Genomic DNA, 230,686 nt, shown 5'->3' on the forward strand with positions numbered 1-230,686 from the left:
GAGACTCTCCTATGTCGGATGTTGCCGAAACCACCGAGGCCGAAGCGCCTGCCGAACCCGCTGCACCCGTCGTTGCGGCCAAGCCCGATGGGCCGATGGACCCGGAGCTGCGTTTGCATTATTTCGACACGCTCCGCAATGAGATCCTGCAGGTCAAGAGTCGACTGACGCGTCTGATCGTCGTCGGGCTCGTGGGGGTGCCGATCCTGACGTACTTCGCGTTGACCGATGAGTCGACGATCCCTCTGACGCTGTTTGTTTCGCCGTTGGTGTTGCTGTTGCTGGTCGTTCTGTACTTTTCCGAGCAGGCTTCGATGATGCGTGCGGGCACGTACATCTATGACCGCATCGAGACCACCGGCGAAGGCTGGGAGCACTGGGTTGATGAGCTGCGGGGCAAGAACACCGAGCCGGGCATGTTCGGGCTGATCGTGGTGCTCAGCGTGGCGTACAGCTTGGTGATGGGCAGCATCGCGCTCGAACGGCTGTGGTCGGTCAACCCCGATGAGTTGACGTACTTCACCTATTTCCTGCTGATGTACGCGATCCCCGGGATCTACGCGCTGACGTTTGTGTGGATGTTTGCGACGCTGTTCGCGTGCTGGCGCCGGGCGTTCCGTACGCACGGTTGAGCGGCGATATTCAGCTATTCCACTCCCCAAAGCCCGGCCTTGTGCCGGGTTTTTTCTATGGGGCCGACACGTTGGGGTAGGCGGGCGGCTGGCGTCGTTTGGCGGCACGCGTGAGGTACCGCGCGGGGTGTACCGCCAGGGCGGCGGGCGATGAGCAGGGCATCGGGGTGCCGTCGAGGGTGTCGGCGATGATCGAGGCGGCAAGGGCCGAGGAGATCACGCCGTGCGAACCCAACGCGGTGACGGCGTAGAGCCCGGGCAGCGTCGGCCAGTCCGCATTCGCCGGTGCGGTGTGGGCGGGCAATGATGCGGCGTACTCCCGGCAACGCAACAGGTGGGGCACGGGGCCGATCATCGGCAGGTAGTCGGGCGTGTTGCAACGCAAACCGACGCGTGCAGTGGGCTTGTCCCAATCCATGGCGTTGGCCCAGTCGGGGTCGGTGAGGAGTGCGCGTCGGCGGTTGTCGTTGTGGTCATCTGGGCGGACAGAAAGATCGGTGTCGCCCGGATCGAACGTGGCTCCGACGCTGTGTATGCCGTTAAGCGCGGGGCAGAGGTACGCCTCGCCCACGTCGGCGTGCTCCCGGGCGGAGCTTTCGGGCGTGGCGGTGACCTCGCTGGCCTGGCCGCGGATGACTTGCAGCGGCCAGTTAGCGGTGGGCGCGAACCGACGGGTCGCTGCCGCGCAAGCGAGGACCACCGCGTCGGCTTGGATCGTTTCGTCGGCCGTGGATCGCAAACACCAACCATCCCCGGCACGGCTGAGCTCTTCGACAACAAACGGCCAACGACACGCGCTCTCGGGAAGATCGGCCAGTACCAGTTCGGCAAAATCCCAGAACGTTGCAACGCCCGCTTGCGGCATCCAGAGGCCCGGCTCGGGGCTGTCTTGCCAAGCGAATCGGCCGTCGAGGTCGCCGAAGACTTCCGCGGCTTGCTGCAGAGCCGCGGCGTCTTTCTGCGTGTCGGGTTTGCGCAGCACGCCACATCGGCTGGATTGGCGCGAGGCGAGGACGAAGGCGGAGCGATAGTAGTCCTGCCGTGCCGAAGGCGCGGCGTCGAGCACGGGGGCACAGATCGCCTGTTGATTGCCCGAAGCGCCCGCCCCCGGACGGCTGGCATCGAGAAGCACGACCTCGTGCCCGCGGCGATGCAGCTCCTGCGCTACGCTTAACCCCGCCCAGCCCGCACCCACCACCGCGATGCGACGGGAAGGCTTGGCGCCTTCGTGTTGCGTGTCGTCTGTCACGGGTTTTTGTGCCGCGAGGATGTGGCGTTTGAACGGGTCGCCGGGGAGGCGCTCGACCTCGAAGCCCGCGTCGGCCAGCGCGCGTCGCACGTGGCCGGCTGCGGTGAAACTTCCCACCGTGCCGCCGGGCTGGGTGCGGGTGATGAGTTGCTGGGCGACCTGCGTGGACCACATCGCGGGGTTCTTCTCGGGCGCAAAGCCGTCGAGAAACCACGCGTCCGCCCGGGCCTCCACTCCGGGCAGCATCGCTTCGATGTCACCCAGGTGCAGCGTCAGGTCGCAGCGGTCGAGGCGGAGTCGGTGAACACCCGCCACTCGCCCCGGCCACTCTTCGAGAAGCTGCCGCACCTCTTGCGACCATTCGACAAAACGCGACAGGGCTTGCTCAAGCTGCTCGTGGCTGGGCGGCGCTACGTCGAGCCCGACGTAATGCAGTCGACTGCCCGCCGGGGCGAGCTGTTTGAATTTGGCCCACGTACCCAGAAAGTTCAGCCCCAGCCCGAACCCCAACTCGCCTACGACGAGCGCTGCCCCCGGATCGAGTTGGCTCAGTTTTTCATCGAAGCGTGTCGCACGGTGAAACAGGTGATTGGTCTTGCCCGCAGCGTTGTTGGGGTTGAAGTAGATATCGTCGAACGCCTCGCTGTAGGCGTTGCCTTGATCATCGAACTTGATTTGGGCGGGTTGGATGGGCAACGGTAATCGGGTGGAGGGGTTTGAAGCTTGGCGTATTCACGCATCACCTTGATGCAAGGCGATGCGTTCTTTCAATCGCTGGGCACAGTTCGCGGCGTACTCGGCGCTGGCCAGTTCGGGGTGCTCTGCGATTGCGGTGTAGACGCGGACGGCTTCTTCCCATCTTTTTTGCTGTTCCAACGCATACGCGGCTCTAATCAAAGTGCGGTTGTCCTCGGCACTTGCATCGCCCAGGTCCATCCGGCGGAATACGAGTTCACGGAGAATGGGCCAGTCGCTCGTGGCAAAGTAAATGAGCCAGATCAGGTTGACCACGGGCACAAACATGAGCGCACCCCACCAAGGGGAGTAGCCCGCTTTGCGGAAAATCGTTGCGAAAACAAGGCCGATGACCGCAGCAAGCAATGCAAGCAGGAAGAATTCAACCATGGCGTTCATGATATCAGTTGCGATTTGTTCTTAGCACGCTTCGCATCGCTGCGGTGCGGAACTTCTTCATCGAGTTCTGGTAGTACACGCCCAGCAGCGATCCGCCGCCGGTGTCGCGGACGTCGGCGCGGGTCAGGGTCTGCCAGTCGTCGGCCGAATTGAACCCGCAGTAGCTCTCGCCCAGCCAGTGGAAATAGGCGTTGCGGTTGCGCGGCTTGTTCCAGAACCCGTTGGGCACGCGGACGAAGTGCCACTCGTGCCAGTCGTACTCGGGGAAGGTTTCGCGTATGAGTTCGATGGGGGACCAACCCGCCTGGAGCAACGCGCTGCCGTGGTGTTGCTGGAAGTCCCGCCGGGTGATGTCGCACCAGTCCTCGGGCGTCCGGTACTTGAGTTGTTTGCCCAGCCAATGCATGTAGCGCTGGCGGTTTTCGGGGTCATGCCAGAAGCGCTGCGGCGCCTCGGCGAAGCGCCACTCCTGCCAGTTCACGCTGGGCTTGAATTCGCGCAGGGCGTGGATGGGTGAGTTGCGGTAGTAGTTGGCCAGAAGGCCCTCGCCGCCGAAGCGATTGAAATCGCTTTTGGACAGGCGGTACCAATCGGTGTTCTTCTTGAACTTCAGCTGCTTGCCCAGCCAGGTCATGTACGCCCGGCGGTTTTTTGGGTTCTTCCAATAGCCCTGGGGCACCTTGTTCATGAGCCAGGGCAGCCAGGTGGAATTGGGCGCGTAGTCGCGTAGGGCTTCGTAGGGCGAGTGGTGGTAGATGGTGGCGAGGAGGCCGCCGCCGTAGTGGTCGAGGAAGTGCTGGCGGTTGAGGCGGTACCAATCGGTGCGCTTGTTGAAGCGCAGCTTTCGGCGGAGCCACACCATGTAGTTCATGCGGTTGGCGCGTTTGTTCCAGTAGCCGTTCGGAACACGGCCGCGGACCCAGATAGGTGATTGCATTGCGGAAACCCTAGGCGGAATCACCACGCCCCGGGGCGTGGTCGTATGAGACAGATCGAGACTATAGCGAATTCTCCGGAGGGTGCGGGCTTATGCGGGATTGTCCGGATTCTCTCAAAACACGCGAGTGGCGGTAAGTCAGGCATGCCTGCCTGACGAATGGATTGTGGGACGTTGCGTCAGGCAAGCATGCCTGACCTACGCGGGGCTGTGTAAGTCAGCGTAAGGGGTTGGTCAGGCCAAGCGACGGCAGATCAGGCAGGCGAGCTTCTGGTCGAAGCGCAGGACAAATAGGGTGTAAGGCGTGGAGCCCGTGCCGCGCAGGGCGCGTTGCAGCGGGTCGGGGTCGACGGCCTTGCCGCGGGTCTTGATCTCGACGAGGCCCGCGTCGTGATCGTCCAGCCAGGCCTTGATCTTCTTGGGGTTCTTGGCGGAGTAGGGGAGCTCGGCCAGCAGCTCGAAGCCCGTCAGCCAGGGGCTGTCCACGGGGTGGTCGGCGGTCAGCAGGCCCAGACGCGGGTGGATCGCGGGCAGGCCCAGAAGGTGCATCAGCCCGGCACGTTCAACCGCGGAATCGACGGTGAACAGGTAACGCTGTGCGAAGCCGAACGCGGGTTCGTCGGGTTCGCCGGTGAGCGTGTGGGTTTGGTCGGAGGTGAGCAGAGTCGCGGTGCGGCTGGTGTCGTGGGCCAGACGCCCAGTCCAGAGCACGGCTTGGACGAGGCGGCCGACCTCGCTGATGAATTCGATCTCGCCCGAGGGCGCGGCGTCGGGCAGGTGCTCGTCCAGTTCCGCCGGGTTCACGGCGGGGCTGAGCTTTACCGCCGCGTCGGGGTACCGGCCCAGCAGCGCGGCGATGGTGGCGGGGTCGGGTTGATAGTCGGCGAAGCGGAACACCCGGCCCGCACCGGTGCGACGTGCGGGGTCGAGGTGCAACGCGGTGTCGGCGAGAACTTCCGAATCCAGCAGCGACTCGGCATCGATTACCCGTGAACCACCACCCGCGTTTTCCTGGGCCATCCACGCGCGGACCGGGTCGCGGTCGATCGCGGTGACGCCGAGGCCCTCGGCGGTAAAGCCCATCGCATCCCCACCGATGCCGCAACACAGATCGATGACGTGCGAGACGCCTGCACCAGCGATGCGTTGGGCTTTATGTCTGGCTGAATGCAGCGAGCTGGCCTGCTCGATCCCCGAGACGTCCGCCAGCAGTTGGTCGGCGTGGTCGGGGAACTTGGCGGCGGCTTTCTTGCGGGCCTGAACGAGTTCGAGCGCGATGCCGACTTCGTGGGCTGAGTAGTGCTTGCGTAGACGGCTGACCGAAGCGACATCGACGGGATCGGTTTCCGCAGCGCGTTGCAACAGCTCGTCCTGATCGGCCACGGCCTGCCAGGTTGCGAGAGGGTATTCGGTCACGTGAAGGGTGTGATGGTGAACACGGGGGTCGGATCAGATCCGGCTGTAGCGCGAGAGCAGGTCGACGATGCGCGGCTGGTCGGGGTAGAGCTGCACGCTGCGACGCCAGCACTCTTTCGCACGCTCGGACTGGAAGCGGTTTTCACGCTCGCCTTCGATGTACAGCGTCATGTAACACGCGCCCGCGCCGTTGAGCGCGGCGATGTCTTCGGTGTCGAACTGCAACGCGTTCTCGTACTGGTCGAGCGCGTCCTCGAAACGACGCATCTTGAACAGGGCGTAGCCCAAGCGTTCGTGCGCGGTGGACGACGGGCTGGAGAGGATCAGCGAGTTGAGCGTGTTGATCGCGCGGGGGTAGTTGCCCAGTCGGATGTGGGCGTCGGCCAGGCCCAGCAGCACGGGGTCGGCGAGTTCGCCGAGCTCGTTGGCGGTGCGGTAGGCGTCGATGGCTTTTTCGTACTCGCCCATCAGCGAGTAGGTCGCGGCGAGGTTGGACCAGGCGGGCTGCGACTCGGGGTTGACCTTGGTGGCGAGGCGGGCGTAAGGCAGGGCCTTCTGCGGTTCGCCGAGCTGGAGGTAGGCCGAGGCGATGTCGCGGTTGGCCAGGAAGTCCTGCGGGGAGATGGCCAGGGCCTTGAGGTAGGTCTGGACGGCCTGCTCGGCGTCGCCGGTGAGCTGGTTGGTCAGGCCCAGGTAGTAGTGGGCCTTGAAGTTGTTGGGCTCGATGGCGACGGCGGCCTCGTAGCTGTCCAGGGCCAGGTTGTAGTCGCCGCGTTCACGGAAGATCTCACCCATACCCATATGGGCCTCGGTCAGCTTGGGGTTGACTTCGAGGGCGAGGGACAGGGCGGCGAGCGAGGAGTCGTCCAGGCCCTGCTCGCGGAACTCGCGGGCGTCGGCGAGGTGTTTGTCGACCTGCTTCTGTTTGGGGGTAGGGCCGAAGGTGCCGCAGCCGGTGACGAGCAGCGTAAGCGCGAGGAGCAAGGTTGGCCGAAGGCTGGGTGTCATTCCGGGTTCCATCGTATCTGAGTTTCAGGCCCTGTTCTGGCGACACGGTAGGCGACGCCGTGGGTTGGGTCAACGGACAGGTCCGGGTTTGTGCCGCCCGGAGCTTACCCCTTATTCTCGGCCTGCCGGGAAGGGGGACGTGACTTACAATCGGTGACTTATGAAGATCGCTCTAGCACAAATCAATCCGACGGTAGGAGATATCGCCGGTAACGCTCTACTCATCACCCGCGATATCCGTGCGGCACGCGAAAAAGGCGCCGAACTGGTGGTTTTCCCGGAGCTTGCGATTATCGGGTATCCCCCCAAGGACCTGCTGCTCAAGCCGGCGGTGATCGAGCAGTGCGTGGAGGCGATCGAAGCGTTATCGGCCGAGTGTGTCGGGATCACCGCGGTGGTCGGCTACCCCTGCCCGTCGGATTCGGCCGAGCAGGGGCGGGCTCTGTACAACGCTGCGGCGGTGTGTGCGGACGGGAAGATCGTGCATCGCCACATCAAGAGTCTGCTGCCGACTTACGACGTGTTTGATGAGCACCGCTACTTCGAGCCGGGGCCGGAGGTCGACCTCACGGAGATCGACGGGGTGAAGCTCGGCATCAGCGTGTGCGAAGACCTGTGGAACGAGCGCGACATGTTCAGCCGTCGGCTGTACCACGACAACCCGATCGACGAGTTGGCGGCCTTGGGGGCGCAGCTGTTTGTGAACTGCTCGGCCTCGCCGTTCGTGGTGCGCAAGCACGCGTTCCGCAAGAAGCTCATGTCGCACGTCGCCAAGAAGCACGGCCTGCCGCTGGTGTACTGCAACCAGGTCGGTGGTAACGACGAGTTGGTCTTCGACGGCCGGTCGTGTGTGTTCGACGGCCAAGGGAACCTGATCGCGCACGGCAAGGCCTTTGAGGAAGACCTGGTGGTGGTGGACTTGGAGTCGGCGGCTCCCATCGAGCGTCCGCCGCTTCCGGTCTTGGCCGAGGCCTACGAAGCGCTCGTCCTCGGGCTGCGGGACTACTGCCGCAAGTGCGGATTCAAGCGGATCGTGCTCGGCTTGTCCGGCGGGATCGACTCGGCGGTGACCGCGGCGGTTGCGGTCGCGGCGCTGGGCAGCGAGAACGTGCGCGGCGTGGGCATGCCCAGCCGGTACTCGTCGGGCGGCTCGGTGGACGATGCGCGGAAGCTCGCAGAAAACCTGGGGATCCAGTTCGACGTGATCCCAATCGAGTCGGCCCACACCGCGGTGGAGAGCATGCTCGCCGACGTGTTCGCGGGGCGCGAGCCGGACGTGACCGAAGAGAACATCCAGGCGCGTCTGCGTGGCGTCGTGCTCATGGCGATGAGCAACAAGTTCGCCAGTTTGCTTCTGACCACCGGCAACAAGAGCGAGGTCGCGGTGGGCTACTGTACGCTCTACGGCGACATGAACGGCGGGTTCAGCGTGCTCAGCGACGTGCCCAAGACGATGGTCTTCGAGCTCGCCGAGTGGATGAACACCGACGCTTGCCCTCTACAACGTGAACTCAATGGCGAGGTCATCCCCGTCAACACGATCACCAAGCCGCCGTCCGCGGAGCTGCGGCCGGATCAGAAGGACTCGGACTCGCTGCCGCCGTACGACGTGCTGGACAACATCATCGAGCGATACGTCGAACGCGAGCACTCAGCCAAGCGGATCATCGAAGACACGGGGTACGACACCGAGCTGGTCCTGCGGATCGTGCGATTGATCGACCTGAACGAGTACAAACGCAAGCAAGCGGCCCCGGGCCTGAAGATCACCAGCCGGGCGTTTGGCTTCGGTCGCCGGATGCCGATCGCCCAGCGGTACGACAACCGCAATGGTGTGCTTTAATATTTAAATCATGTAAAATGTCGATGCGTTTCATGTTTCATGAGCCTCTCCTGAAAGGCGGCTTTCGTGCGTCGTGTATTTGATTCGATGGCGTTGTGTGCTTTGTTTTGCGCGGTGTTTTTGGGTTCGGGCGCGGTGGCCGACCCGGTGAAGCGCCCCAACATCCTCTTCGCGATCGCCGACGACATGTCGCACGCCAGTGCGTACGGCTACGAGTTTGTTTCGACACCCCACTTCGACGCGATCGCGGCAGAAGGCTTGCTGTTTGAACGCATGTACACCCCCAGCAGCAAGTGTGCCCCGTCGCGGGCGGTGTTGCTGACCGGGCGTAACCCCTGGCAGCTCGAGGGCGCGGGTAACCACAAGCCCGTCTGGCCGTTGAAGTTCAAGAGCGTGGTTGAGGCGCTCGAAGACCACGGCTACTTCGCGGGGTTCACCGGCAAGGGCTGGAACCCGGGCATCCATCCCAAGGGCCGACAACTCACCGGCAAGGCGTATAACAGCCTCGAAGTCGAATCCAAGCTGACCAAGGCCATCGCGGCGTTTGATTACTCGGCCAACTTCAAGCAGTTCATGGCCGACAAGCCCGAGGGGCAGCCGTTTTTCTTCTGGTACGGCGCGAAGGAGCCCCACCGCGGGTACGAATTCAAGTCTGGCCAGCGGCTGGGTAAGACGTTTGGTGATCTGGACTTCATCCCGCCGTTCTGGCCGGAAGAGGACGCGGTCAAACACGACATCCTCGATTACGCGATCGAGGTGGAGTATTTCGATCGCCACCTGGGAGAGATCCTCGCGCACCTCGAAGAACTCGGCGAACTCGAGAACACACTGATCATCGCCACATCGGACAACGGCATGCCGTTCCCCCGCTACAAGGGCCACCCGCACGAGTTCGCGACACGCATTCCGTTTGTGGTGAAGTGGTCGGGCAGGATCGAATCTCCTGGGCGACGCTGTGTTGAATTTGCGAGCTTTACAGACTTGGCGCCGACGTTCCTCGAAGCGGCGGGGGTGGCTGAGGATGAAGCGGCGATGCAACCCATCGAAGGTCGGAGCTTGTCGGACTTCTTCGCCAATGAAGTGGATGGCCGTGAGCACGTCCTCACCGGCCGTGAACGCAACGACATGTGCCGGCCCCACGGCTGGGGCTACCCGGTCCGGAGCCTCCACCACGGCGACCTGGTGTACATGCACAACTTCGAGCCCGATCGTTGGCCCAGCGGCACACCCGAATCGCTCTACCGCGATACGGACTGGAGCCCGACCAAGATGAACATTCTTGAGCAACACCACGACACGGCGTTCTACCGATTCAGCTTCGGAAAGCGCCCGCAGGAAGAGTTGTACGACATCACGGTCGACCCGTTCTGTTTGCACAATCTCGCCAGCGACCCGGCCTATTCGGCGAAGCGTGAGGAGATGAAGCAGGCGCTGTTTGCCGAGCTGAAAACGCAGGGCGACCCGCGTCTCAACGGTGATCCGGACTTCTTTGATCGCTCCCGGCCCGAACGCATCCCCGATTACGATGAGCTGGTGGAGAAATACAAACACATCACCAGTGAACTGCCGTGAGCTGATGTCACTGACAGCGAGTTAGGCTTTGGACGACGGCAACGCCGCGCGGACGCCGTCCCATTCGCGCCAGAGGTCGGTCATCGCCTCGGTGTTGTTGGTTTTCACGTCTTTGTGTTGGGCGCGGAAGATGGCGGCGTAGCGGATGTCGGGGCTGTAGTTGGGGGCGGCGCCGTGCCAGAGGTTGTGGTGGGTGATGCAGACGTCTCCCGCCTTGCCGGTGATCTGGATCGGGGGTTGGGGCAGGTCGTATTCGAGACGCCCGGCCTTGATCGCCTCGGCGCGGTCGGCGGAGCTGAAGTAGTCCGCACACGCCTGGTGCGAGCCGGGCCAGACGGTGAAGTTGCCGCGGAAGGGCTCGGGCAGGTCGTTGAGCAGCACGACGGCGAGGGCGGTGAAGTTTCGGAGGTAGGTGCCCTTGGGCACGCCGTTGGTGTCGGAGCCGACGCCGTCGAGGTGGCCGCGGAACTCGCGGGGTTGGTCCTCGGCGATGCGCGGGTAACGCAGAGCGATCTGGACAATCTTGGCGGGCAGGACGTTGCCCGCTCCCATCAACGATTCGCACGCCTCGAACACCGGCGACTCATTGAACAGGTCGGTGAGGACGGGCTGCTCTCGCAGGGTGGGGCAGGAGCTGGTCGCGGCGAATTTCCGGAGTTCGTCGGGGTGTAGGCCGTTGGTGCCGATGTCGTGGTTGATCGCGGCGCGGGCGCGTTCGATCATCGTCGGGGCGATCGCGCCGGGGAGGACGAGGTAGCCGTCGCGGTGGAAGTCTTGTTTCTGTTGAAGCGTCAGGGGCATGGGCTGCTCGCGGAAGGGAGAAGACGCGAGCAGTGTAGGCGAAGCGATTCAGTCGGTGGGCGTTTCCTGGGCCGAGGGGCCGACCAGGTCGCGGAGGGTCTGGTCGCGGGTCGCCTGTTGCTGGGCGTCCTGCAGCTTGGCGACCAGCTCCTTGAACCGTGAGTTGTTGCTGCGGGTGGCGGTGTCGCGGGCGATGCCGAGCAATTCTGCGACGGGGATCATCTCGGCGGGGCGGGCGAGGATGTACTCGCCGGGGTTTTCGTCGTCGGCTTCGAGCAGGTGCAGGTGCCCGGAGTGGTGGAGAGACCGGACCATGGCGGAGACCGCGCGGGCGGGGAGGCCGGTGGTGGTGGTGAGCTGGGTGAGGCCGAGGGTTTGGCCCCGGTCGAAGGCTTTGGCGAAAGCGGTGGCGACCGCGAGGATGGCCGAGCTGTCGACGATGGCGTCGGACTGGTCGTCGCTGGGGCGTTGGCGGATGAACCGGCTGCCCTTGACGGTCTGGACGATGTAGCTGATCTCCAGGCCGAAGAGGATGACGATCCAGGTGACGTAGAGCCAGAGCAGGAATAACGGCACGAGGCCGAGCGAGCCGTAGAGCCTCGAATAACCCACCGCGCGCTGCACGTAGAAGCGGAACCCCAGCTTGCTGAGCTCCCACATGATCGCGGCGACCAGCGCGCCGATGAGCGCCGCGCGGAGCTGGACCTTGGCGGCGGGCAGGAGTTTGTAGATCAGGATGAGCAGCAACCAGGTGGCGGCGAGCGAGAAAGACGGGGTGAGCAGCTTGAGGAGCCAAGCGCCGCCGGTGACCGTCTGAGCGGTGGCGATCAGTTGGTTGGTGACGTAGAAGCTCAGGGCCAAGAGGACCGGGCCGAGCGTGATGACGGCCCAGTAGATCGTGACCCGCAGGTGCCAGGGCCGGCCCTGCGGGGCGTGGTACACCCGGTTGAAGCAGTTTTCGAGCGAGACCACCAGGCTGATCGCGGCCCAGATCAGCAGGGCCAGGCCGACGAGGCCGATGCTGGTGAAGTCGACCGACGCGACCTGGTTCTGCAGGTTGGTCAGCAGCTGGTCGACGCGGGCCTGGGTTTCCTCGGCGGTGGGCGCGGCGTTGGTGGTCTGGGCGTTGGCGGGCGTGTCGGCCCCATCGGTGCTTGGGTCGTAAGGCGAAGGGAGGGTGTCGCCCTCGGGGGTCACGACCGGCGGGCCGGGGGCGATGTCCATGTCCTCGGCGGTGTCGTCGATCTCTTCGATCTGGATGTCAGACAGCCCGAGGTAGTCGTAGATGGTGTCGCGGAGGTTGCCGCCGACCGACTCGAACCCGCCGAAGGCGTTGAAGACCAACAGCGACAACACGAACACGGGGATGAGGCTGAAGATCGTGCGGTAGGTCAGGGCGGCGGCCATTTGCGAGGCGCGGTCTTCGCGGAGCTCGTGGGCGCCGTAGCGGGCGATGCCCACGGCGTAGCGCACCGTGAGCTGCCAGCGGTTGAGTTCGCTCAAGGGCTGGGTGAACAGGCGGCGGATCGAGCCGACGAGTTGTTGCACCAGTTCTTTCATGGTCGCGGGGCCGAGTGTACCCCCATGGGTGTCAATCCGGCCCCTGAGTGTCATCGGCGTTTCGCAGACGCTTCTCCCACGTGCGGTGGGCCGCGGCCACGCCCGAGAATAACTGGCGCTGGTAGTCCTCCAGCGACATCAGTTCGTGGGGCCGGACGACGACGACCAGGTCGTAGCCGCACGCGGGCTGCTCAGGATCGGCTCCGGCACGCTTCGGCCACGTGTTCTGGGTCAGGCGGAAGGCCTCGCGCAGCATCCGCTTGTGTCGGGAGCGGGTCACGGCGTTGCCCACGCGTCGGCTGACGCTCAGCCCGAGTCGCCAGTGCGGCAGGTCGTTGGGCATGGTGAACAGCAAGAGCGGTCCCGCGTTCTTGCGGACCTTGGCGTCGAACACCGCGGAGAACGCGCGTCGGCCGTGGAGGCGGTGCGCGTGGGTGAAGCGATTTCGGATTTCGGATTTCGGATTTCGGATACGGAAACCTCGCGGTGTTTAGCAGAGCCCGCTACCGGGCGATTCCGAAATCATAAATCCGAAATCCGAAATCGTCTCATCCTCGCTCGCTCAGCGTCGACTGATACTGCCGCATCAGGCGCGACCGGGTGATGACGCCTTTGATGACGTCGCTGCCGTCGACCACCGCGAGGCTGGCGACGTCGTGCTTGGCGAACTGCTCGAGGATGACGTCCAGCGTCTGGTGTGGAGCCACCGTCGGCAGGTTGGTCCGCATGAGTTCGGAGACGATCATCAGCGGGATCGCGTCGCGCTGGACGAGCGTCGCCCGCACGTCCTGCCCGACGACCATGCCCAGGTAGCGGTCCGCCTCGTCGGTGACCACGTAGTCCACGACCGCGTAGTCCTCGGCCAGCTCGATCAGCCGGGCGGCGGGGTCATCCGGCTGCACCATCACGGCCGGGGTCAGCGGCACATCATGACACGTCATGCGACGCAAGAGCGTCAGGTCGGAGTAGGTGCCCATCTTGATCCCGCGGTCGCGGAGCCAGAGGGCGTAGATCGAGTCGCGGAAGATGAGCTGGGCGACGGTCGTTGCGAGGATCGCCACGAGCATGACCGGCAGGATGACCTGGTAGTCGGCCGTGATCTCAAAGACCAAAAGAAACGCGGTCAGCGGGCAGTGGGCCACCGCGGCGATGACGCCCGCCATGCCGGCGAGGGCGAACGTGGCGGGCGTGCCGCCTTCGGGGAGGATGCCCAGGTGCTGGCAGATCATGGCGAAGCCGCCGCCCAAGGTCGCGCCCATGAGCAGGCTTGGCGCGATGACGCCGCCCGAGCCGCCGGACCCGATGGTCAGGCAGGTGCCCACCAGCTTGAACGCGAGGGTGAGCGCGAGCAGGGCGAGCGTAGCGTTGCGGATCACGCCGGGCTCGTCGGGGTGGTCGGGGAGGTAGGACTCGGGGTTGAGCAGGGCGGTGATGACGGGGTAGCCGTTGCTGAAGAAGGTGGGGGGGCTGTGGTTCACGACCGGCTCGTTGCCGTAGCCCATCAGGTAGAAGCCCACGCCCAGTAGCCCGAGCAGCGCCCCGCCCAGCGCGGGCTTGATCCAGAACGGCAGCTTGATCGCGTTCCAGCACTTCTCGCTGAGGCGCAGCGAGCGGATAAACAGGGCGCCAAGAAGTCCGCACAGCACGCCGAGCACGATGTAGTGCCCGACCTCCCACACCGCGAAGCCGTAGCCGCCGGTGACGACCTCGGGGACGTAGAACACAGCCTGGTTTTCGCCGAGGACCGCGTGGGCGACGGCCGTGCCGAACACGCTGGCGACGACGATCGGGATGAAGGTCCGCAGCGAGAAGTCCCGGAGGATGATCTCCAGGACGAAGATGACCCCGGCGATGGGGGCGTTGAAGATCGCGGCCGTCGCCGCGGCGGCCCCGCAGCCGACCATGGTCTGCATGTGCTCCCGGCCGATGTGTAGCAGGCGTGCGATGGTCGAGCCCATGGACGAGCCGATGGTGATGATCGGCCCCTCGACCCCCGCCGAGCCGCCCGAGCCGATGGTGATGGAGGAAGTGACCATTTTCAGCCCGCCGCTGCGTGCGGGGATCTCGCCGTGCCGACGGGCCAGGGACTCGACGACGTCGGGGATGCCCGGCTCGCTCTTGTTCTTGCCCGCGTATCGGATGATCAGGCCCACCAACAGCCCGCCCAGGGCTGGGAGGATGACCAAGAGCGCCAGCCGTGAGCCGGGGAAGCGTTGTTGGCCCAGCACGCCGAAGAAGAAGTGGCCCGAGGACTCGACCAGCAGGTCGAAGCCGGTGGCGAGCAGCCCGGTGAGCGCACCGATGACCGCGGCCAGGGGGATGAGGTACCAGTCCTTGGAGAAGCCGCTCTCGATCAGGCGGCGGTTCAGTCGGTCGGTGAGCTTGAGGCCTTTGGCCATCTGAGCAGTGTAAAGATCAGGGTCACGATCCGCATCTTTGGCCCTTGGACAACTCGCTGTCGGTAGGTCAGGTCTTCGACCTGACACCAAGTGTTTTCAGTCTCGTGTCAGGTCGAAGACCTGACCTACGAAACACGGCTGATTTCCAATACCCCCGCCTATACTGGCCGCATGGACGAATCACGCCCCAAACTCAACGCCAAGCAGAAGCAATTCATCGCCGAGCAGAAGATGTTCTTCGTCGCCACCGCGCCGCTCGCGGACGACGGCCTGATCAACCTATCGCCCAAAGGCCTCGACGGCACGTTCGTGGTGCTGGACGACCAGACCGTGGCGTACCTCGACCTCACCGGGTCGGGCGTGGAGACTATCGCCCACCTCAACGAGAACAGCCGGATCTGCCTGATGTTCTGCGCCTTCGAGGGCCGACCCAACATCTTCCGCATCCAGGGGCGGGGCGAGGTGGTGCTGCCCGAGCACGAAGCGTTCGAGTCGCTTTTGGCCCACTTCCCCGAGCAGGGCGACGGGCCGGGCGTGCGTTCGGTCATCCGCATCCACGCCGACCGCATCGCCGACTCCTGCGGATACGGCGTGCCGCTGATGGAGTACAAGGAGCAGCGCACCGAGCTGACCGATTGGGCCGAGAAGCAGGGGACTGAGGGCGTTGAGCGGTACCAACGCAACAAAAACCGCACGAGCCTCGACGGCCTGCCCGGGTTGCCGGTGTGAGAATTGTCTTTGTGGATCGGTTTGGCTCCCTCTCCCGGGGTAGAGGGGACCAAGACAAATAACTTCCGGTGTGTGTGCTTTGCCGTGGTTTATCCCTCGGCGAGCTTGGCTTTCTCGACGAGTTGGCCGATGCCGATGCCGATGGTGCAGCCCAGCACGCCCGCGGTGAGGTAGTGCAGCGGCAGTCCCATCGCGAGGCCGGGCAATTCGTTGCCGTACAACGCGCCGAGCAGTGCATCGTTTTCCGCGGTGCCGCGGAGGCTTTGCCAGGCCCAGGCGTACCCCACGATGCCCACCACGGCCGGGGCGATGAGTGACGCAAACGGGCGATGGTTGGGCGACACCGCGTGGCCGATGAGCGCCGCCAGGCTAAACGCCAACACCAGCCCACCCGCGACTTGTTGTGGGTCTTCGTTGCGGAGCAGCCCCGCGCTGAGCACCGCACCGATCGCGGCGGTGACCAGGCCCGCGGTGAGGGACTTCTGGTCGAGTTTCAAGAGGTCGAGCTGTTCGCCGAGGTGCCGGCTGCGCAACCGGAGGGGGACCCGTTGCACCCACAGCCGCCGCGCCGCCTGCAGGCCCAGCAGCAGCAACGCGAGCAGGGCGATACCCAGGATCAACTCAACCGCGAGCTGCGGGAAGAGCGCCGACTGTCCGCCGGAGTCGGCTGCGCGTCGGGCCACGCCCGCGAAGCCGTTGCCGTGGTGGGCGATGGTGCCCGCCAGGGCGACGCAGAAGACCCCCGAGATGGGGTTGCCGGAGACGGCCACGAAGCTGGCGGCGAGCAACGCGGGCAGGGCGGTCAGCAGCAGGAGTCCGACGGCGGGGGCCTTACCGGTGCTGGCGTCAAAGAGTGACCAGCCGTGCAGCCCATCGCTGGGCGGCAGGAACCCACCAAGCCACCACCACGCGACGGTGCCGATGATCACGGCAAAGAGCATCAGGACGCGTTGGGTCTGACTTGGCAGCATGTCCAGAAAGCTCCGGGCGGGGTAAAAAAAGGCGAATCGGGTCCGAAAAAATAGTTTAGTTGAAAAAAAATCGTGCGGACTGACGTAGCTCAAATCGCGAAAAAAGTTGGTTTGACGCCCATTGAGGGGGATTTCGAGCCATCCATGTCCAGATCCGCTGAATGTAGGCGATGACGCGATTCTTCGTGTGTATCAGAATCCTTGACACGGGGTGTTAAGCTCGGTTATCGTTGATAAACTCGCTATAGGAAGCCCCTGGCGCGAGTGTTAACTGAGGGTGTAATCAGGGATTCACTGATAACGCTCTCGTGCGGCAGGGGTTAAAATACACCTGCTGTGAAAGCGGATTTTCGTTCTTTCGCTGAAGTTCTTTTTTAGTGGTTCACACAAACTCAATCGACGGAATCCTTATCTCCGCCTTCGATTTTATGGACTGAATTTGCCTGTTTGTTCTGGAGCCTGCGTAACGGCTCCACGTGAGCTGAATGTGGCGTGTACGTTCACCCACCAGCTCCGCGAAAATGACCCCCCGAGTCGCTCCTGCCAGTTTCCCCCCAATACCGGCCGCTGGATGGCCAGACCGGTGCCTGAGTACCCGAAAGCCCGCTTCCCGTAAACGCCATTTTCCATCTTGTTGTCTGTCTTCGGCAGGTTGCGATTGCTCCCGCCGATCGGCTCAGCGGATTTAACGGCTTTCATCCCGCGACTCGCGGTAACCATTTTCGCCCCTCATCGTGGTTTGTTTTTTTCATCTAGGAGTTTTCATGCAACGTCAAAAAGGTTTTACCCTCATCGAACTGCTGGTCGTGATCTCGATCATCGCCCTGCTCATCGGCATCCTTCTGCCGGCCCTCGGTGCGGCTCGTCGTACCGCCCGTCAGATGGCTAACAACACGCAGCTGCGTGGTATCCACCAAGGTTTCGTCACCTTCGCCCAATCCAACAAGAAGGGTGGTAACGATGGTTACTTCCCCGTCCTGGACGGCTCGGGCGACCTGGTTGACTTCGACGTCGCCAACAACACCACCCCCAACTCGGACGGTTACGGCGGCCAAGCCATCGGCAGCCAACGTGACGTCGTCGCGAAGATGCTCAACGGCAACTTCTTCACCCCCGACTACGTGCTCAACCCCGCCGACTCGGGCGCGACCGAAGTGGCTGTGGACGACCCCGTGGCCCGCACCAACTACTCGTACGCCATGCTCGACCTGGGCGACAACTCGGGCCTGAACGTTGGTGATGCTCCCGCTGTGACCACCGCCGGTGGTACCCGTGCGATCGAGTGGAAGGAAACCCTCAACACCGCCGCCATCATCATCGCCGACCTCAACACCGGCAACGACGCGACCGCCGGTACCGACATCAGCTCGGTCTGGACCGAACTGGACTCCGGCGACTGGCGTGGTGGTGTGACCCGCAACGACAACTCGACCTCGTTCGAAACCACCGCTGAGTTTGAGCAAACCAAGTACGGCAACGCTCAAGCGGTTGACAACGACAACATCTTCTCCAACGCTGGTGGTACCGACAACGAAGACTACACCAACGGTGGTGCGGCCAACTCGAACGCCGCTCTGAAGCTCGAGCAAGAAGATGGCGACTACTACAACATGCGTGGCTAATCTCCACTGCATTTGAGTTGTCTGAATTGCATCTCGCAATTTGAAACACGAGCCGGCCCCGAAAGGGGTCGGCTTGTTTTTTTGAGGGCCCTTCACCCCGAACCGGCATTCGGTCGTCCTCACCATTTTCCCATGTTGACGCTACTCCCGTTACTCGGGATACTAAGACATGGAACCCAAGATCCTCTCCGACGGAATCACTTTCGACGACGTGCTCCTGCTGCCCGCCCGCAGCGACGTCGTCCCCAACCAGACCGATACTTCCACCCGGCTGACCCGGAATATCCGGCTCAATATCCCCGTGCTGTCCTCGCCCATGGACACCGTGACCGAGTCGGCCCTGGCCATCGCCCTCGCCCAGCAGGGCGGCCTCGGCGTGATCCACAAGAACCTGTCCATCGAGGACCAGGTCCGCGAGGTCACCAAGGTCAAACGCTCGGCCAACGGCGTCATCACCGACCCAGTCACCCTGCCCCCCGAGGCCCCCGCCTCCGAGGTCCGGCGGCTGATGAACGAGCAGAAGATCTCCGGCGTGCCCGTCACCCTCGACGGCACCTCCCGCGGCAAGGTCGTGGGCATCGTCACCCGTCGGGACATGATGTTCCTCACCGACGACGCCACGCCGTTGCACGAGGTCATGACCAAGGACCGCCTGGTCACCGCGTCGCCGGAGACCACGCTCGAAAAGGCCGAGACCATCCTCAACACCAACAAGGTCGAGAAGCTCCTGCTGATCGACAACGACGGCCGCCTCACCGGACTGATCACCATGGGCGACATCGCCAAGCAGGACGCGTTCCCCCTGGCGTGCCGCGACGACCGCGGCCGGCTGCGGGTCGGGGCCGCCGTGGGTGTGCACCAGATGGATCGGGTCGATGCCCTGATCGGGGCCGAGGTGGATGTCATCATCGTCGACTCGGCCCACGGCCACAGCGGCAACGTCATGGACACCGTCAGGGCGATCAAGGCCCGCTACACCATCGACGTGATTGCCGGCAACATCGCGACCGAGCAGGGGGCCCGCGACCTCATCGAGGCCGGGGCCGATGCGGTCAAGGTCGGCATCGGCCCGGGGTCGATCTGCACCACCCGCATCGTCTCGGGCGTCGGCGTCCCGCAGGTCACCGCGATCTTCAACGCGTGTCGTGCCGCCAGCGAGGCCGACATCCCCGTCATCGCCGACGGTGGCATCCGCCACTCCGGCGACATCACCAAAGCCATCGCCGCCGGTGCTTCACTGGTCATGCTCGGCAGCCTCTTCGCCGGTCTGGATGAATCGCCCGGCGACCTGGTGATCCACCACGGCCGACGCTACAAGACCTACCGCGGCATGGGCAGCCAAGGCGCGATGCTCGCGGGCTCGGCCGACCGCTACTCGCAGAAGGGCGTCACCAAGAAGGACAAGCTCGTCCCCGAGGGCGTCGAGGGCCGCGTGCCCTACCGCGGCCCGCTCAGCGATTTCGTCTACCAGATGGTCGGCGGCCTCAAGGCGGGCATGGGCTACTGCGGCACGCAGACGATCGACGACCTGCGTGAGCACGGCCAGTTCGTCCGGGTCAGCGGCGCCACCCTCGCCGAGAACCACCCCCACGACATCAGCATCACCCGCGAAAGCCCCAACTACACGGTCGAGGTCCGAGATTCGCCGTAACTTCTGCCCGTCGTCCGCTGGGGATTCGGTCGGCGATCGCCCGGTGATTCCGGCGGAAACGAGTGCCGGATCGAGCAACGTTGGGCCGTGTTGGCATTCCGGAAAAATTTTGTCATAATGCCGGGCCGCCCGCGGCGTCGCCCGGTCGGACAGCCGCCATGCTTCTGGCGTGGATCGGGCTCGTAGCTCAGCTGGTTAGAGCGCACCCCTGATAAGGGTGAGGTCGTAGGTTCGAATCCTACCGGGCCCATTGCAGGCACAGCACCGCCTGCACCCAGAATTTACCGATCGTGGGTTCCTTCAATTCGGGGCCACGGGTCGAGGCAAGGCGAGCTTCAACAGCTCGCTGTTTTTGTATCTGCATCAAGAGCTAGGGGGTCGGTAAGCCCAGCGCATCGAGATCGAGGACGCGCACCTCGACATTGCCCCGTGTGGTGCTCAGCCACAGTTCGGACTCGTGGGCGAGCAGTTGCCGGACGCGGGCATAGCCCGAAAACGGCAGCGGGAGGTATCCCACCCATTGCTCGGTTTGTTTGTCGAAGACGAACAGGTAATGGCCGATGTTCGAGCCGCCCAGGCCGCGTCGGCTCTGGTGGCTGTCGGTGGCGACCACGAGGTGTCGGCCGTCGGGCAGGGCTTCGATCGCCGAGATGACGCCGAAGAGGCGGACGGGCGGCTCGCCGTCGCTCGGCGGGTCGTCGGGGTGGGCCGGCGGGCGGGCGAACCACGTGTCCATGGTGTCCTCGGCGGGGCGGTAGCGGGTGAGGCCGAAGGGGCTCCCGAGCCAGAGGGTTTTGCCGTCCGGGTCGCGGTACAGGACGTCGGGATTAAGCCGATCGGTGCGGGGCTGCGGCCGGAGCTCCTGGGTGTCCTCGGCCTGACGCACGTGGTCCAGCCATTGCGATCGCATCGGCGTCCACGCTCCGGAAGCCAGGTCGAAGCGGAGGAGGATCGGCGAGCTGCCCCAGTGCGTGCCGGCAACCAGCACGGTTTCGTCGGTGGCCGTGAGACGCTCGATCAGGGCGCCGTCATACAGATCGGTGGGCACCGCGAACGCTACCCAGTCTTCGCTTGCGGGGAGGTACATGTTGAGCTGCCCGTGCTCGCCGCGTTCGCCGCCGCCGAAGATCAGGCGGTCGCGTGTGGTGACGGCGTCGCGGAACCGGGTCGAGGTCAGGCCGACCAGCGGGCCGTAGACCTTCGACTCACCGGTGGTGGCGTCGAGCCGGCCGACGCTGTGGCCCTCGGTCGCCAGCCACACGCTGTCGGGATCAAACGCGGGGGACGGCAGGGCTTTGGTGACGCGTCGGTTGGTGCGTATCCACCCGGTTGTGCCGTGCCATTTCTCGTCGGCGGGAGTGTATCGCCAGATGTTGAGTTCGCTGGTGCGTCGCCGGTGGCTCTCGAGTAAGACGTTGATCCACAGCGATTCGCCGTGCCGCCACATCTGGGGGAATTCGTAATAAGAGAATCCCGGCAGCTTGAACGGGCGGACCTCGGCCTCGAGCAAGGGCGGCCAGCCGTCGGTCGGGGCGGTCAGCTGGGTGAGCCGCGGCAGGAAATCCATGTTGTCGCTGAACGGCCCGGTGTCGGACGGCAGGGTGTCGGGGTCACGCCGCGCTCGGCGAGGCGGGTCAACGATTTCCAGTTGGTCGATGTAGGCCTGCGCTTCCGTTTCGCGTCCCGCCGCGCCCAGCGTTTTGCGGATGAGTTGGGCTTGCCACTTGTGCTGGTTGCGTTGGACCTGGAGATCGAGCTTGGGCCAAAAGTGTTCGAGCAGATCTGCCTTGGTCTTGGCGCCGTCGGCAAGCTCTAAACCCAGGGCTGCTTTCAACGTGTCGAGGTCGGGGTGGGCTTCGAGCGCGGCGTGGGCCCGGCGGATCGCGAGCTTTTGGTAGCGCTCGATCTCTTGCTTGCGTATGTCTCTCGGCGTTTCGCGCAGGCCCGTGCCGCCTCGCAGCGGCCGGTTCAGGCTATGCAACGCCGCGACACTCATCTTTCCCCCGTGGGGGAACCGGTTGTCGGTCAGGGATCCGCCGCTGGGGGTGCGGAACGAGGTCGGCCAGGTGACGTCGAAACCGAAGCGGTCGACGTGGTGTTGGATCTCGGCGTCCAGCGCCGACCGCCGCCACGGCTCGCCGTAGAGCACCCGATTGAGGTACGACAGGTCGTCGCGGTAGCGCTCGGCGAGCAGTTCGCGGTGGAGGTCGGCGTTTTCGGCGTCGAAGAAGTAGGCGATTTCCAACAAACGAACCGTGCGTCGCCACCGGTGACGGAAGCCGTTGGTGACATCCCACTCGTTGCCCCGGTTGATGGCCTGCAAGCGGGTGGCTCGTGCCTGCAGGGTTTGGGAAATCTGCCGGGCGATCTCGGTGTTGTGCGCGGCGGTGTTGTCGGCGGTTTGTTGGCCGGCCCATTCCAGGATCGTCTCGATCACGTCTTTCAGCAGCGCAGGTTGTTCCCCGGCCAGGCCGTGGAAGACGCGTTCGATCGGCGGGCCGTTGCCGTCCCAGAGATGGAGCGTGAACTCGACCTTCACTTTGCGGAACGGCACGCCCTGCCAATCCACCTCGCGGTACTGGCCCCACACGTACGCATCCGCGATCCGTCGTGGAGCGCCGTCCCGGTCGGCCGCCAAGCCGCTGAGGACCAGTTCGTGTTCGGCGGTGGCCTGGGGAGCGCCGGGGAAACGCAAGAGCCTGAGCCGGGCGTCTTGCTTGAAAGCCTCGGGCAGGACGCGCTCCAGTTTGTATTCCAGGTGGTCCAGCCGCCGACCGACATCCGTGGTGTTTTCGAACTGCAGTACGGCGACCGCCACCTGTGTTCGCGACGCGTCGTAAATCGCTTTCGCTTCCCCGACCGCTTGTTGTGCCGCACTCAGCCAGGCCGCGATGTCCAGGCCGGCCAAGTCCAACGGCTTTTTGTCTTCGCCGGGGATTTTCGTTTCCCAGGAGACCAGCACGTCGGCGCGTTCTACGTCGATGACCTGGCCGGTGAGGGTCCAGCCGTCGCTTTTGGATTCCGCCCGGCCGGTGACGATCAGGTCGGCCTGGACCCAGAGCCCGACACGCAGCCAGGTCGCGGGGTCGGCGATCCCGCCGGCCGCGGCGAGCGAGAGCTCTTCACGGGTCGCCTCCAGGGTGGCGCGGTCCACCCACCGGTACTGCTCATCCGCGGACAGCTCGGCCTCCAGCCAGTCGGTGAGTTGCGCGGCTTCGCGGTGGGAAACGTAGTGGTCGTCGTCCACGCTCCACCCCAGGATCGCGGCGGTGAGCGGCTCGGCGGATGCGGCGACACTCATGCACGCCGCAACGAAACACGCCGCGATATACAGACTGCGGTTTCGATAGGTCATCGAAAAGACTGACGATTTCGTTGCGGTGTTTTTTACCCCGTGCATAGCGATAGCGTATTCGATTTGTAGGCAGCAAGGCGAAGGGGTTCGGGCACGGCACACGCGGGGCGATGAGCGACCGCTCAAAAAAGACCTTGCATGGATCATGCAAGGTCAAGAGGGAGTGGCTGTGGTTATCTGCGGTCGGGGAGCGGTAGCGATCTGCGATCGCTCACTCAGCGGATGGTCTTACCAACCGACCGAGGACTTGTCGCCCTGCTTGGTGATCTGCTTCTCGTCTTCCCACACGGCGAGGCCGTTGCGGACATCGACCAGCGACATCTGGAAGGTGAACGTGGTCTGGCGGATCTTGCCGGCCCGGGCCTTGTTTTCCAGGATTTTGTAGGTCAGGGCGTAGTCGGGCACGAGTGGGTCGGGGGTGACGGCGCTGCCTTCGTTGTCGATGTTTTCCTTGGCGAACTTCGAGGCGATGTTGCTTTCGCCGCCGGTCTCGCCTCGGGAGTCGATGGTGGTCAGGGTTTGGGCGACGCCGGCTTTGTTGAGGGTGACGCGGATCTTCTTAATGACCTCGTCGCGGTCGATCTGCTGGGTGGTGTTGTTGATGTAGCGGTCGATGGCGATGATCGACGGCTCGCCGTCCTTGCCGAGTCGGCCCGAGGCGAGCAGCGATTCGGAGAGCTCGGCGGCCGCGTCGGTGGCGTCCTGGATGTCGAGCTGGTCGTAGGTCGTGATCGTTTCGGTGCCCTGCGGGTCGATCCGGCGGGCGGGGTTGTTGGTGCAGGCGCCGACGAAGCACGCGGCGGCGACGGCCAGGGCGGTGGTGGACAGGAGCTTGGTCATGGTTCTTCCTTGCGTGGAGTTTCGGGTCGGGGTTTTATTTTTCGGGTTCGATGAGCTTCAGACGGAAATCGGTCGCGGTCTTGGTCGGGGACACCGCGGTGATGAACTGCGATTCTTTGCCTGCCAGCGAGATGGCTTTCCAGTTCGACAGCGAGGTCTTGATCAGCATGCCGTCGGCGTCGAACCACTCGAAGCGGTAGTGGGCACGCTTGCGTTCACGGGTGTCGTTGTAGACCTCGGCCTGTACTTTGAGGAAGCCGCTGTCGAGCGTGGTCTCGTTCAGGCGGACCAGGCCGGCGGCTTTCTTGAGGGAGTTGTCGGTGGTGACGCGGGCGTCTTCGATGTAGACCCGTTCGTAGTCGGGGTCGGCGCGTTCGGTGGTGTTCACGGTCTGACAGGCCGGGAGAACCAGGAGCGAGGCAACCAGGAGCAGGGTCGGAGCTATTGAGCGGAGGGTTCGATCCATCGCGGGGCATCCTTTCCAAGAGAAAACTGAGAGACACGGAAGGGGGAGTAGGTGTTGATTGAACGGACGACGACGACGTTAAACTCCCCGGGGAGCAGTTCGACGGTGATCGGCGTCGCGGCGCGGGCGACGGCGCCGCCGGGCGCAGACGCCGAGTAGCCGCCTGCCGATATCGTGATTTTACCCGAGTCGGGCGTGGGCAAGCGGGCGATCTGGTATTGCTTGGGCAGCGACCCCCAGGTCCGCAGGTCGGCCTGGTTCGCGGCGTATTGGTACACCGTGGTGGCGATGCGCACGAGCGAGGTCAGGCTGTCGCTGCTGTTGCTGTCTTCGAGGCTCTTGCGGATGAGGTACGCGGTGGTGGCCTTGGTGCCCGCAGCGATCAATGTCTTGGTGATGATGACCGGGAGGTCGTTCTTGAATTCCTCGCCCACGATCGAGTCCATGTCGGCGAGCAGCTGGGTCTGGACCGCGGCGCTGCTCTGCTCGCCCTCGGGCTGAACGGAGAGCGTCGAGAGGTAGTTGGAGTTTTCGACGAGCATGGGGAAGTTGGCCCCGACGTAGTCGACGCTGCCGTCGAAGATGAACAGGGGGATGTCGATGCGGATCGGGGCGCGGAGCGGGGCGGTGCCGGTGGCGAAGACGACCCAGGTGGTGCGGGGCGTGGGGCCGCCGCCGGCGATGCTCTCGGCCATGCGGCGGTCGGCATCGAGGAAGGTGTTGCCCGGGACCATGCCGGCGGTGCGCGAGAGCGACATGCGGCCGCGTTCGACGTCCGAGCCGTCGGCCGCGTCGCCCAAGTAGTAGATGCCTTGCAGCCACTCGGCGAACGGGTTGGCGTAGTCGCCGTAGCCGCGGTACTGGTTCAGCCCGGCGTAAGACTCGTTGAGGCCCGCCTGGAAATTCGGGTCGCTCTGGGCACGCTCGGCGTCGTATCCGTTGTTGCCGGCCGACTCGGCCTTGGCGGCTTCGCGGGCTTCTTCGAGTTTCTTGGCGTTGAGCGCGATCGCGTCCCGCTGGCGTTCGTAGGCCCGGCGGAGCTCGACGCGGGCGCGTTCGGAGTCGCCCAGCTCGAGGTAGTTCATCGCCCGCAGGGTGTAGAGCATGATGCGGTCGGCGTACGTCCCGCGGTAGGGCAGGGCGTTGAGATTGGAAAACGCCGCCAACGTCTCACGCGACAAACTCACGTCCGGCGCTAGGTCGATCTCGTTGATCGCGGCGTCGGCGATGTCGAAGGCGGCGAGGCTCCCTTGCAGGTCGCCCTGGTCCCTGCGGATGTTGCCTTGCTCGAGGTAAGCGATAACCCGGTTGACGCCCTTGCCCTGGTTCTTGACGTACTGGTCGATCCACTTCTCGGCGCCCGGCAGGTTGCCGTTGCGGTAGGCGTTCTGGGCGCTCGATAGATCGGCCTGAGCGCAGCCGATCGAGGCGAGCAACACGCCGCAAGCCAGCCCCGTCATCACGAAGCGAATGAATCGAAATGCCGGTCGGAAGCGCGGCGTCATGACAGGTTTATCCTAGCACGACACCACCTGCGCATGGCCCGCCGGTCGCGAATCCGGGACACGAAAACCAACGCTCGGTTTAGACCCACACGTTCATGAAGATCGCGTCTTCACTGATCTTCCCGACGAGTTTGCCGACGCTGGTGGTGACGAACTTGACCTCGTACTCGGGGTGGTTGTCCAGCCAGTTGTTGACCTGTTCGTCGAGGTTGTCGATGGCGTCGAGGCGGAGCTTGGCGACGAAGGTTTTGACGTGAATCGCGCCGCTGCCGGTGGCGTTGGGCGTGCGGTTCCAGTGGTCGGCGTGGGCCTTGCGGGTGTTCTCGCCGAACACCTGGATCATCGACTTCTGGTTCGGGTCGTCGGTGAGTCCGCCTTCGTCGAGGTCGATGGGCGTGAGGTCGGCGTCGTCGCTTCGTTCGATGCCGTCGTCGGGGGCTTTGAGTTTCGCGTGTTCTTCTTCCTCCTCGCCGGAGAGATCGATGGGGATGGCGTTGGCGAGCAGGTCTTCGTCACTGAATTTGTCGGACATCGGGGCACTCCAGAACGGAACGAAAAAAGAAAAGAATCAAAACGTCGCGGGAGAAAGCGACTCGGATCGGACATGCATTATGACGGTTCGGGGCGGTGTCGGCGAGAGAAAAATCAGCGCACTGGGGAATTCACCACGCCACGCCAGCCCGCCGCGAGGGGGGTCAGACTCAGCGCAATCGGTTCTTCGGTGGCGTGGTTGGCGGCGTGGGGGTGCAGCGTCAGTTCGATCCTTGCCGGGGTCCACAGGTGGGCGACGACGTGCCCCCGCCCGGCGATGTGGACGTGGCCGCGGTTGCCGGTAAGTTGGCCTTCCCAGTGCAGGTAGCGTCGCCGGTGTCGGGGCAGGGGGGTGAGGTCGAGGCGTTGGAGTTTGGGCCAGTCGCGCCAGTGGGCGGGGGTCCGCATGGTCCAGAGCCCCAGGTCCGGGTTTCGGTGGGCCTGCGGATCGAGGATGAGCCAGTCGTAGTGCGGCTGGACCCCGGAGTTCATCGCGGCGGGGGTGTCGTGGCGCAGCAGGGTGGTGGGCCATTGCATCTGGGCCACAGCCTAACACCAGTCGGCTCGGGGATCGCGTGGTAACGGGTGATAATGTCGGACGGGGGCGTCATGGCTTGCTGGGGCGTGGCGGTGGGTCTATTCTTTTGGCTTGGTGAAGTCGGCCCTACGCCCCAAGTTGGCGTGTGACACGGCTGCCCGGATGTTTACCGCTCCCGTGGTTCCCCGAAGGACTCGATGATGATGAAACTCAAAACCGCTGTGTTGACCTTGGGGCTCGTGGGCGTGGTCGCTCTGACCGGCTGCAAGAACAACGTCGTGTACCGCGAACTGGGATACGACAGCTACCGCGAGCGGGACTACATCACCGCCGCCGAGCACTTCCAGGCCGCGGTCGACAAAAAGCCCAGCGACTACCGCTCGCAGTACTACCTCGGCGTGACGATGCTCCAGCTGGATAAGCCCATCCCCGCCCAGACCCCGCTGGAGCAGGCCCTGGCGCTGCGACCCGACGACCCGGAGTGGACCCCCCGGATCGCCGACTCGCTGGCCGAGGCGTACTTCCAGCAAGAGCGGTACGAAACGCTGTACGGCTTCCTGGACAACATGATCCAGAACTACAACCAGTCGTCCGTGGACTTCCTGCGTAAGGCCAAGTACATGGGCTTGCTCGGCGACGCCGACGGCCAGAAGACGGCACTGCAAAAGGCTGCCTACTTCGCGCCCGAGGGCGACACCACACCGTACCTGGCGATCGCGGATTTCTACATCTCGGTCAACGACACGCCCAACGCGATCCAGGCGCTGCGCTACGGCTACTACGTCGATTCCACGAGCGACGAAGTCAAGGACCGGTTGCGTGGTTTGGGCATCGTGCCGGGCCCCACGATCGCCGACGCCCCGCCCAAGCCCGAATTGATCGACTGATCTGAACGGTTTTCACAGCCTGCTGCCCAACGTTTGCGTTTCGGTCCACATAAGCGATTGCTGCGTTTGAGATGGACTTGCCGTAAAATGGTGTGGGGATTTCAAGGTTCCTGGAACCGTCGACTATGAACATTGTCATCTGCGGGGCCGGCGAGGTCGGCCGCCACTCGGCCGAGGTGCTCTCGCCCGCCGGGCACAACATCACGCTGATCGATCAGGACCCCAAGCGACTCGCCGAGATCGACGAAGCGATGGATATCCGTTCGCTGGTGGGCAACGGCACCCAGGCGGACGTGCTGCTCGAAGCCGGCACGAGCAAGGCCGACCTATTCATCGGTGCGACCAACATCGACGAGATCAACCTGCTGGCGGCCTCGATCGCCACGGCGGTGGGCTGCGAACGCTCGATCGCCCGGGTGCACCACTCGGCGTATTACGAAGCAAAGGGCCTCAACTACGCCGACCACCTGGGCATCGACCACCTGGTCTGCCCCGAGTTCACCACGGCCCAGGCCATCGCCGCGACGCTCCGCTCGCCCGGCTCCCACGCGGTCGAGAACTTCGCCAAGGGCGCGATCGAGATGCAGAGCATCACCGTTTCGGAGAACGCCAAGGCGGCGGGCGTGGCGCTCAAGGACCTGAAGCTGCCCGCCTCGACGCTGGTCGCCGCGGTGGAGCGCAGCGACGACGCCTTCCTCCCCGTGGCCGACACCAAGGTCATGGCCGGCGACATCGTGACGCTCATCGGCGAATCCAAGACGTTCGAGAAAACCATCAAGCTCTTCAAGCCCGAGGCGGGCGGCCGGCTGAAGGTCATGGTCATGGGCGGCTCGACCCAGGGCGTCTGGCTCTGCCGGGAGCTGCGCAACCGCAACTTCGCGGTCCGGCTGTTTGTGCAGCGGGTGCACCGCGCTCAGGAACTCGCCGAGAAGCTGCCGTGGGTCACGCTGATCAACGGCGACGTGATCAACTCCGACATCCTGCTCGACGAGCGCGTCGACCAGGTCGATGCCTTCGTGGCGTGCACTGACGATGAAGAAACCAACATCCTCGCCGCCGCCCGCGCCAAGAGCATGGGCGCCAAGAGCGCGATCGCGGTGCTGCAGCGCCCGACCTACCTGCACCTGATCGGCCACATCGGGCTGGACCACGCGTTCAGCCCGCGCTCCACCGCGGTGAACGAGATTGAGCGCCTGCTCAGCGGCGAGAGCGTCCGCCAGCTCGCCCCCTTGGCCGAGGGCATCGCCGATGTGTACGAGATCCGCGTGCCCAGCCTCGCCAAGAAGGTGATCGGCATCCCGCTGAAAGACGTCGAGTTCCCCGCCCGGACGATCATCGCTGCCATCAGCCGTGGCGAAACGGTCTTCGTCCCCGGAGCGGACGACACCATCAAGCCCGGCGACATGGTCGTCGTCATCGCCCCGTCGGAATGCGGTCGAGAGCTGAAAAAAATCTTCGGCGGTTGAGCGGCAGCAACACGTGTCCAGGCACGCATGCCTTCCCCACTGCCTACTCCCCGCCGCCTACTGCCTAGCCCATGAACTACCGCAACGTCTTCCGCCAACTCGGACTGCTCATGCTCGTGCTCAGCGCGGGCATGTGTGTCATCGTGGCGATCGAGTGGTTCCTCTGGTCGCGGCGCGGCATGGGGGAGCTGTTGGGCGTGCAGGCGATGGGCGTTTCGGCGCTGCTCGGGGCCGTGGTCGGCGGGGGCATCTGGATGACCGGGCGGGGCGTCAAGGCCGAGCTGATGAACCGGCGGGAGGCGTTGCTGCTGGTCGCCACGAGCTGGTTCATCGGGGCGATGGTCGCGGCGCTTCCGTTCTGGGTCTGGGCGACGATCCGCAGCAACGACAACGCGGCGGACGCCCACGTCTTCGAATCGTTCGTGGCCTGCTACTTCGAGGCGATGAGCGGGCTGACCACCACCGGGGCGACGGTGGTGTCCGACATCCCGGGGCTGCCCAAGAGCCTACTGCTATGGCGATCGATGACGCACTGGCTCGGCGGGCTGGGCATCGTCGTGTTGTTCGTCGCGGTGCTGCCGATGATCGGCGTGGGGGGCAAGCGGCTGTTCAACGTCGAGGCCCCGGGCCCGCAGCAGCAGGGCGTCCGCCCCCGCATCAAAGAAACCGCCCGCATCCTCTGGCTGATCTACATGGCCATTACCGCCGCCGCGGTGGCGTCGTACAAGCTCGCCGGGCTGTCGTGGTTCGAGAGCGTCTGCCACAGCTTCTCGGTCGTGTCGACGGGCGGGCTGTCGACGCGTGACGCGAGCATGGGGGCATACAACTCGGTGGCCTGCGACATCATCTCGATGGTGTTCATGCTGCTGGCGGGGGTGAACTTCGGGTTGATGTTCCTCCTGGTGCGCGGCCGATGGAAAGCGGTCTACAAGGACGAAGAGCTGCGGGTGTACCTGACGTTGAAGATGCTCGTGATCGTGCTGGTGGCGGCCAACATCATGGGCACCGACATCATCACCACCGCCGGGGAGACCGTGCACGCCTCGGCCATGCAGGCCCTGCGTTTCGCGGGGTTCCAGACGATCGCCCTGCACACCGGCACCGGCTTCACCACGGCCGACTACGACCTCTGGCCGTTCCTCAGCCGATCGCTCTTGATCGGGTTGATGTTCATCGGCGGCTGCGCGGGCTCCACCGCCGGGGGCATCAAGGTCATCCGCTTCTGGATCGCGATCAAGGTGATCCTGGCCTCGCTGGAGCGGGCCTTTCGGCCGCAGGTCGTACGGCCCCTGCGGGTCAGCGGCGGCATCGTGGACGACGAGATGAAACTCGGGGCCCTGACCTACTGCCTGCTCATCCTCCTGCTGGTGTCGGTGGGGGCGCTGCTCATCGGCATCTTCGAGACCCACACCGGCGGCTTCGAGATCGACTTCCTCACCGCCGCCACCGCCAGCCTCTCGACCTTGGGCAACATCGGCCCCGGGTTCAACGGCATCGGTGCCACCCAGAACTACGGCTGGTTCTCCACCCCCTCGCTCGCCCTGATGAGCCTGCTCATGATGCTCGGCCGACTCGAGGTCTACGCCGTCGCCGTCCTGCTGCTGCCGCGCTTCTGGCGGGGCAACTGATCGGCTCGGGCGAACCTGCATCTTTACAAAATCTTCGCGGTGATTTTCTCGGCTGTGCTACACAAAGCCGTTATGCTGGTCCGGTCCAGGGTGGTCTCAGATATGCGCTCTGGTTGGTTCGACGGACTCCTTCGCCTTTCAGAGAGTAAACATGATAGTTGTGAATACCGAAACGATTCCGGGATACGAGATCGAGCAGACGCTCGGCATCGTGCAGGGCAACACGATCCGGGCCAAGAACGTTGGGCGAGATATCGCCGCGAGTTTCAAGAACTTGGTCGGGGGTGAACTCAAGGGTTACACCGAACTGCTCACCGAGGCCCGCCGCGAAGCGATCGAACGCATGCTGGCCCAGGCCCAGCAACTCGGCGCTGATGCGGTCGTTAACGTGCGCTTTACCACCAGCGCCGTCGCTTCCGGGGCCGCCGAACTCTACGCCTACGGCACGGCGGTCCGGCTGTCCGCCAGCCCATCGTCGGCCGCCGCTCCCGGGGAGGGTTACTGAGCGTGGACGCGATCATCCAATTTGTTTGGCAGATCATCATGCTGCCCGTGGGGCTGATCTTCGGAGGCATGGCCGAACGGCGACACTTCCGTGCTCTGGAGCAGCGTGAAGCCGAGTGCCCGGTGCCGCTGGACAACCGTAAGCTCATCACCAAGCCGGACAACGTGGTCCACAGCCACATGGTCAGCGGCCAGGTCGTGATCGCCACCGACTACTGGAAATCCTTCCTGATGAAACTGCGCAACCTGGTTGGCGGTGAGGTGAAATCTGCCGACCGCTTGATGCAGCGTGGCCGACGCGAGGCGTTGATGCGGTTGCGTGAGGCGGCTCAGCAGATCGGGGCGCACGAGGTCTGGAATGTCCGCCTGGAGTTCTCCAACATCTCCATGATGAAGGGGCGGCAAGGCGGCAACATGCAGGTCGAGGTGTTTGCCTACGGCACGGCCGTGAAACGCCGAGGCGAAGCCGCCGCGATCAACGGATAGAAAACTTTGCCCAAGCCCAAGCACCAGCCCGGGATCGAAAACGAACCGCACCTCAGCGGTCAGCCGTTTACGCCCGATCCCGCTGAGGCCCGCGCGGTTCAGAAGCTGTCTCGTCAGGGGCCCGACGCCGCGGGGGTGCAAGCCCATCACGATGTGTTCGATGAACCGGTGATGCGGGTGCGTCCCGGCGAGCTGATCACACGTGACTGGTCTTGCGACCAGTGCGGCTACAACCTGCGGGGCACCAAGGTGGGCGAGCCTTGCCCGGAGTGTGGGCACAAGCTGCTGCTCGCCCCGACCACAGACACCCAGGGGACCGGTTACAGCGCGTGGCTGGTCGATCGGATGGCCCTGACCTCGGCGGCCAAGTCTTGGGGAGTCGTGCTGGGGATTATGGCCCTGGGCGGGCCTTGGGCGGTGCTCGGCGCTTTCATCGCCACGTTCGGCGGGGTGTTGGCGATCGTGGTGGTCGGGCCGGCGGTCGAGGAAGTGATGAAGATCGGCCTGATCGCCTTGATCATCGAGGTCCGTCCGTACCTGTTTCGGAGCCGTGGGCAGATCTACGCCGCCGCGGTGGGGAGCGGCTTGATGTTCGCGGTGATTGAAAACCTTATCTACCTCAACATCTACTTCCCCAACCCGGGGGCCGACCTCATCGCTTGGCGATGGGTGGTGTGCACGGCCCTACACGTGGGGTGCAGCGCGGTGGCCGCGATCGGGGCGGTGGCGGTGTGGCAAACGGTGGTGGGGGAGCGCCGCCGCCCCCGACGGGGTCCGGTGGAGCTGCGGTGGCTCGTGCTGGCGATCCTGATCCACGGGGCATACAACGCGGCCGTGACCGTGGCCGAGGTCGGCGGGTATATTTTTTAATCTTGGGTGTGGGCCCCGGCAGACCTCGGGGACGAATCTATAATGGTGATATGCCCGTCACCGACGCCGACACGATCAACGTTGACCTCCCGCCGCTGAGCGCGGCCGAGTCGTTCTACCTGCCCGAGGTCTTCAAGGGCCTCGGCACCACGATGCGTCACATGCTCGGGTCCATCCGCGGCCCGGGCAAGGGCACCAACAAGGTCCTGGAGTACCCCGAAGACCGCCGGGAAGACCACCCCGTCGAGCAGGGCGGGATGCACATCGACAACTTCCGCGGCGTCCACCGCCTCAACCGCGACGAGGACGGCCGGGTCCGCTGCGTCGCCTGCTTCATGTGCGCTACCGCCTGCCCGGCCAACTGCATCCACATCGAAGGCAAAGAGTCCCCCTGGGACGACCGCGAGAAGTACCCCATCAAGTTCGACCTGGATGAGCTCCGCTGCATCTTCTGCGGCATGTGTGAAGAGGCTTGCCCGGTCGACGCGATCGAGCTGACCTACACCTACGACGTCGTGGGCATGTCCCGCAACGAGATGATCTTCGACAAAGAAAAACTGCTGGCGGTATACGACGCGACGGTCGAGACCAAGCCGATGTGATTTAGCCTAATCAGAAGGGGGTTGTGTAAATGAGAAGCAGTGTGCTTGCTGTAACGTCAGTGCTGTTCGTTGGGTTGTTGATTTCATGCCATTCCGAACCGGACTTTGAAACGTCGTATGCCTTTCCTGACATTCAAGCTGCCCCGAAATTCGCCAGCGAATTGCCGGGAGATTTTGTAGCGTCATCGGATGAAGTTTTAGGAAAGTGGCATTCACGTCATCGTGGTGTAATTGGTTGGAAACAGTATGAGCTGACGTTTTTAGATAAAGAGAACGTCGAATTGTTAAGTTCTGGCCGTCATCTCGAGAAAGCCAACTACGAATTCACCGCTTTGGGTTGTTTGGTACTCACGGCCGACAATCAAGTGTTAAGGCAAGTCGTTTTGAAGCGGCATGATGATGTGTTGTTTGTGTATCACTTAGCTAATGACCGTAAGGCGGAAGAACTTTACATTTTTACTCGTGAAGAATCTGGGAAAACTGATCCGAATATCGTCGAATCTAGGCATCAAAGGATTCATGCCGAACGCCTTGAGTTTGCCGATTCTGTGCTTTCTGCAACTCGAGATTTTTTAGTTGAGCACCCCAACTCCCTTCCTTCATCTGTAGGTTGGTTGATCTCCGAGGGTACTATCGCGTTTCCTGATTCTGCGGATAGCCCGAGCTTTTACCGACCAAGATCTTTGAACGAGTACGAAGAACTCAGGCTGAGTCCTGAAGTGAAAGGTAGCTCATATGCGGTGGGTATTCGGGACCAAGCCGATTTTTCGGCCGCAGTGGCTGCGGGCCAAGAAAATCCAATGATCATTTGGTCGGCGATACACAACCCAGATGGTAGAAACCAAGAAATACTTGTCGGGCGAGTGACCGGTGATTGGGAAGTGATGCGCCGTGAAGAATGGCAGGCAGAATTAGCTTTGACCAGGGTTCCGGAGCCAACTCCGAGTTATTAACGCAGCAACCGCAGCGTCGCTTCGATCTCGGCGGCTTGCTCGGCGTGTTCGAGGCTGGAGAGGGTTTGGCCGAGGGTGGGGCCGGAGGCGAGGAGGCCCAGGCCCTGGATGGCGACCAGGGGGTGTTTGGTGATCGCGGTGCGGAGGGCGGTGGCGTCGTCGGGCCAGAGCACGGGGATCGGGGGGTGGGCGTGGATGCGCAGCGACGTGGTGCCGGGCTCGAGGGCCAGGAGGGCGGTGAGTTTGGGCGGGGTGCCGAGCACGGTGGCCTTGACCTCGCGGTTGGTGCCCTTGGCGACGTCCTCGGGCAGGGCGTTCATAGTGTGCTGGAAGACCACGCGGTGCGGCGCCCACTCTTCGGAGGTGAGCTTGGCGTCGCGCTGGAGGTCTTCGCCTTCCATGTCCACGCAGATCAGGTCTTCGGGGTGCAGGTTGATCCGGCGTCGGCCCGGCGGGGTGACGATGTAGCGGCGGCGGTGGAGCTCGAGCGCGACCAGGCCGTCGGCCCCGGCGATCAGGCCACGCATCCAGAGCTGGTGCGCGGCGTGGCAGACTTTTTGACGCAGCTCGGCTTCATCCATGGCGGGTACGGTCCAGGCGAGGCGTGATCCGGAGTCAGGTCGGCGGGGCGGAGACGGGCGAGCCTTCGACGAAGGTCTGACCATTCTGCCATATTTCGCGTTTCCAGATCGGCAGCTCGGCCTTGAGCCGATCGATCGCCTCCCGGCACGCGGCGAAGGCCTCGGCCCGGTGGCCGGTGAGGGTCTGGATGACCACGCTCGCCTCGCCGATGGCGACGGGGCCGGTGGCGTGGACGATGCGGACGGCGTGGCAGCCGTGCGACTCGGCAATGCCCCGGGCGAGCTGGTCGAGGAGTTTTTCGACCATGGGGGCGTAGGCTTCGTAGTCGAGGCGGAGAAGTTCGCCGTGGTCGGGGTGGGTTTCGCCGCGGGTTCGGCCGAGGAAGACGCACTCGCCCCCGCACGCCGCGTCGGTGGGCAGGTCGATGGCCGCGACGGGATCAGTTTCGAGGCCGGTGAGGATGAGGGGGGTGGTCTTGTTCACGAGGAGGGCGCTGATGCGTAGGTCAGGTCTTCGACCTGACACGGGCGGTGACAAACTCTGCGTCAGGTCGAAGACCTGACCTACGGGGAATCGTTCTTGGCTTGGTCGTGCATCTCACGAAGCAGGTCAAACGCCTGCATCGGCGACAACTGGTTGAGGTCGAGCTTTCGTAGTTCGTCGACAACCGGGTGCTCGGGGGCTTGGGCGAAGAGCGGCATGTCCACGACGGGCGAGGGCTTCGCTTTCGGCTTCGACGGCGACGGGGCGGCTTTCGGGGCCATGCCTTCGTGGTTCACCGCCAACTCACCTAGCAGTTGGTGCGCGCGGTCGACCACGCCGTCGGGCAGGCCCGCGATCTTGGCGACGTGGATGCCGTAGCTGCGGTCGGTCGCCCCGGCGACGATCCGGTGCAGGAACACGATCTCGTCGTTCCACTCGCGGACGCTGACGTTGAGGTTGGCGATCCGCGCCGCCCGCTCGCCGCCCACGGCCGGGTCGGCCAGCGTGGTCAGCTCGTGGTAGTGCGTCGCAAACAAACACCGGCAACCTACGTCCGCGAGGTGTTCGGCGATCGCCCAGGCGAGGCTCAGCCCGTCGAGCGTCGAGGTGCCCCGGCCGATCTCGTCGAGGATCACGAGGCTGCGGTCCGTGGCGTGGTGGCAGATGTTGGCAGTCTCGGTCATCTCGACCATAAAGGTCGACCGCCCGGCGTGCAGCTCGTCGTGGGCCCCAACCCGCGTGAAGATCCGATCGCACAGCCCCACGGTCGCCGACTTAGCGGGCACGAAGCTTCCTGTGTGGGCCAAGAGTGCGATGAGTGCCGTCATGCGGATGTAGGTCGACTTGCCCGCCATGTTCGGCCCGGTGATCAGGGCCAGGGACGGGCCGCTTTGCGGCAGTGATGAGTGACGAGTGACGAGTGACGAGTCTTTGGATTCCTCACTCATCACTGTTAACTCGTCACTCATCACTCCCAACGACACGTCGTTGGGCACATACCGATCGCCCAGCAGTTCGTCGAGTACGGGGTGGCGTCCGCCGACGACGTTCAGGCCGGGCTCGTCGGTGAGCGTGGGCTTCACGTAGCGGTGACGGGCGGCGCGTCGGCCGAAGCAAAGCAGCACGTCCAGGTCGGCGGCGGTGTCGGCGAAGGCGTGCAGCGTGTCGATCTGCTTCTCACACACGCCGCACAGCTCGGCAAACAGGTGCTGCTCCCGCGCAATCGCCCGGCCCTCGGCACTCAGCACCTTGCCCTCGAACTCCTTGAGCTGCGGGGTGATGAATCGCTCGGCGTTCTTGAGCGTCTGTTTGCGGGTCCATAGGGCGAAACGCTGGTCGTCGTCTTTTATCTTCTGGCTGTTGATGGCCGAAAGCTCGATGTAGTAGCCAAAGACTTTGTTGTATCCGACCTTGAGCGAGGAGACGCCGGTCTCTTCGATGAGGTCTTTCTGGTAGTTGGCCAGCCAGACGTTGGAGTCGCGTTGGAGGGTGCGGTACTCGTCGAGTTGTTTGTCGTGGCCGTCGCGGAAGAGGCCGCCGTCGCGGAGGTGGGCGGGGATGCCTTCATCTTTGCAGGCCGATTGGATGCGGTCGGCCAGGTCCACCAGCACGCTCAGTAGCTCAGCCAACCGCTGGTGATACGGCGCAACGGACGGCCGCTCGGCCAACACGTTCTCCAACGCCTCGGCTTGCCCGGCACTCTTACCCAGCGCCACCAGGTCCCGCGGCAACGCACGCCCCACCGCGAGCCGGGCGATGATGCGTGGCACGTCGTGGACGCCGTCGAGCGCCCCGGCCAGCTCATCCGCAAAACGCGAGTCATCGACCAACGCCTGCACCACGCGCTGCCGGTCTTCGATCGCGGCCCGGTCGGCCAGGGGGTAGCAAAGCCAATCGCGCAGCCGACGCTTGCCCATCGCGGTGACGCAGCCGCCCGAGCTCCCGCCGCGCCGCAGCACGGCCAGCAGCGAGCCGTCGGTGTCGGTCGCCCGCAGGGTCTGCTCGACCTCGAGGCTGGCGAGTGAGGCCTGGTCGACGATGAGGTGTTGGGTGCGGGCGAAGGTTTTGGGCGGGCGCAGGTGGGCCAGGACGCCGTCGTCGTTGCGCTGGGTTTCGAGGAGGTAGGCGAGCAGCCCGCCCGCGGCGGCGAGGGCGGGGTCGTCGTCCTGAAGACCGAAGCCGCCGAGCGTGGCGACACGGTACTGCTTACGCAGCGCGTCCACGGCCTCGCCCATACGGAACTGCCAGCCTGGGCGGCCGGTGCGGGGGCAGTCCAGCGGCAGCTCGGCGATGCGCGGTGGGGCGGCGCCATCGGCCGTCTCGCAGTACAGGAGTTCGCTGGGGTTGATGCGTGCCAGCTCGTCGCCGACCTCGGCCGCAGCGACGGTGACGAGCTGGAACGCCCCGGTGCTCAGCTCAGCCCAGGCGATCGACGCGGTGTCGTCTCCATGAAACACCACCGAGGCGCAGGGGTTGACCTGCTCGTCGTTCAGCAGCGATTCGTCGGTCAGCGTCCCGGGGGTGACGACGCGGGTGACGTCGCGCTTCACCACGCCCTTGGCCTGCGAGGCCTCTTCGACCTGATCGCAGATCGCCACGCGGTAGCCCGCCTGGACCATCCTTCGGAGGTAGCCCTCGACGCTGTGGTACGGCACGCCCGCCATGGGCACGCCCGCGGTCCGTTGGGTCAGCGTGACGCCGAGCACGCGGTGGGCCAGCTCCGCGTCGTCGAAGAACATCTCGTAGAAGTCGCCCATCCGGAAAAACAGCACGCAGCCGGGGTGCTGCTCTTTGAACTGCTTGAACTGCCGCATGGCCGGGGTGTCGGTCGGGTCGGACTTCTTGGCCATCGGCTTGTTCGGCTTGGGTGGATTCTGCGGTTTGGAGTCGGTCGAGGCGGGCATGAAGCCACCACTTTAGCGGGTCCGCCGGGGGTTATCGATTGCCGAGGGCTTGCCCGGGCCCGGGATGAATTGAATGGTCTGAACAAGGTCAGGAATTCAACCATTGTCTGTATCAGGGGACAGCCATGCTTAAACGTTATGAATTGGACGCTATCGCCACCGAACCCGAAGAAGGAATCCAGTGGGAGGCCACAGATTCGTCTCGCCGCGGGGTCGGCCTGAAGGGGCACCTGCTGAGCGGCACGATCGCCGCGGCCATCGTGATGGTGGTCGCCAGCTGGGTGGGGGGCGAATTCTCCCAGGCCGAGGCCGCGGGAGCGACTCAGATCCGCATCGCCGAGGCTCAGGCGGACGAGCAGACCCAAAACCGAAGCCGCGCCTGGGGTGTCGAGGGTTCGGCCAATCAAGACCACGCCTGGGTCTTTCAGGATTAACCAGGCCCTGTTGCCTTAGGAGAGCCCGGCATGACCGATCAACGAAACGAAACCGAGGCGGTATCGCCGTGGGCCGGCGCATTGGGGATCGCTCTGGTGTTGGGCTTGGGGTTGACCGCGCTGCTGGGCACCGCCTCGACGCCGCCCCCGGCCGAGGCGCAGACGCCCACGCTTCAAGCCGCCGAGCCGGCGGACCCGCCGGTGGTGTCGCTGTATGCGGAATCCGGATCGCACACGCCGTCGGACACGCCCGCCCCGCGGCCCGCTGAGCCGCTTACGAGCCTGTTCGACTCCGACTAAGCGCCACCGCTTCACCCCCTCGGCCTCTTCGCCAAGGTCCGTTACACTCCCGGGGTGTCGCCCCGCCCATCCGAGAACAAGCTGTTCAACGACGATCCGTCCGGCGCTCCGCCGTCCGAGGCGGTGGGTTATGCGTTGGTGTCGCTCGAACGCAGCATCGACAGCGCTGACGGCGGGTTTACCTATGCCGTGCCGCCGGAGTTGGCGGACTTGGCGGTGGGCGATCGGGTGACGGTGCCGCTGGGCCGGGGCAACAAGCCGACCGGCGGGATCGTCGTAGGCCTGGTCGAGACGCCCGACACCAAGATCAAACGCATCAAGCCGATCCAAAGCCGGGAGCGGTCCGCCGCGTCCCTGCCGCCGGACCTGGTGGCCTTGGCCAAGTGGATCGCCGGGTACTACTGCTGCCCCCTGGGCATGACGTTCGCCAGCCTCCTCCCCGCCGCCGTCAAACGCGGCACGGGCGCCCAACAACGCACCCAAGTCCGTGCTCTCACCCCCAAATCCAAGCCGAGGGCTGAGCCAAGCGAAGGCCCGGATCCCGCTCCCCCCAAACTCACCATACTCCAACGTGCCGTCCTCGACGCCGCCCTAACCCATCAAGCAAGCGAAGGCTGGATCGACCCCAAGGACCTGGCCGACCTCGCCGGGGCCAAGTCGACCTCGCCCATCAAGCAGCTCCTGGACAAGGGCCTGCTCGAAACGCGTCAGCACGAACGCATCGTCTCGGACCTCGACCTGCGTGCCCAGCGAGCCGCTCCCAAAGCCGACCAGTCGCCGCCGCAGCTCACCCCCGCCCAGGCCACCGCCGTCGACCGCCTCGGGGCCGCGCTCCCCAGCGGCTTCAGCGTCCACGTCCTGCACGGCATCACCGGCTCGGGCAAGACCGAGGTTTACCTAAGGGCCATCGCGGCGTTGTTGACTTCGGACTTCGGATTTCGGAATTCGGAAGAAGACCCGGCTTCGGACCAAGCCAACGTAACGCCGTCGCCTGCGTCCCCTCCGAAATCCGAAATCCAAAATCCGAAATCCCCTCCCCCTGGCGTCATCGTCCTGGTGCCCGAGATCGCGCTGACCCCGCAAACGGTGGGCCGCTTCCTCGCCCGTTTCCCCGATGGCGAAGTGGCCGTGCTCCACTCGGGCCTCACCGCCGCGCAGCGCCACGCCCAGTGGCAACGCATCCGCGACGGCAAAGCCCGCGTCGTCGTCGGCGCACGCTCGGCCATCTTCGCCCCGCTCCCCCGCGTCGGCCTGATCATCGTCGACGAAGAGCACGAGTCGTCCTACAAGCAGGACCAGCTCCCCCGGTACCACGCCCGGGACGTAGCGATCAAGCGGGCCCAGCTCTCGGGATGTCCGGTGGTGCTGGGCAGCGCGACGCCGTCGTTGGAGAGTGCGTATAACGCGGGGATTGGGGGCTTGGAGGTTAGGGGCTTAGGAAAAGAAAAAACGGCGGGTGCGGAGACCAAGCCCCCAACATCCAAGCCCCCAACACCCAAATTCCACCTCATCGAACTCCCCGACCGCGTCCCGGGAGCCGTGCTGCCTAAGGTCGAGATCGTCGACCTCGCTCAGGAACGGCAGCAGCGTAAGGGCATCCACCTCTTGTCGCACCGCCTGGAGAACGCGCTGCGCAACAACCTCGACGCCGGGGGCCAGGCGATCCTGCTGCTCAACCGCCGGGGCTACGCCAACTACATCGCCTGCCCCGACCACCGCTGCGGCTGGATGATGCGCTGCAACCACTGCGACGTCACGATGGTCTACCACCGCAACGCCGCGCTGCCCACCGGCGGCGTGGTGCGCTGCCACCACTGCGGGGCCGAGCAGCTCCTGCCGCAGATCTGCCCCGAGTCCGGGCACAAGCTCACCGTGTTCGGCCTGGGCACGCAGCGTGTCGAAGAAGAACTCGTCCGCAAGTTCCCCGAGGCCCGCCTCGCCCGCATGGACGCCGACGCCATGCGCACCGCCAAGGACTACCAGACCACGCTCGACGCCTTCGCCCGTGGCGACACCGACATCCTGCTCGGCACCCAGATGATCGCCAAGGGCCTGGACGTCGCCAACGTCCGCCTCGTCGGCGTCGTCTCGGCCGACACCTCGCTGAACTTCCCCGACTTCCGCGCCAGCGAGCGCACCTTCCAACTCATCGCCCAGGTCGCCGGGCGTGCGGGCCGGGGCGAGCACCGCGGCAGCGTGATCGTCCAGTCCTTCAACCCCGACGACCCCGCCATCCAGCTCGCCGCCCAGCACGACTACGTCACCTTCGCCACGCAGGAACTCAAGACCCGGACCGAGACCGGCCTGCCCCCCGTCGGCCGCATGGCCCGCATCGTCCTCCGCGACACCGCCGACCTGGCCAACAAAAAACGCGCCCACCAACTCGCCCAGGTCCTGCACCAAGCCAACGATCAGCTTAACCTCGGCGTCCGCCTCCGCGGCCCCAGCGTCTGCCCCATCGCCCGCCTCGCCGACCACCACCGCCAACACATCGAACTGATTGCTTCGCCCCCCCAAGGCGCGACGTCGATCCAAAAGCTCCTCACCGCACTACGCAATGCCGGCCAACTCATCAGCGACACCCACACCGCGATCGATGTTGATCCGGTAGCGCTTCTGTAACAACAATGAAGCTTGATAGAGCGTTTGTCTTCAATATTTGATTTGGTATATTCTGCGTATTGCGTACTAGTGTTACTTAATCCAGGGGCTTAATAATGAGTGTTTTCCGGAGGATCGATGTGGGTGCATACATGTGGTGTGCGGTGTGTGGTGCCATCTTGATTGCAGCGGCCGGATGCTCGACCTCCACTCAGGAGGCGAATCCGCAGACTGTCTTTAATGATTTTTGCAATATTCTGTTGGCTGGCGATGGTCGGGCCTTGTCTCCGATCGATATCAACCCTCCGGTGCCGGTCGTCCCGTTAGAGTCCGATGATGTCGAGGGGGATTCAACAGCAAAAGGCGAGACGCTGAGTCCGACCGATGGCATGGAAGATGCCGAGCAGGTATTACTGTCAGCCGCGCTGGTAGAGGGCGTGATGCCTGTGGCAGGGAAGGGCCGGCTGACTGCCATCGATGAATCGGAGGGTGTTTTTTTTATCGAGTGTTCGGAATTTAGTGCAGATGATGCCTTGTTCCAAGTGAGATTTGATTTGTGTTGGATCTCAACCGTGCGGATGTTGGAAAGCTACGAAGATGGCGAAACGCGTGACGTCGAAACAATTCTCTCGGAAGTTCGTGGGGAAGACGCAATTGATTTTGAGCAGGGGCAGAACAACGGCAATGTGTATGAGATTGTCCGTGCGCTTAACCCTAAGCTTCAAGGTTACGACCGAGAGATTGCTTACTTAACGGTGAACTCTCTGAACCTGAAGGGTGCGCAGAGCGAAGAACTTTGGGGGTATGGGCTTCTTCAGGCCCAGCGATATCTTGATCATTTTATGGGGGCGGAGGCCATTCTCTCGTCTCTGGCAGCGGGTGAGCCGGTGATTGTGGGGATGATGCGCCCGAAACCCGAGGGGCATGGTGGTGGAATATTTGGCCATGCGATGCTGGTCTATGCGGCGGAGTTTGTCGCTATCCCGTCATCCGAATCGACCGAGATTCAGCTATACCGAATCGAAAACCTGATTGACTCCATCGTCATTGGACGCCAGCTGTGGGAGAACAACGGGGAGTTGGATGCAAACCCCGATACCTTGGATCAGGTCAAGGGGGTGGGGAAGAAGGTGTGGGGGGGAACTAAAAAGGCATGGCGATCCATCACTTCGGGTGACAAAGAAGTAGATCGACCGTTCCGCCTGGCTTTGCACAAAGTCTACCTCGTCGATCCACTCGGGCGGCACCCGGATTTCAGTTTCGATGAAAAGGTTGAGATCGATGGCCCCGAGTTTAGAGACCAGTTGATCTACGCCTTGAATCGGGACATGGCTCGGAAGATCGTTCCAATTGTCGATGAAGCGGAGCTTGATGTGATCGTTGGGGGTGTTGATTGATGCTCGATCAGCCGGTGCTTGTCAAATTGGTGGAAGAAGGAGGGGCAAGTGTTCCGGTGGGGGTGTCGCCATGGGATTTGGTTGGTGTGGCTGGTGTTGTTTTGATCGGGTTGTTGGTTCCGTATTACGCTTACTCGCGGTTACGGCCTGAAAAAGCAAGGCTGTTTTCATCATTAACGGTGCTTGTGATTCTCTTAGGCATCCTCTTGTACACGATTGCACGAGGATATCTACAGAGAGTTCTGAATATGCCCATTGATTCGAATTTTCTGTTGTCCCCCGAAGTGATGGCGGCTTTGGTTGGATCGTTTTTCACGGTCGTTCTAGGTGCTTTTGTCGTCAATCACTTAATGGAATCTGCCGAGGAGCGATCCGCTGTACGTTCTGCGGTGCAAGCGCACTATGGTGAAAAAGTCAAGCTGCTCGAAGATTTTTCGAACGTTGGACAGAAGATATTGTTTTACGCCTTGGCTTACCGGCAGGCCGAAGAGTGGCTGATTCGTCACGGATCGGAGGAACCCTCGGAATACGCGGAATCGAAAAGTGCGCGGTCGGCGCGTTTTGGTATAGGCAATTATGATGGGCCCAAGACCCACGAATACTACTTGCAGATGCAGCGTCATTTTGTTGACGCCGGTTCGATGCATGGGATGGCTAGAGCGGTGGAGTCCACGTTCTTCAATTCATATGATCTCAGTGCCGCTTTGGTGCGGCAGTCGCCGATTCAGGCCGGTGCTTTGCCAAATGATGGTGAGAACCATTTGATTGTTACGCGTCAGCTCATCGAGCGATTCGATGAGTTCTTAAATACCCGGAACTACCGGGAATGGCAGGATTACAAATCTGCCTCGGCGCGACTTCGTGAAGACTTTCGTGTATTGAATGATGCTTACTCGAATTTGATTGAGTCGATGTATCTGACTCTGTCCGTTGACCGCCAGGATCTGGTTCGTCCCGGTAGCGCTGTTGCAATCAAATTTGATTCCGCGCAAATAAAGGAGGCTGCTTTATGAAATCGCTGTGTGGTATATGTTTTGTATTGTTTGTGATGCTTGGTTTGTCGTTCCTGCCCGGTTGCACCGGGAACGATGTGGGCGGGTTTGTTCCCGACCCGAATCCAGAAGTGTCTGAGGGCGATAGAGCTTCAGACACGACGGCTCCTGCGAATTGATCACGCGGGCTCGATACGTTTATTTAATGATGAGTAGTGGTAACTGCTGGGCAAATTACTCAATGTGGCGGCGTGGACTAGCTTGGTGGGTTTGATTCGGAAGTTCAACCTGCTATAACCCGCCGCGATGTCTCGTTTGTTTCCCTCTCCTCCGCCGCGGGCCCTGGGCTCGCAGAAGGTCAACCGCAAGATCCTGGTGATCGCATGGCCGGTGATGCTGTCGGCGTTGTCGCAGACGCTGCTGACCAACATCGACTTCATCATGGTCGGCCAGGTCTCGACCGATGCGTTGGCTGCCGTCGGTGTGGCCAGCACGTTTATGACGCTGTTTTACATCATCGGCGGGTCGCTCTCGTTCGGGCTGAGCACCTGCGTTTCAATCCGGCTGGGTGAACAGGACCGCGTGTTGGCGGGGCGGGTGTCGGTGCACGGGCTGATCTTCGGGGTGCTGCTGGGGGCGTTGTTGTTTGTGGTGAGCCGATCCTTGCTGAGCCCGGTGTTCGGGAGCATGGAGCTGGAGGCCGCGGTCCACCGGATCGCCTTAGAGTACTCCGAGCTGTTCGTTTGGGGGCTTTGGCTGGCCCCGCTGGGGGCGATGGCGGCGGCGGTCTTCGGGGCGTACACGCGGACCCGCCAGGTGCTGGTGTCGTCGCTGATCATGGTCGTGGTCAATCTCGTGGGCGACTACATGCTGATCTTCGGCAAGTTCGGAGCCCCCGCCATGGGCGCACGCGGGGCGGCCTTGGCCAGCGTGTTGGCGGTGGCGACTTCGACGGTGTACCTCGCGGCAGCGATGTGGTGGTTGCGCCGGCCGCTGGGCCTGAGCCTGCCGCGTAGCCCGAAGCTGTTTGCACAGACCGTCGCGACGATCCTCCGGCTGGGCATCTCGACGACGGTCGAGTGGCTGCTGTGGTTTGTGGGGATCTTCATCATCACCATCTGGCTCGCCCCGTTCGGCGCGGTGCACCTGGCGTTGTTCCACGTCTCGATGAAGCTGCAGGGCCTGCTGATGCTGGCGGTGCGGGGCTTCACGGTGGCCAACAACGCGATGATCGGCCGGGCCCACGGTGGGCAGCAGCCCCGCCGGATCTCGATGTGGCACTACCACAACCTGCGGCTGTGCCTGATGAGCCTGATCCCCGGCGTTTTGCTGCTGATGGTGTGGCCGAGCTGGGTGTTCGGCTGGTTTATCGAGATCGACGAGGTTCGGCAGATCGGCTCACCGTTCTGGATCGGCACCGCGGTCGTGGGCGTGGTGGCCGCCCGCATGATCAACACGGTGACCGGATCGAGCCTGCGCAGCGTCGGCGTCCTGCTGTTTTTCATCTACCTGCTACTGATCTCCCAGGCGATCACGCTGGGCTTCGGCTATACCGTGCTGAGGGTGATGCAGTGGGGGTTCTGGGGCGCCCTGGCCGCCGCGGCGCTGGACGAGGTGTTCCGCGGCGTGGTGAGCACGGTGAAGCTGCGGCGGTTGATGCAGCCTGATGCCCGTTGAATCGTTTTTGGGTAGATGAAGTTGCGATCAGTCGCAGAGGTTGTGGCAGACCTGATGGCTAACCACCCCAATCACGGTATTAGTCGATTTAGAACGACCTACAGCCAGAAGTAATACGTACTCACTGAACATAAACTCGTCGTGCGGCTTCGGTGCCATGTGAAGAAGTATGTACCAGAGATGTTGCTCTCTGACGTACATTTTCAAAGACTCATGTGCACGTGTGGTTTCGTCGGGTTCATCACCGTGGGTAAACAGGTTTTGCTCCGAAGGGTCAGAGTGGATTTCGTCGTTGTTCGTATCGGGGTGGTAGCCCGGAAAAGGGATGTGCGTTTGGTCTAAAGACTTGATGTGGTCGCTTTTGAAGTCTTTTGCTCTTATCGCCTCAAGATAATTTCTAGCAGTGCGAAGCTCAGTCCGTGGCGAGCAGACAAATGGATAAACCTTGCAGGCCGCTGTACCGTAGGCACATTCAGTTAAGCCCAGGCCTTTGAGGAAAGCAATATCGTGAGATAAGGACTCAGGACATCCGTCGGAAAAATCGGACTCGAAGCACGCGACCCCTTGCCTCAGCCCCAAAGGTTCGAGAAGGGGTAAGTCCTCCGACGCGGAATCGAACAGGAGTCGTTCAAACGGCGCAGAGAAGTCCATGACTTAGCCTTTGCGATGATGATTACCGCGCGTTGACCCGCCGATCGGGGATCGGGCAGGACTTGGAGTTGTTGGTGAGCTCGTGCATCAGCTCGTCCATCTTCACGGTGGCGAAGGTGGTCGCGCTGTCGCTCATGGCGTAGGGGATCACGAGGTGACCGGCGTGGGCCAGGGCGCCGCAGGTGTAGACGACGTTGGGCACGTAGCCGTCGCGCTCGTCCTGGTTGGGGATGATGAGCGGCTGGTCGAGGTGGCCGATGACCTTGGACGGGTCGTCGAGGTCGAGGAGGCACGCCCCGATGCAGTACTGCCGGACCGGGCCGACGCCGTGGGTCAGCAGCAGCCAGCCGTGCTCGGTTTCGATCGGCGGGCCGCAGTTGCCGATCTGCACGAACTCCCAGGGGTACAGCGGGGCGGCGAGCTTCTGGCACTCGTTCCAGAAGTGCACGTTGTCGGACTGCATGATGAACATGTTCTCGCCGTCGAGGCGGGAGATCATGTGGTAGAAGCCGTTGATCTTGCGGGGGAACAAGGCCATGCCCTTGTTCTGGACGTACCGGCCGTTGAGCGTGTGGATCTCGATGTTGTGGAAGTCGGCGGTCTCGAACAGCTGGGGCAGGATGCGGAAGCCGTTGTAGGCGGTGTAGGTGCCGAAGTAGGTGACGGTGCCGTCTTCGTCGGTAAAGTGGGTGAGGCGGACGTCTTCGATGCCGCGCGACTCGTTTTCGGAGGTCGGGAAGATCACGATCTCCGAGGGGTCTGCTTCGTCGGGGACCTTCAGGCGGTAGTTGGACCGCGCCAGCCAGAGCATGTTCTCGGCGGTCTCGTTGAACGGCCGGGGGTGCTCGGGGCGGGCCTTGATCTCGGCGATCTTGTGGTCGAGCTCCTGGTAGGTGAACCAGTCGGGCATCTCGTCGAGCACCGCGCGGGCGGCGTCGGTGTACGCAGCCATCTCGATGAGCTTGAGGAAGAAGAGTTTCTTCTCGTACTGCCGGTCCTGGTTGACGCGCATCTTGGCGGCGTACTTGGACATCGGGGCGAAGGTGATCTCGCCGTTGCCGTCGACCACGCCGGTGCGGAACACGATGGACGAGACGTGGCCTTCGCCCGTGGCACGCAGCGACATGATGAACCGCAGCTCGCCGGGCTTCAGGTCGGACTGGTCGGGGTGTGGGACGATCGACGGGTTGAACAGCGCCGCCGACTCGATGGCGTACTCCATGGTGAAGTACGACCCGATGAGCAGCTTGCGTTCGAGTGAGAGGGCATCCGGATCGTCGACGTAGTGTTTGATGTAGCCGAAGTGACGGTCGAAGGTGTTCTCGATCTTGCGGTGGCGGGGCCCGAAGTCGCCGATGACCTGGTCGAGCAGCTCGTGGACCTCGGCGTCGCTGAGGCCGGCCACGCGGTTGAGAACGTTCTTTGCACGCTGCTCCCCGCCGACCTGGAAATAGCGGGCGATGACGCGTTTGTCGTCGGCGCTGAACTTCTGGTCTTTGCGGGTGACGTGGATCGGGCTGCCGTTGGGCATGGCGGGGCTTCCGAGAGTGGCGATCGATAGCAGGCTCGGGAATCCACAAAGGATTCTACCGTCTGGGTTTTATCGTATAGCGGTGAGCGTGGTCTTCAGATCAAGCGCTTTTCTGCGACATGATCGGACGTTGTCGGCCGACGAAGCGTGGATCGGTCACGCCGCGAGGGTGAGCCCCTCGTCATCGTCGCCGGACTTGCGTTTGATGAGGGTGACCTGGTTCCCCTGGTCGTTGTAGATCACCTCGTCCATAAACGCCTGCATGAGCATCAGGCCCCGGCCGGACACGGCCTCGAGGTCGTCGGGGTCGGGCTCGGCGTTGACCTTGGACGTGTCGAAGCCCGGGCCCTCGTCACGGATGATGAACGTGGCCGACTCGTGGGTCAGGGTCTCGGTGACGTGGATCCGCCGTTCGCGGTAGGGCGATTGCTCGCGTCGGTCGGCGGCGGTGTCGTAGTACCGGTCCAGGCTTTCCTTACGCAGCTCCGAGGAGACTTCGAGGTTGCCGTGGTACAGGGCGTTGGACAGCGCTTCTTCGAGCGCCATGCCGATCCGGGTGCGGTCGGCCTCGTCGCAGATGCCGAACATCGCCACGCTGGCCTGGAAACGCACCAGCAGGGCGGGCAGCAGGCAGGGATCGTTTTCCAGCTCAAACGTGCTGGTGCTGGCGGTCATGCATTTGAGCAGGCGGGCCTGGGTTTTGTTGCGGCTGGCCGCGTTGAGGACCCGGGTGATGTGGTCGACCAGTTCGTTTTCCAGCCGGTTGCTGTGGATGAACCCCGCGGCCCCGGCCTGAAGACCCGCCACGACCTGATCGACCCGGCCGTCGTCGCCGGTCAGCAACACCGGGCGATACGCGTCGCCGGACATCAACGCCGCTAGGTTGGCCGCCTGGTCTTCAGCGACAAGCTTCAGGTTGGCGATCACCATCTCGAACGTGCCCGACGCCAAAAGGTCCAGGCCCTGGGCGATCGAACTGCACAACTCGGTTTTCCACTCGTCGTGCCCGGACAACAGATCGTGTAGCTGTTGGCGCTTCGGTGTGTCGGGACTGATGACCAGGATGCTGGACATGTTTGAATCTCACACCAACGAACAGGAGGAGCAGAACAGGAGACTTATTGTGCTTTATCGGCTGCTGGGCGTCCACAGATTTGCCGAGTTGGGTGTTGCGGGTGTTGTTGTGGATAAAAAATGCGGGGCTTAACCCGCCTTGAATGCCCTGTTTATCGGCCGGGGCAAGAAAAAGCACGATCGGGGATGGAATGTTCTTGGAACCGGTCTGTGCGAATCGCATAATGGAATGTGCCCTGCTACACCCTCCTTTTCCCTTTCTCTCCAGGAGTAGCGTATGAAAATCCATGTCCGCGCGGTTAACTTTCAGATGAGCGAAAGCGTCGATCAGCACGCCCGTGATCGACTCCACGCCTCGCTCGACCGCTTCGAGTCCCGCATCGCATCGCTGATGCTCAGGCTCACCGACGACCACGGCCCGAAGCACGGGACCACCATCCACTGTGCGATCGAAGCCATCCTCAAGAACGGCGACAGCGTCATGGTCGAGCAGGACTCACCGGATTACTTCGAGGCCATCGACAAGGCCGCTGGACGCATGAAACGCACGGTCCGCCGATGCATCAACCGCAAACGCGACGTCCAGATGCGAACCCGGACCAGCATGGCCTGATCCGGTTCCGACCCATTTTGCTTTCTCCCTCCTGCCCCGGGCGTGCCCCGGGGCTATTTTTTGGCTCCGGGCCCCGCCGGGGTGCAAATTCTCCGCCAGTTGCCTAAACTTTCCCCCCACACCCTGTGCACTGTGGCGCACACGGCTGTGACGTCCCCTTACCCCAAGACCGAGACCCCGCCTGATGAAAGCCGCTCTGCTCTACGGAACCTGTACCGGAAAGACCGAAGCCGCCGCCGAGTTGATCCGCGACGAGTTTGGTGATGACTTCTTCGAAACCTACGACGACATCGCTCAGGTCGGTGCCGAGGGCCTGTCGGGCTACGACTTCATCATCTGCGGCATCCCCACCTGGGACGTCGGCGAGATCCAGTACGACTGGCAGGACGTCTACGACGAGCTCGACGACGTGGACCTGGCTGGCACCAAGATCGCCATGTTCGGCATGGGCGACCAGGGCGGCTACCCCGACACCTACCAAGACGCCATCGGCATGGTCTACACCAAGATGCTCGAACGCGGCGCAGAGGGCAAAATCGGCTTCACCTCGACCGAAACCCACGACTTCGAAGAGTCCAAGGGCGTCATCGATGGCCAGTTCTGCGGCCTGGCGCTCGACGACGACTGCCAGCCCGAGCTGACCGAGCAACGCGTGAAGGACTGGGCTGAGCAGCTCAAGAGCGAACTGGGCGTGTAACCCCAAGCGCTTCGCATTCCACCGATCTGCCGAGCGTTTAGCTGTCGATCAAAGGCCGACGCTCAACACAAAACACCACGTCACCCACAGCCGACTCTCGCAGTCGGCTGTTTTTTATAGATATCCGGGTGCTCTTTTCCGATAACTTTGTATCTCGAACGGTTTTTATCCGTCGGCCTGCACATCCATCTGATAGGGGAAACAACCTGGAGCGACTATGAGCAGCACGGAAGCGGCTTGTGTGAAGAAGTGTTTGAATGCGTTGGAACGTATCGAGCGTTACGTCGTGCTGATGTTTTTCGCCGACGAACTGACCCCCGCCGAGATCGGGGTGGTGCTGGATGTTTCGTTACGCCGAGTCACCGACATCCTCGATCGCTTCCGCGAAGCGGTCGCCCATGTCCTGACCCGTAACGACCAGCAACGCGACGCCCAGGCCTACGTCGCCAACTGGCTCCTCTCGCCGCATTCTGCGGTGGTTTGAACGGCACTCGGGTTTCATGAGTCGAAGCCCGTCCCGTAGCGCATCATCTCGCGACTCAGGATGGCATCATCCCCGAAGATCAACCTGGACTTGCTCCAGCAACGCCGCATTCGCCGGCGGAAACGGGTACTCGTCTAACTCCTTCACCTCTACCCACGCCCAGTCGTCGACTTCGATGGCGGTGGGTTCCCCGGAGATCAATTCACAGTAGAACGGATGAAGCGTCACATGAGCGTGTTCGTACTGATGCGCGATGGGTGATAACGGCGTGGTGGGCTTCACTTCAATGCCGAGTTCTTCACGCAATTCACGGACGGCGCACTGTTGTGCCGACTCACCGGCCTCCAGTTTTCCCCCGGGGAACTCCCACAACCCGCCAAGCACGCCGTTCTTTGCGCGGCGGGAAATCAGCACTTGGTAAGCGCGTGTTTCGGGGTGGCGTCGACAAGTAATACCGATGGCAACATCAACGGAAAGGGGGGTGGATTTCTGGTTCATCATACGGGTCGAATCACATGAACTGGGTGTTTGGGTTGACGATGGATCAGACTATGTCTGCGGAAGAGAGCGATTCACCGAGACCGGCTCGCTTTTGGGGTGGCGACGCCTCAGGAGTTCGTGATCTTCTCGGTAATCTCATGTTTGTAAATGTTTTATATTAATATTGAAATCGCTGCCACCAACCGTTGACAGGTCGGGAACCGGGTCGATAGGATAGGGTTTCGGCTGAAGGAATACCCCCTTTGAAATGCCGTGGCGCGCCTCTGCTCACAGGTTCGGAGCCCTGTGGCGGAGGTTTTTTTTTGCCTGTTTCCAAGGCGATTTGCGATCTTCTCGCTGATTTTGAAAACGAATGGACAGGGCGAACCCGTGTTGGGCGCCAGGCAGCGCGGTCGAACGCTCGCTCTGTCTGCGACATTTAATCCACTAGTTTTGCACGAGTTATTAACCTTGGTGATTCGCCATTGGGTCTACAACTCCAAGTGGCGTCGGCCGATGTCTTGATTGAGCCAGAGCGATCGATTGGGCGGTCAAAATTATCCGAACAAAATCAGATCAAATCGCTTGACTTAGGTTTCTGTTCGGATACTCTAATATACGAACAAGACCCTTATTTGGAGTTCGCCATGCTTAGTGTCAGCCTGATTGAACGCACCCTGGAAACACGCGATTACGACCGAATCCTGCGGGATTTGGCGGACAACGGCATGGAAATCCCGCTGTCGCTCCGGCTCCGCTTGGGCCAAAGCCCCGTCGCCCCCATGGCGCTGGCCCTGCGGCGGCTGGTCGAACTGACTTACGGCCCAACCCAGCTCTCACGACAGCTCGTAGATCGCCTACTGGTCAGCCAGGGCCCCGAAGGCGGCTTTGCCGCCGACAGCGAGCACGACCGTGATCCGTTGGTGACCGCGGCGGTGTTGGCGGGGCTGGAGCGGGTTGCGGCAGACCACCCGGCCACGGCGGACGATGAGCTCTTAGCGGCTCTGGACCGGGGGTACGCCGCGTTGGCGGAGCTGCAGGACTGTGACGGCCTTTTTTCCTCGCCGTCGGATCGTAGCCTCGCGGATCGAGCGATGACCAGCGCCTTCATTCTGAGCCTGCTCGGGTCTGAAGCCCGCTTCCGGGGTGCGGTTCGGATGAGCGAGCTGTTTCGCTGGTTTGATATCCATGAGGGCCGGCTCGACCGCCATACCCAGCACCTCTGGGATCTGGCCAGCATTACCAGCTCCCACACCGAGGTAGAACCGCTCGTCTTCGCGGCATGATGGTGTGGGATCGTGCTGAAGGGGGGGATTGACGAACGGCTGGGCGGATGTGGGCGGCGGCACCGGGGTTGACGGCGGAGTGTGGAGTTTGCAGTTGTTTGGCTGGGGCCTGATAGTGCGTATCCGTGAATTTCCTGGCCCACCTGTATCTGGCCGACGACAGCCCCGCATCGATGATCGGGAACCTGTTGCCCGATCTGTACCGGGGTCGGCTGCCTGATGACCTTGACCCGGTCGTTTTGCGGGGGGTGAAGCGTCACCGCCAGGTGGATGTCTTGACCGACTCGCATCCCCTGTTCGAGCGGTCGCGGGCCCGGCTGCGGTCGAAGCACGGCCGATACTCCGGGATTCTGGTTGATGTGTTCTACGATCACGTGCTGTCCGTGCGGTGGGCGGAGTATCACTCTGAGCCGCTGCCGGACTTTATTGCCAGGGCGTACGAGCAGATTTTGTCCGAAGCGCATTTGATGCCGCCCGAGATGCGGGCGATCATGACCATGATGGCTCACGAGGACTGGCTGAGTAATTACGCAACCGTGGACGGCATCGCGCATACGCTGCGTCGCATGTCGGCGCGGTTGCGCGAGCGGTTCAACCGTGAGGTGGACCTGGCGTCGGCCGCCGTGGATCTGCGGGAGCAATACGACGGATTTGCCCAGGACTTCACGGGTTTCTTCCCGGAGTTGATGGCTGGCGTGGGCGTTGAGCCAAGGGGCCGCCGCGGGGGCCAGGCATGATGGATCGTGATTTGGATCGATTCGGGGGCCCACGCCAAGCGGGTTTCCTTGCGGCTGGACTCGCTTGCATCGCCATGGCCGGGGCGGCGCTCGGCCAAGGTGATCAACCTCAGCCCGAAGAGCCGATCGGTGTCGATGTCGTTCAAGCGGAAGAATCCGTCCTTGAGGACAGCTCGCCCGCCCAGCCGGCGTCGCTGAGCCTGTTCTTCGAGAACGACGGCACCTTTACCCGCCCCAATCACAACTCCGACCGCCACTACACCTCCGGCCAAGGCTTTGCCATCGCCCGTCACCAGAACGGTGGGGACGGGATCGCCGATGCATTGAGCCTGGACGCCGACGGCACCGCGTTCGGCCTCACCTTGGTGCAGCAGATCTACACCCCCGACAACATCAGCGTCTCCGTTCCCGACCCCGACGACCGTCCGTACGTCGGCTATCTCTACCTCGGGACCTATTGGCAGCGTCAACACGAGAACGTGTTCGATCATGTCGAACTCGACCTGGGCGTGGTCGGTCCCTCATCTCTGGCGGAGCAGACCCAGGAATGGATCCACGATCTGTTCGCGGAGGTCGATCCGAACTGGAATACCCAGCTGGGCGATGAGTTTGCGTACAACCTCACGCTCCGGCGAAAGTGGCGGTTCATGCTTTGGGAGGAAGGCGAAGCATCGCCGGGTGGTGGATACCAGCCCGAAGTCTGGGGGCTACAGCTCATCCCCGAGGTCGGCCTGGATGTGGGTAACGTCCACCGACGGATCAACGCGGGCGGCACCTTGCGTTTCGGCTTCAACCTTCCGGACGACTTCGGCCCGGCCCGTCTGATCGACCCCGGCAGCGCGACCGGTCAATCCGTGCAGGGGTTGAGCACGTACGCATTCGTCAGGGGTATCGGCCGCTACGTGGAGTGGAACACCTTCATCGAGGGCAGCAACGAGCGCAACCCCAGCCGTTCGGTGTCGCTGGAGCCCTGGGTCGGCGAGATCGGCGGCGGCTTCGCGGTCGATTGGCGGCACGGCAACTGGACCTTCGGCGCCGCCTACCAGCAGACCTATTTTTCCAGAGAATTTGAAGAACAGGTCACCGACGACGGCCTAGGCTCAATCGCGCTACGAGTGTTGTACGAGTTTTGACCCACCTCACAGCTTTTAACTTTTCCCAAGACGCCTCGGTCAGAACAGCGACCCCTGAGAGCTATCCGTAAGCTCTAGCGGGGGAGGGGCGGGCAGATCGAGCAGCGACATCAGGCGTCGGCAGCTCGCCGGGGCGTGGCCCGCGTAGTTGTTGCCGAAGTATCCGTAGATATTACGCACCGGGCTTTCGTCGCGCAGGAACGGCCGGAGCTGCCGCATCCACCAATCCAGTCTCGGGGTGGGATCTACGACCTCAGCGTTGTCGGTCGGGATCTGGTCGTGATGCCCCACCCATCGGATGAACAGGAAATCGCTGGTCACGATCAGCGGGCGCGGGGCGCGTTTGTCGCCTTGGTACGCCGCGTCATCCGGCGATACCCCCGAGACCGCCACGGTGGGCTGATCGACGGCCGCCCAAGCGATATTGCGTTCCCGGAAGAGCCGTACCGTGTCGTCTGACCACCACGAGTCGTGACGCAGCTCAATCGCAAAACGGATCCCTTGCCCCGCCTGGTCGAGCACATCCAGGAGTTTGATCAGGTCTTGACGCCGCACCGACACAAAGCTGGGCGGGAACTGCAGCAGCACGATGCCGAGCTTGTCGCCCAACTCACGCATCGTGTCGAGAAACTCACACATCAGGCTGAGCGTCAAGTCGGCCCCGACCAGCCCTTCGTGGGTGATGTTGCGCGGGGTCTTCACGCTGAACGTGAACCCGTCCGGCGTGACCTGGGCCCAACGCTCCACGCGGTCGCGGGGCGGCATCGCATGGAAGGTGGTGTCGATTTCGATCGTGTTGAACTGGCGGGCGTATCGCGCTAACCGATCCTCGGGCTTGGTCCCCGGCGGGTAGAAGCTTCCGGTCCAACCCGGGTAGGCGAAGCCGATGGTGCCGAGGTGGATCATGGCCGAATGATAGATCGCGGCTCGGACGGTGTCGCCCGGGGTGGGGTTATACTTGACCCGCTGTATCGGTTTGAGCGAACAACAACCGTTCGGAGCGTTGGCTTCGAGCCGTGATTGAGGGTGTGTGATTTGAATAATGATCCGGTTAGTCTGCGCGGACACCTGTTTCGGACCCGAGTGATCGCGTGGGTTGTGATCGTGGCGTTGGGGGTGTTGATCTACCTGTTGATCGATGGCGACGGGGCGTTGCCGGGCGCCAAGCCGATCAGCCAGGGCGAGCCCTGGGTGCCCGTGCAGGGGTACGAGCTCCGTTCTTTGGTGCTTGCGGACTACGACCGCGCGATGGCGTCCAACGATTTGATCCGCGTGGCCGAGATCAATGGGCAGTTGGCTCAGGAAGCGACCCTCCGCAGCAAAGCCGTGCTCGACGCCTGGATGACCTGGCGGCACCCCGAGACCGGGCTCTTCCCGCAGTCCGAAGACAAGCCGGAGTGGAACTACCGAAACACCGCCGCCGACTGCTTCGGCTTCCTCATCCACGCCGCGATGCACACCAGCGACGACGCTGCGCTGGCGCTGCTCAGTGAAACCATCCGCAAGGAAACGGCCCTCGCGGAAAAAGGTGCGCTCTGCCAACCCGCGAAGTACGACACCGCCAAGCCAATCTCCGAAGACCACGACGAGTTGCTCTTCGCCTCCAGCGAGTACGTCAAAGACGGCTTGATCAGTGTCTACGAACGTACCGGCGACGAGCAGGTCTACGACCGCATGACCGAGGTGCTCGACAACATCCTTGCCAACATGAAGCACGAGTCGGACTTCGGCCTGCTGCCGTCCACCCGCTCTGAACCCAACGGCAACATGCTGCAGATGTGTTCACGGCTGGCGTACCGGGAAGGCGGCGAGAAGTATGCCGACCTCGCGGGACGCTTGGCCGACGCGGTGGTCGCTCAGATGCTACCCGCCAACCACGGCCTGCCCGCGCACTACTTCGATTTCACCAGCAACAAGGTCATCGAGAGCAAAGCCATGCTCCGCGACCACGGCAACGAGTTGCCCGTCGGGCTGGCCGAGGCGTTTGCTTTGGCGGTGAGTCGGCTGGATGAACCGGAGTGGAAGGAACGCGCCGACCGCTGGGCCGAGCCGATGATGAACATGTTCGAGTTGATCTTCGCCCACGGCATCAACGAAGACGGGCTGATCGGTAACACCATCGACCCCGCGACCATGACGCTCAGCGACACGCGGCCCAGCGACAACTGGGGCTACATCTTCTGCGGCGTGTTGCTTTTTGCCGAGTCGGCCCGGACACACGGCGAACTAGGAACCGATCGGATCGATGCGCTTCTGGCAAAGCTTGATGGTGTGGTCGAAGCGGTGAGTCAAACCAACGGCCTGCCTTGGCAGGGCGGTAATTTCGACGGCTACGCCGACAGCCTGGAGAGCGCGTTGTACATGGCGGCGTACCGTCCGAGCACTGCGGCGATGATGTTGCCATGGGTCGATCGGCAGATCGACATGATGTACCAGGTGCAGGCGGCGGACGGTTTTGTGGGGCGGACGTATCTCGATGGCAACTTCATCCGTACGTCATTGATGTACGCCGACCAGAAGCAGGGCGGTTGGCGGTTAGAGCCGTGGAATCCCGGCACGCGTGTCGGGTATGCGAAGGATGAATCGACCGGCAAGGCAGTGTTGGTTGTGGCGACTGCGGATGGATACGAAGGCTCGCTGGTGCCGGACACCTCGCGTCATGCGGAGTTGCTTGGGCTTTCGTGGAATTGGCCGCGGCTGAATAGTTGGCCGGAGTGGAGTGATCGGAGCCGTACAACCCAGTCACGTTTTATTGAAGGCGGGGTTGTTCGCGATAGTTCAGAGTTGCCGCTAACGGGATATCGCTTGGATTTGAAGGCGGGGGAATCGTTGGTCGTTGAATTCACGCTCAAGCCAGAAGAAAACGCCGCAGGCGAGTGACCTGCGGCGTTTCGTAGATATTTGGTTGTCGAGCGTCGATCAGAGATCGACGGCTAAACGTCGAGCGTTTAGCGGACGATGCGGGCGCTGCCGCCGTCGGCGGTGCGGTTCAGCTCGGTGCGGTTGAGCTGGCTGGTGTCGCCGCGGGTGGACATGATGAGCGCGCCGTGGGCGACGCCGAGGTCGACGCAGCGTTGGGGCTCTTCGCCGGTGAGGAAGCCGAAGGTGAAGCCCGACGCGAAGCCGTCGCCGCCGCCGACGCGGTCTTCGATCTCGAGGCGGGGCATGTCCAGGCCCTGGTAGAACGTGCCGTCGTTCCACATGATGGCCGACCAGTCGTTGATCAGGGCGGTCTTCACGCTGCGGAGCGTGGTGCCGACGACCTTGATGTTGGGGAAGTCTTTGACGACCTGGTTGACCATGTTCTTGAACGCGCCGGTGTCGAGGTCGTCGGTCGATTCGATGTCAACGCCTTCGACGTGGTAGCCCAGGACTTTTTCGAAGTCTTCTTCGTTGCCGATGAGGCAGTCGATGTAGGGCACGAGGGGCTTGGTGGTGGCGATGGCTTCTTCGGAGGTCCACAGACGGCCGCGGAAGTTCAGGTCATACGACACGATGGTGCCGGCTTCGTGGGCGGCTTTCACCGCCTCGGCGACGACCTGGCGGGTGTTTTCCGAGAGGGCGGTGAAGATGCCGCCGGTGTGCAGCCAGCGGACGCCGCGGGTTTCGAAGAGGTGTTTCCAGTCGACTTCGCCGGGCTTGATGCCCGCGGTGGCGGAGTGGGCCCGGTCGTAGAGGGTGGCCGAGCCACGCTTCGATACGCCGACTTCGGTGAAGTTCAGGCCGACGCGGTCGGTGGTGCCGAAGCCGTCGTATTCGCGTTCAACAACGTTGGAAACATCAACGCCAGCCGAGCGGGCGTGGTTGCGGATGATGGCGCCCATGGGCGAGCTGTTGAGTCCACCGACCCAGCCGGTGCGGAGGCCGAGGCGGGTCAGGGCGTAGGCGACGTTGTACTCGCCGCCGCCGACGGAGACTTCGAGTTCCTTGGCGAACTCGATACGGCCGTGGCCGGGCGGCGAGAGGCGGATCATGCACTCGCCCAGGGAGACGAGGTCGAGTTCACACGAGTCGGCGGGTTTGACGTTGAGGCTCATAGCGATGGGGTCCTGAAAACGGGATGAAGAGGTCGGAGGTGTTGCCGGTAGTCCGAGCCGTTCACGTTCTATAGAAGAACGGGGCTGACGGACGCGGGGTTGGGGGGTGGAGCGTCACCGTCAGGAAGGTCGGGTTGGCAGCACGTCGGCCGATCACGTGATCGACCTGATCCTGCCGCACGTCCCTCCTGACACCACCACCGTGCCCGGGTCGTTTCCCAGGCGGTGAAACTTGCCTGGGGCGATCCGGGGTGGGGCCGACGACCTCCGTGCGGAGTCGAGTGCAGTAGTTTGCCACAGGAAAGCGGGGCGTCAAGGCCCGAAGCGCTAACCGGTCCTCAATGGTTGTGGCCGCTGTGATCGCCGTGGCCGTGGTGATCGTGGCCGTGGTGGTCATGGGGCTTGGCCAGCGGGGTGAAATCGAGCTCAGCGTCTTCGGGCAGGGGGCTGAGCTGGGTGGCGGTCCAGCCCTGGTCTTCGCCGCCCCAGGTGACCACAAACGTCACTTCGACCTTGTCGTCCACGGAAAATGAGCTCAGGTCCAGGTCATCCGCGACGGGGAACGGCATGGTCATGGTGTCCATCCCCACGGTTTTCCCCTGAGCATCCACAAAATCGGGGATGGCTTCGTGCTTCACGTTGAGGCTGGAAGCGGGGTTATCGGGGTACGGCAGGGTGGAGATGACCCCCCGAACCACGTAGGTCGTGGAGGTCGGCTCGGCCGAATCGACGGCTTCCGGGCCCGATTGGGGGCCACTGTCGGAGCATCCTGTGGAAAAAACCAGGCCGAGGCTGAGGGCGGGAAACGCGAGAAAACAAGCGGTTTTGCGGGGAATAAGCGGCATCGTGGGGCTCCGGGGGGAACGGTTTGGGGTGATGGTTCAGTGTAGTCCGATCCTTGAGTTGACGCGGCGAGTTAGATTTGCTTTAATACGCGTCGCTGGCAAGATTCTGCCGGGCGAAAGCCCTGGCCCAATGGTCTGCCCGGCCGGTAAAACATTCTTTAAAAAAGAGTTCAGAACTGGCCTTGACAGATCGAATCGCAACCGTATGATGCCTCGCCCATCACCGCACGGTGAACGGGAGTGGTACCTGCCCTCGGCAGAATGCCGAGCGGGTGATACGCCCGCCAAAGCCGATCTTTGACAAGTGAACAGTTGGGAAATCGCCGCGAGGATGTGCCCGCCTTCTCTCACCGCCACAGGTGTTGAAGGTGGGATAAATCTCCAATCAGCCGTGACACTTCACACGTCACGGTGGGGACACATTCTTGTGGATCGCCAAGGCACGACTTCACAGAGTGCCTTGGTTAAAGAAAGTGAGTAACCCCTAAAACCTCGGGCTCTTAGCCGACCCGAGGTCAACCCGAGCGAACCCTTGTGGATGGTTCGGGTTGTAGACCACTTCGATGACTGATCTTTTGATCGGGAAATCGAGGGACAGGTCAACCTTCATTGAAGACAACCGCCGACACTTTGAGGTCGGCTCGTCAACAAAACACAATCGAAGAGTTTGATCCTGGCTCAGATCGAACGCTGGCGGCATGGCTAAAACATGCAAGTCGAACGCGAAAGTACCTTCGGGTGCGAGTAGAGTGGCGAAAGGGCGAGTAACGCGTTTCTAACGTACCTCCAAGCCAGGGATAGCATCGAGAAATCGGTGGTAATACCTGATGACCCCGTAGTGTCGTATGGCACAGCGGGCAAAGGCTTGCTACTTGGAGATCGGGAAACGTCCTATCAGCTTGTTGGTGAGGTAATGGCTCACCAAGGCGAAGACGGGTAGCGGGTGTGAGAGCACGACCCGCCGCATCGGGACTGAGACACTGCCCGGACTCCTACGGGAGGCTGCAGTAACGAATATTCCGCAATGCGCGAAAGCGTGACGGAGCAATGCCGCGTGCAGGATGAAGCCCCTCGGGGTGTAAACTGCTGTCAGGGATTAGGAACACAATGACCAACCCCAAAGGAAGGACCGGCTAACTCTGTGCCAGCAGCCGCGGTAATACAGAGGGTCCAAGCGTTGATCGGAATCACTGGGCTTAAAGGGTTCGTAGGCGGATCTGTAAGTATGTTGTGAAATCCCACAGCTCAACTGTGGAATTGCTTCGTAGACTGCAGATCTTGAGCACGACAGGGGCCATCAGAACGATAGGTGGAGCGGTGAAATGCGTAGATATCTATCGGAATGCCAAAGGTGAAGACAGATGGCTGGGTCGTCGCTGACGCTCAGGAACGAAAGCATGGGTAGCGAACGGGATTAGATACCCCGGTAGTCCATGCCCTAAACGATGTGTACTAGTTCGAGGAGGTTTTGACGCCATCTCGGACGAAGCTAAAGTATTAAGTACACCGCCTGGGGAGTACGGTCGCAAGGCTAAAACTCAAAGGAATTGACGGGGACTCACACAAGCGGTGGAGCATGTGGCTTAATTCGAAGCAACGCGAAGAACCTTATCCTGGGTTTGACATGGACGGATTAGCTTTCCGAAAAGAAAGTAACACTCTTTGAGTGGAACGTTCACAGGTGCTGCATGGCTGTCGTCAGCTCGTGCTGTGAAGTGTCGGGTTAAGTCCCTTAACGAGCGAAACCCCTGTCGTTAGTTGCTACCAGGTAATGCTGAGGACTCTAACGAGACTGCCGGTGTCAAACCGGAGGAAGGTGGGGATGACGTCAAGTCCTCATGGCCTTTATGCCCAGGGCTGCACACGTGCTACAATGCGTTGGACAGAGCGAAGCGATACGGCAACGTGGAGCAAATCGCAGAAACCAACGCTCAGTTCGGATTGTGGTCTGCAACTCGACCACATGAAGTTGGAATCGCTAGTAATCGCGTATCATCAATGACGCGGTGAATAAGTTCCTGAGTCTTGTACACACCGCCCGTCACGTCATGGGAGCTGGTAGTGCCCGAAGTCGCATCAATTCAGGTGTGCCTACGGCAAGATCGGTGACTGGGACGAAGTCGTAACAAGGTAGCCGTAGGGGAACCTGCGGCTGGATCACCTCCTTTCTAAGGGATTTCCTTAGACGTGGAACGCAGAGACACGTCGTCACCAATTCCGGTGACGCATCAACCCTGTAGCGGAGCGATCCGCACCACGACTGTCAACACATCCTAGCCCAGCCTCGGCTGGATAGCGTCATGGCAACATGTCGCGAAGGCAATTTTCCCCAACTGTTCACTTGTCAGCGATCCGCTGAACAATGCAAAGCCAATCACAACCCCCCACCTTGTATGGGGTTGTTTTTTGTCACGATGCTTTCAATCAGCGGGATAGCGATGCGTACCGCCCGGCGGTATGCTCATTTCGTCTTTCGTTTCTATTTTCGGGAGCATATTCATGCATCGGCGTTTGGCATTTTCTTTTATCGCGGTCTTTGTTCCCGTTGCGTTCGCCCAGCCACCTACTCCTGGGCCAGATACGACCTTCTACGAAGCGCCTTTGGACGAGGAAGGTTACGTCGATTACGTCGCGGCGCTGAACGCCGAGTTCAACGACCCGCCGGTAAAGCCCGAAACCAACGCCTTTCTGGGTATTCTCAATCAGGTCGATACGACGGACTGGCCTGAGGGACATATCCCCGCGCTTTACTCGGCGCTCGGTGTCGAGCAGCCCAACGACGATCGACAGCTGTTCATCACCTTTATGGAGTACGCCGACGTTCGCGGCTTACCCCAAGCCCCACCATTCGATTGGGAGAACGCCGCGCCCGATGAGGAGCCCCCGCCGCCTCCGGCAGGTACCGCTGATGCGATGGAAGAGCGAGCTTACAGCAAACCCTGGACTGCAGAGGAACTGCCCGAGGTCGCGCGTTGGTTGGATTCGATAGAGGTTCCCCTCGACGCCATCGTCGAAGCAACCAAGCTCCCAACTTACTACGCCCCGCTTGTTCGGCCACATGAATACGCCACCATGATTGAAATCCTTCTGCCGCATCTGGGCACCCACCGCGCGATCGGAAGGTCTCTCAGTATGCGTGCCCGGATGAATCTAGCCGTGGGGAATCTCGACGCTGCCATCGACGACTGGGCCGCAATCAAGCGGCTAGGCCGTCTTCAAAAACAAGAACCATTTCTAATCTGCAATCTTGTGGGGATATCATTGCAGCCTCTCTCGCATGACCTGCTCGCTTTGATCCTGTCGCAGCCGGGAATCGAGGCGCAACACATCCAAGAAATGCGAGACATCATGAATCGCCTCCCTACCGGTGAGTCGATGGCTCGGGTGATTCAGAGATGCGAGCGTGTGATGCCACTCGACCTTCTAACTCGAGCGTCACGCGGACAGGTCGATGCGCTCGAGATGATCCAAGTCATGCAATCTTTAGTGTTGCGTAATGAGCCGGTTACCTATGCGGTCCGCGTTCCGGAGCCAGATCCACTCACAGGGTTAATCTCTGATCCGAAATTTGATTTAGACCGTGCTCTTAGACGGGGCAATGCCGCTTGGGTGGGGTGGTTTGGGGATGTGCCGGATGACTACCAAGCGTTTGCGGCTTCGGTGCAGCATATTGAAGCCGATATCCATCAACGTTCTGCCGCAGCCATGCAGCAAGCGCAAAGGCTGCTACAGATCGGAAAAACCGGGATACCGGAATCCGCTGATATTGGCTTAATCGTAGATCAAACTGCTGATCTGATACTCGCAATATGCACGCCTGGCTTTAGCGCCGCGATCCGTACTGAACGGCAATCCGATGCTCAGGCTTCGCTGGAACCTACCGCCTTGGCGTTAGAGAGATATCGACTCGACCGTGGTCAATACCCCCCGTTACTCCAGTCGCTGGTTCCCGATTACATCGAAGCCTTGCCCCCCGACATGTTCAGTAATAAATCGTTGCGTTACCGTCGCGATGGGGCGGGCTATATGCTTTATAGCGTGGGGACAAACTTAGTTGACGACGGTGGCATCCATGATTTTTCCGACGGGGACATTGTTTTACGTGTTCCGTGGTCACTAGAAAATTAAACGTATTTCAGGGTGCGTGGACCAGTCAGCTGACCTTGCCTAAGACCAGGTCTATCTCAGTTGTCTCGCTTACCTTGACGGTCGGGTTGGCTGGTAGATCACTAGGCAACTGATCGATTGCCTTCACGGACTAGCCGTAGCCATAAGCTGGGCGGAACTTAAAGCAAGGCCCCAACGAATACGCCATGGGGCCCCCTGTTTCGGGAAGCAAGCCCATGGCGTCACGTTGGGGATGGTTTAGTTAGGACCGTTGCGTTGGACCGTACCGAGTTTAATTAGCCTTCTTGCGGACCTTGGGCAGAGTAACTTCGGCCGGTGATACGGGGCGTTCTTCCAGGTGACGCACCCAGATGCTGCGGTACTGGACGGGGTCGCTGTGGTCCTGGATGCCGATGCTTACCTTTTCGGGGTGCGATTCGTAGTAGGGGCGGACCATCCACTTCGTGGTGCCCTCGAGTGTCCAGTTGTCCTGAACCAGGACGCCATTGAAAAACACGGTCATCGTTCCCGCCCGCGTCAGTTCGCCGTTCTCGTCGAAACGTGGGGCGCGAAAAACAATATCAAAGGTCTGCCACGCGTCGGTACCGCGGCTGGGGTCCACCAGCGGCGGGTTCTGGCCGTAGATCGCGCCGGCATCGCCGTCAGCGTAGACCTCGCCTTCAAAGACCTGGACCTCGTACCGCTCCATGATCTTGATGCCCGAGTTGCTTTTGATCTTCCCCTTGCGTTCGGGGACGCGCCACTCGACGTGCAATTGAATATCGCCAAATTTTTCTTTGGTGCGCAGCCACTTGCCACCCTTCGGCACCGAGAAATACCCGTCCGTGATCGGCCAGGGAACGCCCAAGCTTTCGAAGGCGGACAGGTCGGCGTTCGGATCGGTGCCGTCAAACAAGACGATGGCGTCCGAGGGGATCGGCGCGGGGGCTTGGAGCTCGGGGCCGGGATCGACGACCTTGGGGGCGGGGCGGTTGGGGTCGTGGACCGCCCAGGGGTGGGTTTCGTCAGGCGGAGCAGGCGTTGGTTTCTTTTTCGTTTCCGCTACAACAACACTGGCCAGGAGCAGGGACGTGGTCAAAGAGGCGGTAATGAATAGTGCTTTGGTTTTCATAGGTGAGACTCCAAAATGATCTAGCCGAAAGTTGTGTGCCCCGGCGTAGCCACGCCAGGGTTCCCGAACTCCATCCGCCATGCATTGTCACATGGTGGTTAAGCGTTCTCGGGAAATTAGAAGCTGTTGCCCATCGCGGCGTTGGTCTTGACTGTCTCGTTTTTCTTGAAGGTCGAGTTGGCCTGCAGCTCGCTGAGCAACTGGTCGAACGCCTCGCGGTCGGTCGGGAGGTTGACGGATTGGTTCTTGAGGCCGGCCATGAGCATGGCGTTGCCCAGCTCCAGGCCGTGGATCATCTCGGTGCCCGGGGCGATCAGGCCGTCTTGCCCGCTGCCGTCGAGGATCGTCTCGATAAAGTTGCGGGTGATGGATTCGTGTTGGCCATAGGGCGCCTTGGCCGGGACGATCGTGACCTCGGAGCACGGCACATCACCAAAACGCTCTTTCGAGGTCTGGGTGAAATCCGAGACCGGCTGGTCGGCCCGCAGAAAAACAACCTTTCCGCCCTCGCGTTCGTCTGCGACGATCGTGCCGTTGTCCCCGACGATCTCCAGGCGGTTGATGCCCGGCGACTGGCCGGTCGAGGTGATAAACGTGCCCGTCGCGCCGTTGGGGAACTCGAGCAGGGCGGTGACATCGTCCTCGACCTCGATATGGTGGTATTTGCCGAGGCTGACGTTGGCGCTGACCTTGGCGGGCATGCCGACAAACCATTGGAGCAGGTCCAGGTTGTGCGGGCACTGGTTGATCAGCACGCCGCCGCCTTCGCCCGCCCAGGTGGCACGCCACCCGCCCGAGTCGTAGTAGGCCTGGGTGCGGAACCAGGAGGTGATGGTCCACGAGACGCGGACGAGTTCGCCCAGCGAGCCGTCGCTGCACAGGCGTTTGATTTCTTTCCACGCGGGGCTGGTGCGCTGGTTGAACATGCCCGCGAAGATCAGGCCCGGGTGCTTGGCTTGGGCCTTCTCGTAAGCTTCGATGACCTCCTGTGCTTCCTTCGCGGTAACCGCGATCGGCTTCTCGCACAGCACGTGCACGCCCGCGTCGAACGCCTCCATCGCGTACCGCGGGTGGGCGAAGTGCGGGCAGGCGATCAGCACCGCGTCGATCAACCCCGAGCGGATCATCTCCGAGGCGTCGGCGAAGCCTTGCACGCCGTGCTTCTCCACGATCTCGTTGCGCTTCTCTTCGCTCAACTCCGAGGCCGCGGTGTAGTCCAGGCCATCGATGCCCTTGAAATAATCCTGGTGGGCCCCGGCCATCCCGCCGCCGGCACCGATCACACCTAGTCGTACTTTTTCCATGCTCTCAACCTTTGCTTGATTTGACAGAATCGCTCAACACCATACCAGCGTCGTGTTCTCCCGACAAACCCCACGCCGAATTCTATTCGTGGGTTTGGTCCCTGTTTTTTGCCGGGCCGCGCGACCGCTGATACGCTGTTGGGTTACGCCTGAGTTCGCTCTGCGGCTCACCGCACCCGTTTTGCCGCCCCCGGAATCGACCCGGCCCACCCCGGACCCCACCCGCCATGTTCAACGCCGTCCAGCCCGCTCCCCCCGACCCGATCCTCGGGCTCACCGAAGCCTTCCGCGCCGACCCCAACCCCGCCAAGATCAACCTGGCGGTGGGGGTGTTCAAGGACGCTGAAGGCAACACGCCGGTGCTCGCGTCGGTCAAGGCCGCCGAGCAGCGTCTGGTCGACGATGAAACCACCAAGAGCTACATGCCCATCGACGGCTCGCCCGCCTACGGCAAGCTCGTGCAAACCATGCTCTTCGGGGCCGATCACGACATTCTCGCCAACGCCCGTGCCCGCACCGCCAACACCCCCGGCGGAACCGGCGCCCTGCGTGTCGCCGCCGACTACCTCAGCCAGAACCACGCCGGGGCCACCCTCTGGCTGAGCAACCCGACCTGGGCGAACCACCACGGCATCTTCAACGCCGCGGGCGTCGAGACCCAGACCTACGCCTACCTCGACCCCAACACCAACGCCCTGGACTTCGACGGCGTGCTCGCTGCGATCCAGGACATCCCCGCAGGCGACGTCGTGCTCTTGCACGGCTGCTGCCACAACCCCACCGGCGTCGACCCCAGCCTGGAGCAATGGAAAGCGATCGCCTCGGCGGTCGCCGAACGCGGCATCCTGCCGATTGTCGATTTCGCCTATCAAGGCTTCGGCCAAGGGCTGGAAGAAGACGCCGCGGGACTCCGTGCCGTGGCCGCGGCGTGCGGCGAGTTTCTCGTGTGTTCGAGCTTCTCGAAGAACTTCGGCCTGTACCGCGAACGCGTCGGTGCTCTGACCCTCGTTGCCCAAGACAGCGACACCGCCGACACCGTGATCAGCCAGGTCAAGGCCGTGATCCGCCGCAACTACTCCAACCCGCCCGCTCACGGCGCTTCGGTGGTGACCACCATCATGTCCGACGACGCCCCTGGCGGACTCCGCAGCCAATGGGAAGCCGAGCTTGCCGCGATGCGCGACCGCATCAACGAGATGCGATCCGCCTTCAAGGCCGGCCTCGACGAACGCGGCGTCAACCTCACTCCCGAAGGCAACGACTTCGTCACCCAGCAGAACGGCATGTTCACCATGTCCGGCCTGAGCAAGGACCACGTTGCCGCCCTCCGCGAAAATCACGCGATCTACATCGTCGGCTCGGGCCGGATCAACGTCGCGGGCATGACGCCGACGAACCTGCCCGTGCTGTGCGACGCCATCGCCGACGTCATGCAGCCCGGCTGACCGCGAAGACACGAAGGGCGCGAAGCACAGCCGCCAAGGCCGTAGTTTGCGCCGTTGTGTTGATGTCCACCGTGTTTCACCGGACAATCCTTCTTCGTTTTTCCTTCGTGATCTTCGCGCCTTCGCGGTAAACCCCATGCACGACAACATCCCCGGCATCCTCGACGACTACCTCACCCGCATCAACCAGATGAAGGATTCGATGCGCGTCGATGAAAAAGCAGAAAAGCTCAAAGAGCTCGAAGGCAAGATGAACGCGCCGGACTTCTGGGACAACCAGGACACCGCCAACGCCGTCATCGACGAGCTCAAAACCATCAAGGCCCAGATCGAGCCGCTGCAGGAAGCCGCCGAGACGATCGAAGAAGCCCAGCTGCTTTGGGACATGGCAACCGAAGCCGACGACGAAGACAGCAAGAAGGAAGTCGACGAACAACTCGACGGCATCGGCGAAACGCTCGACCGCCTCGAAACCGCCGCGCTACTTTCGGGCAAATATGATCCCCGCAACTGCTACCTGACGATTCAGTCGGGTGCGGGCGGCACCGAGGCCGACGACTGGGCCGAGATGCTCATGCGGATGTATCTGTATCACTGCGAGAAGATGGACTGGGACGTCAGCGAGGTCTCCAAGACCCACGGCACCGAGGCTGGCATCAAGGAAGTCACGTTGTTTATCAAGGGCCCGATGGCTTACGGCTACCTCTCCGCCGAGGCCGGCACCCACCGCCTGGCTCGCGTCAGCCCGTTCAACGCCGAGGGCAAACGCCAGACCTCGTTCTCCGCGATCGAGGTCGTCCCCGAGTTCCCCGACACCGGCAAGGTCGAGCTCGACGACGCCAAACTCGAAACCACCCAGTTCGCCCGCTCCTCCGGCCCCGGCGGACAAAACGTCAACAAGGTCGCCTCCGCCATCCGCCTCGTCTACCACTACGACGCCCAAAACACCCTCACTGTGGTGTGTTCGGTGGAACGTAAAGCTGAGCAGAACAAGAAGCAGGCGATGTCGATTCTGAAGGGCAAAATCGAGTTGCTCGAAGAGCAGAAACGCCAGGCCGAGATGGACGCCGCGACCGGCGGCGGCGTCGACCGCGGCTGGGGCAGCCAGATCCGCAGCTACGTCTTCTACGACAACCGCGTCAAAGACCACCGCACCAACTTCGAAGTCGGCAACCCGCAATCTGTCCTTGATGGCAACTTGCAAGGTTTTATTGATGCCGAGTTGAAGCGTCGGGCCAAAGCGCAACAAGCGGCAAGTTGATTCTTTACCATCAATAGAGATGACGGGGAGATCGCATCGATTGAGTCGAGCCGGGATTTCGTGTGGCGGTACCCGATGACTAAATCAAATCTGCAGCCTGGATTATCCTCTCAATTATCAGCTGCTGAAGGCTGAAGCTCGCCACGATAAACCCATCCGGTGTCGTTGACGCGGAGGTCTAAGCCCCACGGGGCAAAGCCGCTGGCGTAGATGACGCGTTCCGTATCCCCGGGAAACGGAGAGGTCTGCACCGAACGGACGCGGGCCAACCACTCGGGCTGTGGCTGGTGTGTGGGGTCATGTATCTCGCGGATGGTGTACGAGGGGGTGCCATCTACGGCCTGTCGTCGTTCAAGGTAAAAGCCCTGTTTCGCCCAATGGACTTTTTTGTCGGCATGGCGATCCAATACGTGGCTCGTAGGGACTTCGGGGTGGGCAGCGATGTAATCGTCCTCAAACATCACTTCCAAGCCGATGATCGCCATCTGATCTTGATCCGCCAAAACGACCGGTTGGTAGTGTTGGGCCTGCGCATAGTGGATGTCCATCCCTAGCTGGTCTTTGAACAGTTTCTTGATATTGATCTCGGGTTCGATCACGTCACTCTTGGGGTTCAGACGAAATATCCGGTTCAGCGAGCCGAACAAGAGGAATTCGCCAGATCCCTCTTTATATTCTGAGGCTCCCAAGGCACGGAAGTGATCATACTTGACCCACCCTGGATGTAGGTCATCTCGGTAGTTCTGCACAAATTCGCTTGAAGCACGTTTCTCTAAGACGGTCTCCCATCGCGGCTCGGGGCCATCGGTGTGGCGTCGATACAGGATGCGTTGCGTGGCGGCGTAGAGCACGTCGTCGCAGACCGTGAACCCTATGACCCGTTGCTGGGCGGCGGGCTTGAATTCGGGTTCGCGGCTCCATCGAATCGATCCGCCATCGCGGGCGTCCCAGGTGCCGGAGTACACACCCGCCCCCGGGCCGATGCCGAGAAAGACCTTGTCGGCCCCCGTGACTTTGTCGCGGTGAAAGCCCATGCTGCGCACGCCCACCGCCCATTTCTCGGTATCCGATAAGCCGATGGTGTGCTCCACCCAAGCGTCGGTTTGATCGTCCTTCACGAACACGACCGCGGGGGTCTTGGCTCCGCGGACCCGTTGGCGGTTCACGCCCAGAAGGAGTACGGAGCGGGGCTCGATCGCGTCCCCGTTGCCATCGGTCCGGAAGGTGAAGGTTTGCAGGTAGGTCGTTCGCGTGTAGACCTCCGGTAGTTCGAAGTCGAGTTGCCATGATTGATCGAGGCCCTTCAAGGTGAAGACTTGGGTCGGCCGGTGATCGTTCTTCGCGTTCCATTGGCTGTTGCCCGCATAGAGTGCCCCCCGAAAAGCCGCCAACTCCATGACTTCGGTTCCGGTTAATCGGTGGCCCCCGTCATCGATCAGCGGCAGTTGGAGTGACCGTGTCCAGCGGAGCGCGGGGTCAACGGCCTTTCCCACGGGCCCGTCCGTCGTGTCGGGTTGCGGTTCATCGGTGATCGCTTCCCAGGCCAGGCTGCGGAAGCGATTGAAGGTGGGGGCGCGGTAGCGCTGGGTCTGCACCATAAAGATGCCGATCATGTTGTTTGGCCGATCGATCCAGAACTGGGTGCCGTTGGCGCCGCCCCAGGCGTAGCCGCCATCGCCATCCACAGACCCGCCCAAGCCATAACGCTCGCCGATGTCTGCCAATTGGTTGGTGAAGATATCGTCAACGGTTTTCTCCGACAGCACACGGACGCCGTTGAGTGTGCCGCCGTTCAAGAGCATTAGGCAGAATTTCTCGTAGTCCTCTGCGGTGCTGCACAGCCCCTGACCGCCCAAAAACAGCGTGGGCTTGCGGGTGAGTCGCGACGCTTCGCGTCCCCGCTTGAGTTCGCCCGGGGACGATTGCGTGTAGACCTGAGCAATCCGATCTGCCTTGTCTTCGGGAACCCAGAAATCGGTTTCGTCCATATGCAAAGGCGCGAGGACTCGCTCCCTAAACACTTCATCTAGCGGCTTACCCGCCACGACTTCGCAGTATCGCCCCAACACATCAATGCTGGTCCCGTAGCTGTACCCCGCGCCGGGGTGAAATTTCAGAGGGAAGGTGGCTAGAAGTTTGGAGTTGGCCTCGAGATCCGTTGGCCGGGAGCGGGGCTTGGGGTAGCCCGGGAGCGTTCCGTAGTACAGGCCGCTGCTGTGGCTCATCAGCATGCGTGGGGTGATCGCAGTGTGGGCAGGAACCAGTTCACCTTCGACCAGCACCTTCGGCTCCGCCCATTCCGGCAGGTGTTTGGCGATCGGCTCGTCCAGATCAAACTCGCCCGCTTCGTGCAGTACCAAGGCCGCGACGGTCACCACCGGCTTGCTCATGCTCTGCAGCCGGAAGATCGCGTCTCGCGGCATCTCCCGTTCTCCTTCGAGGTCCTGCCAGCCAAACGCTTCGAAGTAGCCTCGCGTTCCTCCCCGGTGCAGCAATCCCACGACTCCAGCTACCTCGCGATCTTCGACGGCGGCCCCCATCGCCGCATCCAACTCAGCAAGCACGTCCCGGGCCAGCCCCGCCGGGCTCTTCCCCAGCTCCGGCTGATCGCCGCCACCTTCAGTCGATTCGGGGGTGGTGCCATCCCCGTCGTCTCCCCGATCTTCGTTCCTTGCTCTGAGTTGTTGTGATTCCTCTCGGGAGATGAGGTTATTGCCGTCCCGGTCTAGCCGGCCGAACAAATTGGGGTAGGGCAGCTCCTCCCGGGTTAGCACCCCGTCATGATTCTGATCAAACCGATCAAATCTCGAATCCGCTCCCTGACCGAGAGCAGGTGTTAGGCAAGCAGCCAAGAAAGGTAGAGCAAAGCAGAGGGTTTTTCTGGTCATGGCACCCGCATAACGATGTTGCTGCGGATGTATTGCCGCCGGCTCCGGATAGGCCTTCTACGACAATCGCACGAAAAACCAGCTGGCCATATGGGGGCCTGCACCCCAAAAAGAGACATAACTAAGGGCGATTGGTACGGGTGTGCCTAGTGTCGAATACCAGCCGCCACCACGCCGCTACCCTCCTTGATCGTGACCACGCCGGTCTCTTTGTCGAGCTGGAACGGGCAGGTGTTGCACTGGATGCGCTTGTCGGTGGCGGGGGTGTCTTTGAGGCGGGGGTCTTCTTCGCCGCTGGCGAGGGTGGGTTGGTCGTCCGCGTCGAGGCGCTTTTTGAGCAGGTCGAGGATGAGGGTGTCGATGCCCAGGGGTTCGGCGACCTGGTAGGTCGTGCCGGGGAACTCGGCGGCGGCCTGGCTGGTGAGGCTGGGGATGTCACGGGTCCAGTGCTTGCCGCGGGCCAGGAAGAAGGGCAGGATCACGATGTGGTTGGCGCCGCGCTCGACACAGCTGCCGTAGGCCGCGGCGATGTCGGGCATGGCCAATTCCATGTGGGCGGGCTCGACGATGTCGCAGTCGTCGGCGAAACGCTCGGCGAAGAGCTTGGCGACTTCCTTGAGGCTGTCGTTGGAGGCTTGGCGGCGGCTGCCGTGGTCGCAGATGATGACGCCGGTGGTGCGGGGGGTGGTTTCGGGGGTGTTCATAGGCGTAGTTTAGCTCGGGGGTTGGCGGCGGGCAGGCAACTTGAAGAGCGGGCTGAACAGTGGTCGCTCGTTGCGGGGTGGGACGGCGGCTGAACGCGGTTAATCTCAATGTTTCCGGGGCCTTGGGCCGATAAATCTAAGACCAAGCGTGCGCCCACGTTGCGCGATCATTACCTATGCCCGATCTCACTCCCCCAGCTTCGACCAAGACGACCTCCTGGACCGCGGTCTGGCAGTTGCCGGTGCTGCTGGTCGGGATGGTGCTGCTGGGCGTGGGGCTGTATCTGGCCAAGCCGCGTTACACCCCGCCGGACTTCCACGGCATGCTGGACACGGTCGACCAGTACCTCGAGGCGGACAACCCTGAAGAAGCCCGGATCCGGATGGACACGCTGGTCGAAGAGGGGATCGAAACCCAAAACGATCTGACGCGCGGCCGGTACTACCAGTACCTGGGTGACCACGACTGGCTGGTGTACAGCGACCTGTATCCCGTGCCCGTCGACACGCCCGAGTCGGCGGTGCAGCTGCGGAAGGTGGTCGAGGCGTACGAGACCGCGGAAGGCTTCGGCCGAACGCTGGACGGCCTGTCGATGCAGCGCTGGGCCGAGACGCTGGTGCTGCGTGGACAGGAAGACGACGCCCTGGCGATCGTCGACCGCATGGAAGCCAAAGACGCGGCGATGCGATACAGCCTGATCCGTCGGCTGATCGAGAAGCACCGCTCGGACGGCGACCCCGAAGCCTTCGCCCGCATGCTCGACCGCTTCGAGCGCACCCTCCGCGACGAAAGCGACAAGAAAGAACAACTCAAGCAGCGGCAGTGGGTCGCCCAGCTCCGTGCCCGGCACTACCTGGATGTCGAAGACCCGCAGCGGGCGATCGACTACATCAACCGCGAGATGCAGCGGCTGCGGGCCGCGGGTGCGGACGATGCGCCGGATCTGCTGGTGCTGCTGGGGCAGGCGTATCAGAAGATCGCGGACTTCGACAACGCCCGCCGCCTGTACGCGGTGTCGCAGCAGATGATCCAAGATGGCAACCCGCTGAACGGCCGGATCCTGGTCGGCTTGGCGCAGATCGAGCTGGCGGTGGGGGGCGAAGGGTTTGAAGACCGCGCCCACACGCTGTTCGGCCGTGCGGCGAAAGAGCATCCGATGGGCGAGGCGTACATCGATGCGTTGATCGGCCGGGCTCACGTCGAGGCGATGATGGGCCGGGTCACCGATTCGGTGGACCACTTCCGTTTGGCGATCGCTCAGATGCTTGATGTGACGCCTGCCTGGGACCCGCGTCGCAAAGAGGTGACCGAAAAGATTGCGTCGCACGTGGATCGCTCGATCGATCTGGAGCAGTACGACGACGCATTGGACTACATCTCCCTGCTGCTGCCGATGTACGACGGTGGCAAGGCGTTGCCCGCGGAGTCGTTGTTCCAGTTTGCGGAGATCCACGAGAAGATCGGCGAGGCGCGGATGACGCGGGCCGAGTCGATGGACCCGCTGACCTGGGCCGGGCCGGGCGATCCCCCAATCAAGGCACGCCGGAACGCCTATCAGGAAGCGGCCCACCATTACGGCCAGTCGGCGGAGTACTTCAAGCGTCATGCCGACACCGTGACCGTGATTGACGACGAGGCCCACGGCGAATCGCTGTGGTCAGCCGGGCAGAACTACGACCTGGCTCAGCGCTGGCCGGACGCGATCGACATCTACGCCGAGTACGTGACCACCCGCCCCGGCGACGGCGAGCAGCTCAAGGCCCGCCACCACCTCGCCAAGGCGTACATGGCCGATCGCCAGTACGAATCGGCGGTGGGCATCTTCAAAGACCTCATCGACGAAAACCCGCAGAGCAACTGGGCGTATTCCTCGCTGGTGCCCATGGCCCGCTGCTACACCGCGATGGGGCAATCCGATGCGGCGGTGCGGGTGTTGCTTTCCATCGTGGACGGCCACCCGGGCATCCGCCCCGAGTCCGACACCTACCGCGAAGCGCTGGTCGATCTGGCCCGGACCTACTACCTCCAAGGCCAGGACGACCCGGTGTACTTCGTGAGCGCCATCGAACGCCTCGACACCGCGGTCGAACGCTACGGCAACACGCACGACGGCCCAGTCCTCCGCTACATGCTCGGCGACAGTCTGCGTCGCTCGTCGCGTGACCTGGCGGAGCAGGCGCAGAACGCACGCAGCGAACGCCAAAGGCTCGCGTTCCAGGCCGAGCGCAACGAACGCTTGCGGAATGCGGAGATGTACTACGACCAGGTCATCACCGAGCTCGAGGCCCGGTTCGCGGCGGCCCGGTCCGACCTCGAGAACCTCTATCTGCGTAACGCCTACTTCTACAAGGCGGATTGCTCGTACGATCGCCAGGACTACACCGTGGCGATCGACCGCTACCGCGAAGCGGCCCAGCGCTGGAGCGATCACCCGTCTTCGCTGGTCGCCCAGGTGCAGATGGTCAACGCGTATTGCGAGCTCCAGGAATTCCAGCAGGCCTATGTCGCCAACCAGAACGCGCTGTGGCAGCTCAGCCAGATGGAAGACGAGGTCTTCGATAGCCCGGACATGCCGATGACCAGGCAGCACTGGGAAGATTGGCTGCGGTGGTCGAGTGAGCTGAAGCTGCTCGACAAGCAGAGCGCCTCGGCCCAGTGACGTTGCGGCCTTGGGCCGTTACGCTATGGGCTAGATGTAATTCCTTCCGTGGAGGTTTGAGATGATTGGATTCCGGCGTTTTCGTGTGCTTTTGTGTGGGCTGGTCGCGGTGTTTGCGTTGACCTTGTCTGCGGATGGGGCGGGGCAGAGCTTCAATTTGGACATCGGGGCGGCATTTCTGGGTGAAGCGCCCGATCCGACTTACGCCGGTGGCGGGGCGGCGGGCTATTGGAATCTGATTGATCTGGGAGCCCAGGGGGACGCGCAGGAAGTCGAGTTGCGTGATTTGTCGGGCAACGAGACCTTTGTCACGGCGATTCCTGAGGGCAACCCTGGTGATTTGCGTGGGGAACTCGGGCGATCCTTGTCGGGGCGTGTGGATAGCGAGGCGCGTTTGATGGGGGACTACTTTTTCGGAGTTCGTGAGTTGCAGTTGGTGGGGCTGCAATCGGGAATCTATGAAGTCACGGTGTTCTCGGCCGGCACCGGGGGCGAGCCGTATCCGGGGGTGATCGAGGTGGCGGGTGCGACGTCTGCTCTGATTCAATTGGGGGGTATATATCGAACCTCGCTCGTCCTGGGCCAGACCCACGGCTCGGCGTTGGTTGAAGTGGGCGATACCCAAACCCTGAGCATATTCCCGGATTCAGCCACCGATTGATCGATTCACGGGGCGCAGGTGAATCTTGTTCCGGAGCCTGGGGTTGGGGGATTGCTCTGTCTGGGGCTGGTTGGCTTGTCTCGGCGGGGGCGTCGGGTTCGGGTCTGAGGTGTGATTGCGGGCGGGCACAAGATATTGGGGTTCCCGGGGTGGACCGCGCAAGTTTCGCCTAGTGCAGGTGTTGGCCGCGCAAAAACTAACGTCCGGCAGACCCTTAGTCCGATACCCCCGATAACCACACGTGGGGCAGGATGCCCTGTGTTTAAGAAAGAAGGTCAGGATGACCCCACCTCCCGCGAGTCTTTCGGATGCCGTTCAATCGGACGGGCAGGCCGACCAACTCATCGAGATGCTGACGCAGCAGCGCGACTTGTATAAGTCGCTCGAAGCGCTCAGTGGCAAGCAGCAGGAAATCATCGCTCAGGGGCAGGCCGAGCAGTTGCTTGGTGTGTTGTCTGAGCGGCAAGTGATTGTCGATCGGTTGACGCAGATCAATCAAGACCTGTCGCCGTTGCGGGGGCGGATGTCGGAGATCGCCGAGGCGTCGACCGAGGCGAAGCGTCAGCTGCTGCGTTCGCTGGTGGACGAGGTGCAGGCGATGCTCGAGTCGATCATCCAGCGGGACGAACAGGACCGCCAATCCCTAGAGGCGTCCAAGGCGCAGGTCGGGCAGGAGCTGGCCAAGGTCAAGACGGCCCCGGCGGCGATCAACGCGTACAAGGCCAACGCCTATGGCGGCGGGGCGGCGGGTGCGTCGCCCACGGCTCGGTTCACGGACTCTAGCGGTTGAGGCTGAGGTGCTGATGGCGTCTGTCGCTGAACATGCTGATGGTGCCGGGGCGGGTCAGGCAGAGGCCGGGGTGCTGGCGCCCGAGGACCTGGCGGAAGTGATCCAGGCGTACTCCGCGGTGGCGGAGCGGCTGCAGGCTTCGCACGAGGCGTTGTCCGGCGAGGTATCTCGTCTGCAGAAAGAACTGGCAGCGAAGAACGAACAGCTCGAACGCAGCAAGCGGCTCTCGGCGCTCGGCGAGATGGCGGCGGGCATCGCTCACGAAATCCGTAATCCCCTGGCGGCGATCCAGCTCTACGCGGAGATGGTGGCCGATGACCTGGAGCCCACGCAGGTCAGCGAACGCAGCCTGTGTTTCGCCGCGGACAATACGCAGAAAATCGCGGACGCGGTCCGCGGGTTGTCGGCCATCGTGAATGACGTGTTGAGCTTTGCTCGACAGATCGAGCCGAAGGTGCGTCGACTGGACGCTGCGGAGGTGTTTCAGCGGGTCGTCGATGCGCATCGCCCGGCAATTGAAGCCCAGGGCGTCGCGGTCGCGGTGGAAGTTGTGGATGGCGTGATTGAAGCGGACCCCGATCTTCTGCATCAGGCGTTGTTGAACCTGGTGCGGAACGCGGTGGACGCGATGGCGGGCCGGGGCGGCGGTCGGCTGACGCTTTCGGCGGGAGCGGGGCGGGTGGTCTTGACCGATACCGGCCCGGGCCTGCCGCAGGAGGTGGTGGATCGCATTTTCAATCCGTTCTTCACGACGCGCAGCACCGGCACCGGGCTGGGGCTGGCGATCGTGCACCGCATCGTTGATGCCCACGGCGGCGCGATCGCGGTACACAACCACGAGCGCCACGGCGGGGCGGTGTTCACGCTCGACCTGCCCCGATCCGAGACGTCCTCGGCCGGGGGTGTCGGGGGTATGGCTTCTGAATCCGAAGTGTTGGAGTCCGCGGTATGAGTACGAAGGTTCTGGTCGTCGATGACAAGCAGATGATGCGCGACTCCGTCGGTGCGACGTTGCAGCGTGCGGGTTACACCGTCGTGGCGGCGTCCAACGGTGAGGTGGCACTTCGCATGGTGGCCAAGCATCGGCCGGCCGCGGTGGTGACCGACCTCAAGATGCCTGAGATGGATGGGCTGGAGTTGCTGCAGCGTCTGGCGCAGTCGGACAGCCAGCTCCCGGTTGTGTTGATGACGGCCTACGGCAACATCAACGACGCGGTCTCGGCGATGAAGGCCGGGGCGTTCGACTTTGTGCAGAAACCCTTTGAAGGCGATCAGCTCAAGATGGTGGTCCGCCGTGCGGTGGAGCACCGCCGGCTTGTCATGGAGAACGCGAACCGTGAAGCGGAGAAGCGGCACGGCAGCGGTCCCGAGTCGCCGCACCTGGTCGGCAAGTCGCCGGCGATGAAGGGCGTCGCTCAGCAGATCCACCAGATCGCGAATTCGGTCGGCACGGTCTTGATTCAAGGGGAATCGGGCACGGGTAAAGAAGTGGTCGCCCGCACGATCCACGCCCACTCGCCCCGGCACGACCGCATCATGCTCTGCCTCAACTGTGCGGCGCTGTCGAGCAGCCTGCTGGAGAGCGAGTTGTTCGGCCACGAGAAGGGCGCGTTCACCGGTGCGGATCAGCTCCGCAAGGGCCGGTTCGAGCTCGCCGACGGCGGCACGCTGCTGCTGGATGAAATCAGTGAGATCAGCCCGACTCTTCAGGCCAAGTTGCTGCGGGTGCTGCAGGAAGGCCAGTTCGAACGCGTCGGCTCTTCGATCACGATGCAGGTCGATGTGCGGGTGATCGCGACGACCAACCGCGATCTGGCGCAGTCGGTGGCGGACGGCACGTTCCGCCAGGACCTGTACTACCGTCTGAATGTCTTGCCGATCGCGTTGCCGCCGCTGAGTCAGCGGGGCGGCGATATCACGCTACTCGCCCAGCACTTCCTGCAGCAGGTGGCGCTGCGTGAAGGCAAGGAAGCCAAGCGATTCGATGAAGAAGCGCAGGCTTTGTTGTCGGCCTATCACTGGCCGGGCAACGTGCGGGAGCTGCAGAACATCTGCGAGCGGGCAAGCGTGTTGTCCAAGGGGCAGGTGATCTCGGGCGGATTGATCCAGCCCTGGCTGTTGACCCTGCCTTCGAGTGCATCGGGTTTCACGCCGTCGCCGCAATCGCTGACCCCTCCTTCGCCGGCTGCGAATGCCGCGGTGATGGGCAGCCCGCCGCTACAGGTAGCTTCGATGGCCGGGGCGAGTGCTCCGGTGTCGGTTGCCGCCGCGATCGGGCAGGAGGTGCGCCCTCTCGAAGAAGTCGAGCGCGACCGCATCGTCCACGCACTGGGGCAGTTCAACGGCAACCGCACGAAGACGGCCGAGGCGCTGGGGATCGGCGTTCGCACGCTGGGCCTGAAACTCAAGAAATGGAAGGAGCAGAACCTCGTTGCGCAGACGATCTGAGGTCAGCTGTGGTGGTTTTTTGCTCGGTTTGGGGCGCAGCTCCAGCGCCTGTGGTGCGCAGGTATTGCGCGGTGGTTTTGCCCGTTTTGCGGTTCCTGGCGGCGGGCGGGGTCGGCACGCGGATTGCGGTAAATCCGGGATGCGTGAGGTGTGCCCATGATTGATGGAATGTTCAACAGCGGTTCCCTGCCGGTGCTCGAGCGGGTGGTTCAATTCACCGGCCAGCGCCACCAGGTCATCGCGAACAACATCGCCAACCTCTCGACGCCGTACTTCCAGCCGAAGGACTTGAGCGTTGAGAAGTTCCAGAAGCAGCTCCGCAAGGCGGTTCACGACCGCCGGGCCACCGAGACGCCCCGCCAGGGCGACCTCCGGTTCCAAGACACACGTGAGTTCCGCTTCCATGCCCACGGCCTCGAAGCCCGCCCGCAGGAGCTCGACGAAAACATCCTGTTCCACGACCGTAACAACCGCGACCTCGAACGCATCATGCAAGATCTCGCCGAAAACACGCTCGCCCACAACGCGGGCCTGGAGATGCTCAAGAGCGAGTTCAACCTGCTGCGGATGGCCATCCGGGGCACGCTCTCCTGACGCGGCGTGAGTGAGAAAGAAGTTCGATCCGAGATTCACTGAGTAAACCAAACATACGAAAGCCAATGCCATGTTCGGCGCCCTAGACACCTCAACCTCCGCCCTCGTCGCCAACCGCATCCGGATGGAAACGGTCGCGGCCAACGTGGCGAACGCCAACAGCATCGAAGATGCCAACGGCGAGAACGTGCCTTTCCGCCGTCGGATCGCCATCCTCAGCGAAGGCGACGCCGCCACGGGGAAGGCTGAGGGAGTGCACGTGCGTCAGATCATGCACGACCCCGCGCCCTTCATGAAAAAGCATCTGCCGAAACACCCGCTGGCGGATAAGGACGGCTACGTCAAATTCCCCAACATCAACACGATCAACGAACAAGTGAACGCCCTTGAGATCGCCCGGGCCTACGAGGCCAACATCCAGGCCGCCGAGGCCACCAAGGCCATGATGCAGTCGGCCCTCCGCCTGCTGGCCTGAGCGATCGTCGTCATCTAACGCAATAACCCCGCACCGCCATTTAGCCCGAGTCCAACATGCCCGATCCACTGGGTCTCATCAATCCGAATCAAGGCGTCAGCCCGCTCCAGCCCGGCAAGCCTCTGGCCGCCCCCAAGGTCGAGGGCCCGGGGTTTAAAGACGTGCTGATGAAAAACATCGAACAGGTCAGCAAGCTCCAGAAGGACGCGGAGGTGGCCTACGAAGACTTTGCCACCGGCGACCGCAACGACATCGATGGCGTCATGATGGCCAAACAGAAAGCAGATATCGCGTTCCAGATGCTGATGCAGGTGCGCAACAAGATGATGGACGCCTACGAAGAGGTGAAACAGATCCGAGTCTAAGGCGACAAGGCATAGTGATGAGTAAACAGTGAACAGTGATGAGTAAAGACAAGAGCATCGGGTAGCAGAGTCGGCGGAGCCACTCAACACTCGTCACTGTTCACTCATCACTGAAGTAAGGCAGGAGGCCGACCCAAGATGGATTTTGCTAGGAAATATTGGACGACGATCCGGGCGCAGATGGAAGGTCTGCCCGCTTCGACCAAGCTGCTGATCGGCTCGCTGGTGGTGATCATGCTGCTGGTCGGGTTTATCGCGTTGCTCTACGCGGGCAAGCCCCAGACGGTGCCGATCAGTCGTTTCGCCGACGGCCGCAGCGAAGAAGTCGTTGCCCGCCTCGACGCCTCGGGCATCTCCGCCGAGATCAAGAACGGCCAGGTCTACGTGCCCGCCACCAAGCGTATCGATGCGATCGCCCTGCTGGCCCGCGAAGACATGCTCTCGGAAAACGCCTCGACCGCGTTCGCCGACATCACCGGCAACCCCTGGGAAACCGACGCCCAGGGCGACCGCAAATACTTGCTCGCCATGCAGAATTACCTCAGTGTGGTGGCCCGGAAGATCGACGGGATCCGTTCCGCCGACGTGGTTATCTCGCTGCCCGAGCGTGTCGGCTTCGGGCGAACCGGGGTCCGGCCCTCGGCGTCGGTCACCGTCACGATGAACGGCAGCCAGGCCGTGGGCAAGCACCGCGTCGAGTCGCTGGCCAGCCTGGTGAGCGGGGCGGTGGCCGAGCTGCGTCCGCAGGACGTGATGGTGATCGACGCGAACAACGGCCGGCAGCACACCGTCGCGGATGAGGACGATGTCGTTCCGACCGAAGTCATCGAACTCGTCCGCCACCAGGAAGAGTACCACCGCAAGAAGATCGAAGACACGCTCCGCACCATCCCCGGCGTCATCGTCGCGGTCCGCGTCAGTACCAACCCGATCCGCCGTGAGGTGCGTGAGGAACGCAAGTTCTCCGATACCGAGCCGCTTAAAGTCGAGGAAACCAACGAGCTGATCAGCAAGAGCTTTGACCGCGGTGGCGAAGCGGGCGCCCGCCCTAACACCACGCTCACCATCGACCCCGGCGACAACCTCACCCAGGAAACCACCGAGACGATGACCCGCAGCGAGTTCGGCGAGAAGCAGCTCGTCAGCACCTCGCAGATCGAGTTGGCCGGCCACCAGATCGAACAGATCAACGTGACGATCAACGTGCCACGGAGCTACTTCGTCACCATCTACAAGGCGATGAACCCCGAGACGGAAGACGCGCCCGACGCCGCGACGCTCGAGCCGATCCAGGCCGCCGAGATCGAAAAGATCAAGGCGCAGGTCGCGCCGCTGGTCGCGGTCAGCGAAGACGCCCCGGGCATCATCGAGGCCAACATGGTCTACGACATGGCCTTTCTCCAGCCCGAGTTCGCCGGCCCCGGCAGCTCCGGTGGTGGCGGCGTGATGGGCGTGGTGACCGACTCGAACATGGTCGCCATGGCTTCGGCGGGGGGGCTGGCGGTGATCTCGCTGGCGCTCGCGCTGATGATGGTGAAGAAGGCCACCAAGCCCGAGGCGTTGCCCACGGTTGAAGAGTTGGCGGGTGTTCCCCCGGCCCTGCCTACCGATGAGGAATTGATCGGTGAGGCCGACGAGGTCGAGGCCTCGATGGCCGGCCTGGAGGTCAACGAAGAAGAACTACGTACCCGCAACCTCGCCGACCAGATCAACGAGATGATCAAGTCGTCGCCGAACGACGCGGGCAGCTTGCTGGGCAAATGGGTCCAGGCCGAGGACTGAGTGCAGTCGCCGGGATGGCCCGGCGGATGAGGTTAAACGATGTTTAAATCCATCAAACCCACCGATACGATCGACGACCTGAGCGGCGTGCGCAAGGCGGCGGTGCTGCTGCTGGCCCTCGATGGCGAGGCGTCCGGCATGGTGCTCAAGACCATGCCCACACAGGCGGTCGAAGAGGTGACGCGCGAGCTGGCGAGCATCGGCAGCGTGCCGCCGCGGCTGCGTGACGAGGTGGTGACCGAGTTCTACAACCTCGCGGTTTCGCAGAGCTGGGCGGTGGAAGGCGGGCTCGAAAACGCCCGGATGCTGCTGGCCAACAGCCTGTCCAAGGAAGACGCCGACGCGATCATGCAGCGGATCAGCCACCAGGTCCGCAAGACGCCGTTCGCGTTCCTGCAGAAGGCCGAGAGCTCGAACCTGCTGACGTTTATCCAGGACGAGCACCCGCAGACCATCGCCTTGATCGTCAGCCACCTGCAATACGCCAAGGCCTCGGAAATCCTGGGCGGCCTGCCCACGGCCAAGCAGATCGAGGTCGTGAAGCGCGTCGCCAACATGGAGCAGACCAACCCCGAGGTCATCAGCGAAGTCGAGAAGGGCCTCGAAGCCCGCTTGGCGAATATGCTCAACCAGTCGTTCGAAAAGCTCGGCGGCATCAACAGCGTGGCGGAGATGCTCAACCTCACCGACCGCACCACCGAGAAGTCGATCATGGAAGGCCTTGAGGCCGACGACCCCGACCTGGTCGAAGAGATCCGCCGGCTGATGTTTGTCTTCGAAGACATCAACCTCGTCGACGACAAGGGCATCCAGGCGGTGCTCAAGGAAGTCGAGAACGACGAGTTGTCGCTGGCCCTCAAGACCGCCAGCCAGGACCTGCAGGACAAGATTTTCCGCAACATGTCCGAGCGTGCCGCCACGCTTATCGCCGAGGACATGGAATTCATGGGCCCGGTCCGCGTCAGCGACGTGGAAGCGGCCCAGCAACGCATCGTCGACATCGTCCGCCGTCTCGAAGACGCCGGCGAGATCATCATCAGCGGCCGCGGCGGTGACAAGGATTTGGTGGTGTAGGGGTTGGGGGCTTGGGTGTTAGGGGCTTAGGAACAGAGTCCCAGCCCGCTGCTTCTGCCCAAACTCCACCGATATTCGAAAACTCAAGCCCGCTCGCTAAATCACAAGTCCCAAATCCAAGCCCCTAAGCCCCCAACACCCAAGCCCCCCAATGCCCATCCTCAAGCAACAAGCCAGTCAGCCCCTCATCCGCGACGCGGTGGTGTTGGACTTGGGTGACTTGGGCAAGCAGGCGGCGAAGCTGAAGGCCGCGGCTCAGGCCCGAGCCGAGCAGATTCTGCAGGACGCCCGGGACGAAGCGCAGCGCATCATCGCCGCCGCCGAGCAGACGGGGTTTGATGCGGGGCACGCCAAGGGCTTGGCTCAAGGCATGGAGGAAGGCAAGGCCCAGGGGCACGCCGAGGCGTTGGCCGCGGGCAACGAGCGGGTGCAGCACGTCACCGCGCAGTTCGATGCCGTGGCCAAGGACTGGGACGCCTATCGCACGGAGATGGACCGCGAGGCCCGGTCCGCGGTGCTGCGTTTCGCATTGAAGTTCGCTCAGCAGGTCACACACCGCGTCATCGAGGTAGACCCGGGGGTGATCGCCGATCAGGTCGCCACGGCGTTGTCGCATGTGCTCGAACCCACCGACGTCGCGATCCGCGTGCACCCGGAAGATCAAGCCGCGCTGCGAGAAGTCCTGCCCGACTTGCTCGCTGGGCTTTCGCATCTGCAGCACGTGGACCTGATCGAAGACGAATCGGTGGGGCGGGGCGGCTGCAAGCTCGGTCTGAACGGGGGCGAGGTCGATGCCTCGATCCCGACCCAGATCCGCCGGCTGACCGAAGTCATTCTCCCGGGTGCATCGGCTGAAGATTCGGCACCTTCCGAGGCGGACTCGACCCCATCGCCGACCGAAACCACCGACACGCCGCCGACCGATCCCGAGCTGTAATTCTCACTGTGTTTGCCGACCGGCATCCTGTTCGCTGGAAGTTCATGTAATGCCCGTTCTCGATGCCCAGATCGACCTGCTCGACCGTTGCACCGCGCCGGAATTGCGCGGCACGGTGAAAGAAGTGCGCGGTCTTGCGCTGCGGGTGGCGACGTTGCCCGCGCCGATCGGGGCCATGGTCGAAATTTTCTCGCACGCCGGGAACCGCGCTCAGTCCCCGCCGATCCCCGGCGAAGTCGTCGGGTTCGATGGCCGCGACACCGTGGTCATGCCGCTGGGCTCAGCGTCGGGCGTGAGCCGGGGCGATCACGTCGTCGCGCTGCACAACACCCAGCAGGTCCGCGTCGGGCCCACGCTGCTCGGCCGGGTGCTCAACGGCATGGGCGAACCGATCGACGGCCAGGGCCCGCTGCGTGACACCGTCCCCCAACCGCTGCACCCCGAGCCCGTCGACCCATTGGATCGGCCGCTGATCGATCAACCCCTGGCCACCGGCATGCGGGTGATCGACGCGATGACGCCGCTCGGCATGGGCCAGCGCATGGGCGTGTTTGCGTCGCCGGGCGTGGGCAAGTCCACGCTGCTGGCGAGCTGCGCGAAACACACCGCGGCGGACGTCTCGGTGATCGCGCTCATCGGCGAGCGTGGACGGGAGGTCAAAGACTTCATCGAAAAAGCACTCGGTGCCGACGGCATGGCCCGCAGCGTGGTGGTCTGTGCGACCAGCGACGAGTCCGCATTGATGCGGCTGCGTGCGGCGTGGGTCGGCACGAGCATCGCCGAGTATTTCCGCGACCAGGGGCTGAACGTCATGCTGGTCATGGACTCGGTGACCCGGTTCTGCCAGGCCCAGCGGCAGGTCGGTCTCGCCGCGGGTGAGCCGCCCGCCACCAAGGGCTATCCGCCCAGCGTGTTCGCGACGTTGCCCAAGCTGCTCGAACGCTCGGGCCGCACCAGCCAGGGCTCGATCACCGGGCTGTACTCGGTGCTGGTCGAGGGCGGCGACATGGACGAGCCTATCGCCGACGCCTGCCGGGGCATCCTGGACGGCCACCTGCTGCTCGATCGCAAGCTCGCCGAGCAGGGGCACTACCCCGCGATCGACGTGCCCGGCTCGATCAGCCGTGTCGCCGACGACGTCACCGATGCGAACCACCAGCAGTGGCGCCGCCAGGTCCTGAAGCTGATCGCCGCCCACCGGCAGGTCGAGGACCTGGTGAACATCGGCGCTTATGCCGCGGGTTCCAACCCCGATTTCGACCTGGCCATCACCTGCAAGCCCGCGATCGATCGCCTGCTGCAGCAGGGACGGGGCGAGGTGCAGGGCCAGGCCGACTTCCTGCAAACGACGGCTCAACTCCAGGCCCTCGCACAGCTCCTGGATCAAACCAAACAACAACTCCAAGCACAGACCCGGGCGAATATTCGCCGTAGCTAGTTCCGCTTATGCCCAAGTTCATTTTCCGCTACGAAAGTTTGTTGCAGCACCGCCGCAACCTCGAAGACCAGGCCCAACGCAAGATGGCCGAGCGTGTGCGTACGCAGATGATCCTGACCGATCAGCTCCGCGGGATGCAGCAGCAGATCTCCGACTCCAAGCGCGACCTCGGCGGAGCCCTGGTCGGCAAGGTGGACCTGTCGCAGGTCGGCGAGTTCACGCGGTTCAACGCCGACTCGACCGTGCGCGGCCGGCAACTCGTGCAACGCCTGGCCGAACTCAAAGTGCAGGTCGAAGCCGCCCGGCAACAACTGGTCAACGCGATGCAGCAACGCAAAGCCCTCGACCTGCTGCGTGAGCGTGACCTCAAGAAATGGAAGACCGAGCAGGACCGCAAGGAAACGGCCGAGCTCGACGACCTCGCGTCGCAGGCCTACACCCGCAAGCTCTTTGAAGCTCAGCGTGTGGTGGATGACTCCTCCGACACCCTGAATCAGGAGCGTGTGGCATGAAATCGCTGTTGGCTGCGTTCATCATCTTGATCTTGATCCACCTGATCCTGGCGGTGGGCTTTGTGGGTTGGCTCAAGGCCAGCAACCGGCTCGACGGCGAGCGGGTGCAGGCGGTGGTGGAGATGTTCAAGCCCACGATCGCTGAGGTCGATCAGCTCAAAGCCGAAGCCGAAGCCGCCGAGGCCGAGGCCGCCGCCGCCCGCGATCAACTGATGCGTCTGGAGAGTGTCGCCAAGGGGCCGCAGACCCTGGAAGACCGTCTGGCGCAAAACTTCGAAGCAGATGAATTCGACCTCCACCGTCTCGAACGGCTGAACGCCGAGACCGAAGCGATCCGTCGCCGGCTCGATCAGGACAAAGCCCTGATCGCGCAGGAGTGGGCCGCGCTCCAGGAACAGCAGGCCATCTTCGAGGAGATGGTCAAGGTCCGGACCGCGAGCATGCGGGACGAGGACTTCGATCGCGCGGTCAAAACGCTGGAGCAGCTTCCGCCCAAGCAGGCCAAGGGCGTGGTCCAGCAGTACATCGCCGACGGGCAGATGGAAGAGGTGGTGGACTACCTCGCCGCGATGCAGCTGCGTAAATCCGCCGGCATCCTCAAGGCGTTCAAGAGCGAAGAAGACATCCCGCAAGCCGCCGAGATCCTCGAGCAGCTACGCACCCGCGGCAAAGACCCGTTTGGCCAAGCCACCGCCGGGGGCACATCGGAGCAACCCCAGTCATGAGTGCCCTGGACCTGTTGTCATTGAATCCCGTCGCGGAGCCGAAGTCCCCCGTGCCGTTCCCGGCCGAGACATCGGAAGCGAACGACACGTCGCGCTCGTTTCGCGATGAACTTTCGGAGGCCGAGCCGCGTCCTTCGTCCGAACTTGAGTCTCGCCGCGACGTGACCCGTGAACGGGACGCTCAAGCGGCCGAGGCCCCGGTGTCGGAGCCAACCGAAGAAGCCGCGGCAGCAGATCGGTCGTCCGATGTTGCCACGGATGAAACCGCAGAAGCGCAGGCGGAATCCGCCGAGTCTGAGGTGGCAGCTGAGGGTGAAGTATCAGATGCGTCGGCCGCCACCGAAGGCGAGTCGGATCAGACCGAGTCTCCCGTGGGCGAGTTGGTCTCGGAGTTGATCGCGGCCTTTGAAAACGTGCTGGAAAACAACCCGCTGGCCCAAGCGGTGGAAGGCGCCGCCAACGGCGAGACACCTTCGCCGTTCCCCGGCCTCACCGCGTTGTTCGAGGCGCTCAGCGCCGTGTCCGCGATCACCGGAGCGAATGCCGGGCAGGGCGTGGCCGCCGCGACGACTACGGTGACCCCGCAAACCACCGCACCGGTGCTTCCCGCCACGGGCGCCGCCAACGCAACGGCCTCGGTGACGACCATCGCCCCCGAAAACGCCTCGGCCCAAACTCAGACCGGCCAGCAGTTTTCCGAGGGGCAAAGCCAATCCGGGTTCACCCAAGGTCAGGCCGACCCCGGCGTGACCGAGGCGAAGCCGGGCTCGTCCAACGTGTTGCCCGCCACGGCGCTGCCCGGAAGCGAAACCGCCGCGAGCCGAACCGCCGCGCAGCCGGTGTCGCCCCTGGTGAACAGCGCCACGCAGGCGGGGACCGACGTCTCGGCCCGCCTCGCCCCGACCGGGCAGCCCAACCAGAACACCACCGACGCGCTCAACGCCGCACGCCTGTCGCGTGGCCTGAGCAACGCCGTCAACCAGCAGGGCGGGGCGGTCACGCTTCGATTGACCCCGCCGGAGATGGGCACGGTGCGTATCCAATTGAACCTGCAGGGCTCGAACGTCTCGGCCCAGTTCCACGCCGAGACCGATTCGGCTCAGCGTTTGCTGACCCAGCAACTCGGCCAACTCCGCAGCTCGCTCGAATCCCAGGGCCTGAACGTCGAGAAGCTCGGCGTGCAATCGATGAGTTCGTCATCGAACTCGTCCAGCCTGCAGCAGCAGGCCAACAGCGACAGCCAGCAATCCCAAACCAACGCGGACGGCCGAAGCCGTGGGCAGTTCAACCAGTCTTCGCAGCAAGACGGCCAGGGTGACGGGGCAGCCGACGACAGCCCGGCACCCGCCGACTTCACCCAGATATTCAATGCAGACCTGAGCAACACCGAAACAGAAACCGCTCCCGCCAACCCGGCGCTGGGAGCCGCGTAACCCGTTCAACGCTGAACGTCTTGGAGACATCCGATGTCCGCCATCTCATCGACGACCAACAACCCGCTGATCTCCTTCACTTCCGATGCCCAGGCCGTCGCGCAGACGCCGCGGGTCGAGGCCGGCGCGTCGAACCCCTTCGCCGAGGTCTCCAGTGAGGAGTGGCTGAACATCATCCTCGAAGAGCTGTCCAACCAGGACCCCTTCGAGCCCAACGACACCTCCGCGACGCTCGAACAGCTCAACAGCCTCCGCAGCATTGAGAGCGATCTGTCGCTGCAGGATCAGCTCCAAGCATTGGTGTTGCAGAACTCCATCGGCCAGGCGGGCTCGCTCATCGGCCGCGAGGTCGAGGGCCTGAGTAACAGCGGACTCAACGTCACCGGCATTGTTTCCTCGGTCCGCGTGGTCGACGACAAGTCGCAGCTCCAGCTCGAGAGCGGGTCGACCATCGAGTTCAGCAACGTGACCAGCGTGTCGAGCGTGGCCCCGTCCGCCGCAACGCCGCAGACCACCGCGACCGACGACGCGAATGTCCAGGCGATCAATGATGCGCTCGCGGGCCTGCTTAACGGAAATAACACCGATTCGAACACCCCGGACGAGGAGGCCGAGTCGACGCTGTGACCAAGGGCACGGACCTACTGCGACTGCTCGAGCCGACGGTGCGACCCGTGTCGCCGGTGAAGCCGACCGGCGGTGTGGCCGGGGTGAAGACCGGCGAGCTGCCGTTCGAAGCCCAGGACTTCGACACGCTGCTGGCGTCCGTGCGTGAGGGGCAACCGGTCCAAGCCATCGCCGAGACCACCGAGCCCGCAGCGACCGCCGCCAAAGCACCCGACCCGCTCGACACCCTGGCCGCCTTCGGCCGCATCGAAAACCCCGGGCTCCGCGAGCTGATCGCGCAGCAACGCCAACAAGCCTCGCCCAACGCAACGACCCCACCCCACGCCGCCGCCTGACCTGAAGCGACCGCGCACAACCGCAGAGGATTCTCATGGGACTGACCACATCGCTCTACACCGGACTGACCGGCCTCGCCGCCAACTCGCAGACCATCGACGTCACCGGTAACAACATCGCCAACGTCAATACCAACGCCTTCAAGTCCAGCCGGGTGAACTTCGAGACCGCCATCGCCCAGACGCCCCGCTCCGGCTCGGCGCCCTCGGGCCAGATCGGCGGCACCAACCCCGCGCAGGTCGGCTTGGGTACCCGCCTCGGTTCGATCACCGCCGACTTCTCCAACGGGGCGCTCAGCTCCACCGGCGTTTCCACCGACCTCGCCATCGAGGGCGACGGCTTCTTCGTGGTGGACGACAACGGCTCGCAACGCTTCACCCGCAACGGCAACTTCTCACTCGACCGCGACTTCAACCTCACCACCGCCGCCGGCGGACTCGTGCAGGGCTACGGCGTGGACGAAGACTTCAACGTGGTCGAGGGCGTGCTCACCGACATCACCATCCCGATCGGCGTCACCACCATCGCCAGCCCGACCACCGAGGTGAAGTTCGCCGGCAACCTGAACGCCGGCGGCGACATCGCCACGCAGGGCTCGATCACCGATTTCGAGCAGCTCTTCTCCGACGCCGGTGCCACCGTGCCCGCGACCGGAGCGACCGCGCTGACCGCGCTCACCAAGGCCGACCTGACCAACCCGTTCGCCTTGGGCGACGTGATCACCATTAGCGGCGCGACCCGCGGCGGCTCGGCAATCCCCGACCGCACCTTCGAGATCAACGCCGCGCCGACCCTCGGCGTGAACGCCGACGCCAACGGCACCACGCTCCAGGACTTCGCCGACTTCCTCGACAACATCTTCGGGATCGATCAGACCGCCGTCCCGGCCGGTGTGTCCATCGCCGGCGGGGTGCTCAGCGTCACCGGCAACGTCGGCAGCGCCAACGGCATCAGCTTCGACGACACCAACCTCATCGTGAACCAGGGCACCGCGCCCTCGACGCCCCTGCAGCTCAACACCAGCCAGCAGGCCGACGGCGAATCGACCCTGACCACCTTTGCCGCCTTCGACTCGCTGGGCAACCCGCTGACGGTCAACCTCGTCACCACGCTGGTGACCAAGGACGCCAACGGAACGCAGTGGAGCTTCAGCGCCACCGCCGAGGACGACACCGACATCGACACGTTCCTGGGCACGGGCACCGCGAACTTCGACACCGAGGGCCAGTTCATCGGGCTCAACAACGCCGGGCTGACGCTCGACCGGGCCAACACCGGTGCGGAGAACCCGTTGCAGATCGCCCTGGCGTTCACCGACCCGTTCGGCTCGGTGACCGCGCTGGTCGACCAGAGCACCGAGTTGCGGACGCTGTCCCAGGATGGCTTCCCGATCGGCAGCCTCGAAGACTTCGACATCAGCCTCGACGGCGTGATCACCGGCTCGTTCACCAACGGCCTCCGCCGCACGCTCGGCAAGGTGCCGCTGGCGACCTTCGCCAACAACAACGGCCTGCGGCAGGTCGGCGGCTCGCTCTACGAAGCCGAGAACAACTCGGGCAATCCCGCGATCGTCTCGGCCGGTGTTGCCGGGGCCGGCAGCGTGGTCTCCCGGGCCTTGGAGCTGTCGAACGTGGAATTGTCGGAGGAGTTCGTCAACCTCATCACCGCTTCGACCGGTTTCTCGGCGAGTTCCCGGGTGATCACGACCAGCGACGACCTGATCCAGGAACTGTTGACACTCGTTCGGTAAGTCATCGCCACCTTTAGCCCCGGGCTCGGCCCGGGGGCAAGGGTGATCGCGTCCCCGGGCGGAGCCCGGGGCTAATGGGGACCATGATTTGATCACCGTCACCCGCCTTAACGGCAAACAGTTCGTCATCAACGCCGAGTTGATCCGCACCGTCGAATCGAACCCCGATACGACGATCACGCTGATCAACGGCGACCATTTCATTGTGCGCGAGCCCATGCAGGATGTGGTCGAGCTCGCGATCGATTACGGCCGAAGCCTGCGTCGGCTGAACCCGCCTTCGTGACCGCGGTTCAATGGGCCGGGCGATCGGGGCGGCATACGTGGAGAGGCGGTTTCGTGTTTCTCAATCTTTCGGAGTTGGACGGCCGATAAACCACTGGCTCCCGCCATGGACGGGCGGGGTTGAGGACTGTCATGGATTTAGGCTTACTATTTGGTTTCCTCGGCACGTGGGCGCTGGTGGCGTGGGCGCTGTTCAGCGGCTCGGGCGGCAACATCGGGATGTACGTCGATATCCCGTCGGTCGTGATCGTCTGCGGCGCGTCGATGACGATCGTGTTCTTCTGCTTCCCGGCGGCCAACGTGAAGAACATCATCGGGGCCTCCAAGAAAGCCTTCTTCTGGAAGTCCGGCTCGATCGAGAAGCTGATCGAAGACATGGTCAGCTACGCCGAGATCGCCCGCCGCGACGGCATCCTCAGCCTCGAAGCCACCTGCAAAGAAATCGAAGACCCGTTTGTCGTTCAGGGCATCCAGATGGCCGTCGACGGCACGGACCCCGAGCTGATCGAGCAGATCATGATCAACGACCTCGACACCCTCGTCGAGCGGCACGAAACCAGTAAGGGCCTCTGGGAAGCGATTAACAAGTACGCCCCGGCGATGGGCATGATCGGTACGCTCGTCGGCCTGGTCGCCATGCTCGCCGACCTGTCGGACCCCAGTGCGATCGGTGCCGGCCTCGCGGTCGCGCTGCTCACCACGATGTACGGCGCGATGGTCAGCAACATGCTCGCCGGCCCCATGGCCGACCGCTTGGGGCGACGCTCGGCCGAGGAAGTGATGTACAAGACGATCATCGTGAAAGGTGTGATGTCGATCCAGAGCGGCGACAACCCCCGCGTGGTCGAACAGAAGCTGCGGACGTTCCTGCCGCCCGCGATGCGGCCGGCGGCTGACGAAGACGCGGCGTAGGGATTTATGATTTCAGATTTTAGATTTCAAATGTTGAAAGCCGTTTCAATCTGAAATCTGAAATCGCAAATCTGAAATTGGCTTATGGCTGACAAATGCAAATGCCCGCCCGCCGGTGCCCCCGAGTGGATGACGACTTACGGCGACATGATGACGCTGCTGCTGTGCTTCTTCGTGCTCATCGTGTCGTTTAGCGAAATCAAGAAAGACGAAACCTTCCAGGCGGTCATCGAGCACATCCAGCAGGCGTTCGGCATGATGGGCGGCGGCGGCAAGATCCCCATCACCGACGACCCGGCCCTGTCGCTCATTGAACGCCTCGACGCGCTTCGACTCAAACAGGAGAAAGTGCCCAACCGCAGCAACACCAAGGACCCCGGACAGGAGGGCCGTGAGCCGCAGGTGACCAAGGTTCGCGAGGGCATGATGATTGCGACCGGCGGCCGAATAACCTTCGAGCCCGGATCAGCCGATCTATCCGAAGAGGCCAAGGAAAGCCTCCGCCAGCTCGCTGAAGTGTTCAAGGGCTGGGAAAACCTGGTGGAACTGCGTGGCCACGCCGCGTCGTTGGAGATGCCCGAGGGCGGGAACGGCACGTTCTCGGACCTTTGGCACCTCAGCCACGCCCGGTCGAAGTCGGTTTTCGATTACCTGACCCAGGAACTCGAGATCGACCCCGCCCGCTTCCGGCTGACGGCGAACGCCGATCGCGAGCCGCTCGACGCCCGGGCTGCGGATACGGACGACGCCGAGAAGAACCGCCGGGTTGAGGTGCTGGTCAGCGAATCGTTGAAACAAGATTTCACCGAACCCGAGACCGGTAGCCGAAGCTAATACAGACCCGAATTGCAGGCATAAGAACTCATCATGGCAGACGAAACCCCCGAAGCCGCTCCCGAGGGCGGCGAAGAAACCAAGAAAAAAGGCTTGCCGCTGATGCCCATCATCGCGGTGGCGGCCGTGCTGCTGATCGAAGCGGTGGCGATCGTGGCGCTGTTCATGTTCAGCGGCGGCCCGTCCGAGGTGAAGGCCGAGCCGGGCGTGGTCGACGAGTTGGCCGCGTTGGAAGAGCCCGCCGAGATCCTGGTGCTCACTGGCAAGTTCCAGAACACCAAGTCCGGCCGCAGCTTCATGTACGATACCGAGATCTACATCGTCACCAAACAGAAGCACTTCGACACGATGACGATGAAGAAAGAAGCCATGCAGGCTTCGATCACCAAGGACATCACGACCATCTTCCGCCGGGCCGAGCCCTCGCACCTGCGTGAGCAGGAGCTGGCGACGCTGACCCGCCAGGTGAGCGCGGCGTTAGAAAACCGTTTCGGAAATGATGAAAACGAAGAGCCTTTCATTCAGGAAGTCCTGATCACCAAGTGTATGGAATTCGCCTCGGACTACTGATCTGAGAGCGTACGATGCGGGCCCGCAGCGACGGGCCGTGTCGGTCCGGGCTTTGATGGAATTCAATTAACGCATCAGCACCATGGCAGAAGAAGCACAACCCGAAGTCGCCGACGACGAGTTCATCTCTCAGATGCTGGCCGAGGCCCAGTCCTCGGTCGATGAGATCACCGCGGCGGTGGGGGGCGGGCCCGTTCCCGATACCGACCGCGGCATCGACCTGCTCGGCGACGTGGACCTGGATGTCTCGATCGAGCTCGGCCGGACCGAGATGTTGGTCGAAGACGTGCTCAAACTGCAATCCGGCAGTGTGGTAGAGTTGGACAAGCTCGCCGGCGACCCAGTGGACGTGTACGTCAACGGCCGGATCGTCGCTCGCGGCGAAGTACTGGTACTCAACGACAACTTCTGCATCCGTGTCAGCGAGATCTTGGCGGATCTTGAAGAGCAGGCCGAAGTGGTCAAGCAGGAACAGCAGGACGCCGCGGAGCAAGCCGACGAGCAGAACGCGGAACAGGAAACGCCCGAAGCGATGAACGCCGAAGCCAACAGCGACGGCTGACCGAACTGAATAACACGTGTGCGCAATGGTGTGGCAGGATGCCCGCCTCGCGAACCAACACACGAACACCCCGAGAAGCACCCCGGCCAGGAGGGCCACGTGCACCGGACACCGAACTTCATTTTTCCCCACGGACTCGCTGCGCTGCTGCTTTGCGCGCTGCTATCGGTGTCGGCCTGGTCGCAGGAGGCTTCCAACGGGGTCGCACCCGAAGGGGCGGAGCAACGACTGGCGGAGTTGGCCGAGCGTTACGCCGGGGCGGCGGACGAATCATCCAAGCCGGTGGCGGCCGAGTCGGTGGACACAGAGTCGGCCGAGATCGAAGATACCCCGCTGGGGTTCGCGGCGCAGGTGGATGACAGCGCCGCTTCGATCGAGCCGCCGGCCGGGGGCTGGGCGTTGTCGACTCTGGCGGCGCTGGGCGTCGTGATCGCGATGATCTTCGGGGCGCGTTGGCTTTACACGAAGATGGGCGGGGCGGTGGTCGCAAGGCCGTCGCCGGTGGTCGAGGTGTTGTCACGCACGCCGGTCGCGCCGAAGAACCACGTCTTGCTGCTGCGTGTGGGCCAGCGGGTGCTGGTGGTGGGTGATTCCTCGTCGGGGCTGAACACGCTGGCGGACGTGACGGACCCCGAAGAAGTCGCGTCGCTGCTACAGGCGGTGAGCACGCACAGCGACCGCAGCGTGAGCAAGAACTTCAACTCGCTGGTCTCGCGGTTCAACACGGAATACGACGGCAAGGCCCGCGTCGGGCTCGAAGGCGGCGACGCGAGCGAGGTCCACCTCGACCGCACCCGCGATTCGCTCTCGGGCCTGGCCTCGAAACTGCGCAACCTCGGCGGCAGAGGGGGGGCGGTGTGAAGCGGTACGTGGGGCTCGTGGTGGCGATGTACATCGTGGCGCTGTTCGGCACCGCCGCCTTGGGTCAGGATGCGCCCGCAGCCGACGGAGGCAACGCGCCGCTGGACCCGTTTAACCCGATCTCGATCCTGGAAAACGCCGACAGCGCCTTGCCGATCGGCTCCGGCACGGACAGCAACCCTTCGGCGCAGAACGCCCCGTCGGTCGATGGCGGCCTGAGCGCTTCGCTCTCGATCGTTCTTCTGCTGACCGTCCTGTCGCTCGCCCCGGCGATCCTGGTGATGTGCACCAGTTTCACGCGGATCATTGTCGTGTTGGCGCTCTTGCGTCAGGCGGTGGGCACGCAGGCGCTCCCGCCGTCGCAGGTGTTGGTGGGGCTGTCGTTGTTCATGACGGTGTTGATCATGATGCCGACGTTCGAGCGGATCAACAGCGAGGCGCTGCAGCCGCTGCAGGCGGGGCAGATCGATCAGATCCAGGCGTGGGAACGCACCAAGCAGCCGCTACGCGACTTCATGTTTGATCAGATCGACCACGCGAACAACTGGGACAGCGTGTACATGTTCATGGAGTACCGCGGGCAGGACACGTCCAACCCCGAAGAGCTCCGCCGCAAGGATGTGGACATGATCACGCTGGTACCGGCGTTCATTCTGAGCGAGCTGAAGGTGGCGTTCCTGATGGGGTTCCGGCTGTATCTGCCGTTTTTGGTGATCGACATGGTGATCAGCAGTGTGTTGATCTCGATGGGCATGATGATGCTCCCGCCGATTTTCATCTCGCTGCCGTTCAAGTTGTTGTTGTTTGTGTTGGTGGACGGTTGGCGGCTCGTGGCCGGCAACCTGCTCAATAGTTTTGCGGTGCCGGGGGTGACGACATAGGCGCACGCCCATTAGCCCCGGGCTTTGCCCGGGGGCTGTCGCAGGCGGAAAACACGCCCCCCGGGCAGAGCCCGGGGCTAAGAGAAACGAAATATGCCATTCGACCAAGCCATCCAACTCGTGCGTGAGACGCTGACGCTGATGTTGTTTCTCTCGGCCCCGATCCTGCTGGTCGCGTTGGCTGTCGGTCTGGTCATCAGCGTGATCCAGGCGGCCACGCAGCTGCAGGAGCAGACCCTGAGCTTCGTCCCCAAGATCCTGGGGATGGGCGTTGTCGCGATCCTGACCGCGCCCTGGACTTTCACGAAGATCATGGACTTCTCCGCTCGCATGTTCGGAGGTTGGTGAATGCTCGATCTTGATTGGAGCCATTCAACGCCAAGACGCCAAGAGGCCAAGACGTCAAGGGAAATCCAAAGCACCATTCATCTTGGCGTCTTGCATATTTCTGGGACCGGCGCATGGTGAACCTGACGCCGCTGATCGATCACCTGCCCGCGTGGCTGATGGTGCTGTTCCGGCTGACGGGCATTTTTCTGCTCGCCCCGGTGTTCGGCAGCCGGACGATCCCGCGGATCGTCAAGGTGTTCATGATCGTTGGGCTTTCGCTGTGCGTGTACCCGATGCTTATGGCCAAGGGCCACACCGCCTCCGCCTCGCTGGCCGGGATCATCGGCACCGACGCCTCGGGCATGCTGACGCTGTCGCTGTGGAACCTGCTGCCCATCGTCGCGATCGAGTTGCTGATGGGCTACGTGATCGGCTACTGCGCCTCGCTGCCGCTCATCGGCATGCAGATCGGCGGTCAGGTCATCGACCAGCAGATGGGCATCAGTGCCGGCGGCGTGTTCAACCCCGATCTCGATGCCGAGGCGGGCGTGATGGGCCAGCTCTACTTCCTGGCCGGGCTGACCGTCTTCCTCATCATCGGCGGGCACCACGCGATCCTGCTCACCCTCGTCGGCAGCTTCGAGCTCATCCCCATCGGCGGGTTCGGCACGACGGGCGTCGAGATGAGCTCGGCCGTCGGTTTGGTGGTGGGGCTGCTCAACGTGATGTTCGACATGGCGCTGCGGATCGCGATGCCGCTCTTGTGCATCCTGTTCCTGCTGCGGGTGGCGATGGGCTTCATCGGGCGGACCGTCCCGCAGATGAACATCCTCAGCGTCGGCTTCATTTTCTACATCCTGGCGGGCGCCCTGGTCCTGGTCGTGGGTGCCACGGCGACGATGACGGTCTTTCGCGACACTTTGCAAGAAACTCTTCAACAAGTCTTGTCCATTTTTACGATGAACTAGTTAGAGTACTAAGTTCACTCGCCAAAGCAGGATGCTGAGGCGCACCGAGAGGCTAGGATGGCCGAGACCGGGCAAGACAAAACCGAACAGGCGACACCGCGCCGCAAGACCGAGGCCCGCAACGACGGCAACCTGGCCAAGAGCCAGGACCTCACCGCCGCGGTCATGCTGCTCGCCGCGATCATCGGCCTCCAGGTCTTCGGGCTGCGCGTCTTCTCCAATATGCGGCACACCGTCGAGACGCTGCTGACCGGCGCTCACACCTCCAACCCCGCGAGGATCGATGACCTCGGGGCGATTAGTGCGTATTCGATGCGGGCGTTGATCGCGATGCTCGCGCCGCTGCTGCTCATCGTGACCGCCGCCGGGCTCGTTGCGGTGGTGGGGCAGGTCGGCTTCCTGGTCACCGGCAAGCCGCTCGTCCCCGACCCCAAGAAGCTCAACCCGATCAAGGGCATCCAGCAGATGTTCAGCGCCCGCTCGGCCGTGCGTCTGGTGATGAGCATCGGTAAGTTCATCCTCATCGGCGCGGTCGCGGGCTATGTGATCTACCGCGACATGGAAAAGATCCTGCACCTGGCCGAGCTCTCGTCGGTGCAGGCGTTCATCGTCAGCGCTCGGATGGTGTTCGAACTGGCCATGATCCTCGCGGCGCTGCTGATCGTGCTCGCCCTGCTGGACTACTGGTACCAGAAGTGGCAGCACAACAAAGACCTGATGATGACCAAGGAGCAGGTCAAGCAAGAAATGAAGGACATGGACGGCGACCCGATGGTCAAGCAGCGCCGGGCCCGCGTCGCCCGCCAGCTCGCCATGCAGCGGATGGCCCAGGCCGTGCCCAACGCCGACGTGATCGTCACCAACCCCACGCACTACGCCATCGCCCTCAAGTACGACAAAAACGAAAACCAGGCCCCGAAGGTCATCGCCAAGGGCGCCGACTTCATGGCCATGCGTATCCGGCAGATCGCCGCGCTGAATGGCATCCCGCTGGTCGAACGCAAGCCGCTGGCCCGTGCGCTGTACGCCGGCGTCGAGGTCGGCGAAGAAATCCCGCAGGAACACTACGCCGCCGTCGCGGAAATCTTGGCCTACGTCTATCGCCTCAGCGGAAACAAAGTCGCGTAAGGGATTTCGTATTGGGGATTTCGGATTTCGGAATCCCGCCACTCAAGTTTTCCGAAATCCGAAATCGTAAATCCGAAATCAGGCACTCTCTTTAACCAAACTTCCTCTCTTACGACCCCATGGCCCAAGTCACCTCCTCACCCCTGCCCGCTTGGCTGAACCGGCTCGACCGGTATCGGCCGTTGCTGGTGCCCGGGGCGGTGATCGGGTTGATCGCGGTGATCGTCGTTCCGCTGCCGCCGTTCCTGATGGACATGCTCATCGCGACGAACATCGCGCTGGCGGCGTTGATCCTGATGACGACGATCTTCGTGAAGTCGCCGCTGGAATTCTCGGTGTTCCCGGCCTTGCTGCTGGGCACGACCCTGTTCCGCCTGGTGCTCAATATCGCTACCACGCGTCTGATCCTCGCCGCCGATGTGAATTCGCCCAGCGAGGCCACGGCCGTGGCGGGCAAAGTGATCGAGGCGTTCAGCGAGTTCGTCTCCGGCTCGTCGATCGTCGTCGGGGCGATCCTGTTCATCATCCTGATCATCGTGCAGTTCGTGGTCATCACCAAGGGTGCGACCCGCATCTCCGAAGTCGCCGCGCGGTTCACCCTGGACGCGATGCCCGGTAAGCAGATGGCGATCGACGCCGACCTCAACGCCGGCATCATCGACGAAGGGACCGCCCGCCAACGCCGCGAAGACATCGGCCGGGAAGCCGACTTCTACGGGGCCATGGACGGTGCCGCCAAGTTCGTGCGCGGCGACGCGATCGCCGGCATCATCATCACCATCGTGAACATCATCGGCGGCTTCGCCGTGGGCATCGCGATGAAGGGCTGGTCGGCGGGCGAATCGATGGACGTTTTCACCAAGCTCACCATCGGCGACGGCTTGGTCTCGCAGCTCCCCGCCTTCGTCGTTTCGATCGGTGCCGCTTTGATCGTCACCCGCTCGGGCAGCCGGCGCGACTTCGGCGAAGAACTCTCCGAACAACTCGCCAGCCGCGGCGCGGCGCTCGGCATCACCGCCGCGTTCCTCGCCGCCATGGCGTTCACCGGGTTGCCCACCGTGCCCATGATGGCCTTGGCCCTGGTTTGCGGGGTGATGGCATTCTTCGCCAGCCGCAACCGATCTGCACAGGCCGCCGCTGAGGCGGACGAGCAGAAGAAGCAGGACGCCGCCAAGGACGAGCCCCCGCCGATCGAACAGGCCCTGGGCGTCGATACGCTCGAGCTCGAGGTCGGCTACGGCCTGGTACGCATGGTCGATACCAAGCAGGGCGGCGACCTGCTCGACCGCATCACCATGATCCGCCGCCAGCTCGCCGCCGAGCAGGGCTTCGTGATGCCGCCGGTGCGCATCCGCGACAACATGCAGCACCAGCCCAACGACTACCACTTCAAGATCCGCGGCAACAGCGTTGCCCAGGGCCAGGTCTACCCCGGCCAGTTCCTCGCGATGGACGGCGGCCTCGCCTCGCCCGACAACGGCGAGCTCAAGGGCGTCCGCGTCAAAGAGCCCGCCTTCGGCCTCAACGCCGTGTGGATCGACGCCGGCCAAAAACAAAGGGCCGAGTCGCTCAACTACACCGTCGTCGACGCCACGTCCGTCCTCGCGACCCACCTCACCGAGGTCGTCAAGAACTTCGCCGACGAGCTGCTGGACTTCGAAGAGACCAACAACCTCATCACCCAGCTCAAGGAGAAAGCCCCCAAACTCACCGAGGCCGTGCTCGAAGGCGACCCGCCGTTGGTCAAGCCGTCGGACCTGCAGAAGGTGTTGCAGAACCTCTTGGGCGAGCGGGTCCCCGTCCGCGACCTGGCGACGATCGTCGAAACGCTCGGCGAGTGGGCCCCGCGTACCAAGGACCTGGACGTACTCACCGAATACGTCCGCAACGCGCTGCGGCGCACCGTGTGCAGCCAGTACACCGTGCAGGAAGCCGACACCAACGACCCCGGCATGCAGGGCCCGGGCATCACCAAGCTCTACTGCGTCAGCCTCGACCCGGCGCTCGAAGATCAGATCCTGGGTTACATCGATCGCTCGGCCGAGGGCACAAGCATGTCCATGCCGCCCGTCGTCGCCAACCGCATCACCGCGGCGATCATCGAAGAAGTTCAGCGGCTCATCGGCGCGGGCCACAACCCGGTGGTGCTCGCGTCGCCGCAGGTCCGGGCCCAGGTGCGATCGTTGATCGAGCCGCACCTCCCGACGTGTGCCGTTCTGGGGTATAACGAGATTAGCAAAGGCGTCGAGGTCGAATCTTTAGGCCTGATCCAGTCCTCGGCCGAAACACCGAATCCGTCAGAACCGCCATTGACCGCGCCGGGACCGGTCGATGCGCCATCATTGCAAGGGGCTAGTCGTTGACGATCCGTACGTTCACTGCACGCACCATGGCCGAGGCATTGGCTCTGGTTAAACAAGAGATCGGCAAGCACGCCGTGGTCTTGCACACCCGCACCATCAAGCGTGGGGGCGTGCTTGGGATCGGCGCCAAGACGCTGATCGAAGTCACCGCGGCCGACGGCCGCGAGATGGCCCGGCAACGCCAACGCGAAGCCCAGCAATCGCCCCGGGTTAAAGCCCTCCGCGAAGCCGCCGCCGCCGAAGTTCGCGAACGCAGCAACATCACCGCCACCACGCCCGTCGAAGAGCAGACCGCGGGCGACCTGATCCGACGCACGTACCAGGCCGCACGCACGCAATTCGACACGCCCGCCGCCGTCGAAGCCGCCGACACCTACACGCCCGCCGCCCCGACGGTCGCCATGCCAGCGCCGATGCCCAGCACGCAGCAGGATGCGCAGATGGCCAAGGACCTCCAGGCGGTGAAGCAGCTCGTCGAACAGGTCGTGCAGAGCCAGAAGAAAGCTGAGGTCTTCGCCCAGGCCCCGCCCGAAGAAAAGCTGCCCGACCCGCTGGTCGAGCACTACTCCGCGTTGATCCAGCAGGAGATCGCCTGCGAGCTCGCCAACGAGCTGATCCGTGGCCTCGACTCGTCTGCCACCGATGATGTGCAGCAGGCCCTGCGTGATGAGGTCGCCAAGCTGCTGCCCACCGATCCGGACGCCGGCGAGTTCAAAGCCACCGAAGACGGCCGCCCCCGCACCATCGCCCTGGTCGGCCCGACGGGCGTGGGCAAAACCACCACCGTCGCCAAGCTCGCCGCGACTTTCAAGCTCAAGCAGAACAAGAATGTCGCCCTGATCACCGCCGACACCTACCGCATCGCCGCCGTCGAACAGCTGCGCACCTACGCGGGCATCATCGGCGTGCCGCTCGAGGTCGTGTCCAGCCCCGAGGAACTTTCCGCCGCTCTGGCCCGCCTGTCCCACGTCGACGTCGTCCTGATCGACACCGCCGGCCGATCGCAGCGTAACGCCGACCGCCTCGACGAATTAGCGCAGCTCATCGAAACCGCACATCCCCACGAGACGCACCTCGTGCTATCCTCCACGGCGTCCCAGCGGGTGCTGCTGGAGACCATCGAACGCTTCGAACAGATCAAGACCGATCGGCTGATCTTCACCAAGATCGACGAGGCGGTGACCTGCGGGGTGTTGTTGAACGTTGCTCAAAGGGTCAACAAGCCGTTGAGCTATATCACGACGGGGCAGGAGGTCCCTCACCAGATCGAGCCCTGCACTTCGGGCCGATTGGCGGAGTTGGTGTTGGGCTTGGAGGTGTTGGCATGAGTGTCGCCGATCAAGCGGCCGCGTTGCGCGGCCTGGTGGAACAGTACGAACAATCCAACGGCCCACGCGGCGCCGGGATGACGCGCGCTCAGCCGCGCCTCGCACAGACCCTCGCGATCACCAGCGGGAAGGGCGGCGTCGGCAAGACGACCGTCACCGTGAACCTCGCCGTGCAGCTCGCCCGCTTGGGGCGGCGCGTTGTCCTGCTCGACGCGGACCTGGGCACCGCGAACGCCGATGTGATGTGCAACGTCAACGCCCGATCCACGCTGGCCCACGTCGTGGCGGGGCAACGCGAGCTCGAAGACATCATCGTCGACGCCCCCGGCGGGTTCCGCCTGGTCCCCGGCGCTTCGGGGCTGGCGAACATGGCCAACCTCAGCGCGCACGAACACGACCGTCTCAACGCGCAGATGCGCCGACTCGAATCAAGTTGCGACGTATTGCTCATCGACACCGGCGCGGGCGTCGGGCCGAACGTGCTGAGTTTCTGTGTGGCCGCGGAGCGTTTGCTTGTGGTGACCACACCTGAACCGACTTCAATCACCGACGCTTACGCGGTGATCAAAACGATCAACGCGCAGACTTCGCACCCCGACATTCGCTTGCTGGTGAACATGGTGGAAAACGAAGCCGAGGCCCGCGCAGTTTTTGCGCGAATCAATGGGGTATGTCAGCGCTTCCTTGGTTTATCCCCAAATTACGCAGGGCATGTGGTGACCGACGCCAAGGTGTCACGCGCCGTGCGACAACGCCGTCCGTTTGTTCTCGACACGCCCAACACCAAAGCGAGCGTATGCGTGTTAAGCCTTGCTCACAGGCTGGATAGACATGCGATGGACCCGCGCCGTCAGTCCGCGGGGTTGATTAAAAAAATGGCGTCCTGGTTGAGGCATTGATCACTCAGGACACTTAACTTTAAACTTTTTCATTTATTTTTCCACGTCGCAAGGCAAAGGCCTTTTTTCGTGCGCGCGATTAGGTATATTCTTCCATGAAGCCTCATGGATCGGGGCTTGGATGAGATAGCCATCGGGTAACGGAGTACTGGCCATCACCTCTCGAGTCATCGCAACTTGTTTCGCCTTGACCAGCTTTGCGGGGGCTATTCTTGTCGGCATGATGGCCGGCAATCCTTTACAAACCATTTTCTTGCGTGCTCTGTTCACGATGATCGTCTGCTACGCCATCGGACTGGTCATCGGATTGATCGCTCAGAGCACCGTGCAACGGCATATCGAACAGCACAAACTGGATCACCCGATCCCCGGCGAAGAGATGGACCTCGCCGCAGTGTCGCGTGAGCTCGACAAGTCGTCGGGTAATCAAGCCCAGGCCGAAGCGGCCTGACGCTTTTAAGAATGTAGAGAGCGGGTGGAGGGCTTGTCCCTCCCCTTTCGAATGACAGGGGCCGTGAAGGATCACGGCGGGAACGGGCAAAGGATGGACCCATGGGATTGGCATTAGCCGCAAAACGCTATCAACGACTCGAACCGGTCGACCGCGATACCGCGAGCTCGCTCTGGTCGGCGTACCGGGAGTCGCCCGACCGCACGAACCGCAACGCCTTGATGGAGCTCTACCTCCCGGTGGTGCGTTACAACGCCCAGCGGATCCACCTCAAGCTCCCCGAGTCGGTCGAGCTGGGTGACCTCATCTCCGCCGGCACCTTCGGCCTGGTCGACGCCATCGAGGGCTTCGACCCCGAGCGTGGCATCAAATTCGAAACCTACTGTGCACCGCGCATCCGCGGCGCGATCCTCGACGAGCTGCGTTCCCTGGACTGGGTGCCTCGCCTCGTGCGTTCGCGTTCGACGCAGGTCGAGAAGGCCCGCCGTTCACTCACCGCACAGACCGGCGTTGCCCCGACCGACAGCGAACTCCGCCAACAGCTCGGCGTCGACCGTGACGAGTTCGCCAAGATCAAACGCGACTCCACCGCCGTGGGCACCGTGTCGCTGTCCCGCCGGTTCACCACCGAAGAGTCGGGCCGCGAGCTCGGCGAGATCGACGTGCTGCAAGACACCCGTCAGATCAACCCGCTGTCCGCCATCTCCCGGCGGGACCTCAAGGAACTAGTCACCAAAGGCCTCTCCCGTCACGAGCGCATGATCGTGGTGCTCTACTACTACGAAGCGATGACGATGCGCGAGATCGGGCGGGTCCTGGACTTATCGGAATCGCGTGTCAGCCAGATGCATTCGTCGATTCTGCTGCGTTTGAAGGCCCAATTGCAGCACAAAGCCAATGAACTGGCAGAGCTCAACGGATAAGCGGGACCGCCGATAACGAAATACTTGAATTTTTTATTTTTTCCTCATGACCCAAATTTAGATCACCGATGGATGAACGGGTGCATTGGGCACGGAAGTGTCCGGATAACCCTCGCAACCGGCCTCCATCACATCAACGAGCAGGGAACGACAACATGACCGCAGTGAAGGCCCGAGCGACCAAGCCTAAAGTCAAAAGCAAAACCAGCCCGAAATCTAAAGCGAAGTCGGCGACCAAGACCAAGCCCCGCGCTAAGGCGGCCGTGAAGGAAGAAGAGGCTGTCGAAGCCGTTCCCGCCAAGGTCTCCGCCGCTCCTGTTCCCGAGGAGCACACCAAGGACGAGATCGAGCAGGCCTGGGAGAACTACCACAAAGACAAGAGCGAAGCGTCCCGCGACGTCCTGCTCGAAGCCCACCTCCCGCTGATCCAGCGTGTCGTCGAACGCATCTCCCGCCGCCTCCCCGCGGAAGTGGATCCGGGCGACCTCATGCAGGAAGGTGTGTTCGGCCTGATGCACGCCATCGACCGCTTCGACCCCGAACGCGGCGTCCGCTTCACTACCTTCGCCACCCAATCGATCAACTCGGCCGTCCTCGACTACCTCCGCTCGATCGACTGGGCCCCGCGCCTCGCTCGCAGCCGTTCGCGTAAGCTCAACACCGCCAAGCAGACGCTCACCAAAGAGCTCGGCCGCGAGCCGGACGAAGAAGAACTGTTCAAGCAAATGGACATGTCGCGGAAAGAGTTCCTGCTCACCGTTCGCGACGGCTCGCTCACCAGCACCGTCAGCCTCGCCGCGGGTGCCGACGCCCCCGACGCCGAGGGCGGCTACACCGGCCTGGGCCAGGTGCTCTCCGACAACACCGCCGCTTGCCCCGTTACCGAGAGCCATCGCCGCAACCTCAAGGACCTGGTCACCGGCAAGCTCAGCCGGGCCGAGCGCCTCATCGTCGTGCTCTACTACTACGAGCAGATGAGCATGAAAGAGATCGGCGTCACGCTCGACCTCTCCGAGTCGCGCGTCAGCCAGATGCACAGCTCGATCATGGCCCGCCTCAAGGTCCAGCTCGCCGACCGCATGGACGACTTCCATTCGCCCAACGAATAAGCGCCCCGCCACCAACGAAACCTCCTTCGGCAACGCCGCGATCGTCGCGGCGTTGTTGTTTTACAGGCATTCCCACACCCAAGCCCCACAGAACCCCACGCCGACGCTGAGCCGCAACGCGGCGAAGCGTCTGGTACCAAACCTGCATAACCCAAGCCCACTCCCAGCCCCGCCCCCAACCACACCTGCTACCATCTCCCGCGATATGAGCGACCTGCAATCCACCCTCGAATCCCGCCTGCAGCAAGCGGTTTCCGCCGCGCTCGGCCCCGACCACGCCGACGCCGACCCGGTCATCCGCCCCAGCAACAACCCCAAGTTCGGCGACTACCAGGCCAACCTCGCCATGGCCCTGGGCAAGAAGCTCGGCCAAAAGCCCCGCGACGTCGCCGAGAAGATCGTCGACGCCCTCGACTCGGATGGTTTGTTCATCCGCGTCGAGATCGCCGGCCCGGGCTTCATCAACCTCACCCTCGATCCCGCGCTGCTCAGTACCCAAGCCGCCGCGATGTCGGCCGACGCCAACCTGGGCATCGCTCAGGCCGATCCACAGCAAACCGTCGTCATCGACTACTCGGCGCCCAACGTCGCCAAGGAGATGCACGTCGGCCACCTCCGCTCGACGGTCATCGGCGACGCGCTCGCCCGCACCTTCGACGCCGTCGGCCTCAAGACCATCCGCCAGAACCACCTCGGCGACTGGGGCACGCAGTTCGGCATGCTCATCACCAACCTGCTCGACACCGGCTTCGACCCCCACGCCCCCGGAAGTGACAACGCCTCCCCCGGCGAACTCACCAAGATCTACAAGGCGGCCAAGCTCCGCTTCGACAACGAACCCGAATTCGTCGAACGCGCCCGGCAACGCGTCGTCCTGCTCCAAGCCGGCGACGAAGAAACCCTCGCGGTGTGGAAGGCGCTAGTCGAAGATTCCAAACAATATTTCGACACGGTCTATCAACGCCTGAACGTGCTCATTCAGCCGGAAGACGCCAAGGGCGAGAGCTTCTACAACGACCGCCTGCCCGGCGTCATCGAACGCCTCGAACAAGAAGGGCGGTTGCAGAAGAGCCAGGGAGCCGACGTGGTTTACGCCGGCGACTTCAAGGACCGCGACGGCGAGCCGCTGCCCATGATCGTCCGCAAGGCGGATGGCGGATATCTCTACGCGACGACCGACCTCGCCGCCGCGATGTACCGCGCCCACGACCTCGGGGCGAGCCGGGTGGTGTACGTGATCGGGCTGCCGCAGAAACAGCACGTCGAGATGTTCACCACGATGCTCTACGAGTACGGCTGGATCGAGAAGTCCGTAAGAATGGACTTTGTCGGCTTCGGCTCGGTGCTGGGCAAAGACAAGAAGATGTTCAAGACCCGCAGCGGCGAGACGATCCGCCTGGTCGATCTCATTGACGAGGCCGAGGCGAAGGCCGAGGCCGCGATCGCCGAGAAGAATCCCGATCTGCCCGAAGACGAACGCAAAGCTGTCGCTCAGGCGGTGGGGGTGGGTGCGCTAAAGTATGCCGACCTGTCGAGCGACCGGGTGAAGGACTACGTTTTCGACTGGGACCGCATGCTCGCGCTCGAGGGCAACACCGCGCCGTACCTGCTCTACAGCTACGCCCGCATCCGCTCGATCTTCCGCAAGGGCGAGATCGATTTTGATGGGTTAGCCAGCGATCAACTCGCGGTGAGCGAACCCGCCGAGCGTGGGTTGGTGTTGCAACTGCTGCAGTTCGCTGGCGTGGTGGAGAACGTGGCCGACACGCTCGAGCCGCACCGCTTGTGCAACTATTTGTACGAGTTGGCGACGCGGTACCACCGCTTCTTCGAGCAGTGCCCGGTGCTCAAGGCCGAGGATGAAGCGACCAAGCAGTCGCGTTTGGCGTTGTGTCACCTCACCGCCCGCACGCTCGACCGCGGCCTGGGCCTACTCGGTATCCAAGTCGTCGAACGCATGTAATTCCCCCCCTTAGCCCCCGGCTCTGCCGGGGGGGACGTTATTGGTGGCGTTGGATAACTTTGCGGCGACCCCCGGCAGAGCCGGGGGCTAACGGGGTTGGAGGTTTCATGATCGACATCGCACTCAAAGAATGGGCCTGCGTCTGCGACCTGCTCGTCGAGGGCAGGGCCTGCCTGCTCCTCCGCAAAGGCGGCGTCCACGAAGACGGCGGCCCCGGCCGATTCAAACTCGAACACCACCGCTTCGCCCTTTTCCCCGCCTGGGAACACGAAACCCTCGAATGGATCAAACCCGAGTTCCGCCCCGACCGCGGCCCGATCACCGAGGAGCCGGACGAGATCGAACTCAAAGGCTACGCCGAGCTCGCGGGCATCTGGGAAGTGCCGTCACGCGAGGCCTTCGACCAACTCGACGACCTGCACCCCTGGCTCCCCCCGCAGATCGACATGCGTTTCAACTACAAACCCGACCGCCCGCTCTACGCGATGCTCGTCAAAGCGTTCCGTTTCAACGAACCCAAGATCATCCCCAACCGCCGGAAATTCGCGGGGTGTAAAAGTTGGGTGCCATTGGAACTTGGAGATGGGATTACTCTGGGTAGTGAGTGTCAGAGTATTCCGAAAGCTCGGCTGAATACGCTTCTTGATTCGGTGGAGCAGCGTTTGTCGGCGGAATAAGCCCTCGCATTCGGTAGCATGCATCGGTTAGGACACGGGTTAGCTCTTCGCAAGTCGTATAGTCGAGTTGAGTGGTCACTACGACCGGGTGAGATATCTCTTCGATGAGTAGATAGACACCGTAGACCATTTCACCGTTGCTTAGGTCTACGTTGCCATCGGGTTGCACGTATCGCAGGCTGTTCAGGGGGTATCGACTGGATACCGATTTGCGGCCATGACCTAAGGTCTTCTTTATGGTCTTTCGGTTGATCCGAAGGCGAGCGTACATCTCGTTGCTGCACATGATTGCTTGAATTGTGCGATCCCATGCCTCTTGCAGAAGAGGCGGAAGAAAAAGAAGTAGGGCGAGTGAATACATCCAAAAGTCACGTAGGTACAGCCATGCAAGACACATCGCACCAAGCAATAGGAAGGAGATAGAAATACTCAGAATCGCCTTTCGAACGAATACTGGGCGAGATTCGGGCTCGGGCGCGAGGGCGGGGAAATAGATTTCGAACCGACGGGGTGTGTCTTCGGTGATCAGGAAAGTTCCACGCTCGACAGCCGGTGGGGAATTTACCATCGAATTTGAATTGTAATCACGCAGCCGCAAGACGCGCGCTGCGTTTTTGTTGGCGGGCGGCGAGCCAGCCGCGGGCGTGGATCGCCAAGCTGTTGAGGCCGACGTAGAGGTAGCCGCTGGCGAAGAGCATGAGGAAGGGCAGGCTCACGGCGGAGTTGAGGTTGCCGGGCTGCACCGAGAGGATGCCGCAGTAGACCATCAGCAGGCCGAAGGCGATCTCGATGAAGGTGATCCAGAGCTTGAGGCTGGGGATCGGGATGACCGACAGCTTGGACTTGGCGGGCTTGGGCTTGGCGTCGTTGTGCGGGGTGATGGGGGCGGTTTCGGTTTCGCCGGGTTCGGTGGTGCCGAGGTTGTCGCCGTACTTGGGGGTGCGGATGAAGGGGGACTCGTGGCCGAGGAGGGCTTCGAGGCAGGCGATGGCGTTGTTGAGCGCGATGCCGATGCCGATGGACATGAGCATGGGGACCTGGAGCAGCGTCAGCCAGCCGCTGCGTTTCTGGGCGCGTTGGCTGGTGATGTAGAACGCGGTCGCCGAGGCGGTGCCGAGCATGAACAGGCTGATGCCCAGGAAGACGCCGGCCCAGGTGCCGTCTTCGAGCGGCTGGACGTTGACGTACACGGCCGGGAAGAACAGCAGCGCGAACAGCGAGATGTAGAGGTACACCATCGGGCTGGTGAGGTGGAAGAACGCTTCGAGCTTGATGTGCAGCGGGACTTTGGCGCGGAAGAGCGTGGGCAGGAGCTTGATCGCGGTCTGGATCGAGCCCTTGGTCCAGCGGTGCTGCTGGCTCTTGAACGCGTTGATCTCCGGCGGGAGCTCGGCGGGGCAGGTCACCTGCGGGAGGAAGAGGAACTTCCAGCCCTTGAGTTGGGCGCGGTAGGACAGGTCGACGTCTTCGGTGAGCGTGTCGTGCTGCCAGCCGCCGGCCTCTTCGATCGCGGCGGCGCGCCAGAGCCCGGCGGTGCCGTTGAAGTTGATCCAAGCGCCGCTGCGGTTGCGGGCGGTGTGTTCGACGACGAAGTGGCCGTCGAGGAAGATCGCCTGGCCTCGGGTGAGCAGCGAGTCTTTGCGGTTGAGGTGGGCCCAGCGGGTCTGCACCATGCCGACTTTGTCGTCGGTGAAGTGGTGGACGGTGCGCTTGAGGAAGTTGGCGGGGGGGATGAAGTCCGCGTCGAAGATGGCGATCAGTTCGCCAGTGGCCTCGGGCATCGCTTCTTGGAGAGCGCCGGCCTTGTACCCGGTGCGATCGACGCGGTGACGGAACATGATGTCCACGCCCTTTGCTTTCCAATACTCGACGCGGTCGGCACAAATCAGCTTGCTCTGGTCGGTCGAGTCGTCGAGCACCTGGATCTGCAGGCGGTCGGCGGGGTAGTCGATCTTGCAAGCGGCGTCGATGATGCGCTCGGCGACGAAGCCCTCGTTGAACATGGGCAGCTGGATAGTGACGCGGGGCAGCTCTTCGAAACGGGTCGCGGGGCGGGCGACTTGTTTGCGGTGGCGGTTGAAGAGGAAGACCAGCCAGTAGCGGTGCAGGCCGTAGGTGCCGATGAGGGCGATGAGGAACACGTAGCAGAAGGTCAACGGCCACCGCAGCGGGACGAGCAGCTCGGCGAGGTCGGGGGAGAAGAGTGAAGCGATCGTTGACATAGTGGGGTGAGCCTTGATGCCGGGATGGGGCGGCGGGCCGTGGTGTTTGGGTTGATGATCAAGCTTGCCTTGGCGGGTTGCTGGAAGGCGAGCTTGCCGAGCGGGCTCGGCCTGGGGCCGGGACATCTCGGTGAGGGTCTCGGCGTTCGGGGTGTGGTGATTCTGGGTACGCCCGGGGAACAGATGTATCGGGCAACAGGGGGGTTAAGCGTGATCTCCCATGAGCTGGATCGCCTGGCCTGGGCGATGCCACGAATCCTTTTCGCGGTGGATGGTGTTCAAGCAAGCCTGTGGGGGCGTCCGATAAACACATAGGCGGACGCGGGTTAAGTTTTGCGCCCGGGTCGGTCCGATACCTCTCACGAAGCAAGCCACAGGTTAGCACAGTTTGAGCAAGGTTCAAGACGACACCGCCTCGGCAAAGGGCCCGCATATGCGATACCAACCCACAACCACCAGCTTTTTAGTCCTCGCTTTGAGCGGTTTTTGGGGTTGTAGTCAGTCGTACAACGGCGCGGTCAGCCTCGGCCAACCCGAGCAGGCCGAGATCCAGGACTATCAAGAAGCCCGGCGTGTCGCGGTTTCGCCCGCCAAGTCGACCCAGCCTTCTCAGAATCAAGCCGACGGTTCTCGGATCGCCCCGCCCATCCCGGCCCCCGCGCCGGTGGAAGCGTTGACGCTTCCCGAGGATGCGGCCGTGTTCGGTGCCCCGGTCCCCCAGACCATGTCGCGGAAGACCGTCGCAGCCGATCAGCCCCAACCCGCCACGCCGACCCAGCCTGTGTTCACCCCCGTGAGCACCGCTCAACCCGAGCCGGCCCCCTCGCCCAAAGTCACCGTCGATCCTCGCCGTACGGGCCTGCACCGCTTCGGCGAGCTGGACGACCTGCAGATGGCGACCGTCAGCCCGCTCGACCACCAGGGCAACCTCCGTCGAGTGACGTTCACCCACGAAGGGGCGGACTTCGACGTCGAGGTCGATCCCACCGGGCGTTTCCTCGCTTACGCCAGCACCCGCCACCGCCAAACCTCGGACATCTATCTCCAACGCGTGGACGGCACGGCCGTGACCCAGCTCACCACCGACCCCGCCAACGACGTGATGCCCTGCATCAGCCCCGACGGCAAGCAGGTCGCTTTCGCCAGCGACCGCGCGGGCACCTGGGACATCTACCTCATGGACATGGACGGCGGCCCGGCGATCAAGCTCACCGAAGACGGCGCCCAGAACATCCACCCCAGCTTCTCGCCCGACGGCAACCAGCTCGTCTACAGCTCACGCGGCAGCCAGTCCGGCGTCTGGGAGCTGATCCTGATCGACATCAACCGCCCCCAACACCGCAAGATCATTGGCCACGGCCTGTTCCCGGTGTGGGCCCCCAAGGGCAACAAGGTCGTCTACCAGCGGGCTCGCGAACGCGGCAGCCGGTGGTTCAGCGTCTGGACCGTTGAGATCACCCAGGACGGCGAAGCGATCCGCCCGACCGAGATCGCCGCCAGCAGCAACGCCGCGATCATCACCCCCGAGTGGAGCCCCGACGGGCGGAACATCGTTTTTTGCACCGTGCTCGACCCAACGGCCGATAGTCCAGCAGGCTCAAGGGCTGATATCTGGATTTCCAACGCCGACGGCTCGGGTCGCACCCGCATCACCCACGGCAACTACGGAAACCTGTATCCGACGTGGGCCTCGGATGGTTCGATCTACTTCGTCTCAAATCGCGGGGTGGACGCCATCGAGAACGTGTACGCGGTGAAGCCCGATCGGGCCGTGTACCTCGCCCAGCAGCGTGAGCAAAAGCAGGCGAGCGAAACCATGGAGGCCACCGCGCCCACCCCCATCCCCTGACGGGATGAACCGACTCTAAACGCTCCTCGGATCGAGTGAGCGACCCAACGAAACCAACGCCCAGGCAGGACGCCTCGGCTTCTCACGGCAGGACGCCATGACAAGTAAACAGATCGTGCTGATCCTCTTGTCGGCGGTGCTGCTGAGCGCTTCCCTGTCGCTGTCGGGTTGTAAAAAGCCCCAGCGGATGGAAACCATAAAAGCCCCGTACCCGACCCGTCAGGTCTTTGCCGTGGCCCCGTTCAGGAATGAATCGGGCTCCGCGTACGCCGACGGTGCTCGCATGGCCGACAAGGTCACCCAGCGTCTGGCCCTCGTGCGAGGGATCGACACGCTGCCGGTGAATCGCGTCTATTCCGCGATGGACGCCCTGGGCATCAACCGCATCGCCGACAAAGGCGACGCAATCCGCCTTCGGCAAACCCTTGGCGTGGACGGCCTGGTCGTCGGGACCATCACGGCTTACGAGCCGTACAACCCGCCGAAGCTCGGGCTCAACCTCGAGCTCTACCTCGACGCCCGTCTCGCCTGGCAGGGCAGCGAGCTCGACACGCGTGAGCTCTCCGCCGCCGCCACTGATAACACCGCCGTGCTTCCGGGTGGTGAAGCCAGTCGCCGCCAACCCGTGACCGCCCTCGGCGGCTTCTACGACGCGGCCGACCCCAACGTCATCGACCTGCTCGAAGCCTACCTGGCCGAACGCCGGCCCGACGACAGCCTCGACATGGCGCTCCGCCGCCACACCCTCAGCATCGATCTGTACAGCGAGTTCGTGAGCACCCAGGTGACCTCACAACTCCTTCAGGCCGAACGCCTCCGATTGCGTCGGCCGACCGCTTCGAACACCCAACGGCCCGACCCCAACGTCCCGGCCCCGCAATCCCGAACGCCCGAAAAACCTGCCTTCGTCCATCCCACGGCGAGCAAAGGCAGCAACAACTAACCCGGATCGGCACGCACGCCGGTCCACCCGACCGGCCACCCAAGCGTACCGATGCCCGAGTTCACCCCCATCCCGCCCGACGACGCACCCTTCCTTGACGAAGGCAACGAGAACCAACTCGTGCTGGTCAAGAAAGGCCACCGCTATGTCTTCGAGTGTGGCCCCGGCCAAGAGCACGAACTCCTGCAGCGTCTGCAGCTCCTCGTCGCCGATCCCAACAACGATCTGAACTGGTTCGACGCCGCGGTGCTCTCCCATCAGATGGGCCAACGCATGTCCGACCAACTCACCAAGCTGTATCGCAGCCGTCGCTCCGCCTGACCCCCGTCAGTCATCACACCGGCCCGTGTGCGGGCCACCGCACCCTGTGCCGTTCGTTAGAGAGGAAAATTGATCCATGGCAGAACAAGCCCCCGTCGTCCAGCAGTTCGTCGATTACCTGAAGCACGAACGCCACTTCAGCCCCTACACCGCACGCTGCTACGGCGCCGACCTGCGTCAGTTCGCCGAGTACCTGGCCGGTGACGAAGTCGGCCCGGATCAAGTCATCCCCGACCACCTCGTGCCGATCGTCGAGCAGAAGCTCCACGCCGCCGACGCCATGACCGTCCGCGGCTTCCTCGCCCACCTCGACAGCTTCGGCTACTCGCCCGCCACCACGGCCCGCAAGATCGCCACCCTCCGCAGCTTCTACAAGTGGATGCTCAAGAAGGGCAACTGCGACACCAACCCGATGCTGCTGATCCGCACGCCCAAGCAGACCAAGCGTCTGCCCAAGGCCATCGGCGTCGAGCAAGTCGAAGCCCTGCTCGCCGCCCCCGACAACCGCGAAACCCTCGGCGCCCGCGACCGTGCGATCCTCGAAACCCTCTACTCCACCGGCGTCCGCGTCAGCGAACTCGTCGACCTCGACCGCAACGACATCGACATGGAAGGCTCCACGATGCACGTCCGCGGTAAGGGCAAGAAAGAACGTATCGTCCCCCTCGGCTCGCACGCCATGGCTGCGATCCGTCACTACCTGACCCTGCTCGAGCCCGACCACCGCTTCACCGAGCTGCGCAACCAGTCGATGATCGACCCCTCGGTGCCCCTGTTCATCAACAAGAACGGCGGACGTCTGAGCAGCCGATCGGTGCGTCGTAAACTCGACAAGTACCTCAAAGCCTGCGGCCTCGACTCGACCATCAGCCCGCACACCCTGCGTCACTCGTTCGCGACCCACCTGCTGGACAACGGCGCGGACCTCCGCAGCGTCCAGGAACTGCTGGGCCACCAGTCGCTGAGCACCACGCAGATCTACACCCACCTGTCGAGCATGCGTCTCCGCACCGCCTACGAAGACGCCCACCCCCGCGCGGTGTAAACCGCGGCGTGCGGGCTTCAGCCCGCATGCTAAAGATCAACACGATCTCTCCTCCCGGACACCCACGGATTCAATCCGTGGGTGTCTGTGTTTTGAATTGACTTGCCAAAGAGCGAACCCGTGCTCCCCGCCACACCCGCTGCCGTGGCCGGCGTGGGGTGAGTGGGTTGGGATTCAGTTGAACCGCGAAGACGCGAAGGCAAACCATTGGTTTGAATTCAAATTCATCTGCCTTGCTTCGCGCTCTTCGCGCCTTCGCGGTTCAACCTTTCCCAGAACAAGAGCCCTCGACCAACGACGACGGGTTCCGACCTTGAGCGATCCCGGCAAGGTGGTGAGCTCAAGCGTCGCCACGCACCCGACGTGTGCGTCAGCCCGGTTCCACGGGTATGGGCGTGCTTGGTGCCTTGCCTGTGCGACCTTCACGCCTGGAGTGCCACCGTGCTCCGACATTAGGGGGTGAGACTGATCAGACGTGCGCACGGAAACGTCGGCCGTTTCACGGAAGCGAGTACCGACAAGGAGTAAGCAATTTTCTGCGTTGTTGATTTTCTGCGTTCGTGCGCGCCCCACCGTGCGCATCCGAATGACGTTGCCTTAACCCCCTCTCCCCCCGGGAGAGGGTTGGGGTGAGGGCACTCACCATGAACCTGTGCCAGACCCAACGCACAAGAAATCCAACCTGCCCTCACCCCGGCCCCCTCCCGGAGGGAGAGGGGGTAAGACAGAAACAAGTTTGTCACCCCCGGGCTTTGATGCGATTCAAACCAAGCTTCACGCCACGCAGGTCATCCCGCTTTGGGGCGGGGCGGGGTCGACGACCGAGAGCAGGATCGGCGCGGTTGTCAGCTGCGTAGGGAGAAAGATGCGGGTCTGGGTCTCGATCGAGACCGGGATCGGTTGTTCTTCGAGGGTCACCGGCAGGTGATCGATGTGGGCCTTGAGCTGATCCGCGAAGCGGACGACCTGGTGGTCGGGTTCGCCCGAACGCACAGCCATGACGAATCGGCCGTCGCCGACGTGGGCCACGACATCGGCGGGCCAGGCGGTGGCGTTGATGCGGCGGCCGACCTCACGCACGACCTGATCCACGGTGTCCTGCCCGCGTTCCTCGGCCATTGAAGCGAGGCCGGGGATCGTAATGCCGAGCATCCCGATGGTCTTCGGGTCGTCCTGGCTCCGGGTGAGGATGTCCTGCAGCAGGGCGGAGATCCCGATGTGGTTCCACAGCCGGGTCAGCGGATCGGTGAAGGTGGCGAGCAGCCGTTGTTCCATGCGGTCGACGAAGGCCGACATGCTCAGGTCTTCGGGGGGGTGGTTGATCTCGCGCTCGGTCAGTTCGCCCAGCCGTTTCAGGATGTCGACTTGGCGGTCGTCGAGGTTCCGGGGTTGGCGGTCGATGACACACAACGAACCGACGCACGAGCCGTCCTGAGCATAGAGCGGTTGGCCGGCGTAGAACACGATGCCGGGCTCGCCGGTGACCAGGGGGTTGTCGTGGTAGCGTTCGTTCTCCCGGGCGTCGTGGATGATCTGGGGCTGGCGGTCCACGATGGTGTGGGCGCAGAAGGCCACTTCCCGCGAGGTCTCGGTGGCGCTAAGGCCTTGGATGGACTTGAACCACTGGCGGTCGCTCTCGACGAGCGAGATCGCGGCGATGGGCATGTCTAGCAAGGTCTGCGCCAACTGGGTGATACGCTCGAAACGCCCCTCGACCGGCGTGTCGAGCAGGTTCAGCGATCGCAAGGTCTGGAGACGATGCGCTTCATCAGCAGGGAGGGGCGGTTGAATCATGGATACGTTTCTGAGTCGAAGCCGGAACGGCCGAATATGGGTAACTCTATATTTTCGGCAGTCTGGCAAGCTGGGGTAACCTCAGCCGCCTATGTGTGGGTTATCGGCCTGCGTTTCTAGGGGATTTCGGACGTTGGGGCCTTGTATATCGCGCAGACGGACACCCCAAAACAGAGCGCAGCGGATACGCAACCGCCACAAGAGACGGTGCAAGGCGAGCAACCGCGCGTCAATGGGCCGGGGCGTTTTCGATGTGCGGAGCGGGGACGCTGCCGGGGGTTCCGGGGGCGGCTTCGGGTTCGCGGACCGACTCGACCAGTGCTTGGACCTCGGGGCTGGCCCCCTTGAAGAAGGGGGTGAGCGCGAGGGTCACGACGAAGTTGAGCACCATGCCGACGGTGCCGATGCCCTGGGCGTCGATGCCGAAGAACCAGGGGTTGCGGATTGCGCTGTCGGGCGAGCCGAAGATCGCGGCGGCGACCTCGGCGTTGAGCAGGATGACATCGGCCTTCTGCGTGACGATGTAGAACGCCGTGAACGTGATGCCCACGAGCATGCCCGCCACGGCCGGGACGGTGCCGACGCGTTTGGTGAAGATGCCGAGCACGATCGCGGGGAAGAACGACGCCGCCGCGAGGCCGAAGGCGAACGCGACGACCTCGCCGACGAAGCCCGGCGGGTTGATGCCGAAGTACCCAGCGATACACACCGCCACGCCGATCGCGACCCGACCGACGAGCAGCCGCTGCTTCTCGGAAGCCTGCGGGTTCATGACTTTGAAGTACAGGTCGTGCGCGACGGAAGAAGAGATCACCAGCAGCAGCCCCGACGCGGTCGACAGCGCCGCGGCGAGGCCCCCGGCGATGACAAACGCGACGACCCAGTCGGCGAGCTGCGCCATCTGCGGTGTGGCGAGCACGATGATGTCCCGGTCGGGGTGGTGGGCGGCGCCGAGTTTAAGGAGTTTGGCCTTGGCTAAAAGGGAATACTCTGTAATGACCGCTTGAGATGTCGCCAGTTCTTCGGGAGTACTGCCTGCAATTCCATCCATCTCGGTGTTCAGAAGCCGATCGGAAAATTCTTGTAACCCCGTGACTCCATCAATCATCATCCATCCCGTGGGCGACTCGATTAGCTCCTTGCGAATGGCTTCCGGTACTTTGCCGATTCGCATCAATTCATTTGGATGAATGTAGACGTAGTTGTTCGTAACCTTTTCAGATTCTTTTAATGCTTCTGTTATCCCCGGGAATTCATCCTCGACTCTCTCGTGCTGAATAGTCGTGAATGGATGTTCGAAATCAGGATCATTGATGGGATCGTATCTAAGCGTGTGGTTTGTAAGGTTGTTCGTGAAAGCTAGTTTCCCGTCTCCATTGAAATCCACCCAAGCGATCAACCCGGTCTTGTTCCAGTCGTGGTACCACTGCGGGAGTTCTTCGGCGGTCTTGCCGTTGAGGCCGGCGATGTCGTCGACCATGTAGTAGCGGGCGAACGCGGCGACGGACGGGGCGGTGAGGTAGAGGAGGCTGATGAAGCCCAGGGCCCAGAAGGCGGACCAGCGGGCGGCCTTGACGCTCTTGACGGTGTAGAAGCGGACGATGACGTGCGGGAGCCCGGCGGTGCCGGCCATGAGGGCGAGGCAGACGCAGAAGACGTTGAGCCGGTTCCACTTGCCGGCGTTTTCGCCGTAGGCATCCGTGTAGCTGCCGAAGCCGAACTGCTGGTTGAGGCTGGAGAGTTTGTCGAGCAGGTACGGCCGGGCGGGGTCGACGGATTCGAGGACGGGGGACGCGAGGCCGACCGAGGGGACGGCTTGCCCCGTGAGCTTGAGGCTGATGGCGATGGCGGGGATGAGGAAGGCGGTGATGAGGACCCAGAACTGGGCGACCTGGGTCCAGGTGATGCCCTTCATGCCGCCGAACACGGCGTAGACGAAGACGATGGCCATGCCGATGAACACGCCGGTGGCGGGCGTGACGCCGAGGAAGCCGGAGAAGACGACGCCGACGCCTTTCATTTGGCCGACGACGTAGGTGAAGCTGACGAAGATGGCGCAGAAAAGGGCGATGAGGCGGGCGTAGTTGAGGGAGCGATCCGGCCCTTCGCTTTGCTCAGGGCTCGGCTTGAGGGGGCGCCCGGGGGCGTAGCGGTCGCCGATGAAGTCGGGGACGGTGAAGTGGCCGAACTTGCGGAGGTAGGGGGCGAGGAGGAGGGCGAGCAGGACGTAGCCGCCGGTCCAGCCCATTAGGTAGACGCCGCCGGCGAAGCCCATGCCACTGACGAGGCCGGCCATGGAGATGAACGACGCGGCGGACATCCAGTCGGCGGCGGTGGCCATGCCGTTGGCGGGCGCGGGCACGCCGCCCCCGGCGATGAAGAAACCTTTGGTGTCGCTGACGCGCGACCACCAGGCGATGCCGAGGTACAGGCCGAAGGTGAGGATGACGAAGACGACGGTCCAGGTTTTGAGGGTGGACATGCCGAACAGGCCGGCGAGGACCCCCGGAAGTTCCGCAAGCGTCGGCGTAAGGCTTGGGTGTAGCAGATCGATCACGCGTCACCGCCTTCCGCGTCGGTATCGGCCGCTTGCGGCTTAGCGCTGTCGGGCGAGCGCGGCGGAGCCGCGTCGCTTCCGGTGGCGATTTCGCGGTGGTACTTGTCGTCGAGGCGGTTCATCGAGATGGCGTAGACCAGGATAAGCAGCACGAACGTGATGATGCTGCCTTGCTGGGCGAACCAGAATCCCAGGGGCACGCCGCCGACCGAGGCAAGGTCGTTGAGCTTGTCGGCAAACAGGATCCCGCAGCCGAGGCCGACGAAGGCCCAGATCGCCAGCAGTCCAACCATGAGGGTGACGTTGCGTCGCCAGTAGCGCTGCTTGGCCTGGGACACCCGATCCGCGGAATCACTCATGAGCGATCGTCCTTTGCGAGTTCGTGAAACAGCCCGGCCAGAACGCCGGATAGAGAAAAGCCGTGAACCTCGGCTCGGCCATGAAAACCGAAAACCGTGTCCACGGCAAGAGGTGTGTGATGTTTACGAAGTGGCGAGCGTGCAAGTAGTGCACGCTTCTGCCGACTTTCGAGTTACCAGTGCTTGAATCGATAGGGCGAGCTGTCTAACTCGGGCCCGAAATCGACCACGACCACATCCGTCACGTGTCCCGCTTTCGATCCTTCGGGGATCGCGATCGTCAGGGTCTGGTCGGCGAAGGTGTAGTCGAGCTCCTCGCCGGTGCACATGAGTTTGACCGAGACCGGCTCGGCGGCGTCTTGCAAGACGATCGGGTCTTCGGCGGTGGCTTGATCTTTGGTGGCGTGGAAGTACCACACGGCGTCGCGGCAAGTGATGGGGACATTACATTTCTCAGGCCAGGGGCCGCCGCCGTTGATGCCGAAGACCGAGTCGCGGTTAGTCTTCATCCACTGGGCCATGTCGTCGAATAGGCGGTAGGCCTCGTCGGGGAACTGGCCATCCGGGCGGGGGCCGATGTTGGCCAGCAAGTTGCCGCCCATGCTGCGAGCCTCGGCGAGTTCCATCAGAAGCCTGTCGGAGGGCATGATGTATTCGGTTTGGCCGGGGCGTGCGTCGTAGTGCCACGAGCCGCGGGTGATGATGCTGTTGACCTCCCACCACCAGCCGTTGGCGACAACGGGTTTCTTGACGTACTGCGGCTCGGCCATGTGGAAGCCCTCGGCGGTGGCGTGGTCGCCGCCCTCGCCGCGGTTGTTGCAGACGATGCCGGGGCGCCACTCGCGGATTTGTTCGGCGGTTGCGCCGTGGCCGCCATCGCCCCACCAGATGTCGGGATCGAACATGTCGATCAGCTCGCGGACCTGGGCCTGGTTGTATTCGTCGTAGGCCTGGCGGAAGCTGGGCGGGCGCTGGGGCAGCGACTTCACTTGCTTACCGTGGTAATCGATCAGCACCTTCGGCGAGTGGCTGAAGTTCATGTAGTCGCGTTCGAAGTACCAGTCCATGCCCGAGTAGTAGAAGCCGACGCGGATGTTGTGGTTGCGGCAGGCATCGACGAAGGGTTGGACCAGGTCTTTGCCATCGAGGTGTTGACGCACGCCCAGCAGGGCGTGGTCCGAGTCCCAGAGCGCGTAGCCGTCGTGGTGCTTGGTGGTGAGCACGGCGTAGGTAAAGCCGGCCTCCTCTGCGGCGGCCATCCACTTGTCGGCGTCGTACTTCGTCGGGTTGAAAGTCTCGGCGGCGGCCCAGATGTCCGACTGTGGGTGGAATCGTCCGCTGTCGACCTTGGCCTGCGACCAGCGCCCGGCCCAGGCTTCGCCGGTGGGTTCAAACTCGCTGACGATGCCCCAGTGCATGAACAGGCCGAGGCCCGCTTGGGGCCACCACTGCGCATCGGGGTGGTCTGTGCGCTCGCCGCGCATCTGCATCTTGAAGTTCTTCCACTCGTGCCAATGGGGCCAGGTGTAGTAGTGCTTACCGTCGCGCACCTCGATCGTGGGTGTGATCGACTCGCCGGTCTTGGAGTCGGTGTAGGAGGCGGCGGAACCGTCTTCGCTTTGGCCGGGCACGACCTGGGATTGGGCGGCGATTGGCGCGAGACAGGACAGCGTGGCGAGGAGCAGGGTGGGGGTGGACATGAATGACACTTTCGGCAGGAGCAAATTTGAATCGCTTTGCACCTTACCGATTTACCGAACTGTGGCTATGCGCAAACACGAGAAAGCTATGCACATTTACGAGATGTGCCGATCTATCGGGGGTTGCCCGTTACCAATGCTTGAACAGATAGGGCGTGGTATCGAAGTCCTTGCCGAAATCGACGACGACCACGTCGGTGACATGGCCGGCTTTCGTGTCATCGGGGATGGAGAATTTGAGCACGTTGTTGGCGTATGTGTATTCGAGCTCCTCGCCGGTTCGCATGAGCTTGACCGAGACCGGCTCGGCGGCGTCTTGCAAGACAATCGGGTCCTCGGCGGTGGCTTGTTTTGCGGTGGCGTGGAAGTACCACACGGCGTCGCGGCAGGTGATGGGGACGTTGCAGCGTTCGGGCCAGGGGCCGCCGCCGTTGATGCCGAAGACCGAGTCGCGGTTGGTCTTCATCCATTCGGCCATGTCGTCGAACAGGCGGTAGGCCTGCTCCTGCATCCTGCCGTCGGGGCGGGGTCCGATGTTGGCCAGCAGGTTGCCGCCCATGCACCGGGCTTTTGCGAGATGCATCAGGACGACATCGGAGTCGTAGATGCGTTCGCCGTGGTTTTTGTCGTAGTGCCACGAGCCGCCCTGGATGATGGCGTTGACTTCCCACCACCAGCCGTTGGCGACGACGGGTTTCTTGACGAATTGGGGATGGGCCATGTGGAAGCCCTCGGCGGTCGCGTGGTCGCCGCCGCCTAGGCCGCGGTTGTTGAGCACGATGCCGGGCTTGAGGGCGCGGATGTCGTCGGCGTGCATGCCGTGGCCGCCGTCGCCCCACCAGATGTCGGGTTCGAACCGCTCCATGATCTCTTTGACCTGCGCGGCGTTGTACTCCTCGTAGGCCTTGCTGAAACTCGGCGGCCGTTTCGGCAGCGACTTCACGTGTTCGCCCTTGTAATTGACGGGCCATTGAGGGTCGTAGCTGAAGCTTTTGTAGTCGCGTTCGAAATACCAATCCATGCCGGAGTAGTAGAAGCCGACCTTGATGCCGTGGTTTCGGCAGGCCTCGGTCCACGGGGCGAGGAGGTCTCGGCCGTTCATGAATTGGCGGACCCCGATGAGGGCGTGGTCCGAGTCCCACATGGCGTAGCCGCCGTGGTGCTTGGTGGTGATGACCGAGTATTGGAAGCCGGCCTTGGCGGCGGCGGCCATCCACTTCTCGGGGTCGTAATCCGTGGGGTTCCATCCCTCGGCAGCGGCCCAGATCTCAGACTGCGGGTAAAACGCGCCACGGTCCTCGCGATCCTGCGACCAGATGCCCGACCAGCCCTCGCCGTTGGGCTCGAAGGCGCTGGGCAGGCCCCAGCAGAGAAATAAACCTAAGCCCGCGTCGGGCCACCACTGCGCATCGGGGTGGGTGGTTCGCGGGTTCTCGACGTGCATCTTGCCGTTGGTCCACTTATTCCAGTGCGGCCAGGTGTAATACGACTTGCCGTCATCGCGCACCTCGATGGTGGGTGTGATGGCCTCGCCGGTGGCGGGATTCTGATAGGCCTCGGCGGAGCCGTCTTCGGTTTGATCAGGGACGACCTGGGGCATCGCGGCGGGGGAGAACGCGCAGGAAATCAACAAGAGCAGCAGGGGGAGGTGTTTCATGGGCAGGGCGATTGAGAGGTGAGGGATATGCAAAGAAGAGAGCCACGCCGCAGCTTCGCAGCGGCGGGCATTCGGGGATGTGTTAGTTGTCGCCGATGGCTTTGGGCTTGTTGGCGATGGATAGGTCGTTGCCGGCGGGGCGGGGTTGGTAGTTCCATTGGCCGACTCCGGTCGTGTCTTCGCCGCGGCAGAGGATGGCGTTATCGCGCCAGGTGGGGTGGAAGTTGAACGTGTCCGGGGCGCAGTAGCGGATGGTCAGGCCGCAGCGGCGGCGGGCCGAGGGGTTGGGGGTGGAGCCGTGGGCTATCATGTCGGCGTGGAGCTCGATTTGGCCGGCCTTGAGGTTGATCGAGACGGGGTCGCCGTACTGCTCGATGTCCTGGATTTCCTGGTTGAGCACGGCCGGGCCCGCGGTGTCTTGCCATTCGAGCTTGCCGAGGGTGTGCGTGCGGGGGATGACCTTCATCGCTGCGTTTTCTTCGTCCGCGTCGTCGATCGCCAGCCACACCGTGACGGTGCGCGACTTCTCAAACGGCCAATACGACGCGTCCTGGTGCCAGGGCACGGCCTTGGGGTCGTGGGGCACCTTGCAGAAGAAGTGCGTCCCCCACGCGACGATATTCGGGCCGATCAGGTCCTGCACGATGTCGAGGATCGCAGGGTGGGTGGCCATGTCGTAGATCCCCTCGCAGCGCGTGTGGTAGCCGTTGATCGCGTAGGTGTCGCGGCCGTCGTTGTGGACACGCATCGCCGCGAGCAGGTAGTCGAAGTAGGCCCGGTTGGCCTGCGCTTCGAGCTCGTTGTAGATGGAGAACGGCATCAGGTAGCCGTCGCGGTTGTATTGCTCGACCTGGGCGGGGCTTAGTGTCTGGGCTTGGCTGGGATCTGAGGGCGCGAAACTCAGGTCGCGGCTGGCCATCAGTTGTTCGTAAGCGGGTTCGGTGGTGGTGGGCATAACGGCATGACCTTTCGGGTCGAGAGATAGACTGAATTGAACCACTTCACCTTACTCAGGCAACACGAATTGGCCATACACGAACCGTTGCTTTTGTATGCACGATCTTGACATTCAGTTCTGGGCTGTCAGACTTGCCGTATGATCGAAGGTACGTACAGGATCACGGTTGGGGGGCGTTTTGTGTGCACCCCTGCTTGGCAAGACAACCAGTGGCAGCCGCAGCGGATTTCACGGCTGTATTTCCCCCAGCGCGGCTCGGCCTGGATCGAATCGGATGCTGGACGCACCACGCTACGTCCGCAGCACATCTATCTCATTCCCGGTGGGGGGCGTTACACGCATGGCTGTGATCGTGAGATGGTCGTGGATTGGCTGCATTTCCAAGTGATTGGCGCGACCCTGGAGCTGGCGATGCTGCCCCTGCATGAAGTCATCGCCTGGCCCGCGAAAGATCACGCGATGTGGCGAGAGGTCTACCGTGATCTGGGGCGATCTCTGCCCGATCAGGATCGGCCGTCTGCGGTTTCGGCGCGGCTGCTGGCGATGGTGTCGTACTTTGCGTCGCTGGCCATCGACACCGCCCGGGATTCAGCGCCCGACCCGCGTAATGTCGAGCTGATGGAGCGGCTGGCCCCGGCGATCCAATACATGAACCATCACGACCTGGACCAGCCCGCGCTCGACGCCGTGGCCGAGGTGGTGGACCTCAGCCCGGATTATTTCCATCGGCTGTTTGTTCAGGCCTACGGGAAGACGCCCTACGCCTACATGCTCGAGCGTCGGATGAACCAGGCGTTGTCGCTGTTGACTTCTACCAACCAGCGTATCGCGGACGTGGGCGAGGCCTGCGGGTACGACAACCCGTTCTATTTTTCGCGCACCTTCAAGAAACACTTCGGGATCAGCCCGCGTGCGGCGCGGCAGGGCCGGATCGAGCCGTGAGAATGTTTAAGCGTGTCGGGTGAACCAGGGGAGATTCAGCTTTTTCCCGCGGTGGTGAAGGTGAGTTCGACTTCACCTTCGCCATCGGCAAGCGTGGCAGAAAAGATATAGCCCACGCCCGGCTCGAGGGGGATGCCCCGACGGGGAATGCCTTCGGCCCGCCGCATGCCCCGCATCCCTTGGCCGTAGCGGAGAAGGTCGGTCGCGGGGCGTTCGATTTCCTCCTCGCCTTCTTTGGGTTCACGCGGGATCAGGTGCCAGACGATCTGGTCCTCAGTGACCATGTAGAGCTCGCCTTCTTTGGGTTCGACGGCGGGACGGACGACCTTGATTTCTTCGAACGCGACCTCGTCGTTGAACGAGAAGAGGGCTCGGTCGGTGGCCTTGGGTTGGATGAACATCACTTCGACGGGGGGAAGTTTGCGGCTGTTGAACATTACCGCGTAACCGATCCCGATCAGCACTAAAACAATGATCAGACCGACTTTGCGATTGTCCATGGGAGATTTCTCCTTTGAGGAAATGACGGCAAAAAAGACCAGCGATGCGAAATATTCGTGAAACGGTGTCGTCTATTAGACGTACATGCTATAGCATGGTTTTCGTCAAGGATGAGAATTTTTAAATGTTTTTACAAGGGGTCAGGCCGTCATGTCACGTCACACACGCTCCGGATTCACACTGATCGAATTACTGGTGGTCATCAGCATCATCGCTTTGCTGATCGGGCTGCTCCTGCCCTCGCTCGCCGCGGCCCGTGAGACGGCCCGTACGATGCAGTGCTCCAGTAAGATGAAGCAACTGGTCTTGGCGGCGGAGATCTACGCCCAGGAATCCAAGGGGAAGTATCCCTCAAGAGCTGGCGACAACGGCGATGCTCGTTGGCCTCACTATTTCCGGCAGACGATCCAGACTCCCGAGTTGTTGGTTTGTCCTAACGATGAATCGCCGATTAGCCTGACGCCGCCTCAGGTCGTTGAGGAATTTGATATTGCGGATCGGAGCTATCTCTTCAATGGTTTTAATGACCTGAAGCACGATGCAAACGTGAGTGCGCCAAACGGCACATGGGACGAAGACGATGAAACCGCGATGCCACAGGCGGCCTTGGTGAACTTTTCTGAGGTCATCTTTTTCGGGGAGAAAGAAAGCAGCGAGGCGAGTTTTTACCTCGACATCTTTGCCAATGATCCCTACCGCGTGTTGGAACGCTCCCGCCACGGTGGCACCGGCAACCCCGAGCGGGGCGGCGTCTCGAATTACGCATTTGGTGATGGCCACGTCACCGCGTACGAGTTCAACGATACCACCGTGCCGGTTAACCTCTGGGCGGTGACCGCAGACAACCGTTAACCGGCATACGGGCTCCGTTTGGCAGTCCGAGATGTCCAGCGGGCCACCGGGGCGTTTGGCTGTGCTTGATATACTTGGCCGACCGGGGGTGCGGCGTTCAGGCCCCGCGTGCCTTCTGTATTCCTGTGGCTCGGCCTTCCTCGTTTCGGTGTGACCCAACTTGTCCTTAGAACAAAAGATCCGTGACCGCTCAGCAACCGTCGGGGTGATCGGGCTCGGCTACGTCGGCCTGCCGTTGTGCCACGCCTTCCACGAGGCGGGGTTCGGTGTCCTGGGCTTCGACGTCGACCAGAAGAAGATCGATCGGCTCAACGCCGGGGAGAACTACCTCAAGCACCTGGGCGAGGAACTGGCCCAGAAGCTCAGCGGCTCGGACCGCTTCGAGCCCACCACGGATTTCGCCCGCCTAAGCGAAGCGGATGTCGTGATCTCCTGCGTCCCGACCCCGCTGGGCAAGCACCTCGAGCCGGACCTGTCGTACGTCGAACGGACCACGGCCGACATCGCCGCAGCCCTGCGTCCGGGGCAGCTGGTGGTGCTCGAATCGACCACCTACCCGCGGACCACGCGTGAGATCATGCTCCCCGCGTTCGAGGCCAAGGGTTTGGCGTGTGGCAGCGACGACGGGTTCTACCTCGCCTACTCGCCGGAGCGGGAAGACCCGGGCCGGCAGAATCACAACACCCAGACGATCCCGAAGCTGGTCGGCGGGATCGACGATGAGTCGGGCCGATTGGCGGAGTTGCTCTACTCCGCGGCGATCGCGCAGGTCCACCGGGTGGACAGTGCCGAGATCGCCGAGGCCGCGAAGCTGCTCGAAAACATCTTCCGGGCGGTGAACATCGCGCTGGTCAATGAGATGAAGGTCGTGCTGACGAAGATGGGGATCAACATCTTTGATGTGGTCGAAGCGGCGTCAACCAAGCCGTTCGGCTTCATGCCGTTCTACCCCGGCCCCGGCTTGGGCGGGCACTGCATACCGATCGATCCGTACTACCTGACGTGGAAAGCGCGGGAGGTGGGGATTGCCACACGCTTCATCGAGCTGGCGGGTGAGGTGAACCGCGACATGCCGGGGTACGTCGTGCAGCGTCTGGCGGAAGGCCTGAACCGACACGGCCTGGCGATCAGCCGGTCGAAGGTGCTGGTGCTGGGGTTGGCGTACAAGCCGAACGTGGACGATGTGCGGGAGAGCCCGAGCTTCGAGATCATCGAGAAGTTGATCGACGCGGGGGCCGATGTGCAATACAACGACCCGCACATCCCCAAGCCGTGGAAGGGCCGGAAACACGACCTGACGCTGGAGAGCCAGCCGGTGACGCCCGAGACGCTGGCGGGCTACGACGCGGTGGTCGTGGCCACGCACCACGACGCGTACGACTGGCAGATGATCGCCGACCACGCCAAGCTGATCATCGACACCCGCAACGCGTTGCGGGACGTGTCGGGGGATCGTTCGCACATTGTGATCGCTTGATTAACGGCTTGCCCCGGGCGAGGCATGGGGTATGCTTCCGGTCCGGCAGAGGCCCGTTGGGCCGCTGTCAGCGGGGGTTTTGCACCCTCAACGCGTTGGGTCCGATGGAGGAGTTTTGCCCGGAGGTCCGGTCGTAGCGTTTGGGGGGATTGAATCGGTTCGGTCGGAAACCTGTCCACGCTCTTACATGCAGATTCTCTTCATCAATCAGACTTACGCCCCCGACGTTGCGGCGTCGGCCCAGCTGCTCGAAGACATGGCTCGGCAGTTCGCCGACGCTGGTCACGAGGTGGCGATCGTTACCTCGCGCTCGCTCTACGGCCAGGCCGGGGCGGTGCTGCCGCGTTACGAGAAGCGCGACGGCGTCGAGGTCCACCGGGTCGGGGTCGCTCGCTTCGGTAAGGGTTCGGTCCGCGCCCGGACGTTTGACGCGACGATGTTCTACCTCGCCGCCACGTTCAAGGCCTGGCGGGTGCGGATGCCCAGCGGCAAGCCGCAGGTTGTCGTCACGCTGACCAGCCCGCCGTACATCGGGTTCATCGGGGTGATCGTGCGTTTCCTGCTGGGCGGCAACCGCCGAGGGCGCTACGCGATCAACTGGTCGATGGACCTCTATCCCGACGTGCTCACCTCGGCGGGGATCGTGAAGCCCGAATCGTTGTTCGGCCGGATGATGCACCGGTTCAACCTGTGGTGCATGCGGCGGGCCGACCGGGTGGTGACGGTGGGGCGGTGCATGCGCGACCGGGTGGTGGGCCAGGGCGTGGAGCCCGCGGACGTCGAGATGATCAGCGTCTGGCCGGTCAGCCGGGTGTTGGAATTGGAGGAAGCGCGACAGCCCTCGAGCTACCGCGAGGCGTGGGGGCTGGAAGACAAGTTTGTTGTGATGTACTCGGGCAACCTGGGTGTGGCTCACCGGGCCAAGATCCTGGCCGAGGCCGCCCAACGGCTTCAGCACCGCGACGACATCCGCTTTGTCTTTGTGGGCGGCGGTCGTCGTCGCGACGAGATTACGAAATATGTCGCCGAGCACGGCCTGACCAATGTGTTGGAGAAGGACTACGAGCCCCGCGAGAAACTCGAAGACCTGCTGCGGCTGGGGGATGTCCACCTCATCACACAGCGCTCGGAATTCACCGGCGTGGTCGTGCCCAGCAAGTTGTTCGGCATCATGGCGTCGTGCCGGCCGTCGCTGTACGTCGGCCCGCCCGAGGCTGAGGTGGCCCGGGTCTTGACCGAGAGCGGGGGCGGGCAGGTCTGCTCGATGGAGAGTGCCGATGATCTGGTCGCCCAGATCGAGCGTCTCGCGGACGACCGTTCGATCGCCTTGGATATGGGGCAAAAGGCCCGCGAGGCGGTGCTGACCAGCCACACCCTGCGGGACCGGTTCGAGAAATTCAATGCGATGCTCGAGGGCTTGCTGGGCCCCGAAGCCGCCCGTGCGATCCATACGCCAGCGATCAACCATGGGCAGAACCTGCCCGCCAAGCCGCTGCGGGTGTTGTTCATCAACCAGGCCTACGCCCCGGACGCCGCGGCGACCGCGCAGCACTGCGAAGACTTGGCTCGGTACCTCGTCGAGCAGGGCCACGGCGTGTCGGTCATCGCCTCGCGATCGATCTACGGCCAAAAGGGTGCCGACCTCCCCGGGCGGGAGACGCGTCACGGCGTGCACGTTAACCGGGTCGGCTTGTCGCTCTTCGGTAAACGTGGCATCGTCCTGCGGGCCGTCGACTTCGGGCTGTTTTATGTCGCCGCCATGTGGCGGGCGATCTGGATCCGGGTGCCGATCGGTGACCGGCTCAGCAAGCCCGACGTCGTGGTCACCCTGACGACGCCTCCGCTCATCGGCATGGTCGGTTGGATGATGCGCCTGCTGCGTCGCTGCCGGCAGGTGGTGTGGACCATGGACCTGTATCCCGATGTGCTCGTCGCCGCGGGGGTGAGCAAGCAAGACAGTCTGCTGACGCGCTTCTTTGCCTGGCTCAACCGGCGTGAGATCGGCCGGGCCGACCGCGTGGTTGCGCTGGGCCGGTGCATGAAGGACCTGATCAAGGCCAAGGGCATCGGCGAGGACCACATCGAAGTCATCGGCGTCTGGTCGCCCAACGACCCGCCGGAAGAACTCAGCGATCCGGCCGAGTCCAGCTACCGCGAGGAGTGGGGCCTCGAGGGCAAGTTCGTCGTGCAATACTCGGGCAACTTCGGCCTCGCCCACGACTACCAGACCTTCTGCGACACCATCCTTGAGCTGCGTGACCGCGACGACATCGTGTTCCTCTTCGCGGGCGGCGGCAAACGCATCCCGCCGTTGAAAGCGTTTGTCGAACAGCACGGCCTCAAGAACGTCATGATCCAGCCCTACCAGCCGCGTGAACGGCTGCTGGACCTGCTGAGCCTGGCGGATGTCCACCTGATCAGCCAGTCCGAGTCGTTCACCGGCATCGTCGTCCCCAGCAAGTTGTTCGGCATCATGGCGGCGGGGCGGACGTCGCTGTTTGTCGGCCCGCCCGATGCCGAGGTCGCCCGCGTCCTCGACGAAACCGGGGGCGGCATCCGGTTCCCGCTCGGCGACGCCAAGGCGCTGGCCGACGTCATCCTCCAACTCGCCCACGACCCCGAACGCGTGCAGCGGATGGGGCAGGCGGCCTTGGATGCGTCGCGCGGCGAACACCACCGCAACAGCCGTTTCCACGCCTGGGAAGACCTGCTGGTCGAGGTCGTATCGCAAGCCCCGGCGCCGAGTCTGCCGGTGCCCCCTCTGTAAATTCGAAGATTGGGCCGCTCAGGACACCTTGGCCGAAGCCGGTGAATCCGCACGCCCCCAGCCGCGGATGTCGCCTTGGTTGGCCTTACACCACGCGACCGTCTGTTCCACACCTTGTTCCAGCGGGACCCGAGCGCTCCAGCCGAGTTGCTCGTGGGCGCGTTCCATGCTGAGGCAGCGTCTGGGCTGGCCGTCGGGCTTGTCGTGGTCCCAGGTGATTTGCCCCTTGAAGCCGGTCGCGTCGGCGATGATCTCGGCCAGTTCCTTGATGGGGGTTTCACGGCCCGATCCGAGGTTGATCGGCGTGGTTTCATCGACGCGGTCCGCGGTGTGGATCAGCCCGTCGGCCGCATCGGTGACGTAGAGGAACTCGCGGCTGGCTTTGCCCGAGCCCCAGACGCTGACGGTGTCCTCGCCGCGCTCGATCGCGTGGAGGAACTTTCGGATCAGCGCGGGCATGACGTGGGCGGTCTGCAGGTCGAAGTTGTCGTTGGGCCCGTAGAGGTTCACGGGGATGAGCATGCACGATTGGAGGCCGTACTCCCGCCGGTAGCCGTCGAGCATGACGCCCAGGGACAGCTTGGCGATGCCGTAGGGCGCGGTGATGGGGGCGGGGTAGCTGTTCCAGAACTGGTCTTCGGTGAACGGCCGGGTGGCGTTTTCGGGGTAGGCGCAGACGGTGCCGCAGTGCACGAACTTCCGCAGGCCGTGGATGCGGGCCTGCTCGATCAGGTGGATGCCCATCGCGAAGTTGGCGTAGAAGAACCGTCCGGGGTGGGCTTGGTTGGCCCCGATCCCGCCGACTTCCGCGGCAAGGTGGAAGATCACATCGGGCTTAAACCGCTGGTACATCGACGCCACCTGGGCCTCGTCGGTCAGCTCGACCTCGGCGTGGGTGGGGGCGTAGAGCCGGTCCGCGGTCACACCGCGGTCACGCAGGGTTTGGCACAGTTGTGTTCCAAGAAAGCCGTGCCCACCGGTGACCAGGATGCGGTCATGTTCAAAGTTGAGGTGACTCATGGGAAGCAAACGAACAAAAGGAAGTGACGAGAGGAGTATATGCTTACTGTCCCGAGGGGGGTAGAGTTCGTTGAACTCTTTCATACAAACAAAAAGGTGTTGGGCGGCTTCTCTATTTTCTCAGCCCGACGCCAGCATCGCCAGCAACATCACCCCAAACACCAGGGCCCAACTCACCCGGTCGCCCACCGCCCAGGCCACAGGGTCTTCGTTCATGTGCCCCCGCTGAGCGATCAGCCAGATCCGCGACACCCAGTACACAAACAGCGGCACCACCGGCCAAAGCATGGCCGGCTTGGCGTAGAGCTCCTTGCTGATCGGGTCGTTGAGGTACAGGCACAGAATCACCGCCCCGGCATACCCCGAGACCACGCCCATCAGCTGGATCAGCCCGCGGTCCTCGGGCAGGTAGCCCCGCTCGGTGTGACGGGCGGGCTCGCCGGGCTGCGTCGCCGCTTCGTCGGCCATGTTCCGAAGCTCCGCGTATCGCTTGAGAAAACCCAGGCTCAGAAACAGGAAGATCGACAGCGTCAGCAACCAGAACGACGGGGTGATCTGGACCACCGCGCCACCGGCAAAGATTCGCAGGGCGTACAAACCCGCCAGCGTGATCACATCCAATAGCAGCCGGCTACGCAGCGTCGTGCTGTAGAGCACCGTCACCACCAAATATGCAACCAGCCAGCCCAGGAATTCGATCGGCAGGAACACCGCCGCGAACAGCAGGGCGGTCCCCATCAGCACGGGCACCGCGGCGATCGCGGTGGGGATCGGTAATCGGCCCGACGCGATCGGCCGCCGTGACTTGGTCGGGTGCGTGCGGTCGGCGTGGACGTCCAGAGTGTCGTTCACCAGATAAATGCTCGACGCGGCCAGACAGAAACAAACGATCCCCCAGAACACACTCAGCAGGTTGCCCGCCGTGACCGCGTGGCCCGCCAGCATGGGCACCAACAGCAACCCGTTTTTGACCCACTGCCGCGGACGCATCCCCGCCAGCAACGCGCCCCACGCCGGGCCTTGCATCTCGAAGGCTCGGCAGGCCCCGCCGTCGCTGGTGACCCGTTGGTACAGCTTTTCGTTACCCCCGGCCATAAGGCGTTCGTCGGCCTCGGCCCAGATCGGCTCGTCCGCCGAGCTGTCGCCCATGTACGCAAACGGCTGGCCGTCGGCGTGCTTGCGGATGGCTTCCAACTTGGCCTTGCCCTTCAGGTTGGTCTGCCCGTCCGTTGCCAGCACGTCATCGAAGAGGCCCAGGTGCTCGGCGACACGCTCGGCCGCGGGGCAGTCCGCCGCCGTGGCCAGGATCAGCTGGCGACCTTGGTCGCGTTGTTCACGCAGATACGCCAACACCTCCGGGCGGTAGGGCAGCTCCGACGCCTCGGGCATCGCCCGCTCCGCCAGCTGCCGCTTGAGCATTGGCCGCCCTTGAGCCAGCCAGCCCGGCACACACCACAGCGACGCCGGGTCGGCCTTGACCAGCCCGACCGCGCTCTCGATCAGCAGGTCGCTCTGGATCAGCGTGCCGTCGAGATCGACGTAAAGCGATGGGCCGATCGCCGATGCATCGTTGGCCCCGGGCTTCGGTGAGGTGTCGGCATCGATCGTCATGGTCTCGGTATCAATGCGGGAAATCCGCCGTCTGCGTTGACATGCTGTTCCAGAACATCATTCCTACGACAACACTGCCTTAGGGTTCAACATCCACTTTGATATCGGCTCACGAGAACAAGTATCTGATGAAATGTCCGGGCCCTGGAACCGCATCAAAATCCTATGAAGATGACGCGCTGGATCGATGTTCCAAAACCTAGTGCACCTCTCGGCAGCCTCCGAAGGTGGATTCTGCGATCTGCAGGTGAGGGGATCCGTTCAGGTTATCGGTAGCAAGATGCGGGCGAAGCTCCCGGCAGCCGTCCGGCTCACTTGACCACAATCAGTTCGAGCACCGCACGCCGGCCGAACAGCAGATGGACGGCCTTGGCGTAACGGATCAGCCAGATCATCGGCCGGGGGCTGGTGCCGTGGCTCAGCAACCAGTTGATGGTCTTGGGGGAATACTGAGCGGAGCCCAGCCGGGTCCCTTGGATACGGCCGAGGATACCCATCTTCGCTTCCTTGAAAACGCTGCCGCAGTTGGGGGCCGAGTGGTCCTGGTTCTCTTTCGAGTACGCGATGCGTTGGCTGATGGGCAGGCTCTTGCGATCCACGGCCTTCTTTTTTTTGTCCGAGCCGTCTTCGGCGGGTGACGCCCCGTCGGCCGCTGCGTCCTCGGCGGCATCGGGCTGACGTTCGGGCAGCTCGGGGAAATTGAAAGTTGCTTCGAGGATGAGGGAGTTGTTCAGCCCCGTGAACATGGTCTTGCGGTATGACAGTTCGATTTCGTCTCGGCGGAGGGTGATCACCTCGTTGCCGTCGAAGTACGTCACGGTTTCCACGAAATCGAAGATCGTCTGGTTGTAAATCCGGCCCCGCCCGGCATTCATCGCCAACGCCCCGCCGAGCGTCGCGGGGACCGAGGCGAGGTAGTAGAAGCAGTCGAGGTTGCGGTCCTGGCAGTGCTTCAGGATCACCGAGATGGGCAGCGAAGAGCTCGCCTTGACGTGCGTCTCGTCACCTAGCGTGGTCAGGTCTTTCTTGAGCTTGTTGCGAAGAACCAGAGACCGTACTTTGGTTTTTGCAAAAATGGTGTTCGAGCCGTTGCCGAGGATGTAGAAGTCAACGTTCTTGTCTTTGGCCCAGGCCACGCAATCTTTGAATTCCTCGATCGTTGAGAATTCCGCGTAGTTTTCGAAGTGGTGGTGGGTCCGGAAAGTGCTGAGTTTGTCTGAGTCGAGTGGTTCGATCACGCCAAGGCCTCCGCAAGAAACCCCGTGGATTGATCTCGAAGCGCCGCGAGCTTTGCTTCAGATTCGGTGAAATCGATGGGGCTGTCCATGGCGGATTCGACATGGTCCGGGCCCTCGATCACCCGGTGCGACAGCCCGACCCGGCTCAGCACATCGTCGAGGCGCTGCTGATCGGTGCCCGGCATCCGGACGACGAAGAAGGGCAGTTTCCATTTGATGCAGAAGCACACGCCGTGGAAAGAGTTGGTGACGAGGTAGCTCGCGTTGCGAATGCAGTAGAGCCATTCGCGGGGGCCGATACCGATCAGGCCTTCGTCGGCACCCGGCGAAAGGACCCCTAGGGAGATCGCGGGCAGTTGAAGTTTGGCCTTGGCGGCGTTCACCGCCTGGCCGAAGACCTCGGCACGTTTCAGGCAGTACACCGCCATATATTTCTCGGGGAGCTTGGGTACCGGTCGCTCCACTCCTTCGAAGTCATCGAGAAAGACCGGGTCGAGCACTTCGGTGGGTATCCGGCCGCACGCCTTTTCAACCATCTCACGGCTGACCACATCGCGCACCGAGAGGTGGTCGAATTTCAGCAGCTGCTCACGGATTTCTTGCTCGTGGGGATCGAAGGAAACCGTGGAGCCCACGGACGCGGCGTAACTGATTCTGCGGTGGTTGTGCTCGGGGCTGATACCCTCGAAGAACGGGCGGTCGTAGCCGCGGTATGAAGAGATGTTCCAAACCTGGTCGCTGCCGATGATCACCGCGTCGAGGTCTTGATTGGAGCCTGCGAGGGATGCGATATCGTTGTGCGTGTTTTTACTTAGGTGCAACGCTTTCTTGCGAAAACTACCGAACTTCAACCGCTTCTTGGCCGTCACCCAGGCCGTGCCGGACCTGAGGCCGAAGCGGTTGTAGTGCTTCCGGGCGGACTCGGGGCGGTAGTCGATCACCCGGACGTCGTGCCCGGCTTTTTCCAGATAAGACTGCGTTGCGTAGGTTTGTAAGACTGCGCCGAAGTTGTCGGCGGCGTGGAAGGTCAATATGCCGATACGCATCTTGCAGAATCCTTTCTACGCTCCAACACATCGAACAGGGGTCGATATTATGGCGTAGCTTAATTACGCCGGATAGACGGCGCAGCCTCGATATCCGCGAAACTATACCAAAACGACATGGCTCAGACCCAAAGCAACAACCTTGGCCAACGCGCGGCTCAGGCGCTTGCTTGGACACTGCTGCTCACGTTGTTTTCAAAGGTCATTTCACTGGGCGGGCAGGTCGTTTTGGCTTGGCTCCTCGCCCCCCGGGCGTTCGGTTTGATCGGCTTGGCGTACACGCTAACGGCGTTCACCGCGCTGCTACAGCGGGCCGGGATCCGAGAGGTCCTGGTCCACCGGCACCGGCGTTTTCACCTGTGGGCGACGCCGGGATTCTGGATGTCCCTGACGTTCGGTGTGCTGACATCGGCCGTGATGTTGGGGATGGCCCCGGTCTTGGCCAGGGTCTACGGCGAGCCCGAATTGGTCGGGCTGATCATGGTTCTGGCCCTGGCCGCACCGATCAACGGCGTCGCCTCGGTCGCCGATGCGAAGCTGCAGAGCCAGCTACGTTTCGGCCTGATCTCGCGGGTCGGGATGCTTCAAGCCATCCTCACCATGGGGCTGACCATCTTGTTCGCCTGGTTGGGTTTTGGGGCATACAGCTTCGTGATGCCCCAGCCGATTGCGGCACTCTTTAACCTAGTCTGCCTCTGGCGCGCCGCCGACGTTTCGGTGACGGGCAAGCCCCGCTTCAGTTGTTGGCGTTACCTGCTCAGCGACAGCTTGGTCATGCTGTTGGGCAGCGTGTTGATTGCCGTGATCGCTCAGGGCGACTACTTCATCCTGGGTCTGGTGCTGGACGCCACGGAGGTCGGCCTCTATTTCTTCGCTTTCAACTTGTCGATTCAGGTCATTACGTTGTTTAGCAGCCAGTTCACGCGCGTGCTGTTTCCGACCCTTGCATCGATCGACGATCCCTACCGCCAGACCGAGGTCTATCTGCGGGTCAGCCGGATGTTGACCCTGGCTGCGATGCCGTTTGCGGGCATGCAGATCCTGATCGCCGATCCGCTGATCCGCCTGATGTTTGATGAGCGTTGGTATCCCGCCATCACGATCTTTCAGGTGCTCAGCCTCGCGACCGTGTTCCGCGTGGTCAGCACCTCGGCGGGTAGCCTGCTTCAGGCGCAGGGCCGATTCAAATTTCGGCTCTACATCTTTTGTTGCTACACGCCGATCTTCCTGGCTGCGGTGTATCTCGGGACGGTCAGCCGTGGAGACGCGGTGGGGGCCGCGCTCGGCGTGTCGTCGTTCTACTCGGTGATCGGTTTCCTGCACGTCTGGCTGATCAGTCATAAATACGGCGGGACGTGGAAGGACATCGTGACGATTTATGCGGCGCCGCTAATCGCCACCGCCTTGTCGATGGGGATCGCGTGGTTGGCGATGGAGCAGCTGCCGGATGCGACCCCGATCGGCAAGATCGGCTGCATCGCCCTGGGGATCGCGTTGATGTTGCCGATCTACGTCTTGGTCGCCCGGCTGCTCGCACGAGAGATTTTTGACGAGATCATCCAGCGGCTGATGAAACTGGTGAAACGAAAACGCGGGTAAAACAGTCCCCGGTTTTTGCAATCGGTGTGACGCGGTGGAGTCGCGCGCTTGTTTTCTGATACACGGGTGAAACGTTAGTACTTCATGAGTTCTCGCGATTACGAGAGCCTCACTGGAGCCCATGTTTGGGTGATTTCGTTTTACGCAACGCTAGGGCGAAAGCCCCGCGGCTGCGGTGAGTGAATTGAAAGAAACGGTCGGCACTATTGCCGTTCGCTTTCGGCACCCCACCGGCTCCGGATCATGCCCCAGAACCGGTTGTAGTGCACGAAGGTGGCGACGACAAAAACTTTCAACAGGGCCAGCCATCCATGCGTCCGCCATACCGGCGATCGGTAGGCCCGCCCGAACATGTAGAAGGGCGGCAGCAAGGTGCGGGCGACGGTTTTCCAGAAGTGGAAGGTGAAGGGGCGGTACTTGCGGCCCTGGCTGATGCGGGTGTCCATGCGTCCGCCCGCGTGGCGGCGGGCCTGGCGGAGCAGGTCTTCCAGCGTGAATCTTGCGGGGTGGAGTACCAGCACATCGTCGACAAACGAAAAGGTTCGGTCGGCTTCGTTGAGCCGGTTGCCCCATTCTTTGTCGCCACCGGATTTGAGTTGGTCGTCGAACATGCCGTGACGATCCATTTCCTGACGCCGGGTGATCATGTTGGCGGTGGCGGCAAAGTCGAAGACTTCGATGTTGCTCTTCTGGTTCAGGCCGAAAATCATGTCGAACAGCTCGACGCCCCGCGGAGACTCGGGTTCTTTTGGGAACAGATCGATCCGGCCGCCTAGATACCCGAGGGCCGGATTATCGAGCAGAAACTTGATGCCATGTTCCAGCCACGAGGGATCGGGGATGCAATCCGAGTCGGTGAACGCGAGCAGCTTGGAGGTGGTGGCGTTGATCCCCGCGTTGCGGGCGGCGTACGACCCCACCTTGGTTTCCTTGATGATCCGGGCGAAGGGGAAGCGTTCGACGATCTCGGGCTTCCAGTCGCTGGAGCCGTTATCCACGACCACCACTTCGAAGCAATCCGCAGGAAGGGTCTGGGCCGCGAGGGCGTCGAGGCACAATTCGAGCCGTCCCCAATCGTTGAAGTGGGGGATGATCACCGCAATTTCAGGAGCTTCTTGAGTCGTGATCGAGGCTCCTTCGTCGGTTTGCGTTTGGGCCATGTGCTTCGCCTTCTCCGGGCTCGGTAAGATATTATAATTCGCCAAAACATGCGAAATCTTCTTTTCTACGAACCCGAGTACACCGGCCACCACTACCCCTACCTGGCTCGGATGATCCCGGGCTTTGTCCATCCGGAGATCAACATCGTCTTGGCGACCACGCCCGAGGGGGCCGCTTCGGATCACTACCAGCGGTTTCTCGCGCCCCTGGCCGAGCACTTCACGCTTGTGACCGATTGCCAACGGCTCGGCGACACGCCGTACAAGATCGCGGCCAACCGTCTCAAGGAGATCAAGCGGCTGCAGCAACGACACCAGTCGGATCACGTGTTCGTGGCCTATGCGGACGGGGTCTGGCAGGTCCAGGCGGTGCGCTCTTTGCTGCCGTGGGAAAGCACGAAGCGTTCCTACACGCTCGAGGGCATTCTCTACCGCGGTGAGTTCAGCTACCCCAACAACCATTCCCGTTCGGCGAAGCTCAAGCGGTACCTCTTCCGCCGGGTGTTGGCCAAGGGCATGTACGATCGGCTGCACCTCGATGACGAATTCCTCCACGAGTTCGCCACCTCCATCAAGCCGAACCGGCAGACCCAACTCGAGCTGGCGGTGAACCCCGTCGAGTTTTTCGAGATCGATCGGGCACAGGCACGGCAACGCCTCGGGCTCCCCGCGGAAGGGCGGATCGTCTCGCTCTCGGGGGTGATCGATAACCGGAAAGGCGCGGACCTGTTGGTCCGTGCGTTCATCTCGGCTTTGGAGCAGGGGCTGGAAGACACCTCGTTGCTGTTGGCGGGCCCGCACTACGACGACATCAAGGCGGTGATCCAGCAGCCCGAGATTCAACGGTATTTCGACTCCGGCCAGATCATTTCCCTTGATCGTTTGCTGGACGAGCAGGACATGTTCAGTGCCGCAGCGGCGGGTGATTTGGTCGCTGCGCCGTATCCCAACCACTCGGGGCGTTCGAGCATCATCCTCTGGGCCGCGGCGGCGGGCACGCCCGTGCTGGCGACCGACCGGGGGTGCATTGGTCATGTGGTCGAAACCGAGAGCCTCGGCAAAATATGCGATGTCGCGGATCTCGAAGGATTCACCAAGACCCTGCTCGCGAGCTTGGACGAGCCGTGGTCGGACGCCGATCGCGAACGGGTGATTGGTTATGCCCAGCGCCACTCGGTGGAGAACTACCGCACGCTGAACGCGAAGCTGATCTTGTCGCAGCTCGACGCAAGTTGACCGACCCAACCGCGTGGGGGTTGCTGTTGTGTTGCCCGCCCGTGCTTGGATTTACTGGCCGTGAATGGCGCGGGTGATCCCCGACACCATGTTGGGGAGGTTGTAGTCGTTGCGGGCGGTGCTCAGGGCGTTGCGTGACAGCGCTTCGAGCTGAGCCGGGTCTTGCAGAACCTCGTCGAGGGCTTGGGCCAACCCTTCGGCGGACTGGTCGGCAAAGGTCTTGCCGTTCACGCCATCGGCGATCGCTTCGAATTCCGGGTTCTGGATGTCGGCGTTGTCGCCGGTGATGACCGGGAGGCCGTAGCCCATGGCGTGGTGCACGCTCAGCCCGATGTTGGAGGGGTAGCAGAAGACTTTGGCGGTCAGGAACCAGGGCGCGATGTCGTCCTCACCGTAGATCGCGCCGGGGAAGATGACGCGGTCGGCGATGCCCAGCTCTTTGGCGAGTTGTTGCAGCCGAGTGGCTTCGTCGTTGACCTTGCCGATGAGGTGGGCACGCAGGTTGGGTCGGCTTTCGGAAAGCGACGCGATGGCGTGAAGCAGCAGATCGACACGGTTGGCCGGGTCGAAACGTGAGACGTAGAGCATCGTGTCTGCGTCGTCGGGGAGGCCTTGTTCTTGGCGGAAAGTATCTAGGCGAGCGGGATCGGATTGCCAAGCCTGGCGTGCGGCCTGGATCGGTTCCTGGTCCAGGCAGTTGGGGGCGACAAAGACGTTGTCGGGGTCGACGCCGTCGGCGATGTAGCGGTCGGCCACGGTCTTTGAATAGAACAGGATGCCGTCCGCCATCAGGCCGACCCGACGCCGGAGTTTCGCGCGGCGGGGGGATTCGTTCTTGGAGTAGCCGTGGCCCCAGACCACGGTGCGGACACCGTTTTTGCGTGCCTTGCGTGCGGCCAGGGGCAGGCTCAGCCACCGGCTGTTCCAGACCGTGATCAGCACGTCGGCGTGTTTCGGGTCGGCGTACTTGAGCTGTGCGGGCTGCCAGACAAACGGTCGGCGTTTGCCGATGCCGACGTGGGCGTGGGGCTCGAACGAACCTTCGAAGCCGTCGGGCTCGACGTTGGGGATCCCGGGGTCCTGGCCGTAGACAACCTTGAGGTCGATCCCGGGCTGCTTGGCCAGCAGGCGGTACACCGGCACGCGGTACTTGGCCAGCGAGGGCTGGATGATGACGACTCGGGTTGGCGAAGAAGTAGTCAAGGGACGATGGCTTTCGAGTTTAGTCGTCGGGGTTGGGGGTGAGCTGGCCGTAGACGTCGATCCACCGGCGGCCGATGTTCTTCCAGTCGAAGTGTTCGAGCGTCGTCGATCGGGCGCGACGCCCAACGTCGGCCAGGTCGTCTCGGCGGATGGTCTGATCAAGGCTCTGGCGGAGCTGATCGACGTCCTGGACGGTGATGGTACCGAGCTCGTTCGATTCGACATAGCTGGCCAGGTTCACGTGTTCGGAGATCACCAGCGGAAGGCCCGCGGCGCCGGCCTCGGCGACGACGATGCCGAAGTTTTCCTGGTAGCTGGGCAGCACGAAGAACGACGCGTCGACCATCGCTTCGATCCGCTCGGCTCCGCGCTGCATGCCCACAAAGAACATCTCTTCGTCTTCCACCATGCCCAGCGATTTCGTCAGTGCTTGCAGCGATTCGAGGTAGGCATCGTTCTCCGGCGGGCCCGCGACCACCAGACGCCAGTCGGGGTGTTGCTCGCGGAGCTGGGCGAACGCGGGCAGGAGCAGTTCCAGCCCTTTCTTGTGGTGCAGCCGAGACAGGAACAGGGCGTAGGGCTTGTCGCCGAGCTTGGGGTAGCGGGCGCGGAAACGCCCCGCGTCGGGGAGCGGATCGAATTCATCGAGGTCGAGTCCCAGGGGCACGACCATCGGCTTGCCGGGGTAGCCGAATCGACCGACGCTTTCGCGTTCCTCATCGGTGGTGAAGTGGAACGCGTCGACGTGTTTGAGGTGTTTGCGGAGTCGCCAGGCGAGGTAGATCTGTTTCTTGAGCTTGCTTTGTTCGAGGCTCCAGCGATCGAGCATGCCGTGGGGGGAAAGCATCGCAGGGCGGCCGAGCTCTCGCGCCAGTTTGAACGCCAGGTGTAACGGTTCTTCCCACAAACCGTGGACGTGGACGACATCGTGGGCGGGGATCTGCTGTCGCAGGGTGGGCTCAAGATCGGGGTGGCGACGGAGCGAGCCGGAGGTGGGGCCGAGCAGTGTGACATCGACCCCTTGCTCGGTGAGAAAGGGCGCGAAGGTCTCCACGCCGTCCTCGGCGTACGTCGCGACCACGCTGACCTTGATCCCGGCCTGGGCCTGGGCGGAGGCCATTCCGGACAGGGCCGCGGAGGTGCCGCCGGCCAGGATGTCCAGCGTCGGGATGACGTGCAGGGCTTTGAGACTCATGGGGTCCCCTCGTTCTCGGTGGGTTGGGCATTCAGACCGGTGGCCTGATCGGATACGAAACTCATTGTGGGTTCAGCCAACGATTCAGCTTGTTGGCTTGCCAGATCTCATGATTCAGTTGTGCGGCGACGCTGTAACCCTGGGCCAGTTTCTCTTGGGCGATCGCGGGGGTCAGCTTGCGTTCGGTGAAGAGCTGGATGACCTCGCCGTGGCTGTGGGCGTCGCGTTCCATCCCGCGAGCATCTGCGTGGCGGGTGGGGTCGCTGCGTTCCCAGAAGGACTCCACGCTGATCATCGGCCAGTTGTGGAGGTGGGGTTTGTTGGTATCGGGTCGGGCTTCGACGTAGACCCGCACGCCGCTGTCGCGGAGGTCGCGGATGAATCGGAAGCCCGGGTGGTTTTCGGGCAGGTCGGCTGATGAGTCCACCGCGATCGACATACCCGCGGCGAGGGGTAACGCCACGCTGGCCCAGGCGCGTGCCTGATAGCCTTCTTCGTCGCTCGCGTCTTTCAACGCTTCAAACCCGGGGGCTTCGTCCAGGCGTCCGAGGTAGCAGATCACCTCGACCGGATCGCCTCCCGACCACCGACCTTCCACCACTGGTTTCCACGCTTCGACAAACCCCTCGACCAGCCAATCGTGGCCCTGCTCGTCAGCGTTGAGCGAACCGTCGAAGGCCATCGTGTTGTTTGGCAGCTCGTGTCCGAAGGGGTTGTGCAGCAGCACACGGCGGATTCCGCCTTCCAGCCCGGGCCTGACGCGCATGAATACGAACTTCCCCCAGCCGCTTTGTCGCAGGTCCCAGCCGACGTATCGGTCCTCGGGGGTGGCGCTCGATCCGCCGATGAGGAACCAGGAGACGACGTGCTTCTCGGGGCTTGTCGTGATTGTCGCTTCGACGGGTTCGTCCGCGCTGAGGGTGCAGCAGAGACTCAACGCCACGACGCAAGCAACGCCTTGAATCCAATAGCGCAGGGTCGAATAGCGTTGCGTAGATGGATTAGTCATAGGGTCAACCCGCCACTGCCATCAACGATCCGTGCGGCGCAGGCGCTAGCCCGCACCTCCCACCGGGGTGGGGTTGAGCGTGGTTTGTGAGACAGGGGTGAGGGAGTTCCGCATGAACATACGGCTGAGGAACAAGCAGAAGTAGATGCCCACCAATCCGCCCACGATATTGATCGTGAAGACCGTGAGGTCGCCGCGTGGGAATGCGATGATGTGGCCCGAGACCGAGGTCACGAAGGCGACCATGAAGAAGTTTTTGGGGTAGCCCGAAAGCTGGTCGTCGACCCAGCGCAAGAAGGTTCCGATCAGGAGTGGGTACAGCCACACGGCGATCCAGAACACATCCTGCACCACGTGCGCAACGATGCCGGGCCCCCAGTTGATGTAACCGAAACTCCATTGGCCGAGATCGCGTGGGAAGGTCTGCCCCAGGGCCTCGGGCTTGTCGGGCCAGACGGCGCGGGGCACGGGGTTCACGGCGACGGCCATGAGCGAGTGCAGCGGCCGACGCTCCCACGTGGGGTCGTACAGGAACAGCTCTGCCGCACCTACCGAAATCGACGCGGTGTCCCCGCCCAGCAGCCCGGAGCTCAGCATGATGTCGGGCCTCGTGGAGCGCTGGACCGTCATCCGGACGTTCTCCACGATGTTGCGGGCTTGTTCTGACCGGCTGGTCATCATGACGTTGCCGACCCGGTGGCGGATGCCCGAGTAGCCGCCGAGCAGCTGGCCGACGATGAGGCCGGCGGCCAGGGTCGTCAGGACGATGCGGTAGCGGAAGGTGAACGGCTGGGCGCGCGTCCAGTAGATGATGATCACGATTGCCAGAAGCAGCGACAGGAGCGGGCGTCGCCCCGTGGTGCCGATCATGCTCAGCAGCAGCGACATCGCAAACGAGGAGCAGGCCAGCCCCGCCCACAACGGGTTGGATTTGTCTTGAATCCAGCGGTAAAAGCACAGCGCGGCGACGCCGATCGACAGCGGTTGGCCGCAGAGGTAGCCGAACTGAGCGATGCCTGGCAGTTGAACCAGCACCAGGCCGCCGAAGAAGGAAAAGAACAGCCCCAGCAGGATAAACAGGCTAAACCCGGGGGACCCGGTCGCGGGCACACTCTTAAACGTCAGGTATTTCCACGGCACCCAGCGGGGGTTTTTGTATGACAGCACCAGCACGCCAAAAAACACCCAGCTCAAGACGATGTAAGCCATGACGGCACGCGGCGTGAAGTCCGCGTACCGGGCCATCTGAAACTGGTCCCAATACGTGGCGGCCTGGATCGAAGAGACGCCCATGAAGTTCATGTAACCGAGCATGAACAGGTTCTTGGACGTGACCAGGTGTTCCTTCATCTTCAGATAAGGAACGATGATCCACCACAGCGACACGAGTATCGTGACGACACCGTGCCAGATGAGTAAATCTTTATACATGATCGGAGTCCTCCTCAGGCGCCGGCGATGCGGGGCGAGATGCGAGCCGCTTTGCAGGATTGCCGCCGTAGATACTCCAGGAATCCATGTCTTTAAATGCGCAACCGCGAGCCCCGAGTATAGCACCTTTGCCTATCTTCACCCCCGGCCCGACAAACGCGTCGGCCGCGATCCAGGCGTCGTTCTCGATCGTGATGGGGGGCTTGATCAGCGGGAAGTCGGGCTTGGTGTAGTCGTGGGTACCCGCACAGAGGTGGACGTGCTGGCTGACGGTGACGCGGTCACCAATCGTGATACGGCCCAGGGCGTAGAGGTTCGCAAAATCACCGACCACGGAGTTGGCTCCGAGCGTGATGTTCCAGGGGCACTCGATCCGCACGGAGGGGCGGATGCGTGCGGCGGGATCGACGGTGGCTCCGAACCGACGTAGGACCCATCGGCGGTAGCCGTAGCTGCTGTGCCAGCTCCAGCGCCAGACGGTCGCTTGCACAAACCACCACAGCACCCGGCCGATCTTCTGGCGGGTGGTCCACGGGCTGATGTGGCGGTCGTCCACGGTCGCGGCGGGTGACGCTTCGGCGGGCGTATCTGGGGCGCTGGCGGAGGCTGGATCGGCGTGGGTCGTCATGGATCAGGCGGAGTCGGAGGCGTTGCGGGGCGCGGGTTCGCTCTGCTTGGCGAGGGTCATGCTTTCGTAGGCGGCCAGGAGGCGGGCCAACTGGAGCCCCAAGTTTCCCTCACGAAAGCCCTGACGCAACCCAAAGTGGTACCAGAATCGCAGCGTGGGGCGGAAAGGGAGGGATTTTGCGGCCTTTTTCATCCAGCGCCGGCGTTGTTGGGGGCTTCCCCAGAACGTGGCGGGGATCCCATCATCCACGCCCGACCGGGCCACGGCCGCTTCCCAGGAGCTGTAGCGGTTGTGTTTGGCCACCCATTCGGTGAAATCCGCGATCTCGTAGTGCAGCAGATCGTGGTCCAAAAAACCCGCTTCACCGGCCTCAGGGGCCAATTTGACGTGTTCGTGGACCTCCATGTCCCCCGATCCGGTGTCCCCGGCCGAGGTCAGCCGCTCGAAACGGCCCAGGGCGTGCTTGAATAGACGCAGGTTCCACGCGGGGTAGTAGCCGCCGTAGCGGACCCATCGGCCGTGGAAGATGAACCGGCGGTTGATCCAGAACGCCTGCCCGCCCCCGGGCTGATTGGGCTGGGATTTGCCGGTGACGATCTCGGCGATCTGTGACGCGAGGGGAGCGACCACGTGCTCGTCGCCGTCCATCAGCAGGACCCACTCGTTCCGGAGCGGGGCGTGGTCGAGGGCCCAGTTACGCTTCTTGGGCCAGCCGGTGGGGGAGTGCTTGGCGTAGTCGAAGTGGACCACCTCGGCACCGAAGGCCTGGGCGATCGGCACGGTCGCGTCCGTCGAGCCCGAATCGATCACCATCACCTGCTCCGCCCAGCGGAGGCGTCGCAGGCATTCCGGCAGGTCTTCCTGCTCGTTCTTCACCGACACCAGCACGGTGACGGGCACGGAACCGACCACGGGCCAGTCGCCGTTTTGCCCGGAGATGTCGTCGGGGCCGGGCGGGGCGGTGGCGTCCAGACGCTGGGCCCATGCGTCGGCCTCCGCGTGCCGGGGCAGCGGTTCAACGGCGGGCGGATTGGCGGAAGCGTCGGTCATGAAAGCAGGCTTAGGACGCAGATGCTACGAGTGCGCAGTGTATCGAGTTCATCCCCGGGGCAGGGGCGTTCGTCGGAACAGCCGAACGCCCAACGCCACGGCCAAGACCAGCAGGGCCACGTTGTGGTGGGGCAGCAGCCAGGCCTGCCACAGCCACGACTCGGTGAGGCCGGTGGGGATCATGCCCTTCCGCGCGAACGTGACTAACATGGACGGCCCGGGCACCATGAACGTGGCCATACACACCACCATCACCCACGCCCAGAGGTCCTTGCGACAGACCGCAAGACGACGCCAAACCCACAACGCGGGCAACACCAGCAGCACCGCGTCGTAGGTACGGTGGTAGTCCACGAGCAGGGTGAGTGCCACGCCCAGCGACAGGGCCAGCAACAGGAAATCATCGGTTTCCCAACGGTTCTTGGACGATGAGGAATCGCGTGTTTTCTGTGGAGCCGTAGAGGAAAGCTTCCACACGCAAGCGGCACCGCAAACGGCCGCCGCCAGCAGCACCACTTTCCCAAGCACGTGGATCGGCCCGGCACCATCCAGCCACAGCCGGTGCAGCCAAGGCTCAAGGTTGATCATCTGATAGGTGAGCGGGTTTTCCGTGGTAGGCAGGGCCTGTCCTGATTGAGTGAAGAACGTGAGTTGGTCACGCCAGTGTTGCAGCCAATCCGGGCTGCCCGTCTGAATCCAAACCATCGAGACCACCGCGATCCCGATCGCCCAGCCCAGCGACCACAACGCCACACGCCAGCGCGGCGTCGCCAGCAGCAGCATCGCCAACACAACCACCAGCTGCGGCTTGATCGCTCCGCCCACCGCCAGCATCAGCCCAAGCCCCGCCGTCTTCAAACTCATCCACGGCCACTGCCCCAGCTCACCCCGCCCGCGCCAGGGCGCCAGCACCGGCAGCATCAACGCCAACGGCACCACCGACAGCTGCCCAAACGCCACCGACGTGTGTAACGCCGAGCAGGCCAACCAAAGCCCGACGGCCATCACCGCAGGCCACCAAGGCTCGGGGCTCGCCGAATCCTCGGCATCCGCGCCACGCCGCGGCCGGTGTCGGACCAGCCAAACCGCGACCGCCGCCGTGGCTAGCAAGTTGCATCCCACCCAAATCGTCTTCGCCGCCGACCATTGCAGCATGCCCAACGGCGAGAGCAACGCGTAGGTGAACGGCGGGTACAGCAGGTTGAATTTCACCGGGTCACGCTCGCGCCCGGTCCCCCCGGCCTCGCGAAACGCATCGTAAGTCTCCTCGAACAGGTAGGGGTCTTGCCCCTCAACGAGTCGCAGCGCCCCCGCGTAAAGCATCGTGAAGTCCCAAGACCCCTCCAGCCCCCGCATCACCCCACGCGTGGTGAACATCCCCGCACCGATGATCAGCACCACAATCGATAACGCCATCCAACCCCGGCGGGGCCGGGCGGAAGGGCGGTCGGTTTGCGGGTCTTGGTTCGAGGCCATGTCATCTCATCGGACGGATCAGACAGAAGGCATGTATCCCATCGTCACGCAGATCAGGCCGGGCATGAAGGTGTGGTGGACAAAGGCCGGGCTCAATAGCCGGGCGAGTCTCCGGATATGGGTCTTACGACAGGCCCTGAATCGGGTTCGAAAGGGGGGTTGGCCCGAGGCCGCTTGGGGGCATGATCCGGTGGATCGCCGTAAGCGGACGACTTATCGGAAATGAGTCATGAAATGGAGCCGATGGGGATCGAACCCACAACCTCTGCATTGCGAACACAGCGCTCTCCCAATTGAGCTACGGCCCCGTTCAGGGCCGCGTATTCTCTCCTTAGCCCGCCGTGAGGTCAAATCCACCGGGGCACAGGCCGCGCGATCCTTCAGCGGGTTGGGGTCGTATGGATAACTGATGCTCGGACGTTACGAAAGTTCTTGACCTTCGTGCTCTGCACGGGTTTAATAAGAATGAAGATGGCATTGAGCATCCGACGGGCACAGGCCGACATCCGTTATCCCCTTTTGCGCCTGGCCGCCCCCATCCCGATCAACATTATGGTGTAATACCCATGCGCTCTCCTTTTGCGGGGAGTGCCTTCAAGTACCTCTGTTCGGCGATCGTGCCGAACGACTGACACTGTGTTGTTGAGGTTTACGCAACACAACGTCTCAGGCCACCAGCATCCACACGGATCAGGCATTCAGTTCAGGAGATTTCAGACATGGCCAAGAAGAACGAAGCTTGGGGCATCGACGTCGGAGCCAACGCGATCAAAGCGGTGAAGCTGATCCGCAATGGCGACGACGTCCAGGTCGATGACTTTGCCGTCCTCCCGTTCAAGCAGGTCCTCACCACGCCCGACCTCGACGTCGACCAAGCCATTCAGGTTCAGCTCGAGACGCTGATCCAGAAGCACGAGATGGAAAAGACCCGCGTGGTCGTGTCCGTGCCGGGCAACATGGCCTTCGCCCGCTTCGCCAAGCTCCCGCCCGTCGAGCCGAAGAAGATCCCCGACATCGTCAAGTTCGAGGCCCAGCAGCAGATCCCGTTCCCGATCGAGCAGGTCGAATGGGACTACCAGGTCTTCCAGCAAGACGACTCGCCGGACGTCGAAGTCGGCATCTTCGCCATCACCAAAGAACGCGTGATGGGCTACCTCAACAACTACCGCACGGTCGATATGAAGGTCGACTCGCTGACCCTCTCGCCGCTGGCGGTCTACAACACGTTCAACTACGAGTCGCCCGAGGGTGAAGGTGCCATCTACATGGACATCGGCACCGTCTCGACCGACGTGATCATCGTCGAAGACGGCGGCATCTGGCTCCGCACGCTACCCATCGGCGGCAACAACTTCACCGAAGCCCTGGTCAAGCAGTTCAAGATCAGCTTCCCCAAGGCCGAGAAGCTCAAGCGCGAAGCCGCGACCAGCAAGTACGCCAAGCAGATCTTCCAGGCGATGCGTGCGGTGTTTGCCGACCTGGTTCAGGAAGTGCAGCGTTCGCTGGGCTTCTACCAGTCACTCAACCGCGACTCGAACCTGACCAAGCTCGTGGGCGTGGGCTCGACCTTCCGCCTGCCGGGCCTGCAGAAGTTCCTGAAGCAGCAGCTGCAACTCGACGTCGTCCGCCCCGATGGCTTCGACCGCATCTCGGTGCTGGACGGCAAGCGTGAGTCGGAGTTCTCCAACCACGCCCTGAACATGGCCACGGCCGTGGGCCTAGGCCTGCAGGGGCTGGGGCTCGAAAAAGTTTCCGCCAACATCCTACCCAGCCACGTGCTCGCGGCGCGGATGTGGAAGGCCAAGCAGCCCTGGATCGCCGCGAGCGCCGCGTGCTTCGTGGTGGCGGCGGGCCTGGTGGGTGTCAAGCACTTCACCGACGCCGCGACCGTGGACTCGAACCTGAAGGCGATGAATGCGGCGGTGGGTCCGGTGATCAACGAGGCGAACGGTTACGTGTCGCAATGGTCCGAGATGCAGCAAGAATCAGACCCCCGGCAATTCATCAAGAACCTGCGCCGCACCCTGGATCACCGCAACATCTGGCCCGGCATCCTCGAAGACATCAGCTTGGCCACTTTGGCGATGGAACCGCAGCCCGAACTGCTCTCCAACGATTACGAGAAATACGGATCGATCCCGCGTGATCAGCGTCGCAAGGTCTACATCGAATCGATCGTGCCCCGTTACGAAGTGATGCTCGCCGACGGCAGCCCCGCGCCTCCGGGGCTGGGCGACATGGCAAGCAAGACGTTTACCGCGGAAGAATTCTTCGGTGAAGAATCCGGGCCTAGTTTCGTGGTGACCCTGACTGGTAGTACGCCTTTGGCAACCGCCGATGCTGAGCTCAACGCCAAGCTGGTGCAGTGGTTCCGGGATAATGCCGATCGCGAAGATCGTCCGTACCGATTCGTATTCGCCGACAACACCAACCCGATCAAGTCGCTGCGCAAGGTTGCGGTCGACCCGTCAACTTCGAGGCCGGGGGCGACAGGCGGCGGCTTCGGCGGAAATCCCTACGGCGGTGGTGGTTTCGGGGGTGACCCGTATAGCGGCGGCGGCTTCGGGGGTGACCCATACAGCGGTGGTGGCTTCGGCGGCGGCTTCGGCGGCGGCTTCGGCGGCTCTCGCCCTGGCGGTGCCCGCGCCGGCAGTATCTCAGAGTTGATTCCGTTGCGGCCGTTTACGGAAGAGTCCCGAGCGTTTGATCGCGAATTTGTGATCGAATTTACGGTCGAGTTGAAATCGCCCCTGGCGGCTCGCCCCAAAGTTGATGACACGCCTTCTCGGCCGGCATCGCCGGTGGAAGATGGCGATGCAGCCGCCAGCCCGTCTGCGGAATCTCCCGCTGCCGTCAATGAATCTCTTGCCCAAAGTCAGCCCCAAACGGAGGCCAATCCATGAAAAACGTTATCGCCTGGATGAAAACGAATCCCATTTCCGTCGCATCTTTTGTGCTGATGGTCGCATCGGTGGGAGCGATCGCGTACTTCATGTTTGTCGCCAACCCGGCGTTGCAGGCAAGCGCTGAAAAACCTGCAAACCAGAAGCTCAACCAGATCAAAGCGCTGATGCGTCAGAGTGTCGATGTGCCCCCGAGTAACGCCGACGACCCGCCCGAGTCGCGCAGCGTCACGATCACACCTGCGGTGATTGAGGTGCTCGATGGTATCTACACGGACCTGAATCGCGAGTCGGAAGACATCTTCGCCGCGGCCCTCGGGATCAATAAAGTCGGACACAGCGAGATGCTGCCCGGCCTGTTCCCGGATACCCCAAATGACAAGAAATTCCGTGCCCAGACCGTCTACGGTCAACTGCTCAGCGCGATGATGGGCACTCAGCAATGGTCTCAGGAGGTTGCCCAGAACACCGGCATCGCCATGCCCTACCTGAATGCGCAGCCGCCACTTAGTCCCGAGTACATCCAATCGTTCTTGGCTGAAAAGGTCGACGCGTTGGCAAGAGAGAACAGCCTCGGCGGAGCGCTCAGCGAAGCCAAGGTTCTTCAGCAACAGAAGGAACAGCAGCGTGAGCTGATCAATGAACTGCTCGTGCATGCTCAGGGAATCAACATTTATGCCGACCCCGAATTGGGCAACATGTTGACCCCCAACCCCGCCTTCCCTCTTCAGATCGCTTCGCTGGGTTCCTCGGCCGAGTCGCCGACGCCAAGTCAGCTCTGGGAAGGTCAACTCGAGTTGTGGATCCTGCAAGACATCGTTCAGGCAATCTTTATCGCCAATGATGTGGCTAATCAGCGTAAGCACTTCAACGCCGAGGGGAAAGAGGTTCCTTCAAGCGTTCTAAACGCTCCGGTTAAGAGATTGATCCGTGCGGAAGTGATCCCCGGATACGTCGGGCTCCACGACATCGGGGGTATTCAAAACACCGCAGGCTTCACTAATACTAGCTCCGCAAAGTCGAAGGCGGGTGTGGGTGGTGCCGCAGGTTACCCCCCGCCCGCGGGGGGGATGACTGATAAGCCCCGTGAGACGAAAATCTCGGAGAACTTCGCCTTTGGGCCTACCGGCCGATCCTCCAATGGCCTCTACGATGTTCGCCACGCCCGCGTGATCGCTCATGTTGATTATCAACGCTTGCCGGAATTTCTTAATTCGATCGCAAGGGTCAATCTGATGACCGTCTTGAACGTCAACGTGCAGGCTGTGGATGAATACGAACTGCTTCATGAGTTGTATATGTACGGCCAAGGCGATGTGGTCGAGGTGGAGTTGATTATCGAGTCGCTCTGGCTTCGTGAATGGACCGCCGAGTTGATGCCGGAGGACACGAAGCGTTACGTGGGGCTGCTTGAGCCCGCCGAAGGTACGGGTGTCCCGGGCTTCCCCGGTGGCGGCAACCCCTACGGTGGTGATCCCTACGGCGGCGGAGGCTACGGCGGCGATCCCTACGGCGGTAATCCTTACGGCGGCTATTAACCTCTTGCCCATGACGAATCAGGCGATGATTCACCCTCGTTTATTTTGAATCAGAAAATCCTTTAGCCCACCGCTGCGGCGGAATTGAAAGCAGGCTGAATTATGAAGAGCAAAGACCTCGGTTTCTTCCAACAACACGTCGAAAAAATCGCCATCGGTGTCGGGGGCTTGGTGCTAGTCGGCGTTGGTGCAACCCAGTTTCTTCTGGGCGAGCCCAACGCGATTGAGGTCGATAAGAAAACGATCGCACCGGGCGCGATCGAAGAGACGGTAGTACGTCAAGCCGATCAACTCAAGAATCAACTCGGTCGTCCGAGCCCGATCGCGCCTTTCGATGTGCCCGCCTACGCGGAATTCTTCAAGAAACTGTACGGCCTGCCCGTCGCCCCAGATCAGCAACTTGCCGCTATCGATGACACGGGGCTAGCTCAAACGTGGGTGACGGTTAAGACACCCGATTATGAATACAAGCACCTTCCGACCCCGCCGATCGCCGTGGATGTCTTGGCGAAAAGTGGTCACGGCGTGCTCGAAAACGACGGCACTGAAGGGTATTTCGCTCTGCAGCAACTCATCGGCGATACCCGTCCGGCCGACTTCAATTATGTTTCGGTCAGCGGGGTATTCCCGCTCAAGGACTTGATTGAACGGTATGAGTCCACCGACCACCCGGTCGAACAACGTATCGATGAGGGGCTTTGGCGTGAACGCCTGGCGGTGACTTCGGTACAACTGCTCCGTGAAGAGTTGGACCCGGTTACGGGAGAGTGGGGCGGCCAGACCATTATCAACCCCTTGCCCGGGAATTATGCGGTCCTCCCCTCTGAACAACCGGTTTTGAGCTTTGAAGAATCTCAGGCTCTCGAAGCAGAGATTCGCCAAAATCAGGCTGAGATCGTTCGCGCTTCATTCCCGACCATCAGCAACGGCCCGTGGACTCCGCCAGACATCGGCAACCGGGTCTACACCTCCGAAGAGCTCGCGCGGCGGGATGAGATCGAGAGGAAATTAAAGACTCTCAACCGGAGGCTTGATAGCCTTACCGGTCGGGAGCAGCGAGAGGAACGAAGTTCCGACCGCCGTTCGCGTCGTCAAACCGGAGCCGATTCCTTGGGTGATCCCTACGGTGGCGGTGGATTCGGCGACCCCTACGGTGGTGGTGGCGGCGCTACCCGTGATCGTGGTAGCCGAGGAAACAGCGAACGCGAAGCTGAGCGTGAGCGAGTCCGCGCGGAGAGAAACGCGGAAAAAGCCGCGGAAATTCAGCAAGAGATCTTCGATTTACAAGTCGAACTCAATGAGTTGATGGGGATCGAAGATGACGATGCCCTGCAGACCCCGGGTCTGCCCGGTGGCGGCGGCGACCCCTACGGTGGTGGCTTTGGTGGCGACCCCTACGGTGGTGGCTTTGGCGGCGACCCCTACGGCGGTGGTTATGGAGGAGATCCTTACGGCGGTGGCTTCGGCGGCGATCCCTACGGCGGCAGTCCCTACGGTGGCCCAGCGGCAACTCCACGTAGCAGCCCCCGTGCATCCGCAGCGAGCGACAACCCCGACGAGCTGAAGGTCTGGGCCCACGACCTGACCGTCGAGCCCGGCAAGACCTACCGATACAAGGTGCTTGTCTCGGTCATGAACCCGCTGTACCGCTTCCCGCGCCTCAACGCCGATCAACTCGCGGATAACCGCAACCGCATCTCGCTTGGCCCGAGCCAAGAAGAGATCGATGCTGCGGAGTGGTCGCTCTCGGCCGAGGTGGAGCTTGATCCCAAGTACTACTTCTTCGTGGACAGCGCCAACAAGGACCAGAAGCGGGCCGACATCGAGGTCTGGACCGTGTACGACGGCATGTGGCGTAAGAACGAGTTCGTCGAGTTCCCCGGCAACGAGGTCGGTGGCAACGCCGAAATCGACGGCCTGGACACCGGCGGTCAGGGCATCCCCATGAACGTCGGCCCGATCGTCCTCGACGTCGATTCCATCACCAACGACCGTGGCCAGGGCGAAGTGCGTGTCCTGCTGCTCGACCCCGAGACCAACCGGATCATCACCCGGCTGGTCAACGAGGACAAGAACAGCGACGACCGTAAGCGCCTCGAGCTCGAAGCCGACAAGCAGGCCAAGCTCGCGGCCAGCCGGCTGAGCGAAGCCCGCTAAGCGGGTTTACGGCAGCCGATTACATTCCGATTCTCAACACGCCGACGCGTCCAACGCGTCGGCGTTTTTTTTATACCCCGCGCACCCCAAAAACCGCTGCGGCGCACCAGCCGTTGCCGATCCGGTCGGTGATCGGGAAGCCGCGCACCGCGGGCGGCCCGACGGGATACCCCTTGTCGATGCACCGGGTGTGCCACGCGGCGAGGTCGTGCTCGGCCACTTCCTGATTCGCGGTGAACAAGATCAGCAGCAACCCGCCAAACCGGATGACCCCGTCGGACCAGATTTTCTTGACGTCCTTGGTCACCGGCTGCAACAACTCCGATGAGTACCGGCGGAACGGCCCCGACGTTTCGAACTGGGCAACGGTCTTGATCTCCAGCCAGTAGGCCTGGTCGGCGTCGGTGGCGGGTTGGCCGCCGAACAGCGTGCCCTTGACGTCGGGGTCGCGTAGCGGAAGCCCGTCGGGGGTGAGCACCACGTCGCATCGCAGCCCCTCGGCCTTGGATTTCTTGTGCCAGTGCCCGGGATAACGCTGTTCGGGCCACACCCCAAACCCCACCCGGGTGAAGGCCTGCTGCACCACGGGGTGGAGGCCGAGTTCATCCCGCGCATCGAAGCCGTACACCGATTGCTCCGCGTCGTCGTCGGCCGACTGGGCCCGGAGCCCGGCCTCCACCACATCCGCCAAATCGGGGACCGACCACCTCAAGCGATTCGCCTTGTTGTCGTGGAGGTTCGGCCGATGACTCGCATGGTCTCAGGATAGCGTATGCCGCTTTACCAGTTGCGTAGGTCGCCGGTGATCGGCTCGACCAGGTCTTTCACCGTGACCACGCCGACGGGGCGCTGTGCATCGGCGACCACCGCGATCGCGATGCTGTGGGTCTGCAGGTGCTGCAACGCCTGACGCAGCGGCATCTCAGGCGTCAGCGTGTAGGGCTCGGTCATGAGTTCACGGATCGGGGGGCAGTCGGCCTGGCCGTGCAGCAACGCGTCGAACACGTCGATCAGGCCCACCACTTTGCCCTGCGCATCGGTGACGGGGTAACGGGATCGGCTGCTGCGTTGGGCCAGCTCCCAAAGCCGACTCGGCGGGTCGTTGACCTTGACCGACAACACGTCCCCCCAGGCAACCATCTCCTGCCGCACGGTTCGGCCGCCTAGGCGCAGCACGCGGTCGACGATGGCCGACTGCTCGTCGCTGAGGATGCCGTGGCCCACGCCCTCGCGGACGAGCATCTCCACACGTTTGCGTGGCGGGAACCCGCGGTCCTTGCCGGGCTGGCCCAGCATCTTCAACACCCCGGCGCTGAACAGTCCGATGAGCGGGACCAACCCCGTGATCGTGAACAGCCAGCGCGACCCGGTCAGCACGGGCGTGAGCGGGGGCATCAGCCGATCACTGTGGGCCGCCATCGTGTCTTTGGGCAGCGTCTCGCCGAAGACGAAAAGCAGGGGGGTGACGATCAGCGTGTTGAGCACGATCGACTGCCACTCGGACAGGGCCATCGACTCGAGGATCACCGCCAGGCCTGCGGTACCGAGGTAGTTGGCCACGTTGTTGCCGACCAGCAGCGTCGCCAGAAGCGTTGCCGGCTTGTCCACGAGCCGGCGTAAGGCCAACGCCGTGCGTTGCCCGCGGTCGGCCAGCACCTGGAGGCGGACCCGGTTGAGCGTGTACGCCCCGGTCTCCATGCCCGAGTACACCGCCGAGCCGATGAAGCCCGCGAGCATGACGCCGATCCAGAAAAGCGTTTCGCCGGTCGTCACGCCTCACCCCCCTCGGCTTCGGCGACGGACTGGTCGATCGAGTCGCTGTCGCGCAGCTCGATGATGACGGTCTCGATGCGGTGGCCATCCATGTGATCCACGGCGAGGTGGACATTGCCCAGCGTCACCTCATCGCCGATGTCGGGGATTTTGCCGAGCTTGGCCATGATCAGGCCGCCGATGGTGCTCGCCGAGGCGAGGGTGCGGGCCGCTTCCACCTGCTGGTGCTTGCCAAAGACGTCCGCCCATTCGTGGACCGACAGGTCCGCGTCCACCCGCCAGCGGTTGGTGTCGATCATCTCGACCTCGACCTCGCCGCTCTGTTCGTAAGCCCCGGGGATGTTGCCGACCAGGTGCTCGACGAGGTCTTCGAGGGTGATCAGCCCGGCGGTCCCGCCGTATTCGTCGACGGCGAGCGCGAAGGTGGTGCCGGTGCGCCGGAGCTCGATGAGCGTCTGGTCGGCCCGCTGGAGTTCGGGCAGGAATTTCACCGGCCGGATCAACGGCTTGAGGTCCTCGGCCGACTGCGGCAGGGCGAGCATGGCCTGCCGGGAGTAGACCATGCCCACGACGTTGTCGAGGCTGTCGCGATACACCGGTATGTGACGCAGCCGGGTCCGGCGGATCAGGGACATCAACTCTGCCGGCGAGTGGTCCAAGTCAAACGCCTGCACATCCACGCGGGGCACCATCAGGTTGCGGACCTTGAGCTGGCTCAGTTCGAGGACCTGTTCGAGGACGCGCTGCTCGCCGTGGTCGATGACGCCGTGGTGTCGGCTGAGCCGGAGCATCGCCTCGAACTCGTCCGGCGTGAGGTCGGGCGACGGCGCGGGCGGCGTGAGCAGGCGTGAGAGCGGCGTGATGACCAACGCCGAGGCGGACACGCGGATCGGCGCGAGCACGCGGTGGACCACAAACAACGGCAGGGCGGTCAGCGTGGCGAAGCGGTCGGGCAGCCGGGACGCGACGAGCTTGGGCATGACCTCGCCCAGCAGCACGATCGCGAGCAGCGGGGCGATCGAAAGCGCGGCCAACCCTATGCCGGTGGCCATGTCCAAGGCGCTGAGTTTGATCAGCAGCTGGGCGCTGACCACGAAGTACAGCACGTTGACCGTCATGTTGCCCAGCAGCAGCGTGATGAGCAGCCCGCGGGTCTCGGCGATCAGCTTCAGGATCGTGCGGGCGGTGAGCGACTCGCTGCGGGCGAGCCGTGAACGCTGGTGCCGGGTCAGGCTGAACAGTGCGGTTTCGCTGCCGCTGAAAAAGCCGCTGGCGAACAGCAGCAACACGAGGAGCAGGAGCATGAGAAGGATCGAGGGCGGCATCGTCTGGCGTGAAGTATCGTCGGGTGGAGACGCGGCGACAAGCGGACACACGTTGGTTGGTTTTGCTCCCTCTCCCTCCGGGAGAGGGTTGGGGTGAGGGCACTAGACCCGTGACACACTTGGGGCGTTGGTGGACTTACGTTCCCCCTCCGACCGGCTACGCCGGCCACCTCCCCCGGCGGGAGAGGGGTTTATCCTCCCAACCTGCTAAAATCATCCAATGGCCAAGACCCGTTCCAACCTGCCCCAGCCACTGGGCCGCAAGCCCGTCATCGGCATCACCATGGGTGAGCCTGGCGGCATCGGTCCGGAGGTCGTGGTCAAGGCCCTGGCCGACCCCGAGATCCGCAAGCTCGCCCGCTTTGTGATCTACGGCATGAACGAGCTCATGAGCTACGCGGCCGACCTCGGCGAGATCGAGCCGTATTGGCACCGCCTGCAGCACGACTCGCCCCGGGCGGATTTCGGCCTGGTCCACGACGTGGTGGTGCTGGATTACGACGAGTATTCGATGCTGAGCGTCCGCGACAACGGGCCATCCAAGCTCGGCGGGCAGGCCTCGGCCCGTTTCCTCGACGACGCGATCGCCGCCGCCAACCGTCCGATCGACGACGCGGGGATCGACGCCATCGTCACCGCCCCGATCTGCAAAGAATCGTGGAAGCTCGCGGGTGTGCCGTTCCCCGGGCACACCGAGTACCTACAGAAGCGCTGCAAGTCCAAACGCGTGGCGATGATGTTCCACGCCCCGCCCGCTCCAGGCACACCCTCCGCCAGCGAGCGGGCCGACGCGCTCAACGTGGTGCTCGCCACGATCCACCTGCCGCTCATGGATGTCCGCCACGTGCTGACCATCGGCTGCGTCTTCGACCCGATCGACCTGGGACACCAGGCGCTCGTCCGCATGGGGATCGAGAACCCGAAGATCGCCGTGTGCGGCCTGAACCCCCACGCCGGGGAGAACGGCTTGTTCGGCGACGAGGAAACGCGTCTCATCACCCCCGCGATCCAGATGGCCCACCAGGCCGGCATCGACGCCCACGGCCCGTTCCCCGCCGACACGATCTTCACCCCCCGCATGCGATCCAAGTACGACCTGATCGTCGCGATGTATCACGACCAGGGCCTGATCCCGGTGAAGATGCTGGCGTTCGACGACGCGGTCAATGTGACGCTCGGATTACCGATCATCCGCACCAGCGTCGACCACGGCACGGCCTTCGACCTCGTTGGCAAGAACCAAGCGAACCCGGGCTCGATGAAGTCGGCGATCCGCTTGGCCGTGCAGATGGCCAGTGGCGAAGCGGCCTCGGGCAAGCAACGCGCGGCGGTGTGACGCTGCCTTGCTCCCTCTCCCGTCGGGAGAGGGTTGGGGTGAGGGCACTAGACCCATGACACGCATGGGGCGTGGATGGACTCACGTTCCCCCTCCGACCGGCTGCGCCGGCCACCTCCCCCGGCGGGGGAGGGGTTAGGGCCGAATTGGCTTGGGCCAGACGACTTTGCCGGTCGCGTTGATGTATTTCTTTTGGCCGTCGATCTCGACCGAGGCGAGGCCGTGCTCGTGGGGCCAGGCTTCGTCGAACTTGGGGTCGATGACGTATTGGCCATCGGGGTTGATGTAGCCCCAAGCGACGCCGTTGTGGGCGGGGGCCAGGCCTTCGGAGAAGGGGCGGGCCTGGGCGTACTTGGCCTGGATCTCGAAGATCCCCTTGCGGTTGATGTAGCCCCACTGGTCGTCTTTCTTCGCGGCGCAGAGCCCTTGGCTGAAGATGCCGACGCCGTCGAAGTCGGGGCGGATGCGGAGCTTACCTTCCGTGTCGATGAAGCCCCATTCCTTCTTGACCAAGACCCCGGCGAAACCTTCGCTGAAGTCGTTCACGGCGTGGTACTCCGGCTCGATGACGACTTCGCCTTCACCGTCGATGAACCCGAAGCGGTTGCCGTTGCGGTTGGCGAACCAGGCTAACCCGTTGTGGAAGTCGCCGACCAGGGCGTAGCCGTCTTCGCCGTCGAAGCGGGGGAGGATGGCCCACTCGCCTTCGGTGTCGAGGAAGCCCCACACGTTACGTTCGTTGCGCACCGCCGCGAGCCCACCCCAGAACGGCCGGGCCGCCAAGTCGTTGCTCACGTCCGGGGCCACGATGAACCGGGCGGCGATGGCCCACTGATCATTCGCATCGATGTAGCCCGCCAGCCCTTCGAACTCGACCAGGCCTCGCCCGTTGAGGAACAGGTCGGCGTGGTCGTACTTCGGCGGGATGACGATCTTCGCGTCGGAGTCCAGGTAGCCCCACTTGCCGGTCTGGGCGTCCTGGAAGGGGAAGAACTCGGACTTCTCGATGGGCGGGATCGGGTCGGGGCGGTTAAGGATGAAATACGCCGCGATCGCGGTGACCACGAACGAGACGCCCAGGGTCAGGACGACGGAACTGGATTTCTTCGCGGACTCGGCCATGCCGTGGTTATCGGTCATTCCGAGGGATTGGCTCGATTCAAACCCCTCCCCGACGGGGGAGGTGGCCGGCGTAGCCGGTCGGAGGGGGAAGGTGAGTCCGCCTGTGGCTCGGAGCGTGTCACGGGTCTTGTGCCCTCACCCCAACCCTCTCCCGGGGGGAGAGGGAGCCAAGACCATCCGTCGCTCAGTTCGCCGCTTCCATCAGCGCGGTCAGCGAATAGGCCGTGACGAGGTTCGCATCGGTCTCCATCCAGCGCTTCTCGGTGTTCACGAACGAGCCGTCAGGCTGTTGCAACTCGACGAGCTTGGCGATCAGGGCGTTGGCCCAGTCGATCTGCTGCGTCGACTCGGTCAGGGCAACGTTGATCTCGCCGTTGTCACGAGCGGGCCCGCCGTCAATCGCGGTTTCGAGGTCGATGGTGACTTGGTAACCCTTGTTTTGCTGAGCGATCCGCGCTTGTTGGAGGGCGTGCGCGGTGGCGCGTTGGCCGACGTGCAGGACCGCGGTGGGGGTCTGGCCCCGGGCGTTGAGGTAGGTGCTGCCGTAGGCACCCAGCGCCCGGGCGTGGGTCATGTAGTAGTAGTACAGGCCCTGGTATTTCACCGACTCGGGCATGCCGGGGTTTTGGTCGAGGGTGTAGTTGTTCTCGATCCAGTCGAGCGCGGCGACGACGCGCGGGTCGTCACGTTCGAGGTCGGCATAGAGGAAGCTCTTGAACGCGGCATAGGTGATGCTGCCGTAGCCCCGCAGCCCGGACACGGCCCGCCCGGCCTTGGCCTCGTCGACCTGCTCGGGGTTGGCGTAGCTGACGGGGATATGCTTGTTGTCCTTGTTGACCGAGGTGGCGTAGATCACGCCGCCGTCGTTAACGATCGTGCCTTCGGGGAAGAAGTCGTTGGACTCGATGCCCTGGCAGCGGGAGATGAAGGTCAGCGCCGCTTGGAAGGCGGGGTCGTTGCAATCGACGCCCGAGTCGTAGAGGCCTTGGAGCAGGAGCTGGGTGTTGCTCATATCGGGTCGGCCGTTGTTGCCGTAGCCCGCGCCGCCCATGTAGGGGTGGTCGGCGGTGATGGTCTCGCCGTCGGGTGTGACGTCACCCACGGTCCACTGCAGGCCCTTGAGAAACCCCTGAGCGTTGCGCACGACCTGGGCGACCTCGGGGTCGTTGTCGATACGCGCCAGGGCCGAGAGGCAGATGGCGGTGTTGTAGTTGGCGAGGATGCCGTCGGGCGAATCGCGGATCGAGCCGTCGGGCTGGACGCGGTCGAGGATGTACTCGAGCGCCTTGGCGATGGTGGGGTCGGTCGCGTCGAGGTCGGGCTGGTCGAGCATGACCGCGACGATGAGGCCGGTGACGGCCGGGCCGGGGTCGGGGGTCCAGCTGCCGTCGGCGTTCTGCGTGGAGCGGAGGAAGTCGAGCCCCTGGTCGATCGCCACACGGGCCTTGGCCTGGTGCTCGGCGTCGAGGGCGTGGATGTTGGGGGCCGTGGCCGTGGTCAACAGCAGCGCGAAACCCGCGGCAATGACGGGCGAAAACTTCCGGATGAACTTGGGCATGGGGCACTCCTTGGGCTACGGAAGTCTACGCCTGACAATCAGAGCGAGTTCTCCCACGGGTCGTCGTCGTACGGCCGTGTGGGTTGGCTGGGTGTGCCGTGTTGATGCATGGGGGCAAAGGCTTGGTTGCCGTACACGGGGTCGATCTGGGTCAGGGCTTTCTTGAGCGAGAGGATGCACCACACCAGGCTGGCCTCGATCAGCAGGAGCAAGCCCAGGCTGCACACATCGATCAGGCCCATCCTGAGCATCACCACCACCCAGGCGATGGTCAGGGCCCCGTGCACGATCGCCGCGCCGATCGCCAACCCGAGAGCGGCCAAAGTCGGCCCGCGTCGTCCTTGCCTCACCCCGAATCCCAACACGAGCATGACCACCGCGGGCACCACCAGCAGGACCGTGACCACGACGCCCACCGTGGCCAGGTAGGGCTGAGACGCGCCGATCTGATCCCACAACTCCGGCGGAATGTCTTCAGAGCCGGCCGACTGCTTGAGTTCATCTAAGGGCATCACGCCCATGGAACCCATCACGCAGGCGCAGCAGGTCGAGCTAATCAGCAACAGCGCGGCACTGATCCACACCGCCAGTGATGCAGTGACCCCGGCCCGATTCTGCGGGGCACCGGGGATCCCGGGATAGTTGGCGTAGGGATCGGGCGGCAGAGGTGGGGGGGCCATGGACATGCCCCGATGATATCGCATCGCGATCTGGAGTCGGGGGCGATTGTCTTTACTCCCTCTCCCTCCGGGAGAGGGTTGGGGTAAGGGCAATAGACCCGTGACACACTTGGAGCGTAGGTGGACTCACGTTCCCCCTCCGACCCGCTACGCGGGCCACCTCCCCCGGGGGAGGAGTTGAGGTCAGCGTCGTGCCGAAAGTGGTCATCAATCCATCGCGACCGCGACGCCGACGCGGTCGATGCAGAGGATCGTCAGGTCGTCGTCTGCGGGGCGGGGATGGCGGTGCGTGCCGACGTCTCGACGGAGCGTGGAGACCACCTGATCGCAGGCCATTTCGAGGTTGTCGATGAGTCGTTCGAGCGGAGCAAAACCGAACTGCTTGTTGGCGGGGTTCTGGGCTTCGTTAACGCCGTCAGAAGTCAGCAGCACGCGGTCGCCGGGGTGGAGATGGACCGAGGACTGAAGCTCTTCGCCGTCGAGCGGGATGATCACGCCCAGCGGGGGGCGGTGGGAGTCGAGGTGCGTCACGCCGTGGTTGGCGGTGCGGATCATGGCGGGGGCGTGCCCGGCGTTGGCGTAGGTGAACGTGCCGTCGTCGTCGAGCACGCCAAGGATCATCGTGATGAATCGGCCCTCGGTCAGGTCGGGCGTGAGGTGGTCTTCGAGCCGTTGGATCAACTCGCCCGGCTCGAGCCCGGTGCGGGCCAGCGCGTGCAGCGCCGAGCGACACGTGGCCATGATGAGCGACGGCCCCAGGCCGTGCCCGGTCACGTCGGCCATGACCACCACGGTGCGCTGGTCGTCGAGCTTGAACGCGTCGTAGTAGTCGCCGCCCGTCGCGTCGCAGGGCTCCGACGCCCCGGCCATGCGGTAGCCCCGGCAGGCGGGCAGCTCTTCGGGGAAGAACCCCGCTTGGATCGACCGGGCGACGTTGAGCTGGTCGGCCATCACATTGAGTGCTTCGCCCAACTCCTGGAACTCGTCGCGGGTTCGGATGTCGACGCGGTGGTTGAAGTTGTGTTCGCCCAGCGCTTCCAATCCCTTGTGGATCTTGTCGACCGGGCGGATCACGATCTTGTTCAGCACCAGGTAACCCAGCAGCGAAGAGATGGCGATGCCCACCACGGCGATCAGGGTGTTGACCAGCAGGAGCTGGTTGTACCGGGCGAAGTACGCCTCGGAGGGCTGGGTGACTTCGAGCAGGCCCACGACTTGCCCGGCAGAGCTGTAGATCGGGGCCGCGGCGGAGATCCACTCGCCGTTGACGTCTTCGTAGAGCCCGGTCACGGTGACCTGGCCGGAGGACAACGCTTCCTGGTGGTGGGACTTGAGTTCGTAGACGTCGCCGATGAAAGGATCGCCCTCGTGGGGCATAACGCCGAAGTGGAGCAGGCCGTCGCTGCCGAAGTAGAAGGTGTAGATGTGGTCGGACGCGAGCCCGTTGACGTCGCGGATCGCCCGGAGCTGATCGCGGAGCTGGAGGAAGGCCGGGTCGTTGGCGTCTTGCGTCTCGACGACGCGCTGGTGCAGGCCGCCGTCGAGGTGCAGCGCCGCGGTGCTGGCGATCGCGGCGAGCTGGTTCTGCAGGTCGACGGTCACCTGCTCCCGCATCCCCGAGCGTGTGGGCACCAGCAGCGCGAAGGCCAGGACGAGCAGCACCAGCTCGGAGATGACCAGGAGTTTGGTGCTCAGACGCATAACGATTCAACCTTGGAGCGGGGGCGATTCATCCATGAACAGCCCCGATGGATCAAACTTTTCTCGGATCAGCGTACGGCCGAGGCGAGAAGAGCGATGCTTGGGGCAGCCCTAATTTCCTATAAACCGGCGGGCCGGGCAATCCTTTTTTGGTTACGTGTTGGATTCCGGTCGTGGCGGCGGGGCGAGTGCCTCCGGGAAAACGCGTGACTTGACCGCGGAGCCGCGTACACTTGAGGTGAGGCTTACGCACGGGATGGGAACCCGCGTCCGGCTTGTGACGTATCAGTCAGGTGGTTCCCAGAGATGAGTTCACGTATGCAACGATCCAGCAGTAGCGTTTGGTTTTTCGCCTGGGCGGCCGTGATGTCACTTGTCGCCACGGCGGTCGCCGAGCCGACGTCGGTTTTCGATAAGCCAGCCCCCGAATCACTCGAGGACCTGCGCGAGATCGAAGCGCGGGTCGAAGCGGTGGCCGAACTCGCCGCCCCGGCGACGGTGTCGCTGGACATGGGGCGGGGCGGGTCCGGCAGCGGCGTGATCATCGGCGACGAGGGGTACATCCTGACTGCGGCCCACGTCATCGGCGAGGCCGGCCAGATCATCCAGGTCCGCTTCCCCGATGGCACGGTCGAAACCGCCGAGACCCTCGGCCTCGATCGTAAGAACGATGCCGGTCTCGCCCAACTCCAGGGCGAAGGGCCCTGGCCCAGCGTCGAGATGGCCGCGGCCGGCACGGTCGGCACCGGCGATTGGGTGGTCTCGCTTGGACACCCCGGGGGGTTCGATCTCGAACGGAGCGTCGTCGTCCGGCTCGGCCGGGTGCTGCGTGTCCGGAGCATCGTCCTTCAGTCCGACTGCTCGCTCATCGGCGGCGACTCGGGCGGGCCGCTTTTCAACATGGACGGCAAGGTCGTGGGGATCCACAGCCGCATCGGCAAGTCCGAGCGTGCCAACCTCCACATCTCCATCGGCGAATACCACAGCACGTGGGACAGCCTCGTCGAAGGCCGGCAGTGGGGGCGGCAGCAGTCCCCCGAGATGGGCATCGTCGAACTCGGCCCCGACAAAGAAGACCGTGGCGTCGTGGTGATTCGTATGGTCAAGCCCAGCGCCGCGTCGGAGGCGGGCATCAAGCTCGGCGACATCATCACCGGAATCGGCGACCGGTCCATCCGCGACGACCACGAATTCCATGAAGAGATCGCGACGCTGATGTCCGGCGACAAGGTCGCGATGAGCGTCTTGCGCGACGACGAGGAACTGCAGCTCGAATTGACCATGGGGGAACAGTAATGAGCAGGCCGCGTTCGACTCCACATGCCGTGGCCCACGCCCGATCGCGACGCTCTCGGTCCGTCTCGTCGGTCGTCGTGTTTTTCTTGGTTGTGACGCTGCTGGTTTTGTTCGCCCGTCCGGCGATGGGGCAGAGCTACCTCAAACGCGGCTACGACACGGACGGCAAGTACGTGCTCAAGGCGTTTGCCCCCGTGGTGGCGGAAACCAGGCAGAGCGTGGTGCAGTTTGTTGCGGATGGCAAGAAGAGCGTGTTGGGCACCATCGTCACCGCCGACGGCCTGGTGCTGACCAAGGCCAGCGAGGTGCGTTTGGCGGAGAAGCTCACGGCGAAACTGTCCGACGGCCGCGAGGTCGAGGCGCAGCTCCTAGCGGAAGATCGGCTGGACGATTTGGCGTTGATTCAACTCGACGCCGAGGGCCTTCGGCCGGTGGCGTTTGAGCTGGACGCGAAACCCCGGCTGGGGCAGTGGGTCATCGTCCCGGGCTTGGACGAAGCCCCCGAAGCGGTGGGGGTGATGAGTGCGTTGCCCCGGCGGGTCAACGGCGTGCGCTTGGGCATCTCGTTGTTCGATCACCCCGAGAATGGGAGGCCGGTGATCAGGTTTGCGATTCCCGGGATGGGGGCCCAGGCGGCGGGGCTGCAGCCCGGTGATGTATTGCGTTCGATTGCAGGGCACGAAGTGAATAACTCGCAGGATGTCATTGACAGCATGCAGAACGTCATCGCCGGGGATGTGATTGAGGTGGTCGTCGAACGGCGAGGCAAGGAGATGACTTTTGAAGTCGAGATGCGGCTACGCGAACTCAACACCAAACTAAAAGAAGACTACATGAACTCGATGGGGAACCGGATGTCCGAACGCCGCGACGGCTTCGCCTCGGTCTTCCAACACGACGCCACGCTCACCCCCGCTGAGTGCGGTGGCCCGCTGCTGGACCTCGACGGCCGGTGCATCGGGATCAACATCGCCCGGGCGGGCCGGATCGAGGCCTACACGCTGCCCGCCGAGGTGGTGGTGGAATCGCTCGAGGCGTTGACCGCTCAGACAATGGTGAAGGACGACGCTCCCGATACGACCGAGCACTGAGCAGGCCGAAGCATCTCCCCCGGTTTACCTATCTTCACTGCCCCGCAAGACCCCACCCGAATCCCGGGCATTTTTTCGGTTCGGGTTTGCCCCGATGGCTCTTGAATCGTAAGCGGGCATAGTTCATCATGAACACGGTTCGGCTTTTCCCCATAGCCGAACACCACAATCCACCGGGAAGGGAGAGATTTTCCATGCAAGGTGCCTCGTTTGCACGCCGATCCAAGTCTACTGCGTTCACCCTGATTGAACTGCTGGTGGTCATCTCGATTATCGCATTGATGCTTGGCATCCTCCTGCCGGCCCTGGGCAGCGCCCGCAACACCGCGACTCTGGTCAAATGTGCAAGCAATCAACGACAGATCGGCATCGCGCTGAGCGGCTATGCAACCGATCACGATGATCGGTTGCCGCCGTCGTATGACAACGGTGGACGCCTCGTGGCATCTTTGTTCTACCTTCCGCCAGCCGGCTACGATCTGCGGACCCATGTAGAGAGCTACATCGGTGATTTCTCGGTTTGGACCTGCCCGTCCACCAACAACCCCGCCAATCTTGATGACCCGGCCAATACCCGGGCTCGCGGTTGCTACGGTACCTATGCCTACTACCCCGGACGAACGACGCCAGACTTTGGCCTTCCCAACGGCAACCCCGATACCTTAAACAACCTATACAGCGCTTCATCGCTCACATTGCTTCAGGATGTTTTCCGAGAGGATACCGTCGGCTTAGATCAGGTTTACAACCACGGGAACGGCAGCCTCGACACCATTTCGACGGGCGATAACCCTTCGTATTTCGCCTACAAAGGCAACGACGGGGAAGGGGTTAACACGCTCTTCTTCGACGGCCACGTAGCCTGGACCGCAGCCGAGCAGCTCGAAGTGATTGGTGGTGCCGATATTGTTGGCAGACGTGCGTTTGGCGTTTTGCCCAACAACTAATCATCCGGCTCGTAGATCCAAAGGCCTCGCTCCGAGCTCACATTCTGGATTTTTCTCGACAAGCACGGCCCAGCACCGTGCTTGTATTCTGTACCGATCCACCACTCGTCACGCCCTACGAATCTGAGAATCATTCTCAAGCTACTAGAAATAAAGGACTTACGTTGAGTTGAGGTCGAGCCTTGCCTATACTACAGAGGCAGTTCGAATTTCCTAACACTCGAAAGGGTTACCCATGATTTCTCTGACCGACGGCCAATGCGGCCTCTGCAAGCACTACGGCGAAGACCATTCCGATCAGCCCCAGCTCATCCAGATCCGCACCTCGAAGTCGGCTCCGGAAGACTTCAAGGACACCTGCGGCCACCCCCAAGTGGAGCCGCTCCAACTGACGGTGACCGCCGACTCGGGTTGCCAGGGCTTCGAAGCCGCGGCGTGAGTCCAAGCCCAGATTAAAAACAAGCCCACCGATGATCTAAATCATCGGTGGGCTTTATCGTTGTGGGTTTGCGTGGAAGCGTTACGAGGAGGCTTGCTGCTTGGCGTACTCGTCGATCTCCTCGCGGGTGACCTGCAGCCATTCGAGCATGTGCTGCTCGTAGAGGTCCTGGTGGGCGACGTTGGAGAAGTCCAGGCGGAGTTCGTTGATGACCTTGGTGCCCTGGCCGATCCACTGGTTCCAGGTGATCTGGCCGAAGTGGTCGTAGATGAATTGGCCGACTGGGCCACGCATCGGCGGGTCGGCCAGACGCGGCTGAGGTTGGCCGGCACGGCGGTCGAGGACCATGTTGCCGGATGCTTCGACCTCGGCCTTCTTGGCGGCGGCGTCTTCGACTTCGGGGAGCTCTTCGCCGATCCGCTTGAGCATCTCGCCGATGGACCGCTGGGGCATGACATCGCCCCGCTCGGCGGCGGTCTTGTAGCCCTTGACGAGCATGGGCTTGGCGTCGTTCTCGCGGCCGGCCTTGATCAGCGATTCGCCGAGGAACTGGTAGGCCCGGCTCATGCCCTGGTTCAGCCCGATCGCCTGGCCGTAGGCCTTGGCGGCGTCGTCCCAGCGCTCGGCCTCTTTGTAGGCGTTGCCCAGGCTGAAGTAGGCCATGTCATCGGGGGCCTCGGCGGCCATCTTTTCCCATTGCGCGATACGTTCGTCGGTGGTGCTCATGGCGGTAGGGTAGGCGGGGCGGGGGGATAGGTCTAGCGGGGGGAGGTTCGCCGTTTAGCGGGTGCCCCGAAGGGGCCCGCGAGACTTCATGATGTAAAAGCAGGCGCGGGGCCCTTCGGGCCACCCGCTAAACCAAGGAGATTGGAACTGGCATCACGCCGACACGGTGACCTGCACGCGGCCCGCGGCTTCGTCGCCGACGGGTTTGCCGGTGAGGTAGGCGTCGATCGATGCGGCGGCCTTGCGGCCCTCGGCGATGGCCCAGACGATCAGGGATTGGCCGCGGCGGCAGTCGCCCGCCACGAAGACCTTGTCGACGTTGGTGCGGTGGTCGCCGAACTCGGCGGCGAAGTTGCTGCGTTGGTCGTTCACGACGCCGAGCTTTGCGCCCGGGCCGGCCTCGGGTCCGAGGAAGCCCATCGCCAGCAGGACAAGGTCGGCCTCGAAGTTCTGCTCGGTGCCGGGGACCTCGCTGAACGGGGCCTTGTCGCCGGGCTTGGACCAGTCGATGCGGACGGTGCGGATGCCGCAGACGTTGCCTTCGCCGTCGTCGAGGAAGGCCTTGGAGAGGATGGCGAACTCGCGGGGGTCACGGCCGAAGGTCGCGGCGGATTCCTGGTGTCCGTAGTCGCTGCGGAAGATCTTGGGCCACTGCGGCCAGGGGTTGTCCGGGGCACGCTCTGCGGGGGGCTCGGCGAGGAGTTCGAAGTTGGTCAGGCTCTTGCAGCCGTGACGCAGCGAGGTACCCAGGCAGTCGTTGCCGGTGTCGCCGCCGCCGATGACCACGACGTGCTTGTCCTTGGCATCGATGAGCTTTTCGAACTCGGGGTCGGTGTCGTTGGTGTGGCCCGAGTCGACGAGCGTCTTGGTGTTGGCGTGGAGGAACTCCATGGCGAAGTGGATGCCATTGAGCTCACGCCCAGCGATGGGCAGGTCGCGCGGCCGGGTCGAGCCGGTGGCGAGTAACACCGCGTCGTTGGTGTCGAGCAGTTCCTGCGGATCGATGTATTGGATCGTGTCGTCATCGGGCGCGGCACCCGCGGCGTCGCCGGGGTCCCCGCCGACGAAGGCGCGGGTGACAAACTTCACGCCCTCGGCCTCGAGTTGATCGACGCGGCGCTGGACGATCGCCTTGTCCAGCTTCATGTTCGGGATGCCGTAGGTCAGCAGCCCGCCGATGCGGTCGTGGCGTTCGTAGACGGTGACAGTGTGCCCGGCCCGGTTGAGCTGTTGGGCGGCAGCCAGACCCGCGGGGCCGGAGCCGACGATCGCCACCGATTTGTCCGTTCGCTTGGCGGGGGGACGCGGCACGACCCAGCCCTCGCTCCAGGCCCGGTCGGTGATGGCCTGCTCGATGTTCTTGATCGCGACGGGCGACTCGTACACGCCCGCACAGCACGAGCCCTCGCAGGGCGCGGGGCAGACCCGGCCGGTGAACTCGGGGAAGTTGTTGGTCAGGTCCAGCTTCTCGTAGGCCTCGCGCCACCGTCCTTCGTAGACCAGGTCGTTCCACTCGGGGATGAGGTTGTCGACCGGGCACCCGGTGCCGGACATGCAGAACGGCACGCCGCAGTCCATGCAGCGGGCACCCTGTTCCTTGGTGAAGTGCTCGGTGACCGGGGTGCCGAACTCGTTGAAGTCGCGCAGCCGATCGAGCGGTGTCTTATAGGGCACCGTCGTGCGGCGGAAATCGATGAAACCGGTATGTGAACCCATGAGTGATTCTCGGGAAAGGCAGGTGGCGGGCCGCTAAAACCGGCCGCCTCGTACAGTCTTGAGCCCACCAGTTTTAGGTCAGGATCGGCCCCGCCGCAAGCCCTTTTTTGTGTCGGATATGGACAGAATAACCCCCGTCGGGGATGCCCCGGCTTGACCGGGAGGCCCGGAGCTTGGACGCTGGGGCGAGTCATGGCCGACAAGCGCGTTTTTTTGGGTTGGGAACAGGCGGTTTTGCCCGCGGCGGCGGCGTGGCTGGTGGGGCGGTACGGGCTGGATTTGGGCGGGGTGGTGGTGGCGGTACCGGTGGCCCGGGCGGGGCGGCGGCTGGAGGAATTGCTGGTGGACGAGGCCGAGCGTCGGGCCGAGATGCTGACGCCGCCCCGGGTGGTCACCGCGGGGCAACTGCCCGAGTTGCTGATCGAAAGCGAAGACGACCCGGTGGATGACCTGACCTCGGTGCTCACCCGGGCGGTGGCGCTGCGGGAGGCAGATCGGGCGGTTTTCACGCAGGTGTTTCCGTACCCGCCAGACGACACGGACACGGTGGCCTGGGTGCGATTGGCCGACCAGATGCAGCAGCTCAGCGATGAACTCGCCGCCGCTCGACTCACGCCGGGGCACGTCGTCGAGCTCGCCGCGCAGCGCGGGGTCGATCTGGGCCTGAGTGAAGGGCGTTGGCAAGCGATCGCCCAACTCGACACCGCCTACCGCCAGTCGCTGGGCCGACCCGATCGGCAGGCCGCCCGGCAGCTCGCGATCGAGCAGCGGCAGTGTCGTAGCGATCGGCCGATCGTCCTCGTGGGGCTGGTCGATCTCTCGGCCCAACTCACGGGCATGCTCGAACAGCTCGACGACGTCACCCCACTGGTCCCCGCGCCCGACTCGCACGCCCAGGGCTTTGACGTTTTGGGCGGTTTGGTGGTGGACTACTGGCAGGAGCAAACGGTCGACGTCGCCGACTTTCGTTTGGCCGATCAGCCCAGCGACCAGGCGATCGAGCTCGTCCGCGTGCTCGGCGGGTGGGCGGACGAGGCCGCGGCGCAGGACGTGACGGTCGGCCTCGGCGACGAAGAGGCGGCGGGTTCCCTCGGCCGGGCGATCGAACTCGCAGGCACACCCGCACGGCCCGCGGCGGGGCGCCCCGTTACCCAATCCGCGCCGGTCGTGCTGCTGCAAACCTTGGCGCGTTTCGTCACGCAGCAACGCATCAGCGACCTGGCCGAATTGGTTCGACATCCCGACGTCACCGGCGTGATCGGCGACGAGCACTGGGCGACGTTGCTGGATGAGTACACCTCGACCTACCTGCAGGCCGACACCCGCCACGACTGGCGCGGCGATGACGCAACCCGGGAAACACTCGGCACGCTCACCGAACGCCTCTACGCCGTCCTGCCCGAAGCGCACGACACGCCCCAGCCGCTGCCCGCGTGGAGCTCGTCCATCGCCCGCACGCTTGCGGGCATCTACGGCACCCGCGATCTGGATACCCTCGACGACCATTCCATCATTGAGGCGCTGACCCAGCTGGCTCAGGCTCTGGATCAGCAGGCCCAACTCGATCTCGACGCACCCTCCACGCCCCGCGTCACCTTTGCTCAAGCCGTGTCGCTGACGCTGAGCCGACTCGCCCGGCAGCGTATCCCCGAGCCGGGCGGAACCTCCGCGGTTGAGTTGCTCGGTTTCCTCGAGATGCCTTGGGACGATGCGTCGCGCGTCGTGCTGACGGATGTGAACGAAGGGCGGATCCCCGACTCGCGTCACGCCGATGCGTTCCTGCCCGATAGCCTGCGTCGGTCGCTGGACCTGCCCGACAACGCCCGGCGGTACGCCCGCGCGGCGTTGTATCTCAACATCGTGTTGCAAACCCGGCCCGCCGGGCACGCGGTGTTGCTGGCCTGCCGACACTCGGCCGATGGTGATCCGCTGGTGCCCAGCCGATTACTGTTGGCCTGCGACCCCGCGACACGCACGCAGCGCGTGAAGGATTTCTATCCCAAGGACGAGTCGGCCAGCACGTCCCCGGCTCCGCTGCTTATCGCCCCCGGAGGCGAGAACCGCTTCCTCATCCCCCGGCCGCTGCTCGACGAGCCGCCGATCACGAGCCTGCGCGTCACCGCGTTCCGCGACTACCTCGCCTGTCCGTACCGGTTCTACCTCAAGCACGTGCTCAGGCTCGGGGCGCTCGACGACCGGGCGGTCGAATTGGATGCGCTGGCCTACGGCAACCTGACGCACGACGTGCTCGAAGCCTTCGGCCGATCCGATCTGATCGATGCGACCGACGGCGGGCCGATCGAAGAGTTCCTGAACGACACGCTGACCACCCGCGTCCGCCAGAAGTTCGGCCGCGACGCCCGGCCCGCGGTCCGCGTGCAGATCGCCCAGCTCCGGGAACGCCTGTCTCAATTCGCCGACCAGCAAGCTCGGCTGTCACAAGACGGCTGGCGTATCCGTCAGGACCTCATCGAGACCAGCCTCGAAGCGACCGTCACCCTGGACGGCCAAGCCTTCACCGTCACCGGCAAGATCGACCGCGTCGATGAGCACCCCGACCACGGCTTCCGCCTTTTGGACTACAAGACCTCCGACGCTGGCGACTCGCCCCAAAAAACGCACTTGTCCAAAGGGCAGTGGCGCGACCTGCAGCTGCCGCTGTATCTCACGCTCGTCGGCCCGATCGGCATCGACGGCGCACAGCTGGGTTACTTCAACCTCCCCAAGGCCGCGGCCAACGCGGGGGTGACGCTCGCCGACTGGGGCCAAGACGCGTTGGCCGAGGCGATGGCGCAGCGCGACCTGGTGATCCGCGGTGTGCGTGGTGGGGTGTTCTGGCCGCCGAGCCTGGACGTGCCGAGTTATGCCGATGCGGTGTCGGGGATCACCGCCGACGGCGCGATGGGCCGGCCCGAGTTGATTGCGCAGTCCGGCAGCGATCTGAACAACACGGGGGTTTGGCGTGAGCGCTGACTTCAAACCCATGGATGATGCGCAGCTGTTGATCCGCGCCTCGGCCGGCGCGGGCAAGACGTATCGGCTGACCCAGCACTACCTGAACCTGCTGCGGCACGGGGCGCCCGTCGAGTCGATCCTCGCCACGACGTTCACCCGCAAGGCGGCAGGCGAGATCCTGGGACGCTTGGTGCGGACGCTGTGTGACGAGGCGGAGGCGGGCAGGGCGGCCGCGCCGCCACTTAAATCTTCGGAGCAGCTACTGGACGAGGTCACGCGCAACCTGCACCGCATGGGCGTCGCCACCATTGATGGTTTTTTCCATCGTCTGGGTAATGGCTTCCGTTTTGAGCTGGACCTGCCGATGGAGCCCCGGCTGATCGAGGAGGGCAGCCCCGAGGCGGCGGCGCTGCGGGGCGAAGCGATCGAGGCGGTGTTGGCCGAGGCGGCGGCGGACGACGTCGCGTTCGGGGCAATGCTCGGGTTGCTGCGTCGGCTGCACCACGACTCGGCGGCCCGAAGCGTGACACGGGCGATCGACGACATCGTGGTGAAACACGCCGAGGTCTTCCGCGAAGCGCCGTGGGAGGAAGCCTGGACCACGCTCAAGCCCGAGGGGTTGATGGATGGCCCCGCGATCGAGCGGACCCTGGAGCGGTGGCTCGCGTTGCAGGACTTGATGCCGACCACCAAAACCGGCAAGCCGCGCAGCCTGTGGGTCAAGAGCTGGGAGCGGGTGGCCCCGTTGGTGCGGGGGGAAGACTGGGACGGCCTGATCGCTTCGGGCCTGCTTGCCAAGGTCTTCGTGGGTGAAACCATGTTCGACCGCACCCCGATCGACGACGAATGGCTCGTGCTCAGCGAGTGCTGGTGCGCCCACGTCCGCGGCGTGCTGCTCGATCGCATCGCCCGGCAAACCGCGGCGACGCATGAACTCATGCGCCGGTTCTCTGTGGTCTACGAACAACTCCGGGCCCAGCGTGGCGTGATGCTCTACAGCGACATGGCCCATCGTCTTGCGGGTGGGCCGTTCGCGGGGCGGCAGGTCAGCGACGAGCAGGCGCTCGCCGAGATCTACTTCCGCCTAGACGCGGCGGTCACGCACCTCTTGCTCGACGAGTTCCAGGACACGAGCCTGGACCAGTGGAACGTGCTGTCGCCCTTCGTAGACGAGATCGGCGCGACCGGCGACGGGACGCGCAGCCTCTTCGTCGTCGGCGACACCAAGCAGGCGATCTACGGCTGGCGCGGCGGGTGCGTCGAGCTCTTCGACAGCGTCGAACACCACGCCCCGCTCATCGAGCGTGAATCGCTGGCGAAAAGCTATCGCTCGTCGCAGGTCGTGCTTGATGCGGTCAACCGGGTGTTCGATGACCTGGCGTCCTGCGCCACGCTGCAAAGCGAAAAGCACCCCGAAGACGCGGACGCCGCCGCGATGTGGTCGGCGGGGTTCGACACCCACGTTGCCGAACACACCGAACTTTCGGGTTACGTCAGCTTCGAGTCGTCGCCACCGAGCGAGGAGAACACGTCGAGCGATCCCGAGGGGGACGATTTGGACGACGGGTCGCTATCGCCTGATTCGCACGAAGCCTTCGTGGCCCAGCGCATCGGCGAATTGCACCGAAAGCTCAACGCCGGCTCGGGCCCGCGGCGGACCATCGGCGTCCTGACGCGCGGGAACAAGATGGTGCACCGACTGCTGTACGAGCTCCGCCGTGCGGGACTGCCCGCCAGCGGCGAGGGCGGCAACCCCATCGGCGACACGCCGGCCGTCGCAGCGGTGCTCTCAGCGGTACGTCTTAGCGATCACCCGGGCGACACCGTCGCGGCGTTCCACACGCTCAATTCGCCGATGGCGGAGGTGGTTGGCATGACGAGTCGGCGTGACGCCGAGCGTGTCGCACACCAAATGCGCGCCGCGGTGTTGCGCGACGGCTGGGCGGCGACGGTGGCGAACTGGGTTGCGGCGCTCGCGCCCTCGTGTGACGCGGCGGGGTTGGCGAAGCTGACCAAGCTCGCCGAGTTGACCGAGCGTTTCGAGTCGGCCAACGCGTCGTCTTCGCAGGCCCTGCGCGGCAGTGTTTTTGCCGACTACATCGAAGGCGCGAAGGTCGAGGAACCCAGCGGCTCGCCGATCCGCGTCATGACCATCCACCGCAGCAAGGGCCTGGAGTTCGACGCGGTGGTGCTGCCCGAACTCGACGGCCGATTCAACAACAACTTCGAGGTCCTGATCGACCGCCCCGACCCCACCGGCCCGGTCGAGGGTGTGTTCCGTGGCGTGAAAGAGGCCAATCGAACCATCGACCCCGCGCTCGTCCGCGCCTACACCCGCCAACGCGCCCGCCAACGGCAGGAAGACTTCTGCACGCTCTACGTCGCCATGACCCGGGCCAAACGCAGCCTGCACCTGATCGCCAAGTCCGGGCTCAAGGCCGACGGCAAACGCCGAAGCATCGGTCTCTGTTTCGCGGGCATCCTGCGGGACACGCTGGGCGATCCGGATGACGGGCCGATGTCCTGGGGCGACGCCGAGTGGATGGGACCCGCTTCGCCGCAAGTCGATCCGGTGGTTGAGCCTTACGAACCCGCTCAGACTCCGAAGGTGTTGTCTGCCCGCCTGTCTCACCAAGGGCCCGCCAAGCGGATGCGCATGACCGTCTCGCCCTCCCAGCTCCACGGCCGCGGCAAGGTGTCCGCTCGTGACCTGCTGGATTTTGATTCCCGACACGCTCGTCAGCACGGCACCGAAATCCACAACCTGCTCGAACGCATCGATTACCTCGACGGCCAATCGCCGCCGGACGAATCGTCCCCGGCGTTGCGTTCGATCTTTGCTCACGACGCGGTACGTCAAGCGTTTACCCGGCGGTTCGGCGACCACGAACAGCTCTGGGCGGAGCGTACGTTTGTCGTGCCCGATGGCCCGCGCCTGCTTAAGGGCACATTTGACCGTGTGGTCTTTGCCGTCGATGAGCAAGGCAACGCGACGGCCGCTCACCTCATCGACTTCAAGACCGACCGTGTTGCCGCGGACAGCGAGGCGCTGCAGCAGCGCGTCGCATCGTATCGCCCGCAGCTCGAAGCCTACCGGCGGGCGTTGTCGGTGCTGCTGAAGCTCGATGCGCAGGCGATCACCGCCGAGCTGTTGTTCACCACGCCGGGCGTCAGCGTGGCGTTATGAACACGGCGGTTGCGGAGGCACTTGCCGGGGCAACGCCAAGCAAAGAAGCCCGAGGATTGCTCCGCGGGCTTCTTCGTACGGTAAGGCGTGAAGGAAGGGCTGGCGTTAGACGGGGATCTGTTGCCAGAGGGTTTTGAACATGACCTGGGCCTCGGCTCCGAAGACGATGACCAGCGTCAGGCCGAACACGGCCCAGGAGGTGGTCATCACGCCGAACTTCTTGCGGTCCAGCGAGCAGGCCATCCAGGTGAACAATGGCCCGCCGATCAGCAGGAGCAGCAGCGGATAGAACGAAGCGTTCTGCGCCCACGCCCAGAGTGCCTCGATCATGCGGACCTTGGGCGGTTGCCACTGGGTGGTGACCGCGAGGGTGGTCAGCATTCCGGCCTGGAGTGCGATGACTGCGGTGGCGAGGACCCACGACAGCCGCGGCTTGGCCGACGGCTTTTTCTTGTCGTCCTGTTTCGATTTGGGTTTTCGGCTCAGCATGCAGCAAGTCAACCATTCGACCCGGCGGCGGGGCAAGCCTGGGATACGGGGATTGGTCAAATCGAGGGGGAAACGGGTCGGTCTGGCGCGGTTGGGTTGTGGATATCGGCCGTGTGGGTGGCGCTACGGTGGCGTGGGGATTCGGCCGATAGGGCAAGGTGCGGGCTTTCCTTAGATGTAGTGCCCGATGGACGGTTCCGATAATGCCACGATCCAAAACCAACTCGATGATCGAAACCACCTGGCACACCACGGTGGCGGAGCTGGCGAGCCAGAACAAGACGGTCGAGGTTCGGCCGTTGACCGAACGCGGCGAAGAACTGCCGTCGTTCCGGGCGCGGCTGCTCCAGGCGGATGAGAAGGATGGCTCGCTCATCGTCGAGAAGCCAGCCAACGTCGAGCAGGCGCAGGTCATCGCCAAGGGTGTCGCGGTGCAGGTGTATGTGATCACCGGCAGCACCCGGATGAAAGCGGACTCGCGGGTGATCGACGTGGGGCGGTTCAGCCTCAACAAACAGACCAAAGTGATGGCGGTCCGCTTGGAGCCCATGAAGAAGATAAGCTCGGCCCAGCGTCGGGCGTGCTTCCGCCTCTCGACCGCGGGCATGGGGATGTCCGCTCGGTTCCGCCACCCCGACTGGGCCGACACCGATCCCGATCTGACGGCCAAGGCTCTGGACATCAGCGACCGCGGCCTCGGGTTGACGGTGGAGATGGAAACCGAGCTGGCCAAGCAGATGATCGATCAGGTCTACGGCGTGTTCATTCCGCTGCCCGGCCAAGACGAATCACTGGAGCTCGACGCCCGGCTGGTGCGTGTGGTCGAGACCGATTTCGGCACCGTGACCCTGGGCTTCCAGTTCGAGTTCTCAAACCTCAACGAACAACGCCGGGTCGAGCAGGTCATCCAGCAGTTCTCCGTGGCCCAGCAACGCAAGCAGATCCGGCGTATGCGCGGTGCCGGCTGAGCACGCCAAGCGCTCGATCCACATACAATCGCCGCACCCAACGGAAACCGAGAGCAATAACGGATGTCCACGCCCACCCACGACGTCGCGATCATCGGCGGCGGGATCGTCGGCCTCGCCACCGCCTACAACCTCACCCAGCGCGACCCTGATCTCAAGGTGACCATCCTCGAGAAGGAAGCCCAGCTTGCGCACCACCAGACCGGGCACAACTCGGGCGTGCTGCACAGCGGGATCTACTACAAGCCCGGCTCGCTCAAGGCGATCAACTGCCGGGCGGGCAAGGCGGCGATGCAGGCCTTCTGCGACGAGCACGACATTCCTTACAAGCTCTGCGGCAAGGTCATCGTGGCGACCCACGAGCGCGAGCTCCCCAAGATGCAGGACATCTACGAACGGGGCCAGGCCAACGGCGTGAGCTGCGAGTTGATCTCGGCCGAGCGTTGCAAGGAGATCGAGCCACATGCCGCGTCGATCGGCGCGATCCATGTGCCCGAAGCGGGGATCGTGGACTACAAGCAGGTCTGCGAGAAGATGGCCGAGCTGATGCGCGACGCGGGACACGGCGTGCGGACCTCGGCGAAGGTGACGGCGGTTAGGCGCGTGGGCGACGAGAGCGTGGTCGAGACCACGGGGGGCGAGGTGAATGCCAAGCTGGTCGTGAACTGTGCGGGCCTGCAGTGCGACCGGGTGACGAAGATGACGGGTGTGAAACCCGCGGCGCAGATTGTGCCGTTCCGCGGCGAGTACTTCGATCTGAAGCCTGAGGCCGAGCATCTGTGCAAGACGCTGATCTACCCGGTACCGGACCCGGCGTTCCCGTTCCTGGGCGTGCACTTCACGAGCATGATCCACGGCGGCGTCGAGTGCGGACCCAACGCGGTGCTGGCGCTCGGCCGGGAGTGCTACGGCAAGTTCCAGGTGCACTTCCCCGACTTGTTCGAGTCGCTGACCTACGGCGGCTTCCTCAAGATGGCGGCCAAGCACTGGAAGATGGGTCTGGGTGAGATGTGGCGCAGCTATTCGAAGAAGGCGTTCGTCAAAGCGCTGCAGCGGCTGATGCCCGAGATCGAGGCGAAGCACCTGACGCCTTGCCCTTCGGGCATCCGGGCCCAGGCGGTCACGGCCGACGGCGGGCTGGTCGACGACTTCCTGATCGACGAGGCGGCGGGCGTGGTCAACGTGAACAACGCCCCGTCCCCCGCGGCGACGGCGTCTTTGAATATCGGGAAGTTGATTGCCGAGAAGTTGGAGACGCGGCTGGGGTGATGGTTAGGAAGGCGCGGCGGAGCCGCGACGCTTAGTGACTATGCGATTGACCCAACCCCCAACCCCCAAATCCCTGATCTCAGATCAACCCGTTCCAGTTGGCGGGGCACAGCAGCACGGGCATGTCGGCCTGGCGGATGATGTTGGCGGGCACGTCCCCGGCGATCAGGCGTTTGAGCACGCCCTTGCCGGTGAGGCCCAGCACGATCATGGTGCACTCGCGGGCCTTGGCGGTGTTGAGGATGGCCTTGGCGGTGTCGTCGGAGAACAGCATCACGCCCTCGGTCTCGATCCCCGCCTCGCGGAGCTCGTCGACGATGAGCTTGAGGGTGTGCTCGCCCCGCTGGGTGGCGTCGGACTCGTGTTCGTCCTCGTCGTGCAGGGTGGTGACGTGGGACACCAGGACCTCAGCGGACAGACGCTTGGCGAGGTCGGCGATGGGCCCGGCCAGTTTTTCACTGGCCCAGGGCGAAGACACCGCGACCAACATCTTGCTCTTACTCAAATCTGGGCTCCAAAAGGCGTTCCGCCGTGCCTTTATGGTACCGGGAGGGCGGTGGGGGGGTCAAAATTGAGGCACTAGGCGCTCGGGGTTAGGCGCTAGCAAAGGCATCCATCCACAAGACCCTTACCGCCCAACGCTTGCGTCTGCCTAGCGCCTAACCCCGAGCGCCTAGCGCCTAATCCCCCACTGAAATCTCCACGCCCCGCGCCTAAACTACCCCGATATGCCCTCCCCCCAACACCCCACCCCCGCCACCCTCGGCCAGCTCCGCGAAACCGATTACCGCTACCGCAGCGTCAAGCAGGAGCTCCGCGAAAACCTCATCGCCCGGCTGAAGGATGGGCAAGAGGTCCTGCCCGGCGTGCGCGGCTACGAACACACCGTCCTGCCGCAGATCATCCACGCGGTCTTCTCCCGCCACGACATGCTCTTCCTCGGGCTGCGGGGCCAGGCCAAGACGCGGATGATCCGCATGCTGCCCTCGCTGCTGGACGAGTGGTGCCCGATCATCAGCGGGATCGAAATCCCCGACGACCCGATCCAGCCCATGACCACCATCGGCAAGCGGGCGGTCGCCGAGGCGGGCGACGACACGCCCATCCGCTGGCTGCACCGTGGCGAGCGTTTCCACGAGAAGCTGGCCACGCCGGATGTGACCATCGCCGACCTCATCGGCGAGGTGGACATCGTCAAGCACGCCGAGGGACGCTATCTCAGCGACGAGTCCACGATGCACTTCGGGCTGATCCCGCGCACCAACCGCGGCATCTTCGCGGTCAACGAGCTACCCGACCTCTCGCCCCGTATCCAGGTCGGCCTGTTCAACGTACTCGAAGAGCGCGACATCCAGATCCGCGGCTACCCCATCCGTCTGTCGCTGGACGTGTGCCTGGTCTTCAGCGCTAACCCCGAGGACTACACCAACCGCGGCCGGATCGTCACGCCGCTCAAGGACCGCATCGGCACCGTCGTCCGCACCCACTACCCCAAGACCATCGACGAAGCGATCCAGATCACCGCCGACAACGCCTGGACACACCGCAACGGCGAGCAGCACACGCCCGGCGACAAGCTGCCCCACGTCGTGATCCCTCGCTTCATGCACCAGGTGATCGAAGAAGCGGTCAGCGCCGCCCGCAGCTCGACCCACATCAACCAGGCCTCGGGCGTCAGCGTCCGCACCTCGATCGCCTGCGTCGAGAACCTGGTCAGCTCGGCCGAGCGTCGCGGGCTGCTCACCGGCGAGTCGACCGTCGCCACCCGGGTTTCGGACCTGGCCCACGTGCTCGCCTCGACCCGGGGCAAGATCGAGCTGCTCATGGCCGACGACGGCGAAGACACCGAAGACAAGCTGGTCGAGTCACTGCTGGGCGAAGCGGTCAAGACCATCTTCGATCAGGTCGCCGACATCGACGAGTTCGAGTCGCTCAGCGATCCTTTCGATGAAGGTCTGCGTCTCACGCTCGGCGATGACGTTGCTGCGGAGTCGGTGATCGCGTCGATGAAGCACGTCGACGGCCTGCTCGAAGCCGCCGCGGACATGGCTGAGCGTCTCGAGGTCGACGCCCAGGACCCGCAGATGCTCGCCGCGGCGGGTGAATTCGTGCTCGAGGCGCTCTACGTCCACAACCGCCTGACCAAGACCGTCCGGGCGGCGGGCAATCGGTATAGCCGGTGACGATAAAACCCGGAAGTTTTGGGCTGATTGATAGATACATCGAGTGAATGGGCCGTTTTGGGCGATATTCAAGGGGAATATTCTTTCGGGAAGGTGTGTTATGAACATGAAACCGAGAATAATTGTCATGCTGAAAACTTTTCCCATTGCGATAGCTTTACTCCTCTTGGTCGGATTCTTTGTGATTCCGAGTTATGCGGTGGACAAAGAATGGTCCATCGATATGGAATTGGCCCAGTCCGAGGCCGAGGCTTCCGACAAGGACATCTTTCTATATTTCACAGGATCAGATTGGTGTGCACCGTGTATGTACATGAAGGACAAGATCCTAACGACGGATACCTTTCTGTCGGCGGTTCCCCAAAGCTTCGTTTTGGTTGAGATTGATTTTCCTCGGACGTTTAAGCTCCCTTCGGAGCAGTTGAAACAAAACGACGCCCTCGCGGAAAAGTATTTCGTGGAGTATTTCCCGACCATCCTCTTGGCTGACGCGGACGGGCGTCCTTATGCAACGATGCGTGAAATGATGGTCAGCCCCGAGGAATATGTTGAATATGTCCAGGGGCGGCAGTTGATTAGGGCCGAACGAGATCGCGCATTCTCGGAGGCTGAGTTACTGGTTGGTACGGCTAAAGCTTCCGCCTTGGATCGGGGCTTGCAAGCCATGGGCATGGAGATCGCGTTGCGATATTACCCAGAGACCATTGATGAGATTGTGGCTCTCGATAGCGACAACTCGCTTGGGCTGCGTGAAGGCTACGAATTAGCGTTAATGGAGATGGCGGTCGATGCCGAAACCAGAGATGCGATCAGGGTATATCAGGAGGGTTATCTCGCAGACGCGGCAATGCGTTTCGAACGTATCCTCGCACAGTATCCACTGCCGGGCGGCGAAGCACAGGTCCTGCGAGCAACGTTGGGGCAGATTTACTATGAGATGGGCCGGAAGGACAAGTCTCGCTTGGCGTTTCAGCAGGCCATCAAGGACGCCCCGGATTCCGCGGTAGTCCCTCAGATCAAAACGCTCATGGATCGGATAGAGTAGGCCGGTTCTGGCTTCGATCCCGGTAAAGAACGAACAACCTAACGCCCTACGTCCAGCGGCTTACTGGGCCAGGGGTTACCCAACAACTCAGGTAAGAGGGTGGAGAGCTTCGACGGCGCGAAGCGATGATCCGATGCCGCGATTTCTGCAGCGCTCCACCAGCGGTGTTCGTGGAGGTCGGTGACTTCGTAATCCATCATGCCCGCGGTGTCGATGGCGGGCTGGCTCTCGGTCAGGCGTAGCGGGAAGTAACGCTCGTGCTGGCGGAAGTGCTTGTGGCCGTAGCGGATGTCGATCGTCCGGGTCCAGACGCACGGGCCGATCCGCGTATCGCCGTGCGAAACCAAGCCTTCGCCCTCGACCAGCCCGGTCTCTTCACGCAGCTCACGCCGGGCCGCGTCTTCAAACGATTCGCCTTCGTCGAGCCCGCCGCCGGGCGTGATCCAGAACGGCGAACCGCTGACCGGATCGACGAACCGAAACATCAACACCCGCCCGTCGCGGTCGAGCAGGAGCACGCGCGCCGCCTGGCGGATCGGCCGGTCGAGCTGGGTCGGGTGGGGCGGTTCGGTCATCGGAAAAACAGAAGGCCCAGCCGTGGTGCGGCCGGGCCTTGGGGTGTTGAGGATGAAGCGGCGGTCAGGCCTCCAGCGTACGCAGGCCCAGGCCCATTTCGGTGAGCCGTTCGCGGATCTCGACGAGGCTGGTCATGCCGAAGTTCTTGACGCCCATCAGCTCGGCCTCGGTCTTCATGACCAGATCGCCGATGCTGGTGACGCCCAATAGCGCCAACGCTTTGCGGGCACGGACGCTGAGGTTCAGTTCGTTGACCGATTTCTCGAGCATGCCGTTCTCGTCGCCGACTTCGCTCTTGAGTTGGTCGTAGACCTGTTGCTTGACCTCGGCTTGGTGTTGCTCGACGGCTTGGCCGAGCTTCAGGCCCTTCTGGGCGAGCATCGACTTGATCTCGTCGAGGCTGGCGTCGCCGAAGTTCTTGAAGCTGCGGAGCTCGGCCTCGGTGACCTTGAGCAGGTCGCCCAGCGTGCGGATGTTCATCTTCCGCAGGGCGTTGCGGGTGCGGACCGAGAGCTCGAAGTCGGTGACGGGCGTGTCGAGCAGGGCGTGGTGCTTCTCGTTGCGCTTCTCTTGCTCGTCGTCGATGACCATCGCCTTGGAGGCGAGGATGTCCTTGATGTACAGACGGGCCCGGCCGTGGTTCGGGTCGGTGGCGAGCACCTGACGGATGCAGCGCTCGGCCTGGGCGTACTTGCCGCGGTCTTCGTAGGCGACGGCCAGGTTCACCAACGCGTTGAGCTGGGGCTTCTCCTGCTTGGCACACTCTTCGTAGAGGTGCAGCGCTTCGTCTTCCTCGCCCAGCAGGTCGAGGTTGTAGGCGAGGCGGAAGCAGTTTTCGGTATCTTCGGGGTCGGCGGTGTACGCGGCTTCGTACTGCTCGATCGCGGAGATGCGGTCGCCGGCCTGCTCGGCTTCGAAACCCGCATCAAAATACTTGCGGGCGGTGGCGGTGTCGCGGAATTCGGAAGTGTCCAGCGTGGCGGCGGATTCATCGCTCATGGGTCGGATGGCCTTAGATCGTGGAATATCGGGGAGGTTGGGCGAATTGAAAAGTTTAGCCCATCGCGTGAACCCGGGCAAACCCCCCGAGCCGCGACGGCTGTTCATCACGCCGTGCCCGGCTCGTCTTCCGCTCCGCCCTCGGCCTCCAGGGCCGCGTGGCGTGCATCGAGTTCCTCGCGGACCTTGGCCATCTTCGCTCGGGACAGCGGGTAGAGGGCCAGGACGAAGAAGACGATCACCATCGTGCCCATCTGGGTGAAGATGTAGGTCCCACGCAGCAGGCTGAGCGTCTCGGGCGACTGATCGCCGCCCAGATCGGCATCGAAGCCGACGAAGTACTGGAGCATGACCCCGCCGATCACGGTGGCGAGGGTGATCGACAGCTTGATCATCCAGTTGCCCAAGGCAGCGATCATGCCCTCGCGGCGACGCCCGTTCTTCAATTCGTCCCAGTCGGCGACGTCGGCCCGCATCGAGAGGATCAGCACCCAGTAGCCGGTCTCGGCCAGGGTCAGGAACGGGCGCGACACCAGCGTCAGGTAGGGCCGGCCGGGCAGGTAGGTGATCCACCATGAGGCGGCGGAGAGGAACAGCACGACGACGCAGCCCATGATCAGCGGCTTCTTGTCGATGCGCTTGGACAGGATCTCGATGATGAAGGCACCCAGGATGCCGAAGATCAGGCCGACGAGGCTGTGGTAGAGGCCGAGGAATGCCCCGCTCTTCACATCGCCGCCCTCGATGTAGTAGGTGTTGACGTAGAAGCCCAGCACGGCGTTGGACGACAGGCCGAGCAGGTAGAGCGCGATCGAGCCCATCACGATCATGAACGGCGGGTTACGCAGCAGCGACCAGACGGTCTTGAACGGGTTTTCGCCTTTCTGTTTCTGCGCGACTTCCGCAAAACGCTCTTTGCAGAAGAACGCGGGCAGGACACCCGAGATCATGATCATGACCCCCGCACCGACGGCGACCCAGGGGATGGTCCGGGCGAGGTTTTCTTCGGTCAGCTTTTCCTTTTGTTTCTCGAGGGCTTCGCCGGCGAGTTGCACCGCATCCAGGGCCATCTGTTGGTCGGCGAGCAGGGCGGCGATCCAGGTCGCCAACGGGAGCATTGCCCAGATACCCATGTCGAAGATGCGCATCAGGTACGTGCGGAACGTGAAGAGCTTGGTTTTCTCGACGTAGTCCTGCGTCAGCTCCATGCCGAGCGATTCGTAGGGCACCGACAGCAGCGAGTAGCTGGTGTAGTAGATGATCAGGGCGACGGTCAGCCAGGCAAACATCTGCCCCTCGGACCAGCCCCCGGGGACGAGCCAGATGAGCGGGAACACGATGCCGGTGAGGATCGCGCCGACGAAGATGAACGGACGGCGTCGGCCGTACCGGCTCTTCCAGTGGTCGGAGATCGAGCCGACGGCCGGGTCGTTGATCGCGTCCCACAGCCGGGCAAAGCCCATCGCCAGCGAGACCTTGGCGGGACTCAGGCCCATGACCACGTTGAAGAACGGCAGCAAGAACTGCTGGATGCCGAACTGCGCGAAGTGGTCCGACACCACGCCCATCGCGTAAGCGGATTTTTCGCCGATAGGGATGCGGTCTTTTTCCGCGACTTGGTGAGATTCAGAGCCCGAGTCCTGGCCCACCGAAGGGGCGGTGGTGGCTGGAGAGTCGTCTTGCTCGTGAAGAGGTTGGTCAGTCATGTCGCGGGGTCCGAGGAATCAGAAGGGGCGTGAGCGTGGCCGCCTATGGTAGAGAATTGTCAACTGTATACAAATAGCACTGATTATGTACTTTAATTTAATCGAGTTATGGGAGAGATTGTGCTTGGTGAGGATTGTCGATTGATTACAATAACTCTTACCCCCTATTCGCTGTCTGGCGAGGGCCTCACGCCCACGCGATTCAGTCCCGCATCCAAGCTGTTCGTTTCTGTTTCAAATCCGAGGAGTTCCCCATGGCCGCTGCTGTCAGAGTCTTTGTTTTGGCTGGTTTTGTTGTTTGCGCGCTTTTCACTGAGGCGTCCGCCCAGAAGATCTACAACGAAAGCGGCGGCGTCGTCGTCATGGAAATGGAAAGCACCGAGTCCCCGTTGGGCCAATGGGGGTTCATCGGCCACGATGCCGATTCGACCTACCCCACCGGCGCCTTGGGCACCGGTCACCTCGAATACCAGGGGCCGAACTCCTATGGTTCGCCCGGCTCCAGGCTTCAATACCAATTCAAGATCAACCAGTCCGGCAACTACACCCTCTGGTTCCGGGCCCACAAACGCCTGCTGGGCAATGAGCCGGACAAAAACAACGACGCGTACGTCAAGCTGGAAGGCGACTTCACCTCCGGCAACCCCGAGGTGCCCACTTGGCCACTGAAACGGGATACAAAGCTGTACGGCGGGAAAGAGGACGGCTGGGGCCTGGCCTCACGCCTAGACGGCAACGGCGTGCATCACAAGGCGCCGATCTACAACCTCACCGCCGGCGAGATCTACACCATGTCGATCTCCGGCCGATCGAACCGCTTCAACGTCGACCGCATCATCCTCACCCACGAAGACACCGGCTACCGGTGGAACCGAACCACCGAGCTCCTGCCCGAGTCATCTTTTTTGCCCGTACCCGAGCCCGCCAGCGCGGCGTTGTTTGTCCTTGGCGCCGGTGCCTTGGCGCTGCGTCGCCGTCGTGCCGCCGCCTGATGATGTCGTGATACATCCCCGCCCCCTCCGCGTTTAGCGGGTGACGCGCAGCGTCCCACGCCCGGCAGCCTCCATGGCCGGCGCGTGGCGCTTCGTGCCGCCCGCTAAACGTTTTTTGGGCTTATGTCCCGACGGGATCGTCTAGCAGTTTCCAGCCGCCGTCTTCATCAAACTCGATGTTGGGCTTCACGTAGGCGTTGTCCTTGATGATCGTACCGGTGTGCCCGCCGTCGTCGCGGACGCCTTCCTTGCTCGAGGCGTGGTACATCGCGTTGTCGGCGATCACGCAGCCCGACAGGTTCTTGGCGATGATGCCGAAGTACGGGTAGGGGTAGGTGAAGTCGTGCTCGGTGCGGTTGTACCAGCCCCAAAGCGTGTTGCCGGTGACGGACGTGCCGTTGCAGCCTTCGAGCAGCACCTGCGAGCACTGGTCGTCTTGCTTGTCGACGCCGCTGCTGCGGATGAGGTTGCCGCTGACGGTGTTGGCGACCGAGTTTTTGAGGTGGACGCCGGGGCCGAAGTTGTGGTCGAGCGAGCAGCCGGTGATCTGCATCGAGTTGCTGCCGTTGAAGTAGATGCCGCCTTGCTTGTTCCACTCGATGCGGTTGGCGGTGATCTTGATCGATGCTGCGCCGAAGAACTTCAGCGCTTCTTTTTCTTCTTCGCTCATGTCGTCTGGGGCCTGGCCGCGGGCAAACAGACCGTAGCCACCGTTGGCCGAAACCTGGCAGTCGATGATCCAGCCGTCGTAGCCGCTGGTGAGGTCGATGCCGTGCCCGCCGTTGAACATGATCAGGCTGCGTCGCACGCCCAGGACCCAGGCCCGCTCGAACCGGATGCCCGAGCCGGTGAAGTGCTCGATCCGGCAGTCCTCGATCATGTTGTGCAGCTCGTTGCCGCGGTTGCGGGTGTAGATGCCGTGCATCGCTTCGCCCTGCTTGCGCCCGTCGAGGGTCAGGCCCAAGATGCGGGTGCCGCGGATGTCGTCGAGATCGAGGAAGGCGTTGGCGTCGCCCGACAGCGCCGCCAGCGTCGTGCGTCCCTTGAAATCGGGGTCTTTGTCGTCCCGGTCGAGGTAGCCCCACGACGAATGGCCCATCAGCGTCACATGGCTGGGCACCTTCAGCGGGTGGGTCAGGTACGTCCCCGTAGGGAACCATAGCGTGGCCTCGCCCCCGGCCGCCGCGTCGAGCGCCGCCTCGATCGCCTGGGTGTCGTCGGTCTGGTTATCGCCTTTGGCGCCGAAGTCTTGGACGTTGAGCATTCGGCCTATTCTGCCGGGGCGTCGTCAGGAAGCAACTCGAACCCGTCGTCGGTGAACTTGAGGTTCGGCTTCACGTAGGCGTTGTCGCGGATGACGGTGTTGGTGTGCCCGCCGTCGTCACGCACGCCTTCCTTGCTCGCCGCGTGGTACATCGCGTTGTCCGCGATGACCGATCCGCTGAGGTTCTTCGCGATGATGCCGTAGAAGGGGTAGGGGTAGTCGAAGCGGTACTCGGTGCGGTTGTACTTGCCCCAGAAGGTGTTGCCGGTGACCACGACGCCACGCGAGTCTTCGAGCCAGAGGTGGCTGCACTCGTCGCCTTTCTTCTCGACGCCGCTGCTGCGGAAGAGGTTGCCGACGATGGTGTGGCTGATGCCGTTTTTCATCTGCATGCCCGGGCCGAAGTTGTGGTCGATCGAGCAGCCGGTGATCTGCATGGAGTTGGCGCCGTTGAAGTAAATCCCGCCGGCGCGGTTCCACTCGATGCGGTTGGCGGTGACCATGATCGAAGCACCGCCGAACCAGCGGATCGATTCGCGTTCTTCGTCGGTGAGGTCTTCGTGCGGTTCGCCGGCGATGTACAGCCCCCAGCCCTTGTTGCCGGTGAGCATGGTGTCCATGATCCAGCCGTCGTAGCCCGAGGTCATGTCGATGCCATGCTCGCCGTTGAACGCGATCATGCATCGGCGGACGCCCAGCAGCCAGGTGCGCTCAAACCGGATGCCCGAGCCGGTGAAGCCTTCGATCCGGCAGTCCTCGATCATATTGTGTAGCTCCGAGCCGCGGTGCCGCATGTAGATGCCGTGCATCCGCTCGCCCTGTCGCCGGCCGTCGATCGTCAGGCCGACGATGCGCGTGCCGCGGATGTCGTCGAGGTCGAGCAGCGCCCGCGCATCACCCGACAGCGCCGCGAGGATGGTCTTGCCGCGGAAGTCGGGGTCCTTGTCGCCCTTGTTGCCGTAAGCCCAGGCCGAGTAGCCCAGCAGGGTGATGTGGTTGGGCACCTTGACCGGGTGGATCATGTAGATGCCGTGCGGGAAGTAGACGGTGCCTTCGCTCTCGGTCGCGGCCTGCATCGCGTCGAGCAGGGCCTGGGTGTCGTCCGTTTCGCCGTCGCCCTTGGCCCCGAAGTCACGGATGTTGAGAAACGCCGCCGTCTCCGGCGGGGCGGTCTCGGCCGAACCCGCCGACACCCCCGACTCCACCCTCGGCTGGGTGCACCCCGAAAGCCACACCACCGACAACACCAAAACCGACACGCATAGGTTCTTCATCATGCGTGAAGTGTACCCCCGGTTTTTTGCCTCGGCCGGGTTGGTGGGCCCCGAAATCAAAGCCACCTGCCGGAATCGAACCGGCAACCTGCGCATTACAAATACGCTGCTCTGCCAATTGAGCTAAGGTGGCGTGGCGATAGTGTAACCCCCGGAATCGGGGTTTGCGATGAACAGCCCGGACCGCGGGAGAACTCTGCTATCGTGCCCGCATGGCGACCCCCGACTTCATCCTGGCGCTGCGTGAAAAAGTCGGCCACGACCTGCTCTGGCTCAACGGCGTAGTCGCAGTGGTGGTCGACGACCAGGGCCGGGTGCTTCTGAACAAGCGGGCGGACACCGGCAGCTGGTCGCTGATCAGCGGCATCCTTGAGCCCGGCGAGCAACCCGACGAAGCCCTCGAACGCGAAGTCCTCGAAGAGACCGGCGTCACCATCCGGGCCTCCCGCCTCCTCGACGCCTTCACCTCCCCCATCATCGAATACCCCAACGGCGACCGAGCCCAATATCTGACCGTCGCCTACCGCTGCGACGTCGTGGCGGGCGAGCCGAGAGTGAACGATGATGAATCCCTGGAAGTACGCTTCGTGCCACGGCAAGAGATGCCGAAGTTGCGGGACGACTTGCAGCGCGTTGTCGACTTGGCCTTTTTGTAAGATCCAATACGTTACCGCATTCGGGGCATCGTAATTATCCCTGGCGTATCGAACTATCTATTTTTCCACAGCAGGCCCGAAGGGAGTCGTCGTTTGATGAATGAATCGACACCGGACTTTAAGGGCAGGGTGGTATGCGTGACGTTGGCCGACAAGGCGATCAGTGAGGGGACGTATATCTTGGATCCCTACTTCGAGATCCAAGCGGGGCGAGTTTTCCTCGTGGGAAACTTGACTAGCAATTGGAAGAACCTAGCTGGAAACACGATTGCGATCGCGTGGGATCGTGTCGATAGCTATATCGTCGCGGATTCAATCGAGGAATTTCAGAAGGCGTTTTCAAGCAACGATCAAAACGACCGAGGTGCTGAGGAGTGATATGAATTCCCCTGGAATTATTTCGAAAAAGCCACCGACTGGACTCGAACCAGCGGCCTGAGCTTTACGAAAGCTCTGCTCTACCAACTGAGCTACGGTGGCATGAGCGGAGCATTGTCTGGGGCGGGGCGGGTTGTGTCAACGCGCTTCGGGAGGCTCGGATTCGGCCTGGGCGGAGGCGTCGGGGGCAAGCGAATCTGCCGTCTCCGATTCCGCCTCGGCGGGCATCACCGGTATCTGGACCTCGCTGTAGCGGTTGCGGGCGGGGACCATTGGGCTGTTGTAACCCAGCAGGCGGGGCGGGCCCGCGGCGACCCATTCGGGGTCGGCCTCGAGGTGGCGTTCGAGCATGGCCAGAGCCTCGTTGATCTGCGAGCGGTCGGCGTTGCCGAAGAAGCCCAGGCTCAGCACCTGAATCGGCGGGAGGTCGACCACCTCCACGTTCACGTCGGTCCCGAGCTCGCCCATGTCCGGGTTCGCGTACATGAACAGCATGTCCATGCGGGCGACGCGCGGGTCGTCTTCGCTGGGCGCATCGAGGGTCATCTCCACGGGCGCGGTCATCGCGATGTCGTGACGTTGGATGTGGTTGAAGAGCTTGCGGAACGCGTTGCCTCCGTCGGCCCGGGCGGCGCGATAGGCGGGGTACACTTTGAGCAGGACTTCGTAAGCGGGCCCGGGCTGCGGGTAGCCCAGCGGCAGGTCCGCCTCGATATACACCGGCCGGGGCTCGGGGGCGGTGGGGCGGTCCGCGGCAGGCTCGTCGGGGGCAGACGCGGGTTCAGCCGAGGCGGGGGCGATCCAGACAAACAGGGCCACCGCAGCGGCCGTCGTCACGAGCATGGGGGCGTTCGCTTTCATGCAGAACTATACGCAGCCCGGCGGGTTTGGCCCGTTTATCGTGTAAATCGTCGATCCTGATCCCGAACCGGCCGAACGCTACACTCATTTGTCGCGTAGGGCTGTAGAGGCCGAGCCGGCCGAACCGATGGAAATCAGACCATGATCAAACTCAACCGTAGTGTGGCCGCGAGCGTGTTGGCGATAAGCCTGATGACGACCGCCTGCCAGGAGAAGACCCTTTTGACCGACGCCTCGACCCCGCCCCCCGAATCGACCACCACCGCAACTTCTGAAAGCGAAGCCCAGGCCGCGCCCGCCGCCGAGGTCAACGTGCTCCAGCAACGCGACGACCGCATCATCGTCGAGCTGCCCAACCGCATGGTCCTCGTCGCCCAAGACATCCCCACCGCCCCGGTCGTCTCGGTCCACGCCTGGGTGAAGACCGGCTCGCTCTACGAGCAGGAACACGTCGGGGCCGGCCTGTCGCACTTCCTCGAACACCTGGTCTCCGGCGGGTCCACCACCAACCGCCCCGAAGAAGTCTCCACCGCCACGCTCGGCAGCATCGGCGCTCAGACCAACGCCGCGACCAGCCTCGACACCGTCCGCTACTACATCAACACCACCTCGACCCACACCGCCACCGCGATCGATCTTCTCTCGGACTGGATGCAGAACAGCAGCATCGAAGAAGACGAGTACCAGCGCGAGCGTGATGTGATCCAGCGCGAGTTTTCCATGGGCCAGGGCGACCCGGGCCGTATCCACTGGAAGCTCACGCAGCAGGCCCGCTTCGCCGCGACGCCCGACCACCCCGGTGCCCACCCGACTATCGGCTACATCGATGAGTTCATGGACATCACCCGCGACGAGCTCTACGACTACTACAAGCGCATGTACGTGCCCAACAACATGGTCTTCGTCGTGGCGGGCGACATCGAACCGCAAGCGGTGATCGATCAACTCACCACGCTGTGGATCGATGTGCCCACAGGCACGCTGCCCGAGCTGTCGTTCCCGATCGCTGCGCCGGGCAAAGCCGAGCCGGTGGCCGTGGAAGGCCCCGCCGCGATCGCCCGGGCGCGGGTCCGCCTGCTCTGGCCGGGCGTCAAGCTCACCAGCGAACACGACTACGCCCTCGACTTGCTCTCGGGCATCCTCGGCGGCGGCGAGTCGTCCCGCCTCGTGCGCGACCTCCGCGACAACCAACAACTGGTCACCTCCATCGACGCGTTCAACTACTCGGCCCACTGGGGCGAGGGCTTCTTCGGCGTCGACTACGAACTGGCCTCGCCCGACGCCGCCGACGCGGTCCGCACCGCGGTCATGTCGCACATCGACCGCATCCGCCTCGAACCCGTCAGTGAGGAAGAACTGGCCCGCGTGAAACGCAAGACGCTCGCCCGTGTGCTCAATTCCGGGCAGTCGGCCGACGGGGTGGCCAGCTCCATCGCCAGCAACCTCATCAGCACCGCCGACCCGGACTACCTGGCCCACTACGCCGCCGCGGTGCAGGAGATCACCCCCGCCGACATCATGGCCGCCGCCAACGCGATCCTCGATCCCGACGCCGCGTCCGTCGCTCAGCTCAACCCCGCCGGTGAAGGCGAAGAGATCGCCTTCCCCACCCGTCCGCCTGCCGTGGAAGACCAGCCCGGCGTCACCCGCGAGCCCATCGACCTGGACAACTACGGCCTGGTCGCCCTGCTCGAAGCTAACCTCGCCAAGCCCGGCGACGACGCCGAGCCCATCGCCGTCGGCGACACCCAGGTCCAAACCCTCTCCAACGGCCTGACCGTGCTCGTGCAACGCTCCACCGTCGTGCCTGCCGTGTCCATGCAGATCTACACCAAGGGCGGCCTGCTCGCCGACGACGCGGGGCGTGAAGGCGTGTCCAACGCGACCTACGCCATGATGCGTCGCGGCACGACGACCAAGTCGGCCCAAGACATCGCCGTGGCGGTCGAAGACCTGGGTGCTTCGCTCAGCACCGGCAGCGGCAACAACACCGGCTTCGTCACCGCCTCGGCGCTCACCGAAGACTGGCCCGCCGTGATGGAACTCATGGCCGACGTCACGCTGAACCCGTCCTTCGACGCCGAAGAATGGGGCAAGCTCCAGCCGCGCCTGCTCGCCGCGATCGACCGTGCGACCGACCGCTGGTCCGGCGAACTCCGCAGCGAATTCCTCAAGGCCTACTACCCCGGCCACCCCTGGTCGCAGCTGAGTTCCGGCCGACACGAAGTCGTCGAATCGCTGACGCCCGATGACCTCCGGGCCTTCCACGCCTCACGTTTGAATGCCAGCGAATCGGTGCTGGCCGTGGTCGGCGATGTCGATCCGCAGGAAGTCTTCTCCCAGGCCGAGGCGTTGTTTGGCGGCATGCCCGCGACCGCCGAGGAAGCCTTCGCCTTGCCTCAACCCGATGCCCCCAAGCCCGGCCTCACGATCGTCGAGACCAACAAACCCATCGCCGCGGTTCAAGTTGGCTTTGGCCCGGGTATCACGCGTGACAGCGCCGACTACGCCGTGATCCAGGTGCTGTCCCGCGTCATCGGCGACTTCCCCGCGGGTTGGCTGCAACAGGAACTGCGCGGCCGTGGCCCGGGTCTGGTCTACGCCAGCAGCGCCGGGGCATCCTCCGGCCTCGTGCCCGGTTACTTCACGATGCTCTTTAACACCCAGGCGGATACGGTCGACGACGCACTCGAACGCACCCTCGCCGTCGCCGAGCGGGCCCGCACCGAACTGGTGGATGACGACACCCTCGCCCGCGCCAAAGCCAAGGTGCTCACCAACGAGTTTTTTGGCCGCCAGAGCAACAGCAGCCTCGCCATGGGCCAGGCCCTCGACCTGCTCTACGGCGTCGACGACCTCACCGGCCGCACCTTCCTCGCCGAAGTCGAGGCCCTCACCGCCGAAGACGTCCGCGCCGCGGCCCAGAAGTACCTCGGGGAGCCGACGGTCATGGTGGTTTGTAATGAAGAACTCGACGAGCAGCAACTGCTCGACCTGATCGATTGACCAATTCGGGCCACGATTGCCTATTTGGGTAAGTCTTCGCGGAGCGAGCCGAAGAAAGCCCGAGAAGCATTAAGTTCTGCAATCTCGTCCCGGTAGGCTTCTGCTCCGAATGGCCGAACGCCTTCGTTGGTCACGATATAGGCTTCGTGCCAGTTGGCTTTAAGGTCGGTTACCGTGATGTGTTGAGTTTCTTCATCAATAGGTTCCAGCCACACTAAGCAATTGGGTTTGGGTTCAAACACCATCCTTGGTACAGATTTGTGATGATTGGCAACAATCGATACCAGCCTATTCCCCTTGGCGTCGGGGATGACGTAGACGTTCGACTTTACGTTATGGTGAAGAATTAGTCGGCCTTGCCGATACCAAGCCGGGCGATCGTTGTCGAATATTCCTCGGGTTGGCTCGAACGGCTCGGCGTCTGCACTTAATGCTTCGACCGCAGCCGCCACTGCTTCTTTTTTGCCATCCTCGACCGTTTCGTCAAACGTTTTGGTCTTCCGTTCGGGCGTGTGACAGCCCGCTAAAGACGCAAACGCTACGAAACAAAGCATCCATTTTAAATCGATCTTCATAACTGCCCCGGTTGTGTTTAGTTTGCGAGGTACCCCGCGCCTTTCTTCCCGATCCGCTTGTTCGCGGCGAGGTGGGCGAGGGTGAGGTCGATGGTTTCGACCGCGTCGGCATCGCCGATCGCTTCGGCGATCTGCACGGGGTTTTGTGGGGTGGCGGTCAGGGCGGCGACGGCCTTGGCTTGGACTTCCAGCACGGTGGCGGCGGCCTTCTTGCCCGCTTCGACGCCGGGCTGGTGGTAGGCGTTGATGTTCACCAGGGTGGCGTAGAAACCCACAGCCCGTTCGTACAACGCGATCAGCGCGCCGACGGTCTTCGCGTCGATCTTGTCGCAGGTGATGGTCATGCTGCCCCGGCCGTTCTCAAAGAGGGCGGTGCGGGTGCCCTGGAAGAAGCCGCTGAGGTAGTCGCCCGCGGTGACGCCGTCTTCGACTTCGATGACGTTCTTGCCGGGGGTGGTGGTGTCTTGCAGGCCGACGATGAACGTGGCGAAGAAGTTGTTCACGCCTTCGCGGAGTTGTTGGACGTAGGCGTGTTGGTCGGTGCTGCCCTTGTTGCCGTACACGGCGATGCCCTGGTACACGGGGTTGCCGTCCAGGTCGTATTCTTTGCCCAGCGACTCCATGACCAGCTGCTGCAGGTAGCGCGACAGCAGGAGCAGGCGGTCTTTGTAGGGCAGCATGACCATGTCTTTTTCGCCCTTGCCGTTGGTCGCGAGGTGCCACATCAGGGCGAGCAGGGCGGCGGGGTTCTTCTTGGTGAAGGTCTTGCGGGTGATCTCGTCCATCTTCTGGGCACCGGCCAGAAAGTCGTCGATCTTGATGCCTTGCAGCGCCAGCGGCACGAGTCCGACGGTCGCCATGACCGAGGTGCGTCCGCCGACCCAGTCCCACATGGGGAAGATCTTGAGCCATCCCTCGCCCTTGGCGACGCCGTCGAGCTGGCTGCCGTCGCCGGTGATGGCCACGGCGTGCTTGGCGAAGTCCAGGCCCTTGGCTTCGAAGGCGGCCTTGGCTTCGATCATGCCGTTGCGGGGCTCGGGGGTGCCGCCGGATTTGGAGATGACCAGCACGAGGGTGGACTTCATCTTCGCGCCCAGGCCGTCGAGCGTCCGGCGGATGCCGTCGGTGTCGGTGTTGTCGATGAAGTGGACCTTTATCTTGTCTTTACGCTTGATGCCGCCCAAAGCGTCGGCGAGGAACTGGGGGCCCAGGGCGCTGCCGCCGATGCCGATGGACAGCACGTCGGTGAACTTCGCGGCGGTCGCGGGTTTCACGGCCTTGGTGTGGACCGCGTCGACGAAGGCCTTGATGTCTTCGACGGTGTCGTGGATGGCCTTGGTCAGGTCGGGCTCGGGGGCGAGGCCCGGAGCGCGGAGCCAGTAGTGGCCGACCATGCGGTTCTCGTCGGGGTTGGCGATCGCGCCGCTCTCGAGCTTTTCCATCTCGGCGTAGGCGTGCTGCATCGCGGGCTCCATCACGCGGAAGAAGCTCTTGCCGAACGGCATCCGGCTGATGTCCAGCGTCATGTTCAGCCCGGGCACCTTGCACAGGTTCTTGCGGTAGCGCGAGTACAGCTCGGCGGGCGAGAGATCGAAAACAGAAGCATCAACGGGCTGGGCGGTGGCGGTGGTCATGTTGGGGGCTTGGGGGTTGGGGGCTTGGGGTTTAGAAGTTGGGGGCTTAGGGGCTTGGGGGCTTAGTTTTGTGGTTCGCGATCAACTGCGAGGCGCGAGCTGTTGACGGGATTGGATGTCTTTGCCTAACACCCAACACCCAAGCCCCCAACACCTATTTCCTACGGTGTCTCGTCCGGCCAGACTAGCAGCCGGTGCCGTAGCCCGGTGTCCATATCGAGCATTTCCGCGAGGACGACCGGGAACGCGGCGTCGGGGGCGAGGAACGTTCCGACGGGGAACGGCTCGCGGTGTTCGTTGATCCAGCGGTTGAGGTCGAAGCGGTTGCTCGGGCCGATCTCGATGGCGGGCAGGTCGCGGACGTATTCCTGGTTCAGCCAAACACGCACATCCCGGTAGGGCTGCGCGGTGCGGTTGACGAAGGTGAGGTTGGGGCCCTCGCGGCGGACGACGATGTCCAGGTCCGGGCCATACGTGGCGTCGGCGGGGTAGTCCAGTGTAGCGAGTCGCTCGCGTTCTTCTTCCTGGCTCATGGTGAGCGGGGGGGTGCAGCCGGCCAGCAGGCAGAACGCCAGGCCCCCGGCAAGGGGCACCATCCACGAGGCCAATCGACGACGAAGCGGGGCTAAACGCATATCCAACCTATAATGCCCGCCATGATCGTCCCGAGCAAACCCGCCCCCACCCCCGGAAGTGCCCCCGGAAGCACCCCGGCCCCGGAGAGCACGCCCGTCGGGTCGCCACCGCTCTCGCTGGGCGGGGTGGCGATCGATGCGCCGTTCTACCAGGCGGGCCTGGCGGGCTACTCCGACGCGGCGATGCGGATGGTCGCCCGGAAGCACGGCAGCCCCTACTGCATCACCGAGGCGATGCTCGACGCGTTCCTCATCGCCGGGGGCAAGGGGCTGAAGCACGCTGAGATCCCTGAGGGCGACCACCCGATCTGCGGCCAGCTCATGGGCAGCCACCCCGATGACATCGCCGCGGGGGCGAAGATCCTCGTGGGGCTGGGCTACGACGTGGTGGACGTGAACCTGGCCTGCCCGGTGAAGAAGATCAAGAAAAAGTGTCGCGGCGGGCACCTGCTGAGCGTGCCCGAGGAGGCGATTGCGATCCTGGAGGCCGTGAAAGCGGCCGTGCCCGCGGGGTATCCGCTGACGACGAAGCTGCGCCGGGCCTACGACGACACGCCGGAAATGGAAGAGAACTTCCATCAGGTGTTCCAGGCGGCCATGCGTTTGGGCTACGCCGGGGCGACGGTGCACTGCCGAACGGTGCAGCAGAAGTACGTCGGCCCGGGGAAGTGGGAGAAGCTTGAGGAGATCGCGCGTCGCTACAAGCTCGGGAAGTTCAGCGAGCCGATTTCGGATTTGGGAATTGGGGTTTCGCAGCAAGACAGCGACGCCCCGTCCGCCGCCACGCCATCGCTTGCGGCCCCAAATCCGAAATCCGAAATCCAAAATCCGAAATTCACCTTGGGCGGCTCCGGCGACATCTGGACCGCCCACGACATCTTCCGCATGCTCGAACAGACCGGCGTCGACTGGGTCAGCGTCGCCCGCGGCTGCATCGGCAACCCGTGGATCTTCACCCAGGCCCGCGCGATCATGGCCAGTCAGGCCGCGGTCGCTCCGACCATCCACGAGCAACGCGACGTCCTGCTCGAACACTTCGACCTGTCCGTCCGCCTCCACGGCGAGGGCCAGGCGTCGCGCATGATGCGCAAGTTCGGCATCAAGTTCAGCCGCCACCACCCGCAGGCCGACGCGATCAAGCAGTCGTTCATTAAGGTCAAGTCCACCGACGATTGGCGCGCGGTCTTGGCCTACTACTACTCCCAGGACGGCCCGGGCGTCGAGGGGGATGCGGCCCTGCCTGAGGAAAGTAAAGCGTATGAATCATGTGAAGCCAACGTTTAGCCAAGGCCTTCGATCACTCTTCGCCATTACATTATTGCTGTTGGTCGGGGGATTAGCGCGGGCCCAGGAACCTAGCCAAACTGTTTTCGACCCTGCCGCTCTCGACACCGGCGAGATCACGGCAAGGCAGGTCGAGCTGGCCGCGAAGCAAGCGATGTTCGGCTTGGATATCTCCGACGCAAACCTCGAAAAACTCTGGCCGCTGAGTGGCCGATTGATCAATCAAACCTTTCCAAACACGCAGGCACAGCGATTAGAGATTCAACCCGGGGATGTCATCACACACTTGGACGAGCATCCCGTTGTCTATAGCTCTGAATTCAATAGTCACCGTTCAGATCGCAAAAGACAGACCCTGCATATTGTTCGACAGGGACGTGAGGCCCTTGAGTTTTCAGTGAAGCCGGGCCGGGTAGGGATCCGGATGATTTATTACGTACCTCAGGCGGCCTGGTACTTGCATTCGGGGCAACGCAGCCCGGACTGGGACAGTTATCTTTTGGCCGCCGTCTTCAAGCTGGAAAAACAACAGTTCCGATTTGTCGCCCCTCTGTTGAGTCGTGCCGCGGAAGCGGGGTATCAGCTCGATGCGTTTTCGGATGTCCTGTTATTCAATGCCTTGATGGGCCAGGGCCGTTGGGCGGAGGCGGGGCAGAATGTGAAGGCTCTATCTATCCGCAACGAAGCATTCCCCGCAGGCATCAACCCCTTCGATGGTTATATCGCGGCCCGTGCGGCGGGGGACTGGCAGTCCATGATCGACTGCCTGGCCTTAGGCGGGCGTGACAGTTTCACTTCGCTCGACAAGCCCGCCCAACATCGCTGGCTTGCGTCGCATGGCCTTGAGCGATTCCCCGAGGGCCCCACACCAGTCGAACTAGCCGACGCCAATACCGCGCGGCACAACATCCAAAAAGACATGCAGCCATGGAGCGGCCCGGTGTTTGGGGAAGTCGAGATGGAGTTGATCAAGCCCATATTGGCGGGGCGGCCGTTCGCGACCACCGCACGCCCCGGGCACTACAAACACGGGCTGGTGCACCGTGCCAATAGATTGCGTGACTTTGATCTCCAAGCGACCTTCTCCCTCCGGGCGAATGGCCAGCCGCATGCAGAGTGGCCAACCAACCTGGCGATCCATGTAGCGGATCTATCCGAGGCGCATGCGTGGGACGGCGATATCGAAAAATATTGGTCGGGCACAGACATCGTGCTGGGGATGGATCTACAGGTTGATAACTGGGCGGAGAATCAGCCGTCGTTGCTGACCGTCCGGAGCCAAGGTTTTTCCGGCAGATACGGCCGTGTTTCGCCATGGTTCACATGCGACGGCGTGACCCAACACACCCTCCGGCTCGTAAGGGTCGGGTCGTTCGGCCAGATCCAGCTCGACGGGCAAACCCTCTTGCTGACCCACCTCGACCCCGCCGCTACCGACCTAGGTATCCACATCCATAACGTCGGGTTCAGCCTGACCTTCGATGAGCTCAGGATTGATGCCATTAATCACCACGAACTACCTAAGGGCCTAGTACACCGTGTTGAAAGCGGAGAGTCTTTGGTCTGGGCGGGCTCCCCGGCATCCCGTCCGTAATCATCGGCAACCCACTTTGCCCCGTCTTATGTCGTTTTTTGGATATCATGGCGTTAATCATTTTTTGATAGACGGCACCATTTTCGAGGGATGGCTTTGCAAAGCGCATATCACAAAGTCTGGTTCCGGGTTTGGCCTGTAACGTGCGTATTTTTGGCGGCATTCTTTTCGTTTGCTGTATTTGCAGATGAGCCGCTGTTTGAGGCCAAATTCAGCAAGCGGGAGTTGCTGATGGAACTCGAGAATTACCTCGGCCCGCCTTCCTTCCGCTTGATGGAAAGCTATGACAACACCGTGTTGGCGGTGCTTTACGACGATGAGACGCCTGCGCAAGGTTTACGTGTGACCTATGTCCGGGAGGGATCTACGGCTGAGAAATGGGGGGTCGAGAAGGATGAGGTGATTGTCTCGGTCGACGGCGAGCCGGTGACGCTGCACGACCGCAATACGGTCTTCCCTGACTTGGAACGTGAAAGTAATTTGCGCATCTGGAACTGCGACACCGGACGGCGTGAACTGAAGATCCCGGCGGGATCCTTGGGTGTGAAGGTGACACCCACGATCAATTACGTGATCTGGTATTGGAAGCACGGCAACCGGAATCAGCGCTGGGACCGTGTGATGATCATGGGGATGTGCTGGGCGGAAGTTGGGGAGTGGGATTGGGCGGACACCGCGTTTGCTGCAGCGTTGAAGGCTGGGTACCCCAAAGACGAATTGATGTACGCGATGGCGTTTCACTCGCGGTACTACCACGGCGACTGGGCATTGGCGGGGAAAATGCTTGAACGGGAAGAGTTCCGCGACCTGAGCAACGACGAGCCCTGGCAGCCCAAAGCGGGTTTGCGCTTGATGACTGCCCGGGCCGGTGGCCTCGGATTTGAAGCGGTCGATATCGTAAGAAGCCGACCCAACCTGTTCCGCGATCTGGATGTCGAATCATTTGTGTTCTGGCAGGCGTTGCACCGCGCCGCGGGCGACTTAGACCGCGATCCAGATGCCCCTGACCCGGCTACGATCGCGAGCACCCTTGAACGCCGCCCGCTCTTGCAGCAGTGTGAACCCGGCGAACGTTGGACCTTTGGAGGAATGTCTCAATCGCTGAATGACGAGGTCTGGCTCGGCGAGCCCTTTACCACCTCGCCTAAGCCGGGGTCCTACCGGCAAGCCTTCCTGTACAGCCCCGAGCCAATCGGTGATTTCGGCGTACGTATGGAACTGCAATGCCTACCCAACGGGAAGATGAATCCCAAGTTCTACAACGCGGTTAATCTCAATATCGTCAACTACGACGAGCCAGGGATGGACGGGAAGGACCACGGCTACTGGAAAGGCCGCTCCACGATTCTAGGGACCGGCATCCGCCATCACACCAATGACTACTACTATCTCGATGTACGTGGCTATAGCCAGATCGGGCGATTAGGCCTTCCCGCACGCTGGCTAGGGTGGGGCTGGGACAAACGCCATGTCATTGAGTTCTACCGCGTCGGTAACCACGGGCAGATCCTGATTAACGGACGCACTTACTACAACTTACCGGTGGATGGGGAAGTTCAGAATTTGGCGCTCCACCTCCATATTGTTGGAATCAAGACGAAGATTCATAGCCTGGAGTGGTTTGAGTTGGAACCTTCAGAAGATTGAGCTTGATTGCCGATTACGATTTTCATTATCGTCCGTGCCTGATGTTGCGCATCGATACCGGGTAGAGTAGAGATAGCTGATGCAACAGCGCTTTTGAACTATGAAACTCATCGTCCTCGGCGACATCCATCTCTTCACCCTTGACGTCCACCCGCGCCGGCTGGTCAGCAAGCGGTTGTTCGCCCACACCAACCTGCTCATGAATCGTCGGCACCGGTTCAACCACGCGTTGCTGCCCGACCTGGTGGAACACGCCAAGTCGTTGTCGCCGGAGATGGTGCTGTTCTCGGGGGACGTGAGCACGTCTTCGTTGGAGCGCGAGTTCGAAGACCTGATGGATGTCGTGGCCCCGCTGGTCGAGGCCGCGCCGGAGGGCGGGGTGTTGGTGCCGGGCAACCACGACCGCTACACGTTCAAGAGTCGGCGGGTCAAACGCATCGAGAAGATCCTCAACCAAGTCATGCCCGATGAGTTTCCCCACGTCCGCCAGCTCCGGCCCGGGTGGCGGTTGCTCGCGCTCGACTCGGCGATCCCGAACCGCATGTTCTCCCGCGGGGCGCTCGGCCGAGACCAGTTCGACGCGGCGGTGCACGCCATCCGTGAGGTGCCCGAAGACGAGGCGCTCGTCGTGCTGTGCCACTACCCCTGCAGCCTGCCGCCGCGCGTGCCCAGTGCCTGGTCGCACGACCTCCGAGAGGCCGAGGCGTTACGGCGTGAGCTGACCGCCTGCCGCGGCCGGGTGATCTACATCCACGGCCACATCCACAAGCCCTGGCACGCCCTGCCCAGCCCGCCGCCGCGTGACGGGGCCGACCCCGCCAAATCGTCGTTCAATTACGGCCCCGCGTTCGAGTGCCTCAATGCGGGTTCTCCCTGCATGACCAGCGACAAGTACCCGCTGGGGCAGGGGTTCTGGGAGATCGACCTCCCCGACGACCCCCGGGCCCCGCTCCAGACGAACCACCACGTGCCCATGCCCGTACAACCCGCAGAGATGGGCACAGCCGTAAACCCTTCCCCAACTTCCGCTTCGGCGGGGTCGCGGGTGCGGTGGATCGATAGCACTTCTCTATAATGGTGGCACACTTGGGCGGCGCGTCCGTCCCAGGCGTGCCCGGGGGAATCGTACAGGGATTCGATCTCAAATCGCCCCCAGGGGCAGGCCATCGGGCCGAGGAATCAGCACATGTGTGGAATCGTGGCATACGTCGGCAACAAGCAAGCCGCGCCGCTGCTCGTCGAAGGCCTCAAGCGCCTCGAATACCGCGGCTACGACTCCGCCGGGGTCGCCATCACCACCCCCCAGGGCGTCGAGTACGCCCGCAGTGTCGGCCGCGTCAGCGTCCTGGAAGACCTCATCACCGCCGAGCCCGACCGCTACCGCGGCACCCTCGGCATCGCCCACACCCGCTGGGCCACCCACGGCGAACCCACCGAGCAAAACGCCCACCCCCACACCGGCACCACCAAGTCCGGCCACACCATCAGCCTCGTCCACAACGGCATCATCGAGAACTACCGCGCCCTGCGCACCTACCTCGAAGGCAAGGGCCACGTCTTCACCAGCCAGACCGACACCGAGGTCCTGGCCAAACTCATCGCCGAGCTCTACGAGTCGGCCCCCGAAAGCGATAACGCCTCGGCGGCGCTCGAGACCGCCGTGCAGACTGCGCTGCGTGAGGTCACCGGTGCCTACGCCATCGCCGTGACCTGCACCAACGAGCCGCACACCCTGGTCGCCGCCCGCAAGGGCAGCCCGCTGATGATCGGCGTCGCGGAGAACGCCTACGTCGTCGCCTCCGACCCCAGCGCCATCGTCGCCCACACCACCCAGGCCATCACCCTCGACGACTACCAGGTCGCCCGCCTCTGCGCCGGACCGGTCGACGGCTGGGGGCAGAACGCGGGCATCGACATCGCCGCCGCCAAGGCCACCGGCAAGCCCTGGGCCGTGGACTTCCGCACCACGACCATTGATAACGTCGAGGTCACCCAGCAGGTCACCGAGCTGGAGATCGACCTCCAGGAGATCGAGCTCGGCGGCTACGAGCACTACATGCTCAAAGAGATCATGGAGCAGCCCGAGGCGATCCGCACCTGCCTCACCGGCCGCATCGACACCCGCGAGGGCACCATCGTGCTCGGCGGCCTGTCGAACCTCTCCCGTGAACTCGTCCGGGCCAAACGCATCATCCTCAGCGCCCAAGGCACCGCGTATCACGCCGGGCTCATCGGCGAATACCTCTTCGAAGACCTGGCCAAGATGCCGTCGGTCGCCCACTACGCCAGCGAATTCCGCTACCGCAACCCGATCATCGAAGAGGGCAGCGTGATCATCTCGATCAGCCAGTCCGGCGAAACCGCCGACACCTTGGCCGCGCTGCACGAAGCGAAAGACCGCGGCGCGCTGGCGCTGGGTGCGGTCAACGTCGTGGGCTCGACCATGTCCCGCGACACCGATGCGGGGGTGTACCTCCGCGTCGGGCCGGAGATCGGCGTGGCCTCGACCAAGGCGTTCGTCGGCCAGGTCGCCGTGCTCACGATGATGGCCCTGTACTGCGGCCGCCGCCGGTTCCTCGCCCCCGAGACCGTCGCCGACTACCTCCGCCAACTCGAACAGATCCCCGACCACATCGCCACGATCGTCAAGCAGTCGGACATGATCCGCGACGCCGTCGAGAAGGTGGTCGACCGCGACAACTGGCTGTTCCTCGGCCGGGGCTACTCGTACCCCGTCGCGATGGAAGGGGCGCTCAAGCTCAAGGAGATCAGCTACATCCACGCCGAGGGCATGCCCGCCGCCGAGATGAAGCACGGCCCGATCGCGCTGATCGACGACGGCATGCCCGTGGTCTTCATCGCCACCCAGGGCAGCCAATACGACAAGGTCATCAGCAACATCGAAGAGGTCAAAGCCCGCGGCGGCCGCGTCCTCGCCGTGGCGACCGAGGGTGACACGCAGATCGAGAAGTACGCCGACTTCGTCTTCCGCGTGCCCCACGTCGCCGAGGCCCTGCAGCCGATGCTCACCGTCGTGCCGCTGCAGCTGCTGGCCTACCACGCCGCCGTCCTCCGCGGCCACGACGTCGACAAGCCCCGCAACCTCGCGAAGTCGGTCACCGTGGAGTGATTTCACGTTTAGCGGGCGATCGCAGATCGCCGTTGGCCATCCCACATTTGCGTCTGAACGCGGATCTACGATCCGCGGCTAAACGTTGAGGCAGGACACGCCGATCCATCCCCCGCGTGTGATATCATGTCGTGTACGACTTCTTCACTCGATCAGGGACGATCCACATGCCGTTGAAATTGCTGCCGATGCTGCTTGTCGCGATGCTCGCCACGGGCTGCTCTGTGTACACCAACATCCCGCCGGAGAACGGCGACTGGGCGTCGAACAACCCCAACACCAAGCCGGTGATCGAGGTCTCCGTCGCGTCGATCCAGAAGACGCTGGAGAACGAGCCGTTCAACAGCCCGTACTACGTGGCGCTGCCCCCACGCACGACGCCCGAGACCTACGCCATCGTGGTGAACGCGTTGGGCGACGACGCGATCATCCCGACGAATGTGCCCGTGGTCGAGTTGGACGAGAAGGGCAAGCCGATCAAGAGCGAAACCGAGCTCGAGGTGATCAACGAGCCGGCCGTCATCGGCGAGTTCCCCAGCGTCGAGGTCCGGGCGGTCTACATCCGCGGCGCTGACGCCAAGGTCGACGTGGTGCGTCCCAGCAACAGCGGGCGTCGTCTGTCCACCGTGGACCTGGTGTGGGAGGCCGGCTTCGGCTGGTCGGCGGTGAGCATCCGGGCCTGGCGTGTCGACCCGGACAACCTGCCTCAGCCCGCGCTTCCGCCCTCGAAGCAGCCGCTGAAGTCTGAAACTGCTGCGGAATAATCCGAACCCTCTCACCGGGACCAGACGCGCCCACGGTCGCCCATGCCCAAACACCCCGCCTGTTACTGCTTGTCTCTGACCCTGTCGCTGCTCGCGAGTGGATCGGCTGTCGCGCAGAACGCCTCGTCTCCCCGCGAGCTCATCGACAACCTCATCGCGGAACGCGAAGCGGCCCCCAGCGAAGCGCCGACCAGTTCGCCGGCAATCGAAACCATCCCCAACCGCGTCGGCGTCCCCGCGTCGGCGGTCGACCTGGACGCGTCGGTCATAGGTGTGCTGCCCGGTGCGCCGCTGCCCAAGCTCCGTCGTGAGGGCGAGTTCATCATCGAACGCCCCGGCGAGCTGCTGTCGGTCGAAGACGGGACGTTCTGGGTATTCGCGTTTGATCCGGTGTCGGGGCAGCCGGACCTGCGGCCGATGATCGTTCAGAAATGCCAACGCCTCGCCTCGATGCAGGACACGATCGAACAGCGCCGCGGCGACGACCTGGGCTTCAGCCTCACCGGACAGGTCCACACCTACCGCGGCGTGAACTACCTGCTGCCCACCGGCATCGCGGGCACCCGCAAGCTGCCGCCCGGCACCCGCGTGGAGAACGAAGAGGCCGACGCCAAGCCCGCCGCCCCGATCGAAACCGAACTCGACGTGACCAGCCCCGAAGCCACGTTCGAGAGCGCCGGCGGCGACGGCGGCGCCCCCGACCCGATCGAGCTGATGGAATCGCTGCTGGACGAACGCGGCGAAGCCCCGACCCGCCCCGACACCAGCCCCGTGGCCTCGCCGGTCGACATTGAGCTCGACGAGGTGCTGCAGGGCATCAAGCCCAAGACCAAGGGCGAGGAAAAGCTGCTGCGTGAGGGCGTGTACCTGGTGAACCGCTCGGGCCGACTCATCCGCGGACTCGGCGGGTCGTTCGGCGGCGAGGCGTCGAACGTGATGTTCGCCTTTGAAGCCGACGGCAACGACCCCGAGTCGGCCGAGGCCCCGATGCTGATCATGCCCTGCAAGCTGCTGGAGCTGATGGAAGACCAGGTGGTCGAGCTCGGCGACGAAGTCGTCTTCGTCGTCTCCGGCCGGGTCTACACCTACCGCGGCGCCAACTACCTCATGCCCAGCACAATGCGGCTGGAGTACGACCTGGGCAATCTCAACCCCTGATTGTCCGGGCTGCGTTCGATAAACCCCTCCCCCCTCGGGGGAGGTGGCCCGCAATGCGGGTCGGAGGGGGCACGCGAGTCCACAATGCTTGTGGTCTCGCCATTACGCTCAGCACCCTCTCCCGCTGGCACAGGGAGCAATCCCACTCAATCCGATCCGTCTTCCGGGTTCTCCGGCGCCGGCTCGGTGATCGCCAGGTGCACGCCCGACTCATCCGCGAGGTTGATCATGCGCTGCATCACTTCCGCAGCACTGGCGCGTTTGCGGGCCTTGCCCGGGCCACGCTTGGCGAACGTGCCCACAGGCGTAGCGAACGTTTGCAGCAAGCGGTTGGTCAGCACCGAGTCGAACCGCGGCTTGGCCGCCGCGTCGTAGCTTTCCACCGCGTCGATCAGCACGGGGTTGCCAAGCTCCAGCAACTCAAGCAGGTGGGTCGGCGTGTTGTCGGGCTTGCCCACGAGGTGACGCCGCGCCACCGACAACACCACGGGGAGGTGCCAGGTCACGAGCAAGCTGCGCACCCGCGCGGCCCGGGCGACGTCGGCCTCGAAATGGTTCAGGTCGCCGGCGCGGGCCGGGGCGTGGGCGAACTTTTCGCGGGTGACGATCGCACGGTGCTTGAGGAAGTTGTAGCGCAGAAACAGCGAACGCACCTTGTCGGGGCTGACCACGGGCTGGGTGTAGAGCGGGTGCATCGCCTCGGGCAGGCCGTCGAGCGGCACGGCCGAGAGTCGCGTGTGCTTGCTGGCTTTGACGGGTTCCAGGCTGGCACGCAGGTAAACGTCTGCCGCGTCTTCTCGCTCGAAGTTAGCGTTGGGGATGACCTCCAGCCGTAGACGCAGCGCCCGCGCCGCCCGGCGGTCCAGCACGACGCGGTGGATTGTCGCCCGGCTCCGCCGAAAACGCTCGGCCAACTTGCCCACGCCCACGCCCATCCGGTGCGCCCGCGAGATCAGCCGCTTCTGCCGTGCGGTCAACGGCCCGGTGCGGTCGGCAAACAGCTTGTCCTCGGGGTCGGCCTGCTGCTGGTCGTGTTTCTCGAGGATCAGTCGGATGGTCTCGAGCGCCCGGCCGGTACGTTTGGCGAGGTGTGCAGCAACTTGGTTGAACGTGGCGTCGGTCGTGGCCGAGAGCCGGCGGGCGCGGTCGATGATCCGCTGCCGCTGCTTGGGCGACAGTTGGCTAAATGTCGTGGCCTTGGCGACGCGTTTGGACTGCTTGGCCTGGAAGTGCTCGATCGCATCGGCGGTGAACCCGATCACCGGGCGGGCCCCCTTCATCGGCGTGATCCACCGCCAACGCAGCCCCGCTTTCCGCCACCGCGACAGCGTCTTGGTGCTCACATTGAGTCGCCCCGCCAAGGCGTCGGCCGTGACCGCGTCGCCGTCGGACGCAGGCAGGGGGGCGGACTTGCTCAGCCGGTCGATCAGCGTGCGCAGGTCCGGCAACACCGCTTCGCCCACGAGCAGCGAGTCGTCGCCGTAGTCCCGCCGAAACCCGGTGAGGCGGAACGCGATGAACTCGAAGGGATACGCCGCGTCGGGGTCGAGCTGGTCGTGCAACGCCTCGGCGTTGTGCAGCATCGTCGCGCGGTGCATCTCGTCGAGCGCCAGCCACGTCGGGGCGACGTCGGCGATCGGCTTGCAGCGATAGGCGGGTGCGGTGCGTGCGATATCCATCCCAAAGTTAGCCCCGGGTCAATGACCCGGGGTGCCACGGCTCACGACTCACTCGAAACGCGTTTCGTGTCCGACACATCCAATGATTCAATCAACCCCAATGACTCCAGACGCCCGCGGAAATGCGCGATCGCGTCCAACTCCCGCTCGCCAACTTCAAACCGAAGAATGTTCCCGAGATACTCCGCCGCCATGTCCGCCGGCCAACCGTGCGTCGCCGCGTAGGTCTGCACAATCTCATCCAGCCGCCCGAGGTTCGCTTTGAGCGTCTCACTCAACACCGTCGGCAACTCGCCGAGCTCGCCGTCCGCTTTCGCCAGCCAAGTCGCAAACACGAACGGCCGATCTGTGAGGTCATGCCACGCCGCGCCCAAATCCAGCTGATATGGGTACACCGTCGCCGGCGGCGCGTTCGTCACCACCTTGTCGCCGATTAGCAGCATCGCCTCGGGCGGGTGCGCCGGGTCCACGGGCGTCTGCCCCGCGAGCTGGGCCCGCGTGTCGTAGTGCACCAGCTCGGGCGTCAGCCCGTAAAGATCATGCAGCAACACCCGCAGCAGCAACACGGACGTATGGCTGTCCGTGTCCGCGTGGATCTTCGTCAGTTTCTCCATCGGCACCCGGCTGAACAAACGCACCGTCAGCGTCGGCCCCTCACACGCGATCCCGCCCACCGGCACCAGCCGTGTCGCCTCGGGATGGAAAAAATGGTCCACCACCGAGCACAACGCCAGGTCGACTTCCCCGGACAAGAGCCGCCCGATCAGCCGCGACGGCACCTCCAGCTGCAGCTCGCCCGCCTCCGCCGGCAGCCCGTGAATAAGCGGCTTGGCGTTGAGGTACGACACGCAGCCGATGCGTTTCGAGTTGGGGGTCGATTCGGCGTCTACCATAGCCTTGAATTATAGTTGTGTCCCCGGCGTGTTGACGACATCCACGCGACAAGTCGCGGCGCTTCGATGTTTATTCACCCAATCACCAAATCGCCCCATCACCCAATCATTACATGACCCCTCCCGATTCCACCCCCGACGCCCCCGAAGCCATCACCGCCCAGGTCCTGGTCATCGACGACGAGCCCGACCACGCCGAGGTCATGGCCGAGGCGTTGCGCCGCCTCGGCCACGTCTGCACGCTCGTCCACTCCCTCGACGACGCCAAGGACGAACTCGCCCACGGCAACTTCGACCTCGTCGTCACCGACCTCAAGATGGACGCCGAGGACGACGGCATGAACGTCCTTGCCGCCGCCCGCTCCACCCAGCCCAACGCCGAGACCGTCATGGTCACCGCCCACGGCGACGTCCCCACCGCCAAGGCCGCCATCAAGGGCGGCGCCTTCGACTTCATCGAAAAACCCCTCGACCTCGACGTCTTCCGCACGCTTTGTTCTAACGCGATCAACACCGTCTTCCTCCGCGCCCAGAACGACGACCTCCGCGCCCGCCTCGACGACCAGTACGGCTTCGAGGGCATCATCGGCAACTCCCCGCCCATCCGTCAGCTCATCGCCACGATGAAGCAGATCGCCCCCAGCCCCATTCCCGTGCTCATCACCGGCGAATCCGGCACCGGCAAAGAACTCGTCGCCCAGGCCATCCACAACAACTCCAAACGCGCCAAGCGCCAGTTCGCCCCGCTCAACTGCGCGGGCTTGTCGGAGTCCATCCTCGAAGACGAACTCTTCGGCCACGTCCGCGGCGCGTTCACCGGCGCCGAGAAAGACCGCCAGGGCCGATTCGAATACGCCAACCACGGCACGCTCTTCCTCGACGAAGTCGGCGACATGCCCAAGAGCATGCAGGCCAAGCTCCTCCGCGTCCTCCAGTCCGGCGAGGTCGTCCGCGTCGGTTCCAACGAGCCGCGCATCGTCGACGTCCGCCTCGTCAGCGCGACCAACCACGACCTTGCCGAGCGGGTCAAAGAGGGCGAGTTCCGCGAGGACCTGTACTTCCGCATCAAGGGCGTCGAGCTCAAGCTGCCCGCCCTGCGCGAACGCCGGGAAGACATCCCGCTGCTGACCCGCCATTTTGTGTCACGCTACGCGAACGAGATGGAAAAGGAAGTCCCCGCGATCGCCGAGGACGTGCAGATGACCTTGATGCAGTACGACTGGCCCGGCAATGTCCGCCAGCTCATGAACGTCATCCAGAACATGGTCGTCATCGCCGACGGCGACACCCTCGAGCCCCGCCACCTCCCCCCGGAAGTGTCGCAAGCGACGGCCGGCGGCGAAGGCGACGCGTCCGCCCCGATCAACACCGGCGGCATGTCGCTCGACCAACTCGAAAAACAAGCCATCCGCGACACCCTCCGCACCACCGGCGGCAACCGCGAACAAGCCGCCAAAATGCTCGGCATCGGCGAACGCACGCTCTACCGGAAGCTCAAAGAGTACGGATTGAAGTGAGGTGATCTATGCCGACATCACACCGACTATCGTTTCGCCCTGCTAAGAAACCAATCTCAGAATTAATCGATAAGTTTGGGGGGCAGCCGGTCTGGCTGGAACAGCCCGAGTGGCCACTTAGCCGTTCCACCGGGAAGCCGATGCAATTTATCGGGCAGTTCAGTTTGCAGCGAATCGAAGGCTACCAAGGCACAGCGCAATTCGCCTATCTCTTTATGAGTGATGATGGTGATGAATACATTGATGGGACTTGGGAGCCCGAGGGTGGCGAAAACTGCCTGTTGCTTCAGCCAGGGAATATTGCTTCGGTTACCACCAATCCAATTGAGAATGGGCCAGGTCTCTATGCCATGAAAAAGAAATTTGGCCGAAAGCGACTCTCGCCTGTTTCGTGTGAGTTCCACGTTGATCACACTTCGATATCCGAGCCCGAATTTCTGTCTCAAGATCAGTTATTGAAAATGGATGACGCCGACGGCGACCGATACGTCGATGCGACATCTGGTAATAAGATTGGAGGGGTTCCGGGATTCTTGCAGAATGATGAGTTTCCTTCGGAGCCAGCCATAGACTGGCTCCTCGCGCTTCAGCTTGATTCTGGCAGCGTCCCTTTTCATATCAATTTCGGGGATGCTGGCATCGGTTACGCTTTCGTGAAGGCCGATGGTTCAGACGCTCGTTTTCTTTGGCAGTGCTGCTAGACACGCGTTCAGGAGAATTCCAATCAGTAGACATCCCCGAATCGGCCACGGCTTTGATCTGCACCGCCTTGAAGAAGGCTTGCCCCTTATCGTCGGTGGCGTTGAGCTGGAACACGACCGCGGGTGTGCTGCGCATTCGGATGGGGATGTGGTTTATCACGCGGTAACGGATGCGATCCTCGGGGCGCTCGGGCTGGACGACATCGGGCAGCTCTTTCCCGACAACGACCCGCAGTGGAAGGGCGCCGACTCGTCGGTGTTTGTCCGCGAAGCGGTGCTGCGGATGGACGGGGCGGGGTATGACATCGGCAATCTCGACATCACGGTCATCCTGCAGAAACCCAAGCTCAGCCCCCACAAAGCCGCGATGCACGCCAACCTCGCCGAGCTGTTGCATTGCGAGGCGTCGCGCATCAACCTCAAGGGCAAGACCCACGAGAAGGTGGATGCCCTGGGTGAAAACCGTGCGATCGCGTGTCACGTCGTGGTGTTGCTCGTCCCCACCGAATCCTAAAACTTTAGCCGGGGGGCAATGACCCCATGTGCCGCGGCTGGAACGTCCATTGTTGTGCGCACAAGATGATGCGTGCGATGCAGGAAGTGACGCGGCTGGAAAAAACTTTTTCGCCTTGTTTTTGTGGTGGTTTGACACGCTGGGGCCGTGAAACGAACCGGGGGTGCGCACCGGGGATTCGCCGCGCCCCCAGGTATGGGCGACAACACTTTTACATCCGATCAACACGTAGGGTGGGCATTGCCCACCGGGGCCATTTCTGAGAACGCGGCGGTGGACGGTGCCCACCCTACGGATCCGCGGGAGGCGGAGCTGTTGGAGGTCATGCTTGGCGGGGTGGAGGACGTGGCGAACACGGCCAAGCGATTGGGGATGTCGCCGGCGCAGATCGCCAAGTGGGCGGGGTCGCTGGAAACGCGGCGGGCGGTGGCGGGGGTGCGGGTGTTGGCGGAGCTGCAGGCGCAGCTGGCGCTGTCGCGGCTGCGGGTGTATGCGGTGAATCGGTTGGGGAAGTTGGCGCTCGACGATGAGGTGCCGGTGGAGACGGGGCGGAAGGCGGCGCAGGCGTTGTTGTGCGTGGACATGGATCGCGTGGCGGGGCGGGTGCCGGACGCGGGGGATGCGGAGGAGTTTGGGGTGGAGCAGGAGTTGGCGTCGCTGCGGGCGGCGTTGTTTGGGGAGCCGGAAGAAGAGGGTGGAGGTGAGCGACCTGCGGGGGGTGATCACGATCCCGATGACGACGGGCCGGGTGGCGGTGGTGGTTCGGACCCCTCCCCCGCCGGGGGAGGTGGCCCGCGCAGCGGGTCGGTGGGGGAAGGTGGTGTTGGAGTTGGCGGGGGCGTGGATCAGTCGCCGAAGTTGACGAGTGATCCGAGTGCCCTCACCCCAACCCTCTCCCGGGGGGAGAGGGAGCAAGACCGATCTGAGGCTGCCCCCCAATGTGAGAGGGGGCCAAGGCAGGAAGGCACTGGCTCAGCACGGCCGGGCGGGGATGCCGATGGCGGTGGTGTGGTCGGGGATGTCGGTGACGGCGACGGCCCCGGCGCCGACGATGCAGTGTTGGCCGAGGGTGACGCCGGGCAGGATCTTGGCGCCGACGCCGACGAGGGTGCGTTCGTGGACGGTGACGCGGCCGGCGAGGGCGGCTTTGGGGGCGAGGTGGACCGCGGGGCCGACGGTGCAGTGGTGCTCGACCACGGCACCGGAGTTGATGATGACCGCGTCGCCGAGGGTGGCGTGGGTGTTGACCACCGCGAGGGGGCCGACGTAGACGCTTTCGCCGAGGGTCGCGCCGGGGCTGATCACGGCCGAGGGGTGGATGACGTTGGTGAACGTTCGGCCCTCGGCGCGGAGGCGTTTGAGGATGGCCAGCCGGGTGGCGTTGTCGCCGATGGCGACGATGAACTGGGCGTCGGCCAGGCGGGGGTCGTCCGGGGCGAGGAGGTTGGGGATCGACGGGTCGTCGTCGAGGTGGCCCAGGACCTGTCGGCCCGCGACCTGGGCGGTGTCGGCGACGACCGTGCCGTGGTCGCCGGCACCGACAATGACGAGCGGCGGGGTGGGATTGGCGGACTGGATCATGATCGGCGGGTCAGCTTGAGGGCGGGGCAGCGGGTGGATCGGGGGCGGGCTCGGCGGCACCGCGGGAGGCGTCTTTCGGCGGGGCGAAACGCTCGGCCAGGTTCGCGTCCCACGCCTTGTCGGTCGGAAGCAGCGGCGTGTCGTGGAACTCGCTCTGGCAACGGTAGCAGACCAGATAACGCTTGGCGTACAGGTAGATCAGCAGGTCGAGGCCCAGCACGACCGCGAGCACGATGAGTGCGGGGGTCGAGAGCCCGAAGCCGTAGAAGACCATGGCGATCACCGCGGCGGCAACGATCAGGGCGAACACGGTGAGCTGCGGCACGTTTTTCTTGAGGTAGAACTCCGGGCACCCGCACACTGGGCAGTGGCGGAGGTTGCCCTTGTCGTCGAGGGCTTTGTCCCAGTCCAGCGAGATCGCCGGGCCGCGGCCGTCGGTGGCTTTGACGACGGTGGGCGGGTTGGCGGGGTCGACGTGGACCGTCAGCCGGGGGTTGCCCTGGTTGTCTTTGATGTCTATCCGCACGTCGGGGTCTCAGCGGTAGAAGAAAACGCGATCGGTTCGATAGGATGATCGGATGGAACAAGACATGTACGACAATGATAGTCCGATTCGCCTGACCCGCCAGCAGTCGCGAGCGGTGGATCGATACGCGATCGAGGAACTCGGGATCCCGGGCGTGGTGCTGATGGAGAACGCGGGGATCAACGCGGCGGGAGCGGTGTTCGATCTGCTGCGGGACGCGTTTGAGTTTGAGGTGGACGAGGAGAACGCGCGGATCGCCATCGTGTGTGGCGGCGGGAACAACGGCGGGGACGGGTATGTGGTGGCGCGGCAGCTGAAGTGTTGGGGGATGTCGCCGGTGGTATACGCGGTGAAGCCAGTGGGGGAGCTGACGGGCGATGCGAAGGTGATGGCGGACGCGTGGGTTAGTGTGGGCGGGTCGGTGGTGGAGGCGTCGGAGGAGGCCGCGGTCGAGCGGGTTTCTGGAGAGTGGCAAGTGGCTCACGTGGTGGTGGATGCGCTGCTGGGCACGGGGTACGGCGTTGAGAAGGGCGGCCTGCGGGGCGCGACGGCCGCGGCGGTGCGGGCGATGGCGGGGTTGGTGGAGGAGGATTCGGACGGCGGGGCGGAGTTCCGTGGGCGGATCGTGTCGCTGGATGTGCCCTCGGGGATGGACGCGGACACCGGCGAGGTGGCGGGTGGTACGGGTGGAGGAGCTTCCGGGGGAGCGGTGCGGGCAGACCAGACCATCACGTTCGTGGCCGAGAAGGTGGGATTTGGGGTGGCGGGAGCCGAAAAGTGGCTCGGTCGGGTGGTGACGGCGGATATCGGGCTGCCGTGGGATGTGGTCGAGGCGGCCTTGGCGGGGCTGGAGGGCGGCCCGGGAGGTGGGGCTTGACCCAGAGCAGCGGATTTGGCACACTATGCGGCTCGACACCGCCCAGCGACCTTTCGCGGGGCCTATCCCGGAACACCGACCATGAGCGCCATCAACGAACTCGCCACCGGCACCAAGATCAACGTCAAGATCGTCAAGCAGCCCACCTCGGCCGCCGCGTCCAAGACGCTGGTCCGTCTCCTGAGCAAAGACCCCGCCGTGATCGCCGAGAACAAGCGTCACGCCAAGATCCGCAATAAGTCGCAGTGGATGTCCACTCGTGGCGGCCGTTGGCGTATCTGGGAATCGCGTCTGGCCAAGCAGCACCCGGTCAAGGGTGCCCTGGGCGAAGAAGGCACCATCGTGGCCAGCTACGACGTGCTCAAGGACCTGCCCAGCGTCGAGCGCTTCGTCGAAGTGACCGCGGTCAACTAAAACAGAACACACACGTTCAGGGGCCAGCCCACCGGCTGGAGACGAACGAAAGTAGTGCGATCGCCGAGGTACCCCGGAGGAGGGATACCTCGGCGGTTGTTTTATGGGTGGCTGGGCAAACCCCGCGATCAACACCCCTGCACATCCGCACGCAGACTGGCTAGGATAGAAGCGTGAATATCTCACTCTCCAACATGGTGCTGGACAACCAGACCCACGCCTCGGTCCCCGGCAGCGGCGGCAAAGCCTCGGGCGACGGTTCCGGGGGCGGCATCGAGTTCATCCGCAAGAAGAAGCCCGACTGGCTCCGCGCCCCGCTCCCCGGCGGGCCCGGCTACGGCGAGACCCGAAGCCTCGTCGACAAATACCAGCTCCACACCGTCTGCGAATCCGCCAAGTGCCCCAACCTCGGCGAGTGCTGGGCCCGCGGCACCGCGACGATGATGATCCTCGGCGACGTCTGCACCCGAGCCTGCGGCTTCTGCAACATCAAGACCGGCCGGCCCCCGGAGTACGACCTCGACGAGCCGCGCCGCGTCGGCGAAGCGGCGGCACTGATGCGCCTCAAGCACATCGTCATCACCAGTGTGAACCGCGACGAGCTGCCGGATGGCGGGGCGGAGATCTGGGCGGAGACCATCCGCGAGATCCGTCGACACTCGCCCGGCACACAGATCGAGGTGCTCATCCCCGACTTCTGCGGCGACTGGGATGCGCTGCAGATCGTGCTGGACGAACGGCCCGAGATCCTGAATCACAACATGGAATCGGTGAAGCGGCTGTATAAGGTTGTCCGGCCGCAAGCGATTTACGAACGCTCGATCGAGCTGCTCCGCCGGGCGAAGGCCCAGGGCCTGACCGTCAAGACCGGCATCATGGTCGGCATCGGCGAACGCGAAGAAGAGATCGAAGAACTCATCCGCGACGTCACCGAAGGCACCCGCGTCACGGGCGTCGCTTCGGACAACCCCGCGACGAACATCGACCCGTTCGCCGTCCCCGACCCGAACCGCAACCTACCCGAAGGCACCACGCTCGAGCGCACCGTGACCGGCGAGCTCAAGCCCGCCCTCGGTGAGAAGCTCCGCCGCGGCGGGTACCTCGTGCAGCAGACGACCAACCCGTATTGGAAGCATGACACGCCCGCTAAGCCGCAAGCGGCTTTTGCCGAAGCGCGTGCCGCCGAGGTTGGGTATCCCCACGCGACCTACCCCGGCGTCCACGAGACGTGCGACATCCTCACCATCGGCCAGTACCTCCAGCCGACGCGGAACCACCTGCCCATCTCCCGCTGGGTCACGCCCGCCGAGTTTGTCGAGTACAAACGCCTCGCCGAGGAGATCGGCTTCCGCCACTGCGAGTCCGGCCCGCTGGTGCGTTCGTCGTATCACGCCGATGAGCAGGTCCTGCAGATGGAAGACGTGGCTGGCCGATCTTGATCGTGACGATCGACCCGGTGGGGGATACGCGTTTTTCATTCATCTGATTGCACGGAAGCAAGATGGCTCTGAATCGCCTCAAGTTGTTGGTTCTGAACAAGAAGTACGTCGGGCTGTTGCTTGGCGTGGCGATGTTTTTGGCATTCACGGGCGGCGGGGCGGCGGCGGACGAGTCGTTGGCCGCGTCGTTGAACACGGCCCTGAGCCAGCCGTCCAAGAACAAGTCCAAGGTCTCGGCGGTGGTGGTGGATGTGCATACGGGCGACACGCTGTACGCCAACCGTTATGCGAACGATGGGTTCATCCCCGCGAGCAACATGAAGCTCGTGACCTCGGCGGTGGCGCTGCACACCTACGGGCCCGAAGCGAAGTTCACGACGACGCTCGCGGTGGCGGGCGACGACCTCTTGGTCATTGGCACGGGCGACCCGGCGTTTGGCGATGCGAAGTTGGCCGAGCGCGACGGGCGGACGCCGATGTCGGTGCTCGACGACTGGGCGATGGCCTTGCGGAACGCGGGGATCGTGAAGATCAAGGGCGACCTGGTCGTGATCGACACCGTATTCGACGACAAACTCGTGCACCCGACCTGGAGCAGCAACAACCGGCTGCAGTGGTACGGCGCTCCTGTTGCGGGGGTGAGCTTCAACAGCAATTGCGTGGACTTCACGTTCGTGCCGACCTCGGCGGGGAAGTCGGCGACGATCCTGACCGTGCCGGCCGAGGGCGGCTTTGTCGTGCAGGGCAGCGTGAAGACCGTCGGCAAGGACGGCAAGCATAACCCTGTGCTCGGTAAACGCCCCGCGCCCGAGAAGGGCATGAGCGTGTACACCGTGCGGGGCAACCTCAAGCAGAGGTCGGGCCCGCACCCCAAGCCCGTCGACGACCCGCGGCTCTTCCTCGGCGAAGTGCTCAAGGCCCACTTCGCCCGCCACGGCATCGAGATCGCGGGCCACGTCCGCCTCGAAGAGCGTGTGACCTCGGAGATGGCGCAGCGGTCCCGCGTGATCGCGACCCACCAGACAGCGCTGCCCGACATACTCGGCCGGGTGAACACCGACAGCCAGAACATGATGGCCGAGGCGCTCGCCAAGCTGAACGGCTGGGCGTACGAACTGCGGCAGGGCAACCTCCGCGACCGCGGCACGTGGATCGGCGGGCACGCGGCGGCGATCGCGTTTCTCAAGAGCCAGGGCATCGACACGGTCTCGGTCGTCTCGGCCGACGGCTCGGGGCTCTCGCGCGACAACCGCGTCAGTGCCGCGGTGTTGGCCCGGCTGCTCGAAACCATGCTGCGCGACCACGAACACAGTGAGTACTACCTCGACAGCCTCGCGGTCAGCGGCGTGCGCGGGTCGTTCCGCAAGCGGCTGAAGAGCCTGACGGGGCGGGTGTTTGCGAAGACCGGCACGATCAACGGCGTGAGCTCGTTGTCGGGCTACGTCTTCGCGGACAACGGCCGGATCGCGGCGTTCTCCATCCTCCACAACGGCCCGGCGGGTGGCTTCCGCCAACAACAGGACCGGGCGGTGCAGGCGATCTCGGATTGGCTCAACGATCAACCCGGCGTGGCGATCGAGGACCCGGACGTGGTCGAGGCGATGCGGCACGTGGGGCTGCTTGCTGAGCCCGTGGCTCAATGAATCACGATTCGATTGGCATCAGGCGGCCGATCGGACGATACAGAACACAGATGAACGCTTCTGAGACGACAGCCCAATCCGGTGATGCGGTGTCCGAATCCGCGCCTGCCCATCGCAAGCCCGATTTTCTCGGACTCGGCGGGATGCGGTGTGGGTCGACGACGCTGTGGGAGATGCTGCGGGTGCAGCCGGATGTGTTTTTACCCGAGCAGAAAGAGCTGCATTACTTCGATAACAAGGACGGGCTGTGGGATCGGGGCGTCGGGGCGTACCTGGATTACTTCGACGGCGCGAAGGCGGATCAGGTCTGCGGCGAGATCACGCCGGAGTATCTGTCGGTGGATTTCTGCACGCAGCGGATGAAGGACCTCGTGCCGGACGCCCGGCTGCTGGTGGTGCTGCGTGACCCGGTGTCGCGGGCATGGTCGCACTACCGGATGAGCGTGGGCTGGGGGGCGGAGACGCTGCCTTACGAGAAGGCGCTGCGGATGGAAGACCAGCGGCTTGTTGCGGCGGGGCGGGGGCCCGAGGGCATCGAAGCGAACGTGTCGTTTTCGTATCTGGAGCGTGGCCGGTACGTCGAGCATTTGGTACGGCTGGAGCAGGCGTTTAGCCGGGAGCAGTTGTTGGTGCTGATGCTGCCGGATTTTCGGAGTGATCGGCCGGGCGTGATGCGTCGGGTGCGTGAACACCTGGGGTTGCCCGCCGAGCCGCCGGGCGGTGAGTTGCAGCGTCCGCCGGAGACGACCAACGCGCTGGGCCCGATGTGCAAGAACCTGAAACTGAACCGCACGATCCAACGGCTGTATCCCGCGGCCCGGGGCGGGGACACGGTGCTGCACAAGGCGACCCGGAAGGGGCTGGACGCGGTGAAGCGGATGAACACGCTGTCCGAAAACCCCAAGCCCAGCGAGGCGGCGAACGCCTGGCTGCGGGAGTACTACGCCCCGTTCGACGCGGAACTGGAGCAGTGGTTGGGGCACCCGGTGCCTTGGCGGGCGTAGTGCGTAGGTCAGGCATGCTTGCCTGACACGAAGTTTCTATTTGCCGGTGTCAGGCAGGCATGCCTGACCTACGGAAAAAGTTTTTTGATCGTTGTCCTCAGCCGCGGCCTTGCAACCGATCGAGCTCACGCTTGAGCCGGGCGTTTTCGTTGCGGAGGTCTTCGAGCTCTGCAGACGACGCCGGGGACGCGGGCTCGGCTTGGGGTTCGGTGGCCGGTTCGGGAGAAGGGGGCAGGTGCTGGATGAGCGGGGCGAGGTCCTGGGGAGCGTGGATGACATCGTCTTCCCACGCGGCTTTGGGGTGGGCGACGCGGTCTTCGGTCCAGTACACGCCGGACCACATGCTGGTCTTGCAGGTGGCAAAGTGTTGATCGCCCTGGGCGTCGTAGTAGACGACTTCGTAGATGCGTTCGTTCTGGCTGCCGAACCAGCCCCGGCCGAACGGCGACCAATTGATGCTGATCACCCGGCCGCCCTGGCCGCGGATGTAATTCTCGATGCGCTGCCGATCCAGCGACCCGGCAAACAGGCGGAAGACCAGCGCGATCCCGGCGACACCGACGAAGAGCAAGAGAACAGGCATGGGGCCATTATGCGGCCTAATCCGCCGAGGGGATGCGTGGGGTCGCAGAATGATTCTCAGATTTGAGAGGGCCCGGCCCGGCTGACGGGGCCTGAACGCGGGTTTTGCATGAAAACCCCGATTCGGCTATTCTTTTCCGTTCGCCGTGAGCCGCCAGCGGGTGGCCAGGCCCCCTAACCCCCACCGGAAGCGGGTGTCCCGACAGGGCCCCGCAACCCCATACCGGAGAGTCGCTGTGGCTGACAACACCCCCAAACTGTACGAAGGCATGTTCCTGATGAGCCAAGCCTCGGTCTCGGCCGGCCTTGGCAACGCCCTGGACATCGTCCGCGGCATGCTCGATCGTGCCGACGCCGAAGTCCTGACCCTGGCCAAGTGGGAAGAGCGCAAGCTCGCCTACCCCATCAACGGCCACAAGCGCGGCACCTTCCTGCTGACGCTGTTCAAGGTCGCCCCCACCCAGATCGCCAACATCGAGCGTGACTGCAACCTGTCGGAAGACGTCGTCCGCGTGATGATGACCCGCGCCGACCACATGGGCGAAACCGAAATCGCCGAAGCGCTCAAGGCCGCGGAAGCCGCGGGTGATGCCGCGAACCTCGAAGAGGCTGAAGCCGCTTCGGCCGAAGCGTAAAGTTATATTTCGGATTGGGGATTTCGGATTTCGGAAACGCAGCGATCGATTGCTGTTGACCCCCGAATCTGAATTGCCAAGTCAATCCGAAATCCCAAATCCTCAATCCGAAATCAACCTCCATGGCCAGCTACAACCGCGTCATCCTGATGGGCAACCTCACCCGCGACCCCGAGGTGCGCTACCTGCCCAACAACACGGCGGTGGTGGACCTGGGCCTGGCGGTCAACGACCGCTACCAGGACAAGCAGTCCGGCGAGTGGGTCGATCGGCCAAACTTCATCGACTGCACCGCGTTCGGCAAGAGCGCCGAGTCGATCGGCAAGTTCTTCACCAAGGGTCGCCCGATCCTGGTCGAAGGCAAGCTGCGGTTCGAGCAGTGGGAAGACCGCCAGTCGGGCCAGAAGCGTTCGAAGCTGAAGGTGGTCATCGACCAGTGGAACTTCTGCGACAGCCGCGGAGGCGGCGAAGGCGGAGGCGGCGGTGGTTACGGCGGCGGCCAACAGGGCGGCGGCCGGAGCTACGGCAACCAGGGCGGCGGCCAGCAAGGCGGCGGCAACTACGGCGGCGGCGGTGGAGCCCCCCAGCACCAGCCGATCGAGGAAGACGACATCCCGTTCTGATCCGCGGATCAGCGATGGGGCGTGTAACTGAATTTGACATTTTTTCGTTGGTGTAGCGCCGCGACACTGGAATGATCGCGGGCCGACGCCTAACTTTCCCTCCAAGCCTCATGAATGAAGAGGCCAGAAAGGACAGCTCAGATGAAAACCATTGAACTCCTGCTCCTCGAAACCGTGGACAACCTCGGCATCGTGGGCGACGTCGTGAAGGTGAAGCCCGGCTTCGCCCGCAACTACCTCCTGCCCCACGGCATCGCGGTGCCCCCGACCCCCGAGATGGTCGAAGAACTCGCCGCCAAGCGTGCCGAAGAAGCCGCCCGCCTCGCCAAGCTGGCTGAAGAGCAAAAAGCCATGGTCGAGAAGCTCGAAGGCTTCGAGCTGACCGTCGAACGCTCGGCCAACGAGAACGGCCTGCTCTACGGCGGCGTCTCGCAGCACGAGATCGCCCTTGCCCTGCAAGCCGAAGGCTTCGCCATCGACGACCGCCACGTCCGCATCGGCGACCAGATCAAGCGTCTGGACGCGTACGACATTCCGATCGTGCTCAACAAGGAACTGAAGACCGAGATCAAGCTCTGGGTCGTCAGCGATGACCCGTCGGTCCAAGCGGTTGAAGAAGACGAGCCCGCCGAAGAGCAAGCCGAGGGTGGCGAAGAAGCCGTTGCCGAAGGTGAAGAGTCGGCCGAGGCAGTTACCGCCGACGCGGAATAAATCTGTGATTGATTAGTCAGCCGCTTGCGGCTTAGCGTTCAAGTGCTAAGCCGCAAGCGGCTTTTTTGTGCGCGGACGCGGGACATTCAAAACGCAAACACGAGGTTGAGGCTGCCCTGGTGGGCTTCATACCCGGCGTTGCCGAAGCTGGGGCGGTAGGAGGCGCGGACGCGTGAGTCGCGGTAGATGCGGACGCCGACGCCGACCTCGGGGCTGATCCAGTAGTCGACCGCGGCGTCGTTGAGGAACGTGAAGTAGCTGATGCCGCCGTCGATGAAGACGTTGCCGCCGGGCTGGTCGATGAAGACCGTGGCGACGAGGCCGGTGCTGAAGATGGACTGGCTGAGCTCGGTCTCGAACTCGAAGTCGTCGTAGATCGAATCGATGCCTTCGTAGGCGACGATCTGGCTGCCCCAGTTCACCGACACACGGTCGCCCAGCCCCAGGTGCACGTTCGCCGCGACCCCGCCGCCGACGAAGGAGCCGCCCGCCGCGGCGTCGAGCGAGCCGCCGCTGCCGCCGGAGAAGAACGGCGTGAGTTGCAGGCCGAAGCTGGTCTGCGTGCCGACCTCTTCGTCGCCGCCAACCTGGGTGACGGGCACGAGTTTCATCGGCACGGCGAAGTGGCCCACGGCGTGGCCGATGTCGGTGCCCTCGACATTCAGGTATTGGAACGACCCGCCCGCGGCGAAGCCCAGCCACTTGTTGACGAACGCTCCCCCGGCGACATCGACACCGCCCACGAAGCCGTCGAACGGTCCCGCCGAGACGCCGCCCGCGCTCGGGGTGACCTCGAACCAGGCGATCGTGCGGGTCGGCCCTTTTCGCTTGGGGCTGTCTGGCGAGGTTTGGAAGCGGCCGGGGTTGGCCCACTCCGGGCCGGACACGCCCAGGCCGTAGAGGTCGAAGAGGTGGCGGGCCCCGATCGCGGTGGTGCTGAACGGGTTGCCGTCGAGCACGGCAGCGACGGACTGCTCGCGGATCTGTTCGAGGAAGTCGGCGTAGACCTCCGCGCCGTCGTCCTGGATGAAGTCTTCGATCTGGTCGGCGAGGTTGTTGGCGTCGGTCCCGGCGAAGACCCGCGCGAAGCCGAGGCCCGGGAACTCGAGCGTGGCGGACGTGCCCGCGGCGTTGACCGTGATACGCACCGCGTCGGCGACCCCGGCGTAGTTGAGCGTGGAGACGACCGCCGAGCCGCTTAGGCTACTGAACGCGCCGGTCGTCTCGATCGCGTCTTCGTAGAGGTCTAGCACGCTGTCGCCCGTCGCGGTGACGGTGCCGCTGCCCACGGCGGTGATGGAAAACAAGTCGTCGGCGGAGGCCGAGCCGATAGCACAAGACGCAGCAGCGGCGAAGACGGCGGGGCGGAAGAACTTCATGTTGGATCCCTGATACGTGGTGATACCGGCAGGCTCAGCGTACTCACTGCCTGAGGGATGCGTCAATGCCTTGCGGGGCAGAGCGTGTTGCAGAAATGTGGTATCGGGACCAGGGCTGCGTAGCAGCCCGGCTGATGGTGAATGAGAGATCGTAGAGGGGTTACGCCGTGGCTTTGGCGTTGCCGTAGTCGGACTTCTTGCCGTCGGGGTACTTGATGCGGGTGTGGTACACAGCGCACAGTGTCTTGGTCACGGCGGCCTCGACCTTGGCCAGGTCGCGGAGGGTGAGGTTGCACTCGTCGAACTGGCCGTCCATCAGGCGTTTGTTGGCCATGGCGTGGACGAGCTGTTCGAGACGCGGGGCGGTGGGCTCGTCCATGGCGCGGGCGGCGCCTTCGATGCCGTCGCAGAGCAGCATGATGGCGGCTTCTTTGGACTGCGGTTTGGGGCCGGGGTAGCGGAACTCGAACTCGCTGGGGGCGGGCTTGTCTTCGGCTTCTTTCTGCTTCTTGGCGGCGTGGTAGAAGTATTCGACCAGCGTCGTGCCGTGGTGCGACTCGATGAAGTGGCGGACGGGCTGCGGGAGGTTGTACTCGCGGGCCATCTCGACGCCGTCTTTGACGTGGCCGACGATGATCAGCAGCGACATCGCGGGGGAGAGCTTGTTGTGCTTGTTGGGCCCGCCGCCCTGGTTCTCGATGAAGTACTGGGGCTTGTTGATCTTCCCGATGTCGTGGTACATCGACCCGACACGGCACAGCAGGCCGTCGGCGCCGATGGCCTCGGCGGCGGCTTCGGTCATGTCGGCGATGCGGAGCGAGTGCTGGTACGTACCGGCCGATTCCTGGGCGAGGCGTTGCAGCAGCGGGTGGCTGGCGTCGTTGAGTTCTTTCAGCGTCATCGCGGTGGTGACGTGGAAGAGTTTTTCTATGGTGGGCAGGATGCCTTGCACCAGCAGCCCGACGACGAACCCAGCGAGCAGGGTGTAGACCACGTCCGAGCCGAGCAGCCCCCACTGGGCCGACACTTCGATGTCCAGCAGCGGGACGTTCCACATCGACGGCAGGTCGAAGCTGCGTTCGGCCAACCCGCCGACGGCGGTGGCGAGCCCCATGGACAAGCCCGACCACAGGCCGACGCTGACCAGCTTGGATCGGCTACGCACCTCGCTGAGCTGGGCGACGGCGACACTGACGCCGACCATCATCACGATGGCCGCGGTCATGGGCAGGCGGAGGCTGATCACGATCAGCGTCGTGAGCATCAGACCCATCGCCAGAGCGAAGCGCTGGTCGTACACGATGGCGAAGACGATCGCGCCCAGTAGCGTCGAGAACGTGACCGCACCGATGGCGATCTGCGGCCAGATGCCCACGAGCAGCACGGCGATGCCCTGGCAAAGCAGCAGCATCGTGGTCAGCGCCAATCCACGCATCGGGTTGCGGCGGATCTTGGTGTGATAGGCGAAGACGTAGGCCCACACGCCGGTGCCCAGGATCGCCATCAGCCCCGCTGCGCCCAGCCAGGTCATCCACCAGCGGGCCAGCGGTTTCTGAGCTTCAAACGCGTCCTGCTCGGCGTGGATGAGCAGCAGCTCGTCGTTGGTCAGCCGGACGCCCGAGTTCACCAAAACGTCGTCGGGCTGGTAGGTCGCTTTTTCGATCTCGGCCGACTCGAAAGCGGCCTTCTTGCGTTCTGCCGTGAGGTCTTCGTTGAGGTAGTACGTCGGGGCGAGGTGCCGTTGGATGGTCGCGAGCACGGTGTCGCGGAGCTCGGGCTGGAAGTCGATGATGACTTCAGAAACGAGTCGGCGCTGGATCAGGTCCTCATTATCGATCGGGATCAGCACCCGCTCGGTATAGAGGTCTTCGGCTTCGGTGCCCTCATAGGGCTTGGGGTGGACGGCGTGGACCTGCCCGAGAGAATCGACCACATCCTGATATTGCTGGGGATCGAGAATGGGTTTGTTGAACAGCCGCTGTAGCATGCTTTCGGTGCGCTCGGTCCAGCGTTTGGGGGTGAGCCCATCAGGATCGGTGCCGTTGGCATATCGGCTGAGCAGCTCATATCCGCTTGGTGTAAGGCGGGTGCTCTCGGCGTAGTCGGGGGTGAGCTCTTCGTAGGGCGTCTCGGGGATACTCAGGAGCCCCAACACTTGTTCTTGGATATTGGTGTAGAGATCCTTGTTGTGGATGAACACCGGCGGGACGTCGCGCTGGGCGTAGTCGCGGTTGCGGTCGGTGGCCTCGGTGTCGATCGCCTCGAACGAGACGCGGGCGACCACGGGCTCGGAGACAAGCTGGTTGAGGTAGTAGGCGGGGCGGTTGTGGGCCGTCACCGCGATGGCGGCCCCGATCAGCGACAGGCAGAGCACGTACAGCGCCGCCCAGGCGACCTCGCGCTGGCGCACGATCTCCAGCCAACGCGGCGTGGGGCGTGGCACGGCACGACGGACGTCGCGGCGGCGGGCGTTGCTGCTTTTGCCATGGGGCATACGAGTCGGTCCTTGACGGGTCGGAGTGGGGCAGGCCCTTGCTATGGATCGGTCGATTCGCGTGAACGCTTGCCGACTCAGATTTTATCGCCCCCTCCGCGGGATGCCAGAGTTGTTATACCGGCCTTGGGGAATGAAATCGGTGGGTTTGTAACGGTTAGGGAAGATTGAGCCGCTTGCGGCTTAGCCCGAGAAGGCCGGGCCGCTAAGCCGCAAGCGGCTTCAAAGGAGTTCGGGGCTAGTCCTTCACGTTTTCGTACGCCTCGACGATCCGCTGGACCAGGCTGTGGCGGACGATGTCCTTGCCGTCGAGGGTGCAGAAGGCCACGCCCTTGATGCGTTTGAGTCGGTGGGCGGCGTCGATGAGGCCCGAGTCGCGGGGGTCGTCCAGGTCGATCTGCGACGCGTCGCCGGTGACAACCATCTTGCCGCCGTGGCCCAAGCGGGTGAGGAACATCATCATCTGGCTGCGGGTCGTGTTCTGGGCCTCGTCGAGGATGATCAAGGCGTCGTTGAGCGTCCGGCCGCGCATGAAGGCGAGTGGAACGATCTCGATCAGGTCGTGGGCCATGAAACGCTCGATGTGTTCGAACTCCATCATGTCGTGCAGCGCATCGAGTAGCGGGCGGAGGTACGGGTTGACCTTGTCCTGCATCGTGCCGGGCAGAAAGCCGAGTTTCTCCCCGGCTTCGACGGCTGGGCGGACCAGCACGAGCTTGCGCACCTGACCCGACTTGAGCATCGACACCGCAGCGGCCACGGCGAGGTACGTCTTGCCCGTGCCCGCCGGGCCGATGCAGAACGTCAGGTCGTGGTGGTGCAGCGCTTCGAGGTAGGCCATCTGCCCGGGCGTCTTGGCGCGGATGCGCTTGCCGGGGAGGTAGACCTCCATGGTGTCGGGCGTGGAGGGCGGGACGTTGACCGTGGGCCCGGCGGGCGAGGGGTTGGTTAGCGCCGCGGTCGAGACGGTTTCGAGCAGTTGCTCCCGGCTCATGGGTTTGTTTGCCCGGGCGGCTTCCTGCAAACGCTCAAGCACCACGGCCGCCTGGCCCACGGCCCGCGTTTCACCGGTGAGGCGCAGCGAGCCGTTGCGCGCGGTGAGGCTGACGCCGAGCGCTTCTCGGATGATCTTGAGGTTGCGTTCAGCCGGGCCGGTGATGGCCATGCGCTGATCTTGGTCGGGCAGTTGGATGGTCATTTCCACGGGGGGAATCTTTCGTCAAACAAGTAGACGTCGGGCAACGCGGTGGTGCGTCGCCCGGCGTGGGGTAGTCGGAAGATGAGGTTAGTCGAGCGAGATGCCCCAGACCTCGGCGAGTTCCTCGCGGGTGGTCGGAACGATGCGGAGGCCCTGCGGGGTGACGCGCTCGATGAGTTTACGGTCGGCGTCGTAGACGCTGCGGACGGGGCTGAGGCTGCTGTTGGGCCGGTCGAGCACGACCAGGGTGCCGTCGTCCTGGGGCAGGACTTCAACAGTACGCAGCCCGGGCTTGCCCGCCTCGGCGTGGTAGGCCGAGAAGCAGTACACGGCCGGCTCGGCGGGCAGCATGCCCCCGAGCGCCCACACCTGCAGTTGAGACAGGTAGCTGCGGTCGGGCGCGACCCACTGCTGGTTCTCATCGACCTTTCCCCGGATATTGTTCGAAGTCTGCTTGCCGGTGAAACGCTCGTGGGATTCGATCTGTTGGACCGCCTGGGAACTCGGCGGGGTTTCGGTGATCACGGTCACCACGTTGACGCTACGCGGGACCATGTTGCCGTGGATGTCGCGGCGGGTGACTTTTTGGGTGCCGCGGATGCCGATCTGCACCCACGTCAGCGCTTGGCTGGCGGAGCGGTTGGCCAGCCCGGCTTTTTTCTTAACCGGGCGAAGGGTGGTCTTGGTTTCCCAGAACTCGCGCTGGTTGTCGTCGTGGGCGTAGTACACCGAGCGGGAGTCGAGCGCTTGGGTTTCGTTGAGGTGGTCGCGTCGATCGATGACCGCCAGGGTGCCCGGGGCTTCCTGTTGGAACCGTTTGAGGTCTGCGGGCTCACGGCTGGATCGGACATGCACGTGCCCGACGTCTTTGCCTTTTTGGATCACGCGGTACCACTGGTCTTGCGGGAGGGCCTTGGCCCAGTCCTCGGGCCGGGTGCTTTGGAGCCAGGTGTTGGCTCGCTCGACCAGTTCCTCGCGGGCCGCATCAAGTTCGCTGCCCAACGGGATGTGCAGGGAGTCCAGCACGGCTTCGAAGGCGTCCTGGCCGATCTGCTGGTTCTCTCGCGTGGCGGTGAGTTTGATGATCGCCGCGGCGTGGGGTTCGAGCATGACGATGGCTTGGCCGTAGAACCAAGACACCTGATCTTCTTTTTTGATGTTGAGCCAGTCGGGCTTGTCCTGCTGATCGAGCTCGAAGTACATGCGGACCGCGGGGCGGTCGGCGATGCGTTCGGGCACCGGGGGCTTGTCGCTAGGGTTGCCCTCGGCGTCGAGCAACCGTGGGGTGGCCTGTGCGAAACCCATCTGCACCATGGCGCTGGAGGTCATGGTTTCGAGGTCGACCGGTTGTTCGGTGCGGACGATCTCGAAGGAGACCGAGAAACCCCGTGGGTCGATCCAGGTCACCGCCTTGCCTTCGACCTGAGCGGTGGCCGGGGGCGGGGTCAACGAGACGCCGTAGCCCATCTCCGACCAGCGGAGGGCGTCCTGGCTATGAGATGGGGTGGCCAGCCACGAGAGCGCGAACAGGACCACCGCGGAGGCCAGCACCCGAGTTGTCGGCGTGGGAAAGAAACTATGGTTTGGGCGAAAAGACATAAGCGACATTGTAGCCTGCCCCGCCCCGCAACCGTGCCTGGTTGGCGTCGCTCAAGCGGGCGGCGCGGCGACCTTTGAGGCGGTCAAGAACCCGATTCGTACGCGAACCCGTTGAGCAGCCGCCGGAGCTGGTCCATGTGAAGCAGTTCCAGGTCGCGGTGCCAGTGCTCGGCGGCGACCTGATCGGTGAGCTGAAACACCCAGAAGTTCTGCTCGTCAGGCGAGAGCATGCGGACCGCGTGCAGCTGCGGCGGCGTCTGGCCCAGAGCGAGCCGTTGGGTCGAGAAGATCACGTCCGTGGAGTCGCCCATCTCGGTATCGCTCCGATCGTAGCGGTACCAAGGCGAATCGGGTTGCAGGATGGGTCGGCTGCCCGCGACCAGCTGCGGCACAACCATGTTGCCCAGCACGATCCCGGGATCGGCCTGCTGCGTCGAGGCAAACCGAATAACACGCAACCGCTGCGAAGGATAAGACTGGTTGGTAAACGTCCACTGCAACACGGGGTTGTCTTCCTGGGCAACCGTCGATTCCAGCTCCCACGCCGCGGGCAGCGTGAGCGTCGCCCCGGCGACCGACACCGTCGGGGCCATCGGCACCGTCGGCGGAGTCAGCGGCGCCCCGGTCATGGCCCACGCCAGCGCCAACGACCCGCCCAGCAGCGACAGCATCACCGCAGCGATGACGGCGGAGCGTAAAACCGGCGACGGGATGATCGAGTCTTTGGGCGGCATCACTTCATCGTATCGGCCCGGTGTCCGCGCAACAAAAAACGCCGACGCCCATGCAGGCGTCGGCGTTGACCCTCTCCGTCGTGGCAGGCCGATTAAGCCAACCACGCCCGAGGTATGTCCCCGGTCATGGCCCCCAGAACCGCACGCCTTCCGGCGATGCGTCTTCTCCCGCTCCGCCCCGTTGGACGTCGGCCGTGGTGTACACGGTCGGCGTGGTGTGCGGCGATGGTTCTTCCTGGGCCGAGGTATGAATCAAGTGAGTACGTGGGTAAAACACCACTTGTGATCGACTACGCTCGAGCTCGGCCTGGCGCTCTTTCTCTTCCCAGGCAGCTAACCAAGCAGCGTCGGCCTCGCGGGTTTCCTGGAGCTGATGAGCCAGCTCGGCCAGGGCTTCACGCAACGCGACGAGCTCCTCGAGCGTTTGCGCATCGGTGCGATGGATGTTTTCGACCACGGCCGGTTCGGGCTCGGGCAGCTCGACGCTGCTCATCACCGCGACTTCACGAGGCGCGGGTTCGGGCTGCGGGGCCGATTGTGGTGTTCCGCCGAACAGCTGCTGGAAGGTCAGCCCGATGGAGCCGAGTGCGGTGGGGGGGACGAATACGATGTCGCCCTCCGCGAGCACGACGTCGAGCGTGGTGTCGCCACCGCGCACCATCGCGTCGAGGTCCACGGTCATCTGGCGGCGGAACTCGCCGTCCGGGCTGGGCCGCAGCACCTGAACGTTGCGCACATCCGCCCGCAGGTTTGGCTTCGCGGCGGCGACGACTTCCAACACGCTATTCGTGCCGTGGTACGCCTGCCCGCCGGTGGATTCGACCTGCCCGAAAACGAAGACTTTCTGGCTGGCGAAGGTCTGGACGCGGACCGCGAGGCTGTGGATGCCGTCGGTGGTCTGCGCGATCTCGTTGAGCGTCTCGGTGATTTCGGTGGTGGTTTGCCCGGCCGCCTGGACGATGCCGAAGCCCTTGAGCCGCAGCTTGCCGTCCGGGCCGAGCGTTTGGACGATCTCTTCCACGCCGCGATCGGACATGACCGTCACGACGAGTTCGTCGGGCACGCCCACGGTGTAGTCCTGGCCGACGACGGTGGGACGCGGCTCCTGGACAAACGCGGAGAAATCGGTGTGTTGCGTCGGCTGGCATCCCAGCATCCACAACACCCCAACCACGAGGCCACAGACTGTATAAGCACGGCTCGACATATATCGTTTACATCGACCCAACCCCGACCCCACTTAACCCGCCTGGGCCGGTCCTGCGGATTAGGAAATGCTCGGGAGAAGCATGCTGCACCGGCAGAAGCGTCTGATAAAAGTGGGTCTTCTGGAGGGTGGTGCTGATCCACCGGATCGCCTCGCGGTTGATACAATGCTCCGCCTCGCGGGTCTGTAGCTCAATTGGATAGAGCACCGGTCTTCGGAACCGACGGTTGGAGGTTCGAATCCTCCCAGGCCCATTGCCATTCCGGGCCCAACTTGCATGAACGATTGACGCTAGTCAGCGTCGGGGGGTGCCTTAGCTTCGGCGGATTCCGCGGGGATTTTGTTCTGTTCATACAACTCAAACAGGATCCGGTCGGCTCTATCGACGCGGATAAGGCCTTCGCGTGGTGCATTGAGGTCGACGATCACATGCAGCAGGATGCCAATGGCGATCGTGAAGGCGAGTTTGTGGAGCAGTAGGGGGTTGCCTCGCTTGGTCATGGCGTAGCCTGCGACCAGAGCGACCAACAAAGACAAGCCAATCAATGTGCCCAGGACCATGGGGGGCAGGCCGACATCGCCGCGGGTGCGTCGCAAGGTGGTCAGGTCGGACCATTCGTTGAGCGGTGCCAAAATAAACACAGTGAGAGCGGGCTGATCGGTGCGCTTCACCGCTGCCACCGCGTTGTCCCAGGCTTCCTGCTGCAGGCTCAACGCTTCGCTCTCGATCGCGACCAGATGTTCTTGGATCGGCCCCTGTACAGGGCGGTCGATTAATCCGATCCACTCACGCATAGGCGCACGCACGGCTTCACGGTCTTCTTCGGGCAGGATGTCGAGGCGGTCCCAGGCTGTGCCAAACGCATTCGCGTGGTGAACGATCAGTTCGCGGCGCTCGTCGAAACGCTGGGCAGACGTTGTAAACGTGAAAGCGATGATCAGGCCAAACACGGCAAAGACGACCCCGGAGGCCGGTGGCGCATCTGATGAGGAAGCATTGCGGGCTAACCATCCCCCGAGTTCGAGCAGCGCATACAGGCCGATGATGAACAGGAGGTTGGTCAGAAGGAGATTGGGCATTTCAAACTTCTCTTCAGAAATTCAAATGGCTAAGACCTCAACAGAGCATGGAAAAGAAGACGAGCTCCGATGTGACAGCTCTGATGCTAATGGATCGACGCGCCACCGGCTAGGTTTATGAACGGTTCCGTTATCAATCCACGGGCGAAAGCCGGGCGTGGCTAGGTCAGCTTCCCCATTGCGCGGAAAGCCCGCCGTAGGCGTCGGTGCGCCGGTCCCGGAAGAAGAGGTTCCATTCCCGCCGGGATTTTTCGACCTGGGACAAGTCGAGTTCGGCGGTGAGGATTTCGGGTTGGTCGGTCGACGCCTGGGCGATGACACGGCCCATGGGGTCGGCGATGAAGCTGCTGCCCCAGAAGGTGTTGACGCCCTCGGTGCCGATGCGGTTGGGCACGGCGACAAAGACGCCGTTGGCGATGGCGTGGGAGCGCTGGATGGTTTTCCAGGCGTCGAGCTGCGCGGCGTGGTCTTCCGCGGAGTCCTCGGCGTGCCAGCCGATGGCGGTCGGGTAGAGCAGGACCTGGGCCCCCTGCATCGCGGTGAGCCGGGCGGCTTCGGGGAACCACTGGTCCCAGCAAACGAGCATGCCGACCTCGCCGAGCGTCTGGTCGTCCGAGGCTGTGAGCGGGTGTGACCGGAAGCCGAGGTCGCCGGGGGTGAAGTAGTACTTCTCGAGGTAGCTCGGGTCG

At 63.3% G+C, this 230,686-nt stretch carries 198 protein-coding genes, 5 tRNA genes and 1 rRNA gene (1 of these 204 running past the window's edge); 117 read left to right on the forward strand and 87 right to left on the reverse strand.

All coding sequences use genetic code 11. The annotated features are described in order from the left end of the window. Positions 1-11: 11 nt before the first annotated feature. Positions 12-632, forward strand: a complete 621-nt coding sequence (locus HNQ40_RS12530) for a hypothetical protein (RefSeq protein WP_184678166.1) — start codon at positions 12-14, stop codon at positions 630-632. Between the two features lie 55 nt (positions 633-687). On the opposite strand, the gene mnmC is transcribed toward HNQ40_RS12530, so the two are convergent. The 5 genes from mnmC to HNQ40_RS12555 form a co-directional block, all read right to left on the reverse strand. After that, complete coding sequence (mnmC, locus tag HNQ40_RS12535; protein WP_184678167.1) at positions 688-2,577, reverse strand: FAD-dependent 5-carboxymethylaminomethyl-2-thiouridine(34) oxidoreductase MnmC; 1,890 nt, start codon at positions 2,575-2,577, stop codon at positions 688-690. Between the two features lie 36 nt (positions 2,578-2,613). Beyond that, positions 2,614-3,015, reverse strand: coding sequence for a DUF805 domain-containing protein (locus HNQ40_RS12540; RefSeq protein ID WP_184678168.1), 402 nt, complete (start codon positions 3,013-3,015; stop codon positions 2,614-2,616). A 4-nt stretch (positions 3,016-3,019) separates the two neighbouring features. After that, positions 3,020-3,952, reverse strand: coding sequence for a hypothetical protein (locus tag HNQ40_RS12545; RefSeq protein ID WP_184678169.1), 933 nt, complete (start codon positions 3,950-3,952; stop codon positions 3,020-3,022). 234 nt (positions 3,953-4,186) lie between these two features. Next, positions 4,187-5,368, reverse strand: coding sequence for a class I SAM-dependent methyltransferase (locus HNQ40_RS18640; RefSeq protein WP_184678170.1), 1,182 nt, complete (start codon positions 5,366-5,368; stop codon positions 4,187-4,189). 33 nt (positions 5,369-5,401) lie between these two features. Then, the gene (locus tag HNQ40_RS12555; protein WP_184678171.1) at positions 5,402-6,376 is read right to left on the reverse strand and encodes a tetratricopeptide repeat protein; all 975 of its coding nucleotides are present in this window, start codon (positions 6,374-6,376) and stop codon (positions 5,402-5,404) included. Positions 6,377-6,536: 160 nt separating this feature from the next. Here HNQ40_RS12555 and HNQ40_RS12560 point away from each other — a divergent pair, with 160 nt between their 5' ends. Then, on the forward strand, positions 6,537-8,219 hold the full coding sequence (locus tag HNQ40_RS12560) for an NAD+ synthase (protein WP_184678172.1): 1,683 nt from the start codon (positions 6,537-6,539) through the stop codon (positions 8,217-8,219). A gap of 66 nt (positions 8,220-8,285) precedes the next feature. Further along, positions 8,286-9,791 (forward strand): sulfatase family protein, encoded by a 1,506-nt coding sequence (locus HNQ40_RS12565; RefSeq protein WP_221435522.1) that lies wholly within the window; start codon positions 8,286-8,288, stop codon positions 9,789-9,791. 21 nt (positions 9,792-9,812) lie between these two features. On the opposite strand, the gene HNQ40_RS12570 is transcribed toward HNQ40_RS12565, so the two are convergent. The 4 genes from HNQ40_RS12570 to HNQ40_RS12585 form a co-directional block, all read right to left on the reverse strand. Beyond that, the gene (locus tag HNQ40_RS12570) at positions 9,813-10,592 is read right to left on the reverse strand and encodes a phytanoyl-CoA dioxygenase family protein (protein WP_184678173.1); all 780 of its coding nucleotides are present in this window, start codon (positions 10,590-10,592) and stop codon (positions 9,813-9,815) included. Positions 10,593-10,640: 48 nt separating this feature from the next. After that, entirely contained in the window at positions 10,641-12,152 is a 1,512-nt protein-coding gene (locus tag HNQ40_RS12575; RefSeq protein ID WP_184678174.1) for a YihY/virulence factor BrkB family protein, read from the reverse strand. 31 nt (positions 12,153-12,183) lie between these two features. Then, positions 12,184-12,624 carry a ribonuclease P protein component gene (rnpA, locus tag HNQ40_RS12580; RefSeq protein WP_315852788.1) on the reverse strand — a complete coding sequence of 147 codons (441 nt, stop codon included), beginning with the start codon at positions 12,622-12,624 and terminating at the stop codon, positions 12,184-12,186. Positions 12,625-12,700: 76 nt separating this feature from the next. Continuing rightward, the gene (locus HNQ40_RS12585; RefSeq protein ID WP_184678175.1) at positions 12,701-14,551 is read right to left on the reverse strand and encodes a chloride channel protein; all 1,851 of its coding nucleotides are present in this window, start codon (positions 14,549-14,551) and stop codon (positions 12,701-12,703) included. Between the two features lie 171 nt (positions 14,552-14,722). On the opposite strand from HNQ40_RS12585, the gene HNQ40_RS12590 reads away from it, so the two are divergent. Next, entirely contained in the window at positions 14,723-15,280 is a 558-nt protein-coding gene (locus tag HNQ40_RS12590) for a pyridoxamine 5'-phosphate oxidase family protein (protein WP_184678176.1), read from the forward strand. 89 nt (positions 15,281-15,369) lie between these two features. Here the strand turns inward: HNQ40_RS12590 and HNQ40_RS12595 are convergent, their stop codons facing one another. Next, positions 15,370-16,251: a hypothetical protein gene (locus HNQ40_RS12595; protein ID WP_184678177.1), complete on the reverse strand. Its 882-nt coding sequence runs from the start codon at positions 16,249-16,251 to the stop codon at positions 15,370-15,372. Between the two features lie 764 nt (positions 16,252-17,015). On the opposite strand from HNQ40_RS12595, the gene HNQ40_RS12600 reads away from it, so the two are divergent. From HNQ40_RS12600 to HNQ40_RS12610, 3 genes are all read left to right on the forward strand, one after another. Further along, a complete protein-coding gene (locus HNQ40_RS12600) occupies positions 17,016-17,873 on the forward strand; it encodes a type II secretion system protein (protein WP_184678178.1) in 858 nt (285 codons plus the stop codon). 169 nt (positions 17,874-18,042) lie between these two features. After that, positions 18,043-19,524: an IMP dehydrogenase gene (gene guaB / locus HNQ40_RS12605; RefSeq protein WP_184678179.1), complete on the forward strand. Its 1,482-nt coding sequence runs from the start codon at positions 18,043-18,045 to the stop codon at positions 19,522-19,524. A 176-nt stretch (positions 19,525-19,700) separates the two neighbouring features. Then, positions 19,701-19,774 (forward strand) — tRNA-Ile (locus tag HNQ40_RS12610). A 120-nt stretch (positions 19,775-19,894) separates the two neighbouring features. Here the strand turns inward: HNQ40_RS12610 and HNQ40_RS12615 are convergent. From HNQ40_RS12615 to HNQ40_RS12640, 6 genes are all read right to left on the reverse strand, one after another. Beyond that, the gene (locus HNQ40_RS12615) at positions 19,895-22,879 is read right to left on the reverse strand and encodes a hypothetical protein (RefSeq protein ID WP_184678180.1); all 2,985 of its coding nucleotides are present in this window, start codon (positions 22,877-22,879) and stop codon (positions 19,895-19,897) included. Between the two features lie 228 nt (positions 22,880-23,107). Continuing rightward, on the reverse strand, positions 23,108-23,719 hold the full coding sequence (locus HNQ40_RS12620; RefSeq protein WP_184678181.1) for a penicillin-binding protein activator LpoB: 612 nt from the start codon (positions 23,717-23,719) through the stop codon (positions 23,108-23,110). Between the two features lie 34 nt (positions 23,720-23,753). Beyond that, the gene (locus tag HNQ40_RS12625; RefSeq protein ID WP_184678182.1) at positions 23,754-24,185 is read right to left on the reverse strand and encodes a YcfL family protein; all 432 of its coding nucleotides are present in this window, start codon (positions 24,183-24,185) and stop codon (positions 23,754-23,756) included. Continuing rightward, complete coding sequence (locus HNQ40_RS12630) at positions 24,161-25,690, reverse strand: hypothetical protein (protein ID WP_184678183.1); 1,530 nt, start codon at positions 25,688-25,690, stop codon at positions 24,161-24,163. The genes HNQ40_RS12625 and HNQ40_RS12630 overlap by 25 nt, the downstream gene beginning before the upstream one ends. A gap of 79 nt (positions 25,691-25,769) precedes the next feature. Continuing rightward, positions 25,770-26,222, reverse strand: a complete 453-nt coding sequence (locus tag HNQ40_RS12635) for a hypothetical protein (RefSeq protein WP_184678184.1) — start codon at positions 26,220-26,222, stop codon at positions 25,770-25,772. Between the two features lie 113 nt (positions 26,223-26,335). Beyond that, positions 26,336-26,758, reverse strand: a complete 423-nt coding sequence (locus tag HNQ40_RS12640; protein WP_184678185.1) for a hypothetical protein — start codon at positions 26,756-26,758, stop codon at positions 26,336-26,338. 201 nt (positions 26,759-26,959) lie between these two features. On the opposite strand from HNQ40_RS12640, the gene HNQ40_RS12645 reads away from it, so the two are divergent. The 8 genes from HNQ40_RS12645 (at position 26,960) to HNQ40_RS12680 (ending at position 34,155) form a co-directional block, all read left to right on the forward strand. Then, positions 26,960-27,646 carry a tetratricopeptide repeat protein gene (locus HNQ40_RS12645; protein WP_221435523.1) on the forward strand — a complete coding sequence of 229 codons (687 nt, stop codon included), beginning with the start codon at positions 26,960-26,962 and terminating at the stop codon, positions 27,644-27,646. Between the two features lie 92 nt (positions 27,647-27,738). Continuing rightward, positions 27,739-29,112, forward strand: coding sequence for a Trk system potassium transporter TrkA (gene trkA / locus HNQ40_RS12650; RefSeq protein ID WP_315852777.1), 1,374 nt, complete (start codon positions 27,739-27,741; stop codon positions 29,110-29,112). 71 nt (positions 29,113-29,183) lie between these two features. Beyond that, a complete protein-coding gene (locus HNQ40_RS12655; RefSeq protein ID WP_184678188.1) occupies positions 29,184-30,740 on the forward strand; it encodes a TrkH family potassium uptake protein in 1,557 nt (518 codons plus the stop codon). Positions 30,741-30,891: 151 nt separating this feature from the next. Further along, entirely contained in the window at positions 30,892-31,245 is a 354-nt protein-coding gene (locus HNQ40_RS12660; RefSeq protein ID WP_184678189.1) for a YbjQ family protein, read from the forward strand. Positions 31,246-31,247: 2 nt separating this feature from the next. Beyond that, positions 31,248-31,730: a YbjQ family protein gene (locus HNQ40_RS18645; protein ID WP_184678190.1), complete on the forward strand. Its 483-nt coding sequence runs from the start codon at positions 31,248-31,250 to the stop codon at positions 31,728-31,730. A gap of 6 nt (positions 31,731-31,736) precedes the next feature. After that, positions 31,737-32,600 (forward strand): PrsW family glutamic-type intramembrane protease, encoded by an 864-nt coding sequence (locus tag HNQ40_RS12670; protein ID WP_184678191.1) that lies wholly within the window; start codon positions 31,737-31,739, stop codon positions 32,598-32,600. Positions 32,601-32,650: 50 nt separating this feature from the next. Further along, a complete protein-coding gene (locus tag HNQ40_RS12675) occupies positions 32,651-33,202 on the forward strand; it encodes a NuoI/complex I 23 kDa subunit family protein (RefSeq protein ID WP_184678192.1) in 552 nt (183 codons plus the stop codon). Between the two features lie 29 nt (positions 33,203-33,231). Then, positions 33,232-34,155 carry a hypothetical protein gene (locus tag HNQ40_RS12680; RefSeq protein WP_184678193.1) on the forward strand — a complete coding sequence of 308 codons (924 nt, stop codon included), beginning with the start codon at positions 33,232-33,234 and terminating at the stop codon, positions 34,153-34,155. Here the strand turns inward: HNQ40_RS12680 and HNQ40_RS12685 are convergent. The 3 genes from HNQ40_RS12685 to mutS form a co-directional block, all read right to left on the reverse strand. Beyond that, the gene (locus tag HNQ40_RS12685) at positions 34,152-34,736 is read right to left on the reverse strand and encodes a class II aldolase/adducin family protein (protein ID WP_184678194.1); all 585 of its coding nucleotides are present in this window, start codon (positions 34,734-34,736) and stop codon (positions 34,152-34,154) included. The two genes, HNQ40_RS12680 and HNQ40_RS12685, sit on opposite strands and share 4 nt — an antisense overlap. 34 nt (positions 34,737-34,770) lie before the next feature. After that, a complete protein-coding gene (locus HNQ40_RS12690; RefSeq protein WP_184678195.1) occupies positions 34,771-35,220 on the reverse strand; it encodes a molybdenum cofactor biosynthesis protein MoaE in 450 nt (149 codons plus the stop codon). A gap of 80 nt (positions 35,221-35,300) precedes the next feature. Then, positions 35,301-38,123: a DNA mismatch repair protein MutS gene (gene mutS, locus HNQ40_RS12695; RefSeq protein ID WP_184678196.1), complete on the reverse strand. Its 2,823-nt coding sequence runs from the start codon at positions 38,121-38,123 to the stop codon at positions 35,301-35,303. A 125-nt stretch (positions 38,124-38,248) separates the two neighbouring features. Here mutS and HNQ40_RS12700 point away from each other — a divergent pair, with 125 nt between their 5' ends. The 6 genes from HNQ40_RS12700 to HNQ40_RS12725 all read left to right on the forward strand — a co-directional run bounded on the left by HNQ40_RS12700 (position 38,249) and on the right by HNQ40_RS12725 (position 45,524). Beyond that, positions 38,249-38,557 (forward strand): hypothetical protein, encoded by a 309-nt coding sequence (locus tag HNQ40_RS12700; RefSeq protein WP_184678197.1) that lies wholly within the window; start codon positions 38,249-38,251, stop codon positions 38,555-38,557. Positions 38,558-38,587: 30 nt separating this feature from the next. Then, on the forward strand, positions 38,588-38,857 hold the full coding sequence (locus HNQ40_RS12705; protein WP_184678198.1) for a hypothetical protein: 270 nt from the start codon (positions 38,588-38,590) through the stop codon (positions 38,855-38,857). 54 nt (positions 38,858-38,911) lie between these two features. Continuing rightward, complete coding sequence (priA, locus tag HNQ40_RS12710; protein WP_184678199.1) at positions 38,912-41,479, forward strand: replication restart helicase PriA; 2,568 nt, start codon at positions 38,912-38,914, stop codon at positions 41,477-41,479. 95 nt (positions 41,480-41,574) lie between these two features. Continuing rightward, positions 41,575-42,855 (forward strand): hypothetical protein, encoded by a 1,281-nt coding sequence (locus HNQ40_RS12715; protein ID WP_184678200.1) that lies wholly within the window; start codon positions 41,575-41,577, stop codon positions 42,853-42,855. Further along, a complete protein-coding gene (locus HNQ40_RS12720) occupies positions 42,855-43,868 on the forward strand; it encodes a hypothetical protein (protein ID WP_184678201.1) in 1,014 nt (337 codons plus the stop codon). Before HNQ40_RS12715 ends, HNQ40_RS12720 begins: the two co-directional genes overlap by 1 nt. Positions 43,869-44,153: 285 nt before the next feature. Further along, positions 44,154-45,524, forward strand: a complete 1,371-nt coding sequence (locus HNQ40_RS12725) for an MATE family efflux transporter (protein ID WP_184678202.1) — start codon at positions 44,154-44,156, stop codon at positions 45,522-45,524. A 27-nt stretch (positions 45,525-45,551) separates the two neighbouring features. Here HNQ40_RS12725 and HNQ40_RS12730 read toward each other — a convergent pair whose 3' ends face one another. From HNQ40_RS12730 to HNQ40_RS12740, 3 genes are all read right to left on the reverse strand, one after another. Beyond that, complete coding sequence (locus tag HNQ40_RS12730; protein WP_184678203.1) at positions 45,552-46,175, reverse strand: hypothetical protein; 624 nt, start codon at positions 46,173-46,175, stop codon at positions 45,552-45,554. A 22-nt stretch (positions 46,176-46,197) separates the two neighbouring features. Further along, entirely contained in the window at positions 46,198-47,706 is a 1,509-nt protein-coding gene (locus HNQ40_RS12735; protein ID WP_184678204.1) for a glycoside hydrolase family 130 protein, read from the reverse strand. A gap of 156 nt (positions 47,707-47,862) precedes the next feature. Beyond that, on the reverse strand, positions 47,863-48,780 hold the full coding sequence (locus HNQ40_RS12740; RefSeq protein ID WP_184678205.1) for an ATP-binding response regulator: 918 nt from the start codon (positions 48,778-48,780) through the stop codon (positions 47,863-47,865). Between HNQ40_RS12740 and HNQ40_RS18530 the strand changes: the two genes are divergently transcribed. The 4 genes from HNQ40_RS18530 (at position 48,779) to HNQ40_RS12755 (ending at position 50,574) form a co-directional block, all read left to right on the forward strand. Next, on the forward strand, positions 48,779-48,913 hold the full coding sequence (locus HNQ40_RS18530) for a hypothetical protein (RefSeq protein ID WP_261356884.1): 135 nt from the start codon (positions 48,779-48,781) through the stop codon (positions 48,911-48,913). The genes HNQ40_RS12740 and HNQ40_RS18530 overlap by 2 nt on opposite strands. A 144-nt stretch (positions 48,914-49,057) precedes the next feature. Next, positions 49,058-49,393: an HPF/RaiA family ribosome-associated protein gene (locus tag HNQ40_RS12745; protein ID WP_184678206.1), complete on the forward strand. Its 336-nt coding sequence runs from the start codon at positions 49,058-49,060 to the stop codon at positions 49,391-49,393. A gap of 184 nt (positions 49,394-49,577) precedes the next feature. Continuing rightward, entirely contained in the window at positions 49,578-50,090 is a 513-nt protein-coding gene (locus HNQ40_RS12750; RefSeq protein WP_184678207.1) for a flavodoxin, read from the forward strand. A 217-nt stretch (positions 50,091-50,307) separates the two neighbouring features. Next, positions 50,308-50,574 carry a sigma factor-like helix-turn-helix DNA-binding protein gene (locus tag HNQ40_RS12755; protein ID WP_184678208.1) on the forward strand — a complete coding sequence of 89 codons (267 nt, stop codon included), beginning with the start codon at positions 50,308-50,310 and terminating at the stop codon, positions 50,572-50,574. Between the two features lie 66 nt (positions 50,575-50,640). Here HNQ40_RS12755 and mutT read toward each other — a convergent pair whose 3' ends face one another. Continuing rightward, complete coding sequence (gene mutT / locus HNQ40_RS12760) at positions 50,641-51,072, reverse strand: 8-oxo-dGTP diphosphatase MutT (protein ID WP_184678209.1); 432 nt, start codon at positions 51,070-51,072, stop codon at positions 50,641-50,643. A gap of 629 nt (positions 51,073-51,701) precedes the next feature. Between mutT and HNQ40_RS12765 the strand changes: the two genes are divergently transcribed. The 3 genes from HNQ40_RS12765 to HNQ40_RS12775 all read left to right on the forward strand — a co-directional run bounded on the left by HNQ40_RS12765 (position 51,702) and on the right by HNQ40_RS12775 (position 54,210). Next, positions 51,702-52,340 carry a hypothetical protein gene (locus HNQ40_RS12765; RefSeq protein ID WP_184678210.1) on the forward strand — a complete coding sequence of 213 codons (639 nt, stop codon included), beginning with the start codon at positions 51,702-51,704 and terminating at the stop codon, positions 52,338-52,340. A 125-nt stretch (positions 52,341-52,465) separates the two neighbouring features. Further along, the gene (locus tag HNQ40_RS12770) at positions 52,466-53,077 is read left to right on the forward strand and encodes an acyl carrier protein phosphodiesterase (protein WP_184678211.1); all 612 of its coding nucleotides are present in this window, start codon (positions 52,466-52,468) and stop codon (positions 53,075-53,077) included. Next, entirely contained in the window at positions 53,074-54,210 is a 1,137-nt protein-coding gene (locus tag HNQ40_RS12775; RefSeq protein WP_184678212.1) for a lipid A-modifier LpxR family protein, read from the forward strand. The genes HNQ40_RS12770 and HNQ40_RS12775 overlap by 4 nt, the downstream gene beginning before the upstream one ends. 39 nt (positions 54,211-54,249) lie before the next feature. Here HNQ40_RS12775 and HNQ40_RS12780 read toward each other — a convergent pair whose 3' ends face one another. Further along, positions 54,250-55,116: a DUF72 domain-containing protein gene (locus HNQ40_RS12780; protein WP_184678213.1), complete on the reverse strand. Its 867-nt coding sequence runs from the start codon at positions 55,114-55,116 to the stop codon at positions 54,250-54,252. Between the two features lie 129 nt (positions 55,117-55,245). Between HNQ40_RS12780 and HNQ40_RS12785 the strand changes: the two genes are divergently transcribed. Then, entirely contained in the window at positions 55,246-57,090 is a 1,845-nt protein-coding gene (locus HNQ40_RS12785) for a hypothetical protein (RefSeq protein WP_184678214.1), read from the forward strand. Positions 57,091-57,158: 68 nt separating this feature from the next. Here HNQ40_RS12785 and HNQ40_RS12790 read toward each other — a convergent pair whose 3' ends face one another. Both HNQ40_RS12790 and HNQ40_RS12795 read right to left on the reverse strand, forming a co-directional pair. After that, entirely contained in the window at positions 57,159-58,247 is a 1,089-nt protein-coding gene (locus tag HNQ40_RS12790) for a sugar kinase (RefSeq protein WP_184678215.1), read from the reverse strand. 338 nt (positions 58,248-58,585) lie between these two features. Next, the gene (locus HNQ40_RS12795; RefSeq protein ID WP_184678216.1) at positions 58,586-59,092 is read right to left on the reverse strand and encodes a copper-binding protein; all 507 of its coding nucleotides are present in this window, start codon (positions 59,090-59,092) and stop codon (positions 58,586-58,588) included. Positions 59,093-59,747: 655 nt separating this feature from the next. Here HNQ40_RS12795 and HNQ40_RS12800 point away from each other — a divergent pair. Then, a 16S ribosomal RNA gene (locus HNQ40_RS12800) occupies positions 59,748-61,260 on the forward strand. Between the two features lie 289 nt (positions 61,261-61,549). Beyond that, positions 61,550-63,220: a type IV pilin protein gene (locus HNQ40_RS12805; RefSeq protein ID WP_184678217.1), complete on the forward strand. Its 1,671-nt coding sequence runs from the start codon at positions 61,550-61,552 to the stop codon at positions 63,218-63,220. A gap of 271 nt (positions 63,221-63,491) precedes the next feature. Here the strand turns inward: HNQ40_RS12805 and HNQ40_RS12810 are convergent, their stop codons facing one another. Both HNQ40_RS12810 and HNQ40_RS12815 read right to left on the reverse strand, forming a co-directional pair. Further along, positions 63,492-64,331, reverse strand: coding sequence for a 3-keto-disaccharide hydrolase (locus tag HNQ40_RS12810; RefSeq protein WP_184678218.1), 840 nt, complete (start codon positions 64,329-64,331; stop codon positions 63,492-63,494). Positions 64,332-64,447: 116 nt separating this feature from the next. Further along, a complete protein-coding gene (locus HNQ40_RS12815; protein WP_184678219.1) occupies positions 64,448-65,635 on the reverse strand; it encodes a Gfo/Idh/MocA family protein in 1,188 nt (395 codons plus the stop codon). A 227-nt stretch (positions 65,636-65,862) separates the two neighbouring features. Between HNQ40_RS12815 and HNQ40_RS12820 the strand changes: the two genes are divergently transcribed. Beyond that, positions 65,863-67,080: an amino acid aminotransferase gene (locus HNQ40_RS12820; protein ID WP_184678220.1), complete on the forward strand. Its 1,218-nt coding sequence runs from the start codon at positions 65,863-65,865 to the stop codon at positions 67,078-67,080. Between the two features lie 136 nt (positions 67,081-67,216). Further along, positions 67,217-68,341 (forward strand): peptide chain release factor 2, encoded by a 1,125-nt coding sequence (gene prfB / locus HNQ40_RS12825; protein WP_184678221.1) that lies wholly within the window; start codon positions 67,217-67,219, stop codon positions 68,339-68,341. 110 nt (positions 68,342-68,451) lie between these two features. Here prfB and HNQ40_RS12830 read toward each other — a convergent pair whose 3' ends face one another. Together HNQ40_RS12830 and HNQ40_RS12835 are read right to left on the reverse strand one after the other, a co-directional pair. Then, the gene (locus HNQ40_RS12830) at positions 68,452-71,229 is read right to left on the reverse strand and encodes a serine hydrolase domain-containing protein (protein WP_221435524.1); all 2,778 of its coding nucleotides are present in this window, start codon (positions 71,227-71,229) and stop codon (positions 68,452-68,454) included. A gap of 146 nt (positions 71,230-71,375) precedes the next feature. Further along, entirely contained in the window at positions 71,376-71,933 is a 558-nt protein-coding gene (locus tag HNQ40_RS12835; protein ID WP_184678223.1) for a CbiX/SirB N-terminal domain-containing protein, read from the reverse strand. Between the two features lie 176 nt (positions 71,934-72,109). On the opposite strand from HNQ40_RS12835, the gene HNQ40_RS12840 reads away from it, so the two are divergent. The 37 genes from HNQ40_RS12840 to HNQ40_RS13020 all read left to right on the forward strand — a co-directional run bounded on the left by HNQ40_RS12840 (position 72,110) and on the right by HNQ40_RS13020 (position 107,584). Then, a complete protein-coding gene (locus HNQ40_RS12840) occupies positions 72,110-74,593 on the forward strand; it encodes a tetratricopeptide repeat protein (protein WP_184678224.1) in 2,484 nt (827 codons plus the stop codon). 61 nt (positions 74,594-74,654) lie between these two features. Further along, the gene (locus HNQ40_RS12845; RefSeq protein ID WP_184678225.1) at positions 74,655-75,254 is read left to right on the forward strand and encodes a hypothetical protein; all 600 of its coding nucleotides are present in this window, start codon (positions 74,655-74,657) and stop codon (positions 75,252-75,254) included. Positions 75,255-75,272: 18 nt separating this feature from the next. Beyond that, positions 75,273-75,362 (forward strand): PEP-CTERM sorting domain-containing protein, encoded by a 90-nt coding sequence (locus HNQ40_RS18735; RefSeq protein ID WP_184678226.1) that lies wholly within the window; start codon positions 75,273-75,275, stop codon positions 75,360-75,362. A gap of 172 nt (positions 75,363-75,534) precedes the next feature. Then, a complete protein-coding gene (locus HNQ40_RS12855) occupies positions 75,535-76,044 on the forward strand; it encodes a flagellar protein FlgN (protein WP_184678227.1) in 510 nt (169 codons plus the stop codon). A gap of 13 nt (positions 76,045-76,057) precedes the next feature. Continuing rightward, positions 76,058-76,996 (forward strand): sensor histidine kinase, encoded by a 939-nt coding sequence (locus HNQ40_RS12860; RefSeq protein ID WP_184678228.1) that lies wholly within the window; start codon positions 76,058-76,060, stop codon positions 76,994-76,996. Next, positions 76,993-78,492, forward strand: coding sequence for a sigma-54-dependent transcriptional regulator (locus tag HNQ40_RS12865; protein WP_184678229.1), 1,500 nt, complete (start codon positions 76,993-76,995; stop codon positions 78,490-78,492). Before HNQ40_RS12860 ends, HNQ40_RS12865 begins: the two co-directional genes overlap by 4 nt. 156 nt (positions 78,493-78,648) lie before the next feature. After that, positions 78,649-79,086 carry a flagellar basal body rod protein FlgB gene (flgB, locus tag HNQ40_RS12870; RefSeq protein ID WP_184678230.1) on the forward strand — a complete coding sequence of 146 codons (438 nt, stop codon included), beginning with the start codon at positions 78,649-78,651 and terminating at the stop codon, positions 79,084-79,086. Positions 79,087-79,156: 70 nt separating this feature from the next. Beyond that, positions 79,157-79,561: a flagellar basal body rod protein FlgC gene (gene flgC, locus HNQ40_RS12875; RefSeq protein WP_184678231.1), complete on the forward strand. Its 405-nt coding sequence runs from the start codon at positions 79,157-79,159 to the stop codon at positions 79,559-79,561. Between the two features lie 56 nt (positions 79,562-79,617). Beyond that, positions 79,618-79,926 carry a flagellar hook-basal body complex protein FliE gene (gene fliE, locus HNQ40_RS12880; RefSeq protein ID WP_184678232.1) on the forward strand — a complete coding sequence of 103 codons (309 nt, stop codon included), beginning with the start codon at positions 79,618-79,620 and terminating at the stop codon, positions 79,924-79,926. 138 nt (positions 79,927-80,064) lie between these two features. Then, positions 80,065-81,708 carry a hypothetical protein gene (locus tag HNQ40_RS12885; protein ID WP_184678233.1) on the forward strand — a complete coding sequence of 548 codons (1,644 nt, stop codon included), beginning with the start codon at positions 80,065-80,067 and terminating at the stop codon, positions 81,706-81,708. 39 nt (positions 81,709-81,747) lie between these two features. Continuing rightward, complete coding sequence (gene fliG, locus HNQ40_RS12890; protein WP_184678234.1) at positions 81,748-82,782, forward strand: flagellar motor switch protein FliG; 1,035 nt, start codon at positions 81,748-81,750, stop codon at positions 82,780-82,782. Positions 82,783-82,933: 151 nt separating this feature from the next. Continuing rightward, positions 82,934-83,719 carry a FliH/SctL family protein gene (locus HNQ40_RS12895; protein ID WP_184678235.1) on the forward strand — a complete coding sequence of 262 codons (786 nt, stop codon included), beginning with the start codon at positions 82,934-82,936 and terminating at the stop codon, positions 83,717-83,719. 49 nt (positions 83,720-83,768) lie between these two features. Continuing rightward, entirely contained in the window at positions 83,769-85,157 is a 1,389-nt protein-coding gene (locus tag HNQ40_RS12900; protein ID WP_184678236.1) for a FliI/YscN family ATPase, read from the forward strand. 8 nt (positions 85,158-85,165) lie between these two features. Continuing rightward, a complete protein-coding gene (gene fliJ, locus HNQ40_RS12905; protein ID WP_184678237.1) occupies positions 85,166-85,669 on the forward strand; it encodes a flagellar export protein FliJ in 504 nt (167 codons plus the stop codon). Then, positions 85,666-86,394, forward strand: a complete 729-nt coding sequence (locus HNQ40_RS12910) for a hypothetical protein (protein ID WP_184678238.1) — start codon at positions 85,666-85,668, stop codon at positions 86,392-86,394. Before fliJ ends, HNQ40_RS12910 begins: the two co-directional genes overlap by 4 nt. Then, positions 86,391-87,827: a flagellar hook-length control protein FliK gene (locus HNQ40_RS12915; protein ID WP_184678239.1), complete on the forward strand. Its 1,437-nt coding sequence runs from the start codon at positions 86,391-86,393 to the stop codon at positions 87,825-87,827. Before HNQ40_RS12910 ends, HNQ40_RS12915 begins: the two co-directional genes overlap by 4 nt. Before the next feature lie 33 nt (positions 87,828-87,860). Then, positions 87,861-88,454: a flagellar hook capping FlgD N-terminal domain-containing protein gene (locus HNQ40_RS12920; protein WP_184678240.1), complete on the forward strand. Its 594-nt coding sequence runs from the start codon at positions 87,861-87,863 to the stop codon at positions 88,452-88,454. After that, positions 88,451-88,789 carry a hypothetical protein gene (locus HNQ40_RS12925; protein ID WP_184678241.1) on the forward strand — a complete coding sequence of 113 codons (339 nt, stop codon included), beginning with the start codon at positions 88,451-88,453 and terminating at the stop codon, positions 88,787-88,789. Before HNQ40_RS12920 ends, HNQ40_RS12925 begins: the two co-directional genes overlap by 4 nt. 35 nt (positions 88,790-88,824) lie before the next feature. Further along, complete coding sequence (locus HNQ40_RS12930) at positions 88,825-90,540, forward strand: flagellar hook protein FlgE (RefSeq protein ID WP_184678242.1); 1,716 nt, start codon at positions 88,825-88,827, stop codon at positions 90,538-90,540. An 88-nt stretch (positions 90,541-90,628) separates the two neighbouring features. Further along, positions 90,629-90,826, forward strand: a complete 198-nt coding sequence (locus tag HNQ40_RS12935; RefSeq protein WP_184678243.1) for a flagellar FlbD family protein — start codon at positions 90,629-90,631, stop codon at positions 90,824-90,826. A 131-nt stretch (positions 90,827-90,957) separates the two neighbouring features. Continuing rightward, on the forward strand, positions 90,958-91,737 hold the full coding sequence (locus HNQ40_RS12940; RefSeq protein ID WP_184678244.1) for a motility protein A: 780 nt from the start codon (positions 90,958-90,960) through the stop codon (positions 91,735-91,737). Positions 91,738-91,821: 84 nt separating this feature from the next. Then, a complete protein-coding gene (locus HNQ40_RS12945) occupies positions 91,822-92,571 on the forward strand; it encodes an OmpA/MotB family protein (protein WP_184678245.1) in 750 nt (249 codons plus the stop codon). A 33-nt stretch (positions 92,572-92,604) separates the two neighbouring features. After that, positions 92,605-93,141, forward strand: a complete 537-nt coding sequence (locus HNQ40_RS12950; protein WP_184678246.1) for a hypothetical protein — start codon at positions 92,605-92,607, stop codon at positions 93,139-93,141. Between the two features lie 82 nt (positions 93,142-93,223). Continuing rightward, positions 93,224-93,703 (forward strand): flagellar motor switch protein FliN, encoded by a 480-nt coding sequence (gene fliN / locus HNQ40_RS12955; RefSeq protein WP_184678247.1) that lies wholly within the window; start codon positions 93,224-93,226, stop codon positions 93,701-93,703. Between the two features lie 99 nt (positions 93,704-93,802). After that, positions 93,803-94,564: a FliO/MopB family protein gene (locus tag HNQ40_RS18650; RefSeq protein ID WP_184678248.1), complete on the forward strand. Its 762-nt coding sequence runs from the start codon at positions 93,803-93,805 to the stop codon at positions 94,562-94,564. Then, the gene (fliP, locus tag HNQ40_RS12965; RefSeq protein ID WP_315852778.1) at positions 94,561-95,445 is read left to right on the forward strand and encodes a flagellar type III secretion system pore protein FliP; all 885 of its coding nucleotides are present in this window, start codon (positions 94,561-94,563) and stop codon (positions 95,443-95,445) included. The genes HNQ40_RS18650 and fliP overlap by 4 nt, the downstream gene beginning before the upstream one ends. Before the next feature lie 93 nt (positions 95,446-95,538). Beyond that, positions 95,539-95,793 (forward strand): flagellar biosynthesis protein FliQ, encoded by a 255-nt coding sequence (fliQ, locus tag HNQ40_RS12970; RefSeq protein ID WP_184678249.1) that lies wholly within the window; start codon positions 95,539-95,541, stop codon positions 95,791-95,793. A 113-nt stretch (positions 95,794-95,906) separates the two neighbouring features. Next, on the forward strand, positions 95,907-96,743 hold the full coding sequence (locus HNQ40_RS12975; protein ID WP_184678250.1) for a flagellar biosynthetic protein FliR: 837 nt from the start codon (positions 95,907-95,909) through the stop codon (positions 96,741-96,743). A gap of 57 nt (positions 96,744-96,800) precedes the next feature. Next, positions 96,801-97,871, forward strand: coding sequence for a flagellar biosynthesis protein FlhB (gene flhB, locus HNQ40_RS12980; protein WP_184678251.1), 1,071 nt, complete (start codon positions 96,801-96,803; stop codon positions 97,869-97,871). A 119-nt stretch (positions 97,872-97,990) separates the two neighbouring features. Next, the gene (gene flhA, locus HNQ40_RS12985; protein WP_184678252.1) at positions 97,991-100,234 is read left to right on the forward strand and encodes a flagellar biosynthesis protein FlhA; all 2,244 of its coding nucleotides are present in this window, start codon (positions 97,991-97,993) and stop codon (positions 100,232-100,234) included. Beyond that, a complete protein-coding gene (flhF, locus tag HNQ40_RS12990) occupies positions 100,231-101,562 on the forward strand; it encodes a flagellar biosynthesis protein FlhF (protein WP_184678253.1) in 1,332 nt (443 codons plus the stop codon). Before flhA ends, flhF begins: the two co-directional genes overlap by 4 nt. Continuing rightward, positions 101,559-102,461, forward strand: coding sequence for a MinD/ParA family protein (locus tag HNQ40_RS12995; RefSeq protein WP_184678254.1), 903 nt, complete (start codon positions 101,559-101,561; stop codon positions 102,459-102,461). The genes flhF and HNQ40_RS12995 overlap by 4 nt, the downstream gene beginning before the upstream one ends. 253 nt (positions 102,462-102,714) lie before the next feature. Then, complete coding sequence (locus HNQ40_RS13000; RefSeq protein ID WP_184678255.1) at positions 102,715-102,912, forward strand: hypothetical protein; 198 nt, start codon at positions 102,715-102,717, stop codon at positions 102,910-102,912. A 101-nt stretch (positions 102,913-103,013) separates the two neighbouring features. Beyond that, positions 103,014-103,835 carry a FliA/WhiG family RNA polymerase sigma factor gene (locus HNQ40_RS13005; RefSeq protein WP_184678256.1) on the forward strand — a complete coding sequence of 274 codons (822 nt, stop codon included), beginning with the start codon at positions 103,014-103,016 and terminating at the stop codon, positions 103,833-103,835. A 155-nt stretch (positions 103,836-103,990) separates the two neighbouring features. Continuing rightward, positions 103,991-104,944: a sigma-70 family RNA polymerase sigma factor gene (locus tag HNQ40_RS13010; protein WP_184678257.1), complete on the forward strand. Its 954-nt coding sequence runs from the start codon at positions 103,991-103,993 to the stop codon at positions 104,942-104,944. A gap of 205 nt (positions 104,945-105,149) precedes the next feature. Continuing rightward, on the forward strand, positions 105,150-106,907 hold the full coding sequence (argS, locus tag HNQ40_RS13015; protein ID WP_184678258.1) for an arginine--tRNA ligase: 1,758 nt from the start codon (positions 105,150-105,152) through the stop codon (positions 106,905-106,907). 107 nt (positions 106,908-107,014) lie between these two features. Next, complete coding sequence (locus HNQ40_RS13020; RefSeq protein WP_184678259.1) at positions 107,015-107,584, forward strand: DUF1802 family protein; 570 nt, start codon at positions 107,015-107,017, stop codon at positions 107,582-107,584. Between the two features lie 584 nt (positions 107,585-108,168). Here the strand turns inward: HNQ40_RS13020 and HNQ40_RS13025 are convergent. Next, positions 108,169-109,806: a cellulose synthase family protein gene (locus HNQ40_RS13025; RefSeq protein ID WP_184678260.1), complete on the reverse strand. Its 1,638-nt coding sequence runs from the start codon at positions 109,804-109,806 to the stop codon at positions 108,169-108,171. A gap of 433 nt (positions 109,807-110,239) precedes the next feature. Here HNQ40_RS13025 and HNQ40_RS13030 point away from each other — a divergent pair, with 433 nt between their 5' ends. From HNQ40_RS13030 to xerC, 4 genes are all read left to right on the forward strand, one after another. Then, positions 110,240-111,655: a DPP IV N-terminal domain-containing protein gene (locus HNQ40_RS13030; RefSeq protein ID WP_184678261.1), complete on the forward strand. Its 1,416-nt coding sequence runs from the start codon at positions 110,240-110,242 to the stop codon at positions 111,653-111,655. Between the two features lie 97 nt (positions 111,656-111,752). After that, a complete protein-coding gene (locus HNQ40_RS13035; RefSeq protein WP_184678262.1) occupies positions 111,753-112,598 on the forward strand; it encodes a hypothetical protein in 846 nt (281 codons plus the stop codon). 51 nt (positions 112,599-112,649) lie between these two features. Continuing rightward, on the forward strand, positions 112,650-112,919 hold the full coding sequence (locus tag HNQ40_RS13040) for a hypothetical protein (protein WP_184678263.1): 270 nt from the start codon (positions 112,650-112,652) through the stop codon (positions 112,917-112,919). A gap of 76 nt (positions 112,920-112,995) precedes the next feature. After that, positions 112,996-113,964: a tyrosine recombinase XerC gene (xerC, locus tag HNQ40_RS13045; protein WP_184678264.1), complete on the forward strand. Its 969-nt coding sequence runs from the start codon at positions 112,996-112,998 to the stop codon at positions 113,962-113,964. A gap of 774 nt (positions 113,965-114,738) precedes the next feature. Here xerC and HNQ40_RS13050 read toward each other — a convergent pair. From HNQ40_RS13050 to HNQ40_RS13075, 6 genes are all read right to left on the reverse strand, one after another. Continuing rightward, positions 114,739-115,758 (reverse strand): sensor domain-containing diguanylate cyclase, encoded by a 1,020-nt coding sequence (locus HNQ40_RS13050; protein WP_184678265.1) that lies wholly within the window; start codon positions 115,756-115,758, stop codon positions 114,739-114,741. A 229-nt stretch (positions 115,759-115,987) separates the two neighbouring features. Further along, a complete protein-coding gene (locus HNQ40_RS13055) occupies positions 115,988-118,240 on the reverse strand; it encodes a sodium:solute symporter family protein (RefSeq protein WP_221435525.1) in 2,253 nt (750 codons plus the stop codon). Between the two features lie 71 nt (positions 118,241-118,311). Beyond that, the gene (locus HNQ40_RS13060; RefSeq protein WP_184678267.1) at positions 118,312-118,674 is read right to left on the reverse strand and encodes a DUF4212 domain-containing protein; all 363 of its coding nucleotides are present in this window, start codon (positions 118,672-118,674) and stop codon (positions 118,312-118,314) included. A 173-nt stretch (positions 118,675-118,847) separates the two neighbouring features. Continuing rightward, a complete protein-coding gene (locus HNQ40_RS13065) occupies positions 118,848-120,374 on the reverse strand; it encodes an alpha-L-fucosidase (RefSeq protein WP_184678268.1) in 1,527 nt (508 codons plus the stop codon). Between the two features lie 130 nt (positions 120,375-120,504). Next, positions 120,505-122,031: an alpha-L-fucosidase gene (locus HNQ40_RS13070; protein ID WP_184678269.1), complete on the reverse strand. Its 1,527-nt coding sequence runs from the start codon at positions 122,029-122,031 to the stop codon at positions 120,505-120,507. Between the two features lie 82 nt (positions 122,032-122,113). Continuing rightward, a complete protein-coding gene (locus tag HNQ40_RS13075; RefSeq protein ID WP_221435526.1) occupies positions 122,114-122,986 on the reverse strand; it encodes a phytanoyl-CoA dioxygenase family protein in 873 nt (290 codons plus the stop codon). A gap of 141 nt (positions 122,987-123,127) precedes the next feature. Here HNQ40_RS13075 and HNQ40_RS13080 point away from each other — a divergent pair, with 141 nt between their 5' ends. Continuing rightward, positions 123,128-123,931 (forward strand): helix-turn-helix transcriptional regulator, encoded by an 804-nt coding sequence (locus HNQ40_RS13080; RefSeq protein ID WP_184678270.1) that lies wholly within the window; start codon positions 123,128-123,130, stop codon positions 123,929-123,931. A 35-nt stretch (positions 123,932-123,966) separates the two neighbouring features. Here HNQ40_RS13080 and HNQ40_RS13085 read toward each other — a convergent pair whose 3' ends face one another. Then, positions 123,967-124,431, reverse strand: a complete 465-nt coding sequence (locus tag HNQ40_RS13085) for a hypothetical protein (RefSeq protein ID WP_184678271.1) — start codon at positions 124,429-124,431, stop codon at positions 123,967-123,969. A 151-nt stretch (positions 124,432-124,582) separates the two neighbouring features. Between HNQ40_RS13085 and HNQ40_RS13090 the strand changes: the two genes are divergently transcribed. From HNQ40_RS13090 to HNQ40_RS13100, 3 genes are all read left to right on the forward strand, one after another. Continuing rightward, complete coding sequence (locus HNQ40_RS13090; protein ID WP_184678272.1) at positions 124,583-125,284, forward strand: type II secretion system protein; 702 nt, start codon at positions 124,583-124,585, stop codon at positions 125,282-125,284. Between the two features lie 160 nt (positions 125,285-125,444). Beyond that, the gene (locus HNQ40_RS13095; RefSeq protein WP_184678273.1) at positions 125,445-126,761 is read left to right on the forward strand and encodes a nucleotide sugar dehydrogenase; all 1,317 of its coding nucleotides are present in this window, start codon (positions 125,445-125,447) and stop codon (positions 126,759-126,761) included. Positions 126,762-126,948: 187 nt separating this feature from the next. Continuing rightward, entirely contained in the window at positions 126,949-129,528 is a 2,580-nt protein-coding gene (locus HNQ40_RS13100) for a glycosyltransferase family 4 protein (RefSeq protein ID WP_184678274.1), read from the forward strand. An 18-nt stretch (positions 129,529-129,546) separates the two neighbouring features. Here the strand turns inward: HNQ40_RS13100 and HNQ40_RS13105 are convergent, their stop codons facing one another. The 4 genes from HNQ40_RS13105 to HNQ40_RS13120 all read right to left on the reverse strand — a co-directional run bounded on the left by HNQ40_RS13105 (position 129,547) and on the right by HNQ40_RS13120 (position 134,443). After that, positions 129,547-130,548, reverse strand: coding sequence for a GDP-L-fucose synthase family protein (locus tag HNQ40_RS13105; RefSeq protein WP_184678275.1), 1,002 nt, complete (start codon positions 130,546-130,548; stop codon positions 129,547-129,549). Between the two features lie 120 nt (positions 130,549-130,668). Then, the gene (locus HNQ40_RS13110; RefSeq protein WP_184678276.1) at positions 130,669-132,159 is read right to left on the reverse strand and encodes a UbiA family prenyltransferase; all 1,491 of its coding nucleotides are present in this window, start codon (positions 132,157-132,159) and stop codon (positions 130,669-130,671) included. 311 nt (positions 132,160-132,470) lie between these two features. Further along, the gene (locus HNQ40_RS13115; protein ID WP_184678277.1) at positions 132,471-133,397 is read right to left on the reverse strand and encodes an FAD-binding protein; all 927 of its coding nucleotides are present in this window, start codon (positions 133,395-133,397) and stop codon (positions 132,471-132,473) included. Next, positions 133,394-134,443 carry a polysaccharide pyruvyl transferase family protein gene (locus HNQ40_RS13120; RefSeq protein WP_184678278.1) on the reverse strand — a complete coding sequence of 350 codons (1,050 nt, stop codon included), beginning with the start codon at positions 134,441-134,443 and terminating at the stop codon, positions 133,394-133,396. The genes HNQ40_RS13115 and HNQ40_RS13120 overlap by 4 nt, the downstream gene beginning before the upstream one ends. A 117-nt stretch (positions 134,444-134,560) precedes the next feature. On the opposite strand from HNQ40_RS13120, the gene HNQ40_RS13125 reads away from it, so the two are divergent. Continuing rightward, positions 134,561-136,042: an oligosaccharide flippase family protein gene (locus tag HNQ40_RS13125; protein WP_184678279.1), complete on the forward strand. Its 1,482-nt coding sequence runs from the start codon at positions 134,561-134,563 to the stop codon at positions 136,040-136,042. Positions 136,043-136,245: 203 nt separating this feature from the next. Here the strand turns inward: HNQ40_RS13125 and HNQ40_RS13130 are convergent, their stop codons facing one another. After that, on the reverse strand, positions 136,246-137,202 hold the full coding sequence (locus HNQ40_RS13130; RefSeq protein ID WP_184678280.1) for a glycosyltransferase: 957 nt from the start codon (positions 137,200-137,202) through the stop codon (positions 136,246-136,248). Positions 137,203-137,250: 48 nt separating this feature from the next. Between HNQ40_RS13130 and HNQ40_RS13135 the strand changes: the two genes are divergently transcribed. Continuing rightward, on the forward strand, positions 137,251-138,438 hold the full coding sequence (locus tag HNQ40_RS13135; protein ID WP_184678281.1) for a glycosyltransferase: 1,188 nt from the start codon (positions 137,251-137,253) through the stop codon (positions 138,436-138,438). 51 nt (positions 138,439-138,489) lie between these two features. On the opposite strand, the gene HNQ40_RS13140 is transcribed toward HNQ40_RS13135, so the two are convergent. From HNQ40_RS13140 to HNQ40_RS13175, 8 genes are all read right to left on the reverse strand, one after another. Then, on the reverse strand, positions 138,490-139,641 hold the full coding sequence (locus HNQ40_RS13140) for a glycosyltransferase family 4 protein (RefSeq protein WP_184678282.1): 1,152 nt from the start codon (positions 139,639-139,641) through the stop codon (positions 138,490-138,492). 19 nt (positions 139,642-139,660) lie between these two features. After that, positions 139,661-140,836 (reverse strand): glycosyltransferase, encoded by a 1,176-nt coding sequence (locus HNQ40_RS13145; protein ID WP_184678283.1) that lies wholly within the window; start codon positions 140,834-140,836, stop codon positions 139,661-139,663. A gap of 61 nt (positions 140,837-140,897) precedes the next feature. Then, positions 140,898-141,845 (reverse strand): hypothetical protein, encoded by a 948-nt coding sequence (locus tag HNQ40_RS13150; RefSeq protein WP_184678284.1) that lies wholly within the window; start codon positions 141,843-141,845, stop codon positions 140,898-140,900. Positions 141,846-141,890: 45 nt separating this feature from the next. Next, on the reverse strand, positions 141,891-143,276 hold the full coding sequence (locus HNQ40_RS13155) for a hypothetical protein (RefSeq protein WP_184678285.1): 1,386 nt from the start codon (positions 143,274-143,276) through the stop codon (positions 141,891-141,893). After that, complete coding sequence (locus tag HNQ40_RS13160) at positions 143,269-143,904, reverse strand: WcaF family extracellular polysaccharide biosynthesis acetyltransferase (protein ID WP_184678286.1); 636 nt, start codon at positions 143,902-143,904, stop codon at positions 143,269-143,271. Before HNQ40_RS13160 ends, HNQ40_RS13155 begins: the two co-directional genes overlap by 8 nt. A gap of 3 nt (positions 143,905-143,907) precedes the next feature. Next, entirely contained in the window at positions 143,908-144,954 is a 1,047-nt protein-coding gene (locus tag HNQ40_RS13165; protein WP_184678287.1) for a glycosyltransferase family 2 protein, read from the reverse strand. A 48-nt stretch (positions 144,955-145,002) separates the two neighbouring features. Next, on the reverse strand, positions 145,003-146,430 hold the full coding sequence (locus HNQ40_RS13170) for a glycosyltransferase family 87 protein (RefSeq protein WP_184678288.1): 1,428 nt from the start codon (positions 146,428-146,430) through the stop codon (positions 145,003-145,005). A gap of 235 nt (positions 146,431-146,665) precedes the next feature. After that, positions 146,666-146,738 (reverse strand) — tRNA-Ala (locus HNQ40_RS13175). A 411-nt stretch (positions 146,739-147,149) separates the two neighbouring features. Here HNQ40_RS13175 and pilM point away from each other — a divergent pair. The 3 genes from pilM to HNQ40_RS13190 all read left to right on the forward strand — a co-directional run bounded on the left by pilM (position 147,150) and on the right by HNQ40_RS13190 (position 153,028). Beyond that, positions 147,150-149,333: a type IV pilus assembly protein PilM gene (gene pilM, locus HNQ40_RS13180; protein ID WP_184678289.1), complete on the forward strand. Its 2,184-nt coding sequence runs from the start codon at positions 147,150-147,152 to the stop codon at positions 149,331-149,333. Further along, entirely contained in the window at positions 149,330-150,871 is a 1,542-nt protein-coding gene (locus HNQ40_RS13185; protein WP_184678290.1) for a hypothetical protein, read from the forward strand. Before pilM ends, HNQ40_RS13185 begins: the two co-directional genes overlap by 4 nt. A gap of 102 nt (positions 150,872-150,973) precedes the next feature. Then, on the forward strand, positions 150,974-153,028 hold the full coding sequence (locus HNQ40_RS13190) for a hypothetical protein (RefSeq protein WP_184678291.1): 2,055 nt from the start codon (positions 150,974-150,976) through the stop codon (positions 153,026-153,028). A 70-nt stretch (positions 153,029-153,098) separates the two neighbouring features. On the opposite strand, the gene HNQ40_RS13195 is transcribed toward HNQ40_RS13190, so the two are convergent. The 3 genes from HNQ40_RS13195 to HNQ40_RS13205 all read right to left on the reverse strand — a co-directional run bounded on the left by HNQ40_RS13195 (position 153,099) and on the right by HNQ40_RS13205 (position 156,105). Beyond that, on the reverse strand, positions 153,099-153,740 hold the full coding sequence (locus HNQ40_RS13195; RefSeq protein ID WP_184678292.1) for a hypothetical protein: 642 nt from the start codon (positions 153,738-153,740) through the stop codon (positions 153,099-153,101). 68 nt (positions 153,741-153,808) lie between these two features. Next, positions 153,809-154,801, reverse strand: a complete 993-nt coding sequence (locus HNQ40_RS13200; RefSeq protein ID WP_184678293.1) for a CNNM domain-containing protein — start codon at positions 154,799-154,801, stop codon at positions 153,809-153,811. Then, entirely contained in the window at positions 154,798-156,105 is a 1,308-nt protein-coding gene (locus HNQ40_RS13205; RefSeq protein ID WP_184678294.1) for a hemolysin family protein, read from the reverse strand. Before HNQ40_RS13205 ends, HNQ40_RS13200 begins: the two co-directional genes overlap by 4 nt. 241 nt (positions 156,106-156,346) lie before the next feature. Here HNQ40_RS13205 and pdxA point away from each other — a divergent pair, with 241 nt between their 5' ends. Beyond that, positions 156,347-157,462: a 4-hydroxythreonine-4-phosphate dehydrogenase PdxA gene (gene pdxA, locus HNQ40_RS13210; RefSeq protein WP_184678295.1), complete on the forward strand. Its 1,116-nt coding sequence runs from the start codon at positions 156,347-156,349 to the stop codon at positions 157,460-157,462. A gap of 135 nt (positions 157,463-157,597) precedes the next feature. On the opposite strand, the gene HNQ40_RS13215 is transcribed toward pdxA, so the two are convergent. The 4 genes from HNQ40_RS13215 to HNQ40_RS13230 form a co-directional block, all read right to left on the reverse strand. Next, positions 157,598-158,602, reverse strand: coding sequence for a WG repeat-containing protein (locus HNQ40_RS13215; protein WP_221435528.1), 1,005 nt, complete (start codon positions 158,600-158,602; stop codon positions 157,598-157,600). A 166-nt stretch (positions 158,603-158,768) separates the two neighbouring features. Further along, positions 158,769-160,142 carry a prenyltransferase/squalene oxidase repeat-containing protein gene (locus tag HNQ40_RS13220; protein ID WP_184678297.1) on the reverse strand — a complete coding sequence of 458 codons (1,374 nt, stop codon included), beginning with the start codon at positions 160,140-160,142 and terminating at the stop codon, positions 158,769-158,771. A 38-nt stretch (positions 160,143-160,180) separates the two neighbouring features. Next, a complete protein-coding gene (locus HNQ40_RS13225; RefSeq protein ID WP_184678298.1) occupies positions 160,181-160,828 on the reverse strand; it encodes a hypothetical protein in 648 nt (215 codons plus the stop codon). A 201-nt stretch (positions 160,829-161,029) separates the two neighbouring features. After that, positions 161,030-162,523, reverse strand: coding sequence for a SpoIIE family protein phosphatase (locus HNQ40_RS13230; RefSeq protein ID WP_184678299.1), 1,494 nt, complete (start codon positions 162,521-162,523; stop codon positions 161,030-161,032). 366 nt (positions 162,524-162,889) lie between these two features. Between HNQ40_RS13230 and HNQ40_RS13235 the strand changes: the two genes are divergently transcribed. The 4 genes from HNQ40_RS13235 (at position 162,890) to HNQ40_RS13250 (ending at position 166,296) form a co-directional block, all read left to right on the forward strand. Beyond that, complete coding sequence (locus HNQ40_RS13235) at positions 162,890-163,819, forward strand: S1C family serine protease (RefSeq protein WP_221435529.1); 930 nt, start codon at positions 162,890-162,892, stop codon at positions 163,817-163,819. 77 nt (positions 163,820-163,896) lie between these two features. Then, a complete protein-coding gene (locus HNQ40_RS13240) occupies positions 163,897-164,910 on the forward strand; it encodes a S1C family serine protease (protein WP_184678301.1) in 1,014 nt (337 codons plus the stop codon). A gap of 194 nt (positions 164,911-165,104) precedes the next feature. Further along, positions 165,105-165,857 (forward strand): type II secretion system protein, encoded by a 753-nt coding sequence (locus tag HNQ40_RS13245; protein WP_184678302.1) that lies wholly within the window; start codon positions 165,105-165,107, stop codon positions 165,855-165,857. A 235-nt stretch (positions 165,858-166,092) separates the two neighbouring features. Then, the gene (locus HNQ40_RS13250; protein WP_184678303.1) at positions 166,093-166,296 is read left to right on the forward strand and encodes a hypothetical protein; all 204 of its coding nucleotides are present in this window, start codon (positions 166,093-166,095) and stop codon (positions 166,294-166,296) included. 81 nt (positions 166,297-166,377) lie between these two features. On the opposite strand, the gene HNQ40_RS13255 is transcribed toward HNQ40_RS13250, so the two are convergent. Then, positions 166,378-167,022: a Fe(2+)-trafficking protein gene (locus HNQ40_RS13255; protein WP_184678304.1), complete on the reverse strand. Its 645-nt coding sequence runs from the start codon at positions 167,020-167,022 to the stop codon at positions 166,378-166,380. A gap of 153 nt (positions 167,023-167,175) precedes the next feature. After that, positions 167,176-168,738 carry a glutamate synthase subunit beta gene (locus tag HNQ40_RS13260; RefSeq protein ID WP_184678305.1) on the reverse strand — a complete coding sequence of 521 codons (1,563 nt, stop codon included), beginning with the start codon at positions 168,736-168,738 and terminating at the stop codon, positions 167,176-167,178. Between the two features lie 192 nt (positions 168,739-168,930). On the opposite strand from HNQ40_RS13260, the gene HNQ40_RS13265 reads away from it, so the two are divergent. Both HNQ40_RS13265 and HNQ40_RS13270 read left to right on the forward strand, forming a co-directional pair. Beyond that, positions 168,931-171,711 (forward strand): PD-(D/E)XK nuclease family protein, encoded by a 2,781-nt coding sequence (locus tag HNQ40_RS13265; RefSeq protein ID WP_184678306.1) that lies wholly within the window; start codon positions 168,931-168,933, stop codon positions 171,709-171,711. After that, on the forward strand, positions 171,701-174,880 hold the full coding sequence (locus HNQ40_RS13270; RefSeq protein WP_184678307.1) for a UvrD-helicase domain-containing protein: 3,180 nt from the start codon (positions 171,701-171,703) through the stop codon (positions 174,878-174,880). Before HNQ40_RS13265 ends, HNQ40_RS13270 begins: the two co-directional genes overlap by 11 nt. 105 nt (positions 174,881-174,985) lie before the next feature. Here HNQ40_RS13270 and HNQ40_RS13275 read toward each other — a convergent pair whose 3' ends face one another. Then, positions 174,986-175,369: a hypothetical protein gene (locus HNQ40_RS13275; RefSeq protein ID WP_184678308.1), complete on the reverse strand. Its 384-nt coding sequence runs from the start codon at positions 175,367-175,369 to the stop codon at positions 174,986-174,988. 203 nt (positions 175,370-175,572) lie between these two features. On the opposite strand from HNQ40_RS13275, the gene HNQ40_RS13280 reads away from it, so the two are divergent. Both HNQ40_RS13280 and lhgO read left to right on the forward strand, forming a co-directional pair. After that, positions 175,573-176,337: a flagellar brake protein gene (locus HNQ40_RS13280; RefSeq protein ID WP_184678309.1), complete on the forward strand. Its 765-nt coding sequence runs from the start codon at positions 175,573-175,575 to the stop codon at positions 176,335-176,337. A 63-nt stretch (positions 176,338-176,400) separates the two neighbouring features. Further along, positions 176,401-177,606 carry an L-2-hydroxyglutarate oxidase gene (gene lhgO, locus HNQ40_RS13285; protein ID WP_184678310.1) on the forward strand — a complete coding sequence of 402 codons (1,206 nt, stop codon included), beginning with the start codon at positions 176,401-176,403 and terminating at the stop codon, positions 177,604-177,606. Between the two features lie 79 nt (positions 177,607-177,685). Here the strand turns inward: lhgO and HNQ40_RS13290 are convergent, their stop codons facing one another. After that, positions 177,686-178,111, reverse strand: a complete 426-nt coding sequence (locus HNQ40_RS13290) for a universal stress protein (protein WP_184678311.1) — start codon at positions 178,109-178,111, stop codon at positions 177,686-177,688. Positions 178,112-178,334: 223 nt separating this feature from the next. On the opposite strand from HNQ40_RS13290, the gene HNQ40_RS13295 reads away from it, so the two are divergent. Both HNQ40_RS13295 and HNQ40_RS13300 read left to right on the forward strand, forming a co-directional pair. Further along, a complete protein-coding gene (locus HNQ40_RS13295; protein ID WP_184678312.1) occupies positions 178,335-179,789 on the forward strand; it encodes a sigma 54-interacting transcriptional regulator in 1,455 nt (484 codons plus the stop codon). Between the two features lie 127 nt (positions 179,790-179,916). Then, a complete protein-coding gene (locus tag HNQ40_RS13300) occupies positions 179,917-180,834 on the forward strand; it encodes a thioredoxin family protein (RefSeq protein ID WP_221435530.1) in 918 nt (305 codons plus the stop codon). Positions 180,835-180,872: 38 nt separating this feature from the next. On the opposite strand, the gene HNQ40_RS13305 is transcribed toward HNQ40_RS13300, so the two are convergent. The 3 genes from HNQ40_RS13305 to HNQ40_RS13315 all read right to left on the reverse strand — a co-directional run bounded on the left by HNQ40_RS13305 (position 180,873) and on the right by HNQ40_RS13315 (position 184,115). Continuing rightward, a complete protein-coding gene (locus HNQ40_RS13305) occupies positions 180,873-181,409 on the reverse strand; it encodes an NUDIX hydrolase (protein ID WP_184678314.1) in 537 nt (178 codons plus the stop codon). A gap of 64 nt (positions 181,410-181,473) precedes the next feature. Then, positions 181,474-182,409, reverse strand: coding sequence for a DNA-directed RNA polymerase subunit alpha C-terminal domain-containing protein (locus tag HNQ40_RS13310; RefSeq protein ID WP_184678315.1), 936 nt, complete (start codon positions 182,407-182,409; stop codon positions 181,474-181,476). A gap of 107 nt (positions 182,410-182,516) precedes the next feature. After that, positions 182,517-184,115 (reverse strand): MFS transporter, encoded by a 1,599-nt coding sequence (locus HNQ40_RS13315; protein WP_184678316.1) that lies wholly within the window; start codon positions 184,113-184,115, stop codon positions 182,517-182,519. Between the two features lie 254 nt (positions 184,116-184,369). Here HNQ40_RS13315 and HNQ40_RS13320 point away from each other — a divergent pair, with 254 nt between their 5' ends. Continuing rightward, positions 184,370-185,107 carry a PEP-CTERM sorting domain-containing protein gene (locus HNQ40_RS13320; protein WP_184678317.1) on the forward strand — a complete coding sequence of 246 codons (738 nt, stop codon included), beginning with the start codon at positions 184,370-184,372 and terminating at the stop codon, positions 185,105-185,107. 121 nt (positions 185,108-185,228) lie between these two features. On the opposite strand, the gene HNQ40_RS13325 is transcribed toward HNQ40_RS13320, so the two are convergent. The 3 genes from HNQ40_RS13325 to HNQ40_RS13335 form a co-directional block, all read right to left on the reverse strand. Then, positions 185,229-186,371 (reverse strand): right-handed parallel beta-helix repeat-containing protein, encoded by a 1,143-nt coding sequence (locus tag HNQ40_RS13325; protein ID WP_184678318.1) that lies wholly within the window; start codon positions 186,369-186,371, stop codon positions 185,229-185,231. 5 nt (positions 186,372-186,376) lie between these two features. Beyond that, positions 186,377-187,648: a right-handed parallel beta-helix repeat-containing protein gene (locus tag HNQ40_RS13330; RefSeq protein ID WP_184678319.1), complete on the reverse strand. Its 1,272-nt coding sequence runs from the start codon at positions 187,646-187,648 to the stop codon at positions 186,377-186,379. A gap of 57 nt (positions 187,649-187,705) precedes the next feature. Further along, a tRNA-Thr gene (locus HNQ40_RS13335) sits at positions 187,706-187,778 on the reverse strand. Between the two features lie 79 nt (positions 187,779-187,857). On the opposite strand from HNQ40_RS13335, the gene HNQ40_RS13340 reads away from it, so the two are divergent. Together HNQ40_RS13340 and HNQ40_RS13345 are read left to right on the forward strand one after the other, a co-directional pair. Then, positions 187,858-188,301 carry an NUDIX hydrolase gene (locus HNQ40_RS13340; RefSeq protein WP_184678320.1) on the forward strand — a complete coding sequence of 148 codons (444 nt, stop codon included), beginning with the start codon at positions 187,858-187,860 and terminating at the stop codon, positions 188,299-188,301. Positions 188,302-188,397: 96 nt separating this feature from the next. Continuing rightward, positions 188,398-188,679, forward strand: a complete 282-nt coding sequence (locus HNQ40_RS13345; protein ID WP_184678321.1) for a hypothetical protein — start codon at positions 188,398-188,400, stop codon at positions 188,677-188,679. Positions 188,680-188,708: 29 nt separating this feature from the next. On the opposite strand, the gene HNQ40_RS13350 is transcribed toward HNQ40_RS13345, so the two are convergent. Together HNQ40_RS13350 and HNQ40_RS13355 are read right to left on the reverse strand one after the other, a co-directional pair. Beyond that, a tRNA-Thr gene (locus HNQ40_RS13350) sits at positions 188,709-188,781 on the reverse strand. 36 nt (positions 188,782-188,817) lie between these two features. Beyond that, complete coding sequence (locus HNQ40_RS13355) at positions 188,818-189,540, reverse strand: heme-binding protein (protein ID WP_184678322.1); 723 nt, start codon at positions 189,538-189,540, stop codon at positions 188,818-188,820. Between the two features lie 141 nt (positions 189,541-189,681). Here HNQ40_RS13355 and HNQ40_RS13360 point away from each other — a divergent pair, with 141 nt between their 5' ends. After that, on the forward strand, positions 189,682-192,546 hold the full coding sequence (locus HNQ40_RS13360; RefSeq protein ID WP_184678323.1) for a M16 family metallopeptidase: 2,865 nt from the start codon (positions 189,682-189,684) through the stop codon (positions 192,544-192,546). 20 nt (positions 192,547-192,566) lie between these two features. Here HNQ40_RS13360 and HNQ40_RS13365 read toward each other — a convergent pair whose 3' ends face one another. From HNQ40_RS13365 to HNQ40_RS13375, 3 genes are all read right to left on the reverse strand, one after another. Next, positions 192,567-193,121: a hypothetical protein gene (locus tag HNQ40_RS13365; protein ID WP_184678324.1), complete on the reverse strand. Its 555-nt coding sequence runs from the start codon at positions 193,119-193,121 to the stop codon at positions 192,567-192,569. A gap of 17 nt (positions 193,122-193,138) precedes the next feature. After that, positions 193,139-194,755 (reverse strand): glucose-6-phosphate isomerase, encoded by a 1,617-nt coding sequence (locus HNQ40_RS13370; RefSeq protein ID WP_184678325.1) that lies wholly within the window; start codon positions 194,753-194,755, stop codon positions 193,139-193,141. 161 nt (positions 194,756-194,916) lie between these two features. Then, a complete protein-coding gene (locus HNQ40_RS13375; RefSeq protein ID WP_184678326.1) occupies positions 194,917-195,390 on the reverse strand; it encodes a hypothetical protein in 474 nt (157 codons plus the stop codon). Between the two features lie 21 nt (positions 195,391-195,411). On the opposite strand from HNQ40_RS13375, the gene HNQ40_RS13380 reads away from it, so the two are divergent. The 7 genes from HNQ40_RS13380 (at position 195,412) to HNQ40_RS13410 (ending at position 204,967) form a co-directional block, all read left to right on the forward strand. Next, complete coding sequence (locus tag HNQ40_RS13380; RefSeq protein ID WP_221435531.1) at positions 195,412-196,674, forward strand: tRNA dihydrouridine synthase; 1,263 nt, start codon at positions 195,412-195,414, stop codon at positions 196,672-196,674. Continuing rightward, the gene (locus HNQ40_RS13385) at positions 196,649-198,268 is read left to right on the forward strand and encodes a site-2 protease family protein (RefSeq protein ID WP_184678328.1); all 1,620 of its coding nucleotides are present in this window, start codon (positions 196,649-196,651) and stop codon (positions 198,266-198,268) included. The genes HNQ40_RS13380 and HNQ40_RS13385 overlap by 26 nt, the downstream gene beginning before the upstream one ends. A 90-nt stretch (positions 198,269-198,358) precedes the next feature. Then, the gene (locus HNQ40_RS13390) at positions 198,359-199,915 is read left to right on the forward strand and encodes a hypothetical protein (protein ID WP_184678329.1); all 1,557 of its coding nucleotides are present in this window, start codon (positions 198,359-198,361) and stop codon (positions 199,913-199,915) included. Positions 199,916-200,015: 100 nt separating this feature from the next. Then, positions 200,016-200,990: a metallophosphoesterase family protein gene (locus HNQ40_RS13395; RefSeq protein WP_184678330.1), complete on the forward strand. Its 975-nt coding sequence runs from the start codon at positions 200,016-200,018 to the stop codon at positions 200,988-200,990. A gap of 111 nt (positions 200,991-201,101) precedes the next feature. Further along, positions 201,102-203,045 carry a glutamine--fructose-6-phosphate transaminase (isomerizing) gene (gene glmS / locus HNQ40_RS13400; RefSeq protein ID WP_184678331.1) on the forward strand — a complete coding sequence of 648 codons (1,944 nt, stop codon included), beginning with the start codon at positions 201,102-201,104 and terminating at the stop codon, positions 203,043-203,045. A 167-nt stretch (positions 203,046-203,212) separates the two neighbouring features. After that, positions 203,213-203,809: a hypothetical protein gene (locus tag HNQ40_RS13405; RefSeq protein ID WP_184678332.1), complete on the forward strand. Its 597-nt coding sequence runs from the start codon at positions 203,213-203,215 to the stop codon at positions 203,807-203,809. A gap of 42 nt (positions 203,810-203,851) precedes the next feature. After that, the gene (locus tag HNQ40_RS13410) at positions 203,852-204,967 is read left to right on the forward strand and encodes a hypothetical protein (RefSeq protein ID WP_184678333.1); all 1,116 of its coding nucleotides are present in this window, start codon (positions 203,852-203,854) and stop codon (positions 204,965-204,967) included. Positions 204,968-205,113: 146 nt separating this feature from the next. Here the strand turns inward: HNQ40_RS13410 and HNQ40_RS13415 are convergent, their stop codons facing one another. Both HNQ40_RS13415 and HNQ40_RS13420 read right to left on the reverse strand, forming a co-directional pair. Continuing rightward, positions 205,114-206,646 (reverse strand): hypothetical protein, encoded by a 1,533-nt coding sequence (locus HNQ40_RS13415; protein ID WP_184678334.1) that lies wholly within the window; start codon positions 206,644-206,646, stop codon positions 205,114-205,116. Positions 206,647-206,687: 41 nt separating this feature from the next. Beyond that, the gene (locus tag HNQ40_RS13420) at positions 206,688-207,539 is read right to left on the reverse strand and encodes a menaquinone biosynthetic enzyme MqnA/MqnD family protein (protein WP_184678335.1); all 852 of its coding nucleotides are present in this window, start codon (positions 207,537-207,539) and stop codon (positions 206,688-206,690) included. A 113-nt stretch (positions 207,540-207,652) separates the two neighbouring features. On the opposite strand from HNQ40_RS13420, the gene HNQ40_RS13425 reads away from it, so the two are divergent. The 3 genes from HNQ40_RS13425 to ispF are packed head-to-tail and all read left to right on the forward strand — an operon-like array spanning position 207,653 to position 210,271. Then, entirely contained in the window at positions 207,653-209,056 is a 1,404-nt protein-coding gene (locus tag HNQ40_RS13425) for a sigma-54-dependent transcriptional regulator (RefSeq protein WP_184678336.1), read from the forward strand. An 8-nt stretch (positions 209,057-209,064) separates the two neighbouring features. Further along, positions 209,065-209,757, forward strand: coding sequence for a DUF1963 domain-containing protein (locus HNQ40_RS13430; protein WP_184678337.1), 693 nt, complete (start codon positions 209,065-209,067; stop codon positions 209,755-209,757). Next, positions 209,720-210,271 (forward strand): 2-C-methyl-D-erythritol 2,4-cyclodiphosphate synthase, encoded by a 552-nt coding sequence (ispF, locus tag HNQ40_RS13435; RefSeq protein WP_184678338.1) that lies wholly within the window; start codon positions 209,720-209,722, stop codon positions 210,269-210,271. Before HNQ40_RS13430 ends, ispF begins: the two co-directional genes overlap by 38 nt. 221 nt (positions 210,272-210,492) lie before the next feature. On the opposite strand, the gene HNQ40_RS13440 is transcribed toward ispF, so the two are convergent. From HNQ40_RS13440 to HNQ40_RS13450, 3 genes are all read right to left on the reverse strand, one after another. Then, positions 210,493-210,855: a hypothetical protein gene (locus HNQ40_RS13440; protein ID WP_184678339.1), complete on the reverse strand. Its 363-nt coding sequence runs from the start codon at positions 210,853-210,855 to the stop codon at positions 210,493-210,495. Positions 210,856-211,243: 388 nt separating this feature from the next. Then, the gene (locus HNQ40_RS13445) at positions 211,244-211,852 is read right to left on the reverse strand and encodes an acetyltransferase (RefSeq protein ID WP_184678340.1); all 609 of its coding nucleotides are present in this window, start codon (positions 211,850-211,852) and stop codon (positions 211,244-211,246) included. A gap of 10 nt (positions 211,853-211,862) precedes the next feature. Next, on the reverse strand, positions 211,863-212,378 hold the full coding sequence (locus tag HNQ40_RS13450; RefSeq protein ID WP_184678341.1) for a hypothetical protein: 516 nt from the start codon (positions 212,376-212,378) through the stop codon (positions 211,863-211,865). Between the two features lie 52 nt (positions 212,379-212,430). Here HNQ40_RS13450 and HNQ40_RS13455 point away from each other — a divergent pair, with 52 nt between their 5' ends. The 5 genes from HNQ40_RS13455 (at position 212,431) to HNQ40_RS13475 (ending at position 217,755) form a co-directional block, all read left to right on the forward strand. Next, positions 212,431-213,255, forward strand: a complete 825-nt coding sequence (locus HNQ40_RS13455) for an NAD(P)H-hydrate epimerase (protein WP_184678342.1) — start codon at positions 212,431-212,433, stop codon at positions 213,253-213,255. An 81-nt stretch (positions 213,256-213,336) separates the two neighbouring features. After that, positions 213,337-213,669 (forward strand): hypothetical protein, encoded by a 333-nt coding sequence (locus HNQ40_RS13460; RefSeq protein WP_184678343.1) that lies wholly within the window; start codon positions 213,337-213,339, stop codon positions 213,667-213,669. Positions 213,670-213,842: 173 nt separating this feature from the next. Further along, complete coding sequence (locus tag HNQ40_RS18740) at positions 213,843-215,108, forward strand: lipoyl synthase (RefSeq protein ID WP_221435532.1); 1,266 nt, start codon at positions 213,843-213,845, stop codon at positions 215,106-215,108. 62 nt (positions 215,109-215,170) lie between these two features. Next, positions 215,171-216,751 carry a D-alanyl-D-alanine carboxypeptidase/D-alanyl-D-alanine endopeptidase gene (gene dacB, locus HNQ40_RS13470; protein WP_184678344.1) on the forward strand — a complete coding sequence of 527 codons (1,581 nt, stop codon included), beginning with the start codon at positions 215,171-215,173 and terminating at the stop codon, positions 216,749-216,751. A gap of 50 nt (positions 216,752-216,801) precedes the next feature. Next, positions 216,802-217,755 (forward strand): sulfotransferase domain-containing protein, encoded by a 954-nt coding sequence (locus HNQ40_RS13475; RefSeq protein WP_184678345.1) that lies wholly within the window; start codon positions 216,802-216,804, stop codon positions 217,753-217,755. Positions 217,756-217,852: 97 nt separating this feature from the next. Here HNQ40_RS13475 and HNQ40_RS13480 read toward each other — a convergent pair whose 3' ends face one another. Continuing rightward, positions 217,853-218,338: a hypothetical protein gene (locus HNQ40_RS13480; protein WP_184678346.1), complete on the reverse strand. Its 486-nt coding sequence runs from the start codon at positions 218,336-218,338 to the stop codon at positions 217,853-217,855. A gap of 235 nt (positions 218,339-218,573) precedes the next feature. Between HNQ40_RS13480 and rpsF the strand changes: the two genes are divergently transcribed. The 3 genes from rpsF to rplI all read left to right on the forward strand — a co-directional run bounded on the left by rpsF (position 218,574) and on the right by rplI (position 220,306). Beyond that, complete coding sequence (gene rpsF / locus HNQ40_RS13485; RefSeq protein WP_184678347.1) at positions 218,574-218,972, forward strand: 30S ribosomal protein S6; 399 nt, start codon at positions 218,574-218,576, stop codon at positions 218,970-218,972. A 122-nt stretch (positions 218,973-219,094) separates the two neighbouring features. Beyond that, positions 219,095-219,595, forward strand: a complete 501-nt coding sequence (locus HNQ40_RS13490; RefSeq protein WP_184678348.1) for a single-stranded DNA-binding protein — start codon at positions 219,095-219,097, stop codon at positions 219,593-219,595. A 141-nt stretch (positions 219,596-219,736) separates the two neighbouring features. Beyond that, positions 219,737-220,306: a 50S ribosomal protein L9 gene (gene rplI, locus HNQ40_RS13495; protein WP_184678349.1), complete on the forward strand. Its 570-nt coding sequence runs from the start codon at positions 219,737-219,739 to the stop codon at positions 220,304-220,306. 86 nt (positions 220,307-220,392) lie between these two features. Here rplI and HNQ40_RS13500 read toward each other — a convergent pair whose 3' ends face one another. The 6 genes from HNQ40_RS13500 to HNQ40_RS13525 all read right to left on the reverse strand — a co-directional run bounded on the left by HNQ40_RS13500 (position 220,393) and on the right by HNQ40_RS13525 (position 228,866). Then, on the reverse strand, positions 220,393-221,685 hold the full coding sequence (locus tag HNQ40_RS13500; RefSeq protein ID WP_184678350.1) for a hypothetical protein: 1,293 nt from the start codon (positions 221,683-221,685) through the stop codon (positions 220,393-220,395). Positions 221,686-221,845: 160 nt separating this feature from the next. Further along, entirely contained in the window at positions 221,846-224,179 is a 2,334-nt protein-coding gene (locus tag HNQ40_RS13505) for an HD family phosphohydrolase (RefSeq protein ID WP_184678351.1), read from the reverse strand. A 238-nt stretch (positions 224,180-224,417) separates the two neighbouring features. Beyond that, positions 224,418-225,377 carry a PhoH family protein gene (locus tag HNQ40_RS13510; RefSeq protein ID WP_246403245.1) on the reverse strand — a complete coding sequence of 320 codons (960 nt, stop codon included), beginning with the start codon at positions 225,375-225,377 and terminating at the stop codon, positions 224,418-224,420. A gap of 87 nt (positions 225,378-225,464) precedes the next feature. Beyond that, a complete protein-coding gene (locus HNQ40_RS13515; RefSeq protein ID WP_184678353.1) occupies positions 225,465-226,976 on the reverse strand; it encodes a hypothetical protein in 1,512 nt (503 codons plus the stop codon). An 83-nt stretch (positions 226,977-227,059) separates the two neighbouring features. Beyond that, entirely contained in the window at positions 227,060-227,710 is a 651-nt protein-coding gene (locus tag HNQ40_RS13520; protein WP_184678354.1) for a hypothetical protein, read from the reverse strand. A gap of 124 nt (positions 227,711-227,834) precedes the next feature. Beyond that, positions 227,835-228,866 (reverse strand): polysaccharide biosynthesis/export family protein, encoded by a 1,032-nt coding sequence (locus tag HNQ40_RS13525; protein WP_184678355.1) that lies wholly within the window; start codon positions 228,864-228,866, stop codon positions 227,835-227,837. Between the two features lie 231 nt (positions 228,867-229,097). Here HNQ40_RS13525 and HNQ40_RS13530 point away from each other — a divergent pair. Beyond that, a tRNA-Arg gene (locus HNQ40_RS13530) sits at positions 229,098-229,171 on the forward strand. Positions 229,172-229,208: 37 nt separating this feature from the next. Here the strand turns inward: HNQ40_RS13530 and HNQ40_RS13535 are convergent. Both HNQ40_RS13535 and HNQ40_RS13540 read right to left on the reverse strand, forming a co-directional pair. Next, on the reverse strand, positions 229,209-229,997 hold the full coding sequence (locus tag HNQ40_RS13535) for a bestrophin-like domain (protein WP_184678356.1): 789 nt from the start codon (positions 229,995-229,997) through the stop codon (positions 229,209-229,211). A 166-nt stretch (positions 229,998-230,163) separates the two neighbouring features. Beyond that, a protein-coding gene (locus HNQ40_RS13540) for a carbon-nitrogen hydrolase (protein WP_184678357.1) crosses the window boundary here: on the reverse strand, positions 230,164-230,686 show its 3' portion. 365 nt of this gene lie beyond the right edge of the window; only the last 523 of its 888 coding nucleotides appear in the window; its start codon lies off the right edge, out of view — the gene reads right to left on this strand; the stop codon is at positions 230,164-230,166.

The organism is Algisphaera agarilytica (assembly GCF_014207595.1).
Taxonomy (GTDB): domain Bacteria; phylum Planctomycetota; class Phycisphaerae; order Phycisphaerales; family Phycisphaeraceae; genus Algisphaera; species Algisphaera agarilytica.

Coding starts and splice junctions, on each gene's coding strand:
- HNQ40_RS12530 (WP_184678166.1), top strand. CDS start 12: ATGTCGGATGTTGCCGAAACCACCGAGGCCGAAGCGCCTGCCGAACCC.
- HNQ40_RS12540 (WP_184678168.1), bottom strand. CDS start 3,015: ATGAACGCCATGGTTGAATTCTTCCTGCTTGCATTGCTTGCTGCGGTC.
- HNQ40_RS12545 (WP_184678169.1), bottom strand. CDS start 3,952: ATGCAATCACCTATCTGGGTCCGCGGCCGTGTTCCGAACGGCTACTGG.
- HNQ40_RS12555 (WP_184678171.1), bottom strand. CDS start 6,376: ATGACACCCAGCCTTCGGCCAACCTTGCTCCTCGCGCTTACGCTGCTC.
- HNQ40_RS12560 (WP_184678172.1), top strand. CDS start 6,537: ATGAAGATCGCTCTAGCACAAATCAATCCGACGGTAGGAGATATCGCC.
- HNQ40_RS12570 (WP_184678173.1), bottom strand. CDS start 10,592: ATGCCCCTGACGCTTCAACAGAAACAAGACTTCCACCGCGACGGCTAC.
- HNQ40_RS12575 (WP_184678174.1), bottom strand. CDS start 12,152: ATGAAAGAACTGGTGCAACAACTCGTCGGCTCGATCCGCCGCCTGTTC.
- HNQ40_RS12585 (WP_184678175.1), bottom strand. CDS start 14,551: ATGGCCAAAGGCCTCAAGCTCACCGACCGACTGAACCGCCGCCTGATC.
- HNQ40_RS12590 (WP_184678176.1), top strand. CDS start 14,723: ATGGACGAATCACGCCCCAAACTCAACGCCAAGCAGAAGCAATTCATC.
- HNQ40_RS12595 (WP_184678177.1), bottom strand. CDS start 16,251: ATGCTGCCAAGTCAGACCCAACGCGTCCTGATGCTCTTTGCCGTGATC.
- HNQ40_RS12600 (WP_184678178.1), top strand. CDS start 17,016: ATGCAACGTCAAAAAGGTTTTACCCTCATCGAACTGCTGGTCGTGATC.
- guaB (WP_184678179.1), top strand. CDS start 18,043: ATGGAACCCAAGATCCTCTCCGACGGAATCACTTTCGACGACGTGCTC.
- HNQ40_RS12615 (WP_184678180.1), bottom strand. CDS start 22,879: ATGACCTATCGAAACCGCAGTCTGTATATCGCGGCGTGTTTCGTTGCG.
- HNQ40_RS12620 (WP_184678181.1), bottom strand. CDS start 23,719: ATGACCAAGCTCCTGTCCACCACCGCCCTGGCCGTCGCCGCCGCGTGC.
- HNQ40_RS12625 (WP_184678182.1), bottom strand. CDS start 24,185: ATGGATCGAACCCTCCGCTCAATAGCTCCGACCCTGCTCCTGGTTGCC.
- HNQ40_RS12630 (WP_184678183.1), bottom strand. CDS start 25,690: ATGACGCCGCGCTTCCGACCGGCATTTCGATTCATTCGCTTCGTGATG.
- HNQ40_RS12635 (WP_184678184.1), bottom strand. CDS start 26,222: ATGTCCGACAAATTCAGTGACGAAGACCTGCTCGCCAACGCCATCCCC.
- HNQ40_RS12640 (WP_184678185.1), bottom strand. CDS start 26,758: ATGCAATGGCCCACCACCCTGCTGCGCCACGACACCCCCGCCGCGATG.
- HNQ40_RS12645 (WP_221435523.1), top strand. CDS start 26,960: ATGATGAAACTCAAAACCGCTGTGTTGACCTTGGGGCTCGTGGGCGTG.
- HNQ40_RS12655 (WP_184678188.1), top strand. CDS start 29,184: ATGAACTACCGCAACGTCTTCCGCCAACTCGGACTGCTCATGCTCGTG.
- HNQ40_RS12660 (WP_184678189.1), top strand. CDS start 30,892: ATGATAGTTGTGAATACCGAAACGATTCCGGGATACGAGATCGAGCAG.
- HNQ40_RS12675 (WP_184678192.1), top strand. CDS start 32,651: ATGCCCGTCACCGACGCCGACACGATCAACGTTGACCTCCCGCCGCTG.
- HNQ40_RS12680 (WP_184678193.1), top strand. CDS start 33,232: ATGAGAAGCAGTGTGCTTGCTGTAACGTCAGTGCTGTTCGTTGGGTTG.
- HNQ40_RS12685 (WP_184678194.1), bottom strand. CDS start 34,736: ATGGATGAAGCCGAGCTGCGTCAAAAAGTCTGCCACGCCGCGCACCAG.
- mutS (WP_184678196.1), bottom strand. CDS start 38,123: ATGCCCGCCTCGACCGACTCCAAACCGCAGAATCCACCCAAGCCGAAC.
- HNQ40_RS12700 (WP_184678197.1), top strand. CDS start 38,249: ATGCTTAAACGTTATGAATTGGACGCTATCGCCACCGAACCCGAAGAA.
- HNQ40_RS12705 (WP_184678198.1), top strand. CDS start 38,588: ATGACCGATCAACGAAACGAAACCGAGGCGGTATCGCCGTGGGCCGGC.
- HNQ40_RS12715 (WP_184678200.1), top strand. CDS start 41,575: ATGAGTGTTTTCCGGAGGATCGATGTGGGTGCATACATGTGGTGTGCG.
- HNQ40_RS12720 (WP_184678201.1), top strand. CDS start 42,855: ATGCTCGATCAGCCGGTGCTTGTCAAATTGGTGGAAGAAGGAGGGGCA.
- HNQ40_RS12725 (WP_184678202.1), top strand. CDS start 44,154: ATGTCTCGTTTGTTTCCCTCTCCTCCGCCGCGGGCCCTGGGCTCGCAG.
- HNQ40_RS12730 (WP_184678203.1), bottom strand. CDS start 46,175: ATGGACTTCTCTGCGCCGTTTGAACGACTCCTGTTCGATTCCGCGTCG.
- HNQ40_RS12735 (WP_184678204.1), bottom strand. CDS start 47,706: ATGCCCAACGGCAGCCCGATCCACGTCACCCGCAAAGACCAGAAGTTC.
- HNQ40_RS18530 (WP_261356884.1), top strand. CDS start 48,779: ATGTTTGAATCTCACACCAACGAACAGGAGGAGCAGAACAGGAGACTT.
- HNQ40_RS12740 (WP_184678205.1), bottom strand. CDS start 48,780: ATGTCCAGCATCCTGGTCATCAGTCCCGACACACCGAAGCGCCAACAG.
- HNQ40_RS12745 (WP_184678206.1), top strand. CDS start 49,058: ATGAAAATCCATGTCCGCGCGGTTAACTTTCAGATGAGCGAAAGCGTC.
- HNQ40_RS12750 (WP_184678207.1), top strand. CDS start 49,578: ATGAAAGCCGCTCTGCTCTACGGAACCTGTACCGGAAAGACCGAAGCC.
- HNQ40_RS12755 (WP_184678208.1), top strand. CDS start 50,308: ATGAGCAGCACGGAAGCGGCTTGTGTGAAGAAGTGTTTGAATGCGTTG.
- mutT (WP_184678209.1), bottom strand. CDS start 51,072: ATGAACCAGAAATCCACCCCCCTTTCCGTTGATGTTGCCATCGGTATT.
- HNQ40_RS12765 (WP_184678210.1), top strand. CDS start 51,702: ATGCTTAGTGTCAGCCTGATTGAACGCACCCTGGAAACACGCGATTAC.
- HNQ40_RS12775 (WP_184678212.1), top strand. CDS start 53,074: ATGATGGATCGTGATTTGGATCGATTCGGGGGCCCACGCCAAGCGGGT.
- HNQ40_RS12780 (WP_184678213.1), bottom strand. CDS start 55,116: ATGATCCACCTCGGCACCATCGGCTTCGCCTACCCGGGTTGGACCGGA.
- HNQ40_RS12790 (WP_184678215.1), bottom strand. CDS start 58,247: ATGAGCCTCAACGTCAAACCCGCCGACTCGTGTGAACTCGACCTCGTC.
- HNQ40_RS12795 (WP_184678216.1), bottom strand. CDS start 59,092: ATGCCGCTTATTCCCCGCAAAACCGCTTGTTTTCTCGCGTTTCCCGCC.
- HNQ40_RS12805 (WP_184678217.1), top strand. CDS start 61,550: ATGCTCATTTCGTCTTTCGTTTCTATTTTCGGGAGCATATTCATGCAT.
- HNQ40_RS12810 (WP_184678218.1), bottom strand. CDS start 64,331: ATGAAAACCAAAGCACTATTCATTACCGCCTCTTTGACCACGTCCCTG.
- HNQ40_RS12815 (WP_184678219.1), bottom strand. CDS start 65,635: ATGGAAAAAGTACGACTAGGTGTGATCGGTGCCGGCGGCGGGATGGCC.
- HNQ40_RS12820 (WP_184678220.1), top strand. CDS start 65,863: ATGTTCAACGCCGTCCAGCCCGCTCCCCCCGACCCGATCCTCGGGCTC.
- prfB (WP_184678221.1), top strand. CDS start 67,217: ATGCACGACAACATCCCCGGCATCCTCGACGACTACCTCACCCGCATC.
- HNQ40_RS12830 (WP_221435524.1), bottom strand. CDS start 71,229: ATGACCAGAAAAACCCTCTGCTTTGCTCTACCTTTCTTGGCTGCTTGC.
- HNQ40_RS12835 (WP_184678223.1), bottom strand. CDS start 71,933: ATGAACACCCCCGAAACCACCCCCCGCACCACCGGCGTCATCATCTGC.
- HNQ40_RS12840 (WP_184678224.1), top strand. CDS start 72,110: ATGCCCGATCTCACTCCCCCAGCTTCGACCAAGACGACCTCCTGGACC.
- HNQ40_RS12845 (WP_184678225.1), top strand. CDS start 74,655: ATGATTGGATTCCGGCGTTTTCGTGTGCTTTTGTGTGGGCTGGTCGCG.
- HNQ40_RS12855 (WP_184678227.1), top strand. CDS start 75,535: ATGACCCCACCTCCCGCGAGTCTTTCGGATGCCGTTCAATCGGACGGG.
- HNQ40_RS12860 (WP_184678228.1), top strand. CDS start 76,058: ATGGCGTCTGTCGCTGAACATGCTGATGGTGCCGGGGCGGGTCAGGCA.
- HNQ40_RS12865 (WP_184678229.1), top strand. CDS start 76,993: ATGAGTACGAAGGTTCTGGTCGTCGATGACAAGCAGATGATGCGCGAC.
- flgB (WP_184678230.1), top strand. CDS start 78,649: ATGATTGATGGAATGTTCAACAGCGGTTCCCTGCCGGTGCTCGAGCGG.
- flgC (WP_184678231.1), top strand. CDS start 79,157: ATGTTCGGCGCCCTAGACACCTCAACCTCCGCCCTCGTCGCCAACCGC.
- fliE (WP_184678232.1), top strand. CDS start 79,618: ATGCCCGATCCACTGGGTCTCATCAATCCGAATCAAGGCGTCAGCCCG.
- HNQ40_RS12885 (WP_184678233.1), top strand. CDS start 80,065: ATGGATTTTGCTAGGAAATATTGGACGACGATCCGGGCGCAGATGGAA.
- fliG (WP_184678234.1), top strand. CDS start 81,748: ATGTTTAAATCCATCAAACCCACCGATACGATCGACGACCTGAGCGGC.
- HNQ40_RS12895 (WP_184678235.1), top strand. CDS start 82,934: ATGCCCATCCTCAAGCAACAAGCCAGTCAGCCCCTCATCCGCGACGCG.
- HNQ40_RS12900 (WP_184678236.1), top strand. CDS start 83,769: ATGCCCGTTCTCGATGCCCAGATCGACCTGCTCGACCGTTGCACCGCG.
- fliJ (WP_184678237.1), top strand. CDS start 85,166: ATGCCCAAGTTCATTTTCCGCTACGAAAGTTTGTTGCAGCACCGCCGC.
- HNQ40_RS12910 (WP_184678238.1), top strand. CDS start 85,666: ATGAAATCGCTGTTGGCTGCGTTCATCATCTTGATCTTGATCCACCTG.
- HNQ40_RS12915 (WP_184678239.1), top strand. CDS start 86,391: ATGAGTGCCCTGGACCTGTTGTCATTGAATCCCGTCGCGGAGCCGAAG.
- HNQ40_RS12920 (WP_184678240.1), top strand. CDS start 87,861: ATGTCCGCCATCTCATCGACGACCAACAACCCGCTGATCTCCTTCACT.
- HNQ40_RS12930 (WP_184678242.1), top strand. CDS start 88,825: ATGGGACTGACCACATCGCTCTACACCGGACTGACCGGCCTCGCCGCC.
- HNQ40_RS12940 (WP_184678244.1), top strand. CDS start 90,958: ATGGATTTAGGCTTACTATTTGGTTTCCTCGGCACGTGGGCGCTGGTG.
- HNQ40_RS12945 (WP_184678245.1), top strand. CDS start 91,822: ATGGCTGACAAATGCAAATGCCCGCCCGCCGGTGCCCCCGAGTGGATG.
- HNQ40_RS12950 (WP_184678246.1), top strand. CDS start 92,605: ATGGCAGACGAAACCCCCGAAGCCGCTCCCGAGGGCGGCGAAGAAACC.
- fliN (WP_184678247.1), top strand. CDS start 93,224: ATGGCAGAAGAAGCACAACCCGAAGTCGCCGACGACGAGTTCATCTCT.
- fliQ (WP_184678249.1), top strand. CDS start 95,539: ATGCCATTCGACCAAGCCATCCAACTCGTGCGTGAGACGCTGACGCTG.
- HNQ40_RS12975 (WP_184678250.1), top strand. CDS start 95,907: ATGGTGAACCTGACGCCGCTGATCGATCACCTGCCCGCGTGGCTGATG.
- flhB (WP_184678251.1), top strand. CDS start 96,801: ATGGCCGAGACCGGGCAAGACAAAACCGAACAGGCGACACCGCGCCGC.
- flhA (WP_184678252.1), top strand. CDS start 97,991: ATGGCCCAAGTCACCTCCTCACCCCTGCCCGCTTGGCTGAACCGGCTC.
- HNQ40_RS12995 (WP_184678254.1), top strand. CDS start 101,559: ATGAGTGTCGCCGATCAAGCGGCCGCGTTGCGCGGCCTGGTGGAACAG.
- HNQ40_RS13005 (WP_184678256.1), top strand. CDS start 103,014: ATGGGATTGGCATTAGCCGCAAAACGCTATCAACGACTCGAACCGGTC.
- HNQ40_RS13010 (WP_184678257.1), top strand. CDS start 103,991: ATGACCGCAGTGAAGGCCCGAGCGACCAAGCCTAAAGTCAAAAGCAAA.
- argS (WP_184678258.1), top strand. CDS start 105,150: ATGAGCGACCTGCAATCCACCCTCGAATCCCGCCTGCAGCAAGCGGTT.
- HNQ40_RS13020 (WP_184678259.1), top strand. CDS start 107,015: ATGATCGACATCGCACTCAAAGAATGGGCCTGCGTCTGCGACCTGCTC.
- HNQ40_RS13025 (WP_184678260.1), bottom strand. CDS start 109,806: ATGTCAACGATCGCTTCACTCTTCTCCCCCGACCTCGCCGAGCTGCTC.
- HNQ40_RS13030 (WP_184678261.1), top strand. CDS start 110,240: ATGCGATACCAACCCACAACCACCAGCTTTTTAGTCCTCGCTTTGAGC.
- HNQ40_RS13035 (WP_184678262.1), top strand. CDS start 111,753: ATGACAAGTAAACAGATCGTGCTGATCCTCTTGTCGGCGGTGCTGCTG.
- HNQ40_RS13040 (WP_184678263.1), top strand. CDS start 112,650: ATGCCCGAGTTCACCCCCATCCCGCCCGACGACGCACCCTTCCTTGAC.
- xerC (WP_184678264.1), top strand. CDS start 112,996: ATGGCAGAACAAGCCCCCGTCGTCCAGCAGTTCGTCGATTACCTGAAG.
- HNQ40_RS13050 (WP_184678265.1), bottom strand. CDS start 115,758: ATGATTCAACCGCCCCTCCCTGCTGATGAAGCGCATCGTCTCCAGACC.
- HNQ40_RS13055 (WP_221435525.1), bottom strand. CDS start 118,240: ATGTCCACCCTCAAAACCTGGACCGTCGTCTTCGTCATCCTCACCTTC.
- HNQ40_RS13060 (WP_184678267.1), bottom strand. CDS start 118,674: ATGAGTGATTCCGCGGATCGGGTGTCCCAGGCCAAGCAGCGCTACTGG.
- HNQ40_RS13065 (WP_184678268.1), bottom strand. CDS start 120,374: ATGTCCACCCCCACCCTGCTCCTCGCCACGCTGTCCTGTCTCGCGCCA.
- HNQ40_RS13070 (WP_184678269.1), bottom strand. CDS start 122,031: ATGAAACACCTCCCCCTGCTGCTCTTGTTGATTTCCTGCGCGTTCTCC.
- HNQ40_RS13075 (WP_221435526.1), bottom strand. CDS start 122,986: ATGCCCACCACCACCGAACCCGCTTACGAACAACTGATGGCCAGCCGC.
- HNQ40_RS13080 (WP_184678270.1), top strand. CDS start 123,128: ATGATCGAAGGTACGTACAGGATCACGGTTGGGGGGCGTTTTGTGTGC.
- HNQ40_RS13085 (WP_184678271.1), bottom strand. CDS start 124,431: ATGGACAATCGCAAAGTCGGTCTGATCATTGTTTTAGTGCTGATCGGG.
- HNQ40_RS13090 (WP_184678272.1), top strand. CDS start 124,583: ATGTCACGTCACACACGCTCCGGATTCACACTGATCGAATTACTGGTG.
- HNQ40_RS13100 (WP_184678274.1), top strand. CDS start 126,949: ATGCAGATTCTCTTCATCAATCAGACTTACGCCCCCGACGTTGCGGCG.
- HNQ40_RS13105 (WP_184678275.1), bottom strand. CDS start 130,548: ATGAGTCACCTCAACTTTGAACATGACCGCATCCTGGTCACCGGTGGG.
- HNQ40_RS13110 (WP_184678276.1), bottom strand. CDS start 132,159: ATGACGATCGATGCCGACACCTCACCGAAGCCCGGGGCCAACGATGCA.
- HNQ40_RS13120 (WP_184678278.1), bottom strand. CDS start 134,443: ATGCGTATCGGCATATTGACCTTCCACGCCGCCGACAACTTCGGCGCA.
- HNQ40_RS13125 (WP_184678279.1), top strand. CDS start 134,561: ATGGCTCAGACCCAAAGCAACAACCTTGGCCAACGCGCGGCTCAGGCG.
- HNQ40_RS13130 (WP_184678280.1), bottom strand. CDS start 137,202: ATGGCCCAAACGCAAACCGACGAAGGAGCCTCGATCACGACTCAAGAA.
- HNQ40_RS13135 (WP_184678281.1), top strand. CDS start 137,251: ATGCGAAATCTTCTTTTCTACGAACCCGAGTACACCGGCCACCACTAC.
- HNQ40_RS13145 (WP_184678283.1), bottom strand. CDS start 140,836: ATGAGTCTCAAAGCCCTGCACGTCATCCCGACGCTGGACATCCTGGCC.
- HNQ40_RS13150 (WP_184678284.1), bottom strand. CDS start 141,845: ATGACTAATCCATCTACGCAACGCTATTCGACCCTGCGCTATTGGATT.
- HNQ40_RS13155 (WP_184678285.1), bottom strand. CDS start 143,276: ATGTATAAAGATTTACTCATCTGGCACGGTGTCGTCACGATACTCGTG.
- HNQ40_RS13160 (WP_184678286.1), bottom strand. CDS start 143,904: ATGACGACCCACGCCGATCCAGCCTCCGCCAGCGCCCCAGATACGCCC.
- HNQ40_RS13165 (WP_184678287.1), bottom strand. CDS start 144,954: ATGACCGACGCTTCCGCCAATCCGCCCGCCGTTGAACCGCTGCCCCGG.
- HNQ40_RS13170 (WP_184678288.1), bottom strand. CDS start 146,430: ATGGCCTCGAACCAAGACCCGCAAACCGACCGCCCTTCCGCCCGGCCC.
- pilM (WP_184678289.1), top strand. CDS start 147,150: ATGGCCAAGAAGAACGAAGCTTGGGGCATCGACGTCGGAGCCAACGCG.
- HNQ40_RS13185 (WP_184678290.1), top strand. CDS start 149,330: ATGAAAAACGTTATCGCCTGGATGAAAACGAATCCCATTTCCGTCGCA.
- HNQ40_RS13190 (WP_184678291.1), top strand. CDS start 150,974: ATGAAGAGCAAAGACCTCGGTTTCTTCCAACAACACGTCGAAAAAATC.
- HNQ40_RS13205 (WP_184678294.1), bottom strand. CDS start 156,105: ATGCTCCTGCTCCTCGTGTTGCTGCTGTTCGCCAGCGGCTTTTTCAGC.
- pdxA (WP_184678295.1), top strand. CDS start 156,347: ATGGCCAAGACCCGTTCCAACCTGCCCCAGCCACTGGGCCGCAAGCCC.
- HNQ40_RS13215 (WP_221435528.1), bottom strand. CDS start 158,602: ATGACCGATAACCACGGCATGGCCGAGTCCGCGAAGAAATCCAGTTCC.
- HNQ40_RS13220 (WP_184678297.1), bottom strand. CDS start 160,142: ATGCCCAAGTTCATCCGGAAGTTTTCGCCCGTCATTGCCGCGGGTTTC.
- HNQ40_RS13225 (WP_184678298.1), bottom strand. CDS start 160,828: ATGTCCATGGCCCCCCCACCTCTGCCGCCCGATCCCTACGCCAACTAT.
- HNQ40_RS13230 (WP_184678299.1), bottom strand. CDS start 162,523: ATGCGTCTGAGCACCAAACTCCTGGTCATCTCCGAGCTGGTGCTGCTC.
- HNQ40_RS13235 (WP_221435529.1), top strand. CDS start 162,890: ATGTCACTTGTCGCCACGGCGGTCGCCGAGCCGACGTCGGTTTTCGAT.
- HNQ40_RS13245 (WP_184678302.1), top strand. CDS start 165,105: ATGCAAGGTGCCTCGTTTGCACGCCGATCCAAGTCTACTGCGTTCACC.
- HNQ40_RS13250 (WP_184678303.1), top strand. CDS start 166,093: ATGATTTCTCTGACCGACGGCCAATGCGGCCTCTGCAAGCACTACGGC.
- HNQ40_RS13255 (WP_184678304.1), bottom strand. CDS start 167,022: ATGAGCACCACCGACGAACGTATCGCGCAATGGGAAAAGATGGCCGCC.
- HNQ40_RS13260 (WP_184678305.1), bottom strand. CDS start 168,738: ATGGGTTCACATACCGGTTTCATCGATTTCCGCCGCACGACGGTGCCC.
- HNQ40_RS13265 (WP_184678306.1), top strand. CDS start 168,931: ATGGCCGACAAGCGCGTTTTTTTGGGTTGGGAACAGGCGGTTTTGCCC.
- HNQ40_RS13275 (WP_184678308.1), bottom strand. CDS start 175,369: ATGCTGAGCCGAAAACCCAAATCGAAACAGGACGACAAGAAAAAGCCG.
- HNQ40_RS13280 (WP_184678309.1), top strand. CDS start 175,573: ATGCCACGATCCAAAACCAACTCGATGATCGAAACCACCTGGCACACC.
- lhgO (WP_184678310.1), top strand. CDS start 176,401: ATGTCCACGCCCACCCACGACGTCGCGATCATCGGCGGCGGGATCGTC.
- HNQ40_RS13295 (WP_184678312.1), top strand. CDS start 178,335: ATGCCCTCCCCCCAACACCCCACCCCCGCCACCCTCGGCCAGCTCCGC.
- HNQ40_RS13300 (WP_221435530.1), top strand. CDS start 179,917: ATGCTGAAAACTTTTCCCATTGCGATAGCTTTACTCCTCTTGGTCGGA.
- HNQ40_RS13305 (WP_184678314.1), bottom strand. CDS start 181,409: ATGACCGAACCGCCCCACCCGACCCAGCTCGACCGGCCGATCCGCCAG.
- HNQ40_RS13310 (WP_184678315.1), bottom strand. CDS start 182,409: ATGAGCGATGAATCCGCCGCCACGCTGGACACTTCCGAATTCCGCGAC.
- HNQ40_RS13315 (WP_184678316.1), bottom strand. CDS start 184,115: ATGACTGACCAACCTCTTCACGAGCAAGACGACTCTCCAGCCACCACC.
- HNQ40_RS13320 (WP_184678317.1), top strand. CDS start 184,370: ATGGCCGCTGCTGTCAGAGTCTTTGTTTTGGCTGGTTTTGTTGTTTGC.
- HNQ40_RS13325 (WP_184678318.1), bottom strand. CDS start 186,371: ATGCTCAACGTCCAAGACTTCGGCGCCAAAGGCGATAACCAGACCGAC.
- HNQ40_RS13330 (WP_184678319.1), bottom strand. CDS start 187,648: ATGATGAAGAACCTATGCGTGTCGGTTTTGGTGTTGTCGGTGGTGTGG.
- HNQ40_RS13340 (WP_184678320.1), top strand. CDS start 187,858: ATGGCGACCCCCGACTTCATCCTGGCGCTGCGTGAAAAAGTCGGCCAC.
- HNQ40_RS13345 (WP_184678321.1), top strand. CDS start 188,398: ATGAATGAATCGACACCGGACTTTAAGGGCAGGGTGGTATGCGTGACG.
- HNQ40_RS13355 (WP_184678322.1), bottom strand. CDS start 189,540: ATGAAAGCGAACGCCCCCATGCTCGTGACGACGGCCGCTGCGGTGGCC.
- HNQ40_RS13360 (WP_184678323.1), top strand. CDS start 189,682: ATGATCAAACTCAACCGTAGTGTGGCCGCGAGCGTGTTGGCGATAAGC.
- HNQ40_RS13365 (WP_184678324.1), bottom strand. CDS start 193,121: ATGAAGATCGATTTAAAATGGATGCTTTGTTTCGTAGCGTTTGCGTCT.
- HNQ40_RS13370 (WP_184678325.1), bottom strand. CDS start 194,755: ATGACCACCGCCACCGCCCAGCCCGTTGATGCTTCTGTTTTCGATCTC.
- HNQ40_RS13375 (WP_184678326.1), bottom strand. CDS start 195,390: ATGCGTTTAGCCCCGCTTCGTCGTCGATTGGCCTCGTGGATGGTGCCC.
- HNQ40_RS13380 (WP_221435531.1), top strand. CDS start 195,412: ATGATCGTCCCGAGCAAACCCGCCCCCACCCCCGGAAGTGCCCCCGGA.
- HNQ40_RS13385 (WP_184678328.1), top strand. CDS start 196,649: ATGAATCATGTGAAGCCAACGTTTAGCCAAGGCCTTCGATCACTCTTC.
- HNQ40_RS13390 (WP_184678329.1), top strand. CDS start 198,359: ATGGCTTTGCAAAGCGCATATCACAAAGTCTGGTTCCGGGTTTGGCCT.
- HNQ40_RS13395 (WP_184678330.1), top strand. CDS start 200,016: ATGAAACTCATCGTCCTCGGCGACATCCATCTCTTCACCCTTGACGTC.
- glmS (WP_184678331.1), top strand. CDS start 201,102: ATGTGTGGAATCGTGGCATACGTCGGCAACAAGCAAGCCGCGCCGCTG.
- HNQ40_RS13405 (WP_184678332.1), top strand. CDS start 203,213: ATGCCGTTGAAATTGCTGCCGATGCTGCTTGTCGCGATGCTCGCCACG.
- HNQ40_RS13410 (WP_184678333.1), top strand. CDS start 203,852: ATGCCCAAACACCCCGCCTGTTACTGCTTGTCTCTGACCCTGTCGCTG.
- HNQ40_RS13415 (WP_184678334.1), bottom strand. CDS start 206,646: ATGGATATCGCACGCACCGCACCCGCCTATCGCTGCAAGCCGATCGCC.
- HNQ40_RS13420 (WP_184678335.1), bottom strand. CDS start 207,539: ATGGTAGACGCCGAATCGACCCCCAACTCGAAACGCATCGGCTGCGTG.
- HNQ40_RS13425 (WP_184678336.1), top strand. CDS start 207,653: ATGACCCCTCCCGATTCCACCCCCGACGCCCCCGAAGCCATCACCGCC.
- HNQ40_RS13430 (WP_184678337.1), top strand. CDS start 209,065: ATGCCGACATCACACCGACTATCGTTTCGCCCTGCTAAGAAACCAATC.
- ispF (WP_184678338.1), top strand. CDS start 209,720: ATGGTTCAGACGCTCGTTTTCTTTGGCAGTGCTGCTAGACACGCGTTC.
- HNQ40_RS13440 (WP_184678339.1), bottom strand. CDS start 210,855: ATGTCCACGCACAACAACGCCTGCGCCGCCTTCCGCCCCGTCTCCACC.
- HNQ40_RS13445 (WP_184678340.1), bottom strand. CDS start 211,852: ATGATCCAGTCCGCCAATCCCACCCCGCCGCTCGTCATTGTCGGTGCC.
- HNQ40_RS13455 (WP_184678342.1), top strand. CDS start 212,431: ATGGAACAAGACATGTACGACAATGATAGTCCGATTCGCCTGACCCGC.
- HNQ40_RS13460 (WP_184678343.1), top strand. CDS start 213,337: ATGAGCGCCATCAACGAACTCGCCACCGGCACCAAGATCAACGTCAAG.
- dacB (WP_184678344.1), top strand. CDS start 215,171: ATGGCTCTGAATCGCCTCAAGTTGTTGGTTCTGAACAAGAAGTACGTC.
- HNQ40_RS13475 (WP_184678345.1), top strand. CDS start 216,802: ATGAACGCTTCTGAGACGACAGCCCAATCCGGTGATGCGGTGTCCGAA.
- HNQ40_RS13480 (WP_184678346.1), bottom strand. CDS start 218,338: ATGCCTGTTCTCTTGCTCTTCGTCGGTGTCGCCGGGATCGCGCTGGTC.
- HNQ40_RS13490 (WP_184678348.1), top strand. CDS start 219,095: ATGGCCAGCTACAACCGCGTCATCCTGATGGGCAACCTCACCCGCGAC.
- rplI (WP_184678349.1), top strand. CDS start 219,737: ATGAAAACCATTGAACTCCTGCTCCTCGAAACCGTGGACAACCTCGGC.
- HNQ40_RS13500 (WP_184678350.1), bottom strand. CDS start 221,685: ATGAAGTTCTTCCGCCCCGCCGTCTTCGCCGCTGCTGCGTCTTGTGCT.
- HNQ40_RS13505 (WP_184678351.1), bottom strand. CDS start 224,179: ATGCCCCATGGCAAAAGCAGCAACGCCCGCCGCCGCGACGTCCGTCGT.
- HNQ40_RS13510 (WP_246403245.1), bottom strand. CDS start 225,377: ATGACCATCCAACTGCCCGACCAAGATCAGCGCATGGCCATCACCGGC.
- HNQ40_RS13515 (WP_184678353.1), bottom strand. CDS start 226,976: ATGTCTTTTCGCCCAAACCATAGTTTCTTTCCCACGCCGACAACTCGG.
- HNQ40_RS13520 (WP_184678354.1), bottom strand. CDS start 227,710: ATGCCGCCCAAAGACTCGATCATCCCGTCGCCGGTTTTACGCTCCGCC.
- HNQ40_RS13525 (WP_184678355.1), bottom strand. CDS start 228,866: ATGCTGGGATGCCAGCCGACGCAACACACCGATTTCTCCGCGTTTGTC.
- HNQ40_RS13535 (WP_184678356.1), bottom strand. CDS start 229,997: ATGCCCAATCTCCTTCTGACCAACCTCCTGTTCATCATCGGCCTGTAT.